The 230,686-nt window shown below is 63.9% G+C and carries 212 protein-coding genes, 2 tRNA genes, 3 rRNA genes and 1 riboswitch (2 of these 218 cut by a window edge); of the genes, 55 read left to right on the top strand and 162 right to left on the bottom strand.

Annotated features, from left to right (window positions below):
• The 3 genes from BJ994_RS05575 to BJ994_RS05565 all read right to left on the bottom strand — a co-directional run.
• Nucleotides 1-473, bottom strand: partial view of a segregation and condensation protein A gene (locus tag BJ994_RS05575; RefSeq protein ID WP_167995875.1) — the 5' portion only. It extends 394 nt beyond the left edge of the window; the window shows 473 of its 867 coding nt (coding positions 1-473); the start codon lies at nt 471-473; the stop codon falls past the left edge of the window.
• Between the two features lie 16 nt (nt 474-489).
• A complete protein-coding gene (locus BJ994_RS05570; RefSeq protein ID WP_167992321.1) occupies nt 490-1,377 on the bottom strand; it encodes an AAA family ATPase in 888 nt (295 codons plus the stop codon).
• 241 nt (nt 1,378-1,618) lie between these two features.
• Nucleotides 1,619-3,049, bottom strand: a complete 1,431-nt coding sequence (locus tag BJ994_RS05565) for a cation:dicarboxylate symporter family transporter (protein ID WP_167992319.1) — start codon at nt 3,047-3,049, stop codon at nt 1,619-1,621.
• A gap of 147 nt (nt 3,050-3,196) precedes the next feature.
• Here BJ994_RS05565 and BJ994_RS05560 point away from each other — a divergent pair, with 147 nt between their 5' ends.
• Nucleotides 3,197-4,810: a sensor histidine kinase gene (locus BJ994_RS05560; protein ID WP_167992317.1), complete on the top strand. Its 1,614-nt coding sequence runs from the start codon at nt 3,197-3,199 to the stop codon at nt 4,808-4,810.
• Entirely contained in the window at nt 4,803-5,528 is a 726-nt protein-coding gene (locus tag BJ994_RS05555) for a response regulator (protein ID WP_167992315.1), read from the top strand. Before BJ994_RS05560 ends, BJ994_RS05555 begins: the two co-directional genes overlap by 8 nt.
• 7 nt (nt 5,529-5,535) lie before the next feature.
• On the opposite strand, the gene BJ994_RS05550 is transcribed toward BJ994_RS05555, so the two are convergent.
• Entirely contained in the window at nt 5,536-6,531 is a 996-nt protein-coding gene (locus tag BJ994_RS05550) for a sigma-70 family RNA polymerase sigma factor (protein ID WP_209066633.1), read from the bottom strand.
• Nucleotides 6,532-6,666: 135 nt separating this feature from the next.
• Between BJ994_RS05550 and BJ994_RS05545 the strand changes: the two genes are divergently transcribed.
• The 6 genes from BJ994_RS05545 to BJ994_RS05520 all read left to right on the top strand — a co-directional run bounded on the left by BJ994_RS05545 (nt 6,667) and on the right by BJ994_RS05520 (nt 12,343).
• Complete coding sequence (locus BJ994_RS05545; protein ID WP_167992314.1) at nt 6,667-7,104, top strand: VOC family protein; 438 nt, start codon at nt 6,667-6,669, stop codon at nt 7,102-7,104.
• Nucleotides 7,105-7,286: 182 nt separating this feature from the next.
• Complete coding sequence (locus BJ994_RS05540) at nt 7,287-7,961, top strand: FCD domain-containing protein (RefSeq protein ID WP_167995873.1); 675 nt, start codon at nt 7,287-7,289, stop codon at nt 7,959-7,961.
• Complete coding sequence (locus BJ994_RS05535; RefSeq protein ID WP_167992313.1) at nt 7,954-9,471, top strand: MmgE/PrpD family protein; 1,518 nt, start codon at nt 7,954-7,956, stop codon at nt 9,469-9,471. Before BJ994_RS05540 ends, BJ994_RS05535 begins: the two co-directional genes overlap by 8 nt.
• The gene (prpB, locus tag BJ994_RS05530; RefSeq protein WP_167992312.1) at nt 9,472-10,377 is read left to right on the top strand and encodes a methylisocitrate lyase; all 906 of its coding nucleotides are present in this window, start codon (nt 9,472-9,474) and stop codon (nt 10,375-10,377) included.
• Between the two features lie 48 nt (nt 10,378-10,425).
• Nucleotides 10,426-11,565, top strand: coding sequence for a bifunctional 2-methylcitrate synthase/citrate synthase (locus tag BJ994_RS05525; protein WP_167992311.1), 1,140 nt, complete (start codon nt 10,426-10,428; stop codon nt 11,563-11,565).
• Between the two features lie 73 nt (nt 11,566-11,638).
• On the top strand, nt 11,639-12,343 hold the full coding sequence (locus BJ994_RS05520) for an alpha/beta fold hydrolase (RefSeq protein WP_167992309.1): 705 nt from the start codon (nt 11,639-11,641) through the stop codon (nt 12,341-12,343).
• Between the two features lie 2 nt (nt 12,344-12,345).
• Here the strand turns inward: BJ994_RS05520 and BJ994_RS05515 are convergent, their stop codons facing one another.
• The gene (locus BJ994_RS05515) at nt 12,346-12,834 is read right to left on the bottom strand and encodes an NUDIX domain-containing protein (RefSeq protein WP_167992306.1); all 489 of its coding nucleotides are present in this window, start codon (nt 12,832-12,834) and stop codon (nt 12,346-12,348) included.
• Between the two features lie 112 nt (nt 12,835-12,946).
• On the opposite strand from BJ994_RS05515, the gene BJ994_RS05510 reads away from it, so the two are divergent.
• A complete protein-coding gene (locus BJ994_RS05510; protein ID WP_167992304.1) occupies nt 12,947-13,828 on the top strand; it encodes an ion channel in 882 nt (293 codons plus the stop codon).
• 64 nt (nt 13,829-13,892) lie between these two features.
• Here the strand turns inward: BJ994_RS05510 and BJ994_RS05505 are convergent, their stop codons facing one another.
• From BJ994_RS05505 to BJ994_RS05425, 17 genes are all read right to left on the bottom strand, one after another.
• A complete protein-coding gene (locus tag BJ994_RS05505) occupies nt 13,893-15,209 on the bottom strand; it encodes a hypothetical protein (protein ID WP_167992302.1) in 1,317 nt (438 codons plus the stop codon).
• A gap of 1 nt (nt 15,210) precedes the next feature.
• Nucleotides 15,211-15,747: an RNA polymerase sigma factor gene (locus BJ994_RS05500; protein WP_167992299.1), complete on the bottom strand. Its 537-nt coding sequence runs from the start codon at nt 15,745-15,747 to the stop codon at nt 15,211-15,213.
• Nucleotides 15,748-15,794: 47 nt separating this feature from the next.
• Complete coding sequence (gene xerD, locus BJ994_RS05495) at nt 15,795-16,784, bottom strand: site-specific tyrosine recombinase XerD (RefSeq protein ID WP_167992297.1); 990 nt, start codon at nt 16,782-16,784, stop codon at nt 15,795-15,797.
• Nucleotides 16,781-17,464, bottom strand: coding sequence for an NUDIX domain-containing protein (locus tag BJ994_RS05490; protein WP_167992295.1), 684 nt, complete (start codon nt 17,462-17,464; stop codon nt 16,781-16,783). The genes xerD and BJ994_RS05490 overlap by 4 nt, the downstream gene beginning before the upstream one ends.
• 5 nt (nt 17,465-17,469) lie before the next feature.
• A complete protein-coding gene (locus BJ994_RS05485) occupies nt 17,470-19,173 on the bottom strand; it encodes a CTP synthase (protein ID WP_167992292.1) in 1,704 nt (567 codons plus the stop codon).
• The gene (recN, locus tag BJ994_RS05480) at nt 19,170-20,888 is read right to left on the bottom strand and encodes a DNA repair protein RecN (RefSeq protein WP_167992290.1); all 1,719 of its coding nucleotides are present in this window, start codon (nt 20,886-20,888) and stop codon (nt 19,170-19,172) included. The genes BJ994_RS05485 and recN overlap by 4 nt, the downstream gene beginning before the upstream one ends.
• Nucleotides 20,885-21,811 (bottom strand): NAD kinase, encoded by a 927-nt coding sequence (locus tag BJ994_RS05475; protein ID WP_167992288.1) that lies wholly within the window; start codon nt 21,809-21,811, stop codon nt 20,885-20,887. Before BJ994_RS05475 ends, recN begins: the two co-directional genes overlap by 4 nt.
• 30 nt (nt 21,812-21,841) lie before the next feature.
• On the bottom strand, nt 21,842-22,672 hold the full coding sequence (locus BJ994_RS05470; RefSeq protein WP_167992285.1) for a TlyA family rRNA (cytidine-2'-O)-methyltransferase: 831 nt from the start codon (nt 22,670-22,672) through the stop codon (nt 21,842-21,844).
• 2 nt (nt 22,673-22,674) lie between these two features.
• Nucleotides 22,675-22,893: a hypothetical protein gene (locus BJ994_RS05465; protein WP_167992282.1), complete on the bottom strand. Its 219-nt coding sequence runs from the start codon at nt 22,891-22,893 to the stop codon at nt 22,675-22,677.
• 23 nt (nt 22,894-22,916) lie between these two features.
• Nucleotides 22,917-23,951, bottom strand: coding sequence for an HAD-IIA family hydrolase (locus tag BJ994_RS05460; protein ID WP_167992280.1), 1,035 nt, complete (start codon nt 23,949-23,951; stop codon nt 22,917-22,919).
• Nucleotides 23,923-25,659 carry a hypothetical protein gene (locus BJ994_RS18100; RefSeq protein WP_245192256.1) on the bottom strand — a complete coding sequence of 579 codons (1,737 nt, stop codon included), beginning with the start codon at nt 25,657-25,659 and terminating at the stop codon, nt 23,923-23,925. Before BJ994_RS18100 ends, BJ994_RS05460 begins: the two co-directional genes overlap by 29 nt.
• A 188-nt stretch (nt 25,660-25,847) precedes the next feature.
• Nucleotides 25,848-25,964, bottom strand: a 5S ribosomal RNA gene (gene rrf, locus BJ994_RS05450).
• Nucleotides 25,965-26,177: 213 nt separating this feature from the next.
• A 23S ribosomal RNA gene (locus BJ994_RS05445) occupies nt 26,178-29,341 on the bottom strand.
• A 550-nt stretch (nt 29,342-29,891) separates the two neighbouring features.
• Nucleotides 29,892-31,415, bottom strand: a 16S ribosomal RNA gene (locus tag BJ994_RS05440).
• Together the 16S, 23S and 5S rRNA genes form the textbook arrangement of a ribosomal RNA operon.
• Before the next feature lie 445 nt (nt 31,416-31,860).
• Nucleotides 31,861-33,153 carry a tyrosine--tRNA ligase gene (gene tyrS / locus BJ994_RS05435; RefSeq protein WP_167992277.1) on the bottom strand — a complete coding sequence of 431 codons (1,293 nt, stop codon included), beginning with the start codon at nt 33,151-33,153 and terminating at the stop codon, nt 31,861-31,863.
• A 45-nt stretch (nt 33,154-33,198) separates the two neighbouring features.
• On the bottom strand, nt 33,199-35,451 hold the full coding sequence (locus BJ994_RS05430) for a HelD family protein (protein WP_167992275.1): 2,253 nt from the start codon (nt 35,449-35,451) through the stop codon (nt 33,199-33,201).
• A gap of 126 nt (nt 35,452-35,577) precedes the next feature.
• On the bottom strand, nt 35,578-36,216 hold the full coding sequence (locus BJ994_RS05425) for a DNA-3-methyladenine glycosylase (RefSeq protein WP_167992273.1): 639 nt from the start codon (nt 36,214-36,216) through the stop codon (nt 35,578-35,580).
• A 93-nt stretch (nt 36,217-36,309) separates the two neighbouring features.
• On the opposite strand from BJ994_RS05425, the gene BJ994_RS05420 reads away from it, so the two are divergent.
• The gene (locus tag BJ994_RS05420) at nt 36,310-37,848 is read left to right on the top strand and encodes a DNA-3-methyladenine glycosylase 2 family protein (protein ID WP_167992271.1); all 1,539 of its coding nucleotides are present in this window, start codon (nt 36,310-36,312) and stop codon (nt 37,846-37,848) included.
• Nucleotides 37,845-38,345 carry a methylated-DNA--[protein]-cysteine S-methyltransferase gene (locus BJ994_RS05415; RefSeq protein ID WP_167992269.1) on the top strand — a complete coding sequence of 167 codons (501 nt, stop codon included), beginning with the start codon at nt 37,845-37,847 and terminating at the stop codon, nt 38,343-38,345. Before BJ994_RS05420 ends, BJ994_RS05415 begins: the two co-directional genes overlap by 4 nt.
• Here the strand turns inward: BJ994_RS05415 and BJ994_RS05410 are convergent.
• The 10 genes from BJ994_RS05410 to argC all read right to left on the bottom strand — a co-directional run bounded on the left by BJ994_RS05410 (nt 38,342) and on the right by argC (nt 48,765).
• Entirely contained in the window at nt 38,342-39,214 is an 873-nt protein-coding gene (locus tag BJ994_RS05410) for an SRPBCC domain-containing protein (RefSeq protein WP_167992266.1), read from the bottom strand. The genes BJ994_RS05415 and BJ994_RS05410 overlap by 4 nt on opposite strands.
• Before the next feature lie 89 nt (nt 39,215-39,303).
• On the bottom strand, nt 39,304-40,059 hold the full coding sequence (locus BJ994_RS05405; protein ID WP_342450294.1) for a maleylpyruvate isomerase family mycothiol-dependent enzyme: 756 nt from the start codon (nt 40,057-40,059) through the stop codon (nt 39,304-39,306).
• An 87-nt stretch (nt 40,060-40,146) separates the two neighbouring features.
• A complete protein-coding gene (gene argH / locus BJ994_RS05400) occupies nt 40,147-41,562 on the bottom strand; it encodes an argininosuccinate lyase (protein WP_167992263.1) in 1,416 nt (471 codons plus the stop codon).
• 4 nt (nt 41,563-41,566) lie between these two features.
• Complete coding sequence (locus BJ994_RS05395) at nt 41,567-42,769, bottom strand: argininosuccinate synthase (protein WP_167992261.1); 1,203 nt, start codon at nt 42,767-42,769, stop codon at nt 41,567-41,569.
• A 42-nt stretch (nt 42,770-42,811) separates the two neighbouring features.
• On the bottom strand, nt 42,812-43,336 hold the full coding sequence (locus tag BJ994_RS05390) for an arginine repressor (protein WP_167992259.1): 525 nt from the start codon (nt 43,334-43,336) through the stop codon (nt 42,812-42,814).
• On the bottom strand, nt 43,333-44,280 hold the full coding sequence (gene argF, locus BJ994_RS05385; RefSeq protein ID WP_167992257.1) for an ornithine carbamoyltransferase: 948 nt from the start codon (nt 44,278-44,280) through the stop codon (nt 43,333-43,335). The genes BJ994_RS05390 and argF overlap by 4 nt, the downstream gene beginning before the upstream one ends.
• The gene (locus BJ994_RS05380; protein WP_167995872.1) at nt 44,277-45,470 is read right to left on the bottom strand and encodes an acetylornithine transaminase; all 1,194 of its coding nucleotides are present in this window, start codon (nt 45,468-45,470) and stop codon (nt 44,277-44,279) included. The genes argF and BJ994_RS05380 overlap by 4 nt, the downstream gene beginning before the upstream one ends.
• 170 nt (nt 45,471-45,640) lie before the next feature.
• Nucleotides 45,641-46,552: an acetylglutamate kinase gene (argB, locus tag BJ994_RS05375; RefSeq protein WP_167992255.1), complete on the bottom strand. Its 912-nt coding sequence runs from the start codon at nt 46,550-46,552 to the stop codon at nt 45,641-45,643.
• A 15-nt stretch (nt 46,553-46,567) separates the two neighbouring features.
• Entirely contained in the window at nt 46,568-47,737 is a 1,170-nt protein-coding gene (argJ, locus tag BJ994_RS05370) for a bifunctional glutamate N-acetyltransferase/amino-acid acetyltransferase ArgJ (RefSeq protein ID WP_167992252.1), read from the bottom strand.
• Nucleotides 47,734-48,765, bottom strand: a complete 1,032-nt coding sequence (gene argC / locus BJ994_RS05365; protein WP_167992250.1) for an N-acetyl-gamma-glutamyl-phosphate reductase — start codon at nt 48,763-48,765, stop codon at nt 47,734-47,736. The genes argJ and argC overlap by 4 nt, the downstream gene beginning before the upstream one ends.
• A gap of 115 nt (nt 48,766-48,880) precedes the next feature.
• Here argC and BJ994_RS05360 point away from each other — a divergent pair, with 115 nt between their 5' ends.
• Complete coding sequence (locus tag BJ994_RS05360) at nt 48,881-49,846, top strand: quinone oxidoreductase family protein (RefSeq protein ID WP_167992248.1); 966 nt, start codon at nt 48,881-48,883, stop codon at nt 49,844-49,846.
• Between the two features lie 34 nt (nt 49,847-49,880).
• Here BJ994_RS05360 and pheT read toward each other — a convergent pair whose 3' ends face one another.
• Together pheT and pheS are read right to left on the bottom strand one after the other, a co-directional pair.
• On the bottom strand, nt 49,881-52,418 hold the full coding sequence (gene pheT / locus BJ994_RS05355) for a phenylalanine--tRNA ligase subunit beta (protein WP_167992246.1): 2,538 nt from the start codon (nt 52,416-52,418) through the stop codon (nt 49,881-49,883).
• A gap of 2 nt (nt 52,419-52,420) precedes the next feature.
• Complete coding sequence (pheS, locus tag BJ994_RS05350; protein WP_167992244.1) at nt 52,421-53,515, bottom strand: phenylalanine--tRNA ligase subunit alpha; 1,095 nt, start codon at nt 53,513-53,515, stop codon at nt 52,421-52,423.
• Nucleotides 53,516-53,668: 153 nt separating this feature from the next.
• On the opposite strand from pheS, the gene BJ994_RS05345 reads away from it, so the two are divergent.
• The gene (locus BJ994_RS05345) at nt 53,669-54,115 is read left to right on the top strand and encodes a DUF4157 domain-containing protein (protein ID WP_167992242.1); all 447 of its coding nucleotides are present in this window, start codon (nt 53,669-53,671) and stop codon (nt 54,113-54,115) included.
• Here the strand turns inward: BJ994_RS05345 and pcp are convergent.
• Nucleotides 54,112-54,762: a pyroglutamyl-peptidase I gene (pcp, locus tag BJ994_RS05340; RefSeq protein ID WP_167992240.1), complete on the bottom strand. Its 651-nt coding sequence runs from the start codon at nt 54,760-54,762 to the stop codon at nt 54,112-54,114. The genes BJ994_RS05345 and pcp overlap by 4 nt on opposite strands.
• A gap of 65 nt (nt 54,763-54,827) precedes the next feature.
• On the opposite strand from pcp, the gene BJ994_RS05335 reads away from it, so the two are divergent.
• Nucleotides 54,828-55,874 carry an Rv2578c family radical SAM protein gene (locus BJ994_RS05335; RefSeq protein WP_167992238.1) on the top strand — a complete coding sequence of 349 codons (1,047 nt, stop codon included), beginning with the start codon at nt 54,828-54,830 and terminating at the stop codon, nt 55,872-55,874.
• Here BJ994_RS05335 and BJ994_RS05330 read toward each other — a convergent pair.
• Complete coding sequence (locus BJ994_RS05330) at nt 55,871-56,320, bottom strand: (deoxy)nucleoside triphosphate pyrophosphohydrolase (protein WP_167992236.1); 450 nt, start codon at nt 56,318-56,320, stop codon at nt 55,871-55,873. The genes BJ994_RS05335 and BJ994_RS05330 overlap by 4 nt on opposite strands.
• 228 nt (nt 56,321-56,548) lie before the next feature.
• On the opposite strand from BJ994_RS05330, the gene BJ994_RS05325 reads away from it, so the two are divergent.
• Entirely contained in the window at nt 56,549-57,766 is a 1,218-nt protein-coding gene (locus BJ994_RS05325) for an MFS transporter (protein WP_167992234.1), read from the top strand.
• A gap of 19 nt (nt 57,767-57,785) precedes the next feature.
• Here the strand turns inward: BJ994_RS05325 and BJ994_RS05320 are convergent, their stop codons facing one another.
• The 4 genes from BJ994_RS05320 to infC form a co-directional block, all read right to left on the bottom strand.
• Entirely contained in the window at nt 57,786-58,688 is a 903-nt protein-coding gene (locus tag BJ994_RS05320) for a TrmH family RNA methyltransferase (RefSeq protein WP_167992233.1), read from the bottom strand.
• Between the two features lie 42 nt (nt 58,689-58,730).
• The gene (gene rplT / locus BJ994_RS05315) at nt 58,731-59,117 is read right to left on the bottom strand and encodes a 50S ribosomal protein L20 (RefSeq protein WP_167992232.1); all 387 of its coding nucleotides are present in this window, start codon (nt 59,115-59,117) and stop codon (nt 58,731-58,733) included.
• Nucleotides 59,118-59,207: 90 nt separating this feature from the next.
• Nucleotides 59,208-59,402 (bottom strand): 50S ribosomal protein L35, encoded by a 195-nt coding sequence (rpmI, locus tag BJ994_RS05310; protein ID WP_167992231.1) that lies wholly within the window; start codon nt 59,400-59,402, stop codon nt 59,208-59,210.
• Between the two features lie 115 nt (nt 59,403-59,517).
• Nucleotides 59,518-60,696, bottom strand: a complete 1,179-nt coding sequence (gene infC, locus BJ994_RS05305) for a translation initiation factor IF-3 (protein ID WP_342450293.1) — start codon at nt 60,694-60,696, stop codon at nt 59,518-59,520.
• A 319-nt stretch (nt 60,697-61,015) separates the two neighbouring features.
• On the opposite strand from infC, the gene BJ994_RS05300 reads away from it, so the two are divergent.
• Entirely contained in the window at nt 61,016-61,429 is a 414-nt protein-coding gene (locus tag BJ994_RS05300; protein ID WP_245192255.1) for a DUF1844 domain-containing protein, read from the top strand.
• Here the strand turns inward: BJ994_RS05300 and BJ994_RS05295 are convergent.
• From BJ994_RS05295 to BJ994_RS05260, 8 genes are all read right to left on the bottom strand, one after another.
• Nucleotides 61,422-62,735 (bottom strand): MFS transporter, encoded by a 1,314-nt coding sequence (locus BJ994_RS05295; RefSeq protein WP_167992229.1) that lies wholly within the window; start codon nt 62,733-62,735, stop codon nt 61,422-61,424. The two genes, BJ994_RS05300 and BJ994_RS05295, sit on opposite strands and share 8 nt — an antisense overlap.
• Nucleotides 62,736-62,773: 38 nt before the next feature.
• Complete coding sequence (locus BJ994_RS05290) at nt 62,774-63,649, bottom strand: SseB family protein (protein ID WP_167992227.1); 876 nt, start codon at nt 63,647-63,649, stop codon at nt 62,774-62,776.
• 2 nt (nt 63,650-63,651) lie between these two features.
• Nucleotides 63,652-64,404: a bifunctional 1-(5-phosphoribosyl)-5-((5-phosphoribosylamino)methylideneamino)imidazole-4-carboxamide isomerase/phosphoribosylanthranilate isomerase PriA gene (gene priA / locus BJ994_RS05285; protein ID WP_167992225.1), complete on the bottom strand. Its 753-nt coding sequence runs from the start codon at nt 64,402-64,404 to the stop codon at nt 63,652-63,654.
• A gap of 56 nt (nt 64,405-64,460) precedes the next feature.
• A complete protein-coding gene (locus tag BJ994_RS05280; RefSeq protein ID WP_167990070.1) occupies nt 64,461-64,601 on the bottom strand; it encodes a hypothetical protein in 141 nt (46 codons plus the stop codon).
• A 20-nt stretch (nt 64,602-64,621) separates the two neighbouring features.
• Nucleotides 64,622-65,260 (bottom strand): imidazole glycerol phosphate synthase subunit HisH, encoded by a 639-nt coding sequence (gene hisH / locus BJ994_RS05275; protein WP_167992223.1) that lies wholly within the window; start codon nt 65,258-65,260, stop codon nt 64,622-64,624.
• Nucleotides 65,257-65,874, bottom strand: coding sequence for an imidazoleglycerol-phosphate dehydratase HisB (gene hisB, locus BJ994_RS05270; RefSeq protein WP_167992221.1), 618 nt, complete (start codon nt 65,872-65,874; stop codon nt 65,257-65,259). The genes hisH and hisB overlap by 4 nt, the downstream gene beginning before the upstream one ends.
• A 91-nt stretch (nt 65,875-65,965) precedes the next feature.
• Complete coding sequence (locus BJ994_RS05265; RefSeq protein ID WP_167992219.1) at nt 65,966-67,075, bottom strand: histidinol-phosphate transaminase; 1,110 nt, start codon at nt 67,073-67,075, stop codon at nt 65,966-65,968.
• 81 nt (nt 67,076-67,156) lie between these two features.
• Entirely contained in the window at nt 67,157-67,537 is a 381-nt protein-coding gene (locus BJ994_RS05260) for a LysM peptidoglycan-binding domain-containing protein (RefSeq protein ID WP_167992218.1), read from the bottom strand.
• A gap of 267 nt (nt 67,538-67,804) precedes the next feature.
• On the opposite strand from BJ994_RS05260, the gene lexA reads away from it, so the two are divergent.
• Nucleotides 67,805-68,560 carry a transcriptional repressor LexA gene (gene lexA / locus BJ994_RS05255; RefSeq protein WP_167992217.1) on the top strand — a complete coding sequence of 252 codons (756 nt, stop codon included), beginning with the start codon at nt 67,805-67,807 and terminating at the stop codon, nt 68,558-68,560.
• 14 nt (nt 68,561-68,574) lie between these two features.
• On the opposite strand, the gene BJ994_RS05250 is transcribed toward lexA, so the two are convergent.
• Together BJ994_RS05250 and hflX are read right to left on the bottom strand one after the other, a co-directional pair.
• Complete coding sequence (locus tag BJ994_RS05250; protein ID WP_167992216.1) at nt 68,575-70,596, bottom strand: ATP-dependent DNA helicase; 2,022 nt, start codon at nt 70,594-70,596, stop codon at nt 68,575-68,577.
• Nucleotides 70,589-72,154, bottom strand: a complete 1,566-nt coding sequence (gene hflX / locus BJ994_RS05245; protein ID WP_167992215.1) for a GTPase HflX — start codon at nt 72,152-72,154, stop codon at nt 70,589-70,591. The genes BJ994_RS05250 and hflX overlap by 8 nt, the downstream gene beginning before the upstream one ends.
• A gap of 131 nt (nt 72,155-72,285) precedes the next feature.
• Here hflX and BJ994_RS05240 point away from each other — a divergent pair, with 131 nt between their 5' ends.
• Nucleotides 72,286-72,903, top strand: a complete 618-nt coding sequence (locus tag BJ994_RS05240) for a class I SAM-dependent methyltransferase (RefSeq protein ID WP_167992214.1) — start codon at nt 72,286-72,288, stop codon at nt 72,901-72,903.
• On the opposite strand, the gene dapF is transcribed toward BJ994_RS05240, so the two are convergent.
• The 7 genes from dapF to BJ994_RS05205 all read right to left on the bottom strand — a co-directional run bounded on the left by dapF (nt 72,900) and on the right by BJ994_RS05205 (nt 79,963).
• The gene (dapF, locus tag BJ994_RS05235) at nt 72,900-73,841 is read right to left on the bottom strand and encodes a diaminopimelate epimerase (RefSeq protein ID WP_342450292.1); all 942 of its coding nucleotides are present in this window, start codon (nt 73,839-73,841) and stop codon (nt 72,900-72,902) included. The genes BJ994_RS05240 and dapF overlap by 4 nt on opposite strands.
• 4 nt (nt 73,842-73,845) lie before the next feature.
• Entirely contained in the window at nt 73,846-74,781 is a 936-nt protein-coding gene (gene miaA, locus BJ994_RS05230; protein ID WP_167992212.1) for a tRNA (adenosine(37)-N6)-dimethylallyltransferase MiaA, read from the bottom strand.
• Entirely contained in the window at nt 74,778-76,307 is a 1,530-nt protein-coding gene (gene miaB / locus BJ994_RS05225; RefSeq protein WP_167992210.1) for a tRNA (N6-isopentenyl adenosine(37)-C2)-methylthiotransferase MiaB, read from the bottom strand. The genes miaA and miaB overlap by 4 nt, the downstream gene beginning before the upstream one ends.
• A 72-nt stretch (nt 76,308-76,379) precedes the next feature.
• A complete protein-coding gene (locus BJ994_RS05220; protein WP_167992208.1) occupies nt 76,380-77,774 on the bottom strand; it encodes an aggregation-promoting factor C-terminal-like domain-containing protein in 1,395 nt (464 codons plus the stop codon).
• Nucleotides 77,775-77,842: 68 nt separating this feature from the next.
• A complete protein-coding gene (locus BJ994_RS05215) occupies nt 77,843-78,292 on the bottom strand; it encodes a regulatory protein RecX (RefSeq protein ID WP_425339402.1) in 450 nt (149 codons plus the stop codon).
• 164 nt (nt 78,293-78,456) lie between these two features.
• Nucleotides 78,457-79,518 carry a recombinase RecA gene (gene recA, locus BJ994_RS05210; RefSeq protein ID WP_167995870.1) on the bottom strand — a complete coding sequence of 354 codons (1,062 nt, stop codon included), beginning with the start codon at nt 79,516-79,518 and terminating at the stop codon, nt 78,457-78,459.
• Between the two features lie 226 nt (nt 79,519-79,744).
• Nucleotides 79,745-79,963 carry a DUF3046 domain-containing protein gene (locus BJ994_RS05205; RefSeq protein ID WP_167992204.1) on the bottom strand — a complete coding sequence of 73 codons (219 nt, stop codon included), beginning with the start codon at nt 79,961-79,963 and terminating at the stop codon, nt 79,745-79,747.
• 42 nt (nt 79,964-80,005) lie between these two features.
• Between BJ994_RS05205 and BJ994_RS05200 the strand changes: the two genes are divergently transcribed.
• Nucleotides 80,006-80,479: a MarR family winged helix-turn-helix transcriptional regulator gene (locus tag BJ994_RS05200; RefSeq protein ID WP_167992202.1), complete on the top strand. Its 474-nt coding sequence runs from the start codon at nt 80,006-80,008 to the stop codon at nt 80,477-80,479.
• Nucleotides 80,480-80,581: 102 nt separating this feature from the next.
• Here the strand turns inward: BJ994_RS05200 and BJ994_RS05195 are convergent, their stop codons facing one another.
• The 6 genes from BJ994_RS05195 to dapA all read right to left on the bottom strand — a co-directional run bounded on the left by BJ994_RS05195 (nt 80,582) and on the right by dapA (nt 87,726).
• Complete coding sequence (locus BJ994_RS05195) at nt 80,582-81,022, bottom strand: helix-turn-helix domain-containing protein (protein ID WP_167992200.1); 441 nt, start codon at nt 81,020-81,022, stop codon at nt 80,582-80,584.
• A 94-nt stretch (nt 81,023-81,116) separates the two neighbouring features.
• Nucleotides 81,117-81,632 (bottom strand): CinA family protein, encoded by a 516-nt coding sequence (locus BJ994_RS05190; RefSeq protein ID WP_342450291.1) that lies wholly within the window; start codon nt 81,630-81,632, stop codon nt 81,117-81,119.
• The gene (gene pgsA, locus BJ994_RS05185; RefSeq protein WP_167992198.1) at nt 81,629-82,219 is read right to left on the bottom strand and encodes a CDP-diacylglycerol--glycerol-3-phosphate 3-phosphatidyltransferase; all 591 of its coding nucleotides are present in this window, start codon (nt 82,217-82,219) and stop codon (nt 81,629-81,631) included. Before pgsA ends, BJ994_RS05190 begins: the two co-directional genes overlap by 4 nt.
• A 9-nt stretch (nt 82,220-82,228) precedes the next feature.
• A complete protein-coding gene (locus tag BJ994_RS05180) occupies nt 82,229-85,039 on the bottom strand; it encodes an FtsK/SpoIIIE family DNA translocase (RefSeq protein WP_167992196.1) in 2,811 nt (936 codons plus the stop codon).
• A 52-nt stretch (nt 85,040-85,091) separates the two neighbouring features.
• The gene (locus tag BJ994_RS05175; RefSeq protein ID WP_167992194.1) at nt 85,092-86,783 is read right to left on the bottom strand and encodes a ribonuclease J; all 1,692 of its coding nucleotides are present in this window, start codon (nt 86,781-86,783) and stop codon (nt 85,092-85,094) included.
• A gap of 37 nt (nt 86,784-86,820) precedes the next feature.
• A complete protein-coding gene (dapA, locus tag BJ994_RS05170) occupies nt 86,821-87,726 on the bottom strand; it encodes a 4-hydroxy-tetrahydrodipicolinate synthase (RefSeq protein WP_167992192.1) in 906 nt (301 codons plus the stop codon).
• A gap of 43 nt (nt 87,727-87,769) precedes the next feature.
• On the opposite strand from dapA, the gene BJ994_RS05165 reads away from it, so the two are divergent.
• A complete protein-coding gene (locus tag BJ994_RS05165; RefSeq protein WP_167992189.1) occupies nt 87,770-88,951 on the top strand; it encodes a heparan-alpha-glucosaminide N-acetyltransferase domain-containing protein in 1,182 nt (393 codons plus the stop codon).
• A gap of 6 nt (nt 88,952-88,957) precedes the next feature.
• Here BJ994_RS05165 and BJ994_RS05160 read toward each other — a convergent pair whose 3' ends face one another.
• Genes BJ994_RS05160 through BJ994_RS05135 form a run of 6 tightly spaced genes read right to left on the bottom strand, consistent with a single transcriptional unit; the run spans nt 88,958 to nt 92,913 of the window.
• A complete protein-coding gene (locus BJ994_RS05160; RefSeq protein WP_209066625.1) occupies nt 88,958-89,410 on the bottom strand; it encodes a hypothetical protein in 453 nt (150 codons plus the stop codon).
• A gap of 17 nt (nt 89,411-89,427) precedes the next feature.
• On the bottom strand, nt 89,428-90,186 hold the full coding sequence (dapB, locus tag BJ994_RS05155) for a 4-hydroxy-tetrahydrodipicolinate reductase (RefSeq protein ID WP_167992185.1): 759 nt from the start codon (nt 90,184-90,186) through the stop codon (nt 89,428-89,430).
• Between the two features lie 34 nt (nt 90,187-90,220).
• Nucleotides 90,221-90,652: a molybdenum cofactor biosynthesis protein MoaE gene (locus tag BJ994_RS05150; RefSeq protein WP_167992183.1), complete on the bottom strand. Its 432-nt coding sequence runs from the start codon at nt 90,650-90,652 to the stop codon at nt 90,221-90,223.
• Nucleotides 90,642-91,124 carry a MogA/MoaB family molybdenum cofactor biosynthesis protein gene (locus BJ994_RS05145; protein WP_167992181.1) on the bottom strand — a complete coding sequence of 161 codons (483 nt, stop codon included), beginning with the start codon at nt 91,122-91,124 and terminating at the stop codon, nt 90,642-90,644. Before BJ994_RS05145 ends, BJ994_RS05150 begins: the two co-directional genes overlap by 11 nt.
• Nucleotides 91,121-91,600 carry a cyclic pyranopterin monophosphate synthase MoaC gene (gene moaC, locus BJ994_RS05140; protein WP_167992178.1) on the bottom strand — a complete coding sequence of 160 codons (480 nt, stop codon included), beginning with the start codon at nt 91,598-91,600 and terminating at the stop codon, nt 91,121-91,123. Before moaC ends, BJ994_RS05145 begins: the two co-directional genes overlap by 4 nt.
• Nucleotides 91,597-92,913, bottom strand: coding sequence for a molybdopterin molybdotransferase MoeA (locus BJ994_RS05135; protein WP_167992176.1), 1,317 nt, complete (start codon nt 92,911-92,913; stop codon nt 91,597-91,599). Before BJ994_RS05135 ends, moaC begins: the two co-directional genes overlap by 4 nt.
• 142 nt (nt 92,914-93,055) lie before the next feature.
• Between BJ994_RS05135 and moaA the strand changes: the two genes are divergently transcribed.
• Nucleotides 93,056-94,126: a GTP 3',8-cyclase MoaA gene (gene moaA, locus BJ994_RS05130; RefSeq protein WP_167992174.1), complete on the top strand. Its 1,071-nt coding sequence runs from the start codon at nt 93,056-93,058 to the stop codon at nt 94,124-94,126.
• A 1-nt stretch (nt 94,127) separates the two neighbouring features.
• Entirely contained in the window at nt 94,128-94,379 is a 252-nt protein-coding gene (locus BJ994_RS05125) for a MoaD/ThiS family protein (protein ID WP_167992170.1), read from the top strand.
• 1 nt (nt 94,380) lies between these two features.
• Here BJ994_RS05125 and BJ994_RS05120 read toward each other — a convergent pair whose 3' ends face one another.
• The 4 genes from BJ994_RS05120 to BJ994_RS05105 form a co-directional block, all read right to left on the bottom strand.
• Nucleotides 94,381-95,793 (bottom strand): M16 family metallopeptidase, encoded by a 1,413-nt coding sequence (locus BJ994_RS05120; protein WP_425339366.1) that lies wholly within the window; start codon nt 95,791-95,793, stop codon nt 94,381-94,383.
• Nucleotides 95,794-95,871: 78 nt separating this feature from the next.
• Nucleotides 95,872-98,157: a polyribonucleotide nucleotidyltransferase gene (locus BJ994_RS05115; protein ID WP_167995867.1), complete on the bottom strand. Its 2,286-nt coding sequence runs from the start codon at nt 98,155-98,157 to the stop codon at nt 95,872-95,874.
• A gap of 265 nt (nt 98,158-98,422) precedes the next feature.
• Nucleotides 98,423-98,692 (bottom strand): 30S ribosomal protein S15, encoded by a 270-nt coding sequence (gene rpsO, locus BJ994_RS05110; protein ID WP_167992168.1) that lies wholly within the window; start codon nt 98,690-98,692, stop codon nt 98,423-98,425.
• A 119-nt stretch (nt 98,693-98,811) separates the two neighbouring features.
• Complete coding sequence (locus BJ994_RS05105; RefSeq protein WP_167992166.1) at nt 98,812-99,804, bottom strand: bifunctional riboflavin kinase/FAD synthetase; 993 nt, start codon at nt 99,802-99,804, stop codon at nt 98,812-98,814.
• A 252-nt stretch (nt 99,805-100,056) separates the two neighbouring features.
• On the opposite strand from BJ994_RS05105, the gene BJ994_RS05100 reads away from it, so the two are divergent.
• Nucleotides 100,057-102,009: a hypothetical protein gene (locus BJ994_RS05100; protein ID WP_167992164.1), complete on the top strand. Its 1,953-nt coding sequence runs from the start codon at nt 100,057-100,059 to the stop codon at nt 102,007-102,009.
• On the opposite strand, the gene BJ994_RS05095 is transcribed toward BJ994_RS05100, so the two are convergent.
• The 4 genes from BJ994_RS05095 to truB form a co-directional block, all read right to left on the bottom strand.
• Entirely contained in the window at nt 102,006-102,683 is a 678-nt protein-coding gene (locus BJ994_RS05095; protein ID WP_167992162.1) for a DUF4345 domain-containing protein, read from the bottom strand. The genes BJ994_RS05100 and BJ994_RS05095 overlap by 4 nt on opposite strands.
• Before the next feature lie 103 nt (nt 102,684-102,786).
• Nucleotides 102,787-103,245, bottom strand: coding sequence for a hypothetical protein (locus BJ994_RS05090; protein WP_167992160.1), 459 nt, complete (start codon nt 103,243-103,245; stop codon nt 102,787-102,789).
• A gap of 53 nt (nt 103,246-103,298) precedes the next feature.
• Nucleotides 103,299-103,673 (bottom strand): hypothetical protein, encoded by a 375-nt coding sequence (locus BJ994_RS05085; RefSeq protein ID WP_209066623.1) that lies wholly within the window; start codon nt 103,671-103,673, stop codon nt 103,299-103,301.
• Nucleotides 103,670-104,620 (bottom strand): tRNA pseudouridine(55) synthase TruB, encoded by a 951-nt coding sequence (gene truB, locus BJ994_RS05080; protein ID WP_342450290.1) that lies wholly within the window; start codon nt 104,618-104,620, stop codon nt 103,670-103,672. The genes BJ994_RS05085 and truB overlap by 4 nt, the downstream gene beginning before the upstream one ends.
• A gap of 102 nt (nt 104,621-104,722) precedes the next feature.
• Here truB and BJ994_RS05075 point away from each other — a divergent pair, with 102 nt between their 5' ends.
• Nucleotides 104,723-105,868, top strand: a complete 1,146-nt coding sequence (locus BJ994_RS05075; RefSeq protein ID WP_167992155.1) for a pyridoxal phosphate-dependent aminotransferase — start codon at nt 104,723-104,725, stop codon at nt 105,866-105,868.
• Nucleotides 105,869-105,903: 35 nt separating this feature from the next.
• Here BJ994_RS05075 and rbfA read toward each other — a convergent pair whose 3' ends face one another.
• From rbfA to BJ994_RS05050, 5 genes are all read right to left on the bottom strand, one after another.
• The gene (rbfA, locus tag BJ994_RS05070; protein WP_167992153.1) at nt 105,904-106,350 is read right to left on the bottom strand and encodes a 30S ribosome-binding factor RbfA; all 447 of its coding nucleotides are present in this window, start codon (nt 106,348-106,350) and stop codon (nt 105,904-105,906) included.
• Between the two features lie 139 nt (nt 106,351-106,489).
• On the bottom strand, nt 106,490-109,321 hold the full coding sequence (gene infB / locus BJ994_RS05065) for a translation initiation factor IF-2 (protein WP_167992151.1): 2,832 nt from the start codon (nt 109,319-109,321) through the stop codon (nt 106,490-106,492).
• A gap of 205 nt (nt 109,322-109,526) precedes the next feature.
• Entirely contained in the window at nt 109,527-109,805 is a 279-nt protein-coding gene (locus BJ994_RS05060; RefSeq protein WP_167992149.1) for a YlxR family protein, read from the bottom strand.
• A 73-nt stretch (nt 109,806-109,878) separates the two neighbouring features.
• Nucleotides 109,879-110,850 (bottom strand): transcription termination factor NusA, encoded by a 972-nt coding sequence (gene nusA, locus BJ994_RS05055; protein ID WP_167992147.1) that lies wholly within the window; start codon nt 110,848-110,850, stop codon nt 109,879-109,881.
• Nucleotides 110,851-110,883: 33 nt separating this feature from the next.
• Nucleotides 110,884-111,474, bottom strand: coding sequence for a ribosome maturation factor RimP (locus tag BJ994_RS05050; protein ID WP_167992146.1), 591 nt, complete (start codon nt 111,472-111,474; stop codon nt 110,884-110,886).
• Nucleotides 111,475-111,580: 106 nt separating this feature from the next.
• Here BJ994_RS05050 and BJ994_RS05045 point away from each other — a divergent pair, with 106 nt between their 5' ends.
• Both BJ994_RS05045 and BJ994_RS05040 read left to right on the top strand, forming a co-directional pair.
• Entirely contained in the window at nt 111,581-112,675 is a 1,095-nt protein-coding gene (locus tag BJ994_RS05045) for a DUF4439 domain-containing protein (protein WP_167992143.1), read from the top strand.
• A gap of 69 nt (nt 112,676-112,744) precedes the next feature.
• Nucleotides 112,745-113,749, top strand: a complete 1,005-nt coding sequence (locus BJ994_RS05040; RefSeq protein WP_342450289.1) for an aminoglycoside phosphotransferase family protein — start codon at nt 112,745-112,747, stop codon at nt 113,747-113,749.
• A gap of 13 nt (nt 113,750-113,762) precedes the next feature.
• Here BJ994_RS05040 and BJ994_RS05035 read toward each other — a convergent pair whose 3' ends face one another.
• From BJ994_RS05035 to BJ994_RS04980, 12 genes are all read right to left on the bottom strand, one after another.
• Entirely contained in the window at nt 113,763-114,557 is a 795-nt protein-coding gene (locus BJ994_RS05035; RefSeq protein WP_167992141.1) for a sulfite exporter TauE/SafE family protein, read from the bottom strand.
• 9 nt (nt 114,558-114,566) lie between these two features.
• The gene (locus BJ994_RS05030) at nt 114,567-116,366 is read right to left on the bottom strand and encodes a proline--tRNA ligase (protein ID WP_167992139.1); all 1,800 of its coding nucleotides are present in this window, start codon (nt 116,364-116,366) and stop codon (nt 114,567-114,569) included.
• Nucleotides 116,367-116,477: 111 nt separating this feature from the next.
• Nucleotides 116,478-117,296, bottom strand: coding sequence for a hypothetical protein (locus tag BJ994_RS05025; RefSeq protein WP_167992137.1), 819 nt, complete (start codon nt 117,294-117,296; stop codon nt 116,478-116,480).
• 37 nt (nt 117,297-117,333) lie between these two features.
• Entirely contained in the window at nt 117,334-118,227 is an 894-nt protein-coding gene (locus tag BJ994_RS05020) for a GNAT family N-acetyltransferase (protein ID WP_209066619.1), read from the bottom strand.
• Entirely contained in the window at nt 118,181-119,347 is a 1,167-nt protein-coding gene (ispG, locus tag BJ994_RS05015; RefSeq protein WP_167992135.1) for a flavodoxin-dependent (E)-4-hydroxy-3-methylbut-2-enyl-diphosphate synthase, read from the bottom strand. Before ispG ends, BJ994_RS05020 begins: the two co-directional genes overlap by 47 nt.
• Before the next feature lie 40 nt (nt 119,348-119,387).
• A complete protein-coding gene (locus BJ994_RS05010) occupies nt 119,388-119,684 on the bottom strand; it encodes a YciI family protein (RefSeq protein ID WP_167992133.1) in 297 nt (98 codons plus the stop codon).
• 70 nt (nt 119,685-119,754) lie between these two features.
• Nucleotides 119,755-120,189 (bottom strand): hypothetical protein, encoded by a 435-nt coding sequence (locus tag BJ994_RS05005; RefSeq protein WP_167992131.1) that lies wholly within the window; start codon nt 120,187-120,189, stop codon nt 119,755-119,757.
• A 4-nt stretch (nt 120,190-120,193) separates the two neighbouring features.
• The gene (locus tag BJ994_RS05000) at nt 120,194-120,799 is read right to left on the bottom strand and encodes a MarR family transcriptional regulator (RefSeq protein ID WP_167992128.1); all 606 of its coding nucleotides are present in this window, start codon (nt 120,797-120,799) and stop codon (nt 120,194-120,196) included.
• Nucleotides 120,800-120,863: 64 nt separating this feature from the next.
• On the bottom strand, nt 120,864-122,213 hold the full coding sequence (locus tag BJ994_RS04995) for a M50 family metallopeptidase (protein ID WP_167992126.1): 1,350 nt from the start codon (nt 122,211-122,213) through the stop codon (nt 120,864-120,866).
• A 27-nt stretch (nt 122,214-122,240) separates the two neighbouring features.
• Nucleotides 122,241-123,446: a 1-deoxy-D-xylulose-5-phosphate reductoisomerase gene (gene dxr / locus BJ994_RS04990; protein WP_167992123.1), complete on the bottom strand. Its 1,206-nt coding sequence runs from the start codon at nt 123,444-123,446 to the stop codon at nt 122,241-122,243.
• 50 nt (nt 123,447-123,496) lie between these two features.
• On the bottom strand, nt 123,497-124,168 hold the full coding sequence (locus BJ994_RS04985; RefSeq protein WP_167992121.1) for an SDR family oxidoreductase: 672 nt from the start codon (nt 124,166-124,168) through the stop codon (nt 123,497-123,499).
• A gap of 114 nt (nt 124,169-124,282) precedes the next feature.
• On the bottom strand, nt 124,283-125,068 hold the full coding sequence (locus tag BJ994_RS04980) for a GNAT family N-acetyltransferase (RefSeq protein WP_245192252.1): 786 nt from the start codon (nt 125,066-125,068) through the stop codon (nt 124,283-124,285).
• A gap of 237 nt (nt 125,069-125,305) precedes the next feature.
• Between BJ994_RS04980 and BJ994_RS04975 the strand changes: the two genes are divergently transcribed.
• The 3 genes from BJ994_RS04975 (at nt 125,306) to BJ994_RS04965 (ending at nt 128,125) form a co-directional block, all read left to right on the top strand.
• Nucleotides 125,306-125,788 (top strand): GNAT family N-acetyltransferase, encoded by a 483-nt coding sequence (locus tag BJ994_RS04975; RefSeq protein WP_167992116.1) that lies wholly within the window; start codon nt 125,306-125,308, stop codon nt 125,786-125,788.
• 54 nt (nt 125,789-125,842) lie between these two features.
• Nucleotides 125,843-127,522: an HNH endonuclease signature motif containing protein gene (locus BJ994_RS04970; RefSeq protein WP_167992114.1), complete on the top strand. Its 1,680-nt coding sequence runs from the start codon at nt 125,843-125,845 to the stop codon at nt 127,520-127,522.
• A 147-nt stretch (nt 127,523-127,669) separates the two neighbouring features.
• Nucleotides 127,670-128,125, top strand: coding sequence for a MarR family winged helix-turn-helix transcriptional regulator (locus tag BJ994_RS04965; RefSeq protein ID WP_342450288.1), 456 nt, complete (start codon nt 127,670-127,672; stop codon nt 128,123-128,125).
• 61 nt (nt 128,126-128,186) lie between these two features.
• On the opposite strand, the gene BJ994_RS04960 is transcribed toward BJ994_RS04965, so the two are convergent.
• From BJ994_RS04960 to BJ994_RS04930, 7 genes are read right to left on the bottom strand one after another with little or no spacing between them, the layout of a single operon-like run.
• Nucleotides 128,187-128,999 (bottom strand): HpcH/HpaI aldolase/citrate lyase family protein, encoded by an 813-nt coding sequence (locus BJ994_RS04960; protein WP_167992111.1) that lies wholly within the window; start codon nt 128,997-128,999, stop codon nt 128,187-128,189.
• Nucleotides 128,992-129,507, bottom strand: coding sequence for a MaoC family dehydratase (locus BJ994_RS04955; protein ID WP_167992109.1), 516 nt, complete (start codon nt 129,505-129,507; stop codon nt 128,992-128,994). Before BJ994_RS04955 ends, BJ994_RS04960 begins: the two co-directional genes overlap by 8 nt.
• Nucleotides 129,497-130,153: a CoA transferase subunit B gene (locus tag BJ994_RS04950; RefSeq protein WP_167992107.1), complete on the bottom strand. Its 657-nt coding sequence runs from the start codon at nt 130,151-130,153 to the stop codon at nt 129,497-129,499. Before BJ994_RS04950 ends, BJ994_RS04955 begins: the two co-directional genes overlap by 11 nt.
• 3 nt (nt 130,154-130,156) lie before the next feature.
• Entirely contained in the window at nt 130,157-130,942 is a 786-nt protein-coding gene (locus BJ994_RS04945; RefSeq protein ID WP_167992104.1) for a 3-oxoacid CoA-transferase subunit A, read from the bottom strand.
• Between the two features lie 44 nt (nt 130,943-130,986).
• Entirely contained in the window at nt 130,987-132,150 is a 1,164-nt protein-coding gene (locus BJ994_RS04940; RefSeq protein WP_167995862.1) for an acyl-CoA dehydrogenase family protein, read from the bottom strand.
• Entirely contained in the window at nt 132,144-134,207 is a 2,064-nt protein-coding gene (locus BJ994_RS04935; RefSeq protein WP_167992101.1) for an ATP-binding protein, read from the bottom strand. The genes BJ994_RS04940 and BJ994_RS04935 overlap by 7 nt, the downstream gene beginning before the upstream one ends.
• A 5-nt stretch (nt 134,208-134,212) precedes the next feature.
• Nucleotides 134,213-135,817, bottom strand: coding sequence for a carboxyl transferase domain-containing protein (locus tag BJ994_RS04930; protein ID WP_167992099.1), 1,605 nt, complete (start codon nt 135,815-135,817; stop codon nt 134,213-134,215).
• Between the two features lie 142 nt (nt 135,818-135,959).
• Here BJ994_RS04930 and BJ994_RS04925 point away from each other — a divergent pair, with 142 nt between their 5' ends.
• Together BJ994_RS04925 and BJ994_RS04920 are read left to right on the top strand one after the other, a co-directional pair.
• On the top strand, nt 135,960-136,574 hold the full coding sequence (locus BJ994_RS04925) for an SACE_7040 family transcriptional regulator (protein WP_167992097.1): 615 nt from the start codon (nt 135,960-135,962) through the stop codon (nt 136,572-136,574).
• 75 nt (nt 136,575-136,649) lie between these two features.
• A complete protein-coding gene (locus tag BJ994_RS04920; RefSeq protein ID WP_167992095.1) occupies nt 136,650-137,117 on the top strand; it encodes a GNAT family N-acetyltransferase in 468 nt (155 codons plus the stop codon).
• 97 nt (nt 137,118-137,214) lie between these two features.
• Here the strand turns inward: BJ994_RS04920 and BJ994_RS04915 are convergent, their stop codons facing one another.
• The 3 genes from BJ994_RS04915 to pdhA are packed head-to-tail and all read right to left on the bottom strand — an operon-like array spanning nt 137,215 to nt 140,767.
• Entirely contained in the window at nt 137,215-138,606 is a 1,392-nt protein-coding gene (locus BJ994_RS04915) for a dihydrolipoamide acetyltransferase family protein (protein ID WP_209066609.1), read from the bottom strand.
• Nucleotides 138,607-138,614: 8 nt separating this feature from the next.
• Nucleotides 138,615-139,631, bottom strand: a complete 1,017-nt coding sequence (locus BJ994_RS04910; protein ID WP_167992092.1) for an alpha-ketoacid dehydrogenase subunit beta — start codon at nt 139,629-139,631, stop codon at nt 138,615-138,617.
• Nucleotides 139,631-140,767 (bottom strand): pyruvate dehydrogenase (acetyl-transferring) E1 component subunit alpha, encoded by a 1,137-nt coding sequence (gene pdhA, locus BJ994_RS04905; protein WP_167992090.1) that lies wholly within the window; start codon nt 140,765-140,767, stop codon nt 139,631-139,633. Before pdhA ends, BJ994_RS04910 begins: the two co-directional genes overlap by 1 nt.
• Nucleotides 140,768-140,971: 204 nt before the next feature.
• On the opposite strand from pdhA, the gene BJ994_RS04900 reads away from it, so the two are divergent.
• The 3 genes from BJ994_RS04900 (at nt 140,972) to BJ994_RS04890 (ending at nt 142,644) form a co-directional block, all read left to right on the top strand.
• Nucleotides 140,972-141,442: an Lrp/AsnC family transcriptional regulator gene (locus BJ994_RS04900; RefSeq protein ID WP_167992088.1), complete on the top strand. Its 471-nt coding sequence runs from the start codon at nt 140,972-140,974 to the stop codon at nt 141,440-141,442.
• 113 nt (nt 141,443-141,555) lie between these two features.
• Nucleotides 141,556-141,975, top strand: a complete 420-nt coding sequence (locus BJ994_RS04895) for a DUF4383 domain-containing protein (protein ID WP_167992085.1) — start codon at nt 141,556-141,558, stop codon at nt 141,973-141,975.
• A gap of 15 nt (nt 141,976-141,990) precedes the next feature.
• Nucleotides 141,991-142,644: a hypothetical protein gene (locus BJ994_RS04890; RefSeq protein WP_167992082.1), complete on the top strand. Its 654-nt coding sequence runs from the start codon at nt 141,991-141,993 to the stop codon at nt 142,642-142,644.
• A 59-nt stretch (nt 142,645-142,703) separates the two neighbouring features.
• On the opposite strand, the gene BJ994_RS04885 is transcribed toward BJ994_RS04890, so the two are convergent.
• Both BJ994_RS04885 and BJ994_RS04880 read right to left on the bottom strand, forming a co-directional pair.
• Complete coding sequence (locus tag BJ994_RS04885) at nt 142,704-144,323, bottom strand: sodium:solute symporter family transporter (protein WP_167992080.1); 1,620 nt, start codon at nt 144,321-144,323, stop codon at nt 142,704-142,706.
• Nucleotides 144,320-144,697: a DUF485 domain-containing protein gene (locus BJ994_RS04880; protein ID WP_167992078.1), complete on the bottom strand. Its 378-nt coding sequence runs from the start codon at nt 144,695-144,697 to the stop codon at nt 144,320-144,322. Before BJ994_RS04880 ends, BJ994_RS04885 begins: the two co-directional genes overlap by 4 nt.
• Nucleotides 144,698-144,918: 221 nt before the next feature.
• On the opposite strand from BJ994_RS04880, the gene BJ994_RS04875 reads away from it, so the two are divergent.
• Genes BJ994_RS04875 through BJ994_RS04860 form a run of 4 tightly spaced genes read left to right on the top strand, consistent with a single transcriptional unit; the run spans nt 144,919 to nt 148,740 of the window.
• Complete coding sequence (locus BJ994_RS04875) at nt 144,919-146,121, top strand: sensor histidine kinase (RefSeq protein WP_167992076.1); 1,203 nt, start codon at nt 144,919-144,921, stop codon at nt 146,119-146,121.
• A gap of 41 nt (nt 146,122-146,162) precedes the next feature.
• On the top strand, nt 146,163-146,882 hold the full coding sequence (locus BJ994_RS04870) for a LytR/AlgR family response regulator transcription factor (protein WP_167992073.1): 720 nt from the start codon (nt 146,163-146,165) through the stop codon (nt 146,880-146,882).
• 5 nt (nt 146,883-146,887) lie between these two features.
• On the top strand, nt 146,888-147,268 hold the full coding sequence (locus BJ994_RS04865; RefSeq protein ID WP_167992070.1) for a DUF485 domain-containing protein: 381 nt from the start codon (nt 146,888-146,890) through the stop codon (nt 147,266-147,268).
• 11 nt (nt 147,269-147,279) lie between these two features.
• On the top strand, nt 147,280-148,740 hold the full coding sequence (locus BJ994_RS04860; protein WP_167995860.1) for a sodium/solute symporter: 1,461 nt from the start codon (nt 147,280-147,282) through the stop codon (nt 148,738-148,740).
• Between the two features lie 18 nt (nt 148,741-148,758).
• Here BJ994_RS04860 and BJ994_RS04855 read toward each other — a convergent pair whose 3' ends face one another.
• The 6 genes from BJ994_RS04855 to rpsB all read right to left on the bottom strand — a co-directional run bounded on the left by BJ994_RS04855 (nt 148,759) and on the right by rpsB (nt 153,845).
• On the bottom strand, nt 148,759-149,337 hold the full coding sequence (locus tag BJ994_RS04855; RefSeq protein ID WP_167992068.1) for a DivIVA domain-containing protein: 579 nt from the start codon (nt 149,335-149,337) through the stop codon (nt 148,759-148,761).
• 82 nt (nt 149,338-149,419) lie between these two features.
• The gene (locus BJ994_RS04850) at nt 149,420-150,415 is read right to left on the bottom strand and encodes a phosphatidate cytidylyltransferase (protein ID WP_167992065.1); all 996 of its coding nucleotides are present in this window, start codon (nt 150,413-150,415) and stop codon (nt 149,420-149,422) included.
• Nucleotides 150,415-150,972, bottom strand: coding sequence for a ribosome recycling factor (frr, locus tag BJ994_RS04845; protein ID WP_167992063.1), 558 nt, complete (start codon nt 150,970-150,972; stop codon nt 150,415-150,417). Before frr ends, BJ994_RS04850 begins: the two co-directional genes overlap by 1 nt.
• Nucleotides 150,973-151,081: 109 nt before the next feature.
• On the bottom strand, nt 151,082-151,819 hold the full coding sequence (gene pyrH / locus BJ994_RS04840; RefSeq protein ID WP_167992060.1) for a UMP kinase: 738 nt from the start codon (nt 151,817-151,819) through the stop codon (nt 151,082-151,084).
• Between the two features lie 162 nt (nt 151,820-151,981).
• Nucleotides 151,982-152,818 carry a translation elongation factor Ts gene (gene tsf, locus BJ994_RS04835; protein ID WP_167992057.1) on the bottom strand — a complete coding sequence of 279 codons (837 nt, stop codon included), beginning with the start codon at nt 152,816-152,818 and terminating at the stop codon, nt 151,982-151,984.
• Nucleotides 152,819-152,933: 115 nt separating this feature from the next.
• On the bottom strand, nt 152,934-153,845 hold the full coding sequence (rpsB, locus tag BJ994_RS04830; protein WP_167992054.1) for a 30S ribosomal protein S2: 912 nt from the start codon (nt 153,843-153,845) through the stop codon (nt 152,934-152,936).
• Between the two features lie 407 nt (nt 153,846-154,252).
• On the opposite strand from rpsB, the gene BJ994_RS04825 reads away from it, so the two are divergent.
• Nucleotides 154,253-154,783 carry a M23 family metallopeptidase gene (locus BJ994_RS04825; RefSeq protein ID WP_342450287.1) on the top strand — a complete coding sequence of 177 codons (531 nt, stop codon included), beginning with the start codon at nt 154,253-154,255 and terminating at the stop codon, nt 154,781-154,783.
• A gap of 22 nt (nt 154,784-154,805) precedes the next feature.
• Here BJ994_RS04825 and BJ994_RS04820 read toward each other — a convergent pair whose 3' ends face one another.
• From BJ994_RS04820 to BJ994_RS04790, 7 genes are all read right to left on the bottom strand, one after another.
• On the bottom strand, nt 154,806-155,996 hold the full coding sequence (locus BJ994_RS04820; RefSeq protein ID WP_167992052.1) for an acyl-CoA dehydrogenase family protein: 1,191 nt from the start codon (nt 155,994-155,996) through the stop codon (nt 154,806-154,808).
• A 181-nt stretch (nt 155,997-156,177) separates the two neighbouring features.
• Nucleotides 156,178-156,251, bottom strand: a tRNA-Ile gene (locus BJ994_RS04815).
• A gap of 73 nt (nt 156,252-156,324) precedes the next feature.
• Entirely contained in the window at nt 156,325-157,521 is a 1,197-nt protein-coding gene (locus BJ994_RS04810; protein ID WP_167992049.1) for a glycosyltransferase, read from the bottom strand.
• 46 nt (nt 157,522-157,567) lie between these two features.
• On the bottom strand, nt 157,568-158,458 hold the full coding sequence (locus BJ994_RS04805; protein WP_167992046.1) for a DMT family transporter: 891 nt from the start codon (nt 158,456-158,458) through the stop codon (nt 157,568-157,570).
• 13 nt (nt 158,459-158,471) lie between these two features.
• Nucleotides 158,472-159,080, bottom strand: a complete 609-nt coding sequence (locus BJ994_RS04800; protein ID WP_342450286.1) for a CDP-alcohol phosphatidyltransferase family protein — start codon at nt 159,078-159,080, stop codon at nt 158,472-158,474.
• 63 nt (nt 159,081-159,143) lie between these two features.
• Nucleotides 159,144-159,983, bottom strand: coding sequence for a phage holin family protein (locus BJ994_RS04795; protein ID WP_167992044.1), 840 nt, complete (start codon nt 159,981-159,983; stop codon nt 159,144-159,146).
• Nucleotides 159,984-160,085: 102 nt separating this feature from the next.
• Nucleotides 160,086-161,522, bottom strand: a complete 1,437-nt coding sequence (locus BJ994_RS04790; RefSeq protein WP_167992041.1) for a sugar porter family MFS transporter — start codon at nt 161,520-161,522, stop codon at nt 160,086-160,088.
• Nucleotides 161,523-161,740: 218 nt separating this feature from the next.
• Between BJ994_RS04790 and BJ994_RS04785 the strand changes: the two genes are divergently transcribed.
• Complete coding sequence (locus BJ994_RS04785; protein ID WP_167992038.1) at nt 161,741-162,964, top strand: multidrug effflux MFS transporter; 1,224 nt, start codon at nt 161,741-161,743, stop codon at nt 162,962-162,964.
• Nucleotides 162,965-163,068: 104 nt separating this feature from the next.
• Here the strand turns inward: BJ994_RS04785 and BJ994_RS04780 are convergent.
• The 5 genes from BJ994_RS04780 to BJ994_RS04760 form a co-directional block, all read right to left on the bottom strand.
• A tRNA-Asn gene (locus tag BJ994_RS04780) sits at nt 163,069-163,141 on the bottom strand.
• Nucleotides 163,142-163,195: 54 nt separating this feature from the next.
• Nucleotides 163,196-165,259 carry a DNA primase gene (gene dnaG, locus BJ994_RS04775; RefSeq protein WP_167992036.1) on the bottom strand — a complete coding sequence of 688 codons (2,064 nt, stop codon included), beginning with the start codon at nt 165,257-165,259 and terminating at the stop codon, nt 163,196-163,198.
• Between the two features lie 55 nt (nt 165,260-165,314).
• A complete protein-coding gene (locus tag BJ994_RS04770; protein ID WP_342450285.1) occupies nt 165,315-166,598 on the bottom strand; it encodes a deoxyguanosinetriphosphate triphosphohydrolase in 1,284 nt (427 codons plus the stop codon).
• A 46-nt stretch (nt 166,599-166,644) separates the two neighbouring features.
• Entirely contained in the window at nt 166,645-167,823 is a 1,179-nt protein-coding gene (gene dusB, locus BJ994_RS04765; protein WP_167992032.1) for a tRNA dihydrouridine synthase DusB, read from the bottom strand.
• Nucleotides 167,824-167,962: 139 nt separating this feature from the next.
• Entirely contained in the window at nt 167,963-169,480 is a 1,518-nt protein-coding gene (locus BJ994_RS04760) for a YibE/F family protein (protein WP_425339365.1), read from the bottom strand.
• A gap of 137 nt (nt 169,481-169,617) precedes the next feature.
• Here BJ994_RS04760 and BJ994_RS04755 point away from each other — a divergent pair, with 137 nt between their 5' ends.
• From BJ994_RS04755 to BJ994_RS04745, 3 genes are read left to right on the top strand one after another with little or no spacing between them, the layout of a single operon-like run.
• A complete protein-coding gene (locus tag BJ994_RS04755) occupies nt 169,618-170,373 on the top strand; it encodes an alpha/beta hydrolase (protein WP_167992029.1) in 756 nt (251 codons plus the stop codon).
• Nucleotides 170,374-170,399: 26 nt separating this feature from the next.
• Nucleotides 170,400-171,212, top strand: a complete 813-nt coding sequence (locus tag BJ994_RS04750) for a DUF1295 domain-containing protein (protein WP_167992026.1) — start codon at nt 170,400-170,402, stop codon at nt 171,210-171,212.
• A gap of 3 nt (nt 171,213-171,215) precedes the next feature.
• Nucleotides 171,216-172,031, top strand: a complete 816-nt coding sequence (locus BJ994_RS04745) for a lysophospholipid acyltransferase family protein (RefSeq protein WP_167992024.1) — start codon at nt 171,216-171,218, stop codon at nt 172,029-172,031.
• A 10-nt stretch (nt 172,032-172,041) separates the two neighbouring features.
• Here the strand turns inward: BJ994_RS04745 and BJ994_RS04740 are convergent, their stop codons facing one another.
• From BJ994_RS04740 to BJ994_RS04730, 3 genes are all read right to left on the bottom strand, one after another.
• A complete protein-coding gene (locus tag BJ994_RS04740; RefSeq protein WP_167992021.1) occupies nt 172,042-172,959 on the bottom strand; it encodes a GNAT family N-acetyltransferase in 918 nt (305 codons plus the stop codon).
• Nucleotides 172,960-174,360, bottom strand: coding sequence for a glycine--tRNA ligase (locus tag BJ994_RS04735; RefSeq protein ID WP_167992019.1), 1,401 nt, complete (start codon nt 174,358-174,360; stop codon nt 172,960-172,962).
• A 190-nt stretch (nt 174,361-174,550) separates the two neighbouring features.
• Complete coding sequence (locus BJ994_RS04730) at nt 174,551-175,522, bottom strand: DMT family transporter (RefSeq protein WP_167992017.1); 972 nt, start codon at nt 175,520-175,522, stop codon at nt 174,551-174,553.
• A 64-nt stretch (nt 175,523-175,586) separates the two neighbouring features.
• Between BJ994_RS04730 and BJ994_RS04725 the strand changes: the two genes are divergently transcribed.
• Nucleotides 175,587-175,820, top strand: coding sequence for an RNA-binding S4 domain-containing protein (locus tag BJ994_RS04725; RefSeq protein ID WP_167992015.1), 234 nt, complete (start codon nt 175,587-175,589; stop codon nt 175,818-175,820).
• On the opposite strand, the gene BJ994_RS04720 is transcribed toward BJ994_RS04725, so the two are convergent.
• A complete protein-coding gene (locus BJ994_RS04720) occupies nt 175,795-176,505 on the bottom strand; it encodes an alpha/beta hydrolase (RefSeq protein WP_167992013.1) in 711 nt (236 codons plus the stop codon). The genes BJ994_RS04725 and BJ994_RS04720 overlap by 26 nt on opposite strands.
• A 147-nt stretch (nt 176,506-176,652) precedes the next feature.
• On the opposite strand from BJ994_RS04720, the gene BJ994_RS04715 reads away from it, so the two are divergent.
• Nucleotides 176,653-177,471 carry an SGNH/GDSL hydrolase family protein gene (locus BJ994_RS04715; RefSeq protein ID WP_167995856.1) on the top strand — a complete coding sequence of 273 codons (819 nt, stop codon included), beginning with the start codon at nt 176,653-176,655 and terminating at the stop codon, nt 177,469-177,471.
• Between the two features lie 2 nt (nt 177,472-177,473).
• Nucleotides 177,474-178,634 (top strand): DNA glycosylase AlkZ-like family protein, encoded by a 1,161-nt coding sequence (locus BJ994_RS04710; RefSeq protein ID WP_167992011.1) that lies wholly within the window; start codon nt 177,474-177,476, stop codon nt 178,632-178,634.
• Nucleotides 178,635-178,654: 20 nt separating this feature from the next.
• Here BJ994_RS04710 and metX read toward each other — a convergent pair whose 3' ends face one another.
• Nucleotides 178,655-179,806: a homoserine O-acetyltransferase MetX gene (metX, locus tag BJ994_RS04705; RefSeq protein ID WP_425339364.1), complete on the bottom strand. Its 1,152-nt coding sequence runs from the start codon at nt 179,804-179,806 to the stop codon at nt 178,655-178,657.
• Between the two features lie 15 nt (nt 179,807-179,821).
• Nucleotides 179,822-179,950, bottom strand: a riboswitch (SAM riboswitch).
• A 320-nt stretch (nt 179,951-180,270) separates the two neighbouring features.
• On the opposite strand from metX, the gene BJ994_RS04700 reads away from it, so the two are divergent.
• Nucleotides 180,271-180,912 (top strand): VOC family protein, encoded by a 642-nt coding sequence (locus tag BJ994_RS04700; protein ID WP_167992009.1) that lies wholly within the window; start codon nt 180,271-180,273, stop codon nt 180,910-180,912.
• Between the two features lie 2 nt (nt 180,913-180,914).
• Here BJ994_RS04700 and BJ994_RS04695 read toward each other — a convergent pair whose 3' ends face one another.
• Both BJ994_RS04695 and BJ994_RS04690 read right to left on the bottom strand, forming a co-directional pair.
• Entirely contained in the window at nt 180,915-181,700 is a 786-nt protein-coding gene (locus tag BJ994_RS04695) for a CPBP family intramembrane glutamic endopeptidase (RefSeq protein WP_167992006.1), read from the bottom strand.
• 74 nt (nt 181,701-181,774) lie between these two features.
• Nucleotides 181,775-182,593 carry a DeoR/GlpR family DNA-binding transcription regulator gene (locus BJ994_RS04690; RefSeq protein WP_167992004.1) on the bottom strand — a complete coding sequence of 273 codons (819 nt, stop codon included), beginning with the start codon at nt 182,591-182,593 and terminating at the stop codon, nt 181,775-181,777.
• 299 nt (nt 182,594-182,892) lie between these two features.
• On the opposite strand from BJ994_RS04690, the gene ngcE reads away from it, so the two are divergent.
• The 3 genes from ngcE (at nt 182,893) to BJ994_RS04675 (ending at nt 186,202) form a co-directional block, all read left to right on the top strand.
• Nucleotides 182,893-184,308 (top strand): N-acetylglucosamine/diacetylchitobiose ABC transporter substrate-binding protein, encoded by a 1,416-nt coding sequence (gene ngcE, locus BJ994_RS04685; protein ID WP_167992001.1) that lies wholly within the window; start codon nt 182,893-182,895, stop codon nt 184,306-184,308.
• A gap of 137 nt (nt 184,309-184,445) precedes the next feature.
• The gene (locus BJ994_RS04680; RefSeq protein ID WP_342450284.1) at nt 184,446-185,297 is read left to right on the top strand and encodes a carbohydrate ABC transporter permease; all 852 of its coding nucleotides are present in this window, start codon (nt 184,446-184,448) and stop codon (nt 185,295-185,297) included.
• Nucleotides 185,294-186,202 carry a carbohydrate ABC transporter permease gene (locus tag BJ994_RS04675; protein WP_167991995.1) on the top strand — a complete coding sequence of 303 codons (909 nt, stop codon included), beginning with the start codon at nt 185,294-185,296 and terminating at the stop codon, nt 186,200-186,202. Before BJ994_RS04680 ends, BJ994_RS04675 begins: the two co-directional genes overlap by 4 nt.
• An 88-nt stretch (nt 186,203-186,290) precedes the next feature.
• On the opposite strand, the gene hutI is transcribed toward BJ994_RS04675, so the two are convergent.
• Genes hutI through BJ994_RS04660 form a run of 3 tightly spaced genes read right to left on the bottom strand, consistent with a single transcriptional unit; the run spans nt 186,291 to nt 190,131 of the window.
• On the bottom strand, nt 186,291-187,499 hold the full coding sequence (gene hutI, locus BJ994_RS04670; protein WP_167991992.1) for an imidazolonepropionase: 1,209 nt from the start codon (nt 187,497-187,499) through the stop codon (nt 186,291-186,293).
• An 11-nt stretch (nt 187,500-187,510) separates the two neighbouring features.
• A complete protein-coding gene (locus tag BJ994_RS04665) occupies nt 187,511-188,923 on the bottom strand; it encodes a formimidoylglutamate deiminase (RefSeq protein WP_167991990.1) in 1,413 nt (470 codons plus the stop codon).
• Complete coding sequence (locus tag BJ994_RS04660; RefSeq protein ID WP_167991988.1) at nt 188,920-190,131, bottom strand: allantoate amidohydrolase; 1,212 nt, start codon at nt 190,129-190,131, stop codon at nt 188,920-188,922. Before BJ994_RS04660 ends, BJ994_RS04665 begins: the two co-directional genes overlap by 4 nt.
• Nucleotides 190,132-190,257: 126 nt before the next feature.
• Between BJ994_RS04660 and BJ994_RS04655 the strand changes: the two genes are divergently transcribed.
• On the top strand, nt 190,258-190,638 hold the full coding sequence (locus BJ994_RS04655; protein WP_167991986.1) for a VOC family protein: 381 nt from the start codon (nt 190,258-190,260) through the stop codon (nt 190,636-190,638).
• A gap of 4 nt (nt 190,639-190,642) precedes the next feature.
• On the opposite strand, the gene hutU is transcribed toward BJ994_RS04655, so the two are convergent.
• On the bottom strand, nt 190,643-192,331 hold the full coding sequence (gene hutU, locus BJ994_RS04650) for a urocanate hydratase (protein ID WP_167991983.1): 1,689 nt from the start codon (nt 192,329-192,331) through the stop codon (nt 190,643-190,645).
• Nucleotides 192,328-193,026 (bottom strand): IclR family transcriptional regulator domain-containing protein, encoded by a 699-nt coding sequence (locus tag BJ994_RS04645; protein ID WP_167991981.1) that lies wholly within the window; start codon nt 193,024-193,026, stop codon nt 192,328-192,330. The genes hutU and BJ994_RS04645 overlap by 4 nt, the downstream gene beginning before the upstream one ends.
• A gap of 104 nt (nt 193,027-193,130) precedes the next feature.
• Here BJ994_RS04645 and hutH point away from each other — a divergent pair, with 104 nt between their 5' ends.
• Nucleotides 193,131-194,708, top strand: a complete 1,578-nt coding sequence (hutH, locus tag BJ994_RS04640) for a histidine ammonia-lyase (protein WP_167991979.1) — start codon at nt 193,131-193,133, stop codon at nt 194,706-194,708.
• Between the two features lie 40 nt (nt 194,709-194,748).
• Here hutH and BJ994_RS04635 read toward each other — a convergent pair whose 3' ends face one another.
• From BJ994_RS04635 to BJ994_RS04620, 4 genes are all read right to left on the bottom strand, one after another.
• Nucleotides 194,749-195,291: an AMIN-like domain-containing (lipo)protein gene (locus BJ994_RS04635; protein WP_167991976.1), complete on the bottom strand. Its 543-nt coding sequence runs from the start codon at nt 195,289-195,291 to the stop codon at nt 194,749-194,751.
• 186 nt (nt 195,292-195,477) lie between these two features.
• A complete protein-coding gene (locus BJ994_RS04630; RefSeq protein ID WP_167991974.1) occupies nt 195,478-196,656 on the bottom strand; it encodes a cation:proton antiporter in 1,179 nt (392 codons plus the stop codon).
• Nucleotides 196,657-196,663: 7 nt separating this feature from the next.
• The gene (locus tag BJ994_RS04625) at nt 196,664-197,146 is read right to left on the bottom strand and encodes a cation:proton antiporter regulatory subunit (RefSeq protein WP_167991971.1); all 483 of its coding nucleotides are present in this window, start codon (nt 197,144-197,146) and stop codon (nt 196,664-196,666) included.
• 40 nt (nt 197,147-197,186) lie between these two features.
• Nucleotides 197,187-198,266, bottom strand: coding sequence for an FAD-dependent oxidoreductase (locus tag BJ994_RS04620; RefSeq protein ID WP_167991969.1), 1,080 nt, complete (start codon nt 198,264-198,266; stop codon nt 197,187-197,189).
• Between the two features lie 151 nt (nt 198,267-198,417).
• Between BJ994_RS04620 and BJ994_RS04615 the strand changes: the two genes are divergently transcribed.
• Entirely contained in the window at nt 198,418-199,236 is an 819-nt protein-coding gene (locus BJ994_RS04615; protein ID WP_167991967.1) for an acyltransferase domain-containing protein, read from the top strand.
• A 9-nt stretch (nt 199,237-199,245) separates the two neighbouring features.
• On the opposite strand, the gene BJ994_RS04610 is transcribed toward BJ994_RS04615, so the two are convergent.
• From BJ994_RS04610 to BJ994_RS04570, 9 genes are all read right to left on the bottom strand, one after another.
• A complete protein-coding gene (locus tag BJ994_RS04610; protein WP_167991964.1) occupies nt 199,246-199,989 on the bottom strand; it encodes a hypothetical protein in 744 nt (247 codons plus the stop codon).
• Nucleotides 199,986-200,888: an aminoglycoside phosphotransferase family protein gene (locus BJ994_RS04605; RefSeq protein WP_167991961.1), complete on the bottom strand. Its 903-nt coding sequence runs from the start codon at nt 200,886-200,888 to the stop codon at nt 199,986-199,988. The genes BJ994_RS04610 and BJ994_RS04605 overlap by 4 nt, the downstream gene beginning before the upstream one ends.
• A gap of 23 nt (nt 200,889-200,911) precedes the next feature.
• Nucleotides 200,912-202,426: an Asp-tRNA(Asn)/Glu-tRNA(Gln) amidotransferase subunit GatB gene (gene gatB / locus BJ994_RS04600; RefSeq protein WP_167991959.1), complete on the bottom strand. Its 1,515-nt coding sequence runs from the start codon at nt 202,424-202,426 to the stop codon at nt 200,912-200,914.
• Nucleotides 202,427-203,926 (bottom strand): Asp-tRNA(Asn)/Glu-tRNA(Gln) amidotransferase subunit GatA, encoded by a 1,500-nt coding sequence (gene gatA, locus BJ994_RS04595; protein WP_167991956.1) that lies wholly within the window; start codon nt 203,924-203,926, stop codon nt 202,427-202,429. It abuts the gene before it with no gap.
• Nucleotides 203,927-203,929: 3 nt separating this feature from the next.
• The gene (gene gatC / locus BJ994_RS04590) at nt 203,930-204,226 is read right to left on the bottom strand and encodes an Asp-tRNA(Asn)/Glu-tRNA(Gln) amidotransferase subunit GatC (protein ID WP_167991953.1); all 297 of its coding nucleotides are present in this window, start codon (nt 204,224-204,226) and stop codon (nt 203,930-203,932) included.
• 79 nt (nt 204,227-204,305) lie between these two features.
• Nucleotides 204,306-204,794, bottom strand: coding sequence for a GNAT family N-acetyltransferase (locus tag BJ994_RS04585; RefSeq protein WP_245192407.1), 489 nt, complete (start codon nt 204,792-204,794; stop codon nt 204,306-204,308).
• A 70-nt stretch (nt 204,795-204,864) separates the two neighbouring features.
• Nucleotides 204,865-205,668 carry an ABC transporter permease gene (locus BJ994_RS04580; RefSeq protein ID WP_167991949.1) on the bottom strand — a complete coding sequence of 268 codons (804 nt, stop codon included), beginning with the start codon at nt 205,666-205,668 and terminating at the stop codon, nt 204,865-204,867.
• Nucleotides 205,661-206,443 (bottom strand): ABC transporter permease, encoded by a 783-nt coding sequence (locus BJ994_RS04575; protein WP_167991947.1) that lies wholly within the window; start codon nt 206,441-206,443, stop codon nt 205,661-205,663. The genes BJ994_RS04580 and BJ994_RS04575 overlap by 8 nt, the downstream gene beginning before the upstream one ends.
• Complete coding sequence (locus tag BJ994_RS04570) at nt 206,440-207,411, bottom strand: ABC transporter ATP-binding protein (RefSeq protein ID WP_167991945.1); 972 nt, start codon at nt 207,409-207,411, stop codon at nt 206,440-206,442. Before BJ994_RS04570 ends, BJ994_RS04575 begins: the two co-directional genes overlap by 4 nt.
• Before the next feature lie 61 nt (nt 207,412-207,472).
• Here BJ994_RS04570 and BJ994_RS18395 point away from each other — a divergent pair, with 61 nt between their 5' ends.
• Both BJ994_RS18395 and BJ994_RS04560 read left to right on the top strand, forming a co-directional pair.
• Entirely contained in the window at nt 207,473-209,128 is a 1,656-nt protein-coding gene (locus tag BJ994_RS18395; protein WP_167991942.1) for a LuxR C-terminal-related transcriptional regulator, read from the top strand.
• Between the two features lie 59 nt (nt 209,129-209,187).
• Nucleotides 209,188-210,915 (top strand): HNH endonuclease signature motif containing protein, encoded by a 1,728-nt coding sequence (locus tag BJ994_RS04560; protein ID WP_167991939.1) that lies wholly within the window; start codon nt 209,188-209,190, stop codon nt 210,913-210,915.
• Between the two features lie 142 nt (nt 210,916-211,057).
• Here BJ994_RS04560 and BJ994_RS04555 read toward each other — a convergent pair whose 3' ends face one another.
• The 13 genes from BJ994_RS04555 to BJ994_RS04495 all read right to left on the bottom strand — a co-directional run.
• Nucleotides 211,058-211,519 carry a DUF2087 domain-containing protein gene (locus tag BJ994_RS04555; RefSeq protein ID WP_209066601.1) on the bottom strand — a complete coding sequence of 154 codons (462 nt, stop codon included), beginning with the start codon at nt 211,517-211,519 and terminating at the stop codon, nt 211,058-211,060.
• The gene (locus tag BJ994_RS04550; RefSeq protein WP_167991935.1) at nt 211,516-212,367 is read right to left on the bottom strand and encodes an inositol monophosphatase family protein; all 852 of its coding nucleotides are present in this window, start codon (nt 212,365-212,367) and stop codon (nt 211,516-211,518) included. The genes BJ994_RS04555 and BJ994_RS04550 overlap by 4 nt, the downstream gene beginning before the upstream one ends.
• Nucleotides 212,364-214,556 carry an NAD-dependent DNA ligase LigA gene (ligA, locus tag BJ994_RS04545; RefSeq protein ID WP_342450283.1) on the bottom strand — a complete coding sequence of 731 codons (2,193 nt, stop codon included), beginning with the start codon at nt 214,554-214,556 and terminating at the stop codon, nt 212,364-212,366. The genes BJ994_RS04550 and ligA overlap by 4 nt, the downstream gene beginning before the upstream one ends.
• 160 nt (nt 214,557-214,716) lie before the next feature.
• Nucleotides 214,717-214,986 carry a WXG100 family type VII secretion target gene (locus tag BJ994_RS04540; RefSeq protein ID WP_167991931.1) on the bottom strand — a complete coding sequence of 90 codons (270 nt, stop codon included), beginning with the start codon at nt 214,984-214,986 and terminating at the stop codon, nt 214,717-214,719.
• Nucleotides 214,987-215,167: 181 nt separating this feature from the next.
• Complete coding sequence (locus BJ994_RS04535) at nt 215,168-219,607, bottom strand: type VII secretion EssC family protein (protein ID WP_167991929.1); 4,440 nt, start codon at nt 219,605-219,607, stop codon at nt 215,168-215,170.
• Nucleotides 219,608-219,688: 81 nt separating this feature from the next.
• Complete coding sequence (locus BJ994_RS04530) at nt 219,689-220,396, bottom strand: flagellar basal body rod protein FlgC (RefSeq protein ID WP_167991926.1); 708 nt, start codon at nt 220,394-220,396, stop codon at nt 219,689-219,691.
• A gap of 18 nt (nt 220,397-220,414) precedes the next feature.
• On the bottom strand, nt 220,415-222,052 hold the full coding sequence (locus BJ994_RS04525) for a serine/threonine-protein kinase (RefSeq protein WP_167991923.1): 1,638 nt from the start codon (nt 222,050-222,052) through the stop codon (nt 220,415-220,417).
• Nucleotides 222,049-223,965: a hypothetical protein gene (locus BJ994_RS04520; protein WP_167991920.1), complete on the bottom strand. Its 1,917-nt coding sequence runs from the start codon at nt 223,963-223,965 to the stop codon at nt 222,049-222,051. Before BJ994_RS04520 ends, BJ994_RS04525 begins: the two co-directional genes overlap by 4 nt.
• A complete protein-coding gene (locus tag BJ994_RS04515) occupies nt 223,962-224,840 on the bottom strand; it encodes a protein phosphatase 2C domain-containing protein (protein WP_167991918.1) in 879 nt (292 codons plus the stop codon). Before BJ994_RS04515 ends, BJ994_RS04520 begins: the two co-directional genes overlap by 4 nt.
• Nucleotides 224,837-226,072, bottom strand: a complete 1,236-nt coding sequence (locus tag BJ994_RS04510; RefSeq protein ID WP_167991915.1) for an RDD family protein — start codon at nt 226,070-226,072, stop codon at nt 224,837-224,839. The genes BJ994_RS04515 and BJ994_RS04510 overlap by 4 nt, the downstream gene beginning before the upstream one ends.
• Nucleotides 226,073-226,254: 182 nt before the next feature.
• Nucleotides 226,255-228,657: a transglutaminase-like domain-containing protein gene (locus BJ994_RS04505; RefSeq protein ID WP_167991912.1), complete on the bottom strand. Its 2,403-nt coding sequence runs from the start codon at nt 228,655-228,657 to the stop codon at nt 226,255-226,257.
• On the bottom strand, nt 228,654-230,048 hold the full coding sequence (locus BJ994_RS04500; RefSeq protein WP_167991910.1) for a DUF58 domain-containing protein: 1,395 nt from the start codon (nt 230,046-230,048) through the stop codon (nt 228,654-228,656). The genes BJ994_RS04505 and BJ994_RS04500 overlap by 4 nt, the downstream gene beginning before the upstream one ends.
• A 13-nt stretch (nt 230,049-230,061) precedes the next feature.
• Nucleotides 230,062-230,686, bottom strand: the 3' portion of a protein-coding gene (locus BJ994_RS04495) for an AAA family ATPase (RefSeq protein ID WP_167991905.1). The gene runs 347 nt beyond the window's last position; 625 of the gene's 972 nt are visible here — the last part of the coding sequence; its start codon lies off the right edge, out of view; it ends in the stop codon at nt 230,062-230,064.

Raw genomic sequence — 230,686 nt, 5'->3', positions numbered from 1 at the left:
GCATACCCTGGTTCCAGCGCCACATCGCGAGGGAAACGCCTGCTTTCCTCGACGAGCCGCTCCCCCAGGAAGCGCGCGATTTCCTTGAATGCCTTGTACTGCAGCAGCCTGGCGAACAGCAGGTCGCGTGCCTCAAGGAGCGCGATGTCCTCTTCGTCCTCTACCTCTCCGGACGGCAATAGGCGCGCGGCCTTCAGATCCAGCAGGGTGGCGGCGATGACGAGGAATTCACTCGCTTCATCAAGTGAAAAATCATCCCCGGCTGCACTGAGCGCCCGTATGTACCCGATGAATTCGTCCGTGACCCTGGCGAGGGCGATCTCGGTGATATCCAGTTCATGCTTCGAGATCAGGCTCAGCAGCAGGTCGAAGGGCCCACTGAAGTTATCGAGCCGGACTTCGAAGCGGACGGTTCCGGCGGCCTCGGGTGGGAGGGAGGCGGCGCCGTCGTCGTCGTTGGCTTCCTGCACCATTGGCAGGGTGGCCCCGCTAGGGAGCGCCGCCGCGCGAGATGAGTTCACGCGCGAGGTTCCGGTATGCGTCGGCCCCCGCATGGTTGCCCGCATAGGAGGTGATCGGTTCCGCGGCGACCGTGGCGTCAGCGAACTTGATGGTGCGCTTGATGACCGTCTGGAACACCTTGTCGCCGAAAGCCTCAACCAGGCGGGCGATGACCTCGCGGCTGTGAAGGGTCCGCGCGTCATACATCGTGGCCAGCACGCCATCCACATGGAGGCGCGGGTTGAGGCGGTCCTGGACCTTTTCGATCGTCTCGACCAGAAGGGCTACGGCACGGAGCGCGAAGAACTCGCAGATCAGCGGGATGATAACGCCGTGCGCCGCAGTGAGTGCGTTGACAGTCAGCAGGCCGAGGGACGGCTGGCAATCGATCAGGATGACGTCGTAGTTGTCCTCGACCTTGCGCAGTGCGCGGTCCAGGACCTGCTCGCGGGCTACCTCGTTGACCAGCTGCACTTCAGCTGCGGAGAGATCGATGTTGGCCGGCAGTAAATCGATATTCTCGACGCCGGTTCGCTGGATGGCGTCCTCGATATTGACTTTGCGGTCCATGAGGACGTTGTAGACGGTGACGTCCAGCTCATGCGGGTTGGTGCCGAGCCCTGCGGAGAGCGCGCCCTGCGGATCGAAGTCGACCAGGAGGACGCGGCGGCCGGCTTCGGCGAGCGCAGCTCCGAGGTTGATGGTGGAGGTGGTCTTACCGACGCCACCCTTCTGGTTCACCATCGCGATAACACGCGCGGGTCCGTGCGAGGCCAGGACCGGCGGCTCGGGAAATTCGGTGACCGGACGTCCGGTGGGGCCAATCTCTGAGTCGGTTGCGTCCTTCAGAGTTGTGGAACCCTGTTCGCTACTCACGTATCTATCCACGCTTCCGTCTAGTGCTTGTCCAGCAACAAGTTACTGCTCGCTTGCTTCACCACGTTACAACCGCTGCCACACTGAGCCGTGGAAATACCGGACTCACGGTGCGCGAGCCTTGAGTCTCAAGCTGAGGTTCAAGCTTTCGCAATCGACTGGAACTTTCACCCCAACGAACGGGCAGGACACGCCGCTTCAGGCGAATCTGAAGCGGCGTGTCCTGCCCAGTCGATGCGTTCTAGCGGGTCGCGCCTACGCGCTCCCCTTCGCGCCCGTCGAGGTGCGCTTCGGCGATGTCGGTCTTCGTCTCGGCGCCGTCTTCGGCTGTGTCCGCATGGGCGTCCTCGAAGTGGCCGGCGCTCATGGTCGATTCGTCGAATGGGAGGTTTCCTGCCAGCACCTCGTCCACCTGGCCGCGCTCAATCTCCTTGGTCCAGGTGCCGATCAGCAGGGTGGCGACGGCGTTGCCGGTGAAGTTGGTCAGTGCGCGTGCTTCGGACATGAAGCGGTCAATGCCGACAATCAGACCAACACCGTCCACCAGGTTCGGCCGGTGCGACTGCAGTCCGCCTGCCAGAGTGGCCAGGCCTGCACCGGTGACGCCGGCTGCGCCCTTGGAAGCGATGATCATGAAGATCAGCAGCGAGATCTGCTCGCCGAGGGCAAGCGGCGTGCCGAGGGCTGATGCAACGAACAGTGAGGCCATCGTCAGGTAGATCGCGGTGCCGTCCAGGTTGAAGGAGTAGCCGGTGGGAACCGTGACGCCGACAACCGGCTTCGAGACACCCAGGTGCTCCATCTTCGCGATCAGGCGGGGCAGCGCCGCCTCGGAAGACGAGGTCGAGAAGATCAGCAGGTATTCCCTACCGAGGTACTTCATCAGCTTGAAGATGTTGACGCCGGTGACGAGCTTCAGCAGTCCGCCCAGGATCACAACAATGAAGATGATGCACGTTACGTAGAAGGCGGCCATCAGAGTGAACATGCTCACGATCGCCTGGACCCCGGTTTCCCCGACGACGGCGGCAATCGCACCGAACGCTCCGATGGGCGCCAGCCACATGACCATGATGAGGATCCGGAAGACCAGGGCTTGGATGTGCCCGATACCGCGGAGGATCGGCTTACCGGCAGATCCCATCTTCTGCAGCGCGAAACCGACCAGCAGCGCAACGAAGAGGGTCTGCAGGATGCTGGTGCCCGTCAGTGATGAGAGCAGCGTGTCCGGGATGATCCCGAGCAGGAAGTCAACGGTGCCCTCGGACTCGGCGAGCGCGGATTCGTCATAGGAGGCGTTGGAGATATCGAGTCCGGACCCGGGCTGCACAATGTTTCCGACGACGAGACCGATGCCGAGCGCGAAGGTCGACATGAGCATGAAATATCCAAGTGCGAGGCCGCCGACTTTGCCGACTGTCGCCGCCTTGGCGATCGACCCGATGCCGAGCACGATGGTGCAGAAGATGATCGGCGCGATCATCATCTTGATGAGCCCGATGAACGCTGTGCCAATCGGCTTCATCGCGACTGCGACTTCCGGCGCGACCAGCCCGAGGACTGCACCGAGGATGACTGCCGCAATGACAGCGATATAGAGCGTGTGGGTCTTGTCGATCCTTTTCCGTGGCTTGGCTGCTGCTGAGGCAGCCTGTGCTGGCGTCTTCGCCATGTGCAACTCCTTATGCTGGTATGCGGCCCTTTGGCCGGGTCGCTACCTATCGTGCGGCGTTACAGTGATGTGGGTCACCATTGCGTTCATACTGTTCGCCGGGGCTGGAAATCCGGGGCATCGACGGAGGCGAAAAGGAGTGTGAGGATGAAGAGGTGGAGCCTTGCCCGCCAGTTCTTTGTGGGGCAACTCGTCTTCGTGCTCGCGTTGACCTCGACAATCTCCTGGGTCCTCTATCTGGACGCAGAGGAGAACACGTTCGACGCGGCCTCGCAGCGGATGCTCGCGGTAGCGACGACCTTCGCCAATGATCCGTTCGTCCTGAACGCCGTGCAGAGCCCCAATCCGAGCACGGTACTGCAGCCCTACGCGGCCCAGGTCATGGATGAACTGGGCGTGGACTTCGTGACGATTATGGATACCGACCGCACCCGCTACACGCACCGCAACGAAAGTGAGATCGGCGGAGAGTACATCGGCTCGGTCGATCAGGCGCTCGCCGGCGACTCGCATGTGGAAGTCTTCACGGGGACGTTGGGCCCGTCGGTCCGGGCCATCGTTCCCGTCCTAACGAACGACGACGACGTCACTGCCCTCGTCTCGGCCGGCGTGACCGTGGACACGGTGTCCATTGCCCGTAATGCCCAGCTTCCCCTGGTCTGGCTGATTGCCCTTGGCGCGTTGACGGCGGGCACGATCGTGTCACTGCTGCTCAGCCGTCACCTGCGCCGGGCAACGCTAGGCCTCGGGACAGAACAGCTTTCGCGCATGTTCGTGTTCTACGACTCTGTGCTCCACTCCGTCCGGGACGGGCTGGTTCTGACGAACCCGCGGGGTGAACTGGTGCTGTACAACGATCAGGCCGCAGCCCTGCTCAATCTCCCGCCTGCCGTTCCCGGCCACCCCAGGCACGCCGCCGACGTCGGGCTGCCGCCGTCCATCAGCGACCTGCTCACGAGCGGGCGCCGTGCGAGCGGGGAGTTCCACGTTACGGACGACCGCGTGCTGGTGGTCAACCAGGAGCCCGCTGTCCCCGACGCCGCCGCCAAACCGCTGGGTACGGTGACCACCATCCGTGATCACACCGAACTTGAGGCGCTGTCCGATGAGGTGCAGACCATGCGCACCCTGACGGGTGCCCTGCGCGCCCAGACGCATGAGCATGCGAACCGGCTTCACACAATCGTCTCCCTGATCGAGTTGGACCGCCGTGCGGAAGCCCTCGAGTTCGCGACCAAGGACCTGGAGCAGTCTCAGCAGCTCACCGACGAGGTGGTCGCTGCGATCGATGAGCCGTTCATTACCGCGCTGCTCGTCGGCAAAGCGGCCCAGGCGAATGAGCGTGGCCTTCGCCTGGCCATCGACGTTGCCGGAAGGCTGGAGACCCAGGGCATGGATCCCAGGGACCTGGTCACCATCATCGGGAACCTGCTGGACAACGCGTTCGACGCCGCAGCCTCCTCGCAGAACCGCGCGGTCACGCTGTCCATCGGGACCGCGCAGGCGGACCCGGGAACAATCATCATCGACGTAGCCGACAGCGGGGCAGGCCTGACCGATGCCGAGCAGGAAGAGATCTTCACCCTCGGCTTCAGTTCCAAGGGCGCTGCAGGCGCTCGCGGGCTGGGGCTGGCGTTGGTCCGCCAGGCGGTGAACAGGCTGGGCGGCACCGTCAGGGTAGCCAACGACGACGGCGCCCACTTCACGGTGAGCCTGCCCACCGCAGGATCAGAGGGGCGGAAGGCTGACGCCCATGGTTGAGAATGCGGGGGAACTCCCCATCCGGGTGCTCGTGGTCGAAGACGATCCGATCGCTGCCGAGGCCCATGCGCTGTACGTGCAGCGCCTCAACGGATTCGAGCTTGCCGGCACGGCAGGTACCGGTTCGGAGGCGCTGGCTATGCTGCGCAGGGGGCGCGAGCCGGGCGCCGGCGTCGTCGGCGGTATTGATTTGGTGCTGCTCGACATGAACCTGCCCGACCTGCATGGGCTGGACATCATTCGCAGAATTCGGGGCTCGGGCAGTGCCGTCGACGTCATTGCGATCACCGCAGTGCGGGACCTGGCCGTGGTCCGGTCGGCGATCTCCTCGGGCATTGTGCAGTACCTGATCAAGCCGTTCACCTATTCGGCGTTCAGCGAGAAACTGGGTAACTACCGGCAGTTCCGGGACAGTCTCCACGCGCAGGCGTCGTCGACCACCCAGTCCGAAGTCGACAACGCCCTTGCGGCACTGCGCCCGCCCTCGCAGGGCAGCCTTCCGAAGGGGCTTTCCGACGAGACCCTGCGCGCCGTCGTGTCCTTCCTCTCCTCAGCGAAAGAACCGGTGTCGGCGGTGGAGGTCGCCTCCTCGCTGGAGCTGTCCCGCGTCACGGCGCGCCGGTACCTTGAGTACCTCGCCGACAGCGGGTCCGCACGGCGCATGCCGCGCTATGGAACCAGGGGCCGGCCCGAGCTTGAATACACCTGGAGCCGCTAAAGCTTACCTAGCGCTCGTCCACTTTCTCCGGTAGTCCGAACGCCGGAAACAGTTCCGGGTAGAGGAAGTTGTGGTGGCCGACTATCTTTCCCTCGCGCGTTTCGATGACCTGGACGGCGAAGGGCTCCCAGAGGCCGGGCTCGACAAAATGGTAGGCACCAAACCCCGCGGTGCCGTTCACCATAACGGGCAGGAGCCTGCTGTCCTTGCAGACGATTCCCTTGCCCAGGAACCAGGCCGCGCAGTCCTCCGGCCCGCTGAGCCACAGGTTGAACGGAGGCATGGACAGGACGGCGTCATCGCGCAGTAGCGACACCAGCCGGTCAATGTCGTAGGTCTCGAAGGCCTCGACGTACTGTTCGAGCAGAACCGAGTGCCGACTGTCCATAGTGGACATCAACGACGGCCCGCGCCGGGCTGCCAGCGTCTTCCGTGCGCGCTGCAGCGCGCTGTTCACAGCCGCCACGGTCTGTTCCAGGAGGGCCGCAGCCTCACTTGCTTTCCATGCCAGAACCTCGCACAGGATCAGGACCGAGCGTTGCAGGGGCGGCAGGTGCTGCAGCGCCGCAATGAAAGCGAGCCGGATCGATTCCCTTGCGAGCGCGACGTCGGCCGGATCGGCTGTCAGGTCGATAACCTTCCCGTCCGCGATGGGCTGCACGAAGACGCCCTCCGGCAATGGCGCGCCCAGCACGGCTTCGGACGTGGGTGTCGACGGTCCGAGCTCCATCGGGCGCGCGCGCCGCTGCGGGCTGCGCAACATGTCGATGCATACGTTGTGGGCGACCCTGTAGAGCCACGTCCGGGTGGAAGAGCGTCCGCCGAATGAGTCCCGGCCGTTCCACGCCTTGATCATGGTCTCCTGGACCGCGTCTTCCGCTTCCGATCCGGAGCCCAGCATGCGGTAGCAGTAACCGGTCAGTTCCCGCCGGTAGGTTTCAAGGTCCTGCTCGACCGATCCGACCGGCTCTTCCACCCGCTCCGGGTCCATCGTGGAGTGCATAGGTCCGAGCGTAGTGGCACTTCATGGAAAGTTCGCAGGAATTTTGCGACTGAACCGATGATTTTTCGCGAAAGGCGCCGTCTACTGGGTAAGCGAGCATCCACGCCGCCGGAAACCCGTTAGAAGGAGAGCACAGTGACCAGCGTATTCATCAACCTCCCCGTGAAGGACCTGCAGAAGTCGAAGGACTTCTACACCAGCTTCGGTTGGTCGCTGAACCCGGCGTTCAGCGACGACAACGCCGGATCCATCGTTGTGAGCGAGAACATCTACATCATGATCCTGACCCACGATCACTTCAGGCAGTTCACCGACAAGGAGATCGCCGACACCACAACGACGTCGGCGGTGCTGAACGCGATCAGCGTCGACTCCCCCGAGGAAATTGACGAGCTCGTGGAGAAGGCATTGGCGGCCGGCGGCACCGAGGGCAAGCCGCAGGACTACGGCTTCATGCGCTCCCGCACCTTCGCGGACCCGGACGGCCACTCCTGGGAGATCCTCTGGATGGATCCGATCGCGCAGACCGGGGACTGGGCGGCTGTGCAGGAGAAGTACCCGCAGGAAGCCTGATTACAGGCACGCACCAACCACGACGGCGGCACTCACCCGAGTGCCGTCGTCGTCATGTCCGGATCGTGGCGCAGATGAATGTATACAGTAGAGCTAATTTTCAGCCTTCTTTCGCTACACCAATTGCGCCAACGGACCGCTTTGTATACATTAGGGGAGTGCAGGAGTCCAGAGCAGGATCAGTGCGAGCGAGTGACCGCGCCTACGAAACCCTTCGGTCGGACATCATCGAGTGGCGTCTGAGTCCCGGCACTGTCCTCGGAGAACTCGAGCAGTCCGCAAGGCTCGGCGTATCCCGAACCCCCCTGCGTGAAGCCCTCTCCCGGTTGACCGCGGAAGGCTTGACCGCCGCTCACCGGGGTCGCGGCGTCGTCGTAAGTGACATTTCTTTGGAGAAGATTTCTGAACTGTTCGCCGTTCGAATCTCACTTGACTGCACGGCAGCTACCCTCGCCGCAGAGCGGAGCGACCAGGACATTTTCAACACGCTGACAATTAGGTTCGAGACCGCATCCACGCTGATCAGCAGCTCGTCCGGCGAACAACACGAGTACTACAGGCTGGTTGCCGAACTTGACTCAGCCATCGACGCAGCAGCCGCGAATCCCTACCTGCTGCAGGCCCAGAAGCAACTTCGCACACATCTGTCGCGTGTGCGCCGGCTCGCCAGGGACGACGCCGCCCGACTGCTCGCCTCAGCGGCCGAACATGCGCAGATCGCCCGCTCCATCGCCCAGGGGAACGCCGATCTCGCCTCAGCGTCCACCAAAGTACATCTCCATAACAGCCTCCAGTACCTGCTGGCTGCCCGGATCGACCCAGGATCCACAACCCGAAAGGAAACCGCCCATGGTTGAGCACCACCAAGTCCGTGTCTACCGCAGCGACGAGAACCTGCCCCGTACCGGCCAGCTCGCCTGGAAGATCGCTGAGGTAGCGGCCGACCCCGTTGGCGTCGACGAAGATGTCACCGACATGGTGATCAACCGGATCATCGACAATGCTTCCGTGGCAGTTGCGTCGCTGAACCGCGCGCCGATCATCGCTGCCCGCGCGCAGGCGGGAAGCCATCCGGTTTCGGCCAACGGACGCGGCGCCGCCGTCTTCGGGATCGATGAGAAGTCAAGCCCTGAGTGGGCCGCCTGGGCCAATGGCGTAGCCGTCCGGGAACTGGACTACCACGACACCTTCCTCGCCGCCGACTATTCACACCCCGGTGACAACATCCCCGCCATCCTCGCGGTGGCCCAGCACACCGGGACCTCCGGTGCAGACCTGCTGCGCGGCATCGCCACCGGGTATGAGATCCAGGTGGACCTCGTCAAGGCGATCTGCCTGCACAAGCATAAGATCGACCACGTCGCCCACCTGGGCCCATCAGCGGCGGCCGGCATTGGTACACTGCTTGGCCTCGACGTCGAAACCATCTTCCAGGCGGTTGGCCAGGCCCTGCATACGACGACGGCAACCCGGCAGTCGCGCAAGAGCGAGATTTCCACGTGGAAGGCGCACGCCCCCGCCTTCGCCGGCAAGATGGCCATTGAAGCCGTAGACCGGGCGATGCGCGGCCAGACCTCCCCCACCCCGATCTACGAGGGTGAAGACGGAGTCATCGCCTGGATGCTGGACGGTCCGGACGCCCGGTACGAAGTGCCGCTGCCTGCGGCCGGCGAAGCGAAGCGCGCCATCCTGGACACCTACACCAAGGAACATTCCGCGGAGTACCAGGCGCAAGCCTGGATCGACCTTGCCCGGCGCCTCCACGGCTCCCACCCGGAGGTCACGGATCCGGAACAGGTCAGCAGCATCCGGATCCACACCTCGCACCACACCCATTACGTCATTGGATCCGGTGCCAACGACCCGCAGAAGTATGATCCGACCGCATCCCGGGAAACGCTCGACCACTCCATCCCGTACATCTTCACCGTCGCTCTCCAGGACGGCGCTTGGCACCATGTGGACTCCTACACGCCGGAACGCGCGGGCCGGCCCGACACCGTCGAGCTATGGCGGAAGGTCACTACAGTGGAGGACGCCGAATGGACCCGGCGCTACCATTCACTCGACATCAGCGAAAAGGCGTTCGGGGGTCGCGTGGAAATCACGCTGAACGACGGCACTGTGGTCACGGACGAGATCGCGGTCGCTGACGCCCACCCGCTGGGAGCCCGCCCGTTCGCCCGCGAACAGTACATTGCCAAGCTGAGGACGCTCGCCGCCGGAGTCGTCGACGATGCCGAGGTGGAACGCTTCCTCGACGTAGTCCAGCGCCTCCCACAACTCGCTCCCGGTGAGCTCGACCAGCTGAACCTGACGGCGGCCGCCGGAGTCCTCACGGCCGAGGCGCCGAAGGGGCTGTTCTAGATGCTGTATTCCTCGGTTACGCCCGGGCAGAAGCGGGAGGTCCTGCGTGCCGGGCTCCGCAGCGGCCGGATCCAGCAGTTCCCCGGCGCGTTCAACCCGTTATCGGCGCGCCTGATCGAAGACAAGGGCTTCGACGGCGTCTACATCTCCGGTGCAGTGCTCGCCAACGACCTCGGCCTGCCCGATATCGGATTGACCACTCTCACTGAGGTGGCAACGCGGGCCGGGCAGATCGCCCGGATGACCGATCTACCCGCCCTCGTCGACGCTGACACAGGCTTCGGCGAGCCCATGAACGTAGCGCGGTCCGTGCAGGAGCTCGAGAACGCCGGTCTCGCCGGCTGCCACATCGAAGATCAGTTCAACCCGAAGCGTTGCGGGCACCTCGATGGGAAGAACGTGGTCGACGTCGATACCGCCGCAAAGCGCATACGTGCCGCCGCGGATGCACGGCGGGACGCCAACTTCCTGATCATGGCTAGAACGGACATCCGCGGTACGGATACGCTCGCGGCCGCCCAGGACCGTGCCAAGGCTCTTGTTGATGCGGGAGCAGACGCCATTTTCCCCGAAGCCATGCGCGACCTGTCAGAATTCGAGGCCATCCGCAGCGCCGTCGACGTGCCGATCCTGGCGAACATGACCGAGTTCGGCAAGAGCGAGCTGTTCACCCTGACTGACCTGGAATCAGCCGGGGTGAACATGGTGATTTACCCCGTTACCCTCCTGCGTAGTGCGATGGGGGCGGCGGAGCGTACGCTGGAGACGATCAAGGCCGACGGCACCCAAAAGGCCGCGGTCGGCTCGATGCAGACCCGCGCCCGGCTCTATGAGCTGGTCGATTACGAGGCGTACAACCGGTTCGATGCCTCGGTGTTCAACTTCAAGGTGCCTGGCGGGCACTGACCCACGCACCTCCCATACCTCATCTGCACAGACCAAGGAGACCCAGGCATGACAGAAACCCAAATCCACAAGGGCCTCGCGGGCGTCACCGTGGACACCACGTCGGTGTCCAAGGTCAATCCGGAGTCGAACTCCCTTCTCTACCGGGGTTATCCGGTGCAGGAGCTGGCCGCCGAAGTCAGCTTCGAGAACGTCGCCTGGCTTCTGTGGCACGGCGAATTGCCCACTGAGACGGAAGCGAAAAGCTTCCGGACCTTTGAACGCTCCCACCGCGCGCTTGCAGACAACGTCAAAGCGGCCATTGACCTGCTGCCCCTGACCTGCCATCCGATGGACGTCGGCCGAACCGCCGTGTCCGTGCTGGGCGCCAACCATCCCAAGGCGGAGGACTCCTCCCCCGAGGCGGAATTGGAGAAGGCGACTGAGCTGTTTGCCGCGTTCCCCGCCGTCGTCGCCTATGACCAGCGCCGCCGGCGCGGCCTCGACGCGGTGGGCCCGCGTGAGGATCTGGGCTACGCCGCGAATTTCCTCTGGATGACGTTTGGCGAGGAGGCTGCTCCGGAGGTCGTGGACGCGTTCAACACGTCCATGATTCTGTATGCCGAGCACTCATTCAATGCCTCCACCTTCACGGCAAGGGTCATCACCTCCACACTTGCGGACCTGCACTCGGCCGTCACCGGAGCGATCGGGGCCTTGAAAGGGCCCCTGCACGGTGGGGCGAACGAGGCCGTGATGCATACGTTCGAGGAGATCGGCATCCGCGAGGACGAGTCCACCCAGGAAGCCGCTGCACGTGCCAAGGCCTGGATGGACGATGCGCTGGCGCAGAAGAAGAAGGTCATGGGCTTCGGCCACCGCGTGTACAAGAGCGGTGACTCCAGGGTGCCGACCATGAAGGCTGCACTGGACGACATGATCAAGCACTATGGCCGCCCGGAGATTCTCGGACTCTACGAGGGCCTTGAGACAGCGATGCAGGAGGCGAAAGGCATCAAGCCGAACCTTGACTATCCCGCCGGTCCCACCTACCACCTCATGGGATTCGATACCGAAATGTTCACTCCGCTCTTCATCGCCGCCAGGATCACCGGGTGGACCGCCCACATCATGGAACAGCGGGCTTCGAACTCATTGATTCGTCCGTTGAGCGCCTATGAAGGACAGGACGAGCGCCACCTCTCATAACCAGGACCGAACCTGTCCTCAATGAACGGTCCAATCCCTTCTGCGCTTTGCTTTGAAAGGTAGGGTTCCCGACATGAATATCATTCTGGTTCCCGGGTTCTGGTTGGACGCTTCATCGTGGTCGGAGGTCACGCCGCCGCTCATTGAGGCAGGGCACGCCGTGCATCCGTTGACATTACCTGGCCTTGAGGGGCAGGACGCCCCGCGCGCAGGCATCGGGCTGCGAACACATATCGATGCGGTGGTCTCCGTTGTGGACGGCATCGACGGTCAGGTAGTGCTCGTGGGGCATTCAGGCGGTGGCGCGATCATCCACGGAGTTGTGGATGCACGTCCGGACCGCGTGGTCCGGGCCGTTTACGTGGACAGCGGTCCGCTTGGCGAAGGCGGCGTCATCAACGACGAACTTCCCGCTGACGGCGAAGAGATACCGCTGCCGCCGTGGGACGTGTTCGATGATGCAGACCTGACTGATCTTGACGACGCGCTGCGGAAGGACTTCCGACAGCGGGCCATTCCCCAGCCGCGCCGAGTTGCCTGCGATCAGCAGACACTCCGCAACGAACGCCGCTACGATGTTCCCGCTACTGTCATCGCATGCGAATTTCCCTCGGCAATGCTGGTGGAATGGATCGCTCAGGACCACCCCTACGTGGCTGAACTCGGGCGCATCAGGGACGTCGAGTACGTGGACCTTCCCACGGGGCACTGGCCCCAGTTCACCAAACCCGCCGAACTGGGAGCTGCGATCCTGACGGCGGTGGAACGAAACGGATAAACCTAGGCGGTGTGCTCTCCGAAGACTGCCGTGCGTACCGTCGCGTTGTCGGAGTTGAGGGTAACGGTGACGTCCAACGGTTCATCGCGCAGTACGTGACCCAGCCAGCGCTGGGCGTCCTCCCACATTCCCTCCCAGGGAACAGCCCCCACCGGATACCACGCGGGGTCGATTTCCTCGCTGGGCACTGCTTCCCCGGAGAATCGATCAGCGGTGAAGATGACCGCGTCCATGTCCAGCAGCGGCGCCGCAGGAAATCTCCAACGCACGCGCCCGAGCTCTTTCACATCAGCTACACCAACGACGACCCCGGCCTCCTCCGCTGCTTCACGCACCGCTGCTTCGGCGGGCGTTTCACCGGATTCGATGCCGCCACCCAGCGCCACAATCCGTCCGGTGCCAAAGCCCGAGCGTTTGAGGCCGAGCAGCACTTCGCGTCCTGTCGTCGATTCACGGAACAGGAAACAGAGCGCAACGCGGCGAGGGGCCATGCTTCCTGAGTGTAGTGCGATCTGCACCGCTAGCGGTCGCCGTCGGCAGGCCGCCGGATGACTCGTTAGACTGCCCCAACGACCAGATCGCCGTGCAGTAAGGAGAACGAACGTGTTGTGGTTGCTGTCCATCCTTGGCGTCCTTGTCGTCCTGCTCGGGCTTGTAGAGGTTTTCCACACCCTCCTTCATCCCAGTGGCCGTGGCAGGCTGAGTCGATTGTGCGTCGTGGGAGTCTGGCGGACGGTCCGCCGTCTGGGCGACAAGGGCGCCTCGATGGCCGGACCGTTGGCAATGGTGTCTGTCATTTTCTTCTGGGCAGCGCTACAGGCGGTCGGCTGGGCGCTGCTGATCTATCCTCACATTCCGCAGGGCTTCAGCTACTCCCCCGGCGTTGATCCTTCCCGATACAACGACTCTGCTGAGGCTCTCTACATATCCGCAGTCACCTTGACGACCTTGGGCTACGGTGATGTAGTCGCGGTGGACCCCGTCATCCGGTTGTTGTCGCCGTTGGAAGCATTGACCGGCTTCGCCCTGCTAACGGCCGCAGTCTCATGGTCCATGCAGATTTATCCAGCACTTGCCCGCCGTCGTGCGCTCGCGATCCGGCTGTCGCTGCTCCAGAACTCCGGCTACGCCTCAAAGCTGGACCAACTGGATGCTGCTGCCGTAACCAATACGCTGGAAGCAATCGTCGCAGACCTGGTGGAGATCAGGGTCGACCTCACTCAAACCTCGGAGTCCTACTACTTCTGGGAAGCCAACAAAGATCTGTCTTTGCCTGCTTCATTGTCCTACGCTGTCGATCTTGCTGACCAAGCGGGCCAGTCCTCGCGGCCCGCGGTGAAAATGGCGGCCGCGCTCCTTCACGATGCACTGGATTCTCTCGCCGCCTTCCTCAGCGACGAGTTCAAGAACGATGGCGGATCCACAGAGGAGATCTTTCAGTCGTATGCGAAGGATCACAGGTATCCGTACCGCAACGGAACCTGACAAACGCACCTCGCTTGCAGTTCAACAAGCGAGATGCGTCTGCCGCCCGCAGCGAACCGCCGAATCAATCAGTAACGGTGATGCTATCCGCGATAGCAGCCAATTGAGCGAACTCCTCGGACTGTGCATACGCTTCCGCTTCGGCCACCGAATCAAACTCCAGTGCGTTTCCCTGCTCGTACGGCGAAAACATGAATGAGGTGCTCAGTGACAGCAGGCCCATTTCAGGTCCGCTGATTGCGTTGTAGAGCATGCACGACTCTCCCGAGGACGGCTGATCGGCACCGATCAGGGACGGCGCGGCCAGCACCGGATCTCCCTCGAAGACGCGAAGCACGAACCGGGCGTCAACCTCAGCCCCTCCTGAACCCGTCACCGAAACTGGGATCGCGCCAACCTCCTCCCACGGCACCGGATCCTGCGCGCATGCACCACCGAGGCCACTGGCACTTGAGTGCTGCAGGTTTGCCACCTTCTGCCCCGCGGCGTTGACGAGGTCCACGCCCTGTGAAGCAGGTACAACTTCCCAATCGGCCCGGGTTTCGAAGACCACCCCTAGCTCCGGGAACTGGTGGGTCCGGCGCAGATCAGACAGCGACGGGCCAACACCGACGAGCGCCGGCCGCAGTTCGACAGGAATGCCCGCGGCAATGAAGCGCTGGTCCATGACTTCCTTAGGCGTGAGCCCCTCCGGGTGAGCGTGCGTGTCCCATTTCAGGACGGCTCCATAGGTGTCGATGTCCACGAGCCACTGCCCGTCTACACGCTTGGCGATGAAGAACCATGCGTTGCCGCCGTCCTTCGCTTCGGCCAGGTAGCCCTCGTCGGTCAGCTCCATGGCCATCCAGTCATCCGTGCACCCGATGACCGGGTAATGCTCCGGGTTGGACGTCAAGGGGGTCAGGCTCATGAAGTCGCTCCCCTGTTCCATCACCCTGTCGACGTCCTGAGCCCGGCATCCGACGTCCACTGGAGGGCCTGTGGGAACGCCGGTGGGTTCCGCCGTCGTCGTCGGCTGCGCTGTCTCGGAAGGCGCGGTTGATGGTGTCGGTTCTGCGGATGGGCTGGGCTCAACGGAGGGGACGGGGTCGGTGGTTCCAGCCGGTAGCGGTGACTTCGCGCCCAGCGATCCGCTGACGACGACGGCGCCCACCACCACAGCGGCGGCAGCTGCACCCGCGAGCGACACCGCAAGCGTACGGCGGCGCCGCAGCGGAACCACAACCGGTGCGTCATCGCTGAAGGCATCACTATCGAGTTCTGATTCCGGGGTTTCATCTCCGGCAAGCAGTGGAGGAATGTTCTCGGTTGGTGAGCCCGCTGATTCCTTCTCGGCGCGCATCGGATCAAGGTTGCGGATGAGGTTCTCTATGCGGTCCATTTCAGGCTTCTTCCTCTGCCAGCAGGCTGGCGGGCATCATCTGTGCGAACGCGGCTCGCGCTCGGTGCAGGCGGACTTTGGCGGCTGAGGCGCTGCATCCGAGCACCTCGCCCATGCCGGCTATGGACAGATCGTCCCAATAGGCCAGCAGGAGAATCTCGCGCTCCTTATCGCGTAACCGGAGCAGGGCGTCGGCGACAGCCTGCTGCTGCGCGCCGTGCCCGGCACGGGCGGCAATCACCACCGATTCACGAACCCGCTCCATCAGCTGCTCCGCCCGTTCCCGGCGACGGTATTCGTTGCCGATCACGTTGCGGGCAACTCTCAGGAGCCATGCCGGCGTCACTGAGGCCGCGTCCGGGTTCTTCTGCCAGGCGATGCGAAAGACATCGTTGGTCAGTTCCTCGGATGCTTCACGGCTGCTAATCCGGCGATGAATGAAGCGGAATACACGCTCGCGATGTTCCCGGTGCATCGCCGCGAACACATCGTCGTATCGCTGCAACACTGTCACCCCTGATGCTCGTATCCTGTCCATACTCCTCTTGTTTCCGCTCAGCCGGGAGAGGTTACAGGACGGTGGAATCAGAGGGCGCGGGGGTGTGCCGCAGCGTAGACTTCGCGGAGCGTGTCAGCGGTAACCAGCGTGTAAACCTGCGTAGTGGTCACGGAGGCATGCCCAAGCAGCTCCTGGACAACGCGGACGTCCGCGCCGCCCTGCAGCAGGTGGGTCGCGAAGGAATGGCGCAGCGTGTGTGGGGAAACCTCGCCGCTGACGTGGGCGCGCTCGGCCGCGGTTTTCAGGATGCTCCAGGCGCTCTGCCTGCTCAGCCTGCCACCGCGGAGGTTGAGAAACAGGGCCGGAGTGCTGTTCTTTGCTGTCGCGGTGGCGGCGAGCGAGGGCCGTGAACGCACCAGATAGGCATCCATGGCGCGGGCAGCATAGGAGCCGAGCGGCACGAGCCGTTCCTTGGACCCCTTGCCGAAGAGCCGTACGACTGCGGGCCCCTCCAACACCTCATCAACAGAAACGTCGTCGACGTCGAGTCCCACCGCCTCGCTGATACGGGCACCGGTGGAGTAGAGGAATTCAAGCAGTGCCCGGTCGCGGAGCCCGGCCGGCGTGGAGGTATCCACGGCCTCCAAAATGCGGGTCACCTCATCCACGGAGATCGCCTTCGGCAGCCGTTGGCCCGCCACAGGAGGGTGTACATCCTCTGCGGGATCGGTTGCAGTGGTTCCCTCAAGCGCCAGGAATCGATGGAAGCCGCGGACGGCAACCACCGTGCGGGCAGCGGAACGGGGACTCAGGGGCGCCTGACCATCTGCCCCGGTTGCCAGGCCCTGCGCGAAGGCGGAAACCAACTGACGGGTCACCCCTTCGATCAGATGTGCGTCCTGCGCGGCAAGGAAGCGCTGATACCGAAGCAGATCCCGCCGATAGGCGGCGAGCGTGTTGGCCGAGAGGCCCCGTTCCACCAGCATGTGCTGCAGGTACTCGCCCATCAGCCTGCCGGGAGCAGTGGTCTGCAGCTCGTCCTGGACGGGCGCTTGCACGCCCTCGGCCGTGGTCATGCCCGCAATACAGGGCCCGAGGGCCACGTGCCGTGCTGGCTCGGGTGCTCCGGCCATGGTGAATCGGCCGGACGGAGCGAACTGTAGCCGGCGAGCTTTGCGGCGGCCGCCGCGAGTACCGCAGCCGCGGCAGAAGGGCTGTGGATCCGGCCGCCGAGCACCGCGTCCACCGCGTCCTGCAGCGGAACCCACGCAAGTTCGATCTCCGCTTCCTCATGCGTGCGGGTGTGCCGCTCCTCGTGGGGCACTTCGGTGACGCCCTGCGCCAGATAGATTCGCAGCGCCTCACTGGATGATCCCGGTGAAAGGAACAGATCCGCCAGGACGTGCCAGGTGTCCGCAGTGACGTCCGCTTCCTCGGCGAGTTCGCGGGCTGCAGCGTCAACGAAGTCTTCGCCGTCCATGTCCAGCAGCCCCGTCGGGATCTCCCAGAGATCCATCCGGACCGGGTGCCGGTACTGGCGAATCAACAGGACGCGCTCCTTCTCGTCCATCGCCAGGATCGCAACGGCGCCGGGATGCTGGATGAACTCGCGGGTGATCGACTCGCCGTTGTCATTCAAGGTGAAAGTCTCGCGAAGGACATCCCAGACCTTGCCCTCGAAAACGGTGGATGTCTCCAGCAGCCTGCGGGGGCTTTGCCGGTCAGCTACCGCCGTGGTCCGCGGCTCCTCTTCCATGGCTCCTAGGCCTTGACGCCGCGCCGTGTCAGCGCCGCCTTCACCAGTCCGGCGAAGAGCGGGTGCGGGCGGGTGGGGCGGGAACTGAGTTCCGGATGTGCCTGCGTGGAAACGTAGTACGGGTGCGTCTGAGTTGGCAACTCCACGAATTCGACCAGTTTGCCGTCAGTTGTGGTCCCCGAGACCACTAGCCCGGCCGCTTCAAGCTTTTCGCGGTACTCATTGTTGACCTCGTACCGATGGCGATGGCGCTCGCTGACGTCCGTCCGGCCGTACGTCTTGGCAATCAATGAACCCTCCCGCAGCTTGGCATCCCAGAGGCCCAGGCGCATAGTTCCACCCATGTCCCCTTCTCCTGCCACAATGTCGAGTTGCTCCGCCATGGTGGCGATCACCGGGAAGTCGGTGTCAGGTTCGAACTCAGTGGACGAGGCCCCCTTGAGTCCAACGACGTTGCGGGCAAACTCGATGACCATGCACTGAAGGCCGAGGCACAGGCCCAGGGTAGGTACTCCGTTCTCCCTGGCATACCGCAGCGCGCCGAGCTTACCCTCGAGTCCACGGATTCCGAATCCGCCGGGAACACAGATAGCGTCTGCACCCTCAAGAGCCTTGGTGGCGCCCTCCTGCGTGGCGCATTCGTCGGACGGGACCCAGCGGATCTGTACCTTCGCCTTGTTGGCGAATCCGCCCGCACGCAGGGCCTCGGTGACTGAGAGATAGGCGTCCGGAAGGTCGATGTACTTACCCACCAGCGCGATTTCGACATGGTGCTTGGGGTAATGGACCGCATCCAGCAGCTTGTTCCACTTGGTCCAGTTCACGTCCTTGAACTTCAGGTCGAGCGCCTGGACAATGTACGCGTCCAGCCCCTGCGCGTGCAGGGTCTTGGGGATGTCGTAGATGCTCGGCGCGTCTGCCGCGTTGACGACGGCGTCGATATCGACGTCGCACATGCGGCCGATCTTGGCCCGCATCGCGTCGGGAACCTCACGGTCTGACCGGATGACGATCGCGTCCGGCTGAATACCGATGGAGCGCAGCATCGCGACCGAGTGCTGCGTCGGCTTGGTCTTCAGCTCCTGTGACGGGCCGATGTAGGGCACCAGGGAGACATGCAGGAAGAAGACGTTGTTCCGGCCAACGTCCTGGCGGACCTGGCGTGCGGATTCGAGGAAGGGCTGTGACTCGATGTCGCCGACCGTCCCCCCGATTTCGGTGATGATGACGTCGGGAGCCTTGCGGGATCCGGTGGGTTCCGCGGGCAGCCTCATGCGGCGCTTGATTTCGTCGGTAATATGCGGGATGACCTGCACAGTGTCGCCGAGATATTCTCCGCGGCGTTCCTTGGCGATGACGGTCGAGTAAATCTGGCCAGTGGTCACGTTTGCGGAGCCGTCGAGGCTCTCGTCGAGGAAACGCTCATAGTGGCCGATGTCGAGGTCCGTCTCCGCGCCGTCGTCGGTCACGAAGACCTCGCCGTGCTGGAACGGGTTCATAGTGCCGGGATCAACGTTGAGATACGGATCCAGCTTCTGCATGGTCACGGTGAGTCCGCGGGCCCTCAGCAGGTGTCCGAGGCTCGAAGCCGTCAGTCCCTTGCCCAGTGAGGACGCCACACCACCGGTGACGAAGATGTGCTTTGTAGTCTTGGAGGACTTTGAGAACCGGGAGATTGTTTGCTGCACCACGGAGTTCGAGCCTATCACCTGGCAGCTGTCCGCGCTGCATCCAGGAGAAGTTCCTCGGCGTGTGCCTGCGCGCTCGCTGACTCCTCCTGGCCTGCCAACATCCTCGCCAGTTCGCGAACCCGTTCCGACTCCGGCAGCACCTCGACGTCACTTGCCGTGAACCCGCCGTCGGCTGCCTTGCTCTTGGTGACGCGGATGTGGTGTGAGGCGAAGGCCGCGACCTGTGGAAGGTGGGTCACCACCACCACCTGCACGTGCCGCGCGAGCATCGCGAGTCTGCGGCCGATTTCGACGGCGGCCTTGCCTCCGACACCTGCATCCACCTCATCGAAAACGAAGGTCGGTACGGGGTCGACGGCGGCGAGGACCACCTCGATCGCGAGCATCACCCTGGATAGTTCGCCCCCGGAGGCGCCCTTGCCGAGCGGCCGCGGCGCTGAGCCGGCGTGCGGACGGAGGGAGAACCCGACGTCGTCGGCCCCCAGGACGCCCGGCGTGCCTGTTGGGGTGAGCCCGATGATGAGTTCAGCATCCGGCATCGCGAGTGCGCTCAACTCCTCGCTGACCCGTGCGGCGAGAACTTCTGCAGCGGCCCGGCGCAGGGCGCTGAGCACCCCGGCCTGATCCAGCACCTGGGCTTCAAGCTCGGCGGCTTCCTGCTGGAGCTGTTCGATCCGGTCGGAGTCCCCACCGATTTCGTCAAGCCGCTCGCGGCTGGTGGCTGCCCAGTCGAGCACCTCGCGAATGGTTGGCGCATACTTGCGGATCAGGACGTTGAGATCCGCGCGACGCGCCTCAACCTCCGCGAGCCGGCCAGGACCGTCGGAGTCCAGGGAGGAAGCATAGCCCGCCAATTCCGTGGAGATATCGGCCAGGACGTAGCCGACCTCGGCCAACCGCTCGGACAGGGCTGCCAGCTCGGCATCGTGAGCACCGACCGCAACAAGCTGCCGCTTGGCGGCATCCACCAGGGTGGTGGCATCGCCTGTCTCGGGGAATTCTCCGGACACCAGTGCCTGGTGCGCTGCCGCCGCTGCGGTCCGAAGCTCCTCGACGTTGCCGAGCTTCATGGCCTCAGCCTTCAGGGCTTCATCCTCATCCGGCTGCGGGTCGACGGCGTCGATCTCTTCCAATGCAGCCTGCAGCGACTCCGCTTCACGTAGCCGGTCCCGCTCCGCGCTGCGCAGCGTCTCCAGGGTTGCGGTTACATCCCGCCAGCGCCGATACGTTGCCTGATAGTTCCTCAACGCCTGACCGAGCTCGGGGCCACCGAATTTATCGAGCGCCTCGCGTTGGGCGGCAGCACCTCGCAGGCGGAGCTGATCCGATTGCCCGTGAACTACAACGAGCTTCTCCCCCACCTCCGCGAGCACGCCCGCTGGCGCGGACCTGCCGCCGACGTAGGCGCGGCTGCGTCCGTCGCTGTTTACGGTGCGTGCGAGAATGAGCCCGGCGCCGTCGTCGTACTCCTCTAGCTCCGCTCCGGCCTCAAGCGCGCGCTTGGCCGCGACGCTCTCGACATCGACCCTGAGCACTGCCTCCGCGGAGGCGCCCTTGGCTCCGAGACGTACCGCGCCGGCATCGGACCGCGCACCCATCAGCAGGCCGAGTGCTGAGAGCACCATCGTCTTCCCGGCGCCGGTCTCCCCGGTGACAACGGTGAACCCGGCCCCGAGGGACAGGGTGGCATCGGCAATTACGCCGAGGTCGCGGATTCGGATTTCCTCGATCATCGCGTTACTTCCGCCTCATGGCTTATGGGTCCGCGCCACCCCTGGGTTGGAAGTTCGAATTTGCGTACCAGGCGCTCCGAGAACGGCGTCTGATGGGTCCGCGCCAGCCGGACGGGAATCTCGGATCGGGTTGCCTCCACCCGCGCTCCCGGTGGCAGATCCACGGTTCGGCGGCCATCGCACCAGAGCACGCCGGAGGCGTCGGTGCGCGTCAGGATTTCGACTGCAAGCAACGACGACGGCGCCACCACCAGAGGTTTGGCGAAGAGTGCATGCGCGCTGATCGGTGCGACGAGGAGCGCTTCCACTTCGGGCCACACGACCGGTCCGCCCGAGGAAAAGGCGTAGGCAGTGGAGCCGGTCGGTGTTGCCAGGACAACGCCGTCGCACCCGAAGGAACTCACGGGCCGTCCGTCCACCTCAAGGACCACTTCGATCATGCGCTCGCGGTTTGCCTTCTCGATGGCTGCCTCGTTGAGTGCCCAGGTCTGTGCGGCAAGCTGGTCTCCGCGCCACACCTTGACGTCGATGGCCATCCGCTCCTCCACGGTGTAGTCCTTATCGACGACCCACCGGACGGCCTCCGCGAGATCAGCCCGCTCGCTTTCGGCGAGGAAGCCGACATGGCCAAGGTTGACCCCAAGCAGTGGGACATCGGTACCGCGAACCAGTTCAGCGGCTCGCAGTATGGTCCCGTCACCGCCGAGGACCATGCCAAGCTCAATATCGCTCAGCTCGACATCGGCCCCCAGCGCCTCTGTGGGAGCGGCGAGCATGCCATATTCGGCTTGGATGTCGCGCAGTTCCTCCGCCCGCATCACCGGCGACAGCCCCGCTGCGTGCAGGCGGGTACAGGCCTCCTGGGCGGCGGCCATGGCGTCGTGGCGGCCTGTATGGGCGAGTACCAGTATGCGTCTAGTCATCACGTTCCGTTGTATCAGGTGGGGACGGCGTCACGCATTGCCGACGGGCGCGAACGCAGCGCTTCCTCCCACGATGTCGTGGGCAAGGGTCGCCCCGTCCTTCTCGATCCTAGGCACGATTCCGCGCTCCGGCACCTTTATCCACACGAAGAACTCCACATTTCCGTTCTGGCCGGGAAGCGGACTCCGCGCGATGGACTCCACCTCCAGGCCCAACTGGATGGCCGAACGAACCACCACGACGACGGCGCTGCGCCGCCGAGCTTCGTCCGTCACCACACCGGTCCGGCTGAGCGCGGTCCTTCCGACTTCGAACTGCGGTTTCACCATCAGTACCAGTGCCCCGCCGTGCCGGGTGGCCCGCGCGAGCGGTTCCATCACCAGGGTCAGTGAAATGAAGGAGAGGTCCGCGACAGTCAGGTCCACCTGCCCGCCGATCGCAGCCGGTTCGAGGAAGCGGACGTTGAGTCCCTCGTGCACGCGGACTCGTGGGTGGGTGCGCAGCTGCTCCACCAGTTGGCCGTGCCCAACATCCACCGCCACAACTTCACGTGCGCCGCGCCGCAGGAGCACGTCCGTGAATCCGCCCGTGGATGCGCCCGCGTCGAGGCATCTCCGGTCCCGCACCTGAACTTCAGGGAAGGCGGACAGCGCACCGTCGAGCTTGTGCCCTGCACGGCTCAGGAAGTCGGGGCTTTCACTGTCCGTCACCAGTAGTTTGTCAGTTTCCGTGACGGACTGGGAGGCCTTGTGTAGCGTGGCTCCGTCACGCCGTACGCGCCCGTCCGCAATCAGCTGCGCTGCGTGCGACCGTGAGCGTGCGAGTCCCCGGACGACGAGGGCCTGATCCAGGCGTGCCACGTTCAGTCCTGGTCGGCATTGAGTTCGGCGAGCAGATCGTCGTGAAGACGCTCATAAGCTGCGGGTTGCGCCGTCTCATCAAGATCCGCGATGTCTGCCAGCCCGGTCATGAGCTCGGTCACCGCAGCATCATTGGTGGCCTGCACGGACGTGGGGTATGTCGGCAGTGTGCCTTCCAGCAGCGAACCCTGCTCAGAAGGGAACGGATCAGCTGGCCCCATCTCCGGTCCTCACTTCCAATCGCTCAATAGGTCTTCGACGGTTCGCGGACGAACTCCAGGGGTGGGAATAATGCTCGGTCCTGGTGTGGTTTGGACGTCCACCAGGCGGCACACGCTGCACGCCAGGTATCCACGCTGTCCCGTTCACCGTCCATTATGACGACGCCGTCCCGGACCTGCGCGCTCGACTCACCGCACGTGAAGATTCCGAGTTCCTCGTGAATCACCGGGTACGGCTTGTGCAGTTCACCGAGATTGCCAAGCAGATAGGTGGGCCGCTGGTCGGATACCGCCGCGAGTGCGCTCTCCACGGTGTCCACTCCCGTGAGCACCAGGGCGGTGGCCAGACCGGCCCGGTTACCGCCGAGTATGTCGGTATCAAGCCTGTCCCCGACAACGAGAGCCATGTTTACGCCGAGGTGGCTCGCCGCCGTTCTGAACAACTGCGCTTCGGGCTTGCCTGCGACAAGCGGTTGTTTGCCGGTTGCGGCGCTCACGGCGGCAACCAGCGTGCCGTTGCCGGGTGCGATACCGCGGGCCTGCGGGATGGACATATCCGTGTTGGTGGCCACCCAGACGGCTCCCCCAGCGACAGCGAAGGCCGCTTCTGCGAGGTCCTTCCACCCGAGGGTGGGCTCGAACCCCTGAATTACGGCATCCGGCAACGGGTCGGCTGTGGACACCGGTACAAGGCCCTGCTCCGCCACGTGTTGCGCGAGGATAGCGCTGCCCGTCACCAGCACCGAAGCGCCCCGGGGCACGATTCCGGCCAACAGCTCCGCACCGGCCAAAGCTGAACCGTAAACCTGCCGGGCCTCAGCCGGAGCACCCAGCTCGCGTAGGTGGGCGGCGACCTCCGCAGAGGACCGCGAGGCGTTGTTCGTGATGTAAGCCAACGCAACACCCGCGCCAGCGAGTCCCTCCAGAGCGTCGATGGCACCGGGAATAGCGGCAGGACCGGCGTACACCACGCCGTCGAGGTCTGCGAGCAACGCTCCGAACCCCTGGACGAGAGTGGCTGCACCGCTACTATTCACTGTCACGCTGCTCCGGTTCATCTGCGCCGTTGAGCATGCCCGGCGTCTCTTCTTCGGGCGTCTCTGTTGCCTGCTCCCCTGATACCTGTTCCTCTGTTGCGGGTGAGCCCTCAGCGACAGGCGGGGTGACGCCGTCGTCGGGTGTCCCGGCAGCGATGCTCTGGACTGTGCCCGCGGCGGCCCTGTGGTCAAGCTCCGCCTCTTCGTCGTCACCGGTGAGGTCAATGATGTCCGGATCAGCAAACGCTCCGACTCCCAGGGCGTTCTCGGCAATCTCTGCCTGACGTCGCCAGGACGCAGCGTCCTCCGCCCTTCCCGCTGCTTCCAGGGCATCCGCGTAGGCGCGGAAGAGCCGGGGGCTGTAACTGAAGGCGCGGTTTTTGGTCAGCTGCGGAATCTCCAAGGCAGCCACTGCTGCTTCCAGCTGTCCGAGGTCGGTCCGGGCCCCCGAAACGACGATGGCAAGCTCTACCTTTCCAGCGGCGTCGAGCGTTGTGGCGTCCTCGGAACGGGCCAGATCCAGCGCCCGGTCCGGACGCCCGAGGCCCCTCTCACAGTCGGCCATGACGGGCAGGTGGTCATTGGAACCGCTGATACGCCGGTAGGTACGGAACTCGCGTAGAGCCTCACCATAGTGGCCCGCTGCGTATGCCGTAAGCCCTACGGCTTCGCGGACGACGGCGAGCCTGCCACCTCGTCTGCTTGCAGCCAGCGCATGTTGGAAGGCGAGCTCGGGATCATCCTCGATCAGGCGGCCCGCCATCACGAGGTGCTTTCCAACCCACAGCGCACTGCGTTCCTCGAGATTGCGGATTTGCGCCCGCGTCACCTTGTCCAGTTCGCTTCCGGTGACGTCTTCGTCGATCTCCGGGGAGCGTTCGCGGTCGGGCCGATTCGCGCTGCGAAGGTCCCGTGCATTATGTGGTCGGCTGAACGGTGCATCCGCGGGGCCATTCTCTGAGGACGAGCGCTCTGGCCTGCGGGAGCGGTCGCTGGTGCGGCGCTCGCCACCTCGGAACTCGTCACCGAATTTCCGCGCCCCGGTGTCCCGCCCGTAAGACGAACCGCCCCGAGCAGGACCATCATGCCGCTGCCCGCTTCTCTCAGGGCGCGCCGATCCGCCTGCGTCGTTACCGCGATACGGGCGGCGCTCATCACCCGTTGACTGTGGTCGGCTATCCCTGTCCCTGCCCCTGTCGCTGGAGTGGTCCCAGCGGTCGCCGCCTTCACGGGGTTTCCGACGCTCGCCTACACCGGGTTCCCGGCGTTGCCCTGCGGCACCACCGCTCCCCCTGCTGAAGTCATTGGAGTCCCGACGTCCACCGCTGCGTTCGGAACCACCTCCGCTGCGGTACCCGCGGCCCTGGGAACGATCGTCATTGCGCTGTGGTCCCCCCTCACCCGTTCGTGAGGGACGATCCTGCCAGGAACCGCCGCGGTTCCCCGCCTGGGACCGGCGCTCGGTAGAACCGGAGTCATTGCGTTGGCCACGTTCCGGGCGTGCATCCTGCCCACGGCGCTCACCACTATCGCGGGAATAACCGCCCGAACCGCGGCGGGCGGTACCTTCCGAGTCTTTGCGGGGTCCGTCGGGCGAGCCCGGTTCGCGACGGTTGAAGCCCCGACGTTCGCCACCCGCACTGTTGGAATCGCGCGAGCCAGGGGTCTCTTTACGCCATCCTTCACGACGTCCGTCGTTCTTTCCGGAATTACGGTCCTGATCAGCCATGGCAGCACAATTCCTCTCGTCATGAGCTGACCTGACTTAGGTGCCGGACGCTCTCGCTGTTGATATATGTGGGATGTAGAGGGATTACCTCTCTACCCTCCCATTGTAGGGAGACCCTGCCGGTGATGCGCAGGGCGTTAAATGGCTGAGGCCCCGACTGCTGTGTCGGAGCCTTAGCGCTAATGGTTGTCCGGCGGTGTCCTACTCTCCCACACTCTCTCGGGTGCAGTACCATCGGCGCTGTGGGTCTTAGCTTCCGGGTTCGGAATGGGACCGGGCGTTTCCCCCACGCTATGACCGCCGTAACCTTTTTACCCGTCCCCCGTTGTTCACCTGTGTGGGTGGTTGTGGGGGTGGGAAGTTTGTGGTTACAACTTGTGTGTATGTAGTTGTGTTGTTGGTTGTTTCCCTGGGTACCGGCCCCGCCTTTGCCCGCCGTGTGGTGGGTTGGGTTGGGGGGGGGTGGGGTTGTTGGTTGGGAACCGCATAGTGGACGCGTAGCATTATGTGTTTTGTGTGGTGTCAAGTTATCGGCGTATTAGTACCGGTCAGCTTCACGAGTCGTTAGTCCTCGCTTCCACATCCGGCCTATCAACCCAGTGGTCTGGCTGGGGGCCTCTCACACGTTATGTGTATGGAAATCTCATCTTGAAGCAGGCTTCCCGCTTAGATGCTTTCAGCGGTTATCCCATCCGAACGTAGCTAATCAGCGGTGCACTTGGCAGTACAACTGACACACCAGAGGTTCGTCCGTCCCGGTCCTCTCGTACTAAGGACAGCCCTTCTCAAATTTCCTACGCGCGCAGCGGATAGGGACCGAACTGTCTCACGACGTTCTAAACCCAGCTCGCGTACCGCTTTAATGGGCGAACAGCCCAACCCTTGGGACCTACTCCAGCCCCAGGATGCGACGAGCCGACATCGAGGTGCCAAACCATGCCGTCGATATGGACTCTTGGGCAAGATCAGCCTGTTATCCCCGAGGTACCTTTTATCCGTTGAGCGACGGCCATTCCACAATGTGCCGCCGGATCACTAGTCCCGACTTTCGTCCCTGCTTGAGATGTCTCTCTCACAGTCAAGCTCCCTTGTGCACTTACACTCGACACCTGATTGCCAACCAGGCTGAGGGAACCTTTGGGCGCCTCCGTTACTTTTTGGGAGGCAACCGCCCCAGTTAAACTACCCATCAGGCACTGTCCCTGACCCGGATTACGGGCCGAAGTTAGATATCCAGAGTGACCAGAGTGGTATTTCAACGATGACTCCACCCGAACTAGCGTCCGGGTCTCACAGTCTCCCACCTATCCTACACAAGCCACACCGAACACCAATACCAAACTATAGTGAAGGTCTCGGGGTCTTTCCGTCCTGCTGCGCGTAACGAGCATCTTTACTCGTAGTGCAATTTCGCCGAGTTTATGGTTGAGACAGCGGGGAAGTCGTTACTCCATTCGTGCAGGTCGGAACTTACCCGACAAGGAATTTCGCTACCTTAGGATGGTTATAGTTACCACCGCCGTTTACTGGGGCTTAAATTCCCAGCTTCGCACCACGAGGGTGCTAACCGGTCCTCTTAACCTTCCAGCACCGGGCAGGAGTCAGTCCGTATACATCGTCTTGCGACTTCGCACGGACCTGTGTTTTTAGTAAACAGTCGCTTCCCCCTGGTCTCTGCGGCCCCGATCCGCCTCCCCACAGCACGTGTGGTTCACGGTTGGGGCCCCCCTTCTCCCGAAGTTACGGGGGCATTTTGCCGAGTTCCTTAACCATAATTCTCTCGATCGCCTTAGTATTCTCTACCTGATCACCTGTGTCGGTTTGGGGTACGGGCAGTTAGAACCTCACGCCGATGCTTTTCTAGGCAGCATAGGATCATCGGATCCCCACCAAAAGTGGGGCCCATCGGGTCTCAGAGACGGTATCAAAACCAGGACCACGGATTTACCTATGACCCCTCCTACATCCTTAGACCGGGACAACCATCGCCCGGCCCGACTACCTTCCTGCGTCACACCTGTTAATACGCTTACCTCCCAAGATCAGGTCCCACGCGCCCCACCAACACTGGGTCCGAAGACCACGGGGAGATGGTTAGGGTGGTTAGTATCCCTTGTTCAGTATGGGCGGTTCTTCACCGGTACGGGAATATCAACCCGTTGTCCATCGACTACGCCTGTCGGCCTCGCCTTAGGTCCCGACTTACCCAGGGCAGATTAGCTTGACCCTGGAACCCTTGATCATTCGGCGGACGGGTTTCTCACCCGTCTTTCGCTACTCATGCCTGCATTCTCACTCGTGTAGGCTCCACCGCTGGTTTACACCGCGACTTCACTGCCCACACGACGCTCCCCTACCACTCCAAACACCTGAACAACCCCCAAAAAGGGGTAGCTAGATTATTGTTTGAAATCCACAACTTCGGCGGTGTACTTGAGCCCCGCTACATTGTCGGCGCGGAATCACTTGACCAGTGAGCTATTACGCACTCTTTCAAGGATGGCTGCTTCTAAGCCAACCTCCTGGTTGTCTAAGCAACTCCACATCCTTTCCCACTTAGCACACGCTTAGGGGCCTTAGTTGGTGGTCTGGGCTGTTTCCCTCTCGACTATGAAGCTTATCCCCCACAGTCTCACTGCTGCGCTCTCACTTACCGGCATTCGGAGTTTGGCTGACGTCAGTAACCTTGTAGGGCCCATCGGCCATCCAGTAGCTCTACCTCCGGCAAGAAACACGCAACGCTGCACCTAAATGCATTTCGGGGAGAACCAGCTATCACGAAGTTTGATTGGCCTTTCACCCCTACCCACAGCTCATCCCCTCCATTTTCAACTGAAGTGGGTTCGGTCCTCCACGACGTCTTACCGTCGCTTCAACCTGGCCATGGGTAGATCACTTCGCTTCGGGTCTAGATCACGCCACTGAATCGCCCTATTCAGACTCGCTTTCGCTACGGCTACCCCACACGGGTTAACCTCGCGACGTAACACTAACTCGCAGGCTCATTCTTCAAAAGGCACGCCATCACCCCAACACCCATAAATGGATGGAAGCTCTGACGGATTGTAGGCACACGGTTTCAGGTACTATTTCACTCCCCTCCCGGGGTACTTTTCACCTTTCCCTCACGGTACTGGTCCGCTATCGGTCATCAGGGAGTATTTAGGCTTACCAGGTGGTCCTGGCAGATTCGCACGGGATTTCTCGGGCCCCGTACTACTTGGGATACTCTCCAAGCGGCAGCACGCATTACAGCTACGGGACTCTCACCCACTCCGGTCGGGCCTTCAAACCCGTTCACCTATACGCCTGCACTCACTTCACCAGCCCGGCAGAACTGATACGGAAAGTCCCGCAACCCCAGAGATGCAACGCCCGCCGGCTATCACACACCACTGGTTTAGCCTCATCCGCGTTCGCTCGCCACTACTAACGGAATCACTATTGTTTTCTCTTCCTGTGGGTACTGAGATGTTTCACTTCCCCACGTTCCCCCCACGTACCCTATGTGTTCAGATACGGGTCACCACGTCGCACCAAGTACGCGCAGCAGGGTTTCCCCATTCGGACATCCTGGGATCAAAGTTCGGTTATCAACTCCCCCAGGCTTATCGCAGATTCCCACGTCCTTCTTCGGCTCCTGATGCCAAGGCATCCACCGTGTGCCCTTAAAAACTTGACGAACACACACAACCAACACCAGAAGACAACACGCCACCCCCACCACACAGGCAGAAACAACGAATCACCATCCACGACGATTGCGTGCATACACAAAAAATAAGATGCTCGCGTCCACTATGCAGTTCTCAAACAACAACCCCAGTAAACACACCACCCACACCCAACCCCCAAAAAAGGAAGCCAAACAAGTGCAGGCAAGTCATGCCCAGGAAAACCAGAAACCCCACAAACCAAACCCCCACACCCACACAACGTGCGAGATCCAAAGGGGGTCAGGCTCCTGTTGCCTCAGGACCCAACAGTGTGCCAAACGATGAAACCACCACCACCAACCACGCCTTTCCACAACCCACGCACCCCAACCCCAAAAGGGAAAGGAAAACACAGATCCGTACTCAACCCAGCCAGCACCAGCAGCCACCACAATTCGTTGATATTCCACCCATGAGCACCCACCGCAGAACAAACGCCTGCGCAATGGGCTAACTCCTGACAACCCCCACCACCCCACAACGAGGCAGCAGAAAAAGCTGTTAGGCGCTCCTTAGAAAGGAGGTGATCCAGCCGCACCTTCCGGTACGGCTACCTTGTTACGACTTAGTCCCAATCGCCGGTCCCACCTTCGACAGCTCCCTCCCACAAGGGGTTAGGCCACCGGCTTCGGGTGTTACCAACTTTCGTGACTTGACGGGCGGTGTGTACAAGGCCCGGGAACGTATTCACCGCAGCGTTGCTGATCTGCGATTACTAGCGACTCCGACTTCATGAGGTCGAGTTGCAGACCTCAATCCGAACTGAGACCGGCTTTTTGGGATTAGCTCCACCTCACAGCATCGCAACCCTTTGTACCGGCCATTGTAGCATGCGTGAAGCCCAAGACATAAGGGGCATGATGATTTGACGTCGTCCCCACCTTCCTCCGAGTTGACCCCGGCAGTCTCCCATGAGTCCCCGGCATAACCCGCTGGCAACATGGAACGAGGGTTGCGCTCGTTGCGGGACTTAACCCAACATCTCACGACACGAGCTGACGACAACCATGCACCACCTGTAAACCGGCCACAAGTGGCCGACACATCTCTGCGCCGTTCCGGTTCATGTCAAGCCTTGGTAAGGTTCTTCGCGTTGCATCGAATTAATCCGCATGCTCCGCCGCTTGTGCGGGCCCCCGTCAATTCCTTTGAGTTTTAGCCTTGCGGCCGTACTCCCCAGGCGGGGCACTTAATGCGTTAGCTACGGCGCGGAAAACGTGGAATGTCCCCCACACCTAGTGCCCAACGTTTACGGCATGGACTACCAGGGTATCTAATCCTGTTCGCTCCCCATGCTTTCGCTCCTCAGCGTCAGTTAATGCCCAGAGACCTGCCTTCGCCATCGGTGTTCCTCCTGATATCTGCGCATTTCACCGCTACACCAGGAATTCCAGTCTCCCCTACATCACTCAAGTCTGCCCGTACCCACCGCAGATCCGGAGTTAAGCCCCGGACTTTCACGGCAGACGCGACAAACCGCCTACGAGCTCTTTACGCCCAATAATTCCGGATAACGCTTGCGCCCTACGTATTACCGCGGCTGCTGGCACGTAGTTAGCCGGCGCTTCTTCTGCAGGTACCGTCACTTTCGCTTCTTCCCTACTGAAAGAGGTTTACAACCCGAAGGCCTTCATCCCTCACGCGGCGTCGCTGCATCAGGCTTGCGCCCATTGTGCAATATTCCCCACTGCTGCCTCCCGTAGGAGTCTGGGCCGTGTCTCAGTCCCAGTGTGGCCGTCCACCCTCTCAGGCCGGCTACCCGTCGTCGCCTTGGTAGGCCATTACCCCACCAACAAGCTGATAGGCCGCGAGTCCATCCAAAACCACAAAAGCTTTCCACCAACCACCATGCGATGATCAGTCATATCCAGTATTAGACCCAGTTTCCCAGGCTTATCCCAGAGTCAAGGGCAGGTTACTCACGTGTTACTCACCCGTTCGCCACTAATCCCCGATGCAAGCACCGGATCATCGTTCGACTTGCATGTGTTAAGCACGCCGCCAGCGTTCATCCTGAGCCAGGATCAAACTCTCCGTAAAAAAATACGAACACAACACAAACCCCCCGGAAAAAGAAGGATCCACGCTGCACAAAATCTGAAACCAGCCAAAAAACCAGCCACCCCACAGAGGTGAGGCGACCAGCAAATCAACCAATCAAAAAACAATCGGTATCAACAAACATGGCACACTATTGAGTTCTCAAACAACAGAAGCAATTCACATAATCTGTAATTCTTATTTACATTTCCGTGCTGCGTTGTTACTAAATCTAATTCATCCGAATTCTTTCTGTCAAATCGGCCTCTAGGCCGAAATTCGATGAAACAAATTCGAATCCACCCACCAAAAAAGACCGGAACTTTGGGCTTTTGCGCTCAGCGCACGCCCGAACCGTTTGGTTTTAGGAGGGGGTTGTTGCCACTCACCGGCGGCAACTCAGAAAACTTTACACGGACAGTCAGGTCCGTGCAAATCCCTCTGGCTAGGGCCGGACCTCAACAGTTGCAAGGTTCCTTTTTCCGCGTCGAAGCAGCAAAAACCGCCCGTGCAGCAGCCTGTCCGGAGTGATTGCCGTCTCGGATTCGGACACCTTCTCGTTGTTCACGTAGGCCCCGCCCTCCGTAACAGTTCGTCGCGCAGCCGAGTTGCTCGCGGCCAGGCCGCTCGCAACAAGCAACTCGATGATGCCGAGGGCATCTCGGCTCACTGTTGCACTCGGGAGTTCGGCGGTCGCTGCCCGGAGGGTGCTCTCATCCAGTTCCCGAAGATCGCCCTGACCGAATAACGCCGCCGAAGCCGCAATGGCCTTCTCTGTCGCCTCAACTCCGTGGACCAGCGAAGTCACATCGTAGGCAAGCGTCCGCTGGGCAGTTCGTAGATGCGGCCGGTTCACCACTTCCTCGGCAAGTTCCTCGATCTCCGCCCGACTACGGAAGGTGAAGATCTTGAGCCGAGCAATCACGTCGGCGTCGGAAGCGTTGAGCCAGAACTGGTACATGGCGTAAGGCGTTGTCATCGCCGGATCCAGCCAGATGGCGTTTCCCTCGCTCTTGCCGAACTTGGTGCCATCTGAATTGGTGATCAGGGGCGTGCCGATCGCATGGACTGATTTGCCTTCTACCTTCCGGATCAGCTCGGTCCCACTGGTTAGGTTGCCCCACTGATCGGAACCGCCGGTCTGCAGGACGCAGTTGTAGTCACGGTAGAGGTGAAGGTAGTCCATGCCCTGAAGTACCTGGTAGCTGAATTCCGCGTAACTGATGCCTTCATCCGAGTTCAACCGCGAGGCGACAACATCCTTCTTGAGCATCGTGCCCACACGGAAGTACTTGCCGATGTCCCGCAGGAAGTCGATAGCGCTCATGGGCGCCGTCCAGTCAAGATTGTTGACCATTCGCGCGGCGTTGGTCCCCTCAAAACTGAGGAACCGCTGCACCTGGCCCTGTAGGTACCCCACCCACTCAGCGACGGTTTCCTTGGTGTTCATGGTCCGCTCCGCGGAGGGCTTCGGATCCCCCACAAGACCGGTGGAACCTCCAACCAGGCCAAGCGGTGCGTGGCCCGCCAACTGCAGCCGACGCATGGTCAGGAGCTGCACTAGATTTCCCAGGTGCAGGCTCGGCGCGGTCGGGTCGAATCCACAGTAGTAGGTGATCGGCTCACCGGCCAGAAGCTTCTCGAGCTCCACCTCATCAGTGGAGACGTGAACCAGGCCCCGCCACTTCAACTCCTGCCAGAGGGTCTCGAAGGAGCTGTCATTCTGTTGACCGGTCATGGCTGAGCCCGAAATTTCTGTTGGTTGACGCACAGGATCAAAATATCAGCCCTCAATGCCCTCTGGAACTTCGCCGGTCGCGATGAGGCGCAACCGCTGCGTTGGACGGGTCATTGCGACATACAAATCGCCGATCCTGACCGAATCCGGTTTCAGCATCTCGGCGGGCTCCAGCACAATCACGACGTCAAACTCGAGTCCCTTGGCCTCACGGGGAGTGATGACCACGATGTCCTGGCCCAGCCCTCCGGCACCGAGACCCACGCGGTCGCCGTAGACTTTCCTCACCGCGGCGCGCACCTCCCCGATCAACCGCACGGGCGCGATCACTGCAAGCAACCCGTCCGCAGCAACTTCCAGCTCCTTAGGCAGCGCGTCGAGCAAAGCGGGCACAAGCTCGGAAGCCCGGTTGACCACCGGATCCCAGCGACCGTCCCGGACTGCCTTCGGCGCCGACACGACGAGCCCCGCCGCGTTGGCCATCCGTACCGCGGCCTCGGCGATCTGGGCCGGCGTGCGGTAGTTGACCGTCAGCTCCTCCAGCTGCCAGCGGTCCCCCACGAATGGTTCGAGTGCCTGCTGCCACGAGTGCGATCCGGCGGTGGAGCTGGTCTGCGCGATATCGCCGACGACGGTGAACGATTTGACGGGGCACTTGCGCATCAGCAGGCGCCAGTGCATGGGCGAGAGTTCCTGCGCCTCATCCACGACAACGTGACCGTACGCCCACGTCCTGTCACTGGATGCACGCTCCGCAGCCGTGAGGCGTGCGTCAGCAACCACGTTGTGTTCGGCAAGCGCCTCCGCGGTCAGCACACCGTCGACGCCGGCGTCAGCAAGTGAAGCACTCACGTTTTCAAGCGCGCGTTCCGCATTGGCGAGGTCACGGCGTCGTTCCTGTTCCTTTTCCGCGGCGTTTCGCCCGGCCGAGGCATCCAGCTCGCCAAGCAGTTCAGCCGCCTCATCCAGCAGCGGGACATCGGCCTCCGTCCACGTGGCGTCCTCCGGGCGCTGCATGAGAAACCGCTCGGCGTCCGTCAGGTGGGGCGCCGCGGCTTCGAGTTGAGCCGGCTTGCTGAAGAGGTCGCGAAGGAGCTTCTCCGGCGTCATCGGCATCCAGGCAAGGTTGAGCGCAATTCTTACATCCCTGGAGGTGCGCACGTCCTCAGCCAGATATGAGCGGTCCGCTGTGTTGCCCGCCCCTGACGATTCCTCCAGCTGCTCCGTCAGTTGCTCGGTCAGTTCGCGCAGCATGATCTTCACGAAGGTGGCCCGCGCTTCGTTGTGCGGCTTACCTGTGGCCCGTGCCCGGTCGCGTGCGCGCCGTACCTGGCGCGGGGTCAGCGTGAGGATGCTTCCTTCGACGTTGAGCTTCCGGTTCTCCGCGGGAATGCGTTGACGGTTCGCGACAGCGCGCTTGATCACCGCGGCCATCTCAAGCCTGCCCTTGAGTTCCGCAACCGCCTCGTCAGCCTCCGGTTCGGCATGGATGCCGGGCATCAGGCTGCCGACGCTCGCCATCACGACGCCGGTTTCGCCGAGGGATGGAAGCACCCGCTCGATGTACTTCATGAACGCGTCAGTTGGCCCCACCAACAGGACACCGGCAGACTTCAACCGTTCCCGGTGTGTGTAGAGAAGATAGGCCGCGCGGTGCAGGGCGACGGCCGTCTTGCCCGTGCCGGGTCCACCCTGGACGACGACGACGCCGGGCAGCGGGGCGCGGATGATCCGGTCCTGTTCGGCCTGGATGGTGCCAACGATGTCCGACATCTGGCCGGTGCGTCGCGAGTTCAGCGCGGCCAGCAGCGCCCCTTCCCCCTGCAGGGAGCCCGAGTCGGTCAGCATGGAGGCATCCAGGACGTCGTCCTCGATGGCAGCTACGTCCCGGCTGGAGAGGATGAGGTGCCGGCGTCGTCGTACTCCCATCCGTTCGAAAGCCGTCGCCTGGTAGAACGTGCCGGCTTCAGGCGCCCGCCAGTCGACCATGAGCTGCTGGAGGTCTTCGGTGGAGAGGCCGATCCGCCCGATGTAACGTTCCTCACCGGAATCGAGGTCCAGGCGGCCGAAGACCAGGCGGTCGTCAACCGCGTTCAACTGCGCAAGGCGGTCCTCGTACATGGTGGCGAACGCGTCACGCTCGGATCGGTTCTGGTGTGAGCCCGCGGCAATCGTCCGCCGGACCTGGTCCAGTTGACGTTGTTTTTCGGCGCGCAGTTCATCGAGCCGCCGGTACAGGCCGGCCACATAGGTGCGCTCGTGTTCCAGCTCATTGTGGGCTGAAGACAATTCAGGCATTGTGCGTTCCCTCTCGCCAAGGCGGACCGTCAATTCTATCCCGGGTGCGCTGAATTTCCATGAACGTGCCCGCGAAATGGCCCTCAAGCGGTTCGATCAGTGCCAGGTGCGCGGCCGACTTCCCGGTCATGGAGTTCCCACTGTCCGGCGCACACGTGGTTTCGCCGCCCGGTACACGGACACGCTGGGCTCGCCCGCGAGCCAGAACCGCCACGGGTAGGAGGAGGAACCGCCGGAACCGCTGACGCCGACCCGCGGCCCGGTCGCGATCGCGGAAGCATCGGTCGGCTGCACGGGAAGTTCGAGCCGAAGCCGTTCGCCGAACACGTCGGCGCCGTTGAGCTCACGGTCGATACCCAGCGCCTGGGCGAGCCGGGCCGGCCCGCGCGCGAGGTCGCGATCTGTCTTCGGGTGGCCGCGCCGTCGTCGTGCTGTCTCCAGGCCGCCGACGACGACGCCCGCGCGCAACAGCAAACCGGTCGCTTGTCCGGGCACGCCGCACACGACGTTGGCACAGTAGTGCATTCCGTAGGTGAAGTAGACGTACAGGTGCCCGGCCTCTCCGAACATGCTGGCGTTGCGGGCGGTCTGCCCCCGGAACGCGTGGGAACCGGGGTCCTCCGAGCCCATGTAAGCCTCTACTTCGGTCACACGGACGGTGACCGGGTCGACGCCGTCTTCGTGCGTGATGAGCGCGCCCAACAGCAACGGCGCTACGTCGATGGCCGGACGCGCCAGCCGGCTGCGTTCAGAGGCTGATTCCACGGATCGACCGTATCAATACCGGTCCAGAACCTACTTACGGCGATGTCCGATTTCCGCTAGCAGCGACCCGTCGCAGCCTGCGAGGATGAGGGCATGGACTTTTGGCAGCGGTACCGGGCGATCGATTCGAGGGACACCCGCTTCGATGGGCAGTTCGTCACAGCCGTCGCAACGACGGGCATCTACTGCCGCCCGTCCTGCCCTGCCCGGACGCCCAAGCCGTCGAACGTAACGTTCTACCCGACGTCGGCGGCAGCCCATGAAGCGGGTTACCGCGCCTGCAAACGGTGCCTCCCGGAAGCCGTTCCCGGCACACCGGAGTGGAATTTGCGCTCCGACACCGCGGCCCGGGCGATGCGGCTGATTGCCGACGGCGAAATCGACCGCAGCGGTGTGCCTGGACTGGCGCGACGGGTGGGGTACTCAACCCGGCAACTCGGGCGGATCCTCGCACAGGAACTGGGGGCCGGTCCGCTCGCCCTGGCACGGGCCTATCGTGCCCAGACGGCGCGGGCCCTTTTGACTGCCACCGATATGGCATTGTCCGACGTGGCTTTTGCTTCCGGTTTCAACAGCATCCGGCAGTTCAACGAGACCATCCAGGAAGTGTACGACCTCTCCCCCACTCAACTGCGTGAGCGCAGCCGGCGGACCTCGCATGCATCGACCGCTAGCGGAGCGCCGACATCGCTCAGCCTGACGCTTCCCCTCCGGCCCCCATACGACGACGGCGTATTCGCCTTTCTGCGGGCGCGCGCCGTCGACGGGGTTGAGCAGGCGACAGCGGACAGCTACGCGCGACTGGTCCGGTTACCAGGCGGAGAGGGCTGGTTCAGTGCCCGTCCCGGCGCTGGCGGGCTGGACGTTTCGGTCATGGTGGAGAAGCTGAAGGACCTGCCGGTGCTCCTGTCCCGGATCCGCAGATTGTTCGACCTCGATGCAGATCCGGAAGCTATCGATTCGGTGCTTGGCAGGAACGAACAAATGGCCGAAAGAGTCCGCGTGGCTCCAGGCATCAGACTCCCCGGCGCGATGGACCCGCAGGAGATCCTTGTTCGGGCGATGATCGGGCAGCAGATCACCGTCGCCGCTGCCGCCGGCATGCTGAACACCCTGAGCTTGCTTGGTTCGCCCTCGGTGCTCAACCAGCCCGGGTTCGACCGGCTCTTCCCTACGCCTGCCGCTCTCGTCGAGGGTGCACGCCCACTGCTCAAGGGTCCCGGACGCCGGACCGCCAGCCTGCTCGGGGCTGTGGAAGCACTCGCCGCGGGAACCCTGACGATCGGAGTCGAGGACAGCCCCATCGAGCTGGCCGAAAAGCTTCTGCCCATGCCGGGAATCGGTCCATGGACCGTACGCTACGTCGCAATGCGCGTGCTGGGAGCCACCGATCTCCAACTCGACAACGACTCCGCTGTGCGCAACGGCTGGTCGAAACTCACCAAGGCTGCCCCGGAGCTACGTCCGGAACCGTTCTGGATGGAACAGTTCAGCCCGTGGCGCTCCTACGCAACCATGCATCTCTGGCGGCTCGCCGCTGAGAAAACCACTGAGAAAACCACTGTGAAGACCTCCGCCGGCTCCGGCACGGCGTCCACCCGCAAGACAACCAGGAAGGCCCTTGCATCATGACCACCCGCACAGCCACAATCACGACACCCGACGGACCCTTCACGGTCATCGAGCGGGACGGAGCGGTTCTTGCCTCCGGCTGGACAGCCGACACGGCGGAACTCATCGGGCAGATTCACCCCACGCTCCTTGCCATGGACATCGAACCCGTCGATGACCTGGGGCCGATTACGGATGCCGTCCACGCCTACTACGACGGCGAACTCACGGCGATCGAGGGTGTCCCCGTGCACCAGCTTTCCGGCCCTTTCCGCAGCCACGCCTGGGATGTGCTCCGGACGGTGGCGCCCGGCCGGCCCGTTACGTATTCGGAGTACGCAGTCCTGGCTGGACGGCCGGCTGCAGTTCGGGCGGCAGCCGGCGCGTGTGCACTGAATGCTGCCGCACTCTTCGTTCCCTGCCATCGCGTGATCCGCACCGACGGAAGCCTCGGCGGCTTCCGGTGGGGCCTGGAAGTCAAGACAAGCCTGCTGGAACGCGAACGTGCAGCAGGCTAGCCGCGTGATTGGCCGGTATCCAGGGTTGACCGGTAGAACTCCTCGAGTGCGTGGAGTTTTCGGACACTGAAGTGCGGCTTGTCGCCGTTGATCGAGACAGCAACGGCGTCCAGGTGCGCGTGCCACTGGGCCAGCAGCGCCGCTGCCTCCGAGTGGTCATCGATGACATGCCGCACGGTCAGGACTGTTGAGTCACCGTCAGCAGCGAAGTCCACCTCAGCCTGCTCCACCCGTGGCTGCTGCTCCGGGTCGGCAGTGAGTGCGTCCTTGACGAGCGGCAGCTTGGAGTTGAGGCGACGATCGAAGTGCACCATCATGACGCCGTCGTCGGTCTCGAGCGATCCCATGGTGTTCGACACGCCGAACTCCGCCGCGTAGGCATCCCGCAGGGAGGCCCAGTCACCCGGCGGCTCGGGTTCCCGGCCTGCGGCGACCTCCTCGAGCGCGGCCAGGATCTGCTGCCAACCAGCGGCGCCCTCAGTGAGGAAATCGGCGGACTCGGATCGTGCCCTCAACTGAAGCAGGGCACCGCCGTCGCTCTCCAGGACCCGCCACTCGAGGATCGATTCCAGTCCCAACTCGTCATCCCACGTGATCTGCAGGCTCGTTGGCGGATTGAGCTGCAGGACGGTCCCTGTGCTCGCACCCCCACCCATATCGAGTGAGTATTCCTTCCCCAGCTCCCAACTGGACCCCAACGTCCCAAGCCACAGGCGAACCTTCGCGGGATCTGTCAGGAGGTTCCAGATGTAGGACCGCGGGTAGTCGAATTGCCGGTCGAAAGCCAGCACATAGCCGTCCCGCAGGCGCTCAATCCGGCCCAAGGGCATCACAGTCTGTGCTGCGGATGGATCAACATCGGACTTCATCGACCGCCCACCTTAGGTACTGCTCGTGCTTGGTTGCTTCCCAACTTAGCGCAGCGACACCGCGCTGATAAGGGCAGCAGGGGTTCCTTCTACCTTGAGGGCGCGACGGCGGCAGGCCATGGCAGCAGGTCCGGGAGGTCCACGGCGTCGGCCGCAGCGGTGGCATTCAGGCCGCCGAGCGGCTTCCGTCCGGCCAGCCACGCCGCAATGTCCTGCAGCAGCCCGGTCACAACAATGGTCCGCGCCACGGCGCCGGCACCGTTGGAGAGGGTCCGTGGCTGTTCGCCCAGCGGCTGCAGCAACAGCGCCAGGCCGTCCGGGACCCGCGCGCTCAGGAATCCGAAGAGATACTGGCAGAATGCAGGGTCCCAGTCCAGCGACGTGCGGCTGGTCCCAAGATCCGAAGCGTGGATGACGAGCTCACGCCACAATGCGAGCGCGCCATCCCGCACAGTGCCGTCCCGGTAGGAGATCCGGGCTTCCCACTCCTCGCCAGCCACACCCGCGAGTGCCTGGACTGCCTGCGTGACCGCGTCTGTCAGCGACTCAAGCTGGGTATCCACTGGCCGCTGCGCGCGCATCTCGATGTCCCGCATGCGTCCTTCGGAACCGTCGTCGTAGAACGCGATCAACTCACCACGGGCCGCATACTCGACCTGGCGGCTGATTGCGCGGGCTACGCCCTCCACATGCGCGACGACGTACGCCCGGCTCCAGCCCGGAAGGACCGACGGCGCTGCGAGGCCGGCGTCGTCGAGCCCCGCGGCCGCGGCGAGCAAATCGCGTGCGGCACCCGCCAGTCGCTCTGGAAGGTTCTCGGGTACGGCCGGCTGGAGTGTATTCACGGGCATCCTCGCGTCGTGTCGGGCAGTTTCCCCGACACTATCGTTAACCCGCTGGCCCCAGCCAAGCCCCGAAACGAGCAGGGAACGCTATCCGGCCAGGGCGTTCCGCAGCCCGGCGAGTTCGCCGCGCAGTGCCTCCAATTGACGACGCACGGCAGCAGGGGCTGTTCCGCCTTGGGAGTCGCGGCTGTTCAGTGACCCTTCAACGGTCAGAACCTCCCGGACGCCGGGCGTCAGATGCCCGGAGATGCCTGCGTAATCCTCATCACTCAGGTCCCACAGCTCGACGCCGCGGCTCTCCGCGAGTTTGACCGCCGCACCGGAAAGCTCGTGCGCCTCCCGGAACGGGACTCCCTGCCGCACCAGCCACTCGGCCACATCGGTAGCCAGCGCGAAGCCCAGTGGTGCGAGCTGCGCCATCCGCTCGGTGTTGAAGGTCAGCGTCGCAATCATCCCTGATACCGCGGGGAGCAACACCTCGAGGGTGTCGACGGCGTCGAACACCGGTTCCTTGTCCTCCTGGAGGTCGCGGTTGTACGCCAGCGGCAGTCCCTTCAGGGTTGCGAGCAGACCGGTCAGGTTTCCGATGAGCCTTCCCGCCTTGCCGCGTGCAAGTTCGGCGACGTCGGGGTTCTTCTTCTGCGGCATGATCGAGGAGCCGGTGGAGAAGGAATCGTGCAGGGTGACAAAGGAGAACTCCTTGGTTGCCCAGATGATCACCTCTTCGCTGATCCGGGAAAGATCGACGCCGATCATCGACGCCACCCACGCGAACTCCGCGTAGACGTCGCGCCCGGCGGTACCGTCGATCGAGTTGTGCGTCGCGGAGTCGAAGCCAAGCTCGGTGGCAACAGCTTCCGGGTCCAGGCCGAGCGATGACCCCGCCAGCGCGCCCGAACCATACGGGGACACAGCCGCACGGCGGTCCCAGTCCCTCAGACGCTGCACGTCCCTCAGCAGCGCCCACGCATGGGCCAGCAGGTGATGACTCAGCAGCACCGGCTGCGCATGCTGCAGGTGTGTCCTCCCCGGCATGGGCACCTCCAGGTGCTCTTCCGCCTGGTTGATCAGCGCATCGATCGTGGCAAGCACTCCGCCGGCAATGATGCGCGCATGCTCGCGCAGGTACATTCGGCCAAGGGTGGCAACCTGGTCGTTGCGCGAACGTCCCGCGCGCAGCTTTCCGCCCAACGCCGGACCTGCGCGTTCAATCAGCCCGCGTTCGAGCGATCCGTGCACGTCCTCATCCGACTCTGACGGTACGTAGGCGCCCGTGCGGACGTCGTCGTCGAGCGCGTCCAGAGCGGCGAGCATACCGGTGAGTTCGCCGTCGTCGAGCAGTCCGGCACGGTGCAGCACACGCGCGTGCGCCCGGGAGCCCGCTATGTCATGGCGGGCAAGCCGCCAGTCGAAGTGGGTCGATTTGCTGAGTGCGGCGAGGGCCTCCGCGGGTCCGCCGGAGAACCGGCCGCCCCACAACGAACCTTCGTTCGTAGCGGTCATAGTGCTAGTTCCCGGCCCTCTGATCGCGGCCCGAGGCCACCTTCGATGACAGCCCGAAGATCTCGATGAAGCCGCGGGCCATCGATTGGTCGAACGTATCGCCGGTGTCGTAGGTGGCCAGGTTGAAGTCGTACAGGCCGACGTCGGACCGCCGGCCGGTCACCGTGGCGCGGCCGCCGTGCAGGTCCATCCGGATGTCGCCGGAAACGTAGCGCTGCGTGTCGTCGATGAAGGTTTCGAGTGAGCGCTTCAGCGGCGAGAACCACTGGCCGTCGTACACCAGTTCGGTCCAGCGCTGGTCCACCGTCTTCTTGAACCGTGCCTGCTCGCGTTCGATGGTGACATTCTCGAGTTCGCGGTGTGCAGCGATGAGCGCCATCGCCCCGGGTGCCTCGTAGATCTCGCGGCTCTTGATACCGACCAGGCGGTCCTCGACGATGTCGATCCGGCCAACGCCCTGGGCACCGGCCCGGCGGTTCAGCTCTTCGATCGCCTGCAGCGGTGTCACGGCGCTGCCATCGATCGCAACGGGAATGCCCTCCTTGAAGGTGATCGTGACCTCATCCGACGCCGGGGAGAACTCCGGCGAATCCGTGTAGTCGTAGACGTCCTTGGTAGGGCCGTTCCAGATGTCTTCGAGGAAGCCGGTCTCAACGGCGCGTCCCCAGACGTTCTGGTCGATCGAGAAAGGGTTCTTCTTGGTGGTCTCGATCGGCAGGCCCTTTTCCTCGGCGAAGCCGATCGCCTTGTCCCGGGTGAGTGCGAGGTCCCGGACCGGGGCAATGCACTTCAGATCCGGTCCGAGGGTCTGGATGCCCACCTCGAAACGGACCTGGTCGTTGCCCTTGCCGGTGCAACCGTGGGCGACGGTCGAGGCGTTGAATTCGCGGGCTGCGGCCACCAGGTGCTTGACGATGACCGGACGCGAAATCGCCGACACCAGCGGGTAGGCGTCCATGTAGAGGGCGTTCGCCTTCAGGGTAGGCATGCAGTACTCGTTGGCGAACTCGTCGCGGGCATCTGCCACGTAGGCTTCAACGGCGCCGCAGCCCAGCGCACGCTGGCGGATGGTCTCCAGCGACTCGCCGCCCTGTCCGACGTCGACGGCGACAGCAACGACTTCCGCGCCGGTCGCCTCCGCGATCCATCCGATGGCTACCGATGTGTCGAGTCCGCCGGAATAGGCAAGGACAATGCGTTCGGTCACTTCAAAGCTCCTCTTGTTGGTTCAGGTTGTAAAAGAATGTGTTCAGGACGCGGCTTCGTGGGCAAACCGCAGGAATCGCTCGGCCAGGTCGGCGCCGCCTGCCGGGTCGCGGGTAACCAGCAGGATGGTGTCGTCACCGGCGATGGTACCGAGCACAGATGGCATCACGGAATGGTCGATCGCCAGGGCGAGGAAATTCGCTGCTCCCGGAGGGGTTCGCAGGACAACAAGGTTTCCCGACGCCTCAGCTGTCACGAGCAGTTCCCCGCACAGCCGGGATAGTCTGCTGTCCAGGATCTCCTGAGTCACTCCGCTCTGCGGAGCCCTGCCGCCACCCTCACCCGGCACTGCATAGACGAGGGCACCTTCCTTGCCACGTACCCGCACGGCACCCAGTTCCACCAGGTCACGCGAGAGTGTGGCCTGGGTGACCTGCACGCCGTCGTCGGCGAGGAGGTCTGCAAGCTCGGACTGGGACCGTACAGACTCCGCGGTCAGCAGCGCCGTAATTCTGGCCTGCCGGGCGGTCTTCGTCGTCGGCTGGACGCTCGGTTGCCCGACGGTCATGATCGCTCCACGAGCCACACCATCAGCGCCTTCTGTGCGTGCAGCCGGTTCTCCGCCTCGTCCCAAACGACTGACTGCGGCCCGTCCAGCACGCCCGCCGAAATTTCGTAGCCCCGGTACGCGGGCAGGCAGTGAAGTACGACGGCGCCGGAATCGGCCTGCTCCAGCAGGGCCTCATCCACGGCGTAGGGCCGGAACAACTCGAACCGGGCGGCCTTCGCGGCGTCGTCCTCGATTTCCTGGCCCATGGAGACCCACGTGTCAGTCGCGACGACGTCGGCTCCGGCTACTGCCTTCGCGGCGTCCGTGGTGATGAGAACTGAGCCGCCGGTCTCGGCTGCGCGCTGGTTGGCGGCGGCGATGATCCGTTGCTCGGGGAGGAACCCCTCTGGACCGGCGATCCGGACGTGCATTCCCGCTGTCACACCCGCCAGCAGGTAGGAGTTTGCCATGTTGTTGGCGGCATCTCCCAGGTACGTCATAGTGAGCCCGGCCAGCGTGCCCTTGTGCTCACGGATGGTGAGCAGATCCGCAAGCAGCTGACAGGGGTGGTAGTCGTCCGAGAGCGCGTTGATGACGGGCACGCGCGAGGCTGCGGCCATCTCCTCGAGCCCTGCCTGCGCATAGGTGCGCCAGACGATCGTTGCGACCATCCGCTCGAGGACCTTCGCCGTATCAGAGATGGACTCCTTGTGGCCCAGCTGGGATTCGCCGGCACCGATGATGAGCGGCACGCCACCCAAATGGGCGATGCCTGAAGCGAATGACACCCGGGTTCGTGTGGATGTCTTGTCGAAGATCACGGCAACGGTCTTGCGCCCTTCATTCTCCCCCGCGTAGACGGCACTCGAATAGGGCGCCTTCTTCAGCTCAAGGGCGAGGTCGAGCACCTCGGTCTGCTCGGACTGCGTAAGGTCCGTGTCAATCAGGAAGTGGCGGGTCATGCTGGTCTCTCCTTGGCGGTCGTCAGGATGGCGGGCAGCGCGTCGAGGAAACCCTGCGCTTCGCTCCTGGTCAGGATCAGCGGCGGTGCCAGACGCAATGTGAGCGGCGTGGGCGCATTGATGATGAACCCCTGCGTAAGCGCCTCCTGCACCGCGGCGGCAGCATATTCGCCGTCGAGGTCGAATCCGATGAGCAGTCCGTCACCCCGGACATCGACCACACCGCCGACGGCGGCGAGATGCTCTCGCAGGAACGCGCCGACGTCGTTGGCGTTCTGCAGTACAGCGCCCGCCTCAAGCGCATGGAGGGTTGCAAGCGCCGCAGCCGTGGCGACCGGGTTGCCGCCGAAAGTGGTGCCGTGCTGACCAGCGGTCAGCAGTCCTGAGACATCCGGGCCGAAAGTGATCAGGGCTCCGACGGGAAAGCCGCCACCCAGCCCCTTGGCCAGGGTCATGGCATCCGGTGTGATGCCGCTGCCCTGGTGCGCGAACCACCGTCCGGTACGTCCGACACCGGTCTGTACCTCGTCGAGGATCAACAACGCGCGCGCTTGCGTGGTGAGTTCGCGTGCCCGCTGGAGGTAGGAGGCGCGCAGCGGCCGGACTCCTGCTTCACCCTGGATGGGCTCGAGGACGACGGCGGCAACAGACTCATCGACCGCAGCCTCCAAAGCCTCCACATCGTCGAAGGGAAGGTGCTCCACCCCGCCCGGGAGCGGTTCGAACGACTCCCGGTAAGCCTGTTTCGACGTGAGCGCCAGGGCTCCCATGGTTCGGCCGTGGAATCCGCCTTCAAGTGCCAGGATCCGGCTGCGCTTCGGCGTACTGTTGCGGCGCGCGAGCTTGAAGGCGGCCTCGACCGCTTCGGTACCTGAGTTCGCGAAGAACACCTTTGAGCCGTCCGGGGCACCGGCGAGCTGCAGGAGCCTCTCGGCGAGGGCCACCTGCGTGGGGCTCGTGAAGAAGTTTGAGACGTGTCCCAGCGTTGCCAGTTGCGAGGAGATCACCGACGTGACGAAGGGATGCGCATGGCCGAGCGCGTTCACCGCGATGCCGCCCAGCAGGTCCAGGTACTGTTTGCCGTCAGCGTCCCAGACCAGGCAGCCGGCACCGCGCACGAGCACACGCTGCGGCGCCCCGAACACGCCGAGCACGGAGTTCGAGTACCGCCGAAGCCACTCCTTACCCATCGCCGGCTCAACGAGGGCTGATGCGGTGCCGGGCGCGGAGTCCAGGGCGGTTTCCGGGGTTCGCGCTCGGTGGCCCCCCCGATCGTCAGCAAGCTGCCGATCGGGGCCCCTGCCACCTCCCTTAGCATCTTTGGGCGGGAAACCGCCCTGAACGGAGTGGCCGGTCTCACTCACGCGATCACGTCCTCGTCCGGTACCACCTGGGTGCCGATTCCCGCCGTCGTAAATATCTCCAGCAGCATGGAGTGTGCCTGGCGCCCGTCAACGATGTGCGCGCGTTCCACTGAACCGTCGACTGCCTTCAGGCACGCGGACATCTTCGGGATCATCCCGGATTCAAGGCCCGGCAGCAGCTCGCGCAGCTCGGTGGCGGTGAGCGAGGAGATCAGGCTTGATTGATCGGGCCAGTTCGAATACAGGCCCTCGACATCGGTGAGAATGACCAGTTTGGAGGCGTGCAGTGCATCGGCAAGCGCGGCGGCGGCTGTATCGGCGTTGACGTTGAGCACCTGATTGGTCCCGCTGCCGGCGTGATCGATTTCAGGGGCGACCGTCGAAATGACCGGGATGCGCCCTGCTTCGAGGATGTCGAGGATCGCCGACGGGTTCACTCCAACCACTTCGCCCACGAGCCCGAGGTCAATTTCCTCACCGTCAACGACCGTACCGGTGCGCACAGCCTGCAGGAGACCTCCATCCTCGCCCGAGAGTCCGACGGCGTAGGGCCCGTGGGAGTTGATGAGACCGACGAGTTCCCTGCTTACCTGCCCTGTAAGGACCATACGGACAACGTCCATGGCTTCCGGAGTGGTCACACGGAGACCGCCCTTGAACTCCGAGGTGATACCGAGGCGGTCCAGCATCCCGTTGATCTGGGGGCCACCGCCGTGGACGACCACGGGTCGGATGCCCGCATGGTGAAGGAAGACGACATCTTCGGCGAAAGCGCGGCGCAGCTCGTCGTTGACCATGGCGTTGCCGCCGTACTTGATGACCATGGTGGTGCCCGCGAAGCGCTGGATCCAGGGCAGGGCCTCGATCAGCGTTGCCGCCTTGTCCTGTGCGGTGTTCAGAGAGTTCATGTTGTCCTTCGAAGCTCAGCTCGAGTAGGCCGAGTTTTCGTGCACGTAGTCGTGGGTAAGGTCATTGGTCCAGATGGTCGCCGACTCTGACCCGGCGTTGAGGTTGATTTCGACCGTGACGAGCCGCGGGGCGAGGTCAACCAGCTCGCGTGGTTCCCCGATCCCGCCGTCCCGGCAGATCTGGACCCCGTTCATCGCGACGTCGAGGCGGTCGGGTTCAAAGGCGGCGTCTGTTGTACCCACGGCTGCCAGGACGCGTCCCCAGTTCGGGTCCTTGCCGAAGATTGCGGCCTTGAAGAGATTGGAACGGGCGACTGCGCGGCCAACGGTCTCGGCATCAGTTTCAGTTGCCGCGTTGATCGTGCGGATGGCGATGGTGTGGCTGGCGCCTTCGGCGTCCTCGATCAGCTGGTGGGCCAGTTCGGAGCAGACACCCGTGAGCGCTTCAGCGAACTGCGCCGGATCCGCCTTCACGCCGCTGGCGCCTGAGGCGAGGACCACAACGGTGTCGTTGGTGGACATGCAGCCGTCGGAATCGGTGCGGTCGAAGGTCACCCGGGTGGCGGCGCGCAGCGCGGTGTCGAGCGTTTCGGAGTCCACCAGGGCGTCGGTCGTGAGCACCACGAGCATGGTCGCCAGTCCGGGTGCCAGCATCCCTGCCCCCTTGGCCATGCCGCCGATGGAATAGCCCTCACTCGGCTCATCCGGTGAAGACGGGTAGGACGCTGTCTTCGGCACCGAGTCCGTGGTCATGATGGCTGCCGCGGCGGCCGGTCCCCCGCCGTCGGACAGGTGCTGTACCGCTTCTCCCACGCCGGCGAGCAGCTTATCCATGGGAAGTTGCTCCCCGATCAGGCCGGTGGAACACACGAAGACGTCCGTAGCCGATATCCCCAGTGTCTCGGCGGTGACTTCGGCAGTCTTGTGGGTGTTCTGGAAGCCCTGTGGGCCGGTGCACGCATTCGCTCCGCCCGAGTTCAGCACCACGGCGTCAACCCGGCCGTCCGCTACCACCTGGCGGGACCAGTGAACGGGTGCCGCGGCCACACGGTTGGAGGTAAAAACGGCTGCGGCGTGATGCAGCGGGCCATCATTGACGACGACGGCGACATCGCGCGCCCCGGTGGACTTCAGTCCCGCCGCTACTCCTGCCGCACGGAAACCCTGTGGTTCGGTGACGCTCACGGTGCAACTCCTGCCCCGGTCAGGCCCGCGGTCTCATCAAGTCCGAGGGCAATGTTCATGGACTGCACGGCGCCGCCGGCTGTTCCCTTGGTGAGGTTATCGATCGCGCAGCTCACGATCACCCGGCCCGCGTGCTCATCAAACGCGAGCTGGAGCAGGACCATGTTGGATCCGACCACCGACTTGGTTGCCGGCCATTGGCCCTCGGGCAGCAGCGTGACGAAAGGTTCGTCGTCGTAAGCGTGTTCCCAGGCCTCACGCAACTGCGACGCAGACGTTCCCGGAACCGCCCGGGCAGTGGCGGTGGTGAGGATGCCTCGCGACATCGGGGCCAGGGTCGGTGTGAAGGACACAGTGACCGGGTTGCCGGCTGCCCAGCCCAGGCCCTGCTCGATCTCCGGCGTGTGCCGGTGGCCGCCGCCTACGCCGTAGGGGCTCATCCCACCGATCATCTCCGAACCGAGGAGGTGGGGTTTGAGTGACTTGCCGGCGCCGGACGCGCCCGAGGCAGAGACGATGACGACGTCGTGCGGCTCCAGCAGACCAGCCGTGAAACCGGGAGTGAGCGCAAGCAGCGCGCTCGTCGGGTAGCAGCCCGGCACAGCAACGCGGCGGGCACCACGGAGGGCCTCGCGCCGGCCGGGCAGTTCAGGGAGCCCGTAGGGCCAGGTGCCTGCGTGGCCCGGTCCGTAGAACCGTTCCCACGCGGCCGGGTCTTCGAGCCGGTGGTCGGCCCCGGCGTCGATCACCAGCGTCTTTTCGGGCAGTTGCGCGGCGATGTCCGCGCTCGCGCCATGCGGCAAGGCGAGGAAGACGACGTCGTGCCCTGCGAGGTTTTCCGCGCTGGTCTCCTCCAGAATGTGGTCGCTGAGCGAATGCAAGTGCGGCTGGACCTCGCCGAGCCTGCTGCCTGCACTGCTGTGGGCGGTGATCGCTCCGATGGTGACACCCGGGTGATTCCCGAGCAGGCGCAATACTTCTCCGCCCGCGTATCCGCTGGCCCCGGAAACCGCTACCGAAATACTCATGCGGTCAATCGTACAGTAAATCTATTCACTCCATCACATAAATATTCACGCGAGGAATGAGCCGACGCTTACTTGGGTTGATCACAACAGACCACCAAGGAGAGGAAAACCCGACATGCCCATAGCCATTGTTGCCCGAAGCGCTGGAGGACCGGATGTCCTGGAGCCTGCCGAAGTGGACAAGCCAAGCCCTGCCGGTTCGCAGCTTCTGGTCAAAGTCGCGGCGGTCGGCGTGAATTTCATCGAGACCTACCAGAGGTCCGGGGTTTATCCCGTCGACTATCCGTTCGTGCCGGGAGCTGAGGCCGCCGGCGAGGTAGTGGAGATTGGACCTGATGTCCGGGACTTCTCCACAGGAGACCGCGTTGCCTTCGCCGAGGGCTCGGCCACCTACGCCGAGTTCACGCTCATCGACGAGGCGAAAGCCCTGCCGGTACCGAATGGCGTGGACCTTGAAACCGCGGCGGCCCTCCCTCTCCAGGGCATGACGGCCCATTACCTCATCAATTCCACCTTCCACGTCCAGGCCGGCCAGACTGTGCTCACGCATGCCGGCGCGGGCGGTACCGGGCTGCTTCTCACCCAACTCCTCAAGTCCAAGGGAGCACGGGTCATCACCACCGTCTCCACCGATGAGAAGGAAAACCTTGCGCGCGAAGCGGGCGCCGACGTTGTACTCAGGTACGAGGATTTCCCCGGCCGGGTACGTGACCTGACGGACGGTGAAGGCGTGCATGCTGTGTTCGACGGCGTCGGCAGGGACACTTTCGACGGCTCGCTGGAATCGCTGCGCGTACGCGGAACGCTTGTCCTCTTCGGTGCCGCCTCTGGCCCCGTACCGGACTTCAACCTGCAGCGGCTCAACGGCGCCGGCTCGCTGTACGTGACGCGCCCCAGCCTTGGCTTCTACCTTCGCACCGCCGATGAGCGGCGTTGGCGCTCAGGCGACATCTTCTCCGCCGTGGCGGACGGGAACCTGTTGGCACGCATCGGACAGCGCTATCCGCTCGAGGATGCGGCCCGGGCCCACCAGGACCTGCAGGCACGCAACACCACGGGGAAGGTTCTCCTGATCCCCTGATCATCGACGTGGCCGCTGCTAAAATCGATGGCGGTCAGCGCTGGACGGCGCCGTGGCGAACAGCGGCGAGCTGGACCGCCTGGTCGCGGGCGGCACTCGCTTCATCAGCGGTGAGCGTCCGGTCGGTCGCACGGAATCGCAGCGCGAAGGCCAGCGATTTCTTGCCGTCCGAGATCCCCTGTCCGGAGTAGACATCGAAGAGGTGCACCTCTTCGAGCAAATCACCTGCACCTTCGCGGAGGGTTTCAAGGACTTCGTCCGCGGGAAGCAGACCGTCCACCACTAGCGCGACATCCTGCGTGGTCGCGGGGAAGGTGGACAGGTGGCGGGCAACGATGACATCCGGTGCTGCGTCGAACAGCAAGCCCACGTTGATTTCCAGCGCTACCGTCCGCGGCGGCAGGTCCTGCGCCGCGAGGAGCTTGGGGTGCAACTCTCCCGCGTAGCCGAGTACGTCCCCGTTGCGAAGGCTCACGCGAGCGGTACGCCCAGGGTGGAACGCCTGGTGCTCGCCCTGCTCCACCACGAGGTCCACGCCGACGACGTCGGCCATGAGCCGGACGGTGTCCAGCGCATCCGCCCAGTCCCATGCCCGAGGCGAATGACCCGCCGCGGCGGGTGAATCGTTGCCGAGGAAGACGGCCGCGATGGTCAGCGGCTGCTGTGGCAGGCCCGTGTAGAGCGCATCGAGGGTTTCGCCATCCGGTAACGCACCGAGCGGCGGAATGTCAGCGGTACCGAGCTTTTCCAGCGGCAGGAACACCAACCCGGCTTCAAACAGGGCGAGGTCACGGAAGCCACGCGAAGAGTTCCGCTTCGCCACCTCGATCAGTCCGGGCAGGATCGAACGCCGCAGGAAACCGAACTCCGCGCTCAACGGATTGGCCAGCTTCACCGACGGCCCGGTTCCCTCAGCTGCCCCGAAGGAGTCATTCGCCTCCTGGGACACGAAGGGATAGGACAGCACCTCGGTAAGTCCGGCGTCAGCGAGTGCCCCCAAAACCCGGCGTCGCTGCTGCTGCGACCGGGTAAGACCGCGTCCGGGCGGTGCAACGGGAAGCCGGGAGGGAATCTGGTCGTAACCCACCAGCCGTGCAACCTCTTCGGCGACGTCGTCCTTGATGGCAAGGTCCTGACGCCAGCTTGGGGCGGTGACCCGCCAGCCGCCGTCGTACTCTTCAACTTCAGCACCCAGGTCCGTGAGGGCGCCGACTACCTGCTCCGGGGCGAAGTCGATCCCGATCCGCTCGGAGGCGTAGGTGGCCGGGAGGTCGATCACCACGGGTTCGGGTGCGGTCCCAACGTCAGTGACGGCCTTGTCTGCGGTTCCGCCGGCAAGACTTTCGAGCAGATCCACGACCCGCTGCGCGGCGACGTCGGCGATGTGCCAGTCCACTCCACGTTCGAACCGCTTGGAGGCTTCCGAGGGCAATTTGTGACGCCGGCGGGCGCGGGCGATGGACACCTCGTCGAAGTGCGCGGCCTCCACCAACACATCGGCTGTGGCCTCGGATACCTCGGTTGCGGCACCGCCCATGACGCCGGCGATTCCGATGGCGCCCGAGGCGTCGGTTATCAGGAGGTCTTCGGGATACAGCTCGCGCTTGCGATCATCGAGGGTAACGATCGTTTCACCGGCTTCGGCCCGGCGCACAACGATGTCACCGGTCAACTTGGCGAGGTCATAGCAGTGGGTGGGCTGCCCGAGCTCGAGCATCACGTAATTGGAGATGTCCACGGGCAGGGAGATGGAGCGGATCCCTGCGAGACGGAGCCTGGAAATCATCCACTGCGGAGTCGGGCGCGCGGCGTCGACGCCGCGCACCACCCGCGCCACAAACCGGTCGCAGCCGGGCCTGCCGTAGATGGGCGTCTGATCTTCGAGTCGAACCGGATATCCGTCGCCGCCGGCGGGATCCACAACGACGGCGCCGGCAGGGTCAGTGAATTTGCCGCCGGTGGCGTGGGCGTACTCTCGTGCGATCCCGCGGATCGAGAAGCAGTAGCTGCGGTCCGGGGTGACGTTGACTTCGGCTGCCTGGTCATAGAGCCCGAGCAGCTCCATGGCGTCCGAACCGATCTCCGGGTCCAGCCCAAGGGTGTCCAGCACCAGGATTCCCTCGTGGTCATCTCCGATGCCGAGTTCACGGACCGAGGCGATCATGCCAGCAGAGACGTGGCCGTAGGTCTTCCGCGCGGCGATCCGGAAGTCGCCCGGCAGAACGGAGCCCGGAAGCGTGACGACGACCTTGTCCCCCTCGACGAAGTTGTGGGCGCCGCAGACAATCCCCTGGACGCCGGAGGGATCGATGCCCTCGCCGGTCAGGGTCTGTTCGGCGCCGTCGGGGACTACCCGCACCTGGCACCAGTTGATGGTCTTGCCGTTGCTCTGTGGCTCCTTCTCGACGGAGAGCACCTGGCCCACCACAACCGGCCCCGAGAGGGTGTCGGTGGGACGGTGGACGGCCTCTTCCTCCAGGCCCACCTTCACCAGTTCGGCCAATACGTCTTCGGCCGTTGCTTCGGCCGGTACCTGCGCGTACTCGCGCAGCCAGGACAGTGGTACTCGCACGATTAGATCTCCATCCCGAAGTGCTCGCTGAAACGTACGTCGCCCTCAATCATGTCGCGCATGTCCCCGACCTCATTGCGGAACATGAGCGTGCGCTCGATACCCATGCCGAAGGCGAAACCCGAGTAGACCTCAGGGTCTATGCCCGCGGCGCGCAACACGTTGGGGTGGACCATGCCGCACCCGCCCCACTCGATCCATTGGGGGCCGCCCTTGGCACCCGGGTGCCAGATATCGAGCTCGGCGGAAGGCTCAGTGAAGGGGAAGAAGTTGGGGCGAAGGCGGATGCCGGCGTCGTCGCCGAACATGAGCCGGGCAAAGTGTTCCAGGGTTCCGCGCAGATCGGCCATGCTCAGGCCCTTGTCGATTGCGAGACCCTCGAACTGGTGAAAAACCGGGGTGTGCGTGGCGTCCAGTTCATCGGTCCGGAAAACCTTGCCCGGGCAGAGCACGTAGATCGGCACGTCCCGTTCAAGCATGGCCCGCACCTGCACGGGCGAGGTGTGGGTACGCATCACGAGGTGCGCTTCGGGCGGTTCGACGAAGAACGTGTCCTGCATTTCCCTCGCCGGATGATCGGGCTTGAAATTCAGTGCGTCGAAGTTGAACCACTCGGACTCCACCTCCGGGCCTTCGGCGATTTCCCAGCCCATACCGACAAAGATGTCGCTAACGCGCTCCTGAAGGATGGATAACGGGTGCCTGGCACCTGCACGACGACGGCGCGGAGCCGCCGTAACGTCCACCGCCTCCTCGATGAGGATGCGGGCATCCCGCTCGGCTTCAAGCTCCGTTGCCCGGCCGGCGAGGGCCTGGTTGATCCGTCCGCGAGCGGGCCCGATGTTCTTCCCGGCGAGCGCTTTCTGATCCTTCGGCAGTGCGCCGATCTGACGGTTCGCGAGACTCAAGGGGGATTTGTCCCCCGTGTGCGCCAGCCGCACTGACTTGAGGGCGTCGAGGTCCTGCGCTGCCGAAATATCGCTCAGAGCGCGGTCGACTGCCTCGCCGATGGCCGCTGCGTCCAGTGGATCGGGCGCGACGACGGAAGCAGTCGCCTGGGTATCCGCTGGACGGGCGGGCGTGGTGGGTTCAGACATGAGAGTGCAATACCTCGGGTTGTGAGCGCAGTGGGTGCCGCTACGGACTACCGGATTTCCGGAACCGGCGGCCTAGTCAGTCTAGAGGACCGGACGCAGCAGCCCCGAATGCGTTGCCGGTCATTGTGCAGGGCGTATCCCTAGACTGGGGGCATGAAGGGCAGCGATCTTGCGCGTGCGGCGCTCAACTGGCTCAACGGGTCGACCCTCCTGGGCCTGGTTGCGGCGCGGCTGGGCCACTGCGAACTGCAGTCCGGTACCCACGGCTTGATCTTTGCCCACCGCTATTCGCTGTCGCTTCCCCATGCTTCCGCGTTCACGCTCGGTAACGTTGTGCTGTTTCGGGCCGGACCGGGAACCGTTGCGAAGCGGCCGGCGCTGGTTGCCCATGAGGCCCGGCACAGTACCCAGTACGCGCTGTGCCTGGGCTTGCCGTTCCTTCCGCTCTACTTCCTGGCGGCGGGCATTTCGGTTCTGCTGACCGGTGATCCTGCATCGCGGAACCCTTTTGAGCGCGGCGCCGGGCTCAGCGACGGGGGATATGTGGAGCGGCCCGTCAGGCCGGCGTTGCGGCGCAAACGCACTATGGCGCAGCCTTAATGTTCGGCACCTGCGGGCAGCGGAATGTCTACTGCGTCCTCGGCGCTGACCAGCGCAATAATGGCAAGCGCTGACGCCATCTCTTCAATCGGGAGTCCTGCCGTGCCGTGGACGGCAGCCTGCTCACTCGAGAACGGCACATGGATGAAACCTCCGCGGGCGCGTTCAGTCCCGGCCATCCCATCCGCAAGCGAGTCCATCAGCCCATAGAAGACATGGTTGCAGACATAGGTCCCCGCGGTCTGTGACACGGCCGCCGGGATGCCGGCACCGTGCAGCGCCAGCAGGCTTCGCTTGATCGGCAGCGCACTGAAGTACGCGGCGGGCCCGTCCTTCCGCACCGGCTCATCAACCGGCTGGTTACCCGCGTTATCCGGGATGCGCGCATCGTCCACATTGATGGCGATCCGCTCGAGGGAGATCTCCGCTCGTCCACCCGCCTGGCCGACGCACAACACGAGCTCCGGCCTGTGAGTACGGAGAGCGTCCCGCAGGACCGCGATGCTCTGCCCGAATACGCAGGGCAACTGCACCGCTACAGCGGGGACGTCCTGCGCCATGAGCCTGCTTGCGGCATGCTCTGCGGCCTCCCATGACGGATTTACCGTTTCGCCCCCGAAAGGCTCAAAACCGGTGATGAGAATCATGCGCCAAGCTTACGCCGCGCGCAGGAGTCCTCCACTTTTGATGGAATATATGTTCTAATTTTTACATGCGTTGGGACACCCAGAAAACGACGACGGCGGCGCCCGGAGGCGCGGACGCACTCTTGCCGCTCTCCGGTCTGGTGCGATCAGTGCGTACTCCCGAGTTCGCGGGCATCACCTTCCATGAGGTGCTGGCGAAGTCCGCGCTCAACCGGGTGCCGAAGAACTCGGGCATGCCCTTCGGATGGACTGTGAATCCGTACCGCGGCTGCTCACACGCCTGTGTGTACTGCTTTGCCCGGAAGACCCACAGCTACCTCAACCTCGACACGGGGCTGGACTTCGATTCCCAACTCGTGGTGAAGACGAACGTCGGCGAGGTACTCCGGCGCGAAGTGACCAAACCTTCCTGGAGCAGAGAGCACGTTGCGATGGGAACCAACACGGATCCGTACCAGCGTGCTGAGGGACGCTACCGCCTGATGCCCGGCATCATCAGGACGCTCACCGACAGCGGCACCCCATTTTCGATCCTCACCAAGGGCACCCTGCTGGGTAGGGACCTTCCCCTGCTCAAGGAGGCAGCGGCGAGCGTGAGCGTCGGTATGGGAATCTCCCTCGCGGTGATTGATCCCGTGCTCGCGCATGCGGTAGAGCCCGGCACCCCTACGCCGCGGGCACGCCTGGACCTGATCAGTCGGTTACGGGACGCCGGGCTTCCCTGCGGGATCATGGCCATGCCCATCCTGCCCTGGCTGACCGACAGCGATGAGTCACTGGACGAGTTGTTCCGAGCACTCGCATCCGCCGGAGCCACTGGTGTGAGCGCTGGAGCGTTGCACCTGCGCCCGGGAGCACGGGAGTGGTACATGGAGTGGCTCGCCACAAGGCACCCCACCCTGGTTGGCCGCTATCGCAGACTGTACCGCGGGGGAAGCTACGCTTCAGCCGAGTACCGCGGGTGGCTCGCCGACCGCGTGCGAATGCACCGCCGTCGTCATGGTCTTGGTGCCGGAGCACGCTTCTTCCGGGAAGAACCCGGCACTACGTCAACGCCCGCTTCCGGCGGCGCGCCCGTACAGGCCGAGCAAGTGGAGCCGACACTCTTTTAACCCAGCTCGTCCACAGAAACCAGCGTTTCGAGCAGGGCATCGACTATTGGCCGGTCCGCCGGGATCCACGGCAGCGAGGTCAGCTCCTCGGGATCTGTCAGGTCAACCCAGCGAAGTTCATCATGGTCCTGCAGCGCCGCAGGAACTCCCGCGGTGATGACCGCACGCCATACCCTCATGACGGCTGTGCCGTTCAACGGCCAGCCATTCTCGTCCGGGCCCCCGAGCTCAGCGCCGATCTGCACGTCCACACCCAGCTCCTCACGCAATTCGCGGCGGAGAGCCTCAACATCGTCCTCACCGGGTTCAACCTTGCCGCCCGGAAATTCCCACTGGCCGGCAAACTGCTCCGGGGCCGTGCGACGTGCCACCAGCATGCGGGACGGCGACTGCAGCGAATCCATGATGGCCGCACCGACAATCTGCTTACGTTGGCTGTTCGTCATCCGGACAGTCTAGATTGTGAGCAACCGCTCACCGGTGAGCATCCGTCTCATAATAAGGAATCCGCACCAGCGAGCGTAGAGTGAATAAACGGCCGCTCCGCCACGTTGTTTCCAACGAGTGGACCTCTTGGGATCCTTGCCGAGTCGCCGCCCAACATGCTCAACGAGGCGCGTTCACATATTCCTGTCCGCCGTCATCCGGCGCCGCCCCACGTCGAAATGAGTTCAATGTCAGCCGCACTCGCACAACTGCCTACACGTAAGCTCGTGCTGGCGATCCTGGCCCTGGCCGTCGGTGGCTTCGGTATCGGCACCACCGAATTCGCAATCATGGGCCTGCTGCCGGACATGGCTGCCGATGTCGGCGTCGACAACTCTGCTGCGGGACTCATCATCGCCGCTTACGCGGTAGGCGTGGTTGTCGGGGCGCCGCTCTTCAGCACACTCGGGGCCAAGCTTCCGCACAAGCGCTTGGCCCTGGCCCTGATGGCGTTGTTCACCGTCGGCAACCTCTCCTCATACCTCGCCGATGAGTACGGCTGGCTGATGCTATCCCGCTTCATCTCAGGTCTCCCCCACGGCGCGTTCTTCGGCGTCGCTGCAGTCATCGCGGCGTCGCTGTCGGCACCTACCCGCCGGGCGCAGGCGGTCGCAATGGTGATGATGGGACTTAGCGTCGCTAACGTCATAGGGGTGCCATTCGCCACCTGGCTGGGTCAGGAGTTCGGCTGGCGGACCATGTTCATCCTGGTCGGCGTGATCGGTGTGCTGACGCTGCTGATGGTGGCCCGGTTCGTACCCCACCAGGACGTTCGCGAAGGCGCAAGCATCAGCCGGGAACTGGGCGCCCTGAAGCGCGGACAGGTATGGATGACCCTGCTCATCGGGACCGTCGGCTTCGGTGGCTTCTTCGCCGTCTACACCTACATCACACCGACCATGACCGACGTAGCGGGTGTCCCCAAAGACCTGATGCCCATCGTCGTTGCGCTCTATGGTCTGGGCATGGTCGCCGGGAACATCGTCGGGGGCCGACTGGCCGATATTTCGGTACTGGGCACAATCTACTGGGTGATGGGCGCCATCTCTGCGTGCCTGCTTGTGTTTGCGCTGGCGGTGCAGTGGGCCCCGACTGCCCTGCTCTTCGTCTTTCTCGTGGGCGCGATCGGTTCATCGCTGATCCCATCCCTTCAGGTCCGGCTGATGGATGTCTCACCGGACGCCCCGTCGCTGGCATCGTCGATGAATCACGCTGCATTGAACACAGCGAACGCGCTCGGAGCGCTCCTGGGCGGAGCGGTTATCGCGCTTGGGTGGGGTTACACCGCTCCAGCACTGGTTGGCGCTGTGCTGGCTGCCTTCGGGCTAGGTGTAGCACTTCTGAGCGGGAGGATGGAGCGGAGAGCGGCGAGGGCAACGGAACCGGTGCTTGCCGGCTCCAGGTAGAGCTCCTTGAGCGGTGTATTCAGCCCCGCTGTGCCCGCGCTGAGGCGTAAAGGCACACCGTCGCGGCGGTGCCTACGTTCAGGCTCTCCGCCTTACCGTAGACGGGCACTGCAACGCGGTGGTGTGCGGCGTCGAGCGCGTCCTGGGGAAGTCCCTGCGCCTCATTTCCGAACAACCACGCGGTGGGCGCTTCCAGCTTCGGTGACGCTCCAGTAAGACTCAGTGCTTCACCGGATGACGGTGCGAGCCGTCGTCGGGCGCTGCTGTCCTGAAGCTCATCGAGGCTGCGGTCTCCATAGCCGTCGGCGGCAAGGATAGCCATCCCCCCGGCTGTCAGGCGGGGAAGTAAGTCACCGGCATCCGCGCCGATCACCACCGGGAGATGAAAAAGGGAGCCAACCGTTGAGCGAACGGTTTTCGGGTTATAGACATCCACGCTCGCATCGGTGAAGATAACGGCGTCCGCCCCGGCGGAATCTGCAGCGCGCAGGATGGTGCCGGCGTTCCCGGGGTCACGGACTTCGACTAATACCGCAATCAGCCGGGGAGAACTGTCCAGTACTGTGTCGAGCGGCACGTCCAGGAAATGGCAGACCGCGATCGCTCCCTGCGGGGTGACCGTCGAGCTCATGGCGGCAAGAACTTCGGGTGTGACCAACCGGGACAACGCAGTTTCCCCCAGTTCGGGGTAACGCTGCAGGCAGTCCTCGGTGACATAGACCTCATCAACGACACCAGGTTGCCTTGCAGCGATGCGATCCCGATGGAGCCGCAACGCCTCACGAACGGTCTGCGGTCCCTCTGCCAGGAAACGACCCTGCCGCAGACGCACCGAACGCCCCGCAAGCTTTGCTACATCACGGACCCGATCCGATCGGGGATTGGACAGTAGCGGCGCCTGGGGGCGTTCGGAGTAGTTCATGAGGATGTCAGCCGGTTCACACGGTCCGTCAGACGGCGTGGACTAGACGCGTGCTGCGGGTGCCGAAGTGTCGGACGGCAGGGAGTCCTTGGCGATCTGCACCAGCGCAGCGAACGCGTTGGCGTCGGACACTGCGAGTTCGGCAAGCATGCGACGGTCCACCTCGACACCTGCAGCCTTGAGTCCCTGGATCAGACGGTTGTAGGTGAGCCCGTTAGCGCGGGAGGCAGCATTGATGCGCTGGATCCACAGCCGGCGGAAGTCGCCCTTGCGCTTGCGGCGGTCGCCGTAGCTGTAAACGAACGAGTGGAGCAGCTGCTCCTTTGCCTTGCGGTACAGGCGCGAACGCTGACCGCGGTAGCCTTTGGCGCGCTCAAGGATGACCCGACGCTTTTTGTGGGCATTGACCGCCCGCTTCACACGTGCCACGTGCGTACTCCTTAGTTTGATCTTCCCGGGCAGGACTTATCTCCGTGGTTCTGGACCGCGGAACCCTGCCCGGTTGTTAGTGGGTGGTTATTAGACGCCGAGCATCTTCTTGATGGCCTTGGTGTCTGCCTTCGATACGATCTTGTCGCTGGCGAGACGGCGCGTCAGAGTGGAGGACTTGTGCTCCAGGTAGTGACGGCGGTTAGCCTGCTGGCGCTTGAGCTTGCCGCTTCCGGTGAGCTTGAAGCGCTTCTTGGCGCCACTGTGGGTCTTCATCTTCGGCATTGAAACCGATCTCCTTTTGGTTTCCGCCGGCACGTTGCCGACGGCTTGCGATTTCCGCAGCTAGCTGCGGTGATTACGTGGCGCCTCGGTGCCCTCAAGAAGGGCAACCGGCTCCCTAGCTGGAGCCTCCCGGCTTCGGCCGGCTCGGCGAACCCTTGGCGGGGACCGCCTTACCGGCAGGCTTTGGTGTCGCAGCAGGCTTTGCTGCTGACGGTTTAGGTGCGGCCGCGGGCTTCGCCGAAGCGCTTGGCTTCGGGGCCGCCTGCGGCTTGGGTGCTGCTGCGGGCTTCGACACAGCCGCCGAAGACTCTTCCTTCGCTTTCGGCGCAGGCGCGGCCTCCTTCGCAGGTGCAGCAGCCTTCGTTGCTGCGGGGGACTTCACCGTTGCGGTTGCGGCAGGCTTCTCAACCGTCTTCGCCTCCCCGCTGGAGGTTTGCGTAGCCTGCTTCGGCGCCTCGACCGATTCGTTCGGGGCCTCCGCAACGGGCTTCGACGTCGAAGTATCCTCAGCTTGAGGCGTCTCAGCCTGGGTTGTCTCAGTCTGGGTAGTCTCAGTCTGGGTAGTCTCAGTCTGGGTAGTCTCAGTCTGGGTAGTCTCAGTCTGGGTAGTCTCGGTCTGGGCTGTCTCGGTCGAAGGCGTCTCGGTCGAGGGCGTCTCGGCGCCGTCTGCCGCGGCATCCCCGCCGGAACGCAGACCCTCCGGCAGCAAGTCACCGATGCTTTGGGTCATCGGCTCAGCACCTGTCGTATCAACCTTGGACTTCTCGTTGGCTGCCTTCGACTCAGCGCGCTGCGCCGCACGGCGGGCTTCAGCCTTGGCTTCCGCCTTGTTCTTGACAGGCCCAATCACCATGACCATGTTGCGCCCATCGATACGCGGTGTGGACTCAACGACGCCGACCTCCGCGACATCCTCAGCGAACCGCTGCAACAGGCGGATGCCCATCTCCGGGCGCTGCTGCTCGCGGCCGCGGAACTGGATCATCGCCTTCACTTTGTCGCCGGCGCCGAGGAACCGAAGGGCGTGGCCGCGCTTGGTCTCATAATCGTGGGTGTCGATCTTGAGCCGAAAACGAATTTCCTTCAGCACCGTGTTGGTCTGGTTCTTCCGGGCTTCGCGCGCCTTCACAGCGGCTTCGTACTTGTACTTACCAAAATCCATGAGCTTGGCTACCGGAGGCTTGGCCTGGGGCGCCACCTCAACAAGATCAAGGTCGGACTCAGCGGCGAGTCGGAGGGCGTCTTCAATACGGACGATTCCAACCTGCTCGCCCGCAGGGCCTACCAACCGCACCTCTGGGACGCGGATACGATCGTTGATTCTTGGCTCGCTAATGTGCTGCTCCTGATGTCAGTCGAAAACCTGGACCGCGTGCAAAAGAAGAAGGCCCCCAATCGCATGCGCAATCGAAGGCCTCGGGCATCAGTGCGGCCGTGTCCGAAAAATGGATAACGTGCACCGACCTGAACCCGGCTGCCTCCAACTGCCCTGTGGGCAATCCGGCAATCGCGGGTGGGAGAGGACTCCGCTTGCATACTGGGTGATCTTTTTCATGCCGTTACCGGCCACAAAAAATAACGACCCCCAGTCGGTCTGTGACAAGCTTACCAGCATGAGCACAGCAGACCGTAATTCCGATCCCTCCCGCCATACCTTCCCCGGCACAGTTGATTCCGGCACCGGTGGTGCCCACAGCGGCAGTAACCATGTACGGGACATTGCGGAGGTGGCGGCCGTTGAGGTCATTACGACGGCGGCTGTCCACCTGATGAGCGCTGCAGCAGTAAAGTGCGGGCTGGCCGAGGGCAAGGACGCGGAGGAGTTCAAGGACCTGGATGAAGCCAGGAAGCTGATCACTGCCCTGGCAGGGTTTGTCACCGCGGCGGCTCCGGAGATCGGGAGCCAGCATGCTGGCCCGTTGCGCGACGGTTTGCGCTCATTGCAGCTTGCATTCCGCGAGGCGTCGCTGATACCGGATGCTCCCGGTCAGGGACCCGGGGAGAAATTCACCGGCCCCGTCAACTGACCCGCCTGCCCCGTCGGCGTCGAACCTGTTGTGCCGCCAGACAGAGCAGACTAAGGCTGGCGGCAGCACCGCCCACGGCGACGAAGCCGCCCCACGGACCAACCGAGTCGATCAGCAACCCCGCAAGCGGCGCTCCGAGGGCAACCCCTGACGTCAGTGCCGATCCGTACCATCCCATCGCTTCGCCGCGGCGGTCCTCCTCTACGAGGTGGGCAATCTTCTCAGAGGCTGCGGAGAGAACCGGCGCGCACAGCAGGCCAGGAGCGAGCGACAGCAATGCGAGGGCAAACGTGCTGTCGGCAAACCCCATGGGGATGGTCAGTACGCTCATCAGAAGCAGCAACACCAGCGGTGAGACCGGGCGGTGCATTGCACCGTAGACCAGGCCGCCGACTACAGATGCGGCGCACCAGGCGAGGAAAACCCATCCGAGTTCAAACGCCCGGTTGTTGTCCTCCAGCACGGCGATGATGCCAACGTCCGTGCCTGCAAGAACCAGCCCTGCACCGGCCGCCACAACCATCACAACACCCACGGGCAGGGTTAGCCATCCGAAACTGTGGGCGACGCGCGCACGGGCACCGACCCCTCGTGCCGGTCGTGCCCCGGGCACCAATTCGGCGGATGCCTCGAACACACGCGCCGGAGCAGAGGCGACCATCGCCTCCACCGCTGCTTCGTCGTCGTCGGCCGCTGACGGAGACCCCGCCACAGCACCGGGCTGGCTACTACGGGTGGGCGGGTTGAACCACATCAGGAACAGACCGGCCACCGCGGTGGAAAGCCCGACAACGGTCAGGCCGAGCACGGTGGAAACCTGAGTTGCCAGGACCGCGCCCAACGCAGGCCCACCCATGAAGATCACTTCGGTGGATACAGCGTCCAGCGTGAAGGCGGTCCGGCGCGACTCACCGCTGACCAGGACACCGAGGGACTGCCGGACCACCGAGAAGACGGGCAGGGTGAAAATGCCGCCAACCAGAGCGGCCAACAGCAGCCACTCATAGGGCAGGTGCGGAGCGATGGACCAGATGAGCGCTTCGGCAATCACAGACGGGATCAGCGCGCGGCGCAAACCGGCCAGGTCCACCCGGCGTCCACGCCAGGGAGCCCCGACGGCGATGCCGATCGTCATGACTGCAGCTACTGCGCCGGCCTCCGCGTACCCCCGCTCAAGCGTCTGCACTACATGCAGGGTCAGCAGTACACCCGCCGCGGAGTGTGGGAAGCGGGCGATCATGCCCACGAGCAGCAACCGGCGAACCGGGACTATTCTCAACAGCTCCCGGTAGATGGCAAAGTTCAACGTCAATCACTTTCACGCGGGCTCGCACCGCGTGGGTATCAACGCGTGAGCCGGATTTCGAGCGAGTCAACCCGCTCGACAAACTCCTCCAGGTTCTGGAGGGTCCTCTGAAAATTTCGTGTGGTGGAGCGGACCTCTTCCTGGGTAAGTCCCTCCTCCAGAGCGAGGCTGATGCGCAGTTCGGGACCGGCACCACCGCCTCCAAATACTGTACCGTCCGCTGTACGACTGGAAATCCCGGATCCCGGGCCAACCTCGACCCTACGGATCAGGGCGCCTGCCTCCACAGCCCGCCCTATGAGCTCGGTGAGAACGGGATCAGCGTAGGAAGGCACCCAGTCGGTCTGCTGCGCCAGCGCCCAGAGCGCCGGACGACGGACAACGAAGGTCACCTCCGCTCCCGGGTCCACGACCATCAGATCAGCCTTCTCGGCAACGGCGGACAGCGCGGCCCGCGGAGCGAACACAGCGACAGGGCGTGCACTTTCATGCCAGTGCGCCAGGCGCGCCGTCGAGGTGAACACAGGAAGTGCACGGCGTCCGTCCGGGGACTTGATCGTGACCAATGCCATATCGGCTTCCTTGTCACCCACGTGGTGACCGTCCGCGCCTGTCGGCAGCTCACTGTCGGTTCCGCCGAGCTCCGCGATAACCGGGACGAACACACGCACAGTCGCGAGGGCGCGCACAACGGCCGTTTCATCCGCCCGTCCCGCCACCAGGCTGGATACTGCGGCTTCGTACGACGCCGGGACACCGCCGTCGTCGTTGTCGAATGCATGGAGCGGATTGCCGTCGCCGGAGAGGTCCCGACCCTTCCAGGGTTGCCCGGCGGAATCGGTGGTGTTTACCCCTTCTGCTTTGCTTGCCCTGAGCGCTGCTTCGATGTGCCCAGGCAGACGGCGGTCGGACACGCCTACCGTTCCGGGTGCCCGGCGATGTCCAGTGCCTGCGGAAGCGTGAAGGCGCCAGCGTAGAGGGCCTTACCGACGATTGCGCCCTCGAGTCCATCCGGTACGAGCTGACGCAGTGCCGCGAGGTCATCGAGACTGGAGATTCCGCCGGAGGCGACCACCGGCCGGGTGGTCTTCTCGAGGACATCGCGCAGCAGCTGGAGGTTGGGGCCCCGTAGCGTGCCGTCCTTCGTCACGTCGGTCACCACGTAGCGGGCGCAGCCAACGTCCTCCAGGCGCGCAAGGACCTCCCAGAGATCGCCGCCATCCTCGGTCCAGCCCCGTGCTGCCAGTGTGGTCCCGCGGACATCGAGCCCGACGGCGATCGCGTCGCCATAGCGGGCGATGGCGCTTGCGGTCCACTCCGGATTCTCAAGCGCCGCTGTCCCAAGGTTGATGCGCTCCGCTCCCAGCTCCAGGGCTTCCTCAAGGGAAGCATCATCGCGGATACCTCCGGACAACTCCACCTTGATATCCAGCTCCGCGACAACCTTTCGGAGAAGCTCGCGATTGGACCCACGCCCGAACGCCGCGTCCAGGTCTACCAGGTGAACCCATTCGGCGCCGTCGTTCTGCCATTGCATGGCGGCGTCAAGCGGGTCCCCGTAGCTGGTTTCGCTGCCGGCGGCGCCCTGGACCAGGCGGACGGCCTGGCCGTCAGCCACGTCAACGGCAGGCAGCAGTTCGAGGATGGGAGATTCTGTGAAGGGACTCATTCACTTCCTTTGTTCAGGGTTTGAGAACTGTTCAGGGTTAGAAAACGCTTATGCATCTACTGGGGCGCAAGGGTCAGCAGATAGGCGGCGACCAGCGCCAGCAAGGCCAGTACACCGAAGCTGATGACAAACACGCGTGGCAGTTTCTGGCGATGGAATGAGACTGCCCCTCCGATCAACAATCCGGCTAGCCCCATCAGGAGTACGCTCCACATTGTCAGCGCAGACCGTTGATCCAGTTGCGCAGCAGCTGCGCGCCGGCGTCGCCGGACTTCTCCGGGTGGAACTGGGTGGCCGTGAGTGGGCCGTTTTCCACAGCAGCTATGAATGGCCCGCCGTGGGTGGACCACGTGACGATCGGTGGCCGCATAGCCGGCTGGGTCACATCAAAATTCCAGTCCTGAACGCCGTACGAGTGGACGAAGTAGAAGCGCTCGTCTCGGATGCCTTCAAAGAGCGTCGACTCCTGCGGCGCCTGGACCGTGTTCCAACCCATGTGCGGGACTACGTCTGCCTTGAGCCGCTCAACCCTTCCCGGCCATTCGCCCATGCCTTCCGTGCGCACACCGTGTTCCACGCCCTCTTCGAAAAGGACCTGGAGCCCGACGCAGATACCGAGTACTGAACGGCCGCCTGCGACACGGCGCCCGATCATGCGAAGTCCGTCGACGTCCTTCAATCCCTGCATGACGGCCGCGAAAGCACCGACACCCGGGACCAACAGCCCGTCCGCGTTGAGGACGTCCTCCGGCGCAGCGCTCAGTGTGACATCGGCTCCTACATGCTCGAGTGCCCGGACGGCTGATCGGATGTTGCCGGAACCGTAATCCAGTACGGTCACCTTCGGTGCGCTCATAGCGCGCCTTTCGTCGAGGGAATTCCGGTTACGCGGGGATCCGGTTCCACGGCGCTGCGAAGCGCACGCGCGAACGCCTTGAACTGCGCTTCCACGACGTGGTGTGGATCCCGGCCGCCGAGCACCTTCATGTGCAGGCAGATCTGCGCGTGAAGGGTTATTGCCTCGAAGATGTGGCGGGTCAGGGACCCAGTGAAGTGGCCCCCGATCAGGTGATACTCCTGGCCTGCGGGCTCCCCTGCATGCACCAGGTAGGGCCGTCCGGAAATGTCCACGACGGCATGCGCGATCGCCTCATCCAGCGGCACTGTCGCCTCACCGAAACGGCGAATTCCGGCTTTGTCGCCGAGCGCCTCGCGCAGGACCTCCCCGAAGGTGATAGCCACATCCTCGACCGTGTGGTGCACGTCGATGTGTGTATCCCCGGTGGCGCGAACAATGAGGTCGATGAGGGAGTGCTTCGCGAGCGCCGTAAGCATGTGATCGTAGAAGGGGACGGACGTGGTGATCTCAGAGCGACCGGTCCCGTCAAGGTTAAGTTCAACGTACACCGACGACTCGCTCGTGGTCCGCTCGCGTTGCGCAATGCGAGCAGCTGTAGCTTCCGCGGTCATGGCTGGTCCTTAATGTCGGGGGGAAGTGAAAGTCGTGACGAGGTCGTGTCGCACCAGATGGGTATCAGCGGCCGCGTGTACCGGAACAAGTCTAGGAGAGGTTGGGCCGAATCAATGAGCGGAGTATCTCGAGGAAGATTGTGGTTTCCGCTTCGGTGCCTGCCGTGACCCTCAGGTGGTGAGGAATGCCGACGTCGCGAATGAGGACTCCCGCATCCAGCAGGCCCTGCCACACTGTGCGCGGTTCTTCGATGCCGCCGAACAGAACGAAATTCGAGTCCGATGGGGCCACGGGCAGCCCCATCTCCGTGAGTCCTGCGACGATGCGGTCTCGCTGGCGCTTGATCTCGTCCACGTTCTCGAGAAGCCGGGCCGAGTGGGTGAGAGCGGCCACAGCGGTGGCTTGCGTGAGCGCCGAGAGATGGTACGGCAATCTCACTAGCCGAAGAGCATCGGCCACCTCAGGAGCCGCTGCGAGGTAACCCACGCGGGCTCCAGCGAGAGCGAAAGCCTTGCTCATGGTCCGGGAAACGATCAGCCGCTCCCGCCCGGGTAGCAGGGCCAACGCACTCGGAGTGCCACGGTGCGCAAATTCGGCATAGGCCTCGTCGACGATGATGATCGCCTGCGCAGCCGAACCCGCTTCGTAGACCTCGGTGACGACGTCGAGCGACAGAGCTGTACCCGTTGGGTTGTTGGGGCTGCACAGGAAAACTATGTTCGCGCCCGTCGCAGCAACCTGCTCAGCGGCCGATTCCGGAGTCAGATCGAAGGTTCCCGCACGCGATCCGGACTCATATCCGGTGCCGGTGGCGCCCGCGAGCAGAGGGTACATCGAGTAGGTGGGAGGGAAGCCGAGCGCTGTTCGTCCAGGGCCGCCGAAGGCAAGGAGGATGTGCTGCAGCACTTCGTTGGAACCGTTCGCCGCCCAGATGTTCGCGGCCGTCAGACCATGGCCCAAATATCCAGCGAGCTGCTCCCTCAGAGTCGTGAACTCACGGTCCGGGTAACGGTTCAACCCGGCAACGGTCTGTTCCACGGCCCGAACTATTGCCTGCCGGACATCCTCGGGAACGCCGTGGGTGTTCTCATTCACGTTCAGCAGGATGGGTACGTCCAATTGGGGCGCGCCATAGGGCTGCAGGCCGCGGAGGTTCTCTCGAAGCGGCAGACGGTTGAGACGTTCAAGCTGATCGGTCACCAACCGAGTTTAAGGGAGCAAGGTCTCTGGGAGGGAATCCGCAGAAAGCGGCGCCGTGATATTACGTGGCAGACAAGGCGGTTACGGCGTGCTGACAGGAATGTGCAGCGCCTGGCCCGCCTGGACGGTTGAGGTGGTCAACGCATTCAGTTCGGCGATCTCGGCCACTACCTCCCGCGGATCCCGGTCCGGCGCGTACTCGGCAGCCAGTCCCCACAGCGTCTGGCCGACCGCAACATCCACCTGTACGGTTTCCGTGACGCCGCCGGCGCTCCCGGCAGCCTTCGCCTGAGACGTGAGCGAGGCAGCAAGGATCATGGCGGCTGCCGCGACCAGGGCTAGCGGCACCGCCACGAGGACCAACCAACCCCGGCGCGTCAGGTGAACCCGCGGAACGCCGGCATCCGAGCGCTCCATGGTGTGTCCAGCCGAGCCCGGCCCTGCAAGTTGTAGCGTTGACATCACGTCCGCCTTTCTACTGCTGAATATGAAGGACCGCTTCGATTCGAAGCTGTGTTCTATTCTTCTCGTTATATTTTTAGCATCTTTGGACTAATACTGTCGAGACTCGCTCGAACAAATGTTTGAAAAGACGTCTCATGTCCCCTAGCGTTGCTGGCAAGGGTGAATGGTCCGGCCGCTTCGAAAACCAGCTCATCACCCACCACTGACAAAACTGGTTGGAAGGTCGCAGAAGCACCTCCACCACAGCGAAGGGATGTACGTTTCGTGGGAGATCTCAGTGCGGCAGAGGAGACCACCGAGGCACCGGAGGCCGCAGCCAAGCGCGGACGCGGCCGTCCACGGGGACGCGCCACGCCCAAGGGCCTGACCCCCCGTCAGAAGAAGATCCTGGAGACTATCCAGCGCAGTGTCGCCGCACACGGTTACCCGCCGTCGATGAGAGAAATCGGTGACACCGTCGGTCTTGCCAGCCTTTCCAGCGTCACCCACCAGCTGTCACAGCTTGAACGGATGGGCTACATCCGCCGCGATCCAAAGCGGCCGCGCGCAATGGAGATTCTGCTTCCTCTCACGCTCGGTCAGGACTCTCCGCGCCCACTACCCAGTTCTCCGGAGCAGGATGACGAACCGGTCAACGCGGCTGTTGACGCAGCAATGGTCCCCCTGGTTGGCCGCATCGCGGCGGGAGGACCGATTCTCGCTGACCAGGTGATCGAAGACGTCATGCCGCTCCCCCGTCAGCTGGTGGGTCATGGCGAGCTGTTCATGCTTCGCGTTTCGGGAGATTCGATGATCGACGCCGCGATTTGCGACGGCGACTGGGTTGTGGTGCGGCGACAAAATACCGCGGACAACGGCGATGTCGTTGCGGCCCTTCTTGATGATGAGGCAACGGTCAAAACGTTCCGCCAGCGCGACGGGCACACCTGGCTGCTTCCGCAGAACACCAATTACGAACCCATTCTGGGAGACCACGCCGCCATCATGGGCAAAGTCGTATCGGTGATGCGGGCGCTTTAGCTGGTCAGCTTCGGCTAGACGGGCTGTGCCGCGGCTAACCGCGAGAGCACGGCAAGCGCCGTAGCACGGTCGGTGGTTGGCCAGAATGGGGGAAGCGCCGCCCTCAGGAAGCCGCCATACCTGGCGCTTGCCAGACGTGAGTCGAGGATTGCCACCATTCCGCGATCGTCGCCGGAACGGATGAGGCGGCCCGCGCCCTGCGCGAGCCGAACTGCGGCGTGGGTTGCCGACACGCTCATGAAGCCGTTGCCCCCGGCCTGTGCAACCGCCCTGGTGCGCGCCGTCATCAACGGGTCATCCGGGCGGGGGAAAGGTATGCGGTCGATAACCACCAGGCGGCAGGACCTGCCCGGCACATCCACACCCTGCCAGAGGGACATGGTGCCGAAGAGACAGGTGTCCGGTTCATCCGAGAACTGGCTCACGAGGGATGCCATGGACGACTCCCCCTGGCACAGGATCTCGACATCAACTCTGGTGCGGAGTGCATCGGCTGCCTCCTCCGCTGCACGCCGGGATGAGAACAAGCCCAGCGTTCCTCCTCGGGAGGCCCGGATCAGTGCCTCAAGTTCCGCCAGCTGTTCTTCTGATGTACCCCTGCCCGGTTTCGGAAGGTCCTTGGCAACGTACAGGACGCCCTGCTTCGGGTAGTCGAAGGGGCTACCCACATCAACACCGGTCCAGCTCGGTGCGCCTTCGCCGGTGAGGCCTAATGAACCGGCAACCGGCCCGAATTCAGAGCCGATGGCCAGCGTGGCGGAGGTCAGGACTACCGTATGTTCCTCGAACAATCCATGCCGGAGGCGCCCGGCTACCGAGAGGGGCGCGATGCTGATGGTTGCGGGCGATGACTCAGCAGCCGCCACGTAGCCGCTTCCGGGTGTGAAGGCGCTTGGCCGTGTTGCCCACAGCACTTCGCCGGCACCACCTGCACCGAGCATCCGCTCGCACAGTTCAAGGATGACCAGGAGCCGTGAGCGGGCCATCTGCCGCCCGCCATCTGCCGGCTGCGGTGAGGATTCCATGTTTGAGGCGGACAGAGCGGCCCTGCACGCCTCCCTTACCTGGCCGAGAGCCGACTCCTGCGGCTCGTTCAGGCCGCCGGACATCAAACCGCTGGGCACGGCGTCGAACGCCGACTCGAAGGCTCGCTGCGCTGCCGCCAGCGGCTCCGTGTCCGTGCCGAGATGCCGCCTCGCGGCTGAGGACGCCGTGCCTATCAGCGCTCCCGAAAGCTGCCCGGAGACCGCCGAAGTCACGCGGTCATGAAGTTCGTGGGCCTCGTCGATGACGACGACGTCATGCTCCGGCAGGACAGCCAGCCCCTCGAAAGCACTGATCGCGAGCAGGGCGTGGTTGGTGATGACAATGTCAGCCTTCCCTGCCTTTTCGCGGGCGCGTTCGCTGAAACACTCAGCAGCAACCGGACACTTCTGGGCGCCGAGGCATTCCATGCTGGACACCGATACCTGCCGCCACGCCCGATCACCAACGCCGGGCATGAGCTCGTCACGGTCGCCGGTTTCCGTCTCTTCTGCCCATTCGCGCAGCCGGACGATCTCCCGCCCAAGCGGGGTCGAGGGACCGGAGGCTGGATGGGGTGACGCGGGGTCGCCGTCCAGCGCGAAGAGGGCGCCGGCGTCGTCTTCCTCCGGGAAGCCGCCGGCCGTCTTGTGCCGGCACACGTAGTTCCCGCGCCCCTTCAGGAGCGCCACGTCCACCGGCCGCGGAAGTGAATCCCCCAGTGATTCCAGGAGGCGCGGAAGATCGCGTTTGACGATCTGTGCCTGCAGGGCCAGGGTTGCAGTCGATACCACAGAGGTGGTGTCGCTTGTCATCGCGTGCGCGATCAGCGGTACCAGGTAGGCGAGCGACTTACCGGTTCCAGTGCCCGCTTGCACGAGCAAATGGTCCCCCTCCGTGATGGCCTGCGCAACGTGCCGCACCATCTCGTGCTGCCCGCTGCGCCGCTGACCGCCCATCGATTCAACGACGTGGTCGAGCAGTTCCAGGGGGTCTATTCGCCCCTCAGCCATGCCGGACGAACGGTTCCAGTTCCGCTGCGAGTCCTTCGCGGACCATGACGTCCACCTGTGTGCCGTCCTCGACGTGCTCCAGATGCAGTATCTCCGCGTCCGCCTGATGCAGTCGACTGACGACATCACCGCGCTGATAGGGAACCAGAAGATTCAGTTTGACGCTCGGTCGCGGAATCGAATCGCTGATGAGTGCAAGCAGCTCCTCGATTCCCTGCCCGGTACGCGCGGAGACGATCGCGTGGCGCGGTTCACGCTGGCGCAGCCGTTCAATGACGAACGGATCCGCCGCGTCCACCTTGTTCAACACAATGATCTCAGGGACCTTGCGGGCATCGACGTCCGCAAGGACCTGCCGCACAGCTGCGATCTGCCCCTCGGGGTCCGGATGTGACGCGTCCACCACGTGCAGAATGAGGTCGGAATCCGCAACCTCCTCAAGCGTGGAGCGGAATGCCTCGACCAGCTGCGTAGGCAGTGAGCGGACGAATCCGACGGTGTCGGCGAGCGTGTATTCCAGGCCGTCCGGGGTCTCTGCACGCCGGACGGTCGGGTCCAGGGTTGCGAACAGTGCGTTCTCAACCAGCACTCCGGCATCGGTCAAACGGTTCAACAGTGAGGACTTACCCGCATTGGTATAGCCGGCAATCGCGACGGAAGGAACCTCATGTCGACGACGGTTGGCCCGCTTGGTCTCGCGGGCCGGTTTCATGCCCGCGATCTCCCGCCGCAACTTTGCCATGCGGGTACGGATCTTTCGCCGGTCGAGCTCTATCTTCGTCTCACCCGGGCCGCGCGAACCCATACCCGCGCCGGCACCGCCTACTTGACCGCCGGCCTGGCGGGACATCGATTCGCCCCAACCGCGCAGGCGCGGAAGGAGATACTCGAGCTGGGCAAGTTCAACCTGCGCTTTACCCTCACGTGATTTGGCATGCTGGGCGAAGATGTCCAGGATCAGTGCGGTACGGTCGATGACCTTCACCTTCACAATGTCCTCGAGCCCACGCCGTTGGGAGGGTGCAAGCTCGCTATCGACGATGACGGTGTCGGCACCTGTGGCAGTCACGATGGTCTTGAGCTCTTCAGCCTTCCCCGCACCCAGAAACGTCCCGGGATCCGGCTTCAACCGGCGCTGGATGATTCCGTCCAGGACCTCGGACCCCGCCGTCTCGGCGAGTGCGGCGAGCTCACGGAGCGAATTCTCGGCTTCCTCCGCGGTTCCTTCGCTCCAGATTCCGGCGAGAACCACCCGCTCAAGACGGAGCTGCCGGTACTCGACCTCTGTGACGTCTTCGAGTTCCGTGGACAAGCCTGCTACGCGGCGAAGCGCGCGGCGCTCCTGAAGGTCTTGCTGTTCGCCGTCGTATGCGGAATGCTCTTCGTCGAGCTCAGAAATGGCCTGCGCCTTGCCGCGCTTCGCAACTGTAGACCTGACCGCATCCGCTGACGGAGACGCTGCGGGATCCTTGGCGAGTATCCGGTCAATGACTGCCTGGATTTCTTCCGGACCCATTTCCGGCTCGGGCGTTGACGACGCTCCGTGATGTGTGGTCATGCTCTCCTTTGGTGACTGTCCTCCCATGGTAGTCCGTACCGCCCCATTAGGTCCTCAAATTCTCTGAGCGCGCAACACAATCTGCTTGGCCTGGAGGAAGCCGTGCGGTACGCCGACTACGCTGGAGCACTATGGAATCGCAGCACTACTTCAGCGCGACACCCGCCGGGCCGGACCAGCGACGGGCCCTACGGGTGGTCCTCGACGGCCGTCTGCGCGAGCTGGTGACCGCAGGGGGGATCTTCAGTCCCGACGGCGTGGACAAGGGGACGTCGATCCTCCTCGCCGAGGTGCCACCGCCGGAAGGACAAACTCTCCTGGATATCGGCTGCGGCTGGGGTCCGCTCGCGCTGACCATGGCGCTGCAGGAACCCAAAGCGCGCGTGGTCGCCGTCGATGTGAACGAGCGCGCACTCGGCCTTGTCCGCGAGAACGCTTCCCGCCTGGGACTGGACAACCTGAGCGCCGCTGCGCCCGACGCCGTTGCCGCCGACCTGACCTTCGACACAATCTGGTCAAACCCCCCGATCCGAATCGGCAAGGAAGCGTTGCACGCATTGCTGCTGACCTGGCTGCCGCGCCTCGCGCCAGGCGGCACCGCATGGCTGGTCGTGCAGAAAAACCTGGGTGCGGACTCGCTGCAGCGCTGGCTTGTCGCCGAATTCGATGAAGGGTACGAGGTCGACCGCGCGGCTACCGCGAAATCCTTCCGGATCCTGCGCGTTACCAGGCGCGATACGGGGCTTTAGGCAAACGTCCCGCTGGCGATGAGAACCGCCGGACCACTCAGGTGTACGTGTTCCCGGCCATCCGGGCCGACGTGGAATTGCACCCCTACCTGCCCTCCTGGGACAGAGACTGCCCAATGGTCAGGGGCATCCGCTCCTGCCCAGTATCTCGTGGCCACCGCTGCCGCGCATGCTCCCGTGCCACAGGAAAGTGTCTCGCCCACACCGCGCTCGTGAACGCGCATGGTGACCTGACCGATGCCGTCGTGAACCAGCGGATCGTCCGGAACGACGAATTCGACATTGGTGCCGTTCGGTGGAACCGGGTCCACCCGCGGCGCAGCGCTGAGGCTCGTGGCGTCCAGTTCCGCTATTTCCGCCAACGCCACTACCGTGTGCGGGTTGCCCATGCTGATGGAGAGACCGGGCCGGGGAACTTCGAGACCATCTGCTTCCACGAGGGCGTCCATCGCCCGCGCGGCAGCCTTCTCGGGATGAATGAACTCCCAGGGGCCCATGTCCACTGAATAACCGTCGGGCGAGCGTTCGATCACCTTAATACCGCCGCGGGTTCCGACAGCGGCGGCCGCCCCCTCGTCCAGGGAAAGCAACCCGCGATCGATGAGGAAGTGCACGAAAACGCGGACGCCGTTGCCGCACATCTCCGACACGGACCCGTCACCGTTGCGGTAATCCATGAACCACTCGGCTTCCGGGTTGTTCTGGAGCAGGGCACGACCTTCGGGAACCAACGACGACGGCACCGCCCGGATCAACCCGTCTGCCCCTAAGCCACGGTGACGGTCGCATGCCGCGGTGACTTCTTCCACGCCGAGCTCGATGGAACCATCCGGGTCAGCCAGCAGAAGGAAGTCATTTCCTGTTCCATGTCCCTTGCTGAAGGACAGGCCGGACAGTGGCGTGCTGGCAGCCAGTGCTGCATCGGGTTGTGTGCTCACCCTTCTAGGATAGGCGGAGAGTCTGCCGGAGAACTTCCAGTGCACGTTCGTGAAGCGCCGCATCCTGCCACTCGAGCCACTGCACACGCTCGTCCGCCCTGAACCAGGTGAGCTGCCTGCGGGCAAAGCGGCGGGTCGCCCCAATGGTGTCCTCGACTGCCTCCGCTGCCGACCATTCGCCGTCGAGCACGCGGAGGAACTGGGCGTAGCCGAGTGCACGGGAAGCGGTTCGTCCTTCACGCAGTCCTCTGTGATCGAGGGCACGGACCTCGTCCAGGAGCCCGCTCTCAACCATGGTGTGAACCCGCGTGGCCAGGCGGGCACGGAGTAGCTCGCGGTCCACGCGCAATCCCAGCTGGAGGGCCGGTTGATGGTAGATGCGGCTAGGCATGTATGAGCTGAAGGGTCTTCCAGTCAGCTCATGAACTTCCAGGGCGCGGATGACACGGCGTTCATCGTGCAGGCGTGCCTCCGAAGTTGGGTCCACCTGCGCGAGGCGCTGCCTGAGCGCGCCTATGCCGTCCTCGGACTTCTCCATCTCGAGACGGGACCGCACCGCTGCGTCAGTCGGCGGAAACTCCAGCTCGTCAAGGGCAGCCCGGACGTACAGCCCCGATCCGCCAACGAGAATCGGCACGTTCCCGCGGGACCGGATCTCCCCTATGAGCTTCCTGCTCTGACGCTGATACTTCGCTACGTTCGCTTCCTCGCGGATGTCGAGTATGTCGAGCAGGTGATGGGGTACGCCCTGCCTATCCTCGATCGGCAGTTTGGCGGTACCGATATCCATGCCCTGATAAAACTGCATGGCGTCGGCATTGATGATCTCGCCCCGCAGGGCCTGAGCCAGCGCAACGCCCAGATCCGATTTACCGGACCCAGTCGGCCCGACGACGGCGATCAGGGGCGGTACTGTCCAAACAGCTGCGCCTTCGGTCACGTGGAAGCTGTGCGTAACGGCAACGACGGCATACCCAGCGAAACTCCCGTGCCGCTTCCCGGTGCAGGCGCTCCGCAACTGTCTGCCTGTGCGCGATCCCACGCATCCCCGGCACGGGATCGCCTTAACCGGTAGTCCGCCGCTTGGGGGTCAGCGATCAAGTGGAAGGGCGCAGCCTGTGTGACCGCGACTATAACGAGGTCGCCGGGCCGCGGCTGCTCTGCGCCGTCGGGCACTGAGAAGTGCACCAGGCGCTGGTCCCGCGCCCGCCCACTCAAACGATGGGTTTCGTGTGCCTTGCGGCCCTGTTGGGCAGTGACCAGCACTTCCACCTGGCGCCCGATCTGGGCCGCGTTCTCTTCCCCGCAGATCCGGTCCTGCAGTTCGGTCAACCGTTCGTACCTCTCCTGGACCACGGCCTTTGGCAGTTGGTCCGGTAGGTCAGCGGCGGGTGTTCCTGGGCGCTTCGAGTACTGGAATGTGAAAGCGGTGGCGAAACGTGATTGCTCGACGACGCGAAGGGTTTCCTGGAAATCCTCCTCGGTCTCACCCGGAAAACCGACGATGATATCCGTGGAAATGGACGCATGCGGCATCCGGGCACGGACGCGGTCCAGGATTCCAAGGAACTTCTCCGAGCGATAGGACCGGCGCATCGCCTTCAGAACCCGGTCCGAACCCGATTGCAGCGGCATGTGCAATTGCGGAGCGACATTGGGCGTCTCAGCCATGGCGTCGATGACGTCATCGGTGAAGGCAGCCGGATGGGGGCTGGTGAAGCGCACACGTTCCAGACCTTCGATGTCTCCACAGGCACGCAACAGCTTGGCAAAAGCGCCCCGGTCGCCGAACTCGACTCCATAGGAATTCACGTTCTGGCCCAGCAGCGTAACCTCGATCGCGCCGTCGGCCACGAGTGCTTCAATTTCGGCCAGGATCTCTCCCGGACGCCGGTCCTTCTCCTTGCCGCGCAGCGACGGGACGATGCAGAAGGTGCAGGTGTTGTTGCACCCCACTGAGATCGATACCCATCCCGAGTACACCGAGTCGCGTTTGGTGGGCAGGGTGGACGGAAAGACATCGAGAGATTCGAGGATCTCAAGCTGTGCCTCGTCGTTGTGGCGTGCCCGTTCCAACAGGGCGGGAAGTGCACCGATGTTGTGGGTGCCGAAGACAGCGTCCACCCACGGTGCCTTGCGGAGAATAGTCTCGCGGTCCTTTTGCGCAAGGCACCCGCCGACGGCTATCTGCATCCCGGGACGGGCGTCCTTGACGGACGCCAACATACCCAGGTTCCCGTACAGCTTATTGTCTGCGTTCTCGCGCACCGCGCACGTATTAAAGACAACGACGTCGGCCTGGCCTCCTGCGGCGTCGGCGTACCCGGCGTCCTCCAGGAGTCCGGCTATGCGCTCGGAGTCGTGCACGTTCATCTGGCAACCGAAAGTGCGCACCTCGTAGGTGCGTTGCGGTGCATGCGTCTGCTCGTCCGGTTCGACTGTTGCGGTTAGCGGGGTGAAACTCACCAGTTAAGGGTACGGCCCTGCGCCCCTGCGCCCAACCAGGACTGATCTAGATGCATGGGTTCTTCGTCGGGCTCAGTACCAGTTGTTCCGTTCGGAGTGGTCCCACGCAGCGCAGGGCGTCCCGTATCGCTGGGCGATATAGCCGAGCCCCCATTCGATCTGAGTGCGGTAGTTAGTGCGCCAGTCCGGCCCTGCGCTGGCCATCTTGCTTCCGGGTAGCGCCTGCGGAATGCCGTAGGCGTCGCTGTAGGGATTGTCTGCGCTTGTTCGCCAGCCCGATTCCCGATTCCACAGGTTCACCAGGCAAGTGAACTCATCCGGTGCCCACCCGTATGCGGCTGCGCGGCCGGCAGCATATGCCTGGGCGCCCGCCGGGTCATCCACTGCGACGATCGGCGGCGGTTCCGGTGCGGGCGGCGGTTCCGGCGCAGGGGGTTCAGTTGGCGGGCTGGTTGGCGGCGGTGCCGGGACCTGGACAACAGGTGGCGCGGTTGGTTGCGGAATAGGTGGGGAGGGTTGCGGGGGAACTGGTTCCGAGGGAGTGTTGTTGGCCGGCGGCCCGGGTACATCCCCCGGGCGCTCCGGCAGGGTACCGGACGCCGGCGGCAGCGGGTTTCCCACAGTAACGGGTTGACTCTCGGCTGATTCGCGCGAGGATGCCTGCTGCGCTGCGAGTTGGGCGAGGCGCTGCTGTTCTGCATAGGCAGATTCAGCGGCGAGGCCCTGCTGGCGTTCAGCTTCCAGGGCAACGGAGGTGTTCCTCAGTTCGGCTAACTGCTGAAGCAGTTGGTGCGCCCGCTGCTCGTACTGTTGCACGGCCTCATTGGCCGAGGCGGCCTTCTGCTCCGCCGTTTGACGCTGTGCTGCGGCTTCCGCGGCGAGCCTCTCGCGCTCTATGGTGGCCGCCTCAACCTGCGCGCGAAGAGCGTCCGCCACCTGTCTGGCTTCCTCGGCGTCCCAGTATGAAACGGAGCGGTGCTCTCCGACGACCTGCAGCGTCCGCATGGCGTCGAGTACGTCGAGCACGCGCCCGGGATTGGCGAGAACGAGCAACGGCCCGTCAACGGGTTGCCCAGCCTTGTAGTAGGCGGCAGCGGCAGCTGCCACGTCCTGCAACGCCGCTGCAGATTCAGCCTCAGCCTGCTCGAGGCGTTCTTCCAAAGTCTGTAGAGCACGCTCGCCAGCCTTGAGAGCAGCCCTCGCCTGCGAAAAACGTGCGGCAGCATCAACTGCTGCGTCGCCTTGTGAACCGGCCTCTGACCGTAGCGTGCCCAGGAGCTCATCGAGCGTCGCGGTTTGTTCGCGGACAGCGGCTTCATCGCCTTTCGCGGTCCGTACCTCCTCCCAGGTGGGAAAGGTGTCACCCGTGGCAGCCATAGCGAAGTACGGCCCGGCCGAACCCAGGACCATCACCAGGATCGCCGCCGACGCGACACACCGCAACAGATTCAAGCTCAACTTCAACACGAAGGTTTACACTACAGCGCCGCGCTATGAACTCCTAGGCCCGCGGAGGCGTCCAGGCAGGACCGCGTTCAACCATCTGCCATCACGTTCTTCACGATCGAGAAGGCGGCCCCGGGTGGATAACCCTTGCGGGCCAACATGCTGACAAGCCGCCGCACCTGCTTGTCGCGGCCGGCACGGTCACCGGGATCCGCCAACGGACGTAGTTTTCTGCGCACGAGTTCCTCCGCGGCAGCCATCTCATCCTCATCCGTTCGCTGCGCGAGAGCATCTTCGGCAATCTCACCGGTAATACCCTTCTCCGCCAACTCACGTTTAAGCGCGCTTCGGGCGAGCGAGCTTGTCTGCGCCCTGCTTCGCACCCACATCTTCGCAAACTCAGCGTCGTCAACCAGCTGCACCTCCTCGTAGCGGTCGAGGATTTCCACCGCAACGTGCTCGGACACACCGCGCTCCGCGAGCTTGCCGAACAGTTGATGGCGACTCCGGGGCGCCATCGAGAGCTGCCTGAGGACGATGGACCTCGCAACTTCGTACGGATCTTCGTCACGCCTCGCGTCGGCGTCAGCGGCACCAGGTCCAGATCGCCGCGACCCACGTCGCAGACGAGTGCGGCCAGAGCGGGCGCCGCGTTCTACCACGGCGCCCTCGCCCACTTCGTTTTCACCGACCACTTTGCCTGCTAGCGACCCTCGCCGCCAACAGCCTTCAGCTTGGGGCCGTCCGGCGCGGGTTCAGCTTCCACAGCACCACCGACGCCAAGCTTCTCCCGAATGCGCTGCTCCAGCTCGTCAGCGAGGTCGGGGTTATCCATCAGGAACTTGCGGGCGTTCTCCTTACCCTGTCCCAGCTGATCTCCGTCATAGGTGAACCAGGCTCCAGACTTCTTTACAAGGCCGTTCTCAACGCCGACATCAATCAGACCGCCTTCGCGGGAAATTCCGTGGCCATACAGGATGTCGAATTCGGCCTGCTTGAAGGGCGGCGCCATCTTGTTCTTGACGATTTTGGCGCGGGTCCGGTTGCCAACGGGATTGGTGCCTTCCTTCAGGGTTTCGATCCTGCGCACGTCAATTCGCACCGAAGCGTAGAACTTCAGCGCCTTACCGCCCGTAGTGGTTTCCGGGCTGCCGAAGAAGACGCCGATCTTCTCGCGCAGCTGATTGATGAAGATCGCTGTGGTCTTGGTCTGGCTCAGCCGCCCAGTGATCTTACGCAGCGCCTGGCTCATCAGCCGGGCCTGCAACCCGACATGACTGTCCCCCATCTCGCCTTCGATCTCGGCACGGGGAACAAGGGCTGCCACGGAGTCGATAACCACGATGTCAATGGATCCCGAACCCACCAGCATGTCCATGATCTCCAGAGCCTGCTCTCCGGTGTCCGGCTGGGACACAAGCAACGCATCAGTGTCGACGCCCAGCCTTTTGGCGTACTCCGGGTCCAGAGCATGCTCAGCGTCGATGAACGCGGCTATGCCGCCGTTACGCTGCGCATTGGCCACGGCATGAAGCGCCACTGTGGTTTTACCGGAGGATTCAGGACCGTAGATTTCCACAACCCGCCCCCGGGGAAGGCCTCCAATACCGAGCGCGGCATCCAGTGCAATGGAGCTGGTGGAAATTGTTTCTATCGGTGCACGGGTCTCATCCCCCAGGCGCATGACGGAACCCTTGCCGTACTGCTTGTCAATCTGGGCAAGAGCTGCTTCAAGAGCCTTTTCTCGATCCGCTGGTGCGGCCATCATCTACCTCGGCTTTCTCATGGCCTCCAGGGCCCGTTTTATGTTCCTCTTGACCGTAGCGAACGCCTCCGACAATTTGCCGAGCATCTCGGCGGATGTGGACATATCGCAGCATTTTGCGTGATTGTGGAGAACAAGTGCACTCGGTTCCTGCTGACTCAAGCATATCCCTGAACCGAACACATATTCGATTGAATCAACCGGCGTGTTCGGCGCAAACGCAGGGTCAGCGGGGCTTCACATCGCGCCCTAGCCGGCGGTGCTCGGGAACTTCCTGCATTGCGCACACTGACAGCCACACGGTTTTGGGGTCAATACCTGCGCGCAAGGCGTCCTCGGGCGTGCGGTCTTTCAACTCCGCCAGGTGCAACGTGGACGCGAGCGTACGCGAATAGGCAGGCCCGAACTCATCATCCATCAAACGCCAGAAATCACTGATACGCATGCCAAATCAGCCCTTTCGTACATAAACCATAGAATGAAACGCATGACTGCAGACCGCCATGAACCCGATGCCTCCGTTGATGCTGCCATTCAGGCATTGGAACAACAGCTCAGCATGCTTTGGAGGCGTGCGCGGTCCAACTCCTACAAGGTGGCTCGGCGCGTGCATCCGGACATGGAGCCGGCCGCCTATGGGCTGCTCGTCATCCTACAGCGGGAGGGTTCCATGCGGCTGACCGACCTCGCGGCGAGCATCGGCGTGGGAAAACCGTCCGTCAGCCGGCAGATCGCAATGCTGGAACAACTTGGGTTGGTGGAGAAGACTGCCGATCCGCTCGATGGGCGCGCCCAATCCATCAGTCTCACGGAAGACGGCTCCCGTCAGCTTTCCACTGCGCAGTCGGCCCGAAAAGAGGCCTTCCATCACCTGATGGAAGACTGGAGTCTTGAGGATGTAACAACCCTCGGTAATCTGATAGCCCAGCTCAACGAGACCTACACAAAGGACAATTGGTGACAGTCCGTACTCCGTCGGAAGATCGAGACGAATAAGTACCCTAGACATGCAAAGGGCCCGCACTAGCGGGCCCTTTGCCGTTATACAGGCGACAGAACGCGGTTAGCTTTTGCTCGCCGCGAGGTCACGGCTGAACCCATCCTTGAACCCCTCAGGGATATCGCCGCCGAACTCCTGTGCAAATTCCTGCGGAACCGTGTCGGGTACAGCTACCCCTTCAGCCTCTGCCAGGCGGTCGCTTACTTCTCGGAGCATCAGGGAAAGGGGTACGTCCAACGCGGTGCAGATTGAGGAGAGCAGTTCCGAGGAGGCTTCCTTCTGTCCCCGTTCCACCTCACTGAGGTATCCCAGGGACACACGTGCGCTGTGCGACACTTCCCGAAGGGTGCGGCCCTGGCGCTGGCGTACGTCACGCAGGACGTCTCCGATTTCGTGGCGTAGTACGACCATCTTGCGCTCCTTCGGCTTACGTTGCGGATCTTCTGCCAACCCCACATCGCGCCAACGGACCACACCGTTTACGGATACGGGTTGCTTAACCATGTGTATCGCCTAACTCCTTTTTCTGGCTGCAGGAGCAGCCTTCTGCTTTTAAGCCTAGCCGGTCAGCACTACGAGCGGCTGACAGTATTGATAACTATTGCGGTACTACGTTTGTTCCTGCGGCGCTGGCTGTAAGGGTTTCGTACAGTGTATTCAGAGCTGCCTCACAGGAAGCGTTGCGGATTTGGCTGCGATCACCGGCGAATGTGAACTCGCATACCACTGCCCCATCTGGCATGGCCACGGCAATGAAGACCGTGCCTACGCTTTTGCCCTCGTGCGGCTCAGGCCCGGCGACTCCCGTTGTAGCAATACCGACGTCAGCTTCGCAGATCCTCCGGGCGCCCTCAGCCATCTGCTTCGCCACCTGCGGGTCGACGGCGCCTACGCGGTCAAGAAGGTCAGGATCGACTCCGAGTAGGGTCTCCTTCAAATCACGATGGTAGGAGACGATCCCACCCCGCAGCACGGTTGATACGCCAGGAACGGTCGCGAGCAGGGCGGAAACCATCCCGGCGGTGAGCGACTCCGCCGTGGCGAGAGTTACTCCGAGTCTGCGTGCAAGGTCCACCGCGTTGTGAGCGGCCTTTCCATCGCCCACCGGAATCACGAACCCGTTCTCTGCGCGCTCCGGCGGAGACGAATGGCCTGCAGGACGTAGTCGGCGCCAGTCACGACCGTGACCAGCACCGCGACCATCATGACCACGACGGCCGGCCACCATGCCCATTCGCCGAGCGCGGCCTGCATCAGATACAGGAAGATTGCAAGCGTCTGAATCACGGTTTTAAGTTTCCCGCCGCGTGAGGCAGGCATGACGCCGTACCGGATAACTGCGAATCGCAGCAGTGTGATGCCGAGTTCACGAACCAGGATCACGACCGTGACCCACCACCAAAGCTCACCGAGTACCGACAGCAGGACGAGTGCCGAGCCGATGAGGAGCTTGTCAGCAATCGGGTCTGCGATCTTCCCGAAGTTGGTGATGAGCCCACGGCTGCGCGCCAGGTCGCCGTCGAGTTTGTCGGTGTAGATCGCTACCGCGAACGTAGCAACTGCCAGCCAGCGAAACAGTCCGCCTTCACCGGCGTCGGTGAGGAGGAACCAGACGAAGAAGGGCACCAGCACAATGCGCACGACAGTCAGGATGTTCGCTACGTTGAGGACCGGGACCGGTGCGGAGTCTGAATTGCTCACGCGACAAGGCTACCTGCCGGTCAGTCCCCAGGCGTCTTCAGAGCCGTCTTCATCCGCGTCGTCGTCGTGATACTCAACTGCCTGTGGTCGGGAATCCAGATCCTCGGCAACCACGTCCGGCGTCCCCGGTCCAGCAGGCGGGCTCGATGCAGGGGCGGGCACCGGCGGTTCATCACCGCGCATTGCTGCGAGCACCGGAGCGAGGTCGTCAGGCTTCACCAGCACGTCACGGGCCTTGGACCCCTCCGAAGGGCCGACTACTCCCCTGGATTCCAGGAGGTCCATCAGGCGTCCGGCCTTGGCAAAGCCCACCCGCAGCTTCCTCTGGAGCATGGAAGTGGATCCGAACTGCGTAGTCACAACCAGCTCTGTGGCCTGCAGCAGAACCTCCAGATCGTCGCCGATGTCGTCGTCGATCTGCTTCTTGGGCGCCTCAACGGCAACGTCGTCCCGATAGACGGCCTTCAACTGCTCCTTGACGTGTTCCACCACACGATGGATTTCGGACTCAGTGACCCAGGCGCCTTGGACACGCATCGGCTTGGACGCACCCATCGGCAGGAAGAGAGCGTCACCCTGGCCGATGAGCTTCTCGGCTCCCGGCTGGTCCAGGACCACGCGGGAATCTGTGACGGAGGAGGTGGCGAACGCCATCCGCGACGGTACGTTGGCCTTGATCAGTCCGGTGACCACGTCGACGGATGGACGCTGGGTAGCCAGCACAAGGTGGATGCCTGCCGCGCGCGCAAGCTGCGTGATCCGGACGATCGAATCCTCAACGTCGCGAGGGGCCACCATCATGAGGTCCGCAAGCTCGTCTACGATCACCAGCAGGTACGGGTACGGCCGCACGACCCGCTTGGAATCAGGCGGCGGGACAACCTTGCCGTTGCGTACGGCTTTGTTGAAGTCGTCAATGTGCTTGTAACCGTAGTTCGCGAGATCGTCATACCTTGTGTCCATCTCGCGTACAACCCACTGGAGTGCTTCGGCGGCCTTCTTCGGGCTCGTGATGATGGGCGTGATGAGGTGGGGCACACCTTCATAGGCCGTAAGTTCCACCCGCTTGGGGTCCACCATGATCATGCGAACTTCATCGGGCGTGGATCTCATGAGGATGGACGTGATCATGGAGTTCACGAACGAGGATTTTCCGGCTCCCGTTGCACCGGCAACCAGGAGGTGTGGCATCTTGGCGAGGTTCGCGACGACGAAGCCGCCCTCGACATCCTTCCCGACCCCCATCACCATGGGATGGTCCGTTTTACGCGCGTTGCCTGACCGCAGCACGTCGCCGAGGGAAACGGTTTCGCGGTCTGTGTTGGGAATCTCGATGCCGATCGCGGACTTGCCGGGAATGGGGGAAAGAATCCGCACATCCGAGCTGGCGACGGCGTAGGAAATGTTCTTGGACAGGGCGGTGACCCGTTCCACCTTGGTGCCCGAAGCAAGCTCGATTTCGTAACGGGTTACCGTGGGGCCCCGGGAGAACCCGGTCACTTTCGCATCAACGTTGAACTGCTCAAGCGTGTGCGTCAGCGCGGCGACGACGGCGTCATTGGCTTCCGAGCGTTCCTTCGGCGGAGTACCCGCGGGCAGGTAATCCGACGGCGGTAGCGTGTACGTGACGTCTCCGGCAAGAGACAGCTGCTCAGTGCGCTGCGGAATGGGAGTGAGCGGCGCCTGCGGCTGCACCGGGTTGGACGGGACTGGCGGGGAGTTGACCGCTGCCGGCAACACCGCCATGGCCTCGGTTTCCGGCTCCGCGTCCCCAATGCCCTGGTTCTGCTTGATCTTCTGCGTGGCGAGTTCCTGCTGGGTGGGGCGGCGCACACCGGGTGGAATCGCCGGGGTGGCCGCAAGGGCGGCGGCAGGGGCGTCGTCGTCGTCGTCGAGCACAGCCCGCTCAAAGGCCTCATCCCCCACGAAGCCGTCAAGATCCTCGTCCTGCACGGCCTTCTTCTTGCCGCCGAAGAAGCGTGACTTCTTCTTCGGCTTCTCGCGCGCCGCACGCTCGCGGTCGGAGAGGTAACTTTGGTCGTGTTCGTCCTGTTCCCCCGGCTCGCGATCGTGGAGATCCTGTCCCATCAGGTGCTCGTACAGGGCCCTCAGCCGCTCTGGAATATGGCGAAACGGTGTCGCTGTGACAATCAGGACACTGACGAAGAGCAGGAAACAAAGAACGACGGCGACTGGCCACACCGGGAGGATGGCCGTGGCCGGGCCGGCGACGAGGTAACCGATCACTCCCCCGGCCTGCCACAAGGGATCAAGCCCCGCGGACAGCTCAGGTTGCCCGCCCACCAGGTGCGCGATGCCCGCTCCGGCGAACGCCATCACGGTCAGGCCGATGCCGATGCGGTTGTTCGCGCGCGGACTCTCCGGGTGACGGAAGAGCCGCACTGCACCTATCAGCAGCATGAAGGGCAGCAGCAGTGCCATCCATCCCAGGGATCCGCCTGCTACAGCATGTACACCGCCCGCGACGGGGCCGCTGAGCGCCCACCATTCAACGGTCGCGACGGCCGCTGCGCACAGGAACAGAAAGAATCCGGTTCCGTCTCGCCGCAGATCCTTCTGCGGCTGTACGTCGTGCCCGAATTTGCGGATCCCGGCGGCAACGAGGTGGGCCATGCCCATCCACATTCCGCGTACGGCGCGCAAGGGCAGCGCGGGACGCTCATCCTGCACCGGCTGTGTCTTTGTGGAGCCACGGCTCGAAGTTCCGCGGCCGCCCGTCGAAGTGTTACGGGTGCGCGACTGTTGTGAACCTCGCGGTTTAGAACCTCGCGGCGCTGTGGGGGAAGTACGAGTCGCCATACTGGCTACGCTACCGGACCCTACCCCCGGTTCCGTGGATTTGCGCGCCCGCTCAGGCCTCCAGCACCACCGGAATGATCATGGGACGACGCCTGTGGCGCCGGTTGACCCACGTTCCCACGACGCGCCTGACGACCTGCTGCAACTGGTGGGTGGTGTGGTCCTTGTTGCTCATGACGGCTTCCTCGAGCGCGGAATTGATCTTCGGTTTGATGTCATCGAAGACGGAGTCATCTTCTGCGAACCCGCGGGCATGAATATCCGGCCCGGAGACAACCTTGCCGGTGCTCCGGTTAACCACCGTGATGATCGAGATGAAACCTTCTTCACCGAGGATGCGGCGGTCCTTGAGGTCCGCATCGGTGATCTCGCCGATACTCGAGCCGTCCACATAGACATATCCGCATTCCACCGCCCCGACTACCCGCGCGACCCCGTCCAACAGGTCCACGACAGTTCCGTCGTCGGTCTGTAGGACGTTTTCGCTCGGGATGCCCGTCTGGATGGCGAGCTTGCCATTGGCTATCAGGTGCCTCGTCTCCCCGTGGACAGGCATCACGTTGCGCGGCTTGAGGATGTTGTAGCAGTAGAGCAGCTCCCCCGCCGCCGCGTGGCCTGACACATGAACGCGTGCGTTGCCCTTGTGGATGACATCCGCCCCCAGTTTGAGCAGACCGTTGATGACGCGGAACACGGCGTTCTCGTTGCCCGGGATCAGGGACGAGGCGAGGATGACGGTATCTCCCTTACCTACCCTGATTGGGTGATCGCCGTTTGCCATGCGGGATAGCGCGGCCATCGGTTCGCCCTGGGATCCGGTGGACATGAGGACAACCTTGTCATCCGGCAGGTTGTCGACGTTCTTCACGTCCACGAGGATGCCTTCCGGCACACGCAGGTAACCCAGCTTGGCAGCGATCGACATGTTGCGGACCATGGAACGGCCGGCGAAGCACACAAAACGCCCGTGGGATTCTGCCGCATCCAAAACTTGCTGGACCCGGTGGACATGGGATGAGAAGGACGCCACGATGACCCGCTTGCGTACCTGTCCGAAGAGCCGGTCAAGTTCAGGGCCGATTTCCCGTTCAGCTGTTGTGAACCCCGGGACGTCAGCGTTGGTTGAATCGACCATGAATAGATCGACTCCCTCTTCACCCAACCGGGAGAATGCGCGGAGATCGGTGATGCGGCCATCGAGGGGCAACTGGTCCATCTTGAAGTCACCGGTGTGCAGAACTGTGCCGGCAGCAGTACGAATGAAGACGGCCAGTGCGTCGGGAATGGAGTGGTTGACGGCGACGAACTCGCATTTGAAGGGGCCGAACTGCTCTACCTGTCCCTCGGTCACAGTAAGCGTGAAAGGCCGGATCCGGTGTTCCTGCAGCTTCGCTTCGATCAGCGCAAGTGTCAGCTGCGACCCAATCAGCGGGATGTCGTTCTTGAGCCGCAGAAGGTACGGCACCGCGCCGATATGATCCTCGTGGCCGTGGGTGAGGACAACGCCGACCACGTCATCCAGGCGGTCCTCGATGTAGGAGAAGTCCGGCAAAATCAGGTCTACGCCCGGCTGGGTTTCCTCAGGAAACAGAACGCCGCAGTCCACAATCAGCAGCTTTCCACCGATTTCGAAGACGGCCATGTTGCGGCCGATCTCGCCAAGTCCGCCGAGCGGGACAATCCGCAAGGTTCCCTCGGAGAGCGGTGGTGGGGCGATGAGTGCTGTGCCCGCGGGTTCGGTCATACTTCAGCCTTTCGGATGTTACCGACTACGACTGGCCTCAAAATTCCCAGCCGGCTTCGGCGAGGTCGGTGAGCACGGGTTCCATTTCGACGGCGGTGGGCTCCACGAGCGGCAGCCTCACCACCGCATTGGACAGCACGCCCTGCATGCGCAGGATTTGCTTGGCCGACACCGCGCCGGGGATGTGGGTCATAACTGCCCGGACAACCGGGTCGAGTTCGAAGTGAATCTTGCGGGCAGTGCCGAAGTCGCCGGCCGAGACCGCGTCGACGAGCGCGCGGAACTGCGCTGTCGCCACATGTGCACTCACGCTCACGACGCCGACGGCCCCCGCTGCCATCCACGGAAGCGTCAGCCCGTCATCGCCCGCGTAGACGTCCAGAGCAGTATTCGCCAGCACCCGCGTCACGGCTGCGTAGTCAGCCTTGGCGTCCTTGAGGGCCAGGATTTTCGGATTGTCAGCGAGACGGATCATGGTTTCGGTGCTGATCGGGATCCCGGCCCGGCCCGGGATGTCATAGATCATGATCGGCAGGTCCGTTGCTGCCGCCACCGCATCAAAATGCGCCAGCACTCCCGCCTGAGTGGGCTTGTTGTAGTACGGGGTAACCACCAATTGGGCGTCCACGCCGGCACGCTGGGCGCGCTCGGCCATCTCGACTGAATGGGAGGTGTGGTTGGTGCCTGTGCCAGCGATGACCTTGGCACGTCCGCTGACTGCCTCGGCTACCACCCGGAACAGGTCTTCCTTCTCCTGATCTTCCAGGGTTGAGGTCTCGCCGGTGGTCCCCGACACCACCAGGCCGTCACATCCGTCGTCGACCAGCCGCACCGCGAGTGCGGCTGTTGCGTCCAGGTCCACCGCTCCATCCGGTGTGAAGAGGGTGACCATCGCAGTTACGAGGGAGCCGAAAGGAAGCGAACGAATATCGGAGTCAGCCATGGGTCAAACTTACCCTTTGCAGCGCACGTGAGAACATTCCATCATGGCCATCACGCAAACCTCCGGCCGCCTGAGCGGTATCGACGCGGCCAGGGGAATCGCCCTCTTCGGCATGATGTCCACGCATGTGTTTCCCCTGTATGTCGAGGGAACTTCCGCCGCGTCGTGGATAGGCGCATCATTCTCAGGACGTTCTTCCGCCCTGTTCGCCGTCGTGGCGGGTATTGGACTCGCACTGCTTACCGGGGGTAGCCGGCCGCACCAGGACAGCGCGCTCACCCGGGACAGGCGCGGTATCGCGGCGCGCGCCGTCGTTATCGCGATGGTCGGACTCATGCTCGGCGGCCTGGAGACCAATATCGCGGTCATTCTCTTCCACTACGGCGTGCTGTTTCTGCTCGCCCTCCCGTTCGTTTCGATCCCGCTCCGGCGGCTGGTCTGGTGGGCGGCGGGCTGGACGCTGCTGTCGCCGGTCGCCGCGTTCTGGCTGAGGCCCTGGCTCCAGGACAATATCAGCCCGCCGGACGTGGACGGCAACCCTGCCCTTGAGCATTTCGGGGAGCCTGTCACGCTGCTCGCCGACGTCCTGGTGACGGGCTACTATCCGGCGCTGCAGTGGCTGAGCTACCTGCTCCTCGGGATGGTTATCGGCCGCCTGGACCTCCGCGCATTCCGTATCCAGGTCGGCCTCATTGCGGGCGGGATCGGACTGGCGATCGCAGCGAAGATCACGAGTGCGTTCCTGCTCGGTCCGGTCGGCGGTCTCGCTGTCCTGCTCCAGACACCGGACGGCCGCAGGTACGACATCGAAGCCATGCTCAATGTCAGCCTTACCGGCATAGACCAGAGCGGCACCTGGTGGTGGCTGGCGGTCAGCGCTCCGCATTCCGGCACGCCGCTGGATCTTGCCCACACCGCTGGCACGGCAGCGGCCGTCGTCGGGCTGTGCCTGCTGGTGACGCGCCGTCTTGACTGGCTGCTGCTGCCGCTTTCAGCACCCGGGGCGATGACACTCACCCTGTACTCACTGCACATCTGGATCATGAGCATTGTGGACCAGCAGCAGCCCGCCCTTGACCCGGCACCCGTGTACTGGGCACAGGCCGCCGCTTTCATCGCCCTTGGACTGGTCCTGCGGAAACTCCGTGCACGGGGACCGCTTGAGTTCATCGTCGCGGGAGCGAGCGACGTTGCCCGGTCTCCCGGCTCTGCCCGAAAACGCTAGGTGAGTTTACTGTCTACCTCGGTGCAGTTTGGCCGCGTGGCGCATAGTGCGGCGGGCGCGGGAGCGGTCTCCGGCGGCGTCGTACGCGCAGGAGAGGCGGAACCACACACGCCAGTCCTCAGGTTTCGCTTCGACCGCTGCCTGGTAGTCCGGGAACTGCGCGTCGGCTGCCTCACGAACAATCCGGCCGGCGGGCGTGCGCGGCAGGTCGTCGACGGGGAGCCCACCTTCAGCGTCAAGCGCGCGTGCCATGGCCTCCGTTTGGGCTCCAAAGGCCAGCTCGCGAACCAGCGCCCATGCCCCGATCAGTGGAAGCAGCAGATACGCGGCGCCGAGCGCCTTCGCCACCGGATCCGGGTCAGTGAGGAGAATGACGCTGCGTTGAAGTGCGACGATCAACCAGAACACGAGCAGGAGGGTGACGAACGCCACCCCTATTTTGACGCGATGTTTCTTCAAGAAGAGCACGAACTGCCTCACGCCTGCAGGTCGAGATAGCCGTCGAGCCCAACGGTTAGGCCCGGGTGCGAACCGACCTGGCGAATGCCGAGCAGCACCCCTGGCATGAAGGATTCCCGGTGGAAGGAATCGTGCCGTATGGTCAGTTGCTCTCCAACCCCTCCGAACAGGACCTCCTGGTGCGCCACCAGGCCGCGCAGGCGGACCGAATGCACGCGTATGCCGTCGACGTCGCAGCCCCTGGCTCCGTCCCGTGCGGATTGCGTCGCGTCCGGGCTGCCGGGCATCCGGGCATCCCGGCGGGCCTCAGCGATGAGGGCTGCGGTACGTTCGGCTGTGCCGGATGGTGCGTCCACCTTGTCGGGGTGGTGCAGTTCGATCAGCTCGACCGACTCGAAATAGCGGGCGGCACGGGCGGCGAAAGCTGTGGCGAGCACTGAACCGAGCGCGAAGTTTGGCGCGATCAGCACCCCGACACCGGGATTGGCGCCCAGTAGGGTCCGAAGGCCCGCTACGCGCTTTTCATCCCAGCCTGTGGTTCCTACGACGGCGTGAAGCCCATGCTCTACGGCGAAGGCGACGTTTCGCTCAGTGCTTTCCGGAACGGTGAGGTCCACCACCACCTGGGCGCCGGCGGCTATCAGCTCTTCCAGGGGGTCCTGGCGTCCGAGGGCGGCCACCAAGGTGAGGTCCGGAGAGTTCCTGATGGCCTTCACGGCCTCGGAACCCATGCGGCCGGACGCGCCAAGGACAGCCACCGGCGTCAGTTGTGTCATGTACTCAAGGCTATCGGTTCAGGCAGTTGCATTCTCAGCCGTCGACGCCCACCCACTCCACCGTGCCGTCCGTGAAGAATTGCTCCTTCCAGATCGGCGCCCTCGCTTTGACCGTGTCCACGAGCTCGGTGCACGCCGCGAAGGCCTCGCCGCGGTGTCCGGAAGCGACGGCAGCGATAAGCGCGGGGTCTCCGATTCGAAGTGGGCCGGTACGGTGCGCCACCCAGATCCGGATGCCGTCATACTTCTGGGCGATCTCCCCGGCGATGTCCGAGATCACCCGGCCGGCCGACGGGTGCGCGCTGTACCCCAGCCGGTCCACCTCCCGCCCGCCGTCGTGATTTCTCACCACTCCCCCGAACCCCACCACGGCGCCGCAATCCGCGGACCCGACGACGGCGAGCGCATGGTTGAGATCGAGCGGTTCCTCCGATACACCCGAGTGCAGGACGGTACTAGTGCTCATGGTTTCCCTCCAGTTGGGCGCAGATGTGGTCAAGAATGGGCTCAAGGACTGCCAGTCCGTCCCGAACGCCGCCAGGTGATCCGGGTAGGTTGATGATGAAGGTGGTGCCGGCTGCGCCGGCGTGTCCGCGGCTGAGCGCTGCCATGGGCGTCACCGAGGAGCCCGCGCGGCGTACGGCCTCCATGATTCCGGGCAGCGGGCGCGTCAGGAATGGTTCGGTCTGTTCCGGCGTGACGTCATCCGGGCTCAGACCAGTGCCCCCACTGGTCAGGAGAACGGAGGGATTACCTTCGAGACATCGCGCGATCGCCTCTCCCACCGCATCGCCGTCGGGCACTACGAGGGCACGCTGCACCGGGAAGCCACGGTCCGCCAACCACTGCTGGATCAGCGGTGCACATTCGTCCTCGTAGACACCGGCGGCGGCACGCGTGGAGGCGATGACAATTGCTGCCGTGCGCTGCGGATTCATACGGTCCAGTCTCCGCTCTTGCCCCCGGATTTCGCCAGCACGCGTGTATCGGTGATGACGGCGTGCTTGTCCACGGCTTTGACCATGTCATAAAGGGCCAGCGCCGCGATCGATACGGAAGTCAGCGCCTCCATTTCGACGCCGGTCACCGCAGTTGTCTTCACTGTCGCGCGCACGACGACGGCGTCCTTCTCCGGTTTGAAATCGACGGTGACCTTGCTGATCGGCAGGGGATGGCACAGCGGGATCAGCGTGGACGTCTGTTTGGCGGCCATGATGCCGGCCACCCGTGCCACTGCAAGTGCATCGCCCTTGGGGAGACTGCCCTCGGTGATCAACGCGATCACTTCGGACGTGGTGCGGAGGATGCTCTCCGCTGTTGCTTCGCGGGCCGTGACATTCTTGGCGGAAACATCGACCATGTGCGCGGTGCCGTCCTCGCGGACGTGCGTGAGCCTGGCTGAGGGATCGGTCATGGATAGGCCTCCCGGTTGGGGTTGCTGGGATGTGTCGGCTGAATCCCGCCGCGCAGTTCATCCAGAAGCCAGACGGCAATAGGCGCACCAGCCTCCAGTGCCCCTGTTCCGACGGGAAAATGAAGGAGCGCGTTCGATGATGCCAGAGCATGGAGCAGATGGGAGCCCGCACCGCCCTGCACTGTGGCCGTGCCGATGCCCTCGCCCTGCCCGGAGCGGTCGATGTAGATCCCGCGGCGGACCTGATGCTTGTTTTCCGGGGACTGGATGTCCTCGGCCAGTCTGGCGGTAAGGCAGACGCGGTTTCCCGGTATCCCCGCGACTACAGCGAGGGCGGGTCGCAGGAACATCTCGAAGGAAACGAGCGCGCTCACGGGGTTTCCTGGGAATCCGAGGAAAGGAACACCGTCAATCGTGCCGATCGCCTGTGGACCGCCCGGCTGCATCGCCACTGACAGGAACTCCACACTGCTGTCCTCCAGCGCCTGCTTCACTACTTCGTAGGCGCCCTTGCTGATTCCCCCGGTGCTCAGGATCAGGTTGACCCCTCCGCCGACTGATTTCAACGCACTCCGAAGCTCATCCGGATCATCGGTCAGGACACTGTGCCGCCGCACCGATGCTCCTGCATCCTCTAGCGCGGTCTGCAGCAGCGTGGTGTTGGCGTCGAAGATCCGTCCCGGCCCCAAGGGGCCACCCGGTTCCTGTACCTCGTCCCCGGTGGTCAGGAGCAGAACGAGGAACTTGGGACGAACACGAACCTCAGACAGCCCGCATGCAGCAAGCAGACCCAGCTGCGCCGGTCCCAGGACTGCTCCTGCCGTAAGAGCAACACTTCCCGCTTCGAGGTCGCTGCCCTCGCCGCGTATGAACAGTCCCTCCTCCACCAGCGGAAGTTCCACGGTGAGCTCGTGCTGCCCGCGGTACTGCGAGGGTGTGGGGAACTGCGAAGGTTCTGCCCGCTCGATGGGTACGACGGCGGCAGCTCCCTCCGGGATCATGGCACCGGTCATGATGGGTGCGGCAGAACCCGGTTTCAAAGGCTCGGGCACCGCGCCGGCCGGGACAGGGCTTGCCACCGTGAGGTGGAGGCTACCGTTCCCGTGCGCTAGATCCGCGCCGTGGACGGCGTAGCCGTCCATCTGCGAGTTATCGAACGGCGGCAGACTGACGGGCGCGTGGACGTCCTCCCCCAGCACCCTTCCGCGCGCAGCGGCGAGCGGCAAAGTGTCTGCCGGGCGGTCCGCGAAACCGCTGCTGTAACGCAGCAGACCCAGCACTGCCTGCTGGTGTTCTTCAACTGTTCTTGTCATGGCACCCTGCTTATCAGCCTGCGCGGACAAACGTGTCCTTTGTCGAGTATCACCCTAACGGCGCGTAGGCGGGCACGTTCCATCACTACGCAACGAGGTAACCCGGATAGAGGCACACGGGCAAAGGGCGTAACCTCGAACTATGGGAATCCGACTTGGAATACCTCAGGTAGGCGGTCCGCCCCCTGACGGCGGGCTGATCGACTCCTATGGCCGCCGGGCGACGGACATGCGCCTTTCGCTGACGGACAAATGTAATCTGCGCTGCACTTACTGCATGCCGGCTGAAGGACTTGACTGGCTGCAGAAGAATCAGGTGCTCACACGTGCGGAGATCGTTCGGCTTGTCGGCATCGGTGTGTCCCGGCTGGGCATCCGCGAGTTGAGACTGACCGGCGGTGAGCCGCTGGTCAGGGCGGATCTGATCGACATCATCGCCGACATCCGCGACCAGCATCCGGAGCTTCCCATTTCGCTGACAACAAACGGGCTGGGGCTTGATAAGAAGGCGCAGCGCCTGAAGGATGCCGGTCTTACGAGGATCAATGTCTCCATGGACTCGCTGCATCCGGACACTTTCGCGCAGCTCACCCGACGCCCGTTTTTGGACCGGGTGCTGCGCGGAATCGAGGCTGCCGACGCAGTCGGACTCGGGCTGGTGAAAATCAACGCTGTACTGATGCGCGGCATAAACGACCACGAGGCGCCGGATCTTTTGGAATGGGCTGTTTCCCGCGGCTTCGAACTCCGCTTCATCGAACAGATGCCGCTGGATGCGGATCATGGGTGGACCCGTGAGGGCATGATCACGGCGGGCGAGATCCGGGAACTGCTCGCGACAAATTTCACGCTGACCCCGGACCCGCGCAATCGTGACGGCGCGCCCGCCGAACGGTGGGAAGTGCGCCGATCGACCGCGCCCGACGTCGTCGTCGGTGTGGTTGGAATCATCGCGTCAGTGACCGAGCCCTTCTGCGCGGATTGTCGGCGCACGCGGGTCACGGCTGAAGGCAAGATCATGAGCTGCCTGTTCTCCCGTGAGGAGACGGATCTCCGGGACCTCCTGCGGTCCGGGGCCAACGACGAAGCCGTCGCCCAGCGCTGGCAGGAAGCGATGTGGGCAAAGCCCAAGGCGCACGGAATGGACCACACGGGGTTGGGCGCTGCGGACTTTGTCCAGCCCGACCGCAGCATGAGCGCGATCGGCGGCTGAGTTGCTGGTTCGGTACTTCGGAGCCGCCCAGGCGGCCGCGGGCGTCGCTGAAGAGCGTCTAGGACTGGGCGGTGTGCCGTTCGCCGCAGTGCTTGAAGAAATACGGGATCTGCATCCCGATGGAGAGCCCTCGATGAGCCGGGTTCTCGAACGCAGCAGCTTCCTGCTCAACGAGGTTTCGCTGCGTGATCGGGCAACGGTGATCGGCGGGGAGGACGTACTCGACGTCCTCCCGCCGTTCGCCGGGGGCTAGGTTAGTTCAGTGCGGAATTAGGTCGCTCCGCGCCCCACCAGCCGGTTTGGGGGCCCAACTCGGCGTCGCCGTCGAAAGGACCCACGACCGTGATCGTGCGGGGAGCCGCGGCCAGTTCGCCGGCAAGCAATTGAATTTGATCCGCCGTCACCGCGTTGACCCGCTCGAGAGTCAGGTCGAGTCCGAGGAACTCTCCACTGACCAGCTCGGCCCGTCCCAGCCGGGACATCCTCGAACCGCTGTCCTCCAGCGAAAGCACCATACCGCCGGAGAGCTGGCCGATTGCCCTGCGCAGCTCGGCGGAACTGATGCCTTCCGATGCCAGGCGCTCAAGCTCGGCCGTCAACAATCCGATCACCTGGCCGGTCTTGGCCGGGCTGCACCCCGCGTACATCGCGAAGTAGCCCGCATCTGCGTAGGAAGCAGAGAATGAGTAGGTCGAATACACCAAACCACGCTTCTCGCGAATCTCCTGGAATAGCCTGGAAGACATGCCGCCGCCCAACACAGCGTTCAGGACGCTCATGACAAACCGCCGGTCGTCCGTTGCGGTCATGGCAGGACACCCCACCAGGACGTTGGCCTGCTCCACAGCGCGGCGGATGACCTGTAAGCCGCCGGTCCCGACGAGTGCTGCAGGGGCAGTTGTACGGCGCGCTACCGGCGAAGCATCCGCGGCAAGCGGCCAGCCCGAACGCTCCAAGGCCTCGCTCACAAGGGCGCAGACGGAATCATGATCCAGCCCGCCGGCAGCCGTCACGACCAACTCTTCGGGGCGGTAGAACCGTCGGTAATGGTCCAGCACGGATTCCCTTGGGACCGCCATGATCGCTTCGGGTGTTCCGCCGATAGGGCGCCCCAGAGAGTGGGATCCGAACACTGCCTCAACGAACTTCTCGTGCGCGACGTCGGCGGGATCGTCGCTGTCCATGGCGATTTCCTCAAGGATGACTGAGCGCTCCTGTTCGAGCTCATCGGGGTCAATCACCGCGGAAGTCACCATGTCCGCAATGACGTCGATGGCCATCGGCAGATCAGTATCGAGCACCCGCGCGTAATAGCAGGTGTTCTCCTTCGCAGTAGCTGCGTTGGACTCTCCGCCCACTTCGTCGAAGGCCGCGGCAATGTCCAGGGCACTGCGTCGATTGGTGCCCTTGAACAGGAGGTGCTCAAGGAAGTGCGTCGAACCATGCTGGCCCTCAGCCTCGTCGCGCGATCCCACCCCGACCCAGAAACCGATGGTGGCCGACCGCTGCCCCGGCATTGCCTCGGTGAGTACCCGCACCCCACCCGGGAGCACTGAGCGACGGACGAGGGCGCCACCCGGAGTCCCTGCCACAAGCATCGCTGCATCTGAGGAACTTCCCTGTGTGAGTGGCAGTTCCACGGGAACGTTGCGTCCAGTATCAGTCATGTGTTTCTCCTTAATGCCAGCGGCTCCACGGCGAACGTGAATTCACCGCGGAGCCGCTGGTTTGGTTCAGAGGGTGCGCTAGTTCTCGTCGCTGCCTTCGGCCGGCTCCTGCGCGTGGGCGCGCGAAGCGTCGTCACCGACACCGCCAGCGGACTCGTTCGCCGGGTCCTCCGCGACGACAGGCGAGAGCGAGAGCTTTCCGCGGTCATCGATCTTGGTGATTTCGACCTGTACCTTCTGGCCTACGGAAACCACGTCGTCGACGTTGTCCACACGCTTGCCACCGGCGAGCTTCCGCAGCTCGGAGATGTGCAGCAGCCCGTCCTTGCCGGGAGTGAGCGAGACAAATGCGCCGAACGTCGTGGTCTTGACGACCGTGCCCAGGTAGCGCTCGCCGATCTCAGGAACCTGCGGGTTCGCAATCGCGTTGACTGCTGCTCGTGCTGCCTCCGCCGATGAGCCGTCGGTGGCCCCGATCAGGACCGTGCCGTCGTCTTCGATCGAGATGTCGGCACCGGTGTCTTCCTGGATCTGGTTGATCATCTTGCCCTTGGGGCCGATGACCTCGCCGATCTTGTCCACGGGGATCTTCACCGAGATGATGCGCGGAGCAAACTCGGAGAGCTCATCCGGCGCATCGATCGCAGCGTCGAGGACCCCGAGGATGTGCAGGCGGGCTTCGCGGGCCTGCTTCAGCGCGGCGGCGAGCACTGAGGCGGGGATGCCGTCGAGTTTGGTGTCCAACTGGATGGCGGTCACGAACTCGGAGGTACCGGCAACCTTGAAGTCCATGTCGCCGAACGCGTCTTCGGCACCGAGGATGTCGGTGAGCGCAGCGTAGCGGGTCTGGCCGTCAACCTCGTCGGAGACCAGGCCCATGGCGATACCTGCAACCGGCGCCTTGAGGGGCACACCGGCGTTGAGCAGCGACAGGGTCGAGGCGCAGACCGAGCCCATCGACGTCGAACCGTTGGAGCTGAGCGCTTCTGAGACCTGACGGATGGCGTAAGGGAATTCCTCGCGGCTGGGCAGGACCGGGACGAGGGCGCGTTCGGCAAGGGCGCCGTGTCCGATCTCGCGACGCTTCGGCGAACCGACGCGGCCGGTCTCGCCCGTGGAGTAAGGCGGGAAGTTGTAGTTGTGCATGTAGCGCTTGCGGGTCACAGGCGACAGGGAGTCGATCTGCTGCTCCATTTTGAGCATGTTCAGCGTGGTGACGCCCATGATCTGGGTCTCACCGCGTTCGAAGATCGCCGAACCGTGAACCCTCGGAAGGACCTCGACCTCGGCGGTCAGCTTACGGATGTCGCTGAGGCCGCGGCCATCAATGCGGACCTGGTCGCGAAGGATCCGCTGACGGACAACCTTCTTGGTCACGGAGTTGAACGCTCCGGCGATTTCCTTCTCGCGGCCTTCGAACTGTCCGGCGAGGGCCTCAATGGTCTCGGTGCGGTAGGCGTTCGCTGCATCTTCACGCTCCTGCTTGTCGGCGATCGTGAAGATTTCCGCCAGACGGGAACCGGCAGCACTTTCAACCGCCGCGAAGACGTCGTCCTCGTAATCCTTGAACACGGGGAACTCGACCGTCGGCTTGGCAGCGCGGCCGGCGAGGTCCGACTGTGCCTCACACAGCGCGCGGATGAACGGCTTGGCGGCCTCAAGACCGTCAGCGACAACCTCTTCGGTGGGAGCAGTGGCGCCGTCCTCCTTGATCAGGGACCAGGAGTTGTCTGTGGCTTCGGCCTCGACCATCATGATGGCGACGTCGTCTCCGACAATGCGGCCTGCGACCACCATGTCGAATACTGAATTCTCGAGCTCGGAGTGCTTTGGGAAAGCAATCCACTGATCTTCGCCCTTGCCATCCGATACCAGTGCAACGCGAACACCGCCGATCGGGCCGGAGAACGGCAGGCCGGACAACTGAGTGGACATGGACGCCGCATTGATGGCGACGACGTCGTACCGGACGTCCGGGTTGATCGCCAGAACCGTGACGACGATCTGGACCTCATTGCGCAGGCCCTTCACGAAGGCCGGACGCAGCGGGCGGTCCATCAGCCGGCAGGCGAGGATTGCCTCGGTGGACGGGCGGCCTTCGCGGCGGAAGAACGAGCCCGGGATTCGGCCGGCAGCGTACATACGCTCCTCGACGTCCACAGTCAGCGGGAAGAAATCGAAGCCCTCACGCGGGGACTTTCCGGCAGTGGTGGCAGAGAGGAGCGCGGTGTCCTCGTCAATGTAAACCATGGCAGCGCCTGCGGCCTGCTGGGCGACGCGCCCGGTTTCGAAGCGAACAGTGCGCTGGCCGAACCGACCGTTGTCAATAACGGCTTCGGCGAACTGGATTTCGGGACCCTCCAAGAGAGTCACCTCCGTTTCTTATGTGGCGGAGGCAGGCGGCGTTCTGCTGAGCAACGCCGTTAGGACGGGTTGTGGCACCCGGTCTTCGATCGAGGTCCACGGGACGTTCCCAAGTGGGACGTCCCGGAGACCACTACCGAGGACCGCGAATGCCTGCATGTCCGCCTGGCTCCTGGTTATGAAGTTCTTCTACGAGCGGCACAACTGCCGCCAAAAGATGGAAGGCGGCTCCTTCCCTGTGGGAAGGTGCCGCCTCACAGTCTATCTAACGACGCAGGCCGAGGCGCTCAATGAGCGTACGGTAGCGCGTGATGTCGGTGTCATGCAGGTAATCCAGCAGACGACGACGACGACCCACCAGAAGCAGCAGACCACGACGCGTGTGGTGGTCGTGCTTGTGCATCTTGAGGTGTTCAGTCAGGTCGAGAATGCGGCGGGAAAGCATCGCAATCTGCACCTCGGGCGAACCTGTGTCACCTTCAGAGGTTGCGTATTCCTTGATGATTTCCTGCTTCAGAGCGGCGTCAAGTGCCACAAATAACTCCTATGAGTTGTACCGTGAACAAAGAGATGCCGGCGCTCGTGTCGAAAGCTTCCGAGTTGAGTCCGGCTGTGGTCCAGCAACCACGGACTGCAGCAGGACCGCAGATAACTTTACCCGTAGGCACGCTGTTCTGTCGAAAGGACCTTCCGGGTCTGATCGACGTCGAGACGCATCTGTTCGACCAGCGCCTCCGGTCCACGGTAGGCGACCATGCCGCGTAATCGCCGCACGAACTCGACGACGACGGTCTGCCCGTAGAGGTCGAAGACGTCGATTTCCTCCAGAGGCCGGTCAATCACGTGCGCCTCGACCTGCCGGCTGAGGCCGTCAAACGTCGGATTCGACCCGACCGAAATTGCGGCGGGCCAGCGCACCTGACTACTGTCTATCAGCCAGCCGGCATAGACGCCGTCCGCCGGTACATAGCCGGTGGAAGCGGAAGCGAGATTGGCTGTTGGAAAACCGAGGGCGCGCCCCCGCGCCGCGCCGTGCACCACCTCGCCGCGCATCCGGTGCGGCCGGCCCAGGATGCGCGTTGCAGTGCTGACATCCCCAGCCTCCAGTGCCTCACGCACCCAGGTGGACGAACAGCGGCGCTCTCCCGCCGCCGTCGTGCTGGTGCGCAGACTTGAGCCGTAGTCGTCGATGACGATGACATCGAAACCAAGTTGCTCGCCGAGCGACTGCATTGTGGAGAGATCCCCGGAATTAGCCCGTCCGAAGCGGACATCGTGTCCGATCACAACCGCCTTGGCGCGCAGACCCTCGACCAGCACCGAGCGCACGAATTCCTCGGGCGTCAGTGCAGCGAGCTCCAGCGTGTAGTGCATCATGAGCAGGGCGTCGATCCCGGTGTCCCCAAGTGTCTCCGTCCGGTCCTGCAGGCCCATGATGAGTTCGGGGGCGCTGTCCGGGCGGTGAACCTGCGCCGGGTGCGGGTCGAAAGAGATAACGACGGCGGCAGCGTTTCGTTCGGATGCGGCGCTCACCAACTGCTCCAGAACTACCTGGTGACCGCGGTGCACGCCGTCAAAATTTCCGATGGTGAGAACCGATGGACCAAAGCCGTCGGGCACATCGGCCAGGTCTCTCCAGTAGAACACGCATCTCCTTGGCTGTTGGAAGGGCGGCTCGCCGGCCGCACACCGTCCTTTTCATTATGGCTGATGGTTGCCATGCCCCCCGACCTCCCGCATCAGTGGGTGAGACACGTCTCCTCCTCCACATTCACGGTGATTCATGCGGGTTGTCCACATAGCGTGCTCCCGGCGCGCATTGCACCGGCTCACGGCATCACAGTAGGTGTTGCTGCGCCCACGTTTCTTCGGCACAGCCCATACCCATGAGGAGGACCTGTGTCTTTTGTTTCTGTCGCCTGTGCCGGGGCGCGCCGTACCTGGCTCGGCACCCTTGCCATCTTCGGCGTCGTGCTGCTGGTCGTGTTGACGTTTCTGCTGCCGCCGACGCCGGGTGCCCACGCCGGGCCTGTCGGCGGTGGGTGGAACCGCGCGGCAGGGCTGGATGGTGCCGAACATTTCGTCGGGCAACATGTGAATTCGGACGGCGTCGTGGCATACTGCACCGACTTTGAGCGGCTCTCCCCTCCGCATGCGGACCGGTACGACGGCGGCCACGCAGGCGCTTTCACACGCAGTGACGGCACTCAGCTGAGCGCCAAGGAGAACGCGGCGCTGTCCTATCTGCTGCATCGTTGGGGCAACACCACCGATAACGCCACCGCTGCGTCGGTTCAACTTGCCGTCTGGGCATTGACCTCTCCGGGTATGCAGTGGGACTCGGCCGGCATGGCGCGCGTCCTGACTGCAGAGCGGCTGCCCGTGGAGGTCGTGGAACGGTCGCGGGCCATGACCCGCACGGCTCTCTCCGAGGCAGGGCCGTACCAGGTTCGGATCAAGCTGAAGGAGGAAGGCGCCGATGGCGTTATCGCTGCACTCATCGAGGTGGCGGGCGCTGACGGCACACCCGCGTCAGGGCTGGCCGCGTCCGTGAAGCTCACCGGCGCGTTCGCGTTTCAGGAATCAGCCGCGCGCACATGGACCACCAGTGACCAACCTCGCGAACTCACCCTCAAGCGAACCGGATTCGGCAGCGGTGCGCTCACCGTGTCTGTTCCACGCACGCCGGCAGCAGGAGTCAAATGGCTCGTGCCTTCCCGCAAGGACGTGCAGCGGCTGCTGACCGCCGCCGTCGTCGAGCCGCGTGACGCGGCGGCAGCAATCGCGGATCTCCCGGCGTTCCGGCCGGCCGTGCAAACACAGACCTCGGCGGCACGCACTGACGTTGGGACCAGCGTCCACGACGTCCTGGAGGTCTCTGCGGGTGATCCGTCCGCGGAGAGTTCGGCTGATGCGGTGCCATGGATGTCCATGCCGCCAGGCGGCGAAGCTGTGTCCGTGGAAGTGGTTTCGACGTTGTGGGGACCCCTGGATGCTCCACCTGTACTCGCGGAAAACGTCCCTGCAGGTACGCCGGCTGTCGGCACCGTCACCACTAGGGTCGATGGACCGGGAACCTACTCGACGCCGACTCTGACGGTTCCCGCACCCGGGTGGTACGTCTGGACGGAAACCATCGATCCGGGCAGCGCGAAACCCGCTGAAGCGGCCGCCTACGTAATGGGCTGGCAGGGAAAGTACGGAATTGCAGCGGAGACAACCTTCGTGCCGTGGTTGCCACAGGTACAGACCACCTTGTCAGCACATGAGGCTCAGGTCGGGGACAGTGTCACTGACGGCGTCACCCTTCAGGGGTTCGGTACGCGGCCCGAGGGCTCACCCGGTACTGTCCTGCTATCCATGTACGGGCCGTTCAGTGAACCGCCGGTGCTCGACACCCAGGTGCCCGCGGACGCTCCCCTGCACTCGGAGTCGGGCGTTCCCGCGTTGAACGGAACCCATACCAGCGGCCAATTCGCTCCCTTAATGGAACCGGGATGCTACACAGTAGTGGCTCGTTACCCTGGAGATGAATACACCAATGCGTTCGTGTCGCCCTTCGGGGAACCCTCGGAAACCGTTTGCGTGCATCAACCGGCAACACCGGTTGAACCGTCGGCGCCGGAGGCGGAGGTTTCCCCGGAGCCGGAGCCCTCGGAAAGCGCCGACGCTGCTCCAGCCGAGACGGTCACTCCCCCGGCAGCACCGCCCGCGGCAACTCAGCCACGGCCGGAACTCGCCCAAACAGGCCTGAGGACCGAAGTGGCAGCAGGTGCGGCGATGGCACTTGTCGGGACGGGTCTGGCCCTCGTGCAGTTGACGTCCATGCGCCGCCGCCGGGCGCGAACCTAGGAGCGGGCTGCGTATTCCTGCCGCATCTCGCTGGTCTTCGCAATGTACCGGTGCCACACCAACAAAGTAGCGGGAAATGCCAGCTCAACCACCATAAGAATGATGAGGAGGAAGTGGGGTGTGCCCGAGAAAGCCCAGGAGAGCACACGTCCGATCCCACCGATGAATACCATGAGGCACACGAGCCACAGCATGTTGGCCCATTGGAACTTGATGGCGATCGTCACGAAGGCCGCGCCGACCCCGATCATCATTGCGGCGAAGAAACGGAACTGGTTCTCCAGCGTGGGGTTCACTGCGCCGTCGCCGGTTTCGGGAAGCCCAGCTGTGCCGGTGATCAAGTAGTAGGTCCCGAATCCGGCGATGACCAGACCAACAAGTACGACGACGGTCCGGAAGACACTCCAGTCGTTGCCTTCTTTGGCTGTCTTGGTGTTGCCGGTCACGTTCTTATTGCGCTTGTTCGACTCCCCGGTGTGGTTCGGCTTGCCGGCATTACTCGGCTTGCCTGCCTCATTCAGCCCGTCGATCTTGCCCGAAGTCGCCCTGTCGCGGGCCGACGCGCCACCGCTCGCGACAGGATTCGGGGATCCGGTTGCGCTCTGCCGTTCACCTGCTGCTGTCGGCGTTGTCCGCCCATCCCGCGGCGAATTCTCTGGGGTGCTACCACTCATGACGCTCCCTCACCTTCCCAATGTCCTATGGATAATGCCTCTGCAGCCATACTCTCACCCCTGGCATCCAGACAGTAGGAACGTGTGGAATTTCGGTGATGCGTCAGTCAGATCCTGTTGAGTCTTTGGACGCTGCCCGGGGTCGGTGCCGGTACAGCCACCACAGGCCGAGCACCGGAAGCACCAGCGGAACAAATCCATAGCCACGTCCGTAGATGGACCACACAGTGTCAGCGGGAAAGAGGACCGGATCAAGAATGCTGAGCGTACCCACCGTGAGCACACCCACCAGTTCCAGACCTACCGCCGCGACGGAAAGCCTGTACCAGTGACGTCCTGACCGGCTCAGCGAAATGGTTGCGAACACGTAGACCGCGGCGGCCAGCGCAGTCAGGGTGTAGGCCAGCGGTGCTTCCGAGAACTTGGTCACGATCTGGAACAGCGCACGTGCACTTGCCGCGAGCGCAAAAACCCCGTACACCGCAATCAGCAAGCGTCCGGGGCCCCGGCTGAGAGCGCTGCCTGAGGCGCCGGTGGATTCCCCTGTATTGCCAGCCGTCACTTTGCCCTTCTTGGTCCCGCCCGCCGAATTGTCGGTAGGCTCGCTACCTCTCCTCATACCGGCACCGCTCCGTCCCAGATTTGCTCCATCCGCACCAGCATCACGAATACCGTCACACCAACCGCTCCCAGAACGAGGTTGCTCCACCGGGACCGTTCGAGGATGGCCCACCAAAAAGCACCAACCGGAAGCAGCAGCGCAGTCACCAGATATCCCCAAAACTCCCATGGTTCCCCAGCTACCGGCTCGCCCCCCAACTGTCTGAAGACCGCGCCTGCGAGATATGCCAACAGGAAGAGTTCAACCGCGGCGACCGCGAGTATGGTGACGTCGTTCGGCGGCTGCCGGATGATCGCCGCACCGATGCACAGCACGCTCGACAGCAGGCACACGATCGTACCGATGACGAAGAAGCCGTCCACGATCATGCGCCGCCACCGCCCTGCCCCGGTGCGAAAACGAGCACAGGTTTCGCTTCCTCCCCCCGGTCCTCAAGCAGTGCCACCAGAGTCCCGTCCGGAGCGAAACCGGCGATCGGCCGGTTGTCCGCCGCGGAGGATTCGTGAGAGGTTAGTCCCCCCCGAACCGTTCCAGAAGCGTGGATACGCCTGCCGTGCGACACATCGTCGGCTTCTGATTCGCTCAACTCCCGCGCCGGGAAAAGCGCACGTGCTGCCTGATCAATACCGAGAACGCGAAAATCGAGTGCCAGGTCATCGAGCGTCGCTGCCTGTTCCAGCGAATACGGTCCTACTTCACAGCGCCGTAAGGCGGTCAGGTGGCCTCCGACTTCAAGCGCGGCCCCCACATCGCGGGCCAAGGCCCGCACATAAGTTCCGGAACTGCATTTCACGCTCACGTCGACGTCCTGCACTTTTCCGCCGTCGATGCGCCGGATGTCGTGAATCTCGAAACGATGGATTGTCACCGGCCGGGCAGGGAGCGTCACGTCTTCCCCTGACCGTACCCGCGCATAGGCACGCTCGCCCTTGACCTTGATGGCGCTGACGCTACTTGGAACCTGGTCAATGCTCCCGGTGAGCGCCGCGACGGCCGACTTGATTGCATTAGGTGACACCGCGGCAGCACTTGCCTCCGAAACCCCTTCGCCCTCGGCATCGTCAGTAACGGTCGACTGCCCCAACCGGATGGTGGCGGAGTAAGTCTTCGAAGTCCCGACGATATAGGTCAGCAGCCGGGTAGCCCGGTTGATTCCGACCACTAGAACACCGGTCGCCATCGGATCGAGTGTGCCCGCGTGGCCGACCTTCCGGGTGCCGGCCAATCGCCGGATTCTCCCGACCACGTCATGGCTGGTCCAGCCCTGCGGCTTGTCCACAATTACGAGTCCTGACTGGACCTGCCCCGAATTCACGCCTTTCAGTATAGGTTGAGACAGTCGATCCGCTTTCCCCGCGAGGGCTGTCCTGGATTCAGACCGCACCCCGCGAAACCGGCTCGGCGATACGATGCCCCTATGCCCTCCATCGCAGCCCATGTGAAACAAGTGCCGGCCAACCAGATCCGGGAGATTACCCAAGCGGCGTGGACGCGCCCGGACGCCATAGTGCTCAGCATCGGAGAGCCCGCCTTTCCCGTCCCGCGGCACATACTCGATGCCGGGATCGCTGCACTGGACCGCGACGAAACCAACTACACGCCTAACGAGGGCCTCACTCCCCTCCGCAGCGCATTCGCAGCCCGGTTCGGCGACCGCAACGGCATCGAACTCGATGCGTCCCGGGTCTATGTAACGGCCGGCGCGCAACAAGGGCTTCACCTCGCGATGAGCATGCTGCTGGGCGCCGGCGACGAGGTCCTCATCCCCAATCCCGGCTACCCCACCTTCGGGATGACGGCACGGCTGGTGCATGGCGTACCGGTGGACTATCCCCTGCGGCCCGGTAACGGGTTCCAGCCACAGGTCCGCGATCTCGAAGAACTCGTCAGCGATCGCACCCGCGTGCTCGTCCTGAACTCGCCGTCGAATCCGCTCGGTGCGGTCTTCAGCGAGAGCCTGACCCGGGACCTCGTTGCTTTCGCCGAACGCCACGATCTGTGGATCCTCTCGGACGAATGCTATGAAGCGTTCACCTACGACGTCCCGCACGTGAGCCCCGCTCGCTTCGATGAATCGAGCACGCGTGTAATCACCTCCCTGACCCTGTCGAAGACATACGGGCTGACGGGCCTTCGGATCGGTGCCCTGATTCTGCCTGACGGACTGGGACCCCAGTTCAACGCCGTCATGGAATCAATCGTCTCGTGTGTGGGGGCATCACCCCAATACGCTGCGGTCGCTGCACTCACCGGACCAGAGGACTACATCGAGACGGCCGCCGCCCACTATCGGTCTAATCGTGATGCCGCGACAGCGGCGCTCAGAGCCCTCAACATTGAGTTCCTCGATGCGCAGGGCGCGTTCTACCTGTGGGCCGACCTGTCACACGCGACGGGCGGCGACGTGCGTTCGTGGGTGCATACATTCCTCGCCGAAGAAGGCGTCGCAGTCGCGCCCGGCACAGCGTTCGGATCAAATGGCGAGGGTTGGATACGCCTTGCCCTATGCACTGAAACAGAAAGCCTGCTCACTGGTGTGAGCAGGCTTCCGCGCCGTTCCTGAGTTAGCCGGCCGAGGACCGCGCCGATCTTCCTTCGCTAGCGGGGATCGTCACTTTCGTCGTCGTCGCCGGGCTTGCGATACGGATCGGCTTCGCCAGCGAAGGCGGCTTTTCGCGCCAATTCGGCTACTTCCGCATCGCGTTCCTTGGCTGTACGCAGCAGTTCCTCGAGGTGGCTCGCGTTCACGGGGATCTCGTCCGGCACGAATTCAAGGGTGGGCGTGAGCCTTGCAGTGATGTTCCGGCCGACCTCCGACCGCAGGACACCCCTCGCCGATTCGAGCGCCTTATGAACCGCCGCCTGCTCCTCGGCTTCGCCGAGGACCGTGTAGTAGATCGTGGCGTGCTGCAGGTCGTTGGTCACCCGTGCATCCGTGACGGTCACGGCCTCAAGCCGCGGGTCTTTCACCCGCCGACGAAGCGCCTCGGCAACAATCACCTTGATGCGCTGGGCCAACCGCGCCGCGCGTGCAGCGTCTGCCATGACTTCTCCTTAGCTGTGTCGAACTGTCCAAGAGTGTCCCCAAGAGTTTGGAGAGTAGAACGACGACGGCGCGTGCCGCCGTCGTCGTCGTGGGTGGAAGGGCGGAGCCGCTGGACAAGCGGCCCCGCCTCCGGCGAACCTAGACCCGCGGCTTTTCGCGCATCTCGTAGGTCTCCACGATGTCGCCTTCCTTGACATCGTTGAAGGACCCGAGGCCGATACCACACTCGAAGTCCGTCCGGACTTCGGTGGCGTCGTCCTTGAAGCGTCGCAGCGACTCAACGGTGAGGTTGTCGCCAACCACAACGCCGTCGCGGATCAGACGTGCCTTGGAGTTCCTGCGGATCACGCCGGAACGGACGATCGAGCCCGCAATGTTGCCGAACTTGGAGGACCGGAAGACTTCCCGGATCTCCGCAGTACCGAGCTGCGCTTCCTCGAACTCGGGCTTGAGCATGCCCTTGAGTGCAAGCTCAATGTCATCGATTGCAGCGTAGATGACGGTGTAGAAGCGCAGGTCCACGCCCTCGCGGTCGGCGAGTTCAGCCACCCGCTCGGCCGGCCGGACGTTGAACCCGATGATGATCGCGTTGTCGACCGTTGCGAGGTTGACGTCGTTCTGCGTGATGGCACCGACACCGCGGTGGATGACGCGCAGGGCGACTCCTTCGCCCACATCGATCTTGAGCAGCGAGTCCTCGAGTGCTTCGACAGCACCCGAAACATCGCCCTTGAGGATGAGGTTGAGGGTGTCGACCTTGCCCTCCGCAACGGCCTGGTCGAAGTCCTCGAGGCTGACGCGCTTGCGGCGCTTGGCCAGCGCGGCATTACGGTCCGCAGCCTCACGCTTTTCAGCGATCTGGCGGCCTGTGCGCTCATCGGGGGTGACGAGGAACGTGTCGCCCGCTCGCGGGACCGTCGAGAGACCCAGCACCTGCACCGGACGTGACGGGCCTGCCTCGCTGACGTTGTCGCCGTCCTCGTTGAACATCGCGCGGACGCGGCCGTGAGCGACACCCGCAACGATCGTGTCGCCAACGTTCAGCGTTCCGGACTGGACCAGCACGGTGGCAACCGCACCGCGGCCCTTGTCCAGGTTCGCTTCGATCGCAATGCCGCGTGCGTCCTTGTTCGGGTTGGCGCGCATATCGAGCGCAGCATCCGCAGTAAGCAGTACTGCCTCGAGCAACTCGTCAATCCCGTCACCCTTGAGCGCTGAGACATGCACGAACATTGTCTCGCCGCCGTACTCTTCGGGTACCAGGCCGTACTCGGTGAGCTGGCCCTTCACCTTGTCGGGGTTGGCGCCTTCCTTGTCGATCTTGTTGACCGCAACCACGATCGGCACATTTGCTGCCTGCGCATGGTTCAGGGCCTCAACAGTCTGTGGCATGACGCCGTCATCTGCGGCGACCACCAGTACGGCGATGTCGGTAACCTTCGCACCACGGGCACGCATGGCGGTGAACGCCTCGTGGCCCGGGGTATCGATGAACGTGATCGGACGATTGTCGCCCTCATGCTCATGGTCGATCTGGTACGCACCGATGTGCTGGGTGATTCCGCCGTGTTCGCCGGCAACGACGTTCGACTTGCGGATTGCATCCAGCAGCCGGGTCTTACCGTGATCGACGTGGCCCATGACAGTAACTACCGGCGGGCGCGCCTCGAGCTGTGCATCACCTTCGGCGTCGAGTTCAGCGTCCAGGTCGATGTCGAAATTCTCGAGCAGCTCGCGCTCCTCGTCCTCCGGCGATACAACCTGAATCTTGTAACCCAGTTCCGCGCCGAGGACCTCGAAAGTGCCTTCGTCCAGCGACTGCGTGGCCGTAGCCATCTCACCGAGGTGGAACAGCACCGTGACCAGTGCCGCCGGGTTTGCATCAATCTTCTCGGCAAATTCGGTAATCGAGGAGCCGCGACGCAGGCGGATAACGGTGCTGCCGTCGCCGCGAGGTACGCTGACGCCGCCCAGCGATGGGGCCGACATCTGCTCGAGCTCTTGCCGCTTCGCCCGCTTCGACTTGCGCTGCTTGCCGCGGCCTGCGCCTCCCTTGCCGAAAGCTCCGGCTGTTCCGCCGCGACCGCGGCCGCCCTTGCCGAAGCCACCGCCGACAGGGGCGCCTCCACCGCCGCCCGGTCCGCCACCGGGACCACGACGAGGAGCGCCACCGGGAGCGCCACCGCGGCCGGGCGCCGCAGGACGTTCAGTCCGGTTCGGCATCATGCCCGGCGTTGGACGTGCACCACCGGGACGCGGAGCGCCCGGACGCGGGGCACCCGGTCGGGGTGCTCCGGGACGAGGGCCGCCAGCACCTGCCGCGGGACGGGGTCCGCCCGCACCGGCCGCGGGGCGCTGGCCTCCGCGCTCGTCATCGCGACGACCGCCGGGACGGGGCATTCCCTGCGAGGTGGCAAACGGATTATTGCCGGGACGGGGACCGCCGGAGCGATCGCCGTCGCCACGTCCGCCGCGGGGCATTCCCTGCGAGGTGGCAAAAGGGTTATTGCCAGGACGCGGGGCACCGGTGCGGTCCGCTCCCGGACGGGCCGGCGCCGGACGCGCTGCGGCAGGCTTGGGAGCGGGCTTGGTTTCGGAGGTGCCGCCCTCTGGCTGCCCTGATCCCGACTCTGCCTTCGGGGCTTCTGGAGTCTTGAATGCCGGGGCTGCCGGCGCCTGCTCGGCGGGAGCGGCGGGAGCCTTTGATTCGGCAGGTAGGTCATTGGCAACCGGAGCCGCAGCGGGCTTCGGCGCAGCAGCCTTGGGGGCTGGCTGCGGTGCCTTGGCGGGAGCCGTCGATTTGGCTTCCTGGGCATCGCGGAATGCGCCGCGAAGTTTCTTCACGACGGGCGCTTCGATAGTTGAGGATGCTGACCGGACGAATTCGCCCAGTTCCTGCAGCTTGGCTACTGCATCCTTTGAGGTAATGCCGAGCTCTTTTGCAAGCTCGTGTACGCGGACCTTGGCCACATTTCTCCTGTCTCGGTCCGCACCGAGTCAGGAGCGAACCGTCTAATTCCTACTGCACACCCCAACTGCCCAAGCAGTTGACGCGCCGAATGCAGAGCTCAACAGATTGTTCATCGTTGGGCACTCATCGCTGGGTACTCATCGGGTTTCCATCAGTTTTCTGACCCGCTTTCAGGGAGGACGGTGTTCTTGCAGTCAGCCGCCATCAGGAGGCTGACTGGAGTGTGTGGAGCCACTGCTCAACGCTACGCGTGTCAGCGGCGCCCCGGAAGGCACGGTTGAACGCTTTGCGTTTGAGCGCTAACTCCACACAGGACGGTCGGGAATGCAACCAGGCACCCCGGCCCACTAGCCGACGGCGGCAATCCACCTCGGCGACGCTGACGCCGCCATGATCGATAACCACCCACCGGACCAGACTGGCCTGGTCATCACGCGAACGGCAACCAATGCAGGTTCGTACCGGTTGGTGGCGCAATGACATAAGCCCTATCTATTCTAGCGCCTCGGCACCCGATATGGCGCATTCAGCTCTTTGTCGGGAACTTGTTGGAACCTCAGGACTGCGCGGCGTCGGACACAATATCGATCCGCCAGCCCGTAAGTTTAGCGGCCAGGCGGGCGTTCTGGCCTTCCTTGCCGATTGCGAGCGACAGCTGATAGTCCGGCACCACCACGCGGGCGCTGCGCGTGTTCTCGTCTGTGATTGTCACTGATGTGACCCGCGACGGCGAAAGTGAACTCGCAATGAAGGCAGCCGGATCATCGCTGTAGTCCACGATGTCGATCTTCTCGTCATTCAACTCGTTCATCACTGCGCGCACACGCGAACCCATCTCGCCGATGCAGGCGCCCTTCGCGTTGACACCGGAAACATGCGCCTTGACAGCGATCTTGGTTCGGTGTCCTGCTTCACGAGCAAGGGCAACAATCTCCACTGTCTTGTCAGCGATCTCAGGCACCTCCAACTCGAAGAGTTTGCGGACCAGCCCCGGATGGGAGCGCGAAAGCGTGATGGATGGCCCCTTCATGCCGCGGTGTACGTCCACCACGAACGCCCGGAGGCGGGTGCCGTGCAGGTACTTCTCCCCGGGAACCTGTTCCGGTGGCGGCAGCAGGGCCTCCACGGAGCCGAGGTTGACCTGGATCATGTGCGGGTTGTTGCCTTGCTGGATCAGTCCGGCAACAAGCTCGCCTTCCTTCCCGCGGAACTCACCGAGGATGTTGTCATCCTCGGCATCCCGCAGACGCTGAAGGATGATCTGCCGGGCCGTGCTCGCCGCGATCCGGCCGAAGCCGGAAGGCGTGTCGTCGTACTCCCCGACGGCCACGCCGTCGTCGTCGATTTCGGTTGCCCAGATGGTCACATGCCCGCTCTTGCGGTCCAGCTCAGCCCTGGCGATTTCATGGGCTCCGGTGGTCTTGTGGTAGGCAACCAGCAGCGCCTGCTCGATGGTCGGAATGAGCAGGTCGAGCGGAATCTCGCGCTCCCGCTCCAATAGCCGCAGAGCACTCATATCTATGTCCATTGGGGCCTCCTTGGCCAGCGATTCTCGTGAAACTCAGACATCTTCGCCGCCGGGTTCCTCAGCTTCAGCGTGGGTGAACTCGACCTGGACGGTGCCCTTGCGGATCCTGTCATAGGCCAATTCCTGCTCCTGCCCCACCTTCGGTTTCATGCCCTTCTTGACCGGAAGTTGCGGGCGAACTACCACAAGTGTGTCCCGCGCGTCGATCAGGCGACCAACAAGCTCATCGCCGTCGACAAGCTCGACCGAAACCAGTCTGCCGACGTTGCGCCGCCAGTGGCGCGGTTCGGTCAGCGGCCGCGAGACACCGGGTGAGGAAACTTCTAGATTGTACGGACGTCCGTCGTCCTGCGGATCCGCGTCCATGGCCTCGGACAGGCTCTGGGAGACTTCCGAGATGATCTCGAGGCTCACCCCGCCCTCCTGCTCCTCCGTTACGTCGACGATCACGTTGACGGTGCGGTGGCTGCCTGCTATCCGGACTTCAACATCCTCCAATAGGAGACTGTGCTTCTGCACTACCGGCCGCAGGAACTCGCGTAGTCTTGCTGCCTCTGCTGCGGGATTTACGTGTGCAGGAGGCGTACTCCGGCGATTTGCTGCTGGTGTGGTTTGCTTACCCACTGCCGCCTCCCGCTCGATGATCTTGTAGCTACTACCCTAACGACTTTATGTCAGTGGAGGTGAATGGGCGCACGCGAGGCTTCGAGCCATGGCATGATGATCGGTTGTGAAGCCTTCCGCGGCGGCCGCTGCCCGCTCCGAGACCCCCGGTAACGGTGGTGGCGGAGCACTACGCCGGATGTTGCGTGGTGTGCTTCTGATCCTGGTGCTGGTGCTGGTCGCCGGCATCGGGCTGGTCATCGGCCGGGAGTCTCCGGGGCCGCAGCTGAGCGCCAGCCAACAGGCGCTCGCGAACAGTGCGACATCAGCAGACGATCTTGCTGCGGCTGCCCGATCCATCGCGGGGTCCGCCACCGGCGACGAGGCTGAGTCCTACTCCATGCTCGCCGAGCTTCTCGAACTGCACGCTGCGGCGCTGCGACCGGCCGCATCCGCCTATCCGACCCGCTCGCCGGATGCTTCCCCGATTACGGAACCGGCTGCCGGATCCCCGTCAGCCGTCGCTGAGCCGAAGACCGCGCCCGAATTCCTGGCTGACCTGACGGCTTCCTTCACGGCCGCTTTCGACGCCGCGGCCACGGTGGAGGCCGGCGCCGCGCGATTGCTGGCGTCGGTGGGTACTTCGCAGTGGCTGCAAGCACGCAGTCTCGCCAAGGGTCTGGACGTGGAAGTTCCACCGGCGCCGGTGGCGGACGTGGAGTACGACGACGACGCCCCGTCGTGCGCACAGGACGCGACGTTCGAAGCCGATGCGGACCTGAACGGTACGCGTTCGGCGGTCCTGGCTGAGCACCGCACTGCCTACGCGTACCAGGTCGTTGCCGCGCGGTCGGCTGAGCCGCAGCCCTATCTGTCCGGAGTGGCAGGGCACGAGTCCGCGGCTGCAGTCGGCTCCGCGATCCTGGCTGACCGCTGCGTAGCTGAGCCACTCCCTGCCGGTGCCTACGCCCTGGACCGCACATTCCTCGCTGACCCTGACGCCGCCCTGCAGAACCTGGAGCTAGCGCTCGTTGGAACTTACGCGGACCTGGTGGGAGTCAGCGCGCCCGGCGCTGCCCGCGACTGGGCACTCACCCGGCTGACGGAAACGGCGCAGCGTTCCGCCGGCGCCGCTGAAGGCGCCGCCGGGCTCGGGAAGTTTCCGGGGATCCATCCGAGTCTCCACCCGAAGCGGCCGGAAGTCGTCGCAGACGCAGACTAGCGCAGAGGCACCTCATCGCCGCCGCCCTTGAATCCCTTGCCCGCCGTTGCCAACGGTTAGGCTTAGAAGGTGGGTGCACTGGACATCGAGCTACCGCGGTCGCTTGTGCGGAACGCGCTGAACCTGCCGAGCGGCAGGGCGTGGCTTGATGGCTGGCCCGCACTCGCTGCCCGCTACCTGGATGAGTGGGAACTCGTACTCGATCTCGAGCCGGGCACAGAACCCTGGACCGGCCACGGCGCCATTGTGCTTCCAGTCGTGTGCGCCGATGGGCGTCCCGCGGTTCTGAAAATCACGGTCCCGCACGCGGAGGCCCTTCCTGAACCGGACGCGCTGGCACTGTGGGACGGCCGGGGCGCCGTCGAACTCCTGGACAGTTCCCGCGAAGACTACGTCCTGCTCCTGGAACGCCTCGACGGTGATTCATCCCTCGCGAACCTGGCGCTCGAGGACACCGCAGAGGTCTGGGGATCAATCATGCGCAGGCTGTCCATTGCACCGTCCCCGCTGCAATCCGTCGACCAGCGGTGGCGGGACATCCCATCGGTGGCGGACCTGGCCGAACAGTGGACGGACACCCTGCCGGCTGAGTGGGAGGCCCTCGGCCGTCCCTTCGACCGCTGGCTGCTCGAATACGCGCTGGAGGTATGCCAGGTACACGGCGCTGTTGGACGGCGAAGCAGCTGCGATGTCCTTGTTCACTCCGACCTGCACTACTTCAACATCCTCCCCGTGCTCGAGCATCCCCGGCAGTTCCTCGCCATCGACCCAAAGCCGGTGCTGGGCGACGCCGAATTCGCGGTGGCGCCGATGCTGTGGAACCGTGTTCACGATCTTCAGGCAACCGATCCCGCCGCACACCTGAGGGACCGTTGCACCGACCTCGCACTGGCCGCTGGACTTGACCCCATGCTTGGCCGGGACTGGTCCGTGGTGCGGGAGGTGGACAACGCGCTGGGTTATCTGCGCGACGGTTTGTATGACGACGCCGATTGCTCCCTCTGGGTCGCCAGCAACCTGCTGCGCAAACCGCTGTCAAACCTGCCTCCGGCGCACCGTCTGGCCAACCCCTGATGCGGTTTGCCGGTCAGCGGATACTTTCCACCCATACGTCATGGCCGAGCTTCACGATCAGCACCGCGACCACCACCAGGAAGACAACCCGGATGAAGGTGCTGCCCCTCGTGATCGCCATTCTCGAACCCAGATAGCCGCCCGCCATGTTGGCGCCGCCGAGCAGCAGCCCAAGCCCCCACAACAGGGAGCCATTCGGCACGAAGAACGCCAGAGCCCCGAGATTGGTGGCCATGTTCACGATCTTCGCTTTCGCGCTGGCCCCAAGAAAGCTGTAACCGAGCAGGGTCACCATTGCGATGATGAGAAAGGACCCCGTGCCCGGTCCGAGCAGCCCGTCATAGAAGCCGATTACCAGCCCGATAGCGCCTGCTGTGCCGTAGTGTCGGTGGCCGGTGTACCGGAGCTTTGTCAGGGTGCCGATCGTCGGACGGAACGCTGTAAAGATCGCGACGGCTATCAGTGCCACAAGGATGACGGGCCTGAACACAGAGGCCGGCAGTGACGAGGCAAGGATTGCTCCGCCGAAGCTTCCGGCCAGTGCAATCACCGCCATGGGAACTGCTGTTTTCAGATCCGGCCTGGCGCGCCGAAAGTAGGTGACGGCACTCGTGGTCGTACCGAAGATGGACCCCATCTTGTTGGTGGCAAGCGCCTGCACCGGCGTGATACCGGGAACCATGAGGAGCGCAGGGAGCTGGATGAGTCCGCCACCGCCGACCACCGCATCCACCCAGCCCGCAGCGAAACCGGCAACAATGACAAGCACAATTGTTGCGAGCTGGATCTCCTCCAGCCCTGAAACCAACGCGAGCCCTTAGCCGCTGATCAACGCACGGAGGTGATCGACGACCTCGGCAACCACCACGTTCTCGCTCGTCCCGGACGCGCGGTCCTTCACTTCGACAACACCCTCTGCCAGTCCGCGGCCAACAACGACGATAGTGGGAATACCGATCAGTTCCGCGTCGCCGAACTTCACTCCGGGCGACACCTTGGGACGGTCGTCATACATCACGCCGATACCGTGGGCATCGAGTTCCTTCGCGAGCTGCTCCGCGGCAGCGAAGACCTCCTCGCCCTTACCCGTGGCCACCAGGTGAACATCCGCCGGCGAGACGTTCCGCGGCCAGACAATACCCTTCTCGTCCCGGTTGGATTCAACGAGCGCGGCCACCGCCCGGGTCACGCCGACTCCGTAGGAGCCCATGGTCACCGTGGTGAGTTTGCCGTTCTGGTCCAGCACCTTCAGATGCAGCGCCTCCGCGTATTTGCGTCCAAGCTGGAAGATGTGACCCATCTCGATCCCCCGTTGAGTGCGGAGGGACCCGGAGCCGTCAGGAGCGGGGTCGCCCTCCTTCACTTCGACGGATTCGATCACGCCGTCCCAGCAGAAGTCTCGGCTCGCCACCAGCCCGAAGACGTGCTTGCCGCGGACGTTGGCGCCGGTCGCCCAAACGGTTCCGGATACGATGCGGGGATCCACCAGGTAGGTGAGGCCGGTTGAGCCCTTCGATCCGAGGACTGCAGCATCGAGGCTCAGGCCGGGCCCAATGTAGCCTTTGACGAGCCCGGGGTGCTTCTTCAGGTCTTCATCCGTAGCTGCCTCGACGGTGACCTCGCCGCCCACTGAGAGGTGCGCGCCGATATTGGCCTCGATGCGCTTCAGGTCAACGTTGCGGTCTCCGGGCACGCCGATGACCACAAGTTCACGCTCACCCGTGGGAAGGACGGCGGCGAGGACAACGTTCTTCAGGGTGTCGGCAGCCGTCCATTCGCGGTCTTCACGCGGAAGGGCCGCGTTGGCGTGCGCTACGAGGGTCTCGATGGTTGGAGTGTCAGGAGTGTCCCGCACCTCGGCGCCAGGAGCGTCCGAGTAATCGATATCGTCAGGCACGACGGTACTGACGGCCTCGACGTTGGCTGCATAGCCGCCGTCGGACACGACGAACGTATCCTCACCGATCTCCGTCGGGTGGAGGAACTCCTCGCTCTTGGAACCACCCATAGCACCGGCCGTTGCGGCAACAGGTATAACTTCGAGGCCCAGGCGTTCGAAGATCCGGAGGTAGGCCGCCCGGTGCAGCTGGTAGCTGCGGTCCAGACCTTCATCGTCGATGTCGAAGGAGTACGAATCCTTCATGATGAATTCACGCCCGCGCAGGAGTCCCGCCCGGGGGCGCGCCTCGTCCCGGTACTTGGTCTGGATCTGGTAGAGGTTCAGTGGAAGGTCCTTGTACGAGTTGTACAGGTCCTTGACCAGGAGCGTGAACATTTCCTCGTGCGTGGGCGCCAGCAGGTAGTCCGCGTCCTTGCGGTCCTTCAACCGGAAGATGCCGTCTCCGTACTCCGTCCACCGGTTCGTGGCCTCATAGGGTTCCTTGGGCAGCAACGCGGGGAAGTGGACCTCCTGGGCACCAATGGAATCCATCTCCTCGCGGATGATGTTCTCCACTTTCGCGAGGACCTTAAGGCCCACCGGCAGCCAACTGTAGATGCCCGGGGCTGCCCGGCGAATATAGCCTGCGCGCAACAGCAGCCGGTGACTGGCGACTTCAGCGTCGGCAGGATCTTCGCGCAGGGTGCGCAGGAAGAGGGTGGAGAGTCGAAGGACCACGCTTGGAATCCGTTTCTTTGGCACTATCCCCCGCCGATCCGTTGACCGGCGGCGGCAAACAACACCTACCAATCTAACCGGTCCGGAAGCTAACCGGTGACACCGGCCCCGCTACAGTTTTGCGAGCTCCGCGACGGCCAGATTGATCAACCCGGCAGCGCGTTCCACATCCGCCTGCGGGTCTCCGGAGCTTCCAACGAGCACGTTGATGCTGGTGCTGCCGACGAAGCCTGTGACCGTCACCGATTCCTGGACGCTTCCGGGCACCTGGACGGTGGTCTGGACGGCTACTTCTTCCTCCGCGTCGGTTTCCGTTTCGAGCTCCTGAACGGCTGCCGTGACCACCTGGCCCGAAATTTCCATCTCAAATTCCGAGCACTGCTCAAGTTGGGTGCGGCTGGCAGCAAGCTGCTCGGCGATGGTTTCCTCGGAGGGCACGCTCGAGAGGCTCAACGTGTCCGGCTGTAGCGAGGACTCCCCCGCGAACGTCATGACCGCAAGATTCGCTTCCGCGGTCAGCTCCGGGAGGTCGGACTCGGCGAAGACGTTGCATTCTTCGGGAGTGACCACGATGTCTTCGAGTCCTTCCGCGGCGCTGCCCTCAAGCAGCGGGCGAAGCTCCGCGTCAGGAATAACCTGCGCATTCAGCGCCTCTGCCTCGTTGATTGCGGTCAGCACTGCCTCAAGTTCATCTGCGGTGTACTGCGTGCCAGTCGATGCCGGTTCGGTGGAGTCAGCCTCAGTCGGTTCACCCGACGGCTCGTCGGACGGCGCTTCGGACGGTGCTTCGGACAGTGCTTCACTCGGGTTGGTGGATACAGCCGACGACGACGGCTCCTCCGCTGCCGGATCCCCCGAACAGGCGCTCACACCGAAAGACAAGGCAAGTAGAACTGCTGTGCCGCCTGCGTACAGGGTCGCTTTTTTCATGACGGGCCTTTCAGCTGAGACTTGCGAGGGAGCATTGCTAGAACAGTACCGTGGCGAACTCCCCGGTGCGGGTGAACCCTACCGTCTTATAGAGGGCCAGCGCACGGGTGTTGAAAGAATTCACGTAGAGGCTTGCGACAGGAGCGAGTTTGAGGGATTCGCCGACAACCGCGGACATGTAGCCGGCGCTCAGGCCCTTCCCCCTGTAGGCGGGGTTCATCCAGACGCCCTGGATCTGGACGGCACGGGCCGACACCGTGCCGAGCTCAGCCTTGAAGATGACCTGGCCGTCGTCGTCGAAATCGACCAGCGAGTGCTGCCTGCGGATCAGGCCGGCCACGCGCCTGCGGTAGTGCTCCTCCCCGCCTACATAGGGCGAGTAGCCCACCTCTTCCTCGAACATCGCGGCGCACGCGGGAAGAATTTTCTCAAGCTCGTGCGGGCGGGTGAAACGCAAGGACTGATTGGGCGGAATGGCTGAGGGTTGGCGGATCTCAAGCAACGGCTGCTCGGCACGCACGTCGAACGGTTCAGGACTGAAGGGCTTCAACGTGGACCAGATCGACATCACGGACGAGGCCGGACCGAAAATGGACGAGAAACGGCGGCCGCTCATTCCAAGCTGCGATCCGAGCAACGCGCCGTCGTCGTCCGCCATGCCAACCGGGACAACGTTGACACCGGTCCAGCACGCGGAAACCAGGCGCGAGCCGCGGAAAGTGCCGATCACTTCTCCACCCGACGACGACGGCGCGGCTGATCCCGCTATTTCCAGGTGCGAGGCCATGAACACGTTGGCCGTGCTGTCTGAATTCACCAGCCGCCACAGCTGTGGCGTGTCTTTCCTGCCAAGCGTCCGGAACTCGGCTTCGCGCGGTGGCTCCTTACCGGACGGTAACCACGGGGCCACCCGACCCAGCAGATTCGCCATCGGCAACGCCTATCTCCTCGGCAATCCTCATTGCTTCTTCAATGAGTGTCTCAACAATCTGGTCCTCAGGAACAGTCTTGATGACCTCTCCCTTGACGAAAATCTGCCCCTTGCCGTTTCCGGAAGCCACACCGAGGTCCGCCTCCCGTGCCTCGCCGGGACCGTTCACCACGCAGCCCATCACCGCGACGCGCAGGGGCACTTCCATGCCCTCAAGCCCGGCAGTCACCTCTTCAGCCAGGGTATAGACATCCACCTGCGCCCTTCCGCAGGACGGGCAGGAAACGATCTCGAGCTTCCGCGGACGCAGGTTGAGCGACTGCAGGATCTGATTGCCCACCTTGATTTCCTCGACCGGCGGGGCGGAGAGGGAGACGCGGATGGTGTCACCGATCCCCTTGGACAGCAACGCACCGAAGGCTGTGGCGGACTTGATGGTCCCTTGGAAGGCCGGTCCGGCTTCGGTTACACCGAGGTGCAGAGGCCAGTCCCCACGTTCGGCGAGGAGCTCGTAGGCGCGGACCATCACCACGGGATCGTTGTGCTTGACCGAGATCTTGAAATCGTGGAAGTCGTGTTCCTCGAACAGCGATGCTTCCCACACAGCGGATTCAACCAGCGCCTCCGGAGTGGCCTTGCCGTACTTTTCCATCAGGCGGGGGTCCAGTGAACCGGCGTTGACGCCGATCCGGATCGACGTGCCGGCAGCCTTCGCGGCGGCAGCAATTTCCTTCACCTGATCATCGAACTTGCGGATATTGCCGGGGTTCACGCGAACTGCGGCGCAGCCGGCGTCGATGGCGGCGAAGACGTACTTCGGCTGGAAGTGGATGTCCGCGATAACCGGGATCTGCGACTTCCTCGCGATGATAGGCAGCGCTTCGGCGTCGTCTGCTGAAGGACAGGCAACACGGACAATGTCACAGCCCGACGCCGTGAGCTCAGCGATCTGCTGGAGCGTTGCGTTGATGTCGGTGGTCGGGGTGGTGGTCATCGACTGGACGCTGATGGGTGAGTCGGATCCGACCCCCACGGACCCAACCTTGATCTGGCGGGTCTTCCGCCGAGGGGCGAGGGTAGGTGGCGGTGCGGCAGGCATTCCGAGGTTGACCGAGGTCAATGCATCCTCCAGGGGTAGGTTGCTGGTGGTACTACTACGGCTATTTGTCCGCGTGCTCCGAGAGAACGCCGACAACGGGGTTCCACTGCGTTGTCTTGACGGCGGAAATGGTGCCCGCCGTTGCGAAAGGGTCCTGCTTCAGGAGTTCATTCAAATCTGCTTCGCTCTCGGCAACGAACAGCAAGAGCGCGCCGGCGTTGTCAACGAAGGGACCTGAGGCCAGAACATTCCCCTGCTTGACCAGTCCGTTCAGCCATTCACGATGCGCCGGCCGGTGCTCATCCCGGGCCGCTGCGGCTTCGGCCCCGTATACGTACTCGACTGCGAAAACACTCATGCTGTTGAGTCTAGTGGTTCAGGACCGGTGCGAAGCGCAGCGAACTTCGGGGCCGGTAGGCGTTACCTGATCAGAGGAGGTAGGCCGCTGTGAGACCGGCGACACCACAGGCCCACAGCAGCGAGGTGAGGGTGCCGATGATGAACCGTTCGGCCGCCGCAGGGGTTTCCTTCAACTCTGCATACCGGCCCAGACCTTTGATCGCGACGACGTAGGCGATGGCCACCGGCTCGTTCAGGAGGATGGCCAGCGCCACTGCCATCCGCTCGAGGATGCCGATCACCAATCCTCCGCTGAGGACGCCCGCTGTGTCCGGTGAGCCGATTGGGGCGGCAGTCGTGGCGGCTTCGGATTCTGGCGGCGCACCGTCGTCGTACGCCTCGGTCCCATCATCCGGGGATTCACGCTCATCGACGCTGCTAGCGAGGCGGAGCACTGTGAGCGTGATCGGCCAACCGAGGAATCCGGCCGCGAACAAGGCAGAAATTCCGTACAGGATCTCCATCAGTTCATTCCCCCCGGCCTTTCGGTTGATCTGCCAGCTGCAACAATACTGCCGCAGCCGGACGGGCCGCCCATTCCTCGATCCAGGCGGACCTGTTCACGGCTTTGCTCACAGCTTGCGGGCTGATGTCCAGGGCGCGGGCGACGGCGGACTGGCTTCCCCTCTGCTGCGGCTCCAACAGATCCAGGATCCGCCATTCGGATTGGGACCGGTGCATCACAAACCGTCCGATCAGGGCAAGCACGGCCTCCGCTTCCGCCGCCGGAGATGGGCCCTCGACAGCAACAGGTGTGCGGTCTGCGGCTTTCTTGGCGCGTTCGACGGCGGCCCGCGCCGCCACAAACGCTTCGCCCCTGCCCTCCCGAGGACTCGCGGGAAGGGGGAGCTCAATCGCCCCGACACCGACACCCACGTACCACCCGCCATCCCGGAGGCACCGCATAGTCACGTCGATGACACCCTCGGCGGAGGACAGGACAGCCTGCGCCTCATCACCGACCGAGCGTTCGAAGGGAATTTCGGTCCGGATATCGCTGAGCGCCGAAATCAGTTCCGGGATCCGGTCCTGGCCCTTTCGGCTGTTTCGTTGGTCAATCGTCAGGACGTACATTTGTCAACCTTAGATGGTTGATAACTCGAATTCAACCAAATAAGGGTGAGAATCCAAATTCAACCTAGCCGAACAGGTTGACCGGCTTGACGATATCGGCGTAGATCAACAGGGCGCCCATACCCATGAGGAGAACGACCATAACGTAGGTCAGAGGAAGGAGCTTGGCCATGTCGAAAGGGCCCGGATCCGGTTTCCTGAAAACCCTGGCAACCGTACGCCGCAAGCCCTCCCAGAGCGCACCGGCAACATGGCCGCCGTCCAGGGGCAGGAGCGGAATCAGGTTGAACACGAACAGTGCCAGGTTCACCCCACCGACCAGACCGACGAGGGTGGCGGCACGGGCTTCGAACGGAATTTCCTCCATCGCGGACACTTCGCCCGCGATTCTGCCCACGCCCACCACGCTGATCGGGCCGTTTGGATCGCGCGGTGCATCCGAGAACGCTGCCTCGGCTACCTGGGCTACGCGCTGGGGAAGATTGAGAACGACGCCGGTGACCCTCACCAGACTGTCCCCCACCGCCGGCATGACCTCGGAGGCCGGCTGCGGGACAAGTTCGGATTGGGGGCCCACGCCTACAAAGCCGACTTCCTGCATGACGGGAGTGCCGTCCTCGTTCAGTTTGGCGCGGCCGTCGACATCCGGGATTGGGCGTTCGGTCAGCAGAGGTTCGATGGTCGCGGTGATCGTCTCGCCGTCCCGGATGTAACTGATCGGCACTTCCTGGCCCGCCGTGTCACGGATCCAGGCCGAGAGCTGCTCCCAGCTAGTGACCTCCCGGCCGTCGAAGCCCACGATCCTGTCTCCCGGCTGCAGGCCGGCTTCATAGGCAGGGGCGGTCGGGTCACCCGGAGCGCAGTCAGTCTGGCCTGTCTCCTCCTGCTGGCTGACCGGAATCACACAACGCGAAACGTCCGAGACAGTAGTGGTGGCCTGGGCGGAACCGAACCCCATGATGAGCACCGCGAACATGACGATGCCGATGATCAGGTTCATCACCGGCCCACCGAGCATGATGACAATGCGCTTCCAGATAGACAACTTGTAGAAGACCCGGTCTTCGTCGCCTGGCTGGAGCTGCTCCGCTGCCGCCTGCCGCGCGTCCGCCGCGAGCTGCTGGAACATGCCGGTACTGGACTGCCGGACGGAGCCCTCGCCGTCGTCGTTCTTCCCCGGCGGGAACATACCGACCATCGACACGTAGCCGCCAAGCGGAAGCGCCTTCACGCCATACTCGGTTTCGCCTTTCCGTCTCGAGAAGATTGTCGGGCCGAAGCCGATCATGTACTGCGTGACCCGCACCTTGAACAGCTTGGCGGGGACGAGGTGGCCCACTTCGTGCAGCGCGATGGATGCGGCAATGCCAACCGCAACGAAGATCACGCCGGCTAGGAAGAGCACAATGGACAACGAAGATTCCTTTTCGGGCGGTGGGATTCAGTCCTGCAAACCACAACGAATCCGGGCACTGCGGCGTGCCCAGTCTTCGGCGTCGAGCACTGACTGGAGGGTAAGAAGCTGGTCGCTGGTGTGTTCAGCCAGCACCGCGCTGACCGTGTCAACGATAGCGGTGAATCGGATGCGTCCGGTGTGGAAGGCAGCCACCGCCTCCTCGTTCGCGGCGTTGTAGACGGCCATGTGGGTCCCGCCGCGACCGGCGGCCTGCTTGGCCAGCTCGACGGCCGGGAACGCTTCATGATCAAGTGGCTCGAACGTCCAGGAGGCCGCTGCACTCCAGTCACAGGGGCGCGCCGCGCCGCGCACCCGTTTCGGCCAGCCCAGTCCGAGGGCGATAGGCAGCCGCATGTCGGGCGGTGATGCCTGCGCAAGGGTGGAGCCGTCGATGAACTCCACCATGGAATGGATCACCGACTGCGGATGCACGACGACGTCGATTCGCTCCAGCGGCACATCGAAGAGCAGATGCGCCTCAATGACCTCCAGTGCTTTGTTCACCATGGTCGCGGAGTTGGTTGTCACCATGAGTCCCATATCCCAAGTGGGGTGGGCAAGCGCCTCCGCCGGAGTGACGGCCTCCATCTCTGCCCTGTTGCGGCCGCGGAACGGCCCACCCGACGCGGTGAGGATCAGTCGCTCGACCTCGTCGGGTGTTCCGGCGCGCAGGGCCTGGGCGATGGCGGAATGCTCCGAGTCGACCGGCACGATCTGCCCCTCGCCTGCGGCGTCTTTCACGAGTTGGCCGCCCGCGATGAGCGACTCCTTATTGGCCAGCGCGAGCAGATGCCCCTGCTTCAGTGCGGCGAGCGTGGGTGCCAGCCCAATGGATCCGGTGATGGCGTTGAGAACGACGTCGGCGTGCGGCCAGGCGGCAAGCGTGGCCGACGCGTCGGTGCCGGTGAGGATTTCAGGCCGGTAGCCGGACTTGCCGGCATCCCGCGCGGCTAGTGCGATGGCGTCGCGAAGCTCCCGTTCGGTGCCGGTTGCCGCTGCAACGACGGGAGCTTCGGCTTCCACCGCCTGGCTCGCCAACAGTGCCAGGTTCCCGCCGCCTGCCGAAACGCCCGCCACCGTGAACAGGTGGGGAGCCTGCGCGATGACGTCCAGCGCCTGAGCCCCCACGGAGCCGGTTGACCCGAGGATGACGACGCGGCGTGGGGCTGATGGTACGCGGGAGAACTCCATACCCTCAGTATTCCGTACCGCGGCTTGCTTGATTTTTTGGTGCGGATTTCTCAGCGGGGAATGGCCGCGATCGCGTCAGCGATTGATTCGGGGCCCGCTACCAGCTCGAGCACCCTGCGGTCTCCAAGCCGTGACTCCAGCAAGGCGCTGAGTACAGCGGCGACGTCCTGGCGCGGTACTGGGCCTCGTCCGGCGTGCGAGGACAATTTCACCCGGCCGGTGCCGGGGTCGTCGGTGAGCTGGCCCGGGCGCAGGATGGTCCAGCTCAGGGTACGGCGGACTTTGAGGTCTTCCTCTGCTGCAAGCTTGGCCTGCAGGTAGGCGTAGAAGACGTCGTCGAGCCCGTCAGGGCGCTGACCGTCACGAACGGCGTCAGTGCCCATGGCCGAAACCTGGATGAATCGTCCGACGCCGGCGGCCTCGGCAGCGTCGGCCAGCTTCACGGATGCAGCCCGGTCTACGGTGTCCTTGCGCTCAATCCCGCTACCCGATCCTGCTCCGGCAGCGAAGACGACGGCGTCCGCATCCTGAAGGTGCTGCTGCACTTCCTGCACCGTGCCCGACTCAAGGTCGAGCACCACGGGCGTACCGCCGTCGTCGTGAATGTCCTGGATCTGTTGTTCGGAACGGATCAAACCGGTCACCTGATGGCCACCATCATTCAGAAGGCGGGTCAACTGACGTGCGATTTTTCCGTGCGCTCCGGCGATAACTACCTTCATGGTGTCCTAACCTTCGAGGCGTTCAGTTCCTTACCCATTCCATCACACGGCCCTGAACGGGCTGCGTGGAACCGTGCTCGCGGGCGTACGGTCGCTTTGGAAGCAAGCGCCGGGCTATACATTCCGGCGAAAGTCGTGGACCTCCGGGTGGCAGGTGAATCCGGCCGCCTTGTAGGTAGCGACAGCACCCACGTTTGCGCTCTCCGCACACACGAGCGCACTCGATGATCCCATTTCCTGAAGCGCTGCGGCGGCCGCCAGTGTGATCGCAGTCCCGTAGCCGTGGCCGCGCTGGTTCCCCGCCACGCCCATCGGTTCGATGAGGCCGGGCCTGTTGATTCCGGCGGACCAGACGGTCGCAGTTGCCACAGCCAATCCTTGTTCGTTATATGCGAGCAGGCAACGCGCATCGGTGTAGGCCGGGCCATTCGCCATGGTGCGCCATCGCTCCTCGCTAAAGCGTGAGTTGTCGAAGGATGCATTCTGCACCTGGACTCGTGCATTGGCCAGCTCCGGCCCTACGGTCTCGATGCGCATGCCGCATTCCTGCACGGGTGCGGTGAGGTCGCGGGCGAAGGGCGTCCAGGGTTCGTCTCCCATCCATCCGGCATCCTGGATCCCGGATCGTAATGCCGTTCCGAAGCGCGCCTCAACGGATGATGTTCCGCTCGGTAGGACGCCACGCGATGGGTCAGTAACATCGGTGAGAATACGCGCGGCAAGCTCCTCATTCTCGCTGGCCTCCGGAGCGACCGCCAATCGCAGGAGCGTTGGACCATCCAGCAGTCCGACAGCGTGGTTACTTCCATCGAGGGACCAAATCCGGACTCGCTCGGCCAGGGCTGACGCACCGATCTGCCAGGCCCATCCAATATCGCCCGGATGGAGCTGTATGGGCATGCCATCGTGTTGCCAGGAGCGCAAGGCTTCAAGTACCTGCCCCAGATTCGCAACGTCCGGGGTAGCTAAGGTGATCGACATACATTCCATGACATACCGGATGAGCGTCAACCTGCGTCACCACGCCGACCGCCCACCTATTGTTCCGGCCCTGGGGTCCGCGCTCACCGCGAGGTGCGCTCGATTGCGGGAGAAACTCCACCCAGAAACCCTCACCAGTGATGGGAAGATGGCCGGGTGACTACTTCCAACGTGCATGTATCGCAAGCGAGGGGCCCAGGGGAGGTAGCGGAGTGCGCGGCAATCTGGGCCCGGGCAACAGCGCGGCGGGATAACGAGTCCTTCCCCGCGACCGTCGAAACCGCACTGCCGGGCCTCCAGCGCAGGCTCGCCATCGATGGATCGAAGCTAATTGTCCTCCGCCTGCGCGGGATGCCCACGGGTTTCACCCTGTTCGCACCGCGCGAGGAGACCCTCGAAGTCTTCTACCTCGCCGTTGACCCTGAAGCGTGGGGATCGGGTCTGGGAACCCGCCTTCTGTCCGAAGCCGAGCACTTCGCGCGCGAGCTCAATCTGACGATCCTCGAACTGTGGGTGATCGATGACAATGACCGGGCGATCGGTGTCTACGAGCATGCCGGTTGGAACCGCACTGATGAGCTGCAGCGCGACCGCACCTCGGGCCGATGGGAACGGCGCTTCATCCGGCGTCTGAGCTAACTTCATAAAGCTGATCGATCCGGTTTTGTCAGACCCGGATGGTTGAGTGAGGGTATGGATTTCGTTGGCGGGTTGCCGAGCCTTGAGGACGCGTATCGTGACGCGGACCGGGGTTGGCGTGGCGCGCATTTCGAGGAGAATCTGGATCCTGGTGGCGGTGGCTTCTTCCCTGATGAGCATGCCCGGGCTCGGGTGGAGGAGGCGTCTCCGTATGGGCTGCTCGGATTTGTGCAGGGCTTTCCGGATTCCTTTGGTTCGTTCGACTCTTCGGGTTGGCCAGGCCTTGCGGATGCGTTAGATGTGTTGCGGGCGGCGGACAGGTTGATTTCGTGGGCTGCGGGGCAGCGTGCCCGGTTGGTGTCCCGGGTGTATGCGGCCAGTGATGCGGGTAATTCGTCGTGGTCGGGCCGGGATTTGCAATTCACTGAGGCCGTGTCGGAGACAGCTGCGCTGTTGAAGTTGTCCGAGGGTGCTGCGTCCCGGTTGGTGACCGAATCGTTGGCGTTGACGGGTTCGTTGCCGGGGACGCTGGAGGCCCTGGAGGAGGGCCGGTTGTGTCCGGGCAGGGCGTCGGTCATCGTGGAGCAGTCCCGCACCCTCCCGGCCGAGGCTGTGCCGGGGTTCGAGGCGAAGGTCCTCGAGACGGCGGCGGAGTTGAACCGGCCCAAGCTCACCGCGAGGTGCCGGCGGTTGCGGGAAAAACTGCATCCCGAAACGATTACTGTCCGCCGAGTCAGAGCCGAGACCGAGCGGTGCGTGCTCATCGAACCGGGCCCGGATGGAATGTCCTGGCTCAGCGCGTACCTACCGGCGGAGCAGGCACACGCCATTCACACAACCCTTGATGCCACCGCCCGCGGTTTACGGGCAGCCGATGACCCGCGGACCCTGCCCCAGCTCCGCGCCGACGTGTTCGCTGACATCCTCCTGAACGCCCCAGGCACCGTGATCACTGGAGGCCGCGGCGGCGACGGAAGCGGTGTGGGCTGCGGCGTTGGTCCTACCGCCGCCGTCGGCGGCTCTGCCGCGGGCCATCCAAACGGATCCACCGAACGTGAGGGTCGGATTGTGGGTGCGGCCGGTGATGGGGTGCGGGTTCCCTCTACGGCGAAGATCCTGGTTACCGTCCCGGTGTTCTCCCTGATGGGACTCACCGATGAACCGGCAGAGTTGGAAGGTTACGGGCCGATCCCGGCAGAAGCCGCCAGGGAACTGGCCGGTAACGCCACCTCGTTCCTGCGCTTACTCACCCACCCCTACACCGGGGCCGTCCTGGGTTTGGACCGGACCCGGTACCGGCCCAGTGAGGACCTCCGCACCTGGATACAGGTGCGGGAGAAAACCTGTACCTTCTACGGGTGTAACCGGCCGGCCAGCCGCTGCGAACTGGACCATCTGATCTCCTGGGCCGGGAACGGTACCACCAGCCAGGACAACCTCTACCCGGTCTGCAAACGCCACCACATGCTTAAGCATCAAACCGACTGGACACCGAAACCTCACCCGGAGGGCAGCGGCGGCGGCAGCAGCGGTGGGTTGTCGTGGACTTCTCCGGGTGGACGGACCTACACCACACCACCAGAAACACCACCAGCAGGGAATGAAGTCTCACCGACCACCCGGATCCTCCAGAACCTCACCACCGCCATGCGCACCAGAGGCGATGAAGATGCCAGCCCCGATGACGGCCCTGAACCCGAACAGAAGGAAGCCGACCGGCCGCCACCCTTCTGACACCGCCGGACCGGCGTCCGCACCGCCACGGCACCTCAGCAGCGCACGAAGTTCTGTGTACAGGCGTGCAGGCGTGCACGAAGATCAAGCAGAGGACAAGTGCACGCCATCCGCGCGCTCGCTATGTCGCGCTTGTACAGTGGAAACGTGGAACGCCCCATTGGATTCTGGCTCGCACTCGTCGACCGACTGATCACCGATCAGTTCAACGCTGCCATGGAGGAACACGGTGTAACCCGCCGCCAATGGCAGCTCCTGAACGTGCTGGCCGAAACGCCTGCAACGACAACTCAGTTGGCTGAGGCTTTTCCTGACGCCGTCATCGAGCCATCGACGGGCGGTGCGGTTGCCGGCGAGTCACCCCCCGAAGAGACAACCGGCGAAGACATCGCCGAACTCACGGAGAGTCGCTGGATCAGTCTCGACGATGGCAGCTACTCCCTCACTGACCTGGGCCGCAGCAGCGTACTGAAACTAACCGAAATCGTTGAGCGAAACCGGGATCTTATCGCTGAGGGGATCTCGCCGGCCGAGTACGAGGCAACCCTGGACGTACTGCGGCGCATGGCAAGCAATCTCGGCTGGGACGACACGGAACAATAGACGGCACCGCGACCGTCAACATTAGGCGCGCCCCGCCCGCTTCAGCCGCGCCCCGCCCGCTTCAGCCGCGCCCCGCCCGCCGGAGGGTCTGCTCGGCATGCCGAAGAATCGGCCCATCGACCATCTTGCCCTGGAACTTGAACACGCCGCCCTGACGCTGCGCTTCTGCGAGGACATCACGCGCGAATTGCTCCTCGGCCTCCGAAGGCCGGTACGCATCCCTGATGACCTGGACCTGGCTTGGATGTATGCAGGCCTTCATACCAAAGCCGGACGCCACTGCATCGCGCGCCTCCTCGGCCAGACCGTCGAGGTCAGGAATGTTCACGTACACAGCGTCCACCGCGTGCTTGCCCGCGGCTCCGGCAGCGAGCAGCACCTGCGACCGGGCGTGCAAAGCGACGTCGCGGTAACCGCCGTCTTCTCTCCGGCTGCCCGTCCCGCCAAGGGAAGCCACCAGATCCTCGGCACCCCACATCAGCGCAACTACGTTGGGCTCCTCAGCCAGCTCGGCTGCGTTCATCACACCCCGAGCGGTCTCGCACAGTGCAATGACCTCGAAACCATTGAGGCCCCACAGGTCTGCAGCGCCCTCGGCTTTAGCAAGCATCACGGTGCGGTATGGGGTGTCCCGAAGCGCCTCAAGGTCCTTCGCGAAATCGTGAGTCTGCGCGGAATTCAGCCTCACAATGGTCCGCGCCGGATCAAGTGCGCTTTCCGCGAGAGCCTGGCGGGCAGCCGGTTTGTCCTCGGGTGCAACCGCATCTTCGAGGTCAATGATCACGGCATCCGCACGCTCCGCTGCCTTGGCGTAGCGCTCCGGACGGTCTGCGGGGCAAAAGAGCAGGGCCGGCCCCATGACGAAGTCAGTCATGAACACCCTTGCCCTCCCCGTGCGCACCCGCGGTCCACATCAGCACGGTCCGGGTAGCCAGTGCCACCACCTCACCGTCCTGATTCCGTCCCGTGTGCTTCATGGTCACCAGCCCCTGCCCGGGACGCGACTTTGACGGTCGCTTCTCGGTAATCTCGGTCTCGGTATAGAGGGTGTCCCCGTGGAAGACGGGTTTGGGAAAGGAAATATCGTTCAGTCCGAGCTGGGCGACGATGGTCCCTTGCGTGAGCTGGGTAACTGACTGCCCGACGACGGTTGCCAGAGTGAGCATCGAATTCACCAGACGCTGGCCAAAAGGCTGCTCCCCGCTCCACGCCGAATCAAGGTGCAGCGCCTGCGTGTTCATCGTCATCGTGGTGAACAGAACATTGTCCGCTTCAGTCAGCGTCCTGCCTGGACGGTGCGCGTACAAAACGCCGGTCTCAAGTTCGTCATAGTAGAGCCCGCGCTGAACGATCGTGCGGGCGCCGGATGCCTCAGCGCTCATCGAGTTCGACCTCCAGTGGAGCTCCGGTCGCAGCAACAACCTCGTCGACGCTCACACCAGGAGCCGTCTCACGTAGGACCAGCGTCCCACCGTTACGCTCATGGTCTACATCGATCACGGCAAGATCGGTGATGATCCGGTCAACACAGCCCTTGCCGGTCAGGGGAAGGGAACAATCCTTGACGATCTTGGGATTGCCGTTGCGGTCGACGTGCTCCATCATGACGATGAGCCGCTTGGCACCGAACACCAGGTCCATGGCGCCGCCCATGCCCTTGACCATCTTGCCGGGAATCATCCAGTTCGCGAGGTCACCGTTGGCCGCGACCTCCATGGCGCCGAGCACCGCAAGGTCCACATGCCCTCCCCTGACCATCCCGAAGGATGCGGCCGAGTCGAAGAACGCCGAACCCTTGTTGACCGTCACGGTTTCCTTGCCCGCATTGATGAGATCCGGGTCAAGCTGCTCCTCGGTGGGGTACGGACCGACGCCAAGGATCCCGTTCTCGGAGTGCAGGACAACCTCTACACCCTCGGGAATGTAATTGGGAATGAGCGTGGGCATCCCAATACCCAGGTTGACGTACTGCCCGTTCTCCAACTCCTGCGCAACACGCGCAGCCAGTTCATTTCGTGTCAGCGCCATTCTCTAGAGCTCCTTTGCCTGGCTGGACGGTTCAGTAGAGTTCAGTGACACTGTCCGCTTCTCAATGCGCTTCTCGGTGTCCGGAGTGTGAACGACCCGCTGAACGAAAATGCCCGGGGTGTGGATCTGGGCAGGGTCGAGTTCACCCGGTTCCACGAGCTCCTCCACCTCGGCAATGGTGATACGTCCCGCTTGTGCACAGAGGGGGTTGAAGTTCATCGCCGTCGCATGAAAGACCAGGTTGCCGTGCCGGTCACCCTTCCAGGCATGAACCAATGCGAAGTCGGGGGCGACGGACTCTTCGAGAACATAATCCTGGCCGCCGAACTCGCGTACCTCCTTGGGCTGCGAGGCAATCGCGATATTGCCGGCGTCGTCGTACTTCTGGGGAAGCCCTCCCTCGCTGACCTGCGTGCCCACCCCGGCCGTCGTGTAGAAGGCTGGAATCCCGGCACCGCCTGCGCGCAGCTTCTCCGCCAGGGTGCCCTGAGGTGTGAGAACTACCTCCAGCTCACCGGACAGGTATTGCCGGGCGAACTCCTTGTTCTCTCCGACGTAGGAGCTCACGGTGCGCCTGATACGGTGATCGTCCAGCAGCCGGCCCAGCCCCCAGCCGTCAACGCCGCAGTTGTTGCTGATGGTCTCGAGCTCAGTGGTTCCCTGGCTATGCAGCGCGTCGATCAACGCCACGGGAATTCCGCACAGCCCGAACCCACCGACGGCCAGCGATGCACCGTCAGGAATATCCGCCACGGCCTCCGTAGCTGAAGCGATAACTTTGTCTATCACTGCTTCTCCCTCACAGGTTTCGAATCAGCGCGTTGGCCGATTGTCTAGAGCCCGAGTTCGCGGGCAATGAGCATCAGCTGCACTTCGGTGGTTCCCTCTCCGACCTCAAGGATCTTCGAGTCACGATAGTGGCGGGACACCGTGAACTCATTCATGAACCCGTAGCCACCGAATACCTGGGTGGCATCGCGGGCGTTGTCCATGGCTGCCTCGCCTGCGACCAGCTTAGCGATGGAGGCCTGCGTCTTGAACGGCTTGCCTGCGAGCATTCGGGAGGCGGCGTCGTAGTACGCGAGCCGAGCGGTGTGCGCGCGTGCCTGCATCCGTGCAATCTTGAACTGGATCGACTGGTAGGCACCGATGTTGGTGCCGAATGCCTGGCGTTCCTTGGCGTAGCGGATGGACTCGTCTACACACCCCTGCGCGGCACCGGTTGCGAGCGCCGCGATGGCGATGCGGCCCTCGTCGAGGATCTGCAGGAAGTTGGCGTAGCCGCGGCCGCGGGTGCCGAGCAGGTTGGTCTCGGGAACGCGCACGTCCTTGAGAGTCAACGGGTGGGTATCCGATGCGTTCCAACCGACCTTGTTGTAGGCCTTTTCAGCGGTGAAGCCCGGCGTGTCGGTAGGAACGAGGATCGTTGAGATCTCCTTCTTCACGGAGCCGTTCTCGCGCGTGGTGGTGTCGGTGACCGCGGTAACCGTCACGAGCCGGGTGATGTCCGTACCCGAGTTGGTGATGAATTCCTTGGTGCCGTTGATGATCCACTCGCCATCAACCAGCTTTGCGTTGGTTTTCGTCCCGGACGCGTCCGAGCCTGCCTCGGACTCCGTCAGCCCGAATCCGGCAAGCGCCTCGCCGCTGGTCAGCTGCGGCAGCCAGTGCTGCTTCTGCTCCTGGGTGCCAAAGCGGAAGATCGGCATCGCGCCGAGGGACACGCCTGCCTCAAGGGTGATCGCGACGGACTGGTCAACGCGGGCGATCTGCTCCAGCGCAAGGCACAGCGCGAAGTAGTCGCCGTCCATGCCGCCGTACTGTTCGGGGAAGGGGAGCCCGAACAGGCCCATCTCCCCCATCTGCGCGATGACCTCATACGGGAAGCTGTGTTCCTCGTCGTGCTTCGCCGAGACCGGTGCCACAACCTGGTCGGCGAAGTCACGGACGGTATCGACGAGATCCTGGTATTCCTCGCTCAGTTCGAAATTCATGATGTGGGCTCTTCCTGTTCTGTGGGGGTGTCTGACTGCTCGGGGTGGATACGCGCGACCACCTGGTTTGCGGAAACCAGATCGCCCGGGCTCAGGTTGATGACCACCGTTCCCGTGACGGCGGCGGTCAACTGGTGCTCCATTTTCATTGCCTCGACGCTCAGCAGGACCTGACCTTCCTCGACGGTGTCGCCGTCGGCCACGTTCACCGTGATCACGGTGCCCGGCATCGGCGAACGAACCTCGGGATCCGCTGTCCCTTCGGCACGGGCGATCGAGGCCAGCTGCGCCTGCAGGATCTCCTGCCGCGAGAGCCTGCGCACGGGCACGGACCAGCCCGCGTCCGTGAGCCAGAGAGTGGATCCGGCGGTCACGAACCGGGTGGACAGTGTGACGCCGTCAACGACGGCGCGGAGCGGCACGGTGTCCGGGCCGCCAGGAAGGAGGGACACCGGGAACACTGTGCCGTTGACATCAACGCGGGAAACGTCGCCGTCCCGTGTGAGCGTCACTTTGCGGACGGTGGAACTCCCGACCTCCAGCTGCACTGGAATGCCGACATGGGCACCACCGATCCGCCAGCCGTCTCCGCGGGACCACGGTGAATCGGCCGACGCACCGGTTGCCGACGCATCCGGTGCGGACAGCAATGCGGCCGCCGCAGCGATCTCGGCATCCGTGGGTGCCCGGAAGGTGAGATCGGGAAGCTTGCGCTCGATCATGGTGGTGTCGAGCTTGCCGGCGCGGACGTCGTCGTCGTTGATCAGTAGGCGCAGGTATTCGACGTTGGTCCGCAATCCCGCGATCTGTGTGCCTGCGAGCGCTGTGTCCAGACGATCAAGCGCCTCTGGCCGGGACGGCGCCCAGGCGATGACCTTCGAGAGCATGGGGTCATAGGTGGGCGACACCTCCAGCCCGGGCAGCAGCGAACTATCCACGCGCACACCCTCGCCCTGCGGTTCAGAGAGCCCGACGACGGTGCCCGCCGAGGGCAGGAAGCCAGCCTCAGCGTCTTCCGCGTACACACGCGCCTCAACCGCGTGGCCGGTCAGTACGACGTCGTCCTGGGCGAGGGTCAGCTTTTCCCCTGCCGCGATACGTACCTGCCATTCAACGAGATCCACGCCCGTGACCATTTCCGTCACCGGATGCTCCACCTGCAGGCGGGTGTTCATTTCCATGAAGAAGAACTCGTCCGGGGCCTCGTCCGAGACCAGGAACTCCACTGTGCCTGCGCCGACGTAGTCGACGCTGCGTGCCGCGTTGCACGCCGCTTCACCGATACGCGCCCGGGTCGCCTCATCGAGCAGCGCGGACGGTGCTTCCTCAATGACTTTTTGGTGCCTGCGCTGCAGGGAGCACTCCCGCTCCCCCAAGTGAATGACGTTCCCGTACGCGTCCGCCAGCACCTGAACCTCGATATGGCGCGGCGTGCGAACCAGCCGCTCCAGGAACAGCGTGTCATCGCCGAAGGCCGAAGCTGCGACGCGCCGCGCGGTTTCGAGCGTGAAAGGGAGGTCCTCGGGACGCTCCACCACATGCATACCCTTGCCGCCGCCGCCTGCCGACGGCTTGATCAACAGCGGGTAGCCAACCTGCGGCGCCGCAGCAATGAGGTCCGCGTCGGTCAGGCCTGACTCCGCGATGCCCGGAACAACAGGCACGTCGAAGCCGGTCACATGGTTCTTCGACCGGATTTTGTCGCCCATGATGTTGAGGGCGTGCACCTTGGGTCCGATGAACGCGACGCCAGCGTCGTCGAGGGCACGTGCGAATGCCTGGTTCTCGCTGAGGAACCCGTAGCCGGGATGCACGGCCTGGGCACCCGTCGCCTTGCAGGCGGCAATAATCGCTTCGATGTTCAGGTAGCTCTGCGCGGGGGCCGCGGGGCCGATGCGTACCGCGAGATCCGCTTCGGCCACATGGCGGGCGCTGGCGTCGGCATCGCTGTAGACGGCCACCGAACGGATACCCAGCGCGCGGAGGGTGCGAATGACGCGGCATGCAATCTCACCGCGATTTGCAACCAGTACGCAGTCAAAGAGGGCTGTGTTTTTCATGGGTCTCACATCCTGAAGAGGCCGAAGGAGGTCTCAGGCAGCGGTGCGTTGGCGCAGACATCCAGCGCCAGGCCGAGCACCCGGCGGGTGTCTGCTGGGTCAATGATGCCGTCGTCCCAGAGGCGGGCGGTCGAGTAATAGGGACTGCCCTGAGCCTCGTACTGCTCGCGGATCGGAGCCTTGAACGCTTCCTCGTCCTCGGCGCTCCACTCTTCGCCACGGGCCTCGAGCTGATCGCGCTTGACCGTGCTCAGCACGGAGGACGCCTGGTTTCCACCCATGACCGAGATTCGGCTGGCCGGCCACATCCACAGGAAGCGGGGCGAGTAGGCACGGCCACACATTGAATAGTTGCCCGCACCGAACGAACCGCCGACGACGACGGTCAGCTTGGGCACCCGGCACGTTGCCACCGCGGTCACCATCTTGGCTCCGTGCTTGGCTATACCGCCTGCTTCATAGTCGCGGCCAACCATGAACCCGGAAAGATTCTGCAGGAAGATCAGCGGAATTCCCCGTTGATCACACAACTCGATGAAATGGGCGCCCTTGAGAGCTGATTCGCCGAACAGGACGCCGTTGTTCGCAACGATCCCCACCTGGTGCCCGTGAAGGGAGGCGAAGCCCGTGACCAGGGTGGTGCCGTATTCCTTCTTGAACTCGTGGAAGCGACTGCCGTCAACGATCCGGGCGATGACCTCGCGGGCATCATAGGGTGCGTTCACGTCCACCGGCACGGCGCCGTAAAGGCTCTGCAGGTCCACAGCCGGGTCCTTGCTCGTCCCGGGAGTCCACGCGGTTTCGGGGAGGGGCAGCGTGGAGACGATGTCCCGAACAATTTCGAGTGCGTGCTGATCGTTCTCCGCGAGATGGTCGACGACGCCGGAGGTCTTCGCGTGGACGTCGCCGCCGCCCAGTTCCTCCGCAGTGACGATCTCGCCGATTGCGGCCTTCACCAGAGGCAGTCCGCCAAGGAAAATGGTGCCCTGGTTACGGACGATCACCGTCTCATCGCTCATCGCAGGGACGTAGGCCCCACCCGCGGTGCACGAACCCATAACAGCAGCGATCTGCGGGATTTTCCGCGCGGACATGGTGGCCTGGTTGTAGAAGATCCGGCCGAAGTGCTCGCGGTCCGGGAAAACCTCATCCTGCTTCGGAAGGAACGCTCCACCGGAGTCAACGAGGTACACGCATGGGAGATTGTTCTCCAGTGCGATCTCCTGCGCACGAAGGTGTTTCTTGACGGTCATCGGGTAATAGGTGCCGCCCTTGACCGTGGCGTCATTGGAGATCACAAGCACATGCCGGCCGTGGACAAGCCCGATGCCGGCGATGACGCCCGCCCCGGGGCTTTCGTCGTCGTACATCCCGTTCGCCGCGAGCGGAGCGATCTCAAGGAACGGGCTTCCCGGATCAAGCAACTGATCGATGCGTTCCCGCGGCAGCAGCTTGCCGCGGGCCACGTGCCGTTCACGTGATCGTTCGGGGCCGCCAAGCGCGGTTTTCGCGAGCCGCTCACGAAGTTCGGCAGCGAGCTCGCGCTGGCCGGCATCATTTAGCCGGAACGCGTCAGCTCCAGGGTCCAGGCGCGATGCCAGGGTCTCCATTGACGTCCTTTCGGTAACCCGCTCAGTTAGTAGACATTAACTCAAATTAGGTTAGTGGCTATTAACCGACATGTCCACCACAATAGGTAAAGCCCTCCGGGGTGCCAACAGAAATACGTACACAGTTATACGGAAGGCGGGCATGGACGCCGCAGCACCCATCAGGATGACCGGCCGCAGCCTGGCCAAGGCGTCCCGTCGCGCCGCACTGCTCGACGCCGCAGCACAACTGTTCGCTGAACGCGGCTACAACGGCGTTTCCATTGAGGACCTCGGGGCAGCGGCCGGCGTGAGCGGCCCTGCCGTCTACCGGCACTTCAGCGGAAAACCCGCCGTCCTCGCAGCGCTACTGACCGGAGTCAGCGAGGATCTGCTCGAGGGAAGCAACGCCGTGGTGGCCGAGTCCCCCACCCCGGAGCAGGCGCTGCGCGGCCTCATTGAATTCCAGGTGGACTTCGCCCTGCGCAATGCCAACGTCATCCGGGTGCAGGACCGGGATCTCAGTTCGCTCGCGGAAGCCGACCAGGAGGAGGTCCGCTCACTGCAGCGCAATTACGTCGAGGTGTGGGTGGACGCGCTGGCCACCCTCGACCCCGCCTCAACCCGGAGCCAGCTTCGCCGCAAAGCGCACGCCGCCTTCGGCCTGATCAACTCGACGCCGCACTCCACTCACCGCCGCAAGAGCAGCAGGGATACAGCTGAGTTGCGCCAACTCCTCGAAGACATGGCCTGGGCGGCACTGAACGTCGATGCCTGAGTGCCTAGTACGCTGATGAATAAGCAAAACAGTTCCAGTGCTGCACTTACTGTTCCGTCTACCTGAAAGCTCCCAGTGATCACGCTACGCGCCGTCGAACCCGCCGATTTGGACGAGTTCTTCTCCCACCAGCTCGACCCAAGCGCCAACCACATGGCCGCATTCAGCGCCAAGAACCCCTCGGACCGCGGCGTCTTCGACCATCACTGGCAAGACATCCTGAACGATCCAACGGTCACAGTGCGCACCATCGTCTCCGACGGCGACGTGGTGGGAAGCATCCTCGCCTACCGCGAAAACGGCATTCCCGAAATCAGCTACTGGATCGACAAGGCACGCTGGGGGCAGGGCATTACGACGGCGGCCGTTGGCCTTTTCCTCGAAGAGTTCCCGGAACGGCCGCTACGCGCCCGCGCCGTCGCGGACAACACGAACTCCATCCGCATCCTGGAACGGTACGGCTTCACCACCATCGGGGAAGCGCAGGGTTTCGCTAACGCCCGCGGCGCCGTCGTCCGGGAACTGGTGCTGGAACTGCGCTAGAACCGGCACCAACCCGGGAAATTTTGTGCAGCTCTGGTGAGTTCGACGGCGTGAAAACCACCATAGCTGCACAAAACTTCCGAGGTAAATGGTCCAACTAGACCATAGTAAGGACCATGCCCGGATCGGACAGGATGGTCCCTAAGTCCGCGAGGAACCGCGAACCCTGTTCCCCGTCAACCAGCCTGTGGTCGAAGGACAGGCTGAGCGTCATGACCTGCCGCAGCGCGATCTCGTCCCGATGTTCCCACGGCATCTTCCGCACTGAACCCATGGCGAGGATCGCGGCCTCCCCCGGGTTGAGAATCGGCGTACCGGCGTCGATCCCGAAGACCCCGACATTGGTGATCGAGATTGTGCCGCCCGAGAGATCAGCGGGGCTGGTCTTGCCCGCACGGGCAGTGTCCGTCAGGTTCTTCAACGCGTCCGCAAGCCCGCGCAGACCCAGCGCCTGGGCGTCCTTGATATTCGGAACCATCAGCCCACGCGGAGTTGCCGCCGCGATGCCAAGGTTCACATAGTGGTGCTGGACAATCTCCTGGGCCGCTTCGTCCCAGCGGGAGTTGAGAGTCGGGTTGCGGTCCAGCGCAATGCACAGGGCTTTGGCGACCAGCGTGAGCACATTGATGCGGACGTCCGCGAACGCACGGCTCGACTTCAGCCTGGCCAGGAGCTCCATGGACTCCGTGACGTCCACCGTGAGGAACTCGGTGACATGCGGCGCGGTGAACGCGCTCGTTACCATTGCGGCCGCAGTATGCTTCCGCACGCCCTTGATCGGGATGCGGGTTTCCCGCTGGGTAGACAACGCTGAAGCATTCGAAGCCTCGGGCGCTGATTCTCCCGCGGGCTCATTCTTGCCGCCCTGTGCAGCCATCACATCGTCCCGGGTGATCAGGCCCTGCGGACCGGACCCCTGGAGTATGCCGAGGTCAACACCCAGATCCCGCGCGAGCTTGCGCACAGGAGGTGTTGACCGCGGCCGCTCAGCTGAGGCTCCGCCTGCGTTGGCGGGCGCCTCCGGCTCGGATTCAGTATGTGAAAAGGAGTCCTGTACAGCCGCAGGCTCCGCCGTCTCATCGACGGTTGGAGCATCGGCGGGCTTGGCGGGTAGCGTCGGCGCGGCACCGCGGCGCGCCCGCCGTGTGGGGCGTCCGGACTTTTCGACCGCGGCGCCATATCCCACGAGATTCGGTTCGCGCTTGGCCGGTGCGGCGTCGTCGTCGGGCGCTGCCGTTTCCGCCTCGCCGCCCGGAATGTCGAAGGAGACGATAGGTGCACCGACCTCCACCACGGTGCCCGGCTGCTCATGCAGCTTGGCCACCACGCCTGCGTAGGGGGAAGGGAGCTCGACGACGGCCTTCGCCGTCTCAACGTCCGCGATGACCTGATTGAGCTCCACGGTGTCACCGACAGCCACATGCCAGCTGACGATCTCCGATTCGGTGAGGCCTTCACCCAGGTCCGGTAGTCGGAATTCCTTGATCAACGGGGCCACTATCCTTCCAGTCCGCTTTGTGAGCTGAGGGAGTTGGGCCGGTCAAGAACACGGTCCACTCCGTCCAGTATCCGGTCGAGATCGGGAAGATGGTGGAACTCGAGCTTGGAATAGGGGTAGGGGATGTCGAATCCGGTGACGCGCACCGGTGCGTGCTCCAGGTGGTAGAAGCACCGCTCGGTAATGCTGGCCGCGATTTCCGCGCCAAGTCCGCCCGATTGCGCTGCCTCGTGCGTGATCACCAGCCGGCCGGTCTTGCGGACCGACTTCTCTACGGTGGCGAAGTCGATCGGCGCGAGCGAGCGGAGGTCGATGACCTCGACCGACACGCCGTCGTCGGACGCTGCAGTCGCGGCGTCCCGTGCGGTCGGCACCAGCGGCCCGTACGTGACGAGGGTGACGTCGCTGCCTTCGACCACCACGCGCGCATCGTTCATGCTCGACGCCGTGATGTCCACGCTCTCATCCACCTCGCCCTTGACGTGGTAGCGGCGCTTCGGCTCGAAGTACAAGACGGGATCGTCACTGGCGATCGCCTGCTGGATCATCACATAGGCATCCTGAGGGTTGGAGACGCTGATGACGCGCAGTCCCGATGTATGCGTGAAGTACGCTTCCGGCGACTCGGAGTGGTGCTCCGGGGAACCGATGCCGCCGCCAAACGGCACGCGGATGGTCAACGGCATCTTCACCGCACCCTGGGTGCGGTAATGCAGCTTGGCCACCTGGCAGACAATCTGGTCGAACGCCGGGTAGATGAACCCGTCGAACTGGATTTCGATGACAGGGCGGTATCCCCGGTAGGCCATACCCACGGCCGTGCCCAAAATGCCGGACTCAGCGAGCGGGGAATCCATTACGCGGTGCTGACCGAAGTCCTTCTGCAATCCGTCGGTGATCCGGAAGACACCGCCCAGCTTGCCGATGTCCTCGCCCATGAGGACAACCTTCGGGTCATTCTCCATTGCCTTGCGCAGGCCTGCGTTGATGGCGCGGCCGAAAGTCATGGTGGACATCAGCGGCTTCCTTCCGTGAGTTCCGTCGAATCAGAGTTCGAGGATTCGAACGAGGCGAGGTACCGCTCGTACTGGTCCTGCTGGCGCGCCAGCCACGAGTTGGGTTCGCTGTAGACGTGCTTGAACACGTCGAGCGCTTCCGGCTCCGCCATGGAGATGCAGCCCTCGCGCAGGCGGGCTGCGACGTCGTCGGCCTTGGTTTTCACGGCATCTGTTACCTCAGCCGGCAACAGACCCTGCGAATCAAGCAGGCCGGCCAGGCGGGCGATCGGATCCTTGGCAGCCCAGTCCTCGAGCTCATTGGCGTCGCGGTAGCGCGTAGGGTCATCCGCCGTGGTGTGCGGACCCATGCGGTAGGTAACCGCTTCAATGAAGGTCGGTCCACCGCCGGTGCGCGCGCGGTCCAGTGCCTCGCGGGTCACCGCGAGGCAGGCAAGCACGTCGTTGCCGTCAACACGGACCGAGGGAATGCCGAAGCCGGGTGCACGGTGCGCAATCGGGACGTGCGCCTGCAGGCCAACCGGCTCCGAAATGGCCCAGTGGTTATTCTGGCAGAAGAAGATCACCGGAGCCTGGTAGCTTGCGGCGAACACCATTGCCTCGTTGACGTCACCCTGGCTGGTGGCGCCGTCACCGAAGTACGTCACGGCAACGGCATCCGCGCCGTCGTTCAGGATGCCCATGGCGTAACCGGTGGCGTGGAGGGTCTGCGCTCCGATGATGACCTGCGGTGTGGCCATGTTGATGCCGTAGGGGTCCCAGCCGGACGAGGCGTTTCCGCGCCAGACGCGCAGGATGTCGGTGAGATCCACGCCCCGGCAGTACGCGACACCGTTCTCGCGGTAGCTCGAAAAGACGAAGTCATCCTCGCGCAGGGCACGGCCGGACCCGATCTGCGCGGCCTCCTGGCCAAGCAACGGCGGCCACAGTGCCAGCTCTCCCTGGCGCTGAAGTGCTGTGGCCTCGGCATCGATCCGACGGATGACCACCATGTCTTCATACAGCGCCTGCAGTGCAGGGCCGTCCACACCGGTTACCCAGCGGTCATAGGCCGCGTTTTCCCGACGTTCGCCGTTGGGCCCGATGAGCTGCACCAGCTCGTCGGGATCCGCATCCACTCTGTTGTTCAGAGGCACGATTCACACATCCTTCTCAATAGCGTCTCAGGCGGTCTTGCACGCACCTGCGAGCCGTGTCCAGGCCAGCACAGCGGGGCGGGGGCGCCATTGCCCGTTGTTACTGTGACCATACTCACGCAAGCCACGCGGCACAACCGAATCCGATTTCACTGAGCATTGTGCTCTATTTGGTGCGTCCCGCCCGTGCTACCGTTGCGCACTATGCAGCCCCTGGACAGTACCGACGCCCGACTCCTCCTTGCCCTCGCCCGAGACTCCCGGCGGACGGTGGTTGCGCTCGCCCAGAAGCTGGGGCTCTCCCGCAACACCGTGCAGGCGCGCATGGCCCGCCTGGAGAAGAATTCAGTGTTCCTCTCCTTTGAACGCCGCATCAATCCGGCCTCACTCGGCTACCCGCTGACTGCCTTCATCCAGGTCCACGTGGACCAGCGAAAACTCGCGGCCATCACCGAAAAGCTCGATGACATCCCCGAAGTCCTGGAAGCCCACGGCCTCACCGGCCAGGCGGACATCCTGGTGCGGGTGGTCTCGGTGGATGCGGAGGACCTCTTCCGGATCAACGGGAAAATCCTCGCGTGTGACGGAGTTGAACGCTGCGACACCTCACTGGCGATGCATGAACTCATCCCTTACCGCATGGAACCGCTGCTGGAAAGGGGTTCCGAAGAGTAGTTTGCCTGCCCGAGCCATCCGGAAGCGGTGCTGGGCCGAATTGATGGCAAAGCTCCTTTGCGGAGCTCCTCCGGCACATAGGGACCGGGGGATTACCAGAAAGGCACCACATCATGCGCACCTCACCGAACCGTCTCGTGGCAACCGTCTTCGGCGCCGTCTACCTGCTGGTCGGCGTCCTCGGATTCTTCGTCACCGCCGGTGTTGGGTTCTTCGCAACCGAGGGCAATACGCTCATCGTTTTCGAAGTCAACCCGCTCCACAATGTCATCCACCTTGCCATCGGCGCCGCACTGCTCCTCGCAGGCCTGAATTCCGTCAGCGCCGCGAAGGGCGTCAACACCGCTGTCGGCGCCGTCTACCTGCTGGTGGGCATCCTCGGCCTCTTCCTGGTGGGCAGCTCGCTGAACATCATCGCCCTGAACGGTGCCGACAACGTACTGCACCTTGCCAGCGCAGTGATCCTGCTGGGCGTCGGGCTTTCCCAGGACAAGGCTGCACGCACCTCCGGCACCCGCGCCCACAGCGCGTAACCGGCAGTTGCGGAAATGATCAGTGTCGCGGTCGTGGAGCAGCAGGTCTCGGCTCCACGACCCGGCGCCGGTTCCACGGCGGAAGGACCGCTGCTGGGCGAGTTCCTCCGTCTCTTTGCAGCCTTCGCCGCACTCGGCGCCGGACTCAGCTTCTTTGCACTCGCCGCCAATGCGCTGCTCGAACCAGGCGTAACTCCCACCGCCACCCTTGCCGGAACGGCCGCAGGCGGATGGGCGCTGCTGCACACGTTCCTGGGCCTCGCCGCCCTGCGGGGGGAAGACCCGGCCAGTCGCGTGCTCGCCGCGGTGTTGCTTACGGTCAGGCGCGCGCTGCCGGTAGTTGCCGCCGTCGTTCTCGGCGCGCTCACCTGGGGAGCACTCCTAGCACCGGCGGACCTCCGCCGGTTCGACCTGACGCTCGCCTGTGCCCTCGCCCTCCTGCTGCTTCAGCTCTGCTGCCGGGGCGCATTGCGCCGAACCGCCGGGCGGGGCATTCAATCCTCCCCCGGCAAGCTTCTAGGCGTCCTATTCTGCGCAGCGCTCGTTGTCGCCGCCATTACGACGCCGGGACTCGCCGCTTCCACCGCCGGAGACTTCGCGGTGCCGCACGGCGAGCACGGTACGGCCCCGGGGACGCCTCCGGTTCCCGCGGAACATCCCGGCCACTGACGTCCAGAGACGAGAGCAGGGCCGGAACCTTTCGGGTTTCGGCCCTGCTTCTTTTGCCGCTAGTGATCGACCGCCTTCTCGGCGCCGACACCGGTCAGCGAACGCACCTCCATCTCCGCCTGCTTCTGCGCATCCTCCGTTCGCTTGGCCAGCACTGTGCCCAGCCAACCGAGGAAGAACGCCAGCGGAATCGAGACGATGCCCGGGTTGCTCAACGGGAACCAAGCGAAATCCGCGGTCTGGATCATCGACTTCTCGCCGCCGGACACGACCGGGGAGAATGCGATCAGCACAATTGCAGTACCCAGCCCGCCATACATGCTCCACAGAGCGCCCTGGGTGTTGAACTTCTTCCAGAACAGCGAGTAGATGATCGTGGGCAGGTTCGCACTGGCGGCGACAGCGAACGCGAGGGCCACCAGGAAAGCCACGTTCTGGCCCTGCGCGCCGATTCCACCGACAATCGACAGGATTCCGATGACGACGACGGTGCGGCGCGCCACCTTCACCTCACCGTCCGGATCCACCTGACCTCGCCGCACCACGTTTGCGTAGATGTCGTGGGCGAAGGAGGCAGCAGCTGTGATGGTCAGACCGGCCACAACGGCGAGGATAGTCGCAAACGCAACCGCCGAGATGATGCCGAGGAGCAGTGGTCCGCCCAGTTCGAAGGCGAGCAGCGGAGCCGCAGAGTTCACGCCTCCTGGAGCTCCGTTGATGCGGTCGGCGCCGATCAGGGCTCCGGCGCCGTAGCCGAGCACCAGTGTGAACAGGTAGAACGCACCGATCAGCCAGATGGCCCAGACAACTGAGCGGCGGGCTTCCTTGGCCGTGGGCACGGTATAGAAGCGCATCAGAACGTGAGGCAGGGCTGCAGTTCCAAGGACCAGGGCCAGCGCCAGGGACACGAAGTCGAGGCGCGAGGTTCCGGTTGCGCCGTATTGGAGTCCCGGTCCGGTGATGTCCGGATTACCCGCGGTTTCGATGGCCGCGCCCAGCAGGGTCGAGAGGTTGAATCCATGAATCGCGAGCACCCAGATGGTCATCACGAATGCACCTGCGATCAGCAGGCAGGCCTTGATGATCTGGACCCAGGTGGTGCCCTTCATGCCGCCGATCAGCACGTAGAGGATCATCAACGCACCGACGACGGTGATCACCAGCGACTGTCCCACGCGGTCGTCGATGCCGAGAAGCAGTGACACCAGTCCGCCGGCTCCGGCCATCTGCGCCAGGAGGTAGAAGAAGCAGACAGCGAGCGTGGTGATTGCGGCGGCGATGCGGACCGGGCGCTGCTTCAACCTGAAGGAGAGCACATCCGCCATGGTGAACTTGCCTGTGTTCCGAAGGAGCTCAGCGACCAGGAGGAGTGCCACCAGCCACGCAACGAGGAACCCGATGGAGTACAGGAAGCCGTCATAGCCGTTGATGGCGATGGCCCCCACAATGCCAAGGAACGACGCCGCGGAGAGGTAGTCCCCCGCGATGGCGGTGCCGTTCTGTGGGCCGGTGAAGGATCGGCCGGCGGCGTAGTAGTCTGCAGCCGTCTTGTTGTTGCGGCTCGCTCGCAGCACGATCACGAGGGTGATTGCAACAAACAATCCGAAGATGGTGATGTTCAGCCAGGGCTCGCCGACCGTCGTGGTTTCGACGGTCTGCAGCGGCAGGTACTGCCTCACTTGGAACCTCCCTCGTGGAAGACCTCGGGAGCCTGCTCCTCGAGATCGTTACGCAGTTCCTCTGCGATGGGGTCGAGGCGCTTGTTGGCGTAGCTGACGTACCACATGGTGATCCCGAAAGTGCTGACGAATTGCGCCAGCCCAAGGATCAGGCCGATGTTGACGTGGCCGAAGACCGGCGTGGACATGAACTCATGCGCATAGTCGGCGAGCAGCACGTACAGGAAGTACCAGAGCAGGAAAGCCGCTGCCATGGGGAAGACGAAGCTTCGGTGGCGCTTCCTTAACTCCTTGAACGCGGGCCGCTGCTGGACCTCGGTGAAATCCACGGCAGCCGCTTGCGCGGCGCCGGGGGTGGACGGGTCGTGACCCATGAGTTTTCTCCTCCATCAGATGTCTCCTGCACCGGTTCCGCACCACGATGAACGGCATTAGGCGTAGAAGTGTGACTCCCATCACTGTCAGGCAGATGGGCGGGCTAATCCAAGGCCCTGCGCGGCGTGTATCGCCCAGCGGAGCAGTACCTGCGGTGAACGGCTTCCTGCTGCGACGAACGGTTCACGGGTTCCGGGCCCGGCGGGGCTACCCTTGAGCCATGCTGAGCCCCGCCGTCGACGTCGCGCTGGTGGTCGCCGTCGTCGTGATCACCCTGGCCGTGGTCGCTGTTCTGGGATTCAAGTTCTCCCGCTCTTACCGTGATCTCGGCTCCGATGCTGACCGTGCCACCTACGCAACCCTGCATACGGTTGCCCTGGCCTCGGAGCACCTGCGTGCCGGTCTGACCCCCACCGGCGCCGCCAAGGCAAGCCGGCACCTGCGCGGGCTGTTGCGCTCCGAAGCGCTGCTGATTACCGACACCAATGGAATCCTCGCCTGGGATGGCGCCGGCTCGGCGCCCGAGGACGTTCTGGTCCTTGCCCGGGAGGTGCTGGCAAGCGGGCGCACCCAGATTTTCCGCCAGGCCCGGTTGCGCGACATCACAGCGGGAGCGGGCGGCGGCACGGAACTCAACGACGCCGTCATCGCACCCATTCGGGTGAGCGGCAGGATCGTGGGAACCGTGGGTGTTTTCGGCGCAGCCGTCAATGCAGGGCTTATTCGGGCAACCAACGAGGTTGGCGCCTGGGTGGCCACGCAGGTTGAACTCGCGGAACTGGATTCCTCCCGGACCCAGCTTATGGAAGCCGAAGTCCGTGCACTGCGCGCCCAGATCAGCCCGCACTTCATCTACAACTCACTGAACGCCATCGCCTCGTTCATCAATACTGACCCGGAGCGTGCGCGGGAGCTCGTTGTCGAGTTCGCCGACTTCACGCGTTATTCCTTCCGCCGCCACGGCGACTTCACAACCGTCGCGGAAGAACTGAAATCCATCGACCGCTACCTGCTCCTTGAGCGCGCACGGTTCGGCGACAGGCTGAAGGTGAGCCTGCAGATCGGACCCGAGGTGCTCAGCACCGTGATCCCCTTCCTCAGCCTGCAGCCGCTGGTGGAGAACGCCGTGCGCCACGGGCTTGATTCCCGGGACGGCACCGGCAACATTACGATCACCGCGCACGACGCCGGCGCCTACGCCGAAGTGACCATTGAGGACGACGGCGTGGGGATGGATCCCGAACGCCTGCGGGCCGTGCTCGCAGGTCACCTGGATGGGGTTCATGTAGGCCTGCGGAACGTGGATTCACGCCTGCGCCAGGTCTACGGTGATTCCCACGGACTGGTCATCGACACCGCGCCCGGCGCTGGAACCCTCATCACGCTCCGGATCCCGAAATCCCAACCCGCCCACCAAACCTGACCGATCCCGGACCGACACCTCCAGGAGCGTAATCTGGGACCATGGTCAACGTTGTCATCGTCGATGATGAGCTTCCGGCACTCGCCGAGTTGGGATTTTTGCTCTCGAAGGATGCCCGCATCACAGCAATTCACCGGGCCTCAAGCGGCGCCGAAGCGCTGCGGATCCTCCAGGGCAACCCGATTGACGCCCTGTTCCTGGACATTCACATGCCCTCGCTCTCCGGGCTGGACATCGCACGGGTCATCTCGCGCTTCAGCCGGCCACCCGCCGTCGTTTTCGTCACGGCCGATGAAGACCGTGCGCTCGAGGCCTTCGAGCTTCGCGCGGTCGACTATCTCCTGAAGCCCATTCGCGCGGAGCGGCTTACGGAGTCTGTGCGGCGCATCTGCGAACTCATGGAGGATGGAGCGAGCCCGCCGGAGGTCATTACGGTTGATCAGGGCGGGGTCAGCAAGATGATCCGCCGCGACGAGATCCGCTATGTGCAGGCACAGGGCGACTATGCACGGCTACACACAGCGGAGGCCAGCTACCTGATCCGGATCCCGTTGAACGATCTTGAGCGGCAGTGGGCGGAGGCTGGTTTCCTCCGAACGCACCGCTCGTACCTGGTGGCGATGGATCAGGTCAAACAGGTGCGCCTGGGAACAGGCCGGGCGAGCGTTCTGGTGGGCGACGCCGAACTTCCCGTCAGCAGGAGACACTTGGCCGAGGTCCGGGGGAAGCTTGAAGAAACCCGCCTGAGGCCAGGGCAGTAAGCCTGATGGCAGATCCTGTGCCAAAAGAGGCCCGAGTGCGGGTCACCGCACCCACCACCAGTTCCGACTCCATCACCAGTTATCCCGTAGCCCGCGAGTTGGCTGAGCACTCGGACGTCGGCGAACTTTTTGTGCGCTCGCTGATCCGCTCGCAACTGCGCCTGGCAGTGGTGGTCGCGTCCGGCTTCCTGATCATCCTGGTCGGCATCCCGGTGCTGATCACGGTGTTTCCCATCATCAACACCTGGACAATTGCAACCGTGCCCGTGCCGTGGCTGCTGCTCGGCCTCGGCATCTATCCCCTGGTGATCAGCTGCGGCGCACTCTACGTCCGCAGTGCGGGGCGGATTGAACAGCGCTTCCGGGATTTGGTGGACGATCGATGACCTTCCCGGAACTGAATCCGGTGGTGGGATACGTCTCGCTAGTCCTCGTTGCCTTCTCCACGGTGCTGATCGGCATCTACGGACTGCGGATCTCCCGCACAACCGGCGATTTCTACGTTGCGTCGCGCACGGTACGGCCGTGGTGGAATGCCTCAGCGATCGGCGGTGAATACCTCTCCGCAGCCAGCTTCCTCGGGGTAGCCGGGCTCATCCTGCTCTCGGGCGTCGATGCGCTCTGGTTCCCGATCGGATATACCGCTGGATACCTGATGCTGCTCTTGTTCGTGGCCGCTCCCCTGCGGCGCTCCGGCGCGTACACCATCCCCGACTTCGCCCAGGCCCGCCTGGACTCGCGCAACGTCCGCAGGGTCACCAGCCTGCTCGTGATCGCGGTCGGCTGGCTCTACATCGTGCCCCAGCTCCACGGCGCGGCACTCACGGTGCGCATCACCACCGGCCTGCCGTCCTGGGTGGGCTCCGTCGCCGTCGTCGTTGTGGTCTGTCTGAGCGTTGTGACCGGCGGGATGCGCTCGATCACCTTCGTTCAGGCGTTTCAGTACTGGCTGAAACTGACTGCAATTGCGGTGCCTATTGTCTTCATCCTGATCCAGCTCGCCGGCAGCGGCGAGGCGTTGACCGACGACGGCGCCGTGTTCGATTCCGCGCTCAACGCCACTGCAGGTGCATCCCTCTATCAGAACATTTCCCTGGTGATCGCCCTGCTCTTCGGAACACTCGGGCTGCCGCACGTACTGGTGCGGTTCTACACCAACCCGGATGGACCCTCAGCCCGCCGCACCACGCTGATTGTGCTGGGTCTGCTATCGGTCTTCTACCTTTTCCCCACGCTCTACGGCGTGCTTGGCAGGATCCATACACCGGACCTCGCGGTCCGCGGCGCTGCGGACGCCACAGTCCTGCTGCTGCCAAGCCGGATTTTCGACGGCGCGGCCGGAGACCTCCTCTCCGCTCTCGTAACTGCGGGGGCGTTCGCCGCGTTCCTGTCGACGTCGAGCGGTCTCGTGGTTTCGCTGGCCGGCGTCGTGAGTCAGGACTTCTTCCGCGGCAGTGTGTCCGGCTTCAGGTGGGCGGCAATCATCTCTGCACTCATCCCGCTGGGCTTCGCCCTGCTGACGGACACCCTCGCGCTGGCCGGCAGCGTGAGCATGGTCTTCGCCTTCACAGCATCGACCATCTGCCCTCTTTTGCTCCTTGGCATCTGGTGGCGCGGGTTGACCGACGTCGGAGCGATTGCGGGCATGCTTTCGGGAGCCGTACTGTGCGGCGGGTCGATACTCGCCGCCGCAGGGATGGGATCCGACCGGGCACCGCAGTGGCTCGAGCAGCCGGCCCTCTGGACGGTCCCGTCGGCATTCGCTGTAACCATCGCGGTTTCGTTGCTCACAGCGCGCCGCAAACCCGCCAATGCCTCTCGGGTTCTGGCCCGGCTCCACACCCCCGAGGCCTTGTGAGACGCCCGCTGGTTGTAGTCAGTCGATTGCGGCCATCAGTTGGACCACGCGGTCAAGGAACGCATCAACCTGCGTCTCCTCGTAGCCTTCCTCTCCAACGGCCTCCCGAAATACCGCCCTGCGGACCACGTCAACGCTGAGCGGCATATCGTTTTCGAAGTAGCCGAGCAGTTCGTTGCAGAGCGCATCAACGTCGTCGATGTTGTAGCTGGGCGAGTTCCTGCGCGAAGGACGCCGGAACCGCTCCCCCGGCGGCCGGTGCAGCCTGCTGCGCAGTACAGCGGAAATGCGGCCTATCTGCATCAACCAGGCTTCTTCGCCGTTTGAGTCGATCAGGGCGTCGCGTTCCCGCTGCGCGAAGACATCTTCCAGCCGGTCCAGCGCCGCGTCAACGGCCTGGGGTTCGTAACCTCCCCGCGCGGGATCAAAGGCCATGGTGCGCACGTCCGAACTCGTGATTGGATCGCCGTCGGCGCCGTCGGAGTTGTAGTATGTGCGCGCTTCGGTCAGGAAGCGATCAACCTGCCGGGGGCTATAACCGAAGTCGCGCCGTCCGACGCGGGCGAACGGCGAGCTGCCGTTGCGTGCTCCATCCATGGTTGGGTGTTTCTCTCTTTTCCGTCGCGATGCATGTGTGCCCAGCGCAATCAGCGCGTCAACAGGTGCACATCGGCTTTATCTAAAGGGGTCCCGGTACCAATGTAACGGACAGCAGGAAGGCAACCGGCGAAGCGAAGACGATCGAATCCAACCTGTCCATCACGCCACCGTGCCCCGGGAGGATACTGCTCATGTCCTTCACACCGAGTTCCCGCTTGATCATCGACTCCGCGAGGTCGCCTGCCGTGGCAGCTGCCACAACACCTACCGCGAGCAGGATGCCGACCCACCACGGCCGCTCCAACAGGAAAACCACCGCCAGCACACCGATGAGCATGGCACCGCCCACCGATCCCGCGAAACCTTCCCATGATTTCTTGGGACTGATCCGCGGAGCCATCGGATGCTTACCGAAGAAGGCACCAATCAGATAGCCAAAGGTGTCATTTGCCACCACCAGCAGGAGCAAGGTTGCGACTTTCAGCGAGCCGGAGGGCTCATGGAGCAGCAGCATCGCAAAACTCAGCAGGAACGGTATCCACAACAGCACAAAGGTTCCGGCCATGGCGCTGCGCGCGACGTCGGGTGCCGGATCCAGGCAACGCCACAGCACCAACGCTGTAACGGACACAACGACGGCGTAGGACAGCGCCTCAGGCCCACCAAGGTAGGCGGCGAACGGCATGGCGACAGCGGCCGCCACTGCAGGGACCAGCGGTACGCTTATGTGCCGGACCTCAAGCGCGCGCGCTACTTCCCACACTCCGACCACGCCGAACATGGTTGCCAGCGCGACAAAGGCAATCGGCAGGAACAACATTCCCACCAGCACTGAGATCAGGAGCGCAAGGCCCACTCCGATAGCGGCAGGAAGATTTCGACCGGCGCGCGAGGCTTGCTGCGCTTCCGCCGAGGATGATCGACGGCGGAACAGGCTCCGACGCTCGGTTTCAGCCTTTCGGAGGGCACGTCTGCCGGGCAGGACGCCGGTGGGCGCCGGACCGGCGTGCACCTGTTGTCCAGCGTCAGGCTCAGGTGCACGGCCAGCCTCGGTTGAAGGCTGGGGATCGCTCATCAGACCTCGAGCAACTCGGTTTCCTTGCGCTTGAGCATGTCGTCGATGTTCTCCGTGTGGGACTTCGTCCGGGCGTCGAGATCCTTTTCCGCCCTCGCCCCGTCATCCTCACCGGCGTCGCCGTCCTTGACGGCTTTGTCGATGCCGTCCTTGGCCTTGCGGCGGATGTTGCGGATCTGGATCTTTGCGTCCTCAGCCTTGCCACGCACAAGCTTGACGTATTCCTTGCGCCGTTCCTCGGTCAGCTCCGGAAGGACAACACGGATGATGTTGCCGTCATTCGACGGGTTGGCTCCCAGATCAGAATCCCGCAGCGCCTTCTCGATCTCCGACAGGGCCGAACGGTCGAACGGCGTGATCAGCAGTGTGCGGGCTTCGGGGTTCTGGAACGAAGCGAGCTGCTGCAACGGAGTGGGCGAACCGTAGTAGTTAACGATGACCTTGGCGAACAGTGACGGGTTGGCCCGGCCTGTGCGCACCGTTGCGAAGTCCTCCTTCGCCGCTTCGACCGCGCGGTCCATCCTGTCTGTGGCGTCTGACAAAGTCTCTTCGATCACGATTTCTCCTTTGTTCGAAATCCGCTGCTGTTGAAGCGTCCGATTCAGTTGATAATCCTAGTTCACGCCGGGCGCGCCTACCTGTTCGCGTCACGTGTGGCCGCCGGGCTCAGGCCGTGACTGTTGTTCCAATCCGCTCGCCCATGATCGCACTCGTCACGTTGCCTTCGCCTTCCATGCCGAAGACCACCATTGATAGGTTGTTGTCCTTGCACATGGTCATCGCCGTCTGGTCCATTACCCGGATGTCCTGGCGGAGGGCGTCGTCGTACGAAAGGGAGTCGAGCTTGCGGGCGGTCGGGTCCTTGCGGGGATCCGCCGTGTAGACACCATCCACTCCGCTCTTCGCCATGAGTACGACGTCGGCACGCACCTCAAGCGCGCGCTGGGCGGCCACGGTGTCGGTCGAGAAATAGGGTAGTCCGGCACCGGCACCGAAGATTACTACGCGGTCCTTCTCGAGGTGTCGAATGGCGCGGCGAGGAATGTACGCTTCGGCCACCTGGCCCATGGTGATGGCGCTCTGTACACGCGTTTCAACGCCCGCCTGCTCCAGGAAATCCTGTAGGGCCAGGCAGTTCATCACCGTGCCGAGCATACCCATGTAGTCCGCGCGGGACCGGTCCATGCCGCTCTGGGACAGCTCCGCCCCGCGGAAGAAGTTTCCGCCGCCCACCACAATAGCCACCTCGACCTGTCCGATGGTTGCGGCGATCTGCTTGGCGATGCCCCGCACCATTTCCGGATCCACGCCGAGCTTTCCCCCGCCGAAGACTTCACCCGACAATTTCAGCAGAACGCGCCGCTTCGAAGATTCGCCCTGGGTGGTCGTCTCGTACTCTTCCATGATGCCTCCTGAAGGCTGTGCTGCCTGCGTGTCTGTGTGGGTGTCAGCGTTGGAACTGGGTGGGTAGTGCGAGTGGAGCGGTTTTCCTGCGGACATGATGGAGGGGCGGCCACCGTGGCGACCGCCCCTCCATCATCTCAAACAATGTGCAGCCCGCGAGGGTTACGCACCCACCCGGAATCGAGCGAATTCCTTGGGCTCGGCTCCTGCGTCCTTGAGCACCTGTGCAACGGACTTCTTGGCGTCCTTGGCGAAGGCCTGGTCCACCAGGACTCCCTCCTTGAAGAAGCCGGTGAGGCGACCCTCGACGATCTTCGGCAGTGCAGCTTCAGGCTTGCCTTCGGCGCGTGCGGTCTCATCGGCGATGCGGCGCTCGGTTTCCACGAGTTCGGCAGGGACATCCTCACGGGTGAGGTAGGTCGGCGAGTACGCAGCGATGTGGACGGCGACGTCGTGAGCAGCCTCGGCCGCGCCGTTCCCGCTTCCCTCAACGGCGAAGAGAACGCCGACCTGGGCCGGGAGATCCTTGGACGTCTTGTGCAGGTAGGCATCTACGATGGCACCCTCGACGCGTGCAACGCGGCGGATGTCAACCTTCTCACCAAGCAGGGCACCGGCTTCGATGACGTGCTCCGAAACAGGCTTGCCGTCAACGGTGTGGGCGAGCACGCCTTCAACGTCGGAAGCACCGGAATCGATAGCGGCCGCGAGCACCTTGTTGGCGAACTCAATGAACGGGCCTGCCTTGGCCACGAAGTCCGTCTCGCAGTTGACCTCGACCATGACGCCGACGTTTCCGTCGACCTTCGCGGCAACGAGTCCCTCGGCGGTGGAGCGTCCCTCACGCTTGGTGGCGCCCTTGAGCCCCTTGATGCGGATGAGCTCCATAGCCTTCTCGGCATCGCCGTTGGCCTCGTCCAGAGCCTTCTTCACGTCCATCATTCCGGCGCCGGTCCGCTCGCGGAGGGCCTTGATGTCAGCGGCAGTGTAGTTTGCCATTTGAAACTCCTCAGATGTGGTTTTCTCGTCAAGATTGTTCGCATCATGTGCCGGGCACCTGCCCGGTACAAGCGAAAGGGTGCGGGTTCGCGTCCCGCACCCCGTCAAGCAAGAATTACTTGCTCTCGCTCTTCTCAGCTTCCGCAGCCCCTTCAGCCGCCGGCGCTTCCTCAGCAGCCGGAGCTTCTTCAGTTGCGGGTGCTTCGGTGGCCTGGGCCTCGGCTGCAGGTGCCTCGGCTGCAGGTGCTTCTTCAGCGGTGCTGCCCTCGAGCAGTTCGCGCTCCCACTCAGCAAGGGGCTCTTCGACGGCTGCTGCATCATTGCCTGACGCACGGTTGTTGCGGGCGATGAGGCCCTCGGCAACGGCGTCGGCTACAACGCGGGTCAGGAGGTTGACGGCGCGGATGGCGTCATCATTACCCGGGATCGGGAAATCGACCTCGTCCGGATCGCAGTTGGTGTCCAGGATGGCCACAACCGGGATGTTGAGCTTCTTGGCTTCGTCGATGGCGAGGTGTTCCTTCTTGGTGTCCACAACCCAGATGATGGAGGGAGCCTTGGTGAGGTTGCGGATGCCGCCGAGGTTGTTCTCAAGCTTGGTCAGCTCGCGCTGAAGCAGCAGGAGTTCCTTCTTGGTGTGCCCGGAACCGGCTACGTCCTCGAAGTTGATCTCTTCGAGTTCCTTCATGCGCTGGATACGCTTGGAGACAGTCTGGAAGTTAGTGAGCATACCGCCCAGCCAGCGCTGATTGACGTAGGGCTGCCCAACGCGCATTGCCTGTTCGGCAATGGCTTCCTGTGCCTGCTTCTTGGTTCCGACGAAAAGCACAGTTCCACCGTGTGCAACGGTGGCCTTGATGAATTCGTAGGCGCGGTCGATGTAGGACAGCGACTGCTGCAGGTCAATGATGTAGATTCCGTTGCGCTCGGTGAAGATAAAGCGCTTCATCTTCGGGTTCCAGCGACGGGTCTGGTGACCGAAGTGGACGCCGCTGTCAAGCAGCTGGCGCATGGTAACGACTGGCATGCCGTTCCTTTCTTTGGGCAGCATAGGCATTGCTCTAGGACTGCCGGTTTGACGGTTGATATCCCGCTCAAGGTGCGGGGGTTCCTGGTGCCCGTCAGTCAGGAAAGACCACTCTTCCAACCGGATTGCTCCGGACCGCTGGAAGGATGCTCGCCCGCGTCCATTCCGAACTGCTTTACAGGAGGCTCGGGATGTGCACATGCGAATCGGGGCACGCGTAGTCAGCTTTGCGAATCATGGCACGCCAAAACGCGGAAAACTGCTTCGTCAAGTGTACTACAGCCCTCGGGCAACTATGCCCGGCCGATCTAGCAGTCCTCCTGCACAGGCAGCGGCGTTCGGCTGAATTTGTCCACATACGTAAGCGACGATGAGCCGCTCCGCACCGCAGGAGTCAGACTGAAGGGGTGAGAAACCAGAAGAAGACAACCCGCCACCGCGGAGGCGCGCTCTTTGTCGCTGTCCTGCTCAGCGTTGTCGCTCCGGTACTGCCGGGCCGGGCAGCCCCGAGCCCCGCCGACGCCGCCTGGGATTGGCCGCTGGACGGAACTCCACCCGTGCTGCGCCCCTTCGACCGCCCGCCGGAGCGCTGGATGGCCGGCCACCGCGGCGTGGATCTCGGCGCTTCGGCGGGCAGCCCGGTCGCGAGCCCCGCGGACGGCGTCGTGGTCTTCGTCGGAAAGGTGGTGGACAGACCCGTCATCACCATCGACCACGGCGATGGCCACCTCAGCAGCTTCGAACCGGTGACTGCCCTCCTCGCGGAGGGCACGGTGGTCAGCGCAGGTGATGCCGTGGGACACCTCAGCAGCGAACCGCACTGCCCCCGGGCCTGCGTGCACTGGGGCGTCCGGGAGCACGGCGAGTACGTCAATCCGCTGAATTTCGTCACTGACCGGCGGCCGTCCATCCTGCTTCCGATGACCACCCCGGGCTAGCACCACTGCACACAGGACAGCGCTACAGGAAAGCCGCCATACCCGTGATAGCGCGCCCTGTCACCAGCGAATTGATCTCGTAGGTGCCCTCATATGAGTAGATTGCTTCGGCGTCGGCGAAGATCTTGGCCATCTCATAATCGGTGACAATGCCGTTGCCGCCGAGGATGCTGCGGCCAAGCGCCACGGTCTCCCTCATGCGGGCCGTGGTGAACGCCTTCGCCAGCGCGGACTGCTCGTCCCGGGCGCCGCCGTTGTCCGCCAGTTGTGCGAGCCGAACCATCATTCCGAGCGAGGACACCGTGTTGCCGAGCATTTCCACCAACTGTTGTTGGATGAGCTGAAAGGATGCCAGCGGGCGACCGAACTGTTGGCGTTCCACCGCGTACCGGCGAGCCACATCGAACGCTGCCAGTTGCTGGCCCACTGCCTGCCAGGCCACCGAGAGGCGGGTGATCCGCAGCACCTTGTTAGTGTCCTTGAAGCTGTTGGCACCGGCCAGGTGGAATTCATCTCCGATGCGCAGTCCGTCAAGCACGATATCGGCGTTCTGGACGCTGCGCAGTGCGATCTTGTTCTCTATCTTCGTGGCGCTGTAACCGGGTAGGGAGGTGTCCACCAGGAAGCCTTTGACCTGGTTGTCCGCGACGTCCCGGGCGTAGATGACCACCCAGTTGGAGAACGTCGCATTGCCGATCCAGCGCTTGGCTCCATTGAGGACCCAGCTGTCGCCGTCGCGCTCGGCCGTGGTGCGTGTGCCGCCGGCAACGTCGGAGCCGCCCAGTGGCTCGGTGAGGCCGAAGGCGCCGATCTTCTTCATGGAATAGATGTCCGGAAGCCACGCCTCCTGCTGCTCGGGCGAGGCGAGGGTCTCGATCGACCCTGTGAAGAGTCCGTCATGCACACCCATGAACGTGGCCACCGAGGTGTCCGCCCGCGTGAATTCGGCATGCAGCAAGCCCGCGAACAGATTCGAACAGCCCAGTCTGCGAACCGGGCTCACGATGTCGAGCTCCGCTATCCGCGGGATGAGCTCGTGCGGGAACTCTCCCTCGTTCCACCAGCGGGCGGCATGCGGGCGGACTTCAGTGGCCAACCAGTCCCGGACCTCATGCAGCCGGTCGCGTTCCTTGGAACTGAGCAGCTCCTCGAAGAAGTAGAAGTCACCGTCCGCGTAGGGAAGGTTGTCGGCGTCGATTACGGGTGCACCCATGGACACATTCCTCACTGGCAGTCATTCGGCGCCATAACTGGGCACCCGCGGTCCGCACCCCGTTGGCACGAGCCCGCCTCCAGTAATGTTACCCGCCAGTAACTTGTTCCACCACATCAGTAAACAAGAGAATCCCCGGCTGTGTCAGCCGAGGATTCCCTTGCTCCCTGCGGAAGTGTTGTAGGGCTGGTGGGGCTTGAACCCACGACAAACGGATTATGAGTCCGCTGCTCTAACCGGCTGAGCTACAGCCCCGCAGCGCCGGTGGCACCCGGCGCAGACCCATTCTAGCCATGCCCGCGGTCAGGGTGCAGACAGGACCGGGACGCTATACAGCCTCGCCGGCGTGGAACCGGCCATAGTAGAGATCCTCGAACGTCGCGAGGGTCGCGTTGATGCTGTGCTTCTCCACCATCGACCTGCTCATCTTGCCCATACGCTCGCGCTCAGCCTCCGGCATCGAAATGATCTCGGTGAGGCGGCGGCCAAGCTCAGCGCTGTCATGTGGAGTAAAGAGGTACCCGTTCGAACCGTCCTCCACGAGGTGCGGCAGCGCCATGGCGTTGGCGAGGAGGACCGGCGTTGAGGCGGACATAGCTTCCAGGGTCACAAGCGACTGAAGTTCGGCAGTTCCCGGCTGGCAGAAAACCGTTGCCCGGAGGTACGCCTGGCGCAACTCCTCGTCTGAAATCAAGCCGAGGAACTTCACCCGCCCACTCAGCCCCAGACGTTTTACCTGGGCCTGGAGTGCCGGCTTCACTTCGCCTCCACCAACAATTTCGAGGTGCAGGTTGAATTCAACAGGTGTCCTGGCGACGGCGTCGATCAGGACGTCAACGTGCTTCTCCTCGGCGAGTCTGCCGACGAACAGGACGGTCGGATGATCCGGGCGCTCGAGCTTCTCCCCCGGCCGCGGCTCGTACGCGGAGGCATCAATGCCGTTGGACAGCGGAAGCACCTTGCGCAGGAAAGCGTGCTCATGCATGGCCTTGGCTGCCAACGGGGTGGGAGTGGTTACGACGTTGGCCTTTCCCATCACCTTGCCCATGTCGCGCCATGAGTTCTTGGCGACGATGTTCTTGAACCACTGCGGGAAGGGGAGGAACGGGTTCAGATTCTCGGGCATGAAGTGGTTGGTGGCCACCACCCGGATCCCACGCTTGACCGCCTCATAGAGCGCGTACTCGCCGACCATATAATGGCACTGGATGTGCACGACGTCGGGTTGCACGCGGTCGAACAACATGCTGATCTCCCGCTTGATTTCCCACGGCAGGCAGATGCGCCAGTACTCATGCGTGGGCACCGAGTGCGAGCGCAGGCGATGGACAGCCCACTCGCCTCCGGGCTCCGTGAAGCTCTTGCCGTTGGTGGTGTGCGGAGCGAGAACGTGAACCTTGTGTCCACGCGCCTTCATGCCCTTGGCCAGCCGGTACCCGAACTGGGCTGCACCGTTGATGTGCGGCGGGTAGGTGTCTGCAGCGATGAGGATGGTCAGCGGCGCGTCTGCTGCCGGATCAGTCACGAAGTAGTCCTCGGGTTGGCAACGGTGGTCGAAGCGGCGGCAGGCGTTACCGCCGTCGTGCTTCCTTCTGCCGCTTGACAACATCTGGATGGTGCCGCGACAGGGCTATCACCCCAACAATAGCAACGAACGCCGCTACCCCCATGGCAATCGCGATCACAGATTCGACGTTGGGCTGAAGTTCGCCCAGCACGATGATTCCGACGGCGATGCCGACGATCGGGTCGATTACGGTGAGCCCGGCGATCACCAGATCCGGTGGACCGGTTGCGTACGCGCTCTGCACGAACCACGAGCCCAGCGCTGCGGCTGCAATGATCGCGAGAACGCTGTAGAGCGGAACGTTGAGGATGAACCGGCCGTTTGGATCCAGCAGGTGGGTCGCGATGATCTTGGTCAGCACCGCAACGAACCCGAACAGAACACCCGCGCCCAGGATGTAGGCAAAAGCGTTCAGGCGCCGCTTGAAGGCCACTGCGAGGGTCCCGAACAGGGCTACCGCAATGCACAGCAGCAACACGGCGGTGAGCTCCTGGTCCGGCAGCACCACGTGGTCCTTGCGGGTCACGTTGACCGCAAGCAGCACAAACAGCGCGCTTCCCGTGACACATGCAGCGATGGCGACGACCGTGGCACGGTTGATCCGCACTCCCTGGTCCTTCGAGTTCACGATCGTGGTGATGACAAGCGCGATCGCCCCGATCGGCTGCACGACGGTGAGGCTGGCCAGGCTGAGCGCCACCACGTTCAGGACCATTCCCACTCCGAGGAGGATGAGGCCGAGGATCCACCGGGGGTTTCGCAGCAAGCGCATAAAGCCCGTGGAGTTCAGTGAGAGCCCGCCGGTGTTGGAGCGCACCGCGCTGCCCTGGCGTTGCGCACCGACGGCGAGGAAGCAGGCGCCGAGCAGTGCCAGGACAATTGCTAACCAGGCCATGCGCCTGCTTTCATCATGCCGAGCGCTCCAAACGGTACTTGCGGTGGGCCGCAGTGAAGTAGCCGTAGAAGGCAATCAGGTGGCCAACGCAGCCAAGGATCAGCAGCACGTTCGCGGTGATGGTGAGCCAGGGTTGGTCGAAACCTTCCACCCGCTTCAGGAGCAGAAGCGGCGAACCGACCAGCAGCAGGGCCGTGCGTATCTTGCCCACCGTTGTGACCGGCAGGTGTACGGGGCCGTGGAACAGTATCAGCGCGTTGATGATGAGGATGGCGTCAGGGATTACGATCGACCACACCAGCCATGCCGGTGCGATCCCGTCCACCACGAACGTCACGGCTATGACAATCAGCGCAGTGCGGTCCGCAACCGGGTCCAGCCACTTCCCCACCGACGACACCTGGTCGAACCGTCGTGCGATGTACCCGTCGATCCAGTCCGTGGAACCCAGCAGGACCAGCGTCACGACGGCGGCCGAATAGTTGCGCTGGACGATGAACAGGACAAACAGCGGCACGCCACAGAAACGCACGACCGTAAGAATGTTGGGTACGGTCCAGAAAGTGTTCAATTCGGGCCCAGGCTGCCCCGGCTTACCCCCCGCGCCAATAAGTCTGATCACTGTCCCTCCGCTCCCATTATGCAGGCCCCGAACGTCGCAGCCCGCCAGGCGGAGTCCGAACCGCTACTTGGCAACCAGCCTGCGCACCATGACGGCGATCGCGGCCGCGGATGCCGCGACGACGCTTAACGGCTTCCAGCGATCGGCGAGGGTGTGGTCGTGCCGGGCCGGAGCCTGTCCGCCCGGTGCGGCGGATTTCGACGCGTGCGCACGGGTTACAGCTGCGTCTTTTGCATGAGCCGCCGAGGCTTTGGCGTGGGTCGCGGCGTCCTTCGCGCGGGATTTCGCACCACTGAACTGCGCCTTGAAGTCCATTCCGCGACCCAGTTCGTCGCGGGTTTCGGCGATATGGTCGCGGCGCCGGCCCGAGCGGCTGCGCAGTTCCGCGTACGACGGCTGTGGCGGCTTCGGCGCGCCGTCGTCGTCCTTGTGCTTGGGCTTCTTTTCTTCGGCGGGCTTCTTCACATCCAGCGTGGCCGGGTTGAACTGTCGGCCCTCCTTCAGCACGCCGATGTCGTACTTGATGCCGCGAATGGCATCCTCGGGCAGGAGCGGCAGCGCCTTCTTGAAACGGGACAACCCCATGAGCGCTGCAATGGCCGCGATGATCAGGAAGAGTGCGGCGAAGCACAGGGCACTGAGCCATGCCGGCATGACCGTGGCAAGGCCCATGATGGCCGCGACGATCAGCGCAATCACCAGGAAGGCGAGGAAGACCAGCGCGACCACGAAGAAGGCCGCAGCAATGCCGGCTTTGATGCCTTTCTGCTTCAGCTGTTCCTTGGCGAGCGAGAATTCGTCGCCAAACTGGCGGGGTGTCAGCCGCAGCAGCAGCTTGATCAGCCCAATGATCGACGGCGTGCCGCCGGATCGATTAACCCGCGTGCTGCCCGAGCTTTCCATGTGCCCTGCCTCCATCAGTTTGTCCTGCGCACTGTTTCAGACTGTTCCCAAAATTACCACTGACGCATATTCGATGCGGCGCCCCACCGGGCGCTTCGGCACCTAGCCCGCCACGACGTCGTCCCTGTCTTCGAGTTCACGGCCCGCGTATTCCTCGAGCCGGGTCTTCACGAACCAGAACGAAACCACCGCAAAGCCCGTGAACACGGCATACATGATCCAGACACCCAGGTTCTCGCTGACCCAAGGGAACGCGAGGGTCACAATGAAGTTGAAGATCCAGTTGACCATGGTCGCAACGCCCAAAGCGATGGCCCGGATGCGGTTCGGGAACATCTCCCCGAGCGTCACCCACATGACCGGGCCCCAGGTGGCTGCGAAAAAGACCACAAAGAGGTTGGCGCCGATCAGCGCGATCGGCCCCCAGATCCCGGGCAGCGACACGTCTTCGCCGCTGCCTGTGGCCTGGGCGAAGGAGACGGTTGCTGCCAGCAGCCCGACGAACATGCCTGCGGAGCCGACCAGCAAGAGCTTCCGCCGCCCGATCCGGTCGACGAAGAAGATGGCCACGAACGTCATCGCAACGTTGATCACGGAGGTGATCACCGACGTCGTGAATGAGTCGCTCTCGCTGAAGCCGACCGACTGCCAGAGGGTGGTCGAGTAGTAGAAGATCGCGTTGATTCCCACGAGCTGCTGCAGCGCTGCGATGGCCATGCCCACCCAGAGGATGGGTTGGAGTCCGAGCGCCGGCCCGCGAAGATCTCGGTAGCTGGCCTTGTCCTCCATCCGCAGCGTGGAGCGGATTTCATTCAGCCGCGTCGAGGTGTCCTTGATGCCGGTCACCCGGGACAGTACGTGCGCAGCTTCAGCATCGCGTCCGCCGCGGATCAGGTAGTGCGGTGATTCCGGGATGGTCAGGGAGAGCACGCCATAGATGATCGCGGGTACGACGCCGACCAGCAGCATCCAGCGCCAGGCCGGCAGTCCCCACCAGAGTTCTCCTGTGGCGCCTCCTGCGATATCAGCGAGCCAGGCATCAGAGAGCAACGCCGCGAAGATACCCACGGTGATGGCGAGCTGCTGGATGGACGCCAGTCCGCCGCGCCACTTCGCCGGCGCAATTTCCGCAATGTAGCCGGGTGCGATGACCGAGGCGATGCCAATCGCGCCTCCCCCGACCAGCCGCCAGAACATCAGGTCCCATTCGCTGAACGCAAAACCTGAACCCACGGAGTTGACCAGGAAGAGGATGGCAGCGCCGAACATGACCCGTTTGCGCCCCAGCCGGTCGGCCAGGTCACCAGCGAACCAGGCTCCGGCTGCGCAACCTAGAAGGGTGATCGCGACGGTAAAGCCCAGGACAGCCTCTCCGAGGCCGAAATCCTCCTGGATGGCATCCACTGCGCCGTTGACGACGGCCGTGTCGAAGCCGAAGAGCAAGCCGCCCACCGCAGCAGCAACGGAAACACCGATGACCTTCCCGGTGTGCGGCTGTACCGAGGCGCCGCCTGTCCTGTTTCCACCGCTAGCATCCACGTCGTGCTCCTTCACCTTCTACTTGCACTTCAGCCTACGTCAATACAAAGCACACTGAGTAACATCCGGGGCTTGCGCAGGGGCTCTAGGATAGATGTTGATTCGCTGTGGCAACCACACTGCGTTTTCCCCGGCTTCGGCATCCGTTTCAGCCAGCCTCCCATCCCTGCCTGCAGCGTCGCAGTGCTTCGTACCTCTGTTCGCATGTTAGGTATCCGTTGAGTACCATCACCCATCCCGGCGACACCCTCTCCCGCCGCCAGAAGCTGGTCTACGTCATCATCCTCGGCACCCTGACGGCGCTTGGTCCCTTCACCATCGACCTCTATCTGCCAGCGTTCCCAGCCCTGCAGGATGACCTGTTCGTGACGGAAGCGGCGGTTCAGCTCACTCTGACCGGAACCATCGTGGGATTCGCGGCAGGCCAGTTGCTGGTTGGCCCGTTGAGCGACAAGGTCGGACGGCGGCTGCCGCTGATCCTGGCCACAAGCCTCCATGTGGCGGCATCGCTTGGTGCGGCCCTGTCGACCGACATCGGCATGCTGATGGTGTTCCGCGTGCTCCAGGGCGTGGGCGCGGCCGGCGGCGGCGTGGTCGCCATGGCAATGATCCGCGACCTCTTCAGCGGCTACCCCCTCGTGCGCATGCTCTCCTACATGGCGCTGGTCAACGGCATGGCCCCCATTTTCGCTCCAGTGATCGGTTCGCAACTGCTCGTGGTCATGCCGTGGCCGGGCATCTTCTGGTTCCTGGCAGCCTATGGCTTCCTGGTCATCCTTGCCGTGAGCTTCCTCATTATCGAGACACTCCCGGCTGACCGTCGGAAGGCATCGTCGTCGACTGCGCTCCAGCGGTACCGCGCGGTGCTCACCGACCGCATCTTCATCGGAGTCCTGCTCGTGGGCGGCATGAACTTCGCAGGCCTCTTCTCCTACCTTTCGGCGTCACCCTTCCTCTTCCAGGACGTATACGGGCTGGATCCGCAACAGTACGGAATCCTGTTCGCCGTGAACTCGCTCGGGATCGTGGCTGCCGTCCAGATCAGCGCGCGGGTGGTGCGGAGGGTTGGGCCGCAGTGGATCATCGCGTGCTCGACTGCGGCCATGTTCCTGATGGCGCTGACCATAATCGCAACCGACTACCTGGGTCTCGGTTTCTGGGGCACAGCCGTACCCCTGTGGTTCTACATCATGGCCGCCGGCTTCACCTTCCCCTGTGTGCAGGTCCTCGCGCTGGCGAACCACGGCGCGCAGGCAGGCACTGCGGCCTCCCTGCTGGGAGCGACGACGTTTGGCCTTGCGGGGATCATCTCCCCCATCGTCGGAGTACTGGGGATCGACTCAGCGACTCCCATGGCGGCAGTCATGGCCTCCTGCATAGGACTCGGTGCGGTGTTCCTCTGGACGGTTGTGCGCCCACGCACGGTGCCCGCGCTGCACTAGCAGGGTGGGGCGAACCATCCGGGGCGGCGAGCAGCCAACGAGAAAGGCTGCGGTTAAAGAGAAAGGCTCCTGACCTACGTTTCCGCAGGTCAGGAGCCTATTTGCTCCCCCGACTGGACTTGAACCAGTAACCCTTCGATTAACAGTCGAATGCTCTGCCAATTGAGCTACGGGGGAAAGCAGCGAGAACAACTCTACAGAGGAACAGCCGCGAAGTGAAATTGGCTGGGCCTAGTCCGAACGCAGTGCGCGGCGCTCCATCTCAAGCTCCATGAGCTCGCGGTTCAGCTGCTGAAACAACGCCGGATCGGCGCTCGAGTCCAGCCGCTGGAGGGCACTGAGCTTCTCCGCTTTCAGGCGGGTGATACGCAGTTCCGAGAGCCTGTTCAGGATGTCCCTGCAGTAGAGAGCAAGCGCGTCAGCATCCTTCGCGGGCAGCGGCGTCACCGCGAGCTCGCTCACGAACCCTCGCAGTACCTCCGGGACTTCCTGGCGGACCCGTTCAACCCAATTTGAGGAAACATCGGCCGACGACGACGTTGCACCGGACGCGCGCACCGCATCGTGCAATGCTGCGTAGGCCGGCACCGAAAACCGGGAATCTGCGAACCGTTCCCACTGGGCGGCATCAAGGAACTCGGGATGCTGCAGCACAACCTCCAGCGCCTCACGCTCCATCCGCGCCACAGGATCCCTCGGGTCCGGGCGGCTGAACCGCGGTGCCTCGGCTACCGGCTCCTGCGGCTGCCCTGACGGGGACGGCGCGCCGCCGTCGTCGTCCTTCCGCCAATCACGGCGCTGGTCTCCCGCACCCGGACGACGCCGGTCATCGGACTGGCTTGCCCGGTTACCTTGATTGCCCCGGTTGCTCTGGCTTGCCTGATTTCCTTGACTTCCCTGGTGGCCTTGGCTTCCCTGATTCCCCTGGTTACCGGGCGGAGGGCCGGCCGCGCGTTTGGCCGCCGCCGCAACGGCCCGCACCACCTGGTCCTCTCCGACGAACTGCATTCCGAGCCAGCGCGAAAGTTCGCGGGTATAGATGGACCGGAGGGAGACGTCGCGGATGTTCGCGACAATGGGCGCTGCGTGCCGCAACGCCTTCATCTGGCCCTCGCCGGTGGAGAGATCGAACTGCTCGAACGATGCCTTGATGGCGAACTCGAAGAGCGGCCGGCGGGTGGCAATGAGGTCTTGAACAGCCTGATCTCCGGCGCTCTGCCGCAGCTCGCACGGATCTGCACCGTCCGCCCCGACCGCAACATAGGTCTGGGAATTGAAGCGCTGGTCCTCCTCGAAGGCGCGTAGCGCGGCCTTCTGTCCCGCGGCGTCGCCGTCGAAGGTGAAAATCACCTCGCCACCCGTGCCGTCGTCGGACAGTAACCGCCGGGCTATCTTGATGTGGTCCGCCCCGAAAGCGGTACCGCAGGTTGCAACGGCCGTACCGACCCCCGCGAGGTGGCAGGCCATCACATCGGTGTAGCCCTCAACGACCACGAGCTGGCGCGTCTTCGCGATATCCCTCTTCGCGAGGTCGATCCCGTACAGCACCTGCGACTTCTTGTAGAGCGAGGTTTCCGGGGTGTTGAGGTACTTGGGCCCGGGATCATCCTCAAATAGCTTGCGCGCACCGAAACCGACCGTTTCACCCGTGATCCCGCGGATGGGCCAGATGAGGCGTCCCCTGAACCGGTCATAGAGCCGCCCGGCGTTGTTCGAAGACACGCTGAACATCCCGGTGAGCTTCAGTTCATCGAGCGTGAATCCCTTGCCCGTGAGGTGGCTCAGCAGCCCGTCCCATCCCTGCGGCGCGAAACCGACGCCGAAGTGCTCAGCGGCCGCGCGGTCGAAACCCCGTTCCTGCAGGAAGGCACGCCCAACGGCCGCCTCCGGTGTCAGCAACTGGTCGCGGTAGAACTCGGATGCAATCTTGTGCGCGTCGAGGAGACGCTGACGCTTGCCGGTATCCTCCCGCCGGGAACCCGTGCCGCCGTCCTCATACCGCAGCTCGTACCCGATACGGGCAGCCAGCTTCTCCACTGTCTCAGCGAAAGAGGTGTGGTCCAGTTTCTGGATGAACGAGAACACGTCCCCTCCTTCACCGCAACCGAAGCAGTGATAGGACCCCATCTGCGGACGCACGTGGAAGGACGGCGAACGCTCATCATGGAACGGGCAGAGTCCCTTCCAGGAACCCACACCGGCGGACTTTAGCGTGACGTAGCCGTCAACAACTTCCTTGATGTCTGTGCGCTGGCGAACCTCATCGATGTCTTCGCGCTTGATGAGTCCAGCCATGCCAACCAGTGTATGTGCAGCCGCCGACACTCCCGGTGCCCGCTCCGATAAGCCTCTACCAGAGGGCTGGAACAGGTCCGACGACGCGTTCGTGAAGGGTCAGCGCTGAGGCGTCGGTGAGGGAAGCGACCTGATCGATGACCACGCGGAGGCGGGCGTCGTCGTCGTTCGCTTCCTTCCAGTCCGCCGCGAACATCGGCTCCAGGTAGCGGTCCCCGGCCGCAGCCATCTGCTGTACGAGGGAGGAGAGCACCTCCCGCTGCCGCTCGTAGATGGGCTGACGGTGGACGCTTGTCATCACAAAAGTAGTCGCCAGTCCTTTCATGACGGCGATCTCCGTCACGGTCTCTTCGGGCACCACCATTTCCGCGGCATAGCGGGTCAGCGGATCCGTGCCGTAGATCCCGCGGGTGGTTTCCAGCGCACTCAGGCAGAACCGCCCGATGAGCTGGCTGGTCATGTCCTTCAACGCAGCCATGGCCTTGCGGCTGCCGTCAGCTTCGCGGACCCACACGTCGGTCGCCTCGAGCCGGGCGAGCGCGGCGTCGACGGCGGCGGGATCCGAGTGCGGCAGGTACCACTGCTGGGTGTAACCGACTACGCGTGCGCGGTGGTCGGGATTGTCCATCCACTTGAGCTGGAAGTGGCCGGCGACAATGGCGTCTTCGACGTCGTGGACGGAATAGGAAATGTCATCGGCAAGGTCCATTACCTGGGCCTCCAGGCAGGACCGGCCGGCCGGAGCCCCGGCCCGCAACCAGCTGAAGACCGGCAGGTCATCAGTGTAGGCACCGAACTTCGAGGTGCGATGCCCGTGGATGACGGGGGCTTCCTTTGCCGTCCAGGGGTACTTGCAGGCGGCGTCAAGACTGGCACGGGTCAGGTTGAGGCCTGCGGGTGCGCCGTCCGCGCGGGTTGCCTTCGGCTCCAACCGGGTGAGCAGGCGCAGCGTCTGCGCGTTGCCCTCGAAACCGCCGATCGAGTGAGCAAGGTCATTGAGCGTCGCTTCGCCGTTGTGCCCGAACGGCGGGTGACCGAGGTCGTGGGAGAGGCAGGCGGCGTCCACAATGTCGGGATCGCACCCCAGGGAGCGGCCGAGCTCCCGGCCAACCTGGGCAACTTCGAGGCTGTGCGTGAGCCTTGTGCGGACGAAGTCATCAGTGTCTGGGGCCACCACCTGCGTTTTGGCGCCGAGCCGGCGCAAGGCCGACGAGTGCAGGACGCGTGCGCGGTCACGCTCGAAGTGGGTACGGTGCGTACTCTTTGGGGATTCATCCGCCCAACGCTGCATGTCAGCGTCGGTGTAGCCGGGAGTAAGCGGGTTCTGGTTCTGGTTCACTGCGTTATGGCTGCCTTCATTTGGTCCTGAGCCGGCCGGTCGGGTTTCAGCCACCGGAGACATCCACTTCCGCTGCAGCGATGTCGGCCTGCTGGTCGGCGTTCAGCCGGCGGGCCTCCAGCCAGCGCTCCGGCAGCGCGGTGCGTTTCGGCGAACCTGCACGCCCGCGTGGTCCTTCCGCGTCAACACCGGGATAGGGGGATGACCGGTCCAGCTGGTCCAGGAGGCCTCGCAACACCTCGAGGGTGGGAACGGCCGCCAAGGCGGCGCGAAGGTCTCCGCCGACCACGTAGCCCTTGAAGTACCATGCCATGTGCTTCCGGATGTCCCGCAGCGCCATCATCTCGTTGCCGAACGTATCCACCAGCAGTTCAGCATGCCGGTACACAGTGTCCGCCACCTGGCCCAGACCGGGCTTGTGCCGCTGGTCGCTGCCCTCAAAAGCATTTACGAGGTCACCGAACAGCCACGGCCGGCCCTGGCAGCCGCGGCCAATAACAACGCCGTCGACGCCGGTCTGGTGAACCATGCGGATGGCATCCTCGGCGCTCCAGATGTCGCCGTTGCCCAGGACCGGGATGTCCGGAAGTGCATCGCGCAGCTCAGCGATGGCGTTCCAGTCTGCCGTTCCCGAGTAGAACTGAGAGGCCGTGCGGCCATGGAGAGCGACGGCGGCTACGCCGGCATCCCGGGCAATTTTCCCCGCTTCGCGGAAGGTCAGGTGATCCTCGTCGATGCCCTTGCGCATCTTGATGGTCAACGGGATGCCGCCGCGGCTCGCCTCACGCACGGCGGTCCGGACGATCGAGGTGAACAGGTCCAGCTTCCAGGGCAGGGCTGCTCCCCCGCCCTTGCGGGTGACCTTGGGCACGGGGCAGCCGAAGTTCAGGTCAATGTGGTCCGCGCGGTCCTCCTCGACGAGGATGCGTACGGCTGCGCCCACCGTCTTCGGGTCTACGCCGTAGAGCTGGACGGAGCGTACTTTTTCGTCGTCGTCGTGGGAGATGATTCGCAGGGACTCCGGGTTGCGCTCAACGAGGGCACGGGACGTCACCATTTCGGAGACGTAAAGTCCCCCGCCGTACTCGCGGCACAGCCTGCGGAACGCGGTATTGGTGATGCCGGCCATGGGAGCGAGAACCACCGGAGTGTTCACGGTTATGCCGCCGAGGCGCAACGGCGCAAGATCCAGCCTCGCCGCGGTTGAAGTTGGTGCAATGCTCACCCGTCCATTGTCGCAAGACGGGGCAAATCGGAGAGTCCGGCGGCACCTGCCCAACGGATCCGTCGGCTTGGCGCAGGCGACGCGGCATCACAGCGCCGTCCTGTGCGGAAAGGAAACGGATTCGCCGATTCGGTGCAGGTCAGCGGAAATTCTGCTCGCGGAGGGCGCGGCGACTTGGAAGCGGTGCGTCTTCCCCAGCCTGCGGTGCGGCGTCCGAACCCGCGGCGTCAGAGCCCGCGGTCACGCCACCCGCTGCGGCACCAGCGGCGTTGGAACCCCGGGCAACGCCACGGGACGCTGAAGCTTCCTCCGCTGCCGCTTCCTCGGCTGCGAGCGCCGCGGGCGTAGCGTCCTCAGGCACGGTGGCGTGTCCGACGGCGCGGGGGCCAGCGCCGTCGTCGTCGTGCGGTGAATGCGTACGGGTACCGACGGCCTTGACCACCAGCACCGCAACCAGCGTGGTCACCGGAATCGCGAGAACCAGGCCGATCGATCCCACGAGCGTGCGCAGGACTTCCTCGGCGAGTTCGCCGCTGGTCAGCGACTCCACCAGCGAACTGTCCTGCAGCGAGACGAGGAGCAGCAGGGGCAGCGCCGCTCCGGCGTACGCGAAGGCGATGGTGTAGACCGTGGAGGCGATGTGGTCCCGGCCGATGCGCATGGCCCCGGCGAACAGCCGCCGGGTGGGGGTATGGGGCGCGAGCTCGTACAGTTCCCAGACCGCTGAGGATTGGGTGATCGTCACGTCGTTCAGCACGCCGAGCCCCGAAATGATGAGCCCGCACAGGATGATTCCCGAGAGCGAGACCTCCGGCGCGGCATTGATCAGCGCGCTCGAACTGTCGCTGCCGACACCCGTGAGGTTAGCGGTGTCGGTTGCCCACGCAGCCAGCAGCGCAGTGATACCGAGCCCGAAGATGGTGCCGAGCAGCGCCGTCGACGTTCGCGCGGAGAAGCCGTGCGCAAAATAGAGGACGCCGATCATGATCACCACCGAGCCCACGAGTCCAAGCAACAGCGGCGGCTTGCCCTCCACGAGGCCGGGGAGCACGAACTGGGCCAGGACCACCAACGCGCCCACCAGCCCGATGATCGCCCGCAGCCCGCGCCAGCGCGCCACCGAAACGACGACGACGGCGTACAGCACCGCGAGCGCCGCCATCGGAAGGGTGCGGACGAAGTCGACGAAGATGTACGGTGCACCGGCACCGCTGATGACGCCCTCGAGGTTGAGGTACCGGATGGAATCGCCCGGGTCGACCTGCCCTGAGCGGGCCACCTCGGGGTTGAGTTCCACGGGAACGGCAGAGCCGCCGGCATCAGGCAGGGTGTAGGCCACCTGACACTGCTGTGCCTCACCGCCGGCATCGACCGTCGGCTGGGACGACGGGCAATCCTCCAGCACCACCCGCTGAACGGTGCCCACGTCCATGGAAGTCCCCGGGGCGGTCGCGAAAGGGCTTGGGACGGCGACCTCGGACTGGTTGCCGGTCGGCCAGAGCAGAAACATCCCGATGATCGTGATGATTCCGAGGGGAACAAGGACCGCCGCGAGAAGCAGGTTTGCCCTTCTCCGCGTTCCCATCATCGCGGCCTTCTGCTCCGAACTCAGAGAGGAACCAGGCTGGTCCGAAACGTGGATATGGCTGTGGCCCACTTGAAGTTCCTTGCTGTCGGCGTACTGCTGGCAGGATGGATACGGCCGGTCTCCTGCATGGTCCCGAAGAGGATTCTACGCAGTTGGTCAGCCGGCGGCCGGAAGGCGGTCCGGCACTGTCAAGCAATGGAGGGTGCATGGCGAGGGAACGATTCAGCGAGGCGGACGAGAATCCGGCGAGCGCAATGGCGCACGCACCGGAGGTGATGATCCGTCCGGGCGAGGGTCCCGTCCGTGGCGTGGCGCTCGTGCTGCATGGCGGCCGCGCGAACAGTTTCGAACCGGTACGCTCGCGGCATCTCAGCCCCGCCCGCATGGTGCCCTTCGCCCGCCTGCTGCACTCCTGGGGAGCTTCCGCCGGGCTGGAAACCTGGAGCCTGCGGAACCGGGTGAGAGGCTGGAACGGAACGCACATGTCGCCCCTGCACGATGCCAGGTGGGCACTGGAACGGATCCACCAGCGGCATCCGGGCGTCCCCGTCTACCTCCTCGGCCATTCCATGGGCGGACTGACAGCGCTGTGTGCGGCGGATGACCCGCAGGTCCGGGCCGTGGTCGCCCTGGCGCCGTGGCTGGACAGTACGACCCCGGTCCAGCAGGTGGCGGGCAAGCGCATCCTCATCATGCACGGGGCCGCAGACCGGTGGACGTCACCGCGTCAGTCGCTTCGATTCGCCGAGCGCGTACTGTCCATCGCCGACGAGGTCCACTACGCCACACTGCTGGGCGCCGGGCATTTCATGTTCAGGAAGATCCCGGTGTGGCACGAGCTCAGCGCGTCGTACCTGCTCGACTCGCTCACCCGCGACACCGGCGCACCCGTCGAAGCGAAACGTCTGCGGCGCGCTGCCGCGCTTCTCGAGCAGAACTCGCCGCTCGCCGTAACCCTCTGACGTCCCGACCCTGAGAAAAGGACCCCATGCCCGCTTTCCCCCTGACCGAATTCCTGGCAGGCTTCGCGCTGTCGGTGGGCGGCGTCGTCGTACTGCTTGTGCTTGTGTTCGCGGTCGCGGTGGCGCAGAAGCGCCACGCCGTGATCGACACGGCCTGGGGGCTGGGCTTCGTCCTGGTTGCCTGGCTCACCTTCCTTGCGTCGATGAACGACGACGGCGACGACGGCCGACGCTGGCTCATGCTCATCCTCACCACTGTGTGGGGTGTACGGTTGGCTGTCCACATCGGGTGGCGGGCACGGGACGGTAAGGAAGATCCCCGCTACGAGGCCATGCTGAGCGACACCCCCGGCTCCCGCAATCTGTACGCGATCCGGCGCGTGTACGTGCCGCAGGGTGCGGTCCTGTTGTTTGTGTCGCTGCCGGTCCAGGTTGCGATGTACTCGCAGGCGGCGCTGGGGTGGCTGGCATGGTTCGGCGCTGCCATCTGGTTGGCGGGGATGCTGTTCGAGACCGTGGGCGATGCACAGCTCTCCGCCTTCAAAAGCAATCCGGCCAACCGTGGCAAGGTGTTGGATTCGGGCCTCTGGCGCTATACCCGCCATCCCAATTACTTCGGCGACGCGCTCGTGTGGATCGGCCTGTTCCTCGTGGCGGCAGACTCCTGGCCCGGAGTTCTGACCGTCCTCTCCCCCGCCCTGATGTACTGGGCGCTGGCTCACAAGACCGGCAAACCGCTAACCGAGCAGCGGATGAATTCCCGACCCGGCTACCGGGAGTACATCACAAGCACCAGCGGGTTCTTCCCGCTCCCGCCCAAAGCCGGACGGGGAGCGTGAACCATGACGTGGACGCCTAGGCCGAGCAACCGGTTTTACCGGCTCGTGGTCCGTTCGGGGCTGCTGCTGCGCTGGATCTTCCGGATCAGGATCATCGTGAGCGGACAGGAGAACCTCCCGCCGACCGAACCCCGCACGGGCCTTTCTCGCACCCCTGAGCCAGGCCGCGGAGCGGTTTTCGCCATCACGCACTTCGGCTACGTTGACTTCGCATTCGCCGAACTGGTGCTGTGGAAGCACTCCAATGCACAACTGAAGTTCCTGATCACCAAGGCTGCGGCGTCGCACTGGTTGGCCGGTCCTGCCATCCACGCATGCGGACACGTCGTGGTGGACCGCAGTGCCGGGGCAGCAGCGTATGAGGGCGCGTTGCAGAAGTTGCGCGACGGCGAGTACGTGGCAATCCTTCCGGAAGCCGGGGTCAGCCGAAGCTTCACGGTCCGGGAGTTGAAAACCGGCGCGGTCCGGCTCGCTGCCGAGGCCGGTGTGCCGCTAATTCCCATCTCCGTCTGGGGAGCGCACCGGCTCCTCACGCGCGGCCACCCGTTCTCGCCGTCCCGCGCCTGGCGGGCGCCGGTCCGCGTGCACATCAGCGAACCAATCCGCCACTCCCCCGAATCCGACGTAGTCGGCGAAACCGGGCAGCTGCGCGCGGAACTGCAGGACGGGATTGATCGCGGCATTGCCGACTTCCCTCTTCGCCCGCCCGCAGGCACCTGGTGGCAGCCGGCGCACCTTGGCGGCGGCGCCATGACCGAAGCGGAGCGGGTAGCGGCGGACCAGCACGACGCCGAAACGGGCCGCTACCGCCGGGGGTGATCCCCTATGTTCAGCTGCTGACGACGCGCGTCTCTGATACAACCTTCGCAGCGCCCGATGCGATGAGTGGCTGCACGACCGCCACAAGTGCGGTCATCGAGTCATCCACCTCAATCTGCACCGGGTACTGGTACACAAGCATCGCGAGGAGGGACGCCACAGCGGCCTGCTGCTCACTCGGCTCAAGGGACGTGTGGTACCCGATGAGCACGTCAGCCGGCTCGTCCGTGCGGCTCTGCGTATAGCTCAGTGCGAACGCGGCGATGCTGCCGCCCTGGGCCTTCGGCTTCTCCCTCAGGACCACCGCACCGCCGGCGCCGGACGTGTCCGCCAGCAGAAATTGCTGCGCCTGACCGAGCGTCATGTCCGCCGGATCCCAGGCATGCACTGATTTGTACCAGTCGGCAACTGCAGACGTGAGCTCAACGGAACCGGTGGCGGCCTCCTCAAGTTGCGGGCCGTCGTTGTCGGCGAAGTTGGGAATGGGTAATGCGCCCGGGGACACCTCGATGATCCGCGAACGCTGGATCTCCTCGAATCCGGCGGCCCCGGCGAAGGCTGCTGCATCGGAGCCCGGCGCCACCTTGGCGCGGAGGGCGGACACGCCCGACGGCGAGTGGTCGGCCTCGTTCCGCAGCATGCCAAGGAGCGTGGCACCGATGCCTGCGCGGCGATGGCCTTCACCTACTTCCACGTACGCCCACAGCCGCCGGTTGTGCAGCTTCGGTTCGAAGACGTAGCCGGCAGCAACGGGCACGGCTACCCCGCCGACGGAGTCTTCGGCCACGATGCAGCGCAGCCACGGCAGGTCAGTGGACGGCCGGAACAGCGCACGCGACTGCTCGGCCTGCGGGTTCGCCGGACCTCCCCAGACCTGGAGAAGCTCAAGGTCGTCGCCCTCCCGCCAGGGCCGATACTGAACCGCCACCTAGGCGCCAACCAGCCGCTGGGCCAGGTAGCCCTCGACTTTGTCGAGCGACACCCGCTCCTGCGCCATGGTGTCGCGTTCGCGGATTGTGACCGCGTGGTCCTCGAGAGTGTCGAAGTCCACGGTGATGCAGAACGGCGTGCCGATCTCATCCTGGCGGCGGTAGCGGCGGCCGATCGCGCCGGCGTCGTCGAAATCGATGTTCCAGTTCTTCCGTAGCTGCGCTCCGAGGTCCTTGGCCTTGGGCGAGAGGTCCTCGTTGCGGCTGAGGGGAAGTACGGCGGCCTTCACCGGGGCAAGGCGCGGATCCAGCTTCAGGACAGTGCGCTTGTCAACGCCACCCTTCGCGTTGGGAGCCTCATCCTCGGCGTAGGAATCCACCAGAAACGCCATGAAGGAACGGGTCAGGCCTGCAGCCGGCTCGATCACGTACGGTGTGAACCGCTCGTTCGTGGCCTGGTTGAAGAAGCTGAGGTCGGTGCCCGAGTGCTTCGAGTGCGTGGAGAGGTCGAAGTCGGTGCGGTTGGCGATACCCTCGAGCTCGCCCCACTCCGAACCGCTGAACCCGAAGCGGTACTCGATGTCCGTGGTGCCCTTGGAGTAGTGGCTCAGCTTCTCGAGCGGGTGGACGAAGAGCCGCAGGTTGTCCGGCTTGATACCGAGTCCCGTGTACCAGTCGAACCGTTCCTTGATCCAGTACTCGTGCCATTCATCGTCTGTACCCGGCTCCACGAAGAACTCCATCTCCATCTGTTCGAACTCGCGGGTCCGGAAGATGAAGTTGCCAGGTGTGATCTCGTTCCGGAAGCTCTTGCCGATCTGGCCGATGCCGAACGGCGGCTTTTTCCGGGACGTAGTGAGCACGTTGTTGAAGTTCACGAAGATGCCCTGTGCGGTTTCAGGCCGCAGGTAGTGCAGGCCCTCCTCGTTGGCCACCGGGCCAAGGAACGTCTTGAGCAGGCCCGAGAACTCCTGCGGTGGCGTCCATTGGCCACGGGTGCCGCAGTTGGCGCAGGCGATGTCGGCCAGGCCGTTCTCGGCCGGGCGTCCCTTCTTCTCCTCGTACTCTTCCTCGAGGTGGTCAGCGCGGTAGCGCTTGTGGCAGGACAGGCACTCGACCAGCGGGTCCGAGAAGACGTCCACATGCCCGGAGGCTTCCCATACCTGACGCGGCAGAATCACTGAGGAATCCAGCCCGACGACATCCTCCCGGCCACGGACCATGGACTGCCACCACTGGCGCTTGATATTTTCCTTCAGCTCGGCTCCGAGGGGGCCGTAGTCCCAGGCTGACCGGGAACCTCCGTAGATTTCACCGGCCTGAAAGACGAAGCCGCGCCGCTTGGCGAGGGAAATGATCGGGTCCAGGGCGGAAACCTGCTTGGCCACTGTTGATGCCATCCTCTTCATGTATGGACTGGCCGCTGGGTGCGGTCGTCTTCAAGTGCCCTCGGGCGTGCGCTGGAAGCAACAAATCAGCGCCGGACCGGACGGGCGAAGGTACCACCTTAGCCTATCGAGAGAGCATCCGGACCGGTGCGCCACAGCATGAAACCGAGTATGCCCCCGGAACGTCCGATTCAGTCTCCAATTAACCGTGGAAAAGGAGAGAACGGCGCTTCCACGGCAGCGTGGTCAGCATGATCGCACCGAGGGTGAGCACGGGACCGGCAATAGTCGCGAATACGACGACGGTCCCCGGCGTCGGGAACAGCAGGTCGAGTGCGAGCGAACCGAGCAACTGGCCGGCGATCATCCCGAGCCCGGTCAGGAGCACCCCGAGCGTGCGGACCAGCAATGCGCTGATTCCAATGAATACGCACCCCATCGGACCCCTGAGGTAGTACCACCATTCCCCCGGCAAGGGCTCCCCGAAACCGGCCACCGCGGCTTTCAGCAGCCAGGCGGCGAGCAGTAGCGCGGAGCCGGAGATGAAGTTCATGAGCGTTGCGGTGATGGGTGTCCCATAGTGCACCGCCGTCGTGCCGTTCATGGCCTGTTGGAAGCTCATGAGAATACCGGCGGCTACTGGAAGGAGCAGCGGAAGGATGAGTGCCGCCGTCGTACCTGTTCCCTCAAGGCGCGGCGAGACAGCCCATGCCACCGACGCCACGGTCAGGACCACGCCGATGATCCGCATCGGGGTGATCGCCCGTTTTCCGCCGGGTCCGATGCCGGACCGGTCCACGGCCAGGCCGCTGATCGTCTGCCCCATGACAGCGGCCACGGTGAAGAGCGCAACCCCGAGCAGACCGATGGTCAAGGACTGCGAGAACACGAACAGCGCTCCGATGGTGCCGGCCGCGAGGTAGATTCGCGGGAAGCGGCGTTCGCGGACCGCGGGCACCAGCTCCCTCAGGCCGGCGCGTCCGCGTGGCAGCAGCAGCGAGATAGCGATCATCAGCACAAGACCCGTGCCGAAACTGACCAGCGCTGCAGCCAGTCCATCGTCCAACCGTTGCCCCAAGGCACCGTTGATCCTGCCCTGCAGGGGAATTGCGACGCCGGCCACTACCGCCAACGGCAGGCCAACCACCGCGGGAAGTCGAGGGGCGTGAGACACCCGTTAACCCTAGGACATCGCGCACCTGCCCCTTCACCGGCTGGGCGGAGGGCATGATGGTTCCATGAGCAGTGACGACACAACCCAGAACGAAGTACCCATCCGCGACGCGATGATCAGGCTGGGTCAGCTGATGAAGCTTGCCAACCTCGCCGAGGACGGGGCGGAGGCCAAGGAACTGATCGAGAACGGACTGGTGCAGGTCAACGGTGAGATCGAGGAGCGACGTGGTCGCCAGATCCACCCGGGTGACTCGGTGACCGTGAACGGTGTCAGCGTTGTGGTGGTGTCCGGCTGACTCCCGGAACGCTCAACTGAAGAAATTCGCGCACATGCCCGAGCTCCTGAACGTTGATGCTGTGAAACATTCCGGCATAAAGCACCTTCGTGAGCCGGGTGTGCCGGTTCAACCACCCGTGCGTGAACTCAATCCTGTCCGGGGAGATGACCGGGTCTTCCTGGTCGCGGCCCCAGAAGAACGGAACCGGGTTCGCCTGCAGCTCCTCATCGCGGAAGAACTCCCGGCCTTCGTCCGGCACCGCAAATCCGGAGAGACCGACGACGGCGGCATAGTCAGCGGGCCGCGCACGTAACATCGAGGTGGCAACGGCCATCCCCATGGAGAAACCAAGCAGGCTCACGCTGGAATGGCCGCCCCGATTGGAATCGACCCAATCCACAACGTCCTGAACCGCCGCCGTAACCTTGTCCACGGAATACGCGGCGTCATGCTGGAGCGGGAACCAGGTGAAGCCCGGGCCCATCGCCACCGGCGCGCGAACCGAAGCCACCGTGAATTCATCCGGCAGGAACTCAAGAATCCCCATGAGGTCATCCTCATTGGCCAGGTGCCCATGGAGCAGAATGAGCAGCGGCGTGCCCTGGCGCTCCTGTTCGGGGCGGGACCAGACAACGACAGGTTCCCGTGCACTGTTCTCCGCGGACTGCGTATCGACATCGCCGGACGGGTTGGAAGAAGTCATTGGTTCATTCTGTCACGGTCGAATCCCGCGGAGTTCTCCATCATCACGGCTGTTGCGCACCTACGGTCGCGTAGGCAGTGAGCAGGTTGGCAGGATAGGACAGTGACCGCAGCGATCGTTCCTCCTTCAGAAATCGGGTCCCCGTCGATGGGTGGCTCCCAGCTCAATGCCGAACCCCACCCGTGGAACCGCTACGTTGCCCTGGGAGATTCCTTCACTGAGGGGATCGGTGATCCCAATCCGGCCAGCGCCGGCGGGTACCGCGGATGGGCGGACCGCGTCGCCGAGGAGTTGAGCCGGGGACACGAGAACTTCGCTTATGCGAATCTTGCAGTCCGGGGGCGTCTGCTCCAGGAGATTGTCGATCAGCAGGTTGGCCCCGCCATCGCACTCAAACCGGACCTGGTGACCCTCTCCGCAGGGGGAAACGACCTCATCCGGCCGGGAGGCGACCCAGACCAGCTCGCCGCCCGGCTGGACGGCGTCGTTCAGATCCTTGGTGCAAACGGGGCCACCGTAGTCCTCTTCACGGGACCGGATGTCCGCGAGACGGTGCTCGGCAGCATCCGCGCGAAGACGGCCATCTACAACGAGAACCTTCGAATCATCGCGGCCAGGCACGACGCCGTCATCGCTGACATGTGGGCGCTGCGGCAACTGGTCAATCCTCAGATGTGGGGCCCGGATCGCCTGCACTTCTCACCGCTGGGACACCATACGATCGCGATGATGGTCCTGGACACCCTCGCCGTGAGCCACCAGTTGCAGCCGCTTGAGCCGAAACCGCTGCCCCCGAAGAACTGGCGCGTTGCGCGCAGCGAGGACCTCGTGTGGGCGCGTGAGTATTTTGTCCCTTGGGTGTTGCGCCGGTTGCGGCACCGTTCCTCCGGGGATGGGATCACACCGAAGCGTCCTGAACCGGCACCGATCTTCGGGCCCGGCATGCCTCCCGGATCAGGCACCTGAGCGTGCCGCACGGACAGGTTGCTCCGGATCCTGCACTGCATCAACCAGGGCACGACGTCGGCATGCGGCGCCTGCTGCGCCAGCACCTCTGGGGCACTCGCGACCAACCCGCGGCTGCGGTGCTCCGTGAGCTCGGCGCGATGCAGGCGCAGGAGTTCACCTATGCGCGCTGGTCCCTTGCCCAGCGGAGCGCCGGTGAAACGGCCGCCACTATTGACCGGCTGTATGCGGACGGCTTGCTCCTGAGGACACACGTGCTCAGGCCCACCTGGCACTTCGTCCACCGCTGGGACGCCGCCTGGTTGCTGCAGCTCACGGCGCCGCGGGTAAAGATGACTATGCGTTCAGTGATCAGGCAGTGGGGACTTGATGAAGCCACCCTACGGTCCGGAACTGCTGTCCTTGGGGCGTGTGTGGCGGACGGTTCCCATCGAACCCGCGACGAACTGGCAACAGCATTGGAAGCGGCCTCCCTGCCATCAGCCGGACCAGCGCTCGGCAGCTTCCTTATGGCGGCCGAACTCGATCGGGTACTGATCAGCGGAACGCCCCGCGTCAGTGCCGGCGGGACCGTCAGGCAAACCTATGCCGCGTTCGAAGCAAGAGTGGAGCCCGCCCCCACGGGCGGGTCCGTCCGCATCCCTTCCGGCAGAGAATTCGATCGGACTGAAGCACTGCGCGAACTGGTGATCCGCTACTTCGGCGGCCGCGCGCCGGCTACGGTCAAGGACTGCTCCCTCTGGTCAGGGCTTACGCTCGCCGACGTGCGCGAGGGGTTGCGGGAGGCCGACGATCTCCTCACCTCCGAAGAGATCGGCGGGCAGAGGTTCGTTGTCCCGGTGGAACCGTTGGCTATCCGGCCCCCGGAGACCCCCGTGGTAGACCTCATCCAGTGCTATGACGAGTTCGTCATGGGTTACACACCCACCCGATTCTTTGGTGCGCCGCCGTTGACGAGCAGCCCGGCCCGCCTGTCCGGGCACCTCATCCTTCTCAACGGACAGGTGGCGGGTGGGTGGAAACACACCCTGGGCCCACGGGAAGCGATCCTGGATATCGTCACCGATCGTCCCTTTGATGAGGCGGAGGCTGCGGCACTGGAAGACGCGGTGCGGAAGTACGGAGATTTCCTTGGACGTGCGCTGAACGTCCGGTGGCGCTGAACGTTACGCGTCACTGAGTGCTACGCGGCGCCGTCGTCGTCGTCCTCGTAGAAAGCCGCATGCAGCGCGGGCTCAAGCTGCGCTATCTCGGTCAGGAACGCGTCGTGGCCTATTGGCGAAGTGATCGTGTGTACCGTCACTTCGCCCGGCAGCGCGGTCGCGAGTTCGTGTGACTGCGCGGGCCAGTAGAGCCGGTCGGAATCGACGGCCGCGATGAAGAACTGCGCCTGTGCCTTGCTCAGCGCTTCGGGAAGGCTGCCGCGGTCACGTGCCGCGTCGTGGCTCATGAGTGCCTCGGTGAGGACAATGTAGCTGTTGGCGTCGAAGCGCCGGACGAGTTTGTCTGCCTGATGGTCGAGATAACTTTCAATCTGGTAGCGGCCACGCTCCGCCGGAAGCGGGGATCCGAACGGCTCCTCCGCACCCTGCGCGGCGCGCCCGAACCGGTGGGTGAACTCGGGTTCGGACCGGTAGGTGATGTGCGCGATCCGCCGGGCGAGTCCGAGGCCGCCCTCAGGCCCGACGGTGCCGTAGTAGTCTCCCTGCGCGAACTGCGGGTCCAGCCGGATTGCCTGCACCTGTGCCTGTGCGAATGCAATCTGCTCGGCTGTGCTCGCTGCCGCACATGCAATGACTGCACAGCGCTGGACGCGGTCGGGGTAGATGAGCGCCCACTCAAGTGCACGGGCGCCGCCCATTGATCCGCCGATCACCGAATGCCAGGATGGAACTCCCAGCAGATCCGCGAGCAATGCCTCAGCCCGCACGGAATCGCGGACCGTGACAAACGGGAAGCGCGAACCCCACGGTTTCCCATCCGGGTGCAGGGACGCAGGTCCCGTAGAGCCGTAACAGCCGCCGAGCATATTGATGGACACAACGAGGAAGCGATCGGTGTCGATGGTGCGGCCCGGGCCAACCAGGCCGTCCCACCAGCCCTCCTCCTCAGAGTCCCCCCGTGCAACGTGTGAACTGCCCGTGAGCGCGTGCTCGATCAGGACCGCGTTGGAGGCATCCGCGTTCAGGCTCCCCCAGGTCTCATATGCAAGAACGACGTCGGGCAGGTGCCCTCCAGCCTCGAGCGTCATCGGACCGATAGATAACCGCCGGATGGAAGCGTCCCCGTCCAGATCCGGCCGCGGCTGCGCCTGGGTCGTTGTAGTGCCTGTCAAGAGTGCCACCTTCGTAAATCGCGCTTGCGCCTGCACCGTTCGTGCATCGCCTGGTCGTCACCCGGGGCACCCCACCGCGAAGGAGGGTTGCCGGACAGCAAGCCGGGGCTGGCGGCGCAACGCGCCGTACTGTCACTCGTGACCTGGTACAAGAAAACCCGACGGTGCGGAATTGGGCAACTAATGTGACCCGGGGTGAATTTCCGGCCTGTGGACGGAAGCAGGAATGCCGTGCAACATGCTTGAGTGGAGCCGCCGTGTCCCTGGAAGGGGGCGACTCCACTCAAGGGGGACTTCCGTTTCGAAGGTCCCTGGCAGGAAGCGCCGGCGGTCTCGGAACCGGTCTTCCTGTCCGGCAAACTATCCGCGCAAAACCTTGGATTTAGCTTGGGGCTACCCGGGAGCGTCTGTGACTTAGGTAACCCTAAGTCGAGGCCTCCATCACAAAGTGCCAAAATGGGGCCATGCGCCTGGATCATGTCTCTTACGCCTGTGAACCTGACGGTCTCTCTGCCACGGCGGAGCGGATCTCCGAAGCTTTGGGAATCGAATTCGTCAAGGGTGGAGTTCACCCTCGATTCGGAACCCGCAACATGATCTTTCCGCTGGTGAACGGCCAGTACCTCGAGGTGGTTGAGGTACTCGACCACCCTGCGTCGGACAAGGCGCCTTTCGGACAGGCTGTCCGCGCCCGTTCCGAGGCCGGCGGCGGCTGGATGGGCTGGTGCGTCGCGGTTGATGACCTCACGCCGTTCGAGGAGCGCCTCGGCCGCAGCGCCGTTCCCGGCAACCGGAAGTTCCCGGACGGGCAGGAGCTCACCTGGCAGCAGATCGGCATCAAAGGCCTCATCTCGGACCCGCAGGTGCCCTACATGATCCGCTGGGACAACGGCACCGAAGCCATTCATCCCTCGCAGGCACGGCCGGCTTCAGTCAGGCTGAGCGCCCTTACTATTGCCGGCTCTGCCGACCGGGTAACTGAGTGGCTCGGTACGCCTCCTACCCACCCGCTTGACGACGTCGACGTCGCCTGGATCGCACCCAACGGAACCCCGGGAATCATGTCGGTCACTTTCGAGACCGGACAGGGTTCAGTTCAGATCTAGAGCTACCCGCCGATTCCCATCGCCGGTCCGAAGAGGGCGAAACCAACGAATCCGGCGATGTCGAGCAGTGCGTGCGCAACCACCAACGGCATCACCCGTTTGGTTCGTGTGTAGGCGTAGCCGAAGATGAGGCCCATCACGACGTTCCCGATGAACGGGCCGATCCCCTGATACAGGTGGTAGGTTCCTCGCAGCAGCGCTGAGGCAATGATGATGGCTGGAGTGGACCAGCGCAGTTCCCGCAGGCGCTCGAACAGGTAGCCGACCACAATCACCTCCTCAAGCACCGCATGCCGGAGCGCGGACAGTACGAGTACGGGCACCGTCCACCAGTAGGTATCGAGTGCAGTGGGGATGATCTGGGTTGTCAGGCCGAAGGCCCTGCCTGCTGCATAGACGCCGAGGGTGCCGAGGCCAATGATGGCGGAGAGCAGGAACCCGAGACCAAAATCGATCTTCGGGTTAGTGAAGGTGAAGCCGATCCGTCGGAACGCCGACCTTCCCGGACCAGAGAGCAGAAACAGGACAAGCGCCACGGGCACCAGGGCGAAGAAGATCCCCAGCAACTGATAGGTGAGATCGAAATACTGCCTGTCATCCAATACCGGGTTCAGGCGGGTGGTCTGAGCGGCCAGCGGTGCCTGGATGAGCTTGTCGATCAGATCGACGACGGCGTAGACCGCCGATTGCCCAAGGGAGAGACCCAGCACAATGAGTATCTCGATCCTGACCCTGCGTCGAGCACCGATGGATAAGGACGGCAGGTCGCCTGCATGAACGGTTGTCATACTTTTATGGTGCCGCAACCGGCACCGGGCGGCCAAAGCCCGGGCAGGACCAGCCACGGGCAGTGTTTGAGTATCTAGTCTTCGGCCACAGCCGGGGCGACAATCACCCGGGTCCCGCGCTCCCTGAATGCGGCCAGCTGGTATTCCGAAATCCCATCGTCCGTGATGAGATTGCTGACTGCATGACCGGTCATCGTAGCGAACGCACGCAAGCCGATCTTTGATGAGTCAGCAACGATATACGCCGTCGCTGCCCGCCGTGCAACCATGGCGTTCACCGCAGCTTCCCCTTCATCAGTCACTGTGGGTCCGAACTCAGGATCAAGTCCGTTGACTCCCACGAACGCGAAGTCGAGGGCGACATGCTGCAGGATGGCATCAGTGTAGGGGCCCACCAGTTCGGACGAACGGGAATTGACGATTCCACCGGTCACCATGATCTTGATGTTCGGGCGTACGGCCAGTTGGGCGGCAATATTGATCGCGTTGGTAACCACGGTGAGGGTGGGTTTGTTCGAAGGTTCCATCAGATCACGGCGCACGCTGAGCACCTGGGCCAGAGCTGTGCTTGTGGTCCCCCCGCACAGGCCCACAACTGAGCCGCGGGGTATGAGGGCACTTGCTGCATACGCAATGGCTCGCTTACGCAGCGCGCCAAGGTCCCGGTTCTGCTTCAGGGGCAGTGAGTACGCACCCGACTCAATGGTTGCGCCGCCCCTCGTTCGGCTCAGCAAGCGCTGTGCGGCGAGACTGTCCAGGTCGCGGCGTGCGGTTGCCGGGGACACGTGCAACCGGGTCACGATGTCCTCTACCTCAAGCTGCTTCGACTGCGCGAGCAACTCGAGGATCGCGTTGAGGCGGTCTCCCCGTTTGAGACCCGCTTCCAGATTCATTGTGCTCCCTGATGGCCTGATCAGTCCCAATGAGGCTGATTGAGCGAAACTGCGTGTAGACAGCAAGCATAAGTCAGAAAGTGTCTTACTGGATAGAGCGGCATGCTTCTACCGAATGGGGTAAATAAGCTATAACTCTCCTGTAACGGAGGGCTGAAAGACTTGACGTGAGGCGCAGATCACGCAATTATCTACTTCAGGCGATGAATCTACATGATCACTTTGCTAGCCGTTCAATCAGTACTTTGCAGTAACTAAACAAGCCACGGGATGCAATTCCTACCAATGGAGGCAAGAAGATGAACTTCCCAAAAAAGCCGGTCGAGCGCCGCAACTTCCTTAAGGGCGCGCTCGCGACCGCAGCACTCATTCCGCTCGGAGGAGCGCTTGCCTCGTGCGCCGCAGGCGGCGGCGCACCGAACGGCGGCAACGCGCCTGAGGGCGAAGTCTCGGATACCAATCCCTTCGGAGTTGCGGCTGATTCCACGGTCGACGTAGTCATCTTCAATGGCGGCTACGGCATCGACTACGCCGAGTTCGCCGGCGAACTGATGGCCGAGAACCAGGGTGTCACTGTTAATGTCGCTCCATCGACCAACCTGGCGCAGGAGCTTCAGCCCCGCTTCGTCGGTGGCAACCCGCCGGACGTTATTGACAACTCGGGCGCAAACGCTATCGGCATCGCTACCATCCTCGCTCAACTCGAGGATCTCACCGACGTCATTGATGCGCAGAACATCGAAGGTGAAACCATCCGGGACACGCTCTTCCCGGGCGTCCTGCAGCCAGGAACTTTCGACGGCAAGCTTGCTGCCATTAACTATGTGCTCACTGTTTATGCCCTCTGGTACTCCCAGTCGCTGTTCGACGAGAACGGCTGGACAGTACCGACAACCTGGGACGAGATGATGGCCCTGGGCGAGCAAGCCAAGGCTCAGGACAAGTACCTGTTCTGCTGGGGCCAGGAAGCAGCCAGCTACTACCTTGAACTGGCTATCGCCTCGGGGATCAAGGAAGGCGGACACGAGGTTCGTCTCGCGCTGGAAAACCTCGAAGCAGACTGCTGGTCAAAACCTGCACTCCAGGAGGTCTTCACCGCGCTCGAGGAGATCATCGCAGCAGGTTACGTGCTTCCCGGCGGTTCCGGCACACAGTTCACGGCCGCGCAGGCACAGTGGATCGGAGAGGGCCAGGAAGCGCTGCTCTACCCCTCCGGATCATGGATCGAAAACGAGATGCGCGACCAAATGGCGGAGAACTTCCAGCTCACCGGCGCACCTGTCCCCACCGTGTCCAGCAGCCCGGCCCTGCCGTACGAAGCGCTGCACAGCGCAGCGGGCGAACCCTTCATCGTTCCCTCGCAGGGTGCGAACGTTGCGGGCGGCAAGGAGTACATGCGGACCATGCTCTCCAAGGAAGCAGCAACGAACTTCACCGAGTCGAAGCTCTCCCCCACCATTGTGCGTGGCACCGTGCCGGAGGACGGCTTCGGCTCGACCGCGCTCGTCTCGCAGGTTGAACTCCTCGAGGCTGCGGGGGAGAACGTCTTCACCTGGTCCTTCATTGACTTCTACGGCATGAACCAGGACCATCTGGTGTGGATGAACAGCTTCCTCGACGGGGAAATCGATGCTGCAGGACTCACCACTGAACTGCAGGCCATCACCGACGCCATCCGTAACGACGACTCGATTGAGAAGCTAGAAGTACAGTGACTGCAGCAATAGATCGCGCTGCGCCGGCCACCCCTCGCAAGGGTGGCCGGCGCCGCCGTCGAAATTTTTCGTTTGGCCGTGTCAGTTTCTTTGCCGTCTTTTTGGGCTTACCCCTCGCGGTGTACCTGATCTTCGTAGTGTCTCCGTTCATCCAGGCCTTCTACTACTCGATGACGGACTGGTCAGGATTCACCCCGGTGATGAATTTCATCGGTATCGACAATTACGTTCGTCTGTTCCAGGACGATACTTTCGTGAAGTCGCTGGGCAACAACGTGGTGCTCGTGATTGTGCTACCGATCGTCACCATCATCCTCAGCCTTATTCTGGCGACGCTTGTGACCGTAGGCGGCAGGAGCAAAGGACAGATTTCCGGCCTGAAGCACGCCGGTTTCTACCGGGTGGTTTCCTTCTTCCCCTACGTGATCCCGGCAATCGCCATCGGCCTGATGTGGCGTCAGGTGTTCGCGCCGAATGGCCTGGTCAATGGCGCACTCACCGGGCTCGGACTCGACCAGTTCATCAACTACGCATGGTTGGGCGAGGTGGCTACCGCAATGCCGGTGTCCATGTTCGTCATCATCTGGGGGTTCGTGGGTTTTTACATGGTCCTGTTCGTTGCAGCGATCAAGGGTATACCCGCTGAGATTTACGAGGCGGCCCGCCTCGACGGCGCAGGGCGGTTCCGCACTGCAGTCAGCGTCACCATCCCGATGATCCGCGACAACGTGCAGACCGCCTACATCTATATGGGAATCCTCGCACTTGACGCCTTCGTCTACATGGAAGCGATGAACCCGGGCGGCGGCCCTGCATTCTCCACCATTGTGATGCCACAGGTTCTCCTGGACACTGCGTTCAGTCAGGGTCAGTTCGGGCGGGCGAGTGCCATGGGCGTGATCCTCGCGCTCGTGACCCTTACCTTTGCGGGACTCGTGTTCCTGATCAACAGCCTCACCGGAGGCACGAAGAAGGACGTCCGGCTATGACCACCAAAGTCGCGGAAACCAAGCACGCAAAGGACACTCCTCCCGTCGCTGGGCCCCGGAAACACAAGGATTCCACCGGGAGCGACAAGGTTGTAGGAACTGTATCCCACACCGCCCTGATTCTGTGGTCCCTCATTGTGGTGTTGCCACTGCTGTGGACCTTGATGACGTCCTTCAAATCGACTGAAGAGATTTTCGCGTCCACGTTCGCACTGCCGGAGGGCTTGAACTTCGCGAACTACGTCAACGCCTGGACCACAGCCGGCATCGGGGATTACTTCCTCAACTCGGTCATTGTGGTGGGAAGTGCACTCATCATTGTGATGGTGCTGGGATCAATGTGCGCCTACGTCCTGGCGAGATTCACCTTCCGTGGCAGCAGGGCCATCTATTACCTCATGCTGGCCGGGCTGACCTTCCCGATCTTCCTGGCAATCGTTCCGTTGTTCTTCATCCTGCAGAACATGGGACTGCTCAACACCCTGCCCGGCCTGATCATCACCTACGTGGCCTTCGCGCTGCCGTTCACGGTGTTCTTCCTGTACTCGTTCTTCCGGACCCTCCCGTATGAGATTGGCGAGGCCGCGGCGATCGACGGTGCCGGAGACTGGCGGACCTTCTTCCAGGTCATGCTGCCGATGGCAAAACCCGGGATAGCGTCAGTTGCGATCTTCAACTTCCTCGGACTGTGGAACCAGTTCCTCATTCCGGTGGCTCTGAACACCAACGTCGACAACTACGTGCTTTCCCAGGGCCTTGCGCGGTTTGCCTCCCAGATGGGTTACGCCGTCGACTTCGGTGCCTTGTTTGCAGCCGTTGTCATCACGGTTGCACCGGTTCTTGTGGTGTACGTGATCTTCCAGCGCCAGCTGCAGGGATCGGTCTCCCAAGGCACCATGAAGTAGCACGCAACCGAGCCCGGCCGAAGCCTGGGGTCGCTTCAAAGGGTCGTCCGGTCCATGACCGGACGACCCTTTGACGTGCAACACGTTGTCACGCTACGCGAATGCCCTTACGCCATACCGCATGGGTGAGCTGCATGCCAGGCCGGTAAGCGAGATGCGTAGCCGACGGTGCACTGAACAATTGCAGGTCCGCGCGATGTCCGACGGCCAGAGATCCCACAGCGCGGGCGCCGTCGTCGTCGTTTCCCTGCTCCCGGTGAAGCGCAAGCGCTCCCCCGAAGGTGGCAGCCCGCACCGCCTGATGCACGGTCAACCCCATCTGCAGCACGGCAGTTGCTACGCAGAAGCCCATGGACGTTGTGTAGGAGGTCCCGGGATTGCAGTTCGACGCAATCGCGATTTCGACGCCGGCGTCCAGCAGCTTCCGGGCCGGCGCGAGCGGTTGCCGCGTGGACAGGTCGCAGGCCGGCAGGCAGGTAGCCACAGTGCCGCGCCTACCCGCACCGGAGTCCCAGGAAGACCAGGAACCGGCAAGGGCGTCGACGTCAGGCCGGCCGAGATAGTTGACGTGATCCACGCTCGCGGCCTCCAGCTCGACCGCCAGTTGCACGCCGCCGCCCGGTCCCAACTGGTTACCGTGGACCCGCAGTCCCAGTCCGGCATCGCGGCACGCACGCAACACTTCACGGCTCTGATCCGGAGTGAAAGCACCTGTTTCGCAGAAGACATCGGCCCACTGCGCGTACGGGCGGACGGCGGAAAGCATGGCGCCCGTTACCAGCTGTACGTAATCGTCGGCCGCCCACCCATCGGGCACGAGGTGCGCGCCGAGGAACGTCACTTCGTCGGCCACCTTGGCCGCGATGCGGGCGCCGCGTGCCTCCTCGTCGACGTCGAGCCCGTACCCGGTTTTCGTCTCGAGGTATGTGGTTCCGCCCGCTGCCGCCTCAGCAGCCCGCGCGGTCACGAGTTGCGCCAGTTCCTCGTCCGTGGCCCGCCGGGTTGCATCAACCGTCACCGAGATCCCACCGGCCGCATATGATTGCCCGGCCATCCTCGCCTCGAACTCCGCCGTGCGATCACCCGCGAACACCAGGTGCGTGTGGCTGTCCACCCAGCCGGGCAGGCAGGCCCGCCCGCCGGCGTCGTACTCTTCATCGGCGGCGGGCGCCGCTGAAGCCGCTCCGATCCAGGAGATCCGTTCGCCCTCCAGCACGACGGCGGCATCGGCGAGGACCCGATGCTCGCGGTCCTGGGTCATCAGTTCACCGATGTTGGTGATCAGCAGGGACGTCATGGCGCTCTCTTTCAGTCCTTGGACGCAGCGGCGCCTTCTGGCTCACCGGCCGCTTCCAGTTTGTCGATTGCCGTGGCCAACAGGTCGGCCGGATTCCCAAGCCGGATATGGCGGCCGTCCCGTGCCACCGCCACTCCCCCGACGACGACGGCGGTGATGTCCTGTGCCGTAGCGGTCAGCGGGAGCTGGTCGGGGCGGGATCCGGCTGTACGGGTGCTGCGCGGGTCCAGTGCGACGAGGTCGCACAGTCGGCCGACTGCCAGGCCCGGGCCGGTCCTGCCCTGGGCGCGCGCACCCCCAGCCGCAGCGATGCGGATCAGTTCCGCCGGCGCGAACCGGCCGCGCCGGCCGCCGGCGAGCCTCTCGCCGTGCTCCAGGGCCCGCATCTCCAGCCAGGGGTCGATGACGGCGTGCTGGTCCGTCCCGAGCGCCACCTGAGCACCGGCGTCGTGGAGTGCGCGGGCAGGACCAATGCCGTCGGCGAGGTCGGCTTCGGTTGTTGGGCACATCGCCACGGTGACGTGCGCGTCGCCGAGCAGCCGGATGTCGGCAGACGTGAGATGGGTCGCGTGGACGACCGTAAGCCGGCTCGACAGCAGCCCGTGCCTCGCCAGCAAGCCAGTGGGAGTGAGGCCGGTCGCTGCCAGGCAATCGCTGTTCTCCGCCGGCTGCTCCGAGAGGTGAATGTGCAGGGGCAGGTCCACCGGCAGTTGACGCGCTATCTCGGCGAGCGCAGCCTCGTCCACGGCGCGGACGGAGTGGAGGGCCGCACCCACGGAAACCTGTGCGGCGTCGAACTCGTCAGCGAAGGCACTCCGCAAGGCGTCCAACCGGGTAAGCCACGCGGCTGAGCTGCCGTCGCTGAAGCGAATCTGCTCCAGCTGAAGGGGAGCACCGAAACCCGAGGAGAGGTAGCACGTATCGAGCAGGATGAGCCGGATGCCGGCGGTCACTGCCGCGCGCGCAAGAGCGCGCTCCATCGCGTGGGCGCTCCCATGGGCGCCGCTGTCGCCCTTCCACCCGTAGGGTGTTCCGTCCGGGCGATGGTGCAGGTAGTGGAACTCGGCCACGCTGGTCCAGCCGGCAGTCACCATCTCGGTGTAGACGGCGGTTGCAAGCTCCTCGTACAGGGCCGGTGTCAAGGCTCCTGCGGCTCGATACATTGCCTGGCGCCAGGTCCAGAATGTCCCGCTTTCGCCGTGGGTCCGGCCGCGGAGTGCCCGGTGAAAGGCGTGCGAATGAGCATTGGAGGCAGCGGGGAAGACTATTCCCCTCAACACCAGCGCGTCCGGTGGAGGCTCGGTGCCGACGTTCACGGCGCGGACAATACCGCCGTCGTCGTACTCCACCCGAACGCCGTGCTGAATGTCCGGTGCGTTGTCTCCGTCCTCGATCCAGGCCCGCTCGCACCAGAGGGTTCTCACAGCAGGCGCTTGAGGACGTCGGCGAGCACGGTGGCGCCGTGATCGGCGTCGTCGGGTTCCACGTGCTCCTCGGGCGAATGGCTGACACCGGTCGGGTTACGCACGTAGAGCATGGCCGAGGGCACGTATCCAGCGAGGATGCCGGCGTCGTGACCGGCACCTGTCGGCAGGCCCGGCGCCCCGGGCATGGCCAGGGAAAGCTGGCGCTGAAGTTCGGCGTCGAACGTCACTGTGCCGCTGACGGACTCCTGCGTCAAAGACGCCGAGCAGCCCTCGAAGGCTGCAGCCTTCTGCGCCTGACCGTGAATGCTTTCGACGAGGGCGGCGGTCGTGGCATCATCCGGGTGGCGGATATCGATCCACAGTTCAACCCGGGACGCGATGACGTTAGTGCCGCCGGGGATGGGCTGCACGCGGCCGACCGTTGCACGGGCATCGGCCGTTGCCGCTGCGGTCTTACGGATGGCGAGGATGACCTGGGCTGCGGCGACCATGGGATCCGCCCGGTCCTCCATCAGCGTGGTGCCGGCATGGTTGCCCTGCCCTGTGATGGTGAGCTTCCAGCGCCCGTGGCCGATGATCGAGGTTCCTACCGCCACGGGAGAGTCGAGGTCGATCAGCCCGCGCCCCTGCTCGACATGCAGTTCCACGAAGTCACCGATCCTGCCCAGCGCTTCTTCGTCCCTGCCAAGGTGTTGCGGGTTCAGTCCTCTGGCTTGTGCCGCCTCAGCGAAGGTTGTGCCGTCAGGATCCTTCAGGTTCCGCGCCTTGTCAGCATCGATCGCCCCGGTCAGCAGGCGGGAGCCCAGGCAGGCCACTCCGAAGCGGGAACCTTCTTCCTCCGGGAACACGGCGACAGCCAGTGATCGCTGGGGTTCCACACCGCGTTCACGCAGGATGTCGACAGCGGCGAGCGCGGACGCGACGCCGAGCGGGCCGTCGAACGCGCCTCCCCCGGGAACGGAATCGAGGTGGCTTCCGGTTACCAGCGCGCCCCGGCGGCCGTTCCCTGTGGCGGAATCCCACCAGCCCCAGAGGACGCCGTTCCGGTCGGTTTCAACGGCGAGCCCCCGCCGGGTGGCCTGTTCCTCGAACCAGGACCTCAGGTCCAGTTCAGCAGTTGAAAAGACAGGCCGGGAATAGCCGCCGCGCGCTGCGTCGCGGCCGACGTCGTCGATGGCTTCCAGCAGATTACTAACCGTTTCCAAAGATTTTCCTTCCGGTTCCAAGAATGTTCCTGCGTTTGTCTGGGAAGCCCCTGTTCAGCTTCGGCTCGCGGGCCTAGACTCACCAACACGGCTATTCCAACCCCACCCTTGCAGGAGGCTATTTTCATGAGCGGACGCGTGGTGCATTTCGAGATTCCATTCGACGACGGCGACCGCGCGCGGAGCTTCTACCGCGACGCGTTCGGCTGGAACATGAACGAGATGCCGGAAATGCAATACACCATGGTCGCCTCCGGCCCCGTCGGCGAGCAGGGCATGCCGAGCGAGCCCGGGTTCATCAACGGTGGCATGTACAAGCGGGATCCGGAGAGCTCCCCCACCCCGGTCATCACCGTGGACGTGGAGAGCATCGACACCGCGCTCGCAAAGGTTCAGGAGCTGGGCGGATCCACTGTCGGCGAGAAGATGGCCGTCGGTGACATGGGATTCGCCGCCTACTTCCGCGACCCTGAGGGCAACATCATTGGCCTCTGGGAGAATGCCTGAGGGTTCACGGCTGCATTGGAATGCGGACACCACGCTCACGGGCCACCTCCTGCGCACGCTCATAACCGGCGTCGACATGGCGGATGACGCCGGTGCCCGGATCGTTGGTCAGGAGTCTCTCCAGCTTCTCGGCGGCGAGCGCGGACCCGTCCGCCACTGACACCTGCCCGGCGTGGATTGACCGGCCGATGCCCACTCCACCACCGTGATGGATGGACACCCAGGTGGCGCCGGAGGAGGTATTGAGCAGGGCGTTCAGCAGCGGCCAGTCGGCGATGGCATCAGAGCCGTCTGCCATGCCCTCGGTCTCCCGGTACGGGGATGCGACTGAGCCTGAATCGAGGTGATCCCTGCCGATCACAATCGGTGCGGATACCTTGCCTTCGGCGACGAGCCGGTTGAACAGCAGGCCGGCTTTGGCGCGGTCGCCGTAGCCGAGCCAACAGATGCGTGCGGGCAGCCCCTCGAATTCGACGAGATCGCCGGCGGCGTCGAGCCAGCGGTGCAGGTGCTTGTTCTCGGGGAACAGCTCCTTGAGTGCTGCATCGGTGACGGCGATGTCCGCAGGATCGCCGGACAGCGCAACCCAGCGGAAGGGACCTAGACCCTCGCAGAAGAGCGGACGGATGTAGGCGGGCACGAAGCCGGGAAAGTCGAATGCCCGCGGGTACCCGCCCTTCCTCGCTTCGTCGCGGATCGAGTTCCCGTAATCGAAGACAGTGGCGCCTGCATCCTGGAAACCGACCATCGCTTCGACGTGGCGAGCCATGGAGGTCTGCGCCTTCTTGGTGAAGCCGTCCGGATCACTGGCCGCCTCGCGCTCCCATTCATCCACGGCTACTCCCTCGGGAAGGTAGCTGAGGGGATCGTGAGCGGAGGTCTGGTCGGTCACGATATCGACGGTAAACTCACCGTTTCGTTGCCGCTCAAGCAGCGCCGGCACAATCTCTGCGGCGTTGCCCACCACGCCGACCGACAGCGGCCGGCGTTCAGCCTTCGCGGCGAGTACCTGCCGCAGGCCGTCCTCAAGATCGTCGGCGACGACGTCGAGATACCGTTTGGCGGCCCGGCGCCTCAGGCGGGTTTCATCGACGTCGATAATCAGCACCGCACCGCCGTTCAGCGTCACCGCCAGCGGCTGCGCACCGCCCATCCCGCCACAGCCGGCGGTGAGCGTCAGTGTGCCCGCGAGGGTTGCGTCCTCCGAGGTGAACAGGGCGCGCGCGACGGCGGCGAAGGTCTCGTACGTGCCCTGCAGGATCCCCTGGGTACCGATGTAGATCCAGGACCCGGCGGTCATCTGCCCGTACATAGTCAGGCCTTCGGCTTCCAGGCGCCGGAACTCCGGCCAGGTGGCCCAATCCCCCACCAGGTTCGAGTTGGCGAGCAGTACGCGCGGGGCCCAGGCATTGGTGCGGAAAACCCCTACCGGCTTGCCGGATTGCACCAGCAGGGTCTCATCATCCTCGAGGTCCTTCAGCGCCGCCACGATCGCGTCGAAGGATTCCCAACTGCGGGCAGCCCTGCCTGTCCCCCCATAGACCACCAGGTCCTCCGGGCGTTCGGCGACCTCGGGATCGAGGTTGTTCATCAGCATCCGCAGCGGCGCTTCGGTCTGCCAGGACTTGGCGGTCAGGCTCGTTCCGCGCGGTGCGCGGACCGAACGCGAGGAATCGTGCTGGGTGAATGTCATGAGTGGACTCCTGTTGTCGGGGCGTCTGTTGTGGGGGTGTCTGGATTGTTCTTCACGTGCTGGGGCGTGAGGATACCGGCCGCCTCAGCGGCGACCAGGCGGCCGATTTGCTGCGCTCCGGCGTCGGTGATCCGGTAGCTGGGCACTACAACGCTGAGCGATGCCACCACCTGGCCGCCGGAGACCACCGGAGCGGCGATGGCCGTGACGTCGGGTTCAATGCCGTTGCTGACGACGACGAACCCGCTCCCGGGTGTCCCTCCGCTCAACACAGCGCCCGCGGCGGAGCCGGTCAGCGGAATGCTGCGGCCAACCCAGCTGGTGTGCCGTACCGAGTGGGTGCCTTCGCGGACCGCGAGGTAGATGCCGTGGCCGTCGTGCGAGGGAACGTTGAGGTAGGCGGATTCGCCGGTCGAATCCACAAGCCGTTCCAGCGCCGCTTCCGCCAGCGAAACCAGTGACTCGTGCGAAAGTGCCTGTGCGCCCAACTGCACAACGCGCATTCCCGGCCGGTAGCCGTCGTCGTCCCGTCGAACAAAGCCCGTGCCTTCCAGTGTCCGCAGCAGACGCAGCGCCGTTGACGCGGAAAGGCCTGCGTCGCGCGCAGCATCAGCCAGTGTGACCGAGCCGCGGTCGCACACGGTACCGAGCAGCAGCAGTGCCCGCTCGACGGTGCGGGTTGACGTATCCGCCACGAATCCATCCTTGCGTTGTAACCAAATTTGTATTTCACTTATTGAAACGCTCATTTCATCTATTGGCAAGAGCAACTTGGTTGTGCAGCGGAGAAGAGGACGGAATGCAGGTCGAATACACGGTCACGGTCAGTCGCGGTGCGCTGGCGCCGAAGGATGTTGTTGCGGTCGCCCGCCACGGAGCGCGCGTAGAGCTGAGCGGTGACGCCGTCGCGGCGATGGAGGCCAGCCGCTCGGTGATCGAGTCCCTCATCGACGACCCCACCCCCCACTACGGCGTCTCCACCGGTTTCGGCGCGCTGGCCACCAAGCACATCCCAGTGGAGAAACGCACCCACTTGCAGCGGAGTCTGATCCGCAGCCACGCGGCGTCGTCGGGTGCTGAAGTGGATCGCGAGGTGGTGCGCGGACTCATGCTCGGCAGGCTCTCCACCATGGCCACCGGACGCACCGGCGTCCGGCCCATCGTGGCCCACACCTACGCGCAGATGTTGAATGCCGGCATCACGCCGGTCATTGGTGAGTACGGCTCGCTGGGCTGCTCGGGTGATCTTGCCCCGCTCTCCCACGTTGCGTTGGCCCTCATGGGCGAGGGCGAAGTAAGGAACGACGACGGCGCACTGCTGCCCGCCGCTGATGCGCTGGCTGCCGCCGGAATTGCGCCGGTGGAGCTGCGCGAGAAGGAAGGCCTGGCGCTCATCAACGGCACGGACGGCATGCTGGGGATGCTGGTCCTTGCCTCTGCGGACCTCCACCGATTGCTCCGGACCGCCGATCTTGCCGCCGCAATGAGCGTCGAGGGACTGCTGGGAACCGACAGTGTGTTTGCCGAGGACCTGCATCAGCTGCGTCCGCACCCAGGACAGGTGGCTTCGGCGGCAAATATCCGGCGGGTACTTGCCGGGTCGCGGCTGATCGGCCAGCATGACTCCGCTGAACGCAGCGAACACCGTTTCACCCGCGTCCAGGACGCCTATTCGCTGCGGTGCGCCCCGCAGGTTCACGGCGCTGCCAGGTCCACGTTGGCGCATGTGGAGTCGGTTGCATCCATTGAGCTCGGCTCGGCAATCGACAACCCGGTGGTCACTGTTGACGGTCGCGTGGAATCCAACGGAAACTTCCATGGCGCGCCCATCGGTTACGCCCTCGACTTCCTGGCCATCGCCGTCGCAGACCTCGCATCGATGAGCGAACGCCGGACGGATCGCTTCCTCGACAAGAGCCGCAACCACGGGCTGAACCCGTTCCTGGCCCACGACCCCGGGGTGGATTCCGGGCACATGATCGCCCAGTACACGCAGGCCGGGATAGTCTCGGAGCTCAAACGGTTGGCGGTTCCGGCGTCCGTGGACTCCATTCCGTCCTCGGCCATGCAGGAGGACCATGTGTCCATGGGCTGGTCCGCAGGGCTGAAGCTGCGGCGGGCGCTGGACGGGCTTGAACGTGTCCTGGCGGTGGAGCTGCTGACCGCTGCGCGGGGACTTGATCAGCGCGACGGCGGCGGAGGGAATTCATTGAGTTCCGCTGCGATCCGCGCTGCGCGGACAACCATCCGGGAGGTTGTTCAGGGGCCCGGCACTGACCGGTACCTGGCCCCTGAAATAGAAGCCGTTCGAAAGCTGGTGGTGGCGGGTTCGGTGCTTGACGCCGTCGACGTCGTTCTTGGTGATCCGCTGGTCTAGCCGAGCGGATCACCAAGAACCAGTGCACTGAAGTGTGGGGTTACCAGCGATGCGCCACGTCAATGACGAGGCGTGATGAGGTTCCCGGGCCATCGAGAGTGAAGACACGGAAAGGAAGGCGGGCTCGCACACCTAGACCGAAGGTGGTGCGGGCCTCGAAACTGTCGACGAAAGCCATCTGGCGGAACGTGGTGAAACCAGACACATTGACTGCTTCACTCCGGACGGCTGGGCGGTAGGTTGCGTTGCCGCGGAAGTCATACGCGGGTGCGTTAACGGTCACCTGCAGGTCGGCGGCACCGCGCAGCGGAGTAGCCATACCGGAAACGCCGACGACGGCGCTTACGTACCTGACGGTGTAGCCGGCGCCTTTGCCCCGAACATCGATCACAAGCCGATCGAAGCAGGCATGGCGTCCGGCGCGTGCGTTGACTATCGGGGCACTGGTCTGAGCGGTACTGCTCTTGGCCAACGATCCCCAGGTAATCCCACAGTAGCCAGCTGCTGTGGCACTGCTCGGCACCACCAGGCCAAGCCCGGCAATCAGGAGCAGGGCCGCCAGCAGCGCACGAATTTTGTGCATGATGCACCACCTTTCAAGGAGGAGTAGGTGGAATCATCGTAGGGCTGCGCCGGGTGGAAAGACCCGGCTCTACAGACTATGGCGCCCAACCGTTACTGCGGCTGCTTGTGCAGGCGTTTCAGCGGCCAACCCGGCTCAAAACGCAACCAACGCGAATCCGCAATGTCACCGTGTGCTTCTGACGACTCAGACGGTTTGCGGTGTTTTGCGGGTGAGGAAGCCCATGACCGGTTCGGCGAGCCGCGCGGCGACCGGACCGAGGATAGCCATCAGCAGCACGTAAGCAGTGGCGAGGGCGGCAAGCTCATCGGTCACTGCACCGGAGGCTACGGCCAGGCCGGCGATGACGATGGAAAACTCGCCCCGGGCGATCAGCGCAGCACCGGCGCGCGCCCGCCCAAGCTTACCGACGCCCTGTTGTTTGGCAGCCCACCAGCCCGTCGCTACCTTGGTGACGGAGGTGATGACCGCCAGCAGGAGCGCATACCCGAGTACCGGCGGGATGGTGCTCGGATCCGTGTTGAGCCCGAACACCACGAAGAAGACGGCGGCGAACAGATCACGCAGGGGCTCCAGGAGCCTGGTCGCGTTGGTGGCAGTCGCCCCCGAAATCGCGATGCCCAGGAGAAAAGCTCCGACGGCAGCCGAGACCTGCATTGCTGAAGCTACGCCGGCAACGAGCAGCGCGGCGCCAAGCAGGGTAAGGAGGAAAACTTCCCGGTCCTTGGAGTCGACGACGGCGGAGACCGCGTTGCCGAACTTCAGGGCGATGACGAGCACGATGGTCACGACCACCAGTGAAATTCCGACGGCCTGAAGTCCTCCGGCGAAGCTCACACCGGCGAGGACGGCGGTCAGGATGGGCAAGTAGACCGCCATCGCCAGGTCCTCGAACACCAGCAGGGACAGCACCACGGGGGTTTCCCTGTTGCCGAGCCGCCCCAGGTCGGTGAGCACTTTGGCAATGATGCCTGAGGAGGAGATGTACGTGACGCCGCCCAATACCAGGGCGCCCACGGCCCCCCAGCCGAGAATCAGGGCGATGACGACGCCGGGCAGGAAGTTCAGGAGGATGTCCAGGATGCCTGCCATCCAGGACTGCCGGAGGCCGGTGACCAGTTCACCTGCCGTGTACTCGAGGCCAAGGAGCAGCAGGAGCAGGATGACGCCTATCTCGCTGGCAATTGCACTGAACTCTTCGAGTCCGCCGAGCTCAACGAATCCGCCCTGCCCGAAGAAGAGACCGCCCACGAGGTAGAGCGGGATCGGCGAAAGACCGATTCGTCCTGCGAGCCGGCCGAGGATTCCAAGGCCGAAGAAAACGGCCCCCAATTCAATGAGGACCAGTGCACTGTGATTCCCCATGGGCGGCTCAGCCGCCGCGAAGTATCTCGGCGGCGGCGTCGAGCCCCTCAGAAGTGCCGACGGCAACGAGGAGATCGCCGGCTGCGAGAGTGAAGTCCGGGGTGGGTGAAGCCTGTACCTGGCCCTTGCGGAGGACTGCCACCAGGGACACGCTGGTCCGGGTCCGCATTTTGGTGTCACCGAGCTTGCGTCCGTCATAGGGAGAGTCGATGTCGATCAGGAACTGACGCGTGTTGACGCCGGGAAGGTCCCGGTGTTCTTCGGTCAGCTGTGCCACCACCTGGTGCGCGCCGAGCAGGTTGCCCAACGTGGATGCTTCATCCGCGGTGAGCGGGATGGATGCCAGGCAGGCATCCGGATCATCGGCGCGCGAGACAATGAGCTCCGTCTCGCCGTCCCGCTGGGTGACCGTCCCGATGCGCCGGCCGGACGCCGTCACAATGTCCTTGCGCACACCGATTCCCGGAAGTGGTGTCTGTTCAACCCTCATGGTTTTACTCTAGACCTGCTTGTGCTAACGGCGCTCACGTTTACTTCTGGGGTGCGAGCGCCCCGGTGATCCGTTGGTCGGTTTCCCCACCGGCGATGAGTCGGGATGCGAGCTCCGCGATCCCGGATGAGGTCTGGAATCCGTAGCCGCCCTGGCCCGCGAGCCAGAAGAAGCCGCTTGCTTCGGGGTCGAAACCCACCACCGGCAAGCCGTGGGCAGCCTGTGTCCGCAGTCCGGTCCACGATCGGACAACGTCCCCGATGCCGAGGGTGGTCAACCGGTTGAGCCGGTTGATCAGCTCCGCAATGTCCTCCGACCGCGGTTGTGCGTCCTCAGGCACGCTGGGAATGGATTCCGACGGCGAGACCAGCACACCGGCGTCATCCCGCCGGAAGTAGAAGGTGTCATCAGCCGCGGCAACCATCGGCGCATCGGGTGTGGGCGGATTGGCCGCGTTCACCACTGCGGCGCTTCGTCGGTAGGGGCGCAGACCCTGGGTGGCAACACCGGACAGGACGGCCAGTTCATCGGCCCAGGCGCCCGCGGCATTAACGACGACGGCGGCATGCACGCCGTGCGCTCCGGCACCGGCTTCCCATCCGCTGCGCAACCGCTGTACGGAGTGGACGGGCGCTCCCGTGAGTATCCGGCAGCCCCCGGCTTCGGCACGAGTGTGGTGGTACTGCAGCAGCGCTTCAGTGTTGGAACCGAACGCGGTGGTGTCGAGCCCGGCTGCCTCGAACCCCGCTGCGGCAATTTGCGGGCAGAGACTCTCAGCCTCGCTGATGGAGATGCGCTGCATCGCACCGCTTGCCCGCGCTGTGACGTCCGCTTCCGCTCCGACGAGCATGAAGCTGCGCGGAACGAGGATCGGTTCGGGCAGTTCCTGTTCGAACTCCCGGATCAAATCCAGTGTTCGTTCGGTGAGCTGGCGGACCTGTGGCGGGCCGTAGCTCGGGATGAGCTGCCGGGCGGACCTGGAGGAGGTGTGGTAGGCAAGTGTCTGTTCCGCTTCGACCAGGATCACCTCAAGATCCGGGTACTCCGAGGAAAGCGCCGAGGCCAGGGATAGTCCCGCAATGCCTCCGCCAACAATCAGGACATCTGCTGTCAGAGCCACAGCGTACCCACCTCCGTCGTTGTACACCCGCCTGGTTCGCGGCGCTTTCGGCCGCGCCGATCGCCGAAGCGTTAGGTACTGTTCTAACAGACCCTGACGTCCTCGTCAGCGGCTGATGAGTGGAAGTGCACGTGGAACGGGAACGCAGGGCATGACTCAGGACCATCTTGACCTTTTACGGCTGCCGTCCGCTGATCGGGACGCGTGCCGGGAACTGCTGGAAGCGCCCGTTGATTCCGAAGTGCTGGGAGCGCTCGAGTCGCTGCGCACGCGCCTCGGCGTATTGACTGAGAAACCGAAGCTTCCCGAATACCCGGAATCGGTGTGGACAGCCGGCCTGCTGCGCTTCGTGCCCGAGCTGCTGGACTGGTACCGGGCGCGCGGCGTCCCGGAGGACGTGGTTGCCGATTCCCTTCCCGATTGGGGACGGCACTTCGCGCTGCACCGGCGGGTCCACGGTGCGTTCGGGCTCGAAACGTGGCGCTGGCTTGTGGCTCATGCACAGGGCACCATGTTCCAGCTGGGCCGGCTGCAGTTCATGCTTTACAGGCCGGATCCTGCACTGCCCGATGGGGAGGGCGCCTACGCACTCGGCATTCATATCCCGGAGACTTCAGAGCCGCTCGATCCCGATGCAGTGGATGCCTCCATTGAACGTGCGCGCGCATTCTTCCCCGCGCACTTCCCCCAGGCACCTCCGGGTTTTGCGACCTGCGATTCCTGGATGCTCGATCCCGGCCTCCGGTTCGAACTGCCGGACACCTCCAACGTGGCGCGATTCGCTGACCGATTCACGCTTCTTGGGCGTCAGGGTGCTGAGCCGACCGATGCGCTGTACTTCGTCTTCCGCACCCGCGACACCGATTCTCTCGCGTCGCTGCCCCGGACATCCTCGGTGCAGCGCGCGGTGCTGGACCGGTACGCCGCCGGAACTCCGGTGCTGGGAACCGCCGGGTACTTCCGGCTCTGATTCCCAGCTCTACGCGAGTGCGACGCAGAGCACTGAGGCGTCGTCGGCCGATTCACCGATCTCCTCCTGGGCGCTTCGCAGTGTCAGCAGCAGTTCCTGTGCGCCGATGGGCGTCCGCACGGCTTCGAGGAACTCCGCCGGTCCGCTGACCAGACCGAGATCCACGGCGCGCCACGCCCCATCCGAGGCGAGCGCAACCGTGTGCGCCGGCCCGAATGAGACCAGCCGCGCTTGTTCAGCGGCGGCCGGCTCCCTTCGCGCGACCCAGACGCCGCCGGGAGTGTTGCGGTCCAGCCGTGCCTGACGCAACTGTTCTGCGGACGCGGAAGGCTCACTGATTCCTTCCCCGACGTGGCGTACCTCGCCGTTATTGAGGGCCGCCACGACGTGGCAGTCCGCGAGGCTGAGAACGTGCAGGCCGCCGCCGTCGTCGTCGGCCGTTACCAGCGACACAGCCGCACTGGGAAAGCGCTGGGACTCAGCTCCCACCAGCTGGTGTCCCAATTCGTCCACTCTGCCAAGCGCGGCTGCCAGAACCGCGCGCGGATCAGCCGGTCCCACGCTTTCCGCAATCGCAAGATCCAGAACGCGCGCATACCAGGACGGGTTGGAGGCACCGGGAAGATCCAGTTCGTCGAGCAGGGAGGTGGCACCGTCAATCATCCAGACGGCATTGCCCCGGTAGCCGCAGGCGTCCTCCTCTACGTGATTGTCGCCCTCGGTCTGCACGCGCGATACGTGTGTCCAGTTCATGCTTTCCCTTCATCTCCTGCGTCGGTGAGTACCTCGTGCAGGATGTTCCGGTCCATCGACTGGAAGTCGGGGTTGTCATCGGAGGTCGCGGCCATTGCTGATCCCATGCAGAGCGCCCATCCGCGTGCCCGCTGCCACGTGGCGGCATCGGTGGGACGTTCGCCGTTGATTCGGTTGATGAAGGCGCGGCGTCCGTTTCTGTCAAAGACCATCCAGGCTGCAGCGAGATCCGTGGCTGGGTCTCCGCTGGTCAGATCACCGAAATCCAGGATGCCGAGTAGCCGGCAGTGGGAGTCCAGCACGATGTTCGCGGCATGGAGGTCTCCGTGGAGCCACAGCGGTTCGCCCTCCCAAGGCGGCTGGTCGCGCAGTTCGACCCAGAGGGCGGAAAGTTCTGCGGCCAGTCCTGCACCGCCGATCCTCTTCTCCACCGCCCTGCTGCGTGTGGAAAGCGGAACTCCCCGCACCGGGTTCCGCGGAGCGTCTGCGGGTGCCGGCTGCTGAAACGCGAGGACGAAGTCCGCCAACTGTTCCGCTGCCCTTGTCCGGTCGGCGGCAGGGAGGTCGGCCGCCAACGGCCCTTCGATCCAGCGGGTGATCGTCCAGTACCAGGGAAAGTACGACGACGGCGCGCCGGTCCGCTGCGGGACCGGCGTCAGCGCCTTCACACCTTGAGTGAGTATGCGCAGCCAACGCTGCTCATTGACGATGAGGTTCGCCGCCGCCTCGCGTCGAGGCAGCCGGACGGCGAACTCCTTGCCAAGCCGGAAGATCGCGTTGTCCCAGCCGTTGGCGACCAGCGTGAGCGGCAGTCCGGAGAGGTCAGGGTGCTGTTCGTCGAGAAGTCGCTGCACCAGTTCAGTAGTGATGTCGATCTCCGCGGCCGGCATGTTCGCCATGGCTTCCTCACCCCTGGAAAGAGCTAGCCTTCGACCCCTAGGCGTTCCAGGATCAGCTGGCGGACCTTGCCGGCGTCGGCCTGGCCACGGGTAGCCTTCATGACGCCACCGACAATGGCGCCGACCGCCTGCAGCTTCCCGCCCCGGATCTTGTCCGCGACATCGGGCTGTGCAGCGAGGGCGCCGTCGATCGCTTCAAGGAGGGCGCCGTCGTCGGACACCACTTCAAGGCCTCGCTGGGAGACCACTTCCGTGGGCGTACCCTCGCCGGCAAGGACGCCGTCGAGCACCTCGCGGGAGAGCTTGTCGTTGATCTTGCCGGCGTCGATCAGCCCCTGCAACTCAACGATCATGGCCGGTGTGACGCCCAGTTCGGCGGGTTCGACGTCGGCAACCTTGGCACGGCGGGAGATCTCGCCCATCCACCACTTCCGCGCCGTTGCCGGTTTGACCCCGGCGGCGACGGTTTCCTCGATGGAGTCCATGACGCCGGCATTGACGACATCACGGAACTCGGCGTCCGAGTAGCCCCAGTCAGCCTGGAGACGCTTACGGCGGGCTGCCGGTGGTTCGGGCAGCTCGCTGCGAAGCTTCTCGATCCACGCATCGTCCGTAACCACCGGAACAAGGTCCGGCTCAGGGAAGTAGCGGTAGTCGTCGGCGTCGGACTTGGGACGGCCCGCCGTCGTCGACCTTGTGTCTTCGTGCCAGTGCCGGGTTTCCTGGGTGATCGCAACGCCGGAGTCGAGGACAGCGGCGTGCCGCTGGATCTCGTAGCGGACAGCGTGCTCGACGGCCCGGAGCGAGTTCACATTCTTGGTCTCGGTGCGGGTGCCGAACTTCTCCTGGCCCTTGGGCTTGAGGGAGACGTTGGCGTCGCAGCGGACGTTGCCTCGCTCCATGCGTGCATCGGAAACACCGAGGTTCTTGACGATCTCGCGGATGGCTGCGACGTACGCCTTGGCCAGTTCCGGTGCGCGCTCCCCCGCCCCGACGATCGGCTTGGTGACGATCTCCACGAGCGGTACGCCTGCTCGGTTGTAGTCCACGAGTGAGAACTCGGCGCCCTGGATGCGGCCAGTGGACCCGCCCATGTGGGTGAGCTTGCCGGCGTCTTCCTCCATATGCGCGCGTTCAATCTCGATCGTGAAGACCGTGCCGTCAGCAAGTTCGATGTCGATCGACCCGTCGTAGGCGATCGGTTCGTCATACTGCGAAGTCTGGAAGTTCTTCGGGGTGTCCGGGTAGAAGTAGTTCTTCCGGGCGAAGTGGCACTTCTCGGCGATCTTGCAGTTCAGTGCGAGCCCGATCTTAATGGAGGACTCGACAGCTACCCGGTTGATGACCGGGAGCACACCGGGCAGCCCCAGATCCACGGGAGTGACGTTGGTGTTCGGTGTATCCCCGAACGCGTTCGGCGCGGAGGAGAACATCTTGGTCCGGGTGTTCAGTTCAACGTGAACCTCGAACCCGAGTACCGGATCATACTTCTGCAGGGCCTCTTCGAAGGAAAGGATTTCGGCGGTTGCAGTGCTCATCTACTTCACTCCAGCGATCTCGGGTGCCTGTGCCAGGAGGGGTCCGCCCCAGGTGTTCTCAAGCAGCGTTTCCAGTGCTGCGCCTGCCCGGTAGAGGCGTGCATCCTGGCGTGCGGGGGCCAGGAACTGGATGCCGACCGGCAGCCCGTCGGCAAGGCCTCCGGGTATCGAGATGCCGGGGACGCCGGCCATGTTCGCGGGGATGGTGGCGACGTCGTTCAGGTACATGGCGAGCGGATCGTCCAGCTTCTCGCCCAGCTTGAACGCCGTGGTGGGCGCGGTTGGCGAAATCAGGATGTCAGCCTGCCCGAATGCGGCGTCGAAGTCACGCTGGATCAGTGTGCGGACCTTCTGCGCCGAACCGTAGTAGGCGTCGTAATATCCGGCGCTCAGCGCGTAGGTGCCAAGGATGATGCGGCGCTTCACTTCGTCCCCGAAGCCGGCGGCGCGGGTGGCGCCCATGACGCGCTCAATGGTGGGAGCGCCGTCGGGCACAACACGCATTCCGAAGCGCACGCCGTCGTACTTCGCGAGGTTGGACGAGGCCTCCGACGGCATGATCAGGTAATACGCGCCGAGGGCGTACCTGAAATTGGGGCATGAAACCTCGACGACGTCGGCACCGGCCTGGCGCAGCAGGTCCAGCGCCTCGTTGAAGCGGGCCTGGACGCCGTCCTGGTAGCCGTCGCCCTGCAGCTCCTTGATCACGCCGATCCGCATCCCCCTGACGTCGCCGTTGCGGGCGGCGTCAACGAGCGCGCCGACGGGATCGGTGAGCGACGTTGAGTCATGGGGGTCGTGACCGCCGATGACCTCGTGGAGCAGTGCGGCGTCGAGCACCGTGCGTGTGACCGGACCGATCTGGTCCAGTGACGAAGCCATCGCAATCGCACCGTAGCGGGAGACGCCGCCGTAGGTCGGCTTAACTCCGACGGTGCCGGTGACCGCACCGGGCTGGCGGATGGAGCCGCCGGTATCGGTGCCGAGCGCAAGCGGCGCTTCGAAGGCTGCGACGGCAGCAGCCGATCCGCCGCCGGAGCCACCGGGAATGCGGTCCAGGTCCCATGGATTCCGGGTGGGTCCGTACGCCGAATGTTCGGTGGAGGAGCCCATCGCGAACTCGTCGAGGTTGGTCTTGCCGAGGATCGGCATCTTCGCGTCGCGAAGGCGCCGCACCACTGTTGCGTCGTACGGGCTGTGCCAACCCTCAAGGATTTTCGAACCGGCTGTGGTGGGCTGGCCCTTGGTGACAATGAGGTCCTTGACGGCGATCGGTACGCCTGCCAGCGGATGCATAGCGTCCTCTAGGGAACGCTCTTTGTCCACCTCGGAAGCGACGCGAAGCGCCTCATCGGTGTTGATGTGCAGGAAGGCGTTGATCGCCGGGTCCACTTCGCCGATGCGGTCAAGGTGTGCCTGGACTGCTTCAACGGCCGAAACCTCGCGGGACGCGAGCTTCTCGGCGAGGCCGGAAGCGCTGAGCCTGGTCAGATCTGTCATGGCCTACTCCTCGTCCAGGATTGCGGGGACCTTGAACCGGCCCGCTGCGTTGTCCGGTGCGCCGCTCAGGGCTTCCTCGTTGGTGAGGGTTTCGCCGATGACATCATCCCGGTACACGTTGCTGAGCGGGATGGGGTGGCTTGTGGCCGGGATGTCCTCGCCCGCCACTTCGCTGACGGTCTTGATGGAGTCGACAATGACCGAAAGCTCGCCGGTCATCCGGTCCAGCTCCTCGGCGCTCATGTCGATGTGGGCGAGCCGGGCGAGATGCGCGACGTCCTCACGGGTGATCTCGGGCATGTTTCTCCAGGATCTTTTCGATGTACTCAGGTTTCGGGTTCTAGTCTACGGGCGCGAGGAGAGCGTCCTGTCCCCAGCATTACTGAAGCGCCAGGCGGAACACCCAGAGGTGGATGTCCTCATCCGGGACCCACCAGTCGCGGCTTGGCACCCTCTCGAATCCGAGCGATTCATAGAGGCCGTGGGCGCGCACCATGTTGGAGCCACTGGTGAGACTGACCGCGTCTATCCCTTCCAGCGTGCGCGCATACCCGATGATCCACTCGACCATGCGGCGGCCGATTCCACCGCGCTGCACCGCCGGGTCCACGGCGAGCATGCGGAATTCGAGTTCCCCGGCAATCGCGATGTCCGTGTAACGCTGGCCTTCGAAGGTGATCGCAACGGAGCCGACGACGGCGCCGCCCAGTTCCGCAACCCACACCTCGGCGTGCGCTGCCCGGTGTTCAACATCGGTGAGCACCTGGACGTACGGGTGGTTTGGATCTTCGAAGTAGCCCGCGCCGACGTAGGCGTCCCGCGTAATCCGGCGGACGTCGTCGTAATCTGTTTCAGTCACGCGACGCATGGTCAGGGTCATCGGATAAGCCTTTGTCGTCTGGATTGGTTGGATAAATCCGCCTACCCATTGTGACCCGCTAATCGAAGTCGATCGAGCCGGTTCGGCGACCGTGTTGCGCGAACCGTTCGAACATCAGGACCGCCAACACCAGCCAGCCGAGTCCGATCGCGAGGCACAGCCCCAACTGCCCGATCGTCCCGACGGATACCGCCTGGGTGCCCTGCACAGCGCGGATGGCCGCCAAACCATGAATCATGGGAAACACCTGCGCCACCAATTGCACGCCTTCGGGCCAGAACGCCACCGGTACCACCACGCCGCACAGGAGCGTGTGGGCGGACTGAACCAGATTCGCGACGACGTTACGCCAGTGCGGCACTCTCAGCACGAATGACGCAACGAAGAGCGCCATCCCGTACGTGCCGCAGGCAACACAGGCGAGCCCGACGACGGCGGCAACAGCCGCAGGCAGGCTCCACTCGACGCCGAGCAGCGGTCCGATTCCGAAGAGGACGATCGACGCGGTTCCCACTCCGCTCGGCATCCACTGCAGGCTCCTGCCGACGAAGACCGGCCACAACCGGGCCGGCGCGACCGTCAGCAAGCCTAAGGTTCCGGAGGCCCGCTCCCACTGGGTGGACTGGATGGCGAACAGCGTCTCGGATGCGGTCAGGAAGACTGCCTGCCCGATGAACAGATACAGGATCGCGCCGGGTTCCTTCAGGAGCAGGCCGATCACGGCAAAGAACAAGACCTGCATGATGACGCGCCCGAGCCAGCCGACACACCACGTCAGCGGTGAGTAAACCGTGCGGAAATCTGCGAAGGCAATGTGCGCAGCGCTTCGCACCACGTTCAATGTCGCGGTTGGTTCAGGCATAGGTCATCTTCCCCGTCCGTCGAAGCCGATTGATGGACGCCCTCACCAACACATTCCCGATCACGTAGGAGAGCACGCCAAGGACTCCGAGCATCATCAGGCTGAAGGCGGCATCGCCCGCCAGCTCGATGGTCAGTGATTCGCGCAGTAGATCCGAAGCCCAGGAAAGGAAAACGAGCGCCGAAACGGGATGGACCCACTCCGGGAGCAGGGCAACCGGGACCATCACGCCGCCGAGGAGATAGAAGGGATAGCTGAGGGAGTTCTGGAAGGAGCGGGCCGAGCGGGCGAGCACGAATACCGCCGCCATCGACAGCGCAGTGCCGACCATCGCGAACACCAGCAACACCATGGTCGCGGCGAACAGGACCGGGTGCCGGATCGCCACAGGTTCACCGGTGAAGATCCACCCCACAAGCCAGGACTCAACGAATCCCACCAGGCCCATGCAGGTCACCACCCCTACCCTCCCGGTCAACAAAGCGGAGAACGACGACGGCGCCGCCACCAGAAGCTCCAGCGTTCCGGCTTCGCGGTCCCGGGTGATGAGTTCGCCCGCGGTATGAAGGCACATGCCCCACAGCGCTATCAGCCCGGGCGCGAGGACGGCGTAGCCACTCAGGTCAGAGCGCCCTGCATACTGGGTGATAGCGAGGAAAACCAGGGTCAGCATCGGAGCTGTGAAGAGAGTGAGATACCAGTCGGCGTTTCCCCGCATGCGCCTGTGCTGCATAACTGCGCCAGCCATGACCGTTGAGGTGTGCGTTGCGCTCATCCCAAGCTCATTCCGCGATCGCCGACAAGGTTCACGTAGAGATCGTCCAGGCTCGGTGGCGTGACCGAAAAGACGGACACTCCTGCCGCGGCGACGATGGTCAGCGCCTTCGTCACTGCCTGTTCTTCCAGGACCAACACCAGCCCGCCGGTTCCGTCCTCGCTCACCTGGGCATCCAACGGTTCGATTGACGCCAGGATCTCGCTGCGTTGGCTGGAGCTGAGGTCCGGCAGCTCAAGCCTTGACCCGGATCCGGTACTTCGCATGAGCTCGCTCGGGGTGCCCTCCGCGATGATCCGACCGCCGTCGATGAAACTCAGCCGGTCCGAGAGGTCGCCCGCTTCCTCCATGTTGTGGGTGGTCAGCAGGATGGTCTTGCCTTCGAACCTAAGATCGCGAATCAGGGCGCGGAACCCATTGGCGGCGACCGGGTCCATGCCTACGGTCGGTTCGTCGAGAATGAGTACCGGTTGGTCGGCGATCAGTCCCCGTGCCAGATGCAGCCGCTGCTTCATACCCCTGCTGAAGGTTTCAACGCGCTGGTTTTCCACACCTGTCAGCCCCAGCTTTTCCAGCAGTTCCGCGATTCTGACCCTGGCCTTTCGCCGTGGCATCGAGTACATCGCGGCCCAGAACATCAGGTTTTCAACCGGTGTGAGCCGGTCATAGAGTCCGCGCTCGCCGCCGAGCACGACGCCCAGGCCGGCTCTGGCCTGCCGGGTCTCTTTCACGACGTCGAAACCCGCCACGTTTGCGCTGCCCGCGCTGGGGAGGAGCATTGTGGAGACGATTTTGCACAGTGTTGTCTTGCCCGCACCATTCGGGCCGAGCAGACTGTGGACGGTACCGGGGCTTACGGTGAGATCGACATCATTCAGGGCGACTTTGGGCGCTGTGCCCTTGCTTTGTTGCTTCCTGCTGGCTTCGAACGTCCGACGCAGTGAGCGCACCTCGATTGCTGAGTCCATGCAGTGACCATATTTCTAGTGGAACGTGCGGCTCCTAGTAAAAAATGACTATGCTTGGCGGGTGTCCATAGCTGTCCTTCCAGCGGAACTCCTTACGCGTGCTGAGAGACTGGCCGACGGCGGTGAGCCTGAGGCTGCTCTCAACCTTCTCGGCCCTTTGCTAAAGACCTGTCCGCAGGCTCTCGCGATCGCCGTTGAGGCGTCGGCCGCAATGGGAAATTACGACGACGCGCGGCGGTATGCCGATTCCCTTGCCCGGGCGCAGAATGCCGTCGGCTCGGGGGAGCACTCCCTGGCGCGGGTCAGGGCAATGATCGTCCTCAGCCAATTGGCGTGGCTTGAGGGGCATGTATCGGAAACGTGGACGCTGTTGACCGACGCGCGCCACATCGCCGCCAGCCCGGTCGCGGAGCTCCTGGTAACAACTGCCCGTGCCGCGGCTGAACTCCGGGCTGAGCGTTATGAAGAGTCGATCGCTTCGGCGGAGACGGCGATGGCGATGGCGCGTGCCTCGGGTCTTGGCGATGCGTTGGCAGCACGTGCACGGGATGATTCAGCTGTAACACTCGCAAGCTGTTCAGCGACCCGACCTAATCCCGACGAAGGTCAGATCGCAGAGCTTGATCGTCTCTCGCACCCCGCAACCGATCTGGGAGCGGCAGCTCGAACCCGCGCAATCAACAACTCCCTGGTGGCTCTACTTGGACAGGAGAACCTGTCTGACGCTGAAGCATGGTCTCTCTACGATCGGGCTCATGCCCGTGCACGACTGTTCGGAGGGAAGTCACTACTCTCGATTGCCCGGCAAGGAATGGACCTCGCTGCGCGAACGGGCGATTGGGAGCGCGGCTGGGCCATCGGAACCGGACACATAGCAACCGAGGCGAGCCGCAGTGAGCGGGTGGCGATCGCTGCGAAACTGGCCCAGTTCGCCTTTGCCCGTGGGCTTGCGGCTGAAGCGGCGAGGTGGGGCCGGCGCGCCATGTCCGAATCCACGGCGATCGACGTCATCTGGGTGCGGGTCTACGCCTATCTCGGTGGTGTGATTGCAGCGGCGGCGTCCGGGGGAAGTGCCGAGCATGCATTGAACGAGTACGGGAATTGCATGAGCCCCACCAGCCATGCTCAACGGGCCGGGCGTGCCTGGGAAGCAGCCGAAGTTGCACTCACCGCAGGGACGGACGCCGCCGTCGTCGTGCGCTTCCTTGATCGCGTGATTCCCGGCGGTGCCGTAGATAATCTGTGCCCGGCGGCGAAGGCTTATGCGCAGGCGGTCTTGAAGGATCATTCGGGAGTTGACGCGTCCTCCGGCGAGCTTGTTGCCGTAGGCGACCGCATTGGCTGCCGAAACGCCATCTGGCGGGCGACTTTGCAAGTTCAGCTCGTCCGCGCGTATCGACGTGAGGGTAGACATACCGCGGCCGTCCTTGCCCTGACAGAAGGGCAACGGCTCGTTGATCGGTGGCCCGGGAGACTGCGCGACGAACTCCGCCAGCTCAGCATCACGGAAGTTTCCCAGCCTCCGGCGCTCAGCACACGGCAGGCTCAAATCCTGGAGTTCATCCTTGAGGGTGCGAGCAACAGGAACATTTCGGAGACGCTTGGTATCTCTGAGCGAACCGTTGCGGTTCACGTTTCGGAGATCCTCGCAAGGACTGGGCACGCTTCCCGGACAGCTCTCGCTGTTGCCGAATTGCGTAGGCGGCTCATGGGATAGCGGTGCAGGCGTTTCCCACAAGCTCTTCCATTCGTATATGTTTTCGAATACAATTAGGTATGAGCTTAGCCGCGGTCATCGACACCCCCGACGTCGGTGATGAGCGCTCTGGCTCTGTATCGGAAATCGGTGGCCCACGGAGCGGTTCGGGGCATCATGTTGCTGAGCCCAATGGTTCGGAGATCGACGTTGCGGAGTTGAACCGGCTGGTCGCCTCGTTCGCAGCCGGGTTCACTGAGGACTTCATCGGGATGGGCCAGGCTGAATTGGGCGAGCATCTCGCCGGGATCGAGGAACTATCCCGGACCGTGGAGTACCTCCAAGTCGCCGCCGCTACTGCGGTGGATCGCAGCAACGCCGCCGCAGGAGGACGGCCCGCCGAAGGAAACCCCTCCACCGGTGGTGCCGGATTCGTCTTCAACACCTCCCACGTGAACACTCCGGACGTCAACACACCCGGCTTCAACACTCCCGGCTTGAACACCGCTCAGGGTAGGCGCTCGGTGTATCGGTGCACCGCGGAGTACCTGCAGGACCGGCTACGGATCAGCCGCAGCGAAGCCACCCGCAGACTCCGCCTCGGCGCCAAACTCCTACCCCGCATCACCCTCACCGGCGACACCCTCCCGGCACCCCTGGAACACCTCGCAGCAGCCGTCTCCCCCAATAAGACCTCCCCCAGTAACATCTCCGGAAGTAACATCTCTGCCGGGGACGTCTCTGGCAGCAAGGTCTCCGGCCGGTCAGCAACCCTGATCGCCACCGCACTGGACCGGGCCCGCTTCGTTGCTGAACCCACCGTGCTGGAGACCATGGAAGCTCAACTCACCGCTAGCGCCACCACCTATGACCCGGACTTCCTTACCCGGCTGATCCGCCGCTGGGAAGCACACCTGGACCCCGACGGACCAGAACCCACCGACAAGGAACTCACCGCACGCCAAGGCGTGTTCCTCCGCGGCAAGAAACGCGGACTACACCTGTTGGACATCGCAGCCACCGACGAACAATACGAATACCTCACCACCGTCATGAACACCACCACCAACCCCCGCACACAACCCGGCGGTAATGATGGCGCCGCTGGCGTCTCCTCCGCACCGGTCCGCGAGCGTGAGGAAACCTTCGAAACCCGGACCCGAGCCCAACTACTCCTCGACGGGCTCATCGGCGCCTGCCAGATAGCACTGGCCACCGACCAGCTGCCGGCAACCGGAGGGCACCGACCACAACTCCTGGTCACCATCGACTACAAAAGCCTCCTGCGGGAAGTAGCCGAAAACGGTGCCACCCCCGACCCCACCAACGGGCTAAACAGCCGTCACCATGCCCACGACACAGACAATCGACCGAACGCGATTACCGATGGGGCGTCCTTCGCGTTCACCGGACCCATCAACGCCCGAACCGTCCGGAAACTCGCCTGTGATGCCGACATCATCCCCATCGTGCTCGGCGGGACCAACGAGATCCTTGACCTGGGCCGCGCCCAACGACTCTTCACCGTCAAGCAGCGCAAAGCACTTCACGCCCGTGACAAAGGTTGCGCCTTCCCCGGCTGCCACATGCCAAGCCACTGGACCGAAGCACACCACATCCAACCCTGGTCAGAAGGCGGAACCACCACCACCGACAACGGCGTACTGCTCTGTAGCCACCATCATCACCTAATCCACCAAGGCGACTGGACCATCCAAGTACACGACCGACTCCCCTGGTTCATCCCACCCCAACAACTCGACCCCCAACAACACCCCCGACGCAACCACTACTGGACCCTCAGCTGAGGAACAAGAGGTCGGTGAACACGTGCCCCCACGCATCCGAACGCGGGTGCGCATGAACAGCGAGTGCACTCATAAACGCGGAGAAGTGCCTGCAAAAGCCGGACACGAGCATGCACCCGGGTGACGCTAGCTGCTCCCCCGGTCACTCCTCCAGCACGCGCCGGTATCCGGTCCCGTCCGGATTCCGCTCCAGGTATCCGTAATCAACCAGCGCCCGCCGAAGGGTCGGAATGTCTCGCGTGACCGTGCCGACGAGCCTGTTCACCAGCGGTTCATCGAGTTCCCGCTGATCAGGAAATAACCGGTCGGCAAGATGTTCAAGGACCGCCTCCCGATCCGCTGGATTCGCTGGAAATCCATCCAGCCGTCCCTCCCGAAAGAACCTGTCCACCCCCTGTGGCCGAGGTCCTGCCGCAGCACCAAGCACGTCCTTGAACAGCCCATCGTTCACGGACCCGCCCTCCAAAAGCAGACCGGCGGTGACCAGTTTGGACCGCTCCTTCGGCGATGCGCCCATCTCCAGTCCGAGAACCGCCTTGGCATACAGCTCACGGAAACGCTCCGCGGCAAGAGTCGAAAACACCTTCTGCCAGCTCACAGTCATAGAGAACTCTCCAATCGCTCAGCCAACACAATAAGCTCCCGCGGACCCGCCACCGTGAAGGCGCCGAAACGCTCCTGCTCATCCGGACCGCCATCCAGAACCGAGGACAACGAGGGCCGACGAACCACCACTCCCGCCTCCTCAGCGATCAACGCACCCGCCGCCCAATCGTGTTCATTGAGCCCACGCTCCAGGTAGGCATCAAGGGTTCCATCCGCCACCATGCATAAATCCAGAGCGGCCGAACCGATCCTGCGCATATCGCCGTGGCCCTCCAACAAGCGGCCCAACTCGCCAAGCTGCTGCACACGCTGGTCAGGATTGTAGACAAAGCCGGTGCCGACGATGGTTCCGGAACGGCCCTCAACAGGTCCTTCCAAACGACGAACGGTCCCCTGCTCACGCACCCACGCACCCTGGTCTCTCGAAGCCCAATAGACCCGATCGATGGCCGGCGCATGGACCACCCCGGCCAACCACTCGCCATCGTCGGCAACCGCAGCAACAGAGGTTGCGTAATAGACAATGTTTCGGATGAAGTTGGTGGTCCCATCCAGCGGGTCAATAGACCAGCGAATCCCGGAAGCCGATCCTTCCGGAACAGTGGTTCCGTATTCCTCACCGGTGATTGCATCGTGAGGGCGGGAACGCCAGATCACATCCCGCACTGCCCGCTCAGCCGCCGTGTCGAACGCGGTAACCCAGTCACTGTTCGAGCTCTTGTTCTCAGCCTGTAACTTCTCCGCCTGCAACTCACCGACGCTTCGCTTCCGCAATACCGCCGCACCGGCCTCAGCCGCCTGTAACGCCACATGCAACAACTCCGCCGGACTTGCACTGGTGCTCATACCTGTCCTTCCGCCAACAGCTTCCTGAAACCGTCCTCATCGAGAATCGGCAAACCCAACTGTTCCGCCTTGTCCAACTTGGTACCCGCGTTCTCCCCTGCCACCACATAGCTGGTGTTCTTCGAGACCGACCCTGAAGCCTTTCCACCACGCTGAATGATGGCTTCCTTCGCCTCATCGCGGCTGAAGCCCTCCAGCGAGCCCGTAACGACGACGGTCAATCCCTCCAGCGTGCGCGGCATCGATTCATCGATCTCATCTGCCATGCGAACGCCGTCGGCCGCCCAGCGGTCCACGATTTCACAGTGCCAATCCTCAGCGAACCATTCCTTCAGCGCTACAGCGATAGTGGGACCGACACCATCAACATTCGCGAGCTCTTCCGCACCGGCACAACGAATCCGCTCCATCGACCCAAATGCAGTAGCCAGCGCACGCGACGCGGTTGGACCCACGTGACGAATCGAGAGCGCAACCAGCACCCGCCACAGCGGCTGCGACTTTGCCTTCTCAAGCTCCAAAAATAGCTTTCGCGTATTGGCTGTGGGCTCAGACGGCTTCTTTGTTGTGCCCCTGCTGTAGAAGTACGGCACCAGTTCCTGGCCGTCCACCACACCCTTGACTTTCTTGTCCCTCAGAATCCGGACGTCAGCCAGTTTCTCGGGAGTAAGCCTGAAAAGATCCGCTTCAGTGGTCAACGGCGGAACTAGCGGCTCTGCCGGCTGGGTCAAAGCAATGGCTGCTTCCCAACCCAATGCCTCGATATCGAACGCACCACGCCCCGCTACATGGAAAACCCGCTCCCGCAACTGCGACGGACACGACTTGGCATTGGGACAGCGGATATCGACATCGCCCTCCTTCGCAGGAGCAAGGGGAGTGCCGCAGGAAGGGCACTCCGTGGGCATCACGAATTCGTACGGTGGCGGATCCTGCTGCGAACGAAGGGCCACCACCGGCCCAACGATCTCCGGAATGACATCGCCGGCCTTACGCAACACCACGATGTCGCCGATCAACACGCCCTTGGCTTTGACGACCTCCTGGTTGTGCAGCGTGGCCATCTCCACGGTGGACCCTGCCACCTTGACCGGCGTCATCATCCCGTAGGGCGTCACCCTCCCGGTCCTGCCGACATTGACCCGAATGTCCAGGAGTTTGGTGTTCACCTCCTCCGGCGGGTATTTATAAGCCACCGACCAGCGCGGCACCCGCGACGTGTGACCGAGGGCGCGTTGTAAGGCAAAGCTATCCACCTTGATGACAATGCCGTCTATCTCATGCAGCAGGTCATGGCGATGCTCGCCGTAGTGCTCGATGAATTGCACCACCTCCCCATATGAGGCCAGCACCTTGAAGTATGGCGAAACCGGAAGACCCCACTGCTCCAGAAGCTTGTAGGTTTCCGACTGGCTCTCGGCGTCCAGGCCCTCACGGGCACCAATCCCGTGGACGTACATGTCGAGCGGCCGCTTCGCCGTCAACGCCGGATCCTTCTGGCGCAACGAGCCCGCAGCAGCATTACGTGGATTGGCGAAAGGAGCCTTCCCTGCTTCCACCATGGACTCATTCAGCCGAGCAAACTCCTTCGAAGGGAAGAACACCTCGCCCCGGATCTCCACTTCGGTGGGGTGGCTGGAACCCTTCAGCGTGCGCGGAATGCTGCTGATGGTGAGTACGTTGTGGGTGATGTCCTCACCCGTGGAGCCATCGCCCCTGGTGGCGGCACGGACGAGCTCCCCATTGCGGTACAGGAGGTTGACCGCCAGCCCGTCGATTTTCAGCTCAGTCAGCCATGTAACGCTGCTTCCCGGGCGCTGAGACTCGATGCTTGCCTCTGCCCGGCGAACCCAGGCATCCAGTTCTTCCCGAGAGAACACATCCTCCAGGCTGTACATGCGCTGCAGGTGCTGGACCGGTGTGAAGGCGGCAGAGACATCGCCGCCCACCTCCTGCGTGGGTGAATCATTGGAGATCAACTCGGGATGTTCGGCCTCGATCTGCTCGAGCCGCCGGAAAAGCTCATCGAACTCCGCATCGGAAACGAGGGGTGCATTCTCGTTGTAGTAGGCGAACCGGTGCCGGCGCACTTCCTCGACGAGTCTGCCGTACTCCTCCTTGAGCGCATCATCCGGCACCTCCTCCGCGGGAAGCTCCACCTCGGGGTTTTGATCAGCTTGCTGTTTCACTGTGGCCACGGTCCTATCTTGCCCCACAGGTCCGACACTTTCTGAGCGTTGCCGGCAACTAACACCCAACAGGGCGGACAGCCCCACGCCCCGGCAGTACCCGGTCGGTTAAACGAAGAACGGCCCACAGCCAGAAGCTGCGGGCCGTCCGTCGAGCGCCCTAGTTGTTCGAGGTGGCTTCCTGGTCCTGACGGTTGCGCTGAACCGTTGAGCTGACTTCCTGCAGCTGGGCAGCGATCTGGCTGAGCTGCGCACGGTGGGTTTCCCAGTCGCCACGGAAACGCTCCGAGTCGGGACCAACCCAGCCCGTGTTGGCGAGCTGCTGGGTCAGCTGGTTGGCGGTCTGGTTCAGTTCCTCGGACTTCTGGGTAAGCAGCTGTGCCAGCTGTCCCATCTGCTCCGGGTTATTACCATGCGTGATGTTGCTCATTGTCCCCACCTTTCGTATGCGGCGGTCCGGCGTTTCCGAACCATGCCCTGCCCGATCCGTCTTTCCGACCGGGCGACTAACTACAAACTATCCAAGCCCGTCGACGGGTGTCGATGGGGACAGCTACCCAAGGAGACCTCCCCAGATAGCGCTCCCCATGCTGCAGCGGATAGCCGAATTCTCAATCCACGCCGCCCATAGTCGTAGCTACCTGCACTTTGTAGGCCTTCCCCCGGCCAATAACGTACCCGCGTCCCGGAAGGAAGCGGTTGCCCGCCGTCCGGCCCAGAGACGTGTTGAGAAGGGTGTCGCCGTCGAGCTCGTTCGGGTTGAGCAGCAGCCCCCGGCGCCCGGCCTTGAAAGGCCCAGACAGGTTCCATGCGCTCGACCAGGTGGATGTTTCAGCTTCGCCGACCACCCATTGCCCGGCCTTCACGGCAGCCTTCACCAGCGATGAAAGTTCCAGCTCAGCAAGGGAATCGGTGAACTCCGTCAGTCCCTCGATGAAGAACGCCACCGATCCTTCCGGACCATCTGCGAGTCCGGCCAGCCGTGCCAGCTCCGGCTGCACGAGCGCAGCAGTAGCGTACGACTCATCCCAGAGCCCCAGTGAGGCAACAGTGGACCTCCGGGCACCGAAGTAGATCCGCTTGGTACCGGGTGATGACTTCTGCAGCGCCGCAGCAAGCGTCACCAGCGCCACGGTGCGCCCGGATCCCGGCGGACCCGAAACCATAAAGGCGCCAGTCCCAACAACGGCCGCGGGTTCGAGGTTGAAGTCATCCACACCAATTACCGCCGACCCGGGATCTCCTGCGGGCAGGATGTCCAGGTCAATGGATTCGGGCAGACTCAGCACGCCCGGTGCCTGCGGAACACCCTGCCGAAGCATTGCGTCGCGCATCCGCTCGACCTCGCGCGCCTGCAGTTCGAGGTTCGCGTTGCCGCCAAAGACCGCAAGCTGTACTTCGAGACCATCGAGAATTCCACGTCCCGGAGGCGATGAGCTTGATAGCACGTCCCGCGGAACACCGAGCGTGGAGTAATCGTCCCTGCCTGCCATCCGCAGGACAATGCGTCTGCTGATCGAAGAAGCCAACGACGGCGGCAGCGAGTTGGTGCGCTCCCCCGTCACCACCACGTGGACACCCATGGGTCGGCCGTCAGTGGCAATCTGCTGGAACAGCTCGAAGTGGCGGTCACGCCCCTTGAACTCGTAGGTCTCACGGAACGTGGTGATTCCGTCGACCAGCAGCAGGATCCTGGGTTCATCCGGCCGGTCGGCCAGCCGCCGGTAATCGGCGATCGTTCCGGCTTTGACTTCGGCAAAGCGGTCCGAGCGTTCGTTGATGATGCCGCGGATATAGCGCAGGAGGCGTCCGATCCGCTCGGAATCCTCACCGTCCAGGACCGCCCCCACATGCGGTAACTGGCCCAGCATCTGCAACCCGTTCGAGGCACAGTCGATCCCGTACACCTGCACCGGACCACCGCGTACTGTCACCGCCGAACCGATCGCCAGCGTACGCAGCGCCGTCGACTTGCCCGACCCTCCGGAACCCAGGATCGCAAGGTTCCCGTCGACGTCGGGATGGTAGAACACGGTCGGCTGTGCCTGATGCTCCGGGTCATCCACCACTCCGAGAAGCAGCGCCTCGTCCGTCCGCGGGTTGGGCAGCTTCGAGTAGTCGTACGCTTCAGCAAGCTCGGCTAGCCACGGTTTCCGCGGCGGCTTGATCCCAAGTTCCACTGCTGCCTGCGAAACGTTGCCGACGATGCGGGCAATGTCATTCAAGCCGCTGGGCTCGGCGACAACCTCTGCGGCCGCCGACTCCCACTGGTTGCCGGACCCGAAGTCCATTTCGACGACGTCGATCCGCGGCCGTGCAGGTTCCCGCGTGGTCCACCCGCCGGCGTAACCGGTCTGGAAACTCTGGATCCGCCCGGGACCGGTCTTCGCCGCGCCGCGGCCGGGGATTGACGGGCTGAAGAACGCCGCCATCGGAGTCCCGAGGATGTCCTGCGAATCGTCGGTGTCGGCCATGCGCAACGCAATCCGCATGTTCGTGTTGGCGCGCAGATTGTCCTTGATCACGCCCGAGGGTCTCTGCGTTGCGAGGATGAGGTGCAGGCCGAGGGAACGCCCACGCGCGGCGATATCGACGACGCCGTCCACGAACTCCGGTACTTCCCGCGCCAGTGCCGCGAACTCGTCGACAACGATGACGAGCGACGGCGGCGCCTCCGGGTCCGCTTCCCGCTCCATCGCGAGGAGGTCCTTCGCCTTCTTCCGGTTGAACAGGTGTTCCCGGAAGTGCAGTTCGGCGCGCAGGGAGGTCAGCGCCCTCCGCACCAGGTGGGGCGAAAGATCCGTGACCAGTCCCACGGTGTGCGGAAGTTTCACGCAGTCAGCGAAGGCCGCACCGCCCTTGTAGTCGACGAACAGGAAGGTGAGCCGGTCCGGACTGTACGCGGCCGCCATCCCGAGCACCCAGGACTGCAGGAATTCGGATTTGCCCGCACCTGTGGTTCCACCGACCAGCGCGTGCGGTCCCTCGGTCTTCAGGTCCAGGTACATCGGTTCCACGCCCTTGGAGCCCACGAGGGCGCGCAGCGACCCCTGGTGCTTCCGGTTCGGGACCGCTTTGGACGCCACAGAGTTGTTCTCGGTCCAGCGGTCCGCGACCGCCGTCGTGGTCTCCACCAGTTCATGGCCCGCGAGGGTCACATAGGACACCGCGCGCGGCAGGTCGGAGTCATCCTCCACAGGCTTTCCGACGTCGACGACGGGAGTCAGCATCCGTGCCAGCTGGCCGGCCAGCTCCAGGTCGACGCTCTCGCAGCTCACCGGCGTCGTCAGATCACCCAGCCGCACCTGCCCGCTGACGTTGGCGCTGTCCGAATCGACGAACAGGAAATCGCGGCAAGCCGCCGGCAACGCTGCCACGGAACCCGCAATCCACAGGACGTGGACGCCCACGTCGGCCCCCGCCTCAGCGAGCCGGGTCAGCCTTGCACGGTCAACCGTGACGTCATCTTCCACGATCACGAGCACCGACGGCGTGACCGGCACCGGCAGCTTCTGCTCCTTTTCCGGATCAAGCCGCCCGCGTAGCGCGACCGCCGAACGGTTGGCGGACCGCGTGGAGACCAGGTCCTCAAGCCGGGACAGCAGGAGTCCGCCGGCCGCAGGACCGGCAGCGAGATGATCCCCCGGAAGCGGACTGTGGACGGAGCCGGTGTGCGGGAGCCACTGCAACCAGGCCCAGCGCTCCTTGGACTGCACGGAGGTCAGCGATGCCACAGCAAGCTCAGCCGGTGAATGCAGGCCGATCGCCTGGATTACCAGCCCGCGGGCGACGTCGTCCACCACCCCCCGGGCACCGGCCACGCCCAGCGCACCGGAGAGCCGGAGGCTCGCGACGATCGGCACGTCGTCGATGTAGGTGTAGTCCTCCACAGCGTCCCGGATCTCTTCCGAGAACTCAGGAAGGGTATCGGAGCCGGCGGGTTCGTTGATCTCGATCCGTGATGGCGCGCTGCCCGTTCCGAACCGCAGGCTCAGGAAGTGATCGTGCTCCGGACGGTGTGTCCAGAGCAGCGGTCCGAGCTTGTAGATCGCGTCCACCGTGTCCGCCACTGACGGCGCTTCGGCGTGCCGCACCGCACGTTCCACCTTGCGCGTCCGCTCGATATCAGTGCGGAAGAACGCCATCGAGTCCCGGAACTGCTGGACGGCCTCACGGAAGGTTCGCTTCGCGTTCATCCGCTGGTCCAGGTAGGCGGCGGTCAGGATCATCGGCATCATGAACACGAAGATCAGGCTGTAGGGGCTGCGGGTGATAGAGAACATGATTGCGCCCATCAGGACGGGTGCGATCAGCATCAGGTACGGGAAGCGGAACGGGTTCGGCCGGCGCGGACCGGCAGGCACCTGCTTGGGTTTCTCGTCGAAGGCACGCACCACCCGCGGCGAACGGTTGAACTCCACCAGCGGATTGGTCGAGTCGGCCGAGTAGGTTCGGCTCAGCGGCACCACCGCGATGGTCGTATCGCCGAGCGTCACCTCATCGGCTGACGTCAGGAGCGTCCGCGCTACCCGGTTGCCGCCCATCACGAGGCCGTTCGCGGAGTTCGTGTCGATGATCTCGATGCCGTCCGCGACGTTGATCCGGGCATGCCGCTTGGACATCATGGGGTCCGCGAACCGGATGTCGGAGTTGCGGTCGCGGCCCAGGTAGCTTGCACCGGCGGGAAGCGAGAACTCCTTGCCGGCGTCGGGACCCGAGAGCACCCGCAGCGTCGCGACCGCCGGTCCCCGATCCTGGCCTGGCACATTGAACTGCTCGCTGACACGGCTGATCGTCACGGTCGATCCAGGTCGCAGACCCGATTCGAACAGGCTCACCGAAGGATTGAGCGTCCGTCCGCGCATACCCCCTGCAACGTAGGACTCCTCGACGGTCAGCGACAACTCCCCCGGCGGCTCAGCTCCAGCCCTGCCTGGATCGGCAACGTACAGTTCGTGGGCGACGTCACTGACGGTCGCGAGCCCGTCGACGGTTACGGCAAGGTCCTTCGCAGGATCAGGATCGCGCCGAAGGGTCAGGCGCAGCTTCATACGGTTCCGCTTCCGGCCACGCGGCTTCCCCGCCAACCAACGACGACGACGTCACGGGCCTGGGTGCCCGCCACAGACTTCCTAGTCCTCATCTGCCTTGCCCTTCATGGTCTCGAGCAGGGGCAGATCCTCCGGCGTGACGATGTGCGAAGTCACCGCGTGCTCAACAAGGCGCGCCCTGCGGTTGGTCGCCAGCTTTCCACCGCCGCCGCGCAGCCCCACAACCCCGACCCGGTCCAGTTTGTCGCACACATTATCGAGCTTCCGGTTGAACCTGGTCAGCGCCCAGCCCAGCCGTTTGGCCGCGGCCGCCGATGACGGAATGGAACTGAACCCGGTTCCCTCACGGCGCAGCATCGGCTCAGCCAGCGCCACGATCAGCGCCCGCTGTGAGTCGGTGAAGCGGACCGGACCGATCGTGGTGGTGCCCGACCCGTCGTCGACCTGGCGTTCCTGCCGGAAAGCAGGGGTCTTCAGGTGGACATCGAACTCATACGTTGTGGGGCCGGCCGTGAACACCACCCTGGTCTGGCCGAAAACCAGCGGGATCCGGGCACCGGGAGCCACCCACGCCTGCATGCCGCCGGTTGTATCCGCGACGGTAGCGGACAGCATGGTGCCCACGTTGTTCAGCCACCAGATGCCGTTCTGGCGTGCGATCTGCAGAAACTTGCGGTGCAGGTACGGGTTGTCGTCGACCTCGAGGTCGCCTTCCCTGCCGATGTTGAAGGGTTCACCTTCCCTCGGCTCATGCCATTCACCGCAAAAATCTATTGCGAGTTCCCCCACGCGTTTTCCCTTCGGTCCTTATTCCGGCAAGCAGGCACGAACAGGTTCCGACGCCGTACCGTTCGCCCGCACTATTTGTACATCAACGCAGGTCGGACCGTCCGGATTTGCAACCACTTCCGCCTCAGTCTGCACCGTCCGGTCCCATTCACCCTCATCCTGCACGGTCACGGTGCGGAAGCGGTAGACATCCCCCTCCTCCGGGCTGGGGTTGGTCCAGGTGAAGACGACCTCATTTCCTGCCGCCACCCCCGCGATCTCCACAGGCACAGGAACCACGCCCTCGACACCCGCGAGCGCGTCCGCAGGAGCCTGGGTGGGCGGCGCCACGGTCGGTGCGTCCTCCGGCTGGCCGTTCACAATGGCGAGAACCCCGACGACGACGGCGACCAGCAGTACCAGCCCCACCAGGACCCCCACAAGGGGACCGCGCCTGCGGGCAGGGGTGCCGTCGTCGGCTATTCCTGCTTCAGGCTCTGCGGAGGCCGGGCGGTTGACCGTGGTGTCCATCCGGACCGAGTCGCCGAGCGGTTCGCTGCCCCGAAGGACGGTCCGTTCCCGCCAGGCCGCGTCCTCCGCATGTTCGGCAGACTCGGTCCTGGATTGGGTAACCGGCGACGGCGGTGCAACCGGCGGTACGTCCCGCCGCGGGGAGGTTGCCGGCGCGGTGCCGGCCGCCGTCGGGAAGGTGGGTGCGAAGGTCGAGGACTCAGGATCGATCGAGACGACCTTGCGTACCCGGGTCGCCTCGACGTCGTCGTCATCTTCCGCCACGTGCTCCGTGTCGTCCAGGACTTCGAACGGAGTGACCGAGATACCGAGTTCGGTCTGGATGCGCTGCAGGGTCAGCGCGAAGGAGTGCGCCGAGTTGTAACGGGAGGCCGGATTCTTGGCCATGGCGGTGGCGAGGGCGAGCTCGAGGGACTCCGGCACGTCGTCGCGGCCGATCCGCGCCAGCGGCATCGACCCGATCCGGTCCATGAGCTGTCCCTGTGCATTGTCCATCCCCGGGAACACGAAGGGCGATCTGCCTGCGAGCAACGTGTACACCGTGGCGCCGAGGGACCACACGTCCATGCGGATACCGTCGACGCTTCCACCGTGGAAGGCCTCGGGTGGCGACCACGGGATGGACATGCCGAGGTCCTCGTCCTCCGGGCCGTCCGTAGTGCCGGAGATCCCGAAGTCGGTGAGCGCCGGCCTGTTGTAGTCGGTCACGAGGATGTTCGCTGGCTTGATATCGCGGTGGACTATCCCCGCCCGATGTGCGGATTCGACAGCGGAGGCCACCTGGATACCGATCGTCAGCGTCTCCGCGAGGGAGAGCCGTCCGCGGCGGTAGCGGACGTCAAGGCTCGGCCTGGAGCAGTACTCCATCGCGAGGTAGGAATGTCCGTCCTCGGTGACGTTCGCCTCGTAGATCGTGACGATGTACGGGTGGGTGGACAGCTGTGCCATCAGGTTCGCTTCAGACTCGAATGCCCGACGTGCCCCCTCCGTCAGCAGTCCCGAGACGAGCACCTTGACGGCGACCTTGCGGCGTGGCCGATCCTGTTCATAGAGATAGACGTCCGAGAAGCCGCCCGAACCCAGCAGGCTCGCGTACCGGTAGCCCGGGATGTGCGGCGGCGGAGCGGCAGCGCGCCTGGAACTCATCGCAACCCCTCGAATCGTAGGAAGATTTCGTCGCCCAGCTGTGCAACGTCACCATCGAGCAGGAACGCTGTCTCACCCTCGCCCAGCCGGCGCGGCGGATGGCCCGAGCGGATCAGCACCGTGCCGTTGGTCGCTTTGAGATCGCAGAGCAGCACGTGCCAGCCGTCCAGACGGACCTCGACGTGCGAACGTGAAATGTCCCCGCCGGCACTCGTTACCTGCACCAGTTTGGGCATGCCGCGGCCCTGCACCCGTGACACCGACGGCTGCCGTCCGATAATGAGCGACTGGTCCAGCTCGACCACCTCACCCGTGGAAACGCGCATAATCCCGAGGCTGGGCCGGTGCACCTCGCGCGGATCCGTCTCAAGCGCCTGCGAACACACGCCGCAGGCCGAAGCCTCCGGCGGATTGGCATGCCCCTGGGCGCACAGCCGGGCCAGGACCAGCGGGCCGGTGCCCGGGCGGGTCTCCGGCACGTCCGGGGCTTGAGCCTGTGCGGTATTTGTCTGGTCACGCAGGTCGCTGCGCATCACGGTTTGGCCGTCGTGATCAGGATCCTCGCCGGCATTCGACGCGCCGCCGGTGGGCGGCAGTACTTCCCGGGCCGACGGCGGGGCTTCCTGGGCCGGCGGCAGGATCTCCTGGGCCTGCGGGCTCTCCTCCGGTTTGGGACGCGCCCACGGGACCGAATCGATCAGGAGTCCGCTGGCCGGAGCGTTGCCTCCGTGGGGTGATTGGCCTGCTCCGGACTGGTCTGCGTCAGGTTCCCTGGTTCCGGACTCTCCAACACCTGACGACGACGCCGCGCCCTCACCTTGAACCGTCGGCTGGGCAGCGGGTAGTGCGGCAGTCGGAGCGGCCGGACCTGCCGGTGAATCCGCGCCGTCATCAGTCGGTTGAGGTGCGGCGACGGTTCCAGCGTCGGTGGAATTCGAGTCGAGCGTCCCGGGGCCACCGTCAGGATCGTCCTCATCGGATGAGCGCACTGCGGCGTCCTCCACCCTGCGCACAATCGTGCGGTCCCACAGGTGGTCATACCCTGTCGTGGATAGTTCCGAGTCAGCTTCTGCCCCAGTCAAGCCCTCAGACAGACTTCCGGACGGCGCGGACACTGCGCCAGACCCGGTCTGGGTGTCGCTACCGGTACGGTCTCCGGTTTCGAGCTGCTCGTCATCGTGTTGCTCATCATCGTGGGCCGTGAGGTACAGGCTCGGGTTGATCGTGGCGGATTCCTCCGCTTCGAGCGCCCCCGTTCCGGCGGTTTCCGGGTCAGGGTCCGCGGACTCCCAACCGGACGCAGACGGGCGGTCCCCGGATGCTGGTGCGCTCTTTACCCCTCGCGGGGTTGAATCCCGCGAGGGACGGCCGGCCGTCGTCGTCGTCGTGCCTGAATTCTGGCCGGTGCTCCTGCCGGAAGGATGGGAATCAATGCCGGACGAACCGACGCCTTCCTCTACCGGACCACCGGTGATGGCTTGAGCGCGCACAATCCCCGACTCAAGGAACAACACCAGGCCGTCTTCCTCTGACGAGACCTCGGACGAACCGGCGCTCAGCGTGAAACTGTCTGCGCCACCGTCGATGATCCGTTCAGTCCAAGTGGTGACGTGCTCTCCGGAAAGCTCAACCACGCCGTCGGCGCTTTCGGTTCTCAGCCGCAACGGTCCACGCAGGAGAACGTGTTGCCGCCCGGTGTTCGACACCAGACCGAACGGCGGCATGGACGCTAAACCGGCACCGAACCCGCCCGTCACAATCGGCAGAATAGTCTGCAGGTCCGGATCCTCCCCCAGCTGCGTCCACAGCCTGTCCAGCACGTCCTGCCCGGTGGTCGCGGGAAGGAGCACGACGACGCCGCCACGCACCACGCTGAGCCAGTCCCCTCCCGGCGTGTAACGGACAGCGCTCATCGCGGCTCTTTCTCGGTCACGGCGGTGCCGGTCGAGTTGCCGTCGGAGCCCGGGAGGGTGGAATCCTCTGCGTCATGTGCGCCGTTGCTTCGGGGCGCCGTCGTGTGCAGGTCGGCGTCGCCGTCAACGCCGTGCGCATCCACAACCACCACGGTCACGTTGTCCCGCGCACCGCAGCGCAGAGTCTCCTGGACCAGCGCGTCTGCTGCCTGCTGCGGGTCCGTGACCGACCCGAGCAGCGCGTAGATGCGTTCCTCGGGAACCTCTGTGCTGAGGCCGTCCGAGCAGATGAGGATGCGGTCGCCGGCCTCCACCGGCATCAGCCAGTAGTCCGCTTCGGAGTCATCGCCGGTGCCAAGCGCACGGGTGATGACATGCCTGCGGGGGTGCCCCGCAGCCTGTGCGGCGGTTATGTGACCGCGGTCCACCAGTTCCTGCACCTCGGAGTGGTCCACGGAGATCTGGCCGAACCTGCCCTGGCTCAGCCGGTAGGTCCGCGAATCCCCTACATTGAAGAAGAGCCAGTACGGCATGCCCGATTCTTCGACGAGAACGACGCCGGACAGCGTAGTCCCTGCCCTGCCGCCCGTTTCCGCCCGAATCTGCTCATCCGCGGTACGCAGCAGTTCCTCAAGGTCCGCTGCCGAAAACTGCGGTGCGTGCTGGCCGATGATGCTGCTCTCACCGAGCGTCCGCACGCAGATTCCCGACGCCACTTCGCCGGCTTCATGGCCGCCCATGCCGTCCGCCACCGCAAAAATGGGTTCGGCCGCTATCAGCGAATCTTCGTTGAGTTCGCGTTTGAGGCCGCGGTCCGACGCATACCCGACGTTCAGTTTAATGTCCCAGTCCTTTACCTGATTCAGTTCGTTCACGACTTTTCCACCCGAAAGCTGCGATCGCCGAAATGCACCGTTGAATCCGGTTCCGCCAGATACGGCTCGCCGCCGCGTAACGGTATCCGAGCCCCAGCCTTAGCCGTGATGGCGCTGCCGTTGGTGGAATTGCGGTCCGTTACCCACAACCTGCCGTCGTCGACGCGCAGGTGCAGGTGGGTCTTCGATACTGACCTGCCCTCATCTTTCACGGAGATGAGCTCAACGCAGTCAGTTCCCGCAGGGTTCCGCCCGATCAGCGCGGTTGAGCGCAGCAGGACGTCGCGGCCGTCGTCGAGCTGGATGCGTATCCCACGCTCGCCTGACCGCCGGGTCACCACTGTCTCTTCCGATTCCTGGTCCGGATGCGTGGGTTCGTTCTCCGGTAGCGGAGCGGTTCTGCCGGTGGGTATCTTCTCGGGCAAAAGCGCTGCTGCAGGCGGGGCCGCCTCTGGCGGGGTTGCTGCAGGCGGAGCCGGCGCGGCTGTCGGGTCTGCAGGTGCAGGCGGCGCAAAGGAAACCGAGGCCGGTTCACTCGCACGGCTGGGCTGGGCTCGTTGCCCGTGCTCGACCCGCTGCAGCGATTCGGAAGACGCGAAGGCAGACGTTTCCTGCGGTGAGCTCGTGGGTGCTTCCTCGGGCCCCGTCGTCCCGTGGCCGGTGACCGGCGAGGGAATGGCTCGCACAGCCGGCGGCGCAGGCTGTGGGGCGAACGAGGCCGGCCCACCTATTCCTCCGGTGACCAGCGGGTTGCGCCCGGCACGGACATCGAAGACCAGGGTGCGCGCCGCTTTGTCGTACCAACCCTGACGCTGCTCCGGGGAATCGAACAGGTTGGACACCATCATGAGCACAAACCCGATGACCGGAACGATCCCCGACAACCCGATGATCAGGTTACGCAGGAACACAGCAAGCCAACCGGGTGCGAAGCCCTCCTCGTTGGTGGTGCGCAGACCCAGCATCAGGTTCCCGAGTGTCTTCCCGGTTTTCGCTTCCCACCCCCACAAGAAAATCCAGTAACCGAGTGCAACCACACTGCCGATTCCGGAGACAACGTAGAACATCCCCAGGTCGAGCACCGCGGTGTCCGCCGAGATCTGCTCATAGCCGATGAGTGGAAGGGCGAGCACGACGGCGATCCCGCTGATGAGCGCAGCAGGAATTCCGTCCAGCAACTTTGCTCCAAGCCGCTTTCCCGCGGAACCGTTCTTCAGGTTGAGCTGAGCCATCGTCCGCTGCTCTCCTCTCTCGCCATTCGCCGGAGCGCGTCCGTGCGCCCGCACACCGCCCGGTGGATCAACTGTACGGACGTTGCCGGTCCGATTGGGAATAGCAGCGCCGCATCTGACGCAGTACGCCGTCCCGGCAGCAACCTGGGACGCGCAGCGCGGACACTCGAACTCAGCACTGTTCATCGGTTCCGCCGTCGTCCGTTCGCCGGTTTCGGCTTCGGGCCGCTGCCCATCTTCGAGCGCGCTTCACGAATGAGCGAACGCGGTGAGAACCTGGCGCGCTGGCGGCGGAACCAGCCCACAGACCCGCGCATGTCATCCAGCGATGATTCCACTGCCCCCCAGTACTCCCCAACCTCACGTTCGGTGGGCTCTCCGGAGGCGAAGATGCTCGCGTCAGCGCGTTCAGCCAGCAGCGTTGTGGATCCGGCGCTACCCGGGAAGACTTCACCGAGGTCACGCGCGCTTTCGCGTCGGGTTGCGCGGGAGTTCGTTTCGGCGCCGAGGTCGGTAGCCAGGCTCATGACCTCACTCCACCCGCCCCCGACACGCTGGGAGGGCGCGCCGTCGTTCGCGCGACGCTTACGACGACGCAGCTTGAGCAGCGCAATCAGCAGCAGCGGCAACAGCAGTACACCCAGTGGAATCAGTGCCAGCGCGATAGCACGGATCAAGGGCCCCCAGTCGTCCCAGAAGTCCTCGGTACGGTCCTCTGCATCCTGTGGTTCCGGTGCCGAATCCGGCGGCAGCTCAGCCGGCTCCTGCGGCGGCGGGGGCGGCTGCAACACCTGGGGCTTTGGCGAGGATCGCGGCTGCTGCTGCGGCGGAACCGGCTCATTATCTTCGGGCGGCGTGGGGTCGAAGGGCACCCAACCAGCGTTGTCGAAGGCAATTTCCACCCAGGCGTGCACGTCTTCACCCGTCAGGGCGATTGGCGCGGATGGATCTTCGATTTCGTCCCAGTCCGGATAAAAGCCCATGACCACGCGTGCGGGAATGTTGAGCTTGCGTGCCATCAGGGCCATTGCCACGGCGTACTGCTCGTCGTCGCCGACCATCTGTTCGGCGTCGAGCAGGTTGAGCATCCGGGCCGCGCCATGGCCGGGAAGCGACGGCGCCTCCCCGTCCTTGCCGTTGCTGAAGAAGCCCTGGGAATTCAAGACCTGCTCAAGGCGTCGGGCGCGCTCGATCGGGTCCGACACCTCCCCCACGTACTCACTGGCCTTCGAAGCGATCACTGGCGGCTCGTTCTGTACCCGCGGCAGGCTGAGGTCCGCGAAGCCGTACTGCGTGAGGATCTCATCGGGCGGCACATCAGGGAACAGCACGTTGACACTGTAGGTGTCTCCGGACTGCACTCCAATCGTTGACAGTGCAGTACGCGCGTCGTTGTTGTAATAGAGGGAGCGGTTCAGTTCGTCGGCCCTTGGTCCCTGAAGATCCATACCGATCAGTTCGCCGCCCGAGGGGAGCCAGACGCCGTTGTATGCCTCGATGGTGATATCGAGCGTCGCCACAGTGCCCTCTTCCTCGGCGATGTCCGTGTTGCCGAGCTGCTGCGCATCACCCACGCGGGCGAAGTTGCCGGCGGCCTGCGGATTCACGTTGTAGACCACGCCGTCATAGGCATCCATGGCAGCCAGTCTTATCCGCTCACCCTTCGGAAGGCCATCGACCGTCAGGAGCGTCTCTTCGGACTGGTCCTTGACGTACTTGCGGAAGCTGGTCAGCGGACTGGGGTAATCAAACAGGTCCACCGGCGGTTCCACGACATCGCGGAGCACATCACGGTTGCTGCCTCCTGCAAGGACCGGGCTGATCACGAGGGTCAGGATGGTAGCGAGTGCCAGGACCGCCCCACCGAGGCCCAGCCGGCGCAGCCTTCCCGAACGGAGGACGGTTGAGGCTGCGGAGTCCGATTCCTGGCCGGATACATGCGCTGAGAGAGCATTGGTGTCATCGGTGCGGGCGATATCCCGCCGGTAAGCGAGCCAGGCAGCAGCAGCGACAACCAGCAGGATCCCGCGAACTTCGGGGAGGGACGCACGGTTGGTACCGAACGCGATACTCGCGACAAAGAGACCGATGACCGGCAACAGCACCCAGTACGGCGTTCGCACCCGCCAGGCCAGCACGCCGGCCACTGCCGCAGCAATCAGCGCGGCAAGGAACGGAACCACCAGCATCCCCCGGCTCACACCCACCGGATCTGCAACGGTCAGGATGTCCTTCCAGGAGAAGACGACGCCGACAATCAGCACCCGGAGCGACTCAAGGGTAGGCAGGAAACCCAGGAATGATTCGGCCGGTGCGGCAAGGGCGTGTCCAAGGATCAGGTAGGCAGCCAGCAGCACCCCTGCTGTCGGCCAAAATCCCCAACGGAAGCGGGCGCTAAACCACGCAGTGCCGAGTCCGACCGCAAGCCCGCCGAACCCTGCGGCGAGGTAGCGCAGGTCGCCTCCGAAGGTAGGCCCGAAGCCAAGCACGCCGAGGCCGAGGAGAACCGTCAGGGCACCCACATCAATGAGGGCCTGAATCCGCCCGGGCAAGGGACGGGCGGTGCGTCCTGCGCGCCGGCTCATGCCGCGGCCTTTCTCAGGATCATCGCCAGGTCGGTCAAGTTATTCAGCGTGAGCACGGTCAGGTCACCGATGGTTGCCCGGCCCTGTTCCTGGTCGGCCACGCAACGAATCGCGATGCAGCGGATGCCCGGCGGTACGGAGGCCGCTGCCGAACGCAGCTGTGAGGGCGTCACCTGCGGCCCCACGACGAAGAACACGACAGAGGCGTTCGGGACGGTGTCCGCCGTCGTCCTCGCCAGGTCGACAGCGGTTGCCCGCCGGTTGCGGCCTTCGATGCGGGTCATGTCGTCCAGCAGATTCCGCCCGGTTTCGGAGCGGAGCGGGCCATCCTGGGTGAGTACGCTGAGGTTGCGCTGTTCCCGAATAGCCTGCAGCCCGATCGAACCGGCCACCGAAACCCCAAGTTCAAACTCGAGGTCCGAGGAGTACTCCTGCGTGTTGGTCGAGAGGGCAACGGCGAGGTGCGAGCGGCGGGTCTCCTCGAACTGGCGGACCATGAGCTGCCCGGTGCGCGCCGTCGTTTTCCAGTGGATGTGGCGGCGGTCATCACCCGGGACGTAGTCACGCAGAGCATGGAAGGAGACGTCGGCGCTGGAGAGTTCCTTGGTGGGAAGGCCTTCCAGGTCCTTGATGAATCCCGCTGCGGAGCCGACCAGCGGCGTGGTGCGCGGATGCACATAGAGGTCCGTCGGTTCGGTCCAGAAAACCTGCCGTCGCAGCAGGCTCAGCGGGTCTGCACGCACAGAACGGACCGGTCCAACCACAATGACGGCGCGCCGCTGGGTGGGAATGGTGAAGAGGTCTTCGTGCAGTTGGCCCGGCTTCAGCCTCGGCAGGTGGAAAATTGCTGTTGCAGCTCCGACCGGCAGTTCTAGTGAGGCGGGGAGCAGCGGCTTGTTTGAACTGTTCGAGACTGAAACGCTTCCAACGGCGCGGTCCCCCACGGCAACCCGTGTGCGCGTCAGGTCGAGTTCGACGGCGTAGGCCGAACGCCCGATGATGAAACCGACAGCCAGGACAAAGAGGATGGTGCCAAGGAGTGCTGCGATCAGCGCTTCCCGCCACTCGAAGATGCTGCCGAACAGCCAGAGCGAGACCACCGTCGCCATCATGGTCCACCCAAGCGGACTGACTACGCCGAGTGCCGGTCCACAGTAGCGGCTGAGAGTTGCCACGGCTCGACGTGCGGTGGGCGCCACAACGGCTTCGGCGAGCTGCCACGCTTCGCGGCTCAGCGACCGCGGGTGCAACCTGGACGACGACGGCGCCCTGCGCGGTGCAGCCTTCCCGCCCCTTCGTGAGCTGGATGAGTCCTTCGGAGGGCGCGCTGGATCAGCGGCGCGCCGTCGTCGGGACGAACGCTTCTCTGCAGTGTCGGAACTCGTAACCATCTATTTGTCTGGGTCAGGCGGTCGCCCGCTGCTGCGGGGCTGAGACGTCGGCCAGGACGCGGCGTAGAACCGCCTCAGCGGTGGCACCGGCGAATTCCGCTTCGGGATCCATGACGAACCTGTGAGTCCAGACGTACGGTGCGAGTTCCTTCACATCGTCCGGCAGAACGTAATGCCTGCCCTGGCCGGCTGCCCAGACCTTGGCTGTGCGCACCATTGCAAGCGCGCCGCGCACGCTCACACCGAGCCTGGTTTCAGGTGCCGAGCGGGTCTCTTCGGTGAGACGGGAGATGTATTCGAGCACCGCCGGGTCAACATGGGTTTCAGCCCCGAGGTCAGCCATGTCCTTGATCGCCTGCGTAGTGATGATCGGACTCAGCGCAGCGGACCTGTCACGCGTCGCGGAGCCCCCAAGCAGCTGCACCGTGGATGCGTGGTCCGGGTAGCCAATCTCGGTCTTGATGAGGAACCTGTCCAGCTGCGCTTCGGGCAGCCGGTAGGTGCCGGCCTGCTCGATGGGGTTTTGGGTGGCGATGACCATGAACGGACGCTCGTTGGTGTAGCTGACGCCGTCGACTGTCACGCGCGACTCTTCCATGACTTCCAGCAGCGCCGACTGCGTCTTCGGGGAGGCACGG

The sequence above is a fragment of the Arthrobacter pigmenti genome (assembly GCF_011927905.1).
Classification (GTDB): Bacteria; Actinomycetota; Actinomycetes; order Actinomycetales; family Micrococcaceae; genus Arthrobacter_D; species Arthrobacter_D pigmenti.
The sequence above is the reverse complement of the archived record's forward strand: the minus strand, read 5'-3'. Positions and strand labels throughout refer to the sequence as shown.

Bases quoted from the DNA above. Each gene is read 5' to 3' on its own strand.
- BJ994_RS05565 (WP_167992319.1), bottom strand. From the start codon at position 3,049: ATGGCGAAGACGCCAGCACAGGCTGCCTCAGCAGCAGCCAAGCCACGG.
- BJ994_RS05560 (WP_167992317.1), top strand. From the start codon at position 3,197: ATGAAGAGGTGGAGCCTTGCCCGCCAGTTCTTTGTGGGGCAACTCGTC.
- BJ994_RS05555 (WP_167992315.1), top strand. From the start codon at position 4,803: ATGGTTGAGAATGCGGGGGAACTCCCCATCCGGGTGCTCGTGGTCGAA.
- BJ994_RS05550 (WP_209066633.1), bottom strand. From the start codon at position 6,531: ATGCACTCCACGATGGACCCGGAGCGGGTGGAAGAGCCGGTCGGATCG.
- BJ994_RS05535 (WP_167992313.1), top strand. From the start codon at position 7,954: ATGGTTGAGCACCACCAAGTCCGTGTCTACCGCAGCGACGAGAACCTG.
- prpB (WP_167992312.1), top strand. From the start codon at position 9,472: ATGCTGTATTCCTCGGTTACGCCCGGGCAGAAGCGGGAGGTCCTGCGT.
- BJ994_RS05525 (WP_167992311.1), top strand. From the start codon at position 10,426: ATGACAGAAACCCAAATCCACAAGGGCCTCGCGGGCGTCACCGTGGAC.
- BJ994_RS05520 (WP_167992309.1), top strand. From the start codon at position 11,639: ATGAATATCATTCTGGTTCCCGGGTTCTGGTTGGACGCTTCATCGTGG.
- BJ994_RS05515 (WP_167992306.1), bottom strand. From the start codon at position 12,834: ATGGCCCCTCGCCGCGTTGCGCTCTGTTTCCTGTTCCGTGAATCGACG.
- BJ994_RS05505 (WP_167992302.1), bottom strand. From the start codon at position 15,209: ATGGACCGCATAGAGAACCTCATCCGCAACCTTGATCCGATGCGCGCC.
- BJ994_RS05500 (WP_167992299.1), bottom strand. From the start codon at position 15,747: ATGGACAGGATACGAGCATCAGGGGTGACAGTGTTGCAGCGATACGAC.
- xerD (WP_167992297.1), bottom strand. From the start codon at position 16,784: ATGACCACGGCCGAGGGCGTGCAAGCGCCCGTCCAGGACGAGCTGCAG.
- BJ994_RS05490 (WP_167992295.1), bottom strand. From the start codon at position 17,464: ATGGAAGAGGAGCCGCGGACCACGGCGGTAGCTGACCGGCAAAGCCCC.
- recN (WP_167992290.1), bottom strand. From the start codon at position 20,888: ATGATCGAGGAAATCCGAATCCGCGACCTCGGCGTAATTGCCGATGCC.
- BJ994_RS05475 (WP_167992288.1), bottom strand. From the start codon at position 21,811: ATGACTAGACGCATACTGGTACTCGCCCATACAGGCCGCCACGACGCC.
- BJ994_RS05465 (WP_167992282.1), bottom strand. From the start codon at position 22,893: ATGGGGCCAGCTGATCCGTTCCCTTCTGAGCAGGGTTCGCTGCTGGAA.
- BJ994_RS05460 (WP_167992280.1), bottom strand. From the start codon at position 23,951: ATGAACCGGAGCAGCGTGACAGTGAATAGTAGCGGTGCAGCCACTCTC.
- BJ994_RS18100 (WP_245192256.1), bottom strand. From the start codon at position 25,659: ATGGCTGATCAGGACCGTAATTCCGGAAAGAACGACGGACGTCGTGAA.
- tyrS (WP_167992277.1), bottom strand. From the start codon at position 33,153: ATGACCGGTCAACAGAATGACAGCTCCTTCGAGACCCTCTGGCAGGAG.
- BJ994_RS05430 (WP_167992275.1), bottom strand. From the start codon at position 35,451: ATGCCTGAATTGTCTTCAGCCCACAATGAGCTGGAACACGAGCGCACC.
- BJ994_RS05420 (WP_167992271.1), top strand. From the start codon at position 36,310: ATGGACTTTTGGCAGCGGTACCGGGCGATCGATTCGAGGGACACCCGC.
- BJ994_RS05415 (WP_167992269.1), top strand. From the start codon at position 37,845: ATGACCACCCGCACAGCCACAATCACGACACCCGACGGACCCTTCACG.
- BJ994_RS05410 (WP_167992266.1), bottom strand. From the start codon at position 39,214: ATGAAGTCCGATGTTGATCCATCCGCAGCACAGACTGTGATGCCCTTG.
- argH (WP_167992263.1), bottom strand. From the start codon at position 41,562: ATGACCGCTACGAACGAAGGTTCGTTGTGGGGCGGCCGGTTCTCCGGC.
- BJ994_RS05390 (WP_167992259.1), bottom strand. From the start codon at position 43,336: ATGACCGTCGGGCAACCGAGCGTCCAGCCGACGACGAAGACCGCCCGG.
- argF (WP_167992257.1), bottom strand. From the start codon at position 44,280: ATGACCCGCCACTTCCTGATTGACACGGACCTTACGCAGTCCGAGCAG.
- BJ994_RS05380 (WP_167995872.1), bottom strand. From the start codon at position 45,470: ATGGGTAAGGAGTGGCTTCGGCGGTACTCGAACTCCGTGCTCGGCGTG.
- argB (WP_167992255.1), bottom strand. From the start codon at position 46,552: ATGAACTCTCTGAACACCGCACAGGACAAGGCGGCAACGCTGATCGAG.
- argC (WP_167992250.1), bottom strand. From the start codon at position 48,765: ATGAGTATTTCGGTAGCGGTTTCCGGGGCCAGCGGATACGCGGGCGGA.
- BJ994_RS05360 (WP_167992248.1), top strand. From the start codon at position 48,881: ATGCCCATAGCCATTGTTGCCCGAAGCGCTGGAGGACCGGATGTCCTG.
- pheS (WP_167992244.1), bottom strand. From the start codon at position 53,515: ATGTCTGAACCCACCACGCCCGCCCGTCCAGCGGATACCCAGGCGACT.
- BJ994_RS05345 (WP_167992242.1), top strand. From the start codon at position 53,669: ATGAAGGGCAGCGATCTTGCGCGTGCGGCGCTCAACTGGCTCAACGGG.
- pcp (WP_167992240.1), bottom strand. From the start codon at position 54,762: ATGATTCTCATCACCGGTTTTGAGCCTTTCGGGGGCGAAACGGTAAAT.
- BJ994_RS05335 (WP_167992238.1), top strand. From the start codon at position 54,828: ATGCGTTGGGACACCCAGAAAACGACGACGGCGGCGCCCGGAGGCGCG.
- BJ994_RS05330 (WP_167992236.1), bottom strand. From the start codon at position 56,320: ATGACGAACAGCCAACGTAAGCAGATTGTCGGTGCGGCCATCATGGAT.
- BJ994_RS05325 (WP_167992234.1), top strand. From the start codon at position 56,549: ATGTCAGCCGCACTCGCACAACTGCCTACACGTAAGCTCGTGCTGGCG.
- BJ994_RS05320 (WP_167992233.1), bottom strand. From the start codon at position 58,688: ATGAACTACTCCGAACGCCCCCAGGCGCCGCTACTGTCCAATCCCCGA.
- rpmI (WP_167992231.1), bottom strand. From the start codon at position 59,402: ATGCCGAAGATGAAGACCCACAGTGGCGCCAAGAAGCGCTTCAAGCTC.
- BJ994_RS05300 (WP_245192255.1), top strand. From the start codon at position 61,016: ATGAGCACAGCAGACCGTAATTCCGATCCCTCCCGCCATACCTTCCCC.
- priA (WP_167992225.1), bottom strand. From the start codon at position 64,404: ATGAGTCCCTTCACAGAATCTCCCATCCTCGAACTGCTGCCTGCCGTT.
- BJ994_RS05280 (WP_167990070.1), bottom strand. From the start codon at position 64,601: ATGGGGCTAGCCGGATTGTTGATCGGAGGGGCAGTCTCATTCCATCGC.
- hisH (WP_167992223.1), bottom strand. From the start codon at position 65,260: ATGAGCGCACCGAAGGTGACCGTACTGGATTACGGTTCCGGCAACATC.
- hisB (WP_167992221.1), bottom strand. From the start codon at position 65,874: ATGACCGCGGAAGCTACAGCTGCTCGCATTGCGCAACGCGAGCGGACC.
- BJ994_RS05260 (WP_167992218.1), bottom strand. From the start codon at position 67,537: ATGTCAACGCTACAACTTGCAGGGCCGGGCTCGGCTGGACACACCATG.
- BJ994_RS05250 (WP_167992216.1), bottom strand. From the start codon at position 70,596: ATGGCTGAGGGGCGAATAGACCCCCTGGAACTGCTCGACCACGTCGTT.
- hflX (WP_167992215.1), bottom strand. From the start codon at position 72,154: ATGACCACACATCACGGAGCGTCGTCAACGCCCGAGCCGGAAATGGGT.
- BJ994_RS05240 (WP_167992214.1), top strand. From the start codon at position 72,286: ATGGAATCGCAGCACTACTTCAGCGCGACACCCGCCGGGCCGGACCAG.
- recA (WP_167995870.1), bottom strand. From the start codon at position 79,518: ATGGCCGCACCAGCGGATCGAGAAAAGGCTCTTGAAGCAGCTCTTGCC.
- BJ994_RS05205 (WP_167992204.1), bottom strand. From the start codon at position 79,963: ATGCGTATCAGTGATTTCTGGCGTTTGATGGATGATGAGTTCGGGCCT.
- BJ994_RS05200 (WP_167992202.1), top strand. From the start codon at position 80,006: ATGACTGCAGACCGCCATGAACCCGATGCCTCCGTTGATGCTGCCATT.
- BJ994_RS05195 (WP_167992200.1), bottom strand. From the start codon at position 81,022: ATGGTTAAGCAACCCGTATCCGTAAACGGTGTGGTCCGTTGGCGCGAT.
- BJ994_RS05180 (WP_167992196.1), bottom strand. From the start codon at position 85,039: ATGGCGACTCGTACTTCCCCCACAGCGCCGCGAGGTTCTAAACCGCGA.
- BJ994_RS05175 (WP_167992194.1), bottom strand. From the start codon at position 86,783: ATGACCGAACCCGCGGGCACAGCACTCATCGCCCCACCACCGCTCTCC.
- dapA (WP_167992192.1), bottom strand. From the start codon at position 87,726: ATGGCTGACTCCGATATTCGTTCGCTTCCTTTCGGCTCCCTCGTAACT.
- BJ994_RS05165 (WP_167992189.1), top strand. From the start codon at position 87,770: ATGGCCATCACGCAAACCTCCGGCCGCCTGAGCGGTATCGACGCGGCC.
- dapB (WP_167992185.1), bottom strand. From the start codon at position 90,186: ATGACACAACTGACGCCGGTGGCTGTCCTTGGCGCGTCCGGCCGCATG.
- BJ994_RS05150 (WP_167992183.1), bottom strand. From the start codon at position 90,652: ATGAGCACTAGTACCGTCCTGCACTCGGGTGTATCGGAGGAACCGCTC.
- BJ994_RS05145 (WP_167992181.1), bottom strand. From the start codon at position 91,124: ATGAATCCGCAGCGCACGGCAGCAATTGTCATCGCCTCCACGCGTGCC.
- moaC (WP_167992178.1), bottom strand. From the start codon at position 91,600: ATGACCGATCCCTCAGCCAGGCTCACGCACGTCCGCGAGGACGGCACC.
- BJ994_RS05135 (WP_167992176.1), bottom strand. From the start codon at position 92,913: ATGACAAGAACAGTTGAAGAACACCAGCAGGCAGTGCTGGGTCTGCTG.
- moaA (WP_167992174.1), top strand. From the start codon at position 93,056: ATGGGAATCCGACTTGGAATACCTCAGGTAGGCGGTCCGCCCCCTGAC.
- BJ994_RS05120 (WP_425339366.1), bottom strand. From the start codon at position 95,793: ATGACTGATACTGGACGCAACGTTCCCGTGGAACTGCCACTCACACAG.
- BJ994_RS05095 (WP_167992162.1), bottom strand. From the start codon at position 102,683: ATGAGTGGTAGCACCCCAGAGAATTCGCCGCGGGATGGGCGGACAACG.
- BJ994_RS05085 (WP_209066623.1), bottom strand. From the start codon at position 103,673: ATGATCGTGGACGGCTTCTTCGTCATCGGTACGATCGTGTGCCTGCTG.
- BJ994_RS05075 (WP_167992155.1), top strand. From the start codon at position 104,723: ATGCCCTCCATCGCAGCCCATGTGAAACAAGTGCCGGCCAACCAGATC.
- rbfA (WP_167992153.1), bottom strand. From the start codon at position 106,350: ATGGCAGACGCTGCACGCGCGGCGCGGTTGGCCCAGCGCATCAAGGTG.
- BJ994_RS05060 (WP_167992149.1), bottom strand. From the start codon at position 109,805: ATGTCATTGCGCCACCAACCGGTACGAACCTGCATTGGTTGCCGTTCG.
- nusA (WP_167992147.1), bottom strand. From the start codon at position 110,850: ATGGACATAGATATGAGTGCTCTGCGGCTATTGGAGCGGGAGCGCGAG.
- BJ994_RS05025 (WP_167992137.1), bottom strand. From the start codon at position 117,296: ATGAAAAAAGCGACCCTGTACGCAGGCGGCACAGCAGTTCTACTTGCC.
- BJ994_RS05020 (WP_209066619.1), bottom strand. From the start codon at position 118,227: ATGGCGAATCTGCTGGGTCGGGTGGCCCCGTGGTTACCGTCCGGTAAG.
- BJ994_RS05010 (WP_167992133.1), bottom strand. From the start codon at position 119,684: ATGAGTGTTTTCGCAGTCGAGTACGTATACGGGGCCGAAGCCGCAGCG.
- BJ994_RS05005 (WP_167992131.1), bottom strand. From the start codon at position 120,189: ATGGAGATCCTGTACGGAATTTCTGCCTTGTTCGCGGCCGGATTCCTC.
- BJ994_RS05000 (WP_167992128.1), bottom strand. From the start codon at position 120,799: ATGTACGTCCTGACGATTGACCAACGAAACAGCCGAAAGGGCCAGGAC.
- dxr (WP_167992123.1), bottom strand. From the start codon at position 123,446: ATGGAGTTCTCCCGCGTACCATCAGCCCCACGCCGCGTCGTCATCCTC.
- BJ994_RS04985 (WP_167992121.1), bottom strand. From the start codon at position 124,168: ATGAAGGTAGTTATCGCCGGAGCGCACGGAAAAATCGCACGTCAGTTG.
- BJ994_RS04980 (WP_245192252.1), bottom strand. From the start codon at position 125,068: ATGCCCATACAGCTCCATCCGGGCGATATTGGATGGGCCTGGCAGATC.
- BJ994_RS04970 (WP_167992114.1), top strand. From the start codon at position 125,843: ATGGATTTCGTTGGCGGGTTGCCGAGCCTTGAGGACGCGTATCGTGAC.
- BJ994_RS04960 (WP_167992111.1), bottom strand. From the start codon at position 128,999: ATGACTGACTTCGTCATGGGGCCGGCCCTGCTCTTTTGCCCCGCAGAC.
- BJ994_RS04955 (WP_167992109.1), bottom strand. From the start codon at position 129,507: ATGAGCGCTGAGGCATCCGGCGCCCGCACGATCGTTCAGCGCGGGCTC.
- BJ994_RS04950 (WP_167992107.1), bottom strand. From the start codon at position 130,153: ATGGCGCTGACACGAAATGAACTGGCTGCGCGTGTTGCGCAGGAGTTG.
- BJ994_RS04935 (WP_167992101.1), bottom strand. From the start codon at position 134,207: ATGAAAAACACAGCCCTCTTTGACTGCGTACTGGTTGCAAATCGCGGT.
- BJ994_RS04930 (WP_167992099.1), bottom strand. From the start codon at position 135,817: ATGGAGACCCTGGCATCGCGCCTGGACCCTGGAGCTGACGCGTTCCGG.
- BJ994_RS04925 (WP_167992097.1), top strand. From the start codon at position 135,960: ATGGACGCCGCAGCACCCATCAGGATGACCGGCCGCAGCCTGGCCAAG.
- BJ994_RS04910 (WP_167992092.1), bottom strand. From the start codon at position 139,631: ATGTCCACCATGACTTTCGGCCGCGCCATCAACGCAGGCCTGCGCAAG.
- BJ994_RS04900 (WP_167992088.1), top strand. From the start codon at position 140,972: ATGCAGCCCCTGGACAGTACCGACGCCCGACTCCTCCTTGCCCTCGCC.
- BJ994_RS04895 (WP_167992085.1), top strand. From the start codon at position 141,556: ATGCGCACCTCACCGAACCGTCTCGTGGCAACCGTCTTCGGCGCCGTC.
- BJ994_RS04890 (WP_167992082.1), top strand. From the start codon at position 141,991: ATGATCAGTGTCGCGGTCGTGGAGCAGCAGGTCTCGGCTCCACGACCC.
- BJ994_RS04880 (WP_167992078.1), bottom strand. From the start codon at position 144,697: ATGGGTCACGACCCGTCCACCCCCGGCGCCGCGCAAGCGGCTGCCGTG.
- BJ994_RS04875 (WP_167992076.1), top strand. From the start codon at position 144,919: ATGCTGAGCCCCGCCGTCGACGTCGCGCTGGTGGTCGCCGTCGTCGTG.
- BJ994_RS04870 (WP_167992073.1), top strand. From the start codon at position 146,163: ATGGTCAACGTTGTCATCGTCGATGATGAGCTTCCGGCACTCGCCGAG.
- BJ994_RS04865 (WP_167992070.1), top strand. From the start codon at position 146,888: ATGGCAGATCCTGTGCCAAAAGAGGCCCGAGTGCGGGTCACCGCACCC.
- BJ994_RS04855 (WP_167992068.1), bottom strand. From the start codon at position 149,337: ATGGATGGAGCACGCAACGGCAGCTCGCCGTTCGCCCGCGTCGGACGG.
- BJ994_RS04850 (WP_167992065.1), bottom strand. From the start codon at position 150,415: ATGAGCGATCCCCAGCCTTCAACCGAGGCTGGCCGTGCACCTGAGCCT.
- pyrH (WP_167992060.1), bottom strand. From the start codon at position 151,819: ATGGAAGAGTACGAGACGACCACCCAGGGCGAATCTTCGAAGCGGCGC.
- tsf (WP_167992057.1), bottom strand. From the start codon at position 152,818: ATGGCAAACTACACTGCCGCTGACATCAAGGCCCTCCGCGAGCGGACC.
- rpsB (WP_167992054.1), bottom strand. From the start codon at position 153,845: ATGCCAGTCGTTACCATGCGCCAGCTGCTTGACAGCGGCGTCCACTTC.
- BJ994_RS04820 (WP_167992052.1), bottom strand. From the start codon at position 155,996: ATGGGTGCACCCGTAATCGACGCCGACAACCTTCCCTACGCGGACGGT.
- BJ994_RS04805 (WP_167992046.1), bottom strand. From the start codon at position 158,458: ATGGCCTGGTTAGCAATTGTCCTGGCACTGCTCGGCGCCTGCTTCCTC.
- BJ994_RS04795 (WP_167992044.1), bottom strand. From the start codon at position 159,983: ATGGAAAGCTCGGGCAGCACGCGGGTTAATCGATCCGGCGGCACGCCG.
- dnaG (WP_167992036.1), bottom strand. From the start codon at position 165,259: ATGGCTGGACTCATCAAGCGCGAAGACATCGATGAGGTTCGCCAGCGC.
- BJ994_RS04755 (WP_167992029.1), top strand. From the start codon at position 169,618: ATGGCGAGGGAACGATTCAGCGAGGCGGACGAGAATCCGGCGAGCGCA.
- BJ994_RS04750 (WP_167992026.1), top strand. From the start codon at position 170,400: ATGCCCGCTTTCCCCCTGACCGAATTCCTGGCAGGCTTCGCGCTGTCG.
- BJ994_RS04745 (WP_167992024.1), top strand. From the start codon at position 171,216: ATGACGTGGACGCCTAGGCCGAGCAACCGGTTTTACCGGCTCGTGGTC.
- BJ994_RS04735 (WP_167992019.1), bottom strand. From the start codon at position 174,360: ATGGCATCAACAGTGGCCAAGCAGGTTTCCGCCCTGGACCCGATCATT.
- BJ994_RS04725 (WP_167992015.1), top strand. From the start codon at position 175,587: ATGAGCAGTGACGACACAACCCAGAACGAAGTACCCATCCGCGACGCG.
- BJ994_RS04720 (WP_167992013.1), bottom strand. From the start codon at position 176,505: ATGACTTCTTCCAACCCGTCCGGCGATGTCGATACGCAGTCCGCGGAG.
- BJ994_RS04715 (WP_167995856.1), top strand. From the start codon at position 176,653: ATGGGTGGCTCCCAGCTCAATGCCGAACCCCACCCGTGGAACCGCTAC.
- BJ994_RS04700 (WP_167992009.1), top strand. From the start codon at position 180,271: ATGCGCCTGGATCATGTCTCTTACGCCTGTGAACCTGACGGTCTCTCT.
- BJ994_RS04695 (WP_167992006.1), bottom strand. From the start codon at position 181,700: ATGACAACCGTTCATGCAGGCGACCTGCCGTCCTTATCCATCGGTGCT.
- BJ994_RS04690 (WP_167992004.1), bottom strand. From the start codon at position 182,593: ATGAATCTGGAAGCGGGTCTCAAACGGGGAGACCGCCTCAACGCGATC.
- ngcE (WP_167992001.1), top strand. From the start codon at position 182,893: ATGAACTTCCCAAAAAAGCCGGTCGAGCGCCGCAACTTCCTTAAGGGC.
- BJ994_RS04675 (WP_167991995.1), top strand. From the start codon at position 185,294: ATGACCACCAAAGTCGCGGAAACCAAGCACGCAAAGGACACTCCTCCC.
- hutI (WP_167991992.1), bottom strand. From the start codon at position 187,499: ATGACGTCCCTGCTGATCACCAACATCGGTGAACTGATGACCCAGGAC.
- BJ994_RS04655 (WP_167991986.1), top strand. From the start codon at position 190,258: ATGAGCGGACGCGTGGTGCATTTCGAGATTCCATTCGACGACGGCGAC.
- hutU (WP_167991983.1), bottom strand. From the start codon at position 192,331: ATGACATTCACCCAGCACGATTCCTCGCGTTCGGTCCGCGCACCGCGC.
- hutH (WP_167991979.1), top strand. From the start codon at position 193,131: ATGCAGGTCGAATACACGGTCACGGTCAGTCGCGGTGCGCTGGCGCCG.
- BJ994_RS04635 (WP_167991976.1), bottom strand. From the start codon at position 195,291: ATGCACAAAATTCGTGCGCTGCTGGCGGCCCTGCTCCTGATTGCCGGG.
- BJ994_RS04630 (WP_167991974.1), bottom strand. From the start codon at position 196,656: ATGGGGAATCACAGTGCACTGGTCCTCATTGAATTGGGGGCCGTTTTC.
- BJ994_RS04625 (WP_167991971.1), bottom strand. From the start codon at position 197,146: ATGAGGGTTGAACAGACACCACTTCCGGGAATCGGTGTGCGCAAGGAC.
- BJ994_RS04615 (WP_167991967.1), top strand. From the start codon at position 198,418: ATGACTCAGGACCATCTTGACCTTTTACGGCTGCCGTCCGCTGATCGG.
- BJ994_RS04610 (WP_167991964.1), bottom strand. From the start codon at position 199,989: ATGAACTGGACACACGTATCGCGCGTGCAGACCGAGGGCGACAATCAC.
- BJ994_RS04605 (WP_167991961.1), bottom strand. From the start codon at position 200,888: ATGGCGAACATGCCGGCCGCGGAGATCGACATCACTACTGAACTGGTG.
- gatB (WP_167991959.1), bottom strand. From the start codon at position 202,426: ATGAGCACTGCAACCGCCGAAATCCTTTCCTTCGAAGAGGCCCTGCAG.
- gatA (WP_167991956.1), bottom strand. From the start codon at position 203,926: ATGACAGATCTGACCAGGCTCAGCGCTTCCGGCCTCGCCGAGAAGCTC.
- gatC (WP_167991953.1), bottom strand. From the start codon at position 204,226: ATGCCCGAGATCACCCGTGAGGACGTCGCGCATCTCGCCCGGCTCGCC.
- BJ994_RS04585 (WP_245192407.1), bottom strand. From the start codon at position 204,794: ATGCGTCGCGTGACTGAAACAGATTACGACGACGTCCGCCGGATTACG.
- BJ994_RS04580 (WP_167991949.1), bottom strand. From the start codon at position 205,668: ATGCCTGAACCAACCGCGACATTGAACGTGGTGCGAAGCGCTGCGCAC.
- BJ994_RS04575 (WP_167991947.1), bottom strand. From the start codon at position 206,443: ATGAGCGCAACGCACACCTCAACGGTCATGGCTGGCGCAGTTATGCAG.
- BJ994_RS04570 (WP_167991945.1), bottom strand. From the start codon at position 207,411: ATGGACTCAGCAATCGAGGTGCGCTCACTGCGTCGGACGTTCGAAGCC.
- BJ994_RS04560 (WP_167991939.1), top strand. From the start codon at position 209,188: ATGAGCTTAGCCGCGGTCATCGACACCCCCGACGTCGGTGATGAGCGC.
- BJ994_RS04555 (WP_209066601.1), bottom strand. From the start codon at position 211,519: ATGACTGTGAGCTGGCAGAAGGTGTTTTCGACTCTTGCCGCGGAGCGT.
- BJ994_RS04550 (WP_167991935.1), bottom strand. From the start codon at position 212,367: ATGAGCACCAGTGCAAGTCCGGCGGAGTTGTTGCATGTGGCGTTACAG.
- BJ994_RS04540 (WP_167991931.1), bottom strand. From the start codon at position 214,986: ATGAGCAACATCACGCATGGTAATAACCCGGAGCAGATGGGACAGCTG.
- BJ994_RS04535 (WP_167991929.1), bottom strand. From the start codon at position 219,607: ATGAAGCTGCGCCTGACCCTTCGGCGCGATCCTGATCCTGCGAAGGAC.
- BJ994_RS04525 (WP_167991923.1), bottom strand. From the start codon at position 222,052: ATGAGTTCCAGGCGCGCTGCCGCTCCGCCGCCGCACATCCCGGGCTAC.
- BJ994_RS04520 (WP_167991920.1), bottom strand. From the start codon at position 223,965: ATGAGCGCTGTCCGTTACACGCCGGGAGGGGACTGGCTCAGCGTGGTG.
- BJ994_RS04510 (WP_167991915.1), bottom strand. From the start codon at position 226,072: ATGGCTCAGCTCAACCTGAAGAACGGTTCCGCGGGAAAGCGGCTTGGA.
- BJ994_RS04505 (WP_167991912.1), bottom strand. From the start codon at position 228,657: ATGAGCCGGCGCGCAGGACGCACCGCCCGTCCCTTGCCCGGGCGGATT.
- BJ994_RS04500 (WP_167991910.1), bottom strand. From the start codon at position 230,048: ATGGTTACGAGTTCCGACACTGCAGAGAAGCGTTCGTCCCGACGACGG.